Source organism: Sorangium sp. KYC3313, from assembly GCF_052075895.1.
Taxonomy (GTDB): domain Bacteria; phylum Myxococcota_A; class Polyangia; order Polyangiales; family Polyangiaceae; genus Sorangium; species Sorangium cellulosum_B.
Map to the genome: position 1 here is coordinate 11,347,253 of NZ_CP197255.1, position 230,686 is coordinate 11,577,938.

The following is a 230,686-nucleotide window of genomic DNA, read 5'->3' on the forward strand; positions in this document are numbered from 1 at the left end:
GCTCGGTCGCGCCGTCGCCGACGACCTCGGGCGGCGGTGGGCGCCGGGTGAGCGCGATCGTCTTCGGCGACTCGTCGAGCGTGACGCTCCGTATCGCCACCCTGGCCCTGTCCTGCAGCGATCCCGACGCGAACCCCACGTACTCGCCCTGCAGCGACTGGTGGGACCTGGAGCTCCGCATGCCCGAGTCGATGCTCGCCGTGGGCGAGGTGGACACGGCGAGCGGAGATCTCACGATCTTCGGGACGTCCTCTCGCGCGGACTGCAGCAGCACGGGGGCCGTCACCGGCGGCGGCGACGCGGGATTCGGCAGGCTCACCATCACGGCGATCGACCCGACCTCGGTCACCTTCGAGCTCTCCGACGTGGGCAGCGTGTTCGTCGACGGCGACCCGAATGGCCGATATGTCGCGACCCGGTGCGCCCCGCGGTAGCGCCGCGCCGCCGGACTCGGCGCGCCACGAGCCATCCATCAGGGAAAGAGAACCGAAACGATTCGAGGACGTGAGGGCGAATCGCCGCGGTCACCGGTCGCGCTGGACCGGACCTGCCATCGCATGCTCGATGTGGGCGGCGGCTCGATGGGCCGGTTTCTTCACTCCAGCACGACGCTCACGCTCTTCGTGCCCTCGTAGCCGTCGCCGCGCACGGTCACCGTGAGCCCGAGCTTCTGACCTTCGAGCGTCTCGCGGTCCCACGCGAAAGGGTGGTAGAGCGCGCCGTCCGAGACCAGGAAAGAGCCGGTCTTGATGAACTGGACGTTGAACTGCGCGGCGGCGATCCCCTCGGGATCGCTGGCGAGCGGGCCCTCGAGCTCGTTCGCGAGGCGCACCACATGGCACGTCTCCTCCGCGTCGCCGGGCAGAGCCTCCACCTGGACCCAGGGCGTGATCATCATCGAGCCCTGGTTGCCGAGGATCAGTTGCACGCTGGCGCCGTCGGCGTAGGGCACGAACGTCCCGGACGACGCGTCACCGATGTCGACGGCGCGGGTCTCGGAGAAGTCCTCGCCGAGCAGCGCAGGACAATCGCTGGCTTCCGCGGGGATCGACGGATCACCGTCGACAGGGCCACACCCGGAGAGGGACGCGAGGAAAGAGCAGGCGGACAGTAGCAGGCAGGATCGCATCGCTCGCTGCCTCAGCGACAGGTGTGCCAGGGCAGCAGCAGTGAAGGCAGGGGCCGGCCGCGACGCGATGGCGCGCCGCTCCGACGCCTGCGGCGCGTGGCACGCGCGCTGCTATCGGCTCGCGGCGATGCTGAACTCATCACGGCGAAACGCCGGCGGCCACGCCGGTGCTCTGACGCTGGTGTCGCGGTCACGACAATCTGTGTCGCCTCGATTCGCGGTCCTCCGCCACCCCCTCTTCCTTGGCGCCCTGGCGCTCCTGGTGGTCAACGACCACTTCCTGAAAGGCGCCGGGCTCCTGCCAGGCGCGCTCACCGGCAAGCTCAGCGACCTCGCCGGCCTCGTGGTCGCCCCCGTCCTCGCAGCGGCGCTCGTGGACGCGCGCACGTCGCGCGGGCGAGCGCTGGCGTTCGCGGCGGTGGCCGCGCCGTTCGCGGCGATCAAGCTCTCGGCCGCTGCCGCGCAGCTCCTCGTGGGGCTCGTGGGCCTCGCGGGGATCACGTGGCGTATCTGGCAAGATCCGACGGACCTGGCCGCGCTCGTGGTCCTCGTCCCGGCATGGCGCCTCTCGGCGCGCGCTGCTTGCAGCCGGGAGCTCTCGGCCCGGAGCGCCGAGGAAGGCGCGCGCGCCGCCTGGGTGCTCGAGCGCGCGATCCTCGGGGCGTCCGCCGTCGCCTGCGTCGCGACCGGCACCCCCGCCCCCGAGGGCTACTCCACGGACGCCTATCTCGTCAATGCCACGACCGGGATCGTCGACGTTCGCGTGCGCTGGGTGGACGCGTCGCTCGATTGCGCTGCCGTCACCTCCGGCGATCCGACACGCATGTTCGGGCCGAGCGCGTTCAACCTCGGGATCACGTATCGGCTGGACCCGCAGGACACGCTCCCGCTCAACCGGGCCGAGGCCCACCTCGCCGCAGGCAACTTCGAGGAGACGGCGCCGGCCTCGGGAGGCCGTTGCGAGGTGGTGCTGCTCGAGACGGATGGACTGCGGCCTGTGATGGCATGGTGGTCCGACCTGCAAACCATCATGGTTCCGCAGAACGTGAACGACAACAGCGATTTCTGGAAGGATACGGAGACGGTGGCGGGGCGCGTCGCGCTGAAGCCGCTGGCGGTGGTGGCGCCCGGACAGGTGAAGACGGGCGCGCTGCAGACGAACGTCGGGCCCTCGGCGTGCGCCGGGGCGCCTCAATCGTCCTTCCAGTGGGCCGCCCCCTTGCCGAAGCAGGTGGTCCGCGAGATCGCGAACATCGACGCACTGTCGGACGGCTGCATCGAATTGACCATGAGCTCCCCGTGGCTCGGCCCCGACGATGGCGCGGGCGGCGCAGGCGGCGTGGGCGCAGGCGGCGCGGGTGCCGGCGGAGCCGACGTCGGTGGCGCTGGCGGCGCGGGTGCCGGCGGCACCGGCGGTGATGGTGGAATGGGCGCCGGCGGCGAGGGCGGCGGCGAGCCGGACCCGAGCTTCACCCCTCTGACTCACTATCTGTGCATTCCGATCGAAGACTTCCCGTTCTCGGCGGGCGAAACGGTGCAATGGTCCGACGAGGGTGACCACCTCGAGGTCTCGGCCGTCGACTCGGCGAAGCGGCTCGATGTCTATCACAACGTCGTCGAGCTCCAGCTCGGAGGCCTCGCTGCCTCGATCGAGGCGACCGGGTGCGAGGGCGACCGGCTGGGCTGCGGCGCCTACGTCACCGACGCCGTGGTGGCGGTGCAGAGCGGCGGCGCGAAGACCCTGCTGAGCCCTGGAGACACCCTCGAAGGGCCGGATTTCCGTGTGCGTGTCGGCCGCGCCGAGCGCGTGCTCGCCGGGCGTGACGAGTGCGACGCGGGCTACCAGACGCCCAACGCGTCCGCGGACCTGTTGATTGCTTACGAATGAGGAGAAGCCACATGTCGTCGAAGATGAAGCTTGTCTCACTCGGCCTCTGCGCCGCCGCCGTCGGTTGCTCCACCCAGAGCGACGGCGGCGCGGGCAGCGAAGTCCCCGCAGGCTCGGTCAACGTGGCCCAGGGCGGGGCGCAGGACATCTCGCAGTTCCGCGCGATCGTGAACGCGGGGAAGGTGCCCACGCTCGACACGCTGGATCCGGTCGGGTTCTTCGCCGAGCACGCGATCGACCTGCCCGACGCCGACTGCGGCAAGGACGTCTGCGTTCACCCGTTCCTCGCGGTGGCGCCGCGCTTCAACGGGGGCAACTGGACAATGGCCTTCGTCGCGATGAACACCGCGGTCGACCCTTCGAGGCTGGACAGGCCGCCGGTTCACCTGGCGATCGCCGTCGAGAACAGCCGCTTCGCCGAGATCGATGAGAACGCGCTGGACACGGGGATGGCAGGGCTGCTCGCGGGCCTGCGTCCCGAGGACCGCGTCAGCGTCATCCGCTATGGCGAGAGGGTCGAGCGCCGCGCCTTCCTCGCAGCGCCGGGGTCGGCGGAGCTCACGCGCCTCATCGACGACGAGCGCCTCGGCAACGGCGCCGGCGAGCTCGTCGGCCTCTACGAGGGGATCGCCGCCGCCGAGAAGGCGTTCGAGGAGGGCGACGCCGCGGGCTTCGAGGGCGCGCACCGCGTGCTCCTGCTCACGAGCGGGCACGCGACCAGCGGTATCACGGACCCCGACCGCATCCTCGGTCTGGGCGAGGCGCTGGTGGAGAACGGCACGGCGTTCGGCGTGATCGGCGTGGGCGAGAGCTTCCTGGTGAGGATCCCGTCGGCGCTGGGCTCGATGGGCGCGGGCACATATGCCTACGCGCTGAGCCCGGGCGACCTCGGCGGTTTGCTCTCGGAAGAGGGGAAGACCACGCTCTTCCCGCTGGCCACGGACTTCAGCCTGGAGGTGACCCCGTCCGCCGGCTACAAGGTGGGGCGCATCTACGGGACGAAGCGGGCGACAGCCAGCGCCGCGGGCGCGGCCCTGGAGATGCCGGCGCTGTTCATCGGCCAGCGCGACGGCGCGACCGACGTGGGCGGCAGCCGCCGCGGCGGCGGTGGTGGTCTGTTCGTGGAGCTCCTCGGCGACGCGTCGCTCGCCGACGACATCGGGCCGGACAAGGCGGCCTTCCAGGTGACGGCAGGCTGGACCTCGGCGAAGGACGGAGCCGCGCAGGACGTCGACACCACCCTGCTCAACGCGCTGCCTCCCGGGCAGAACCCCGACTCGAGGTGGTGGAACATCTCCGACGGCGGCTCGGGCAAGCCGTACATGATGCTGAACATGTACCTGGCGCTGCGCGGCGCGCTCGACTTCTACCAGGCGGGCGACTGCCGGCGCTCGCTCGGGGTCATCGAGATGATGAAGCCGCCGATCGGGGCGTGGCTCGGGAAGTACTCGGACACGGACATCCAGGACGACAACAACCTGATGTTGATGTTGCGACAGAACATCGAGGATGCCTGTCGTGCATCGCAGTCGTCCACGGAGCCCACGCCCCCCCTCGACTTCGACGGCGGCTGCGGCTGGCTGTGACCGCCGCCTTCGCCCGCTGAACGCCGCTCGGCGGCGGTGGGGGTCGGACAGGCGGTCACGGAGAGCCGGTGAGCATCACGGCTGTCCGATACCAGCGATCGCCCGGAGCGCCTGGACCGTGTTGTCGAGGTGCCCCCTGGCCTGGACGAGGTGGCTGATCGTCCTTCGGATCTCGCGCACCGCCGGGCGGAAGATATAGAGCCCTTCGAGAAACAGGACCCCCAGGGTCACACAGAGCAGGATCAGCTCGACGAGCCGGAGCCGCTCGATCCGCGCGGTCGCCTCGTGGGCATACCGAGAGACGACCCGGTCCATCCCGCTCAGGAAGCCCGGCTCCGCGGCGAGGATCGCGGCGACGATCGGCTGGATGGCGGCCGCCTCCACCGGCTTTTCGCCGCCGGCGCCGACCGCGGCGAGGAGATCCTTCCCGTCGCGGAGCATGCTCTGGTGCAGCGGCTCGATCGCCTGGAACATGCGGGTCACCTCCGGCGTGTTCTTCCCCGGCAAGCCCATCCCGGGATCGCCGTGCTGGAGCGCGCGATGCGACCGCTCCCAGAGCGCCATCGCCTGCGCCAGCTCGTCGGCGCGGCCCTTGCGCTCGGCGGGGTCGGTGGTCACCTGGAACGTGAGCGCGGCCTTGCTGAGCCGCTGGCTGAGCATTCGCTGGCGCCCGGCCACGTTGACGACGTGCGCGTCGCTCGTCTGCTGGTTCAACGCGTGCTGCACGAGGAGCTGCGCCACGACCGACAAGAGCGCCACGGCGCCGAGCGCGCTGACGTACAGGCGCGTCAACCGGCGGGTCGGTGCCAGGAGCTCGGAGGAAACCTGCGCCATTGTTCTCTCTCCATGGACGAGGAGGGAGACATTACCCGAGCATTGAAACGAATATGTATCGCTCATGTTTCCGAAGATTGCTTTGCGCGCGCCGCCCCGCGCTCCGCCGTTTCAGGCGGACGCGCTCAAATAAGCTGACATCTCATGACCGCTCCATGGTAAGACTCGCCTGAGAACGCTCCTCATGAGGCCCCTTTGCGCTGGCCTTGCCGTAGCGTCCACTGGAACCAGGAGAATGTCTCATGCAAGAGCGTACCGCGTTGGCCGCGGGCGGCGCGCCGTCGAGCGCAGCCGGAAACGCACCTGAGCTCTTGCCGAAACAGTTCGGCAAATACACGCTCCTGTCGAAGCTCTCGGCGGGGGGCATGGCGGAGATCTTCCTCGCGCTGCATCGCTCGTCCTTCGGCTTCGAGAAGCTCGTCGTGATCAAGCGCATCCTGCCCTCGATGAACCAGGATCCGTCGCTTATCGACATGCTGCTCCGCGAGGCGCGCATCGCGGCGACGCTCTCGCATCCCAACATCGTCCAGACGTTCGACGCCGGGCAGGTGGACAGGACGTATTTCATCGCGATGGAGCACATCCACGGCGAGGACGTCGGCTCGATCGTGCGCGAGGCGGCGGAGCGCGACCCGGGAGGGATCCCGCTCGAGCACGCGCTCAGCATCATCCTCGGCGTCTGCGCTGGGCTCGCGTACATCCACGACAAGCGCGGCCTCGACGGTGCGCCGCTCGGCATCGTCCACAGGGACATCTCGCCGCGCAACGTGGTCGTGAGCTACACGGGCGACGTGAAGATCGTCGACTTCGGCATCGCGCGGAGCGAGCTCGGCGACGTCGAAGAGCAGAGAGAGAACGTGCTGATGGGCAAGTTCGCCTACATGGCCCCGGAGCACGTGGCGGGGGGTCGCATCGACCATCGCGCGGACATCTTCGCCGCCGGCGTGGTCCTGTTCGAGATGACGACGGGAAGGCGCCTGTTCAAGGGCGGTACCCAGATGAGGACGCTCCTCCAGATCCACGGCTCGGAGTACCCCCTCCCGAGCGCGATCAAGCCCGGCTACCCGAAGGGGCTGGAGAAGATCGTCCTGCGCGCGCTCGAGAAGCGGCGCGAGGATCGCTACCAGTCTGCCCGGGAGATGCACGCCGCGCTCGAGGAGCTCATCCGCGACGAGCGCATCCCCGCCTCGCCCATGGGCCTCACGGCATGGATGGAGTCGCTCTTCCGGGACAAGCTCGCTCGCCACAAGGAGGCGCTCCTCGGCGTCCGGCAGCTCATCGACGTGATCGCGGCGCAGCAGCAGCGCTGGTCGCTGGAGATGAGCGGCGGCGCGACCGTCTCCCAGAGCGGCGTCCCGACGAGCACGAGCCCGGCGACCTTGAGCAGCCCGCCGCCGCTCGCGGGCAAGGGAGGTGTTGCGGCGCTCATCCCGGCCGCCAGCGCGCTCGCGCTCGTGCCTGGGTTCCTCTACATGCAGGGGCAGCTCTCGGAGCGGCACGCCGAGTTCATGACGATGGTCCACGACGCCCAGGCGAGCCGTCAGGAGCCGCCCGCGCCGGTCGAGGCGAAGGGCTCGCTGGAGATCACGAGCAAGCCGGAGGGCTGCACGCTCTGGGTGAACGGCGAGCGTCACCCCGTCGCCACGCCGGCCAAGCTCCACGAGCTTCCGCTCGGGCGCGAGCTCCACATCAAGCTCACCCGAGACGGATACAAGCCGTACCGCACGGCCGTGAAGCTGAGCGACGAGGCGCGCTTCAAGGAGATCGTGGCCGATCTGGAGAGGCTCACGGCGACGGTGGTGCTCTGGGTCGATCCGCCGGCCAGCGTCGTCGTCGACGGGAAGCTCTGGAAGGGCAATCGCACCAGGATCGAGGGGCTCACGGTGGGCGAGGGACACCGCTTCGTGCTGTCCGCCCCCGGGCATGCCTCCAGGACGCTGATGGTCAATGTGGAGCCGGGAGAGACGAAGACGCTGAGCGTCCGGCTTCCGAAGCTCGGCGCGCAAGCGCCGGCGGAGGAGCGCGCCGAGGGCGCACAGTGACGCCGCGCCTCTCCCTCGTTATGCCGGGATCACCGCCTGCTCGCCCGGATCACCGCGCAGGAACGCCAGCGCCGCGCGGGCGAACGGCTCCTTCCACTCGCCGAAGATGGGGCCGTGTCCGCCGTTCGGTACGATCCACAGGCAGGAGCGCGGGATGGCACGGTACAGCTCCAGGGCGATCTCGGCCGGGTAGAGGGGATCGCGGTCGCCGCTCACGATCATCGTGCGCGCCGTGATGGTCGACAGGTGGGGGGGCGTGAAGCTCATGTCGTCGTGGCTGGCCGCGAAGCGGCGCGGCTGACTCCACAGCGCTCGGATCTGCGCGTCGCCGAGCGCGTGGCGGCTCCTCATGTCCCGCCATTCCTCCTCCGAGCGGCCCTCGTCGGAGACGAGGCGCATGATCGCCCTGGCCTGCTCCGGGAAGTACGGTGTCGCGGACACGAGGACCATCGACTCGATGCGATCCGGCTGCTGCGTGGCCAGGTGCAGGAGGCACTTGGCGCCGAAGCTGAGGCCGATGGCCCGGAACGCCTTCACCCCCAGGTGGTCGAGGAGGGCGAACACGTCGGAGGCGCACTGGCGGATCGTCAGCGAGCCAGCCGGGTTGGTCGAGCGGCCGTGGCCGCGCAGATCGGGGGCGATGACCGTGTGTCCACACCCGAGCTCCGCGAGGTCGAACACGTGAGCCCAGTCCCCGCCCGCTCCGGTGAAGCCGTGGAGCAGCACGAGCGGCGGCCCTTCGCCGCGAAGCTCGTAGTACATCTCGATGTCGTTGACGGGCGCGGTGCGCCCGGTGGCCGTCGCTGTCGCCATTCGCTCCTCCGATCGCTCGACCGCGGCCGATCCGCGGCCGGTCGCACGCGATCTGTAAGCGGCGCGCTTCGCTCTTGATAGCTGTGCTCTTCTCGCATAGAATGCCAGTCGGCTGGTGAGGGGACCGCCGACGAGCGTATTGCGCGGAACAGAGGTTCAGTGTCCGTGGTCCTGGCGGCCCTTTTCAGCGGAGAATTTGAACAGGGAGGCGGGGAGACAGGGAGTATTTTGAATATTTCCCGCCCCGCCTCCCTGTGAATTTTCCGAAGAATTCGAGGTGATGCCTCAGCAGCCGACGAGGAAATGGCGCAGGAACTCGTCCGCCTCGCGGAGGATGCGCGGGATCGAGGCGACGAGCTCGTGGCCGTCGTCCACCTCGATGAGCCGGACATGCCGCTTCCCCGCGGCGAACGTCCGCGAGAGCTCGATGTCCACCACCTCGTCGCTCCGGCCGTGGACGATCAGCGTGGGCACACGCACGTCCGGCCAGCCCCCCGAGCGCTCATCCAGCTCGGCCGCGTCGGCGGCGAAGCCGAAGTCGACCCGGGCTCGCTTCTTCTCCGCGTAGTCGTCGACCTCGAGCCACCCCCGCTCCTCCCACGCCCGGAAGCCCTCCTCGCCCAGCCGCAGCCGCCATCGCTCCATGATCCGGAACGCGGGCGCGAGCAGCACCAGCGCGCACACCCGCGCGTCCTCCTCGGCGACGCGGCACGCGGTGAGGCCGCCGAGGCTCGAGCCCATCACCACCGCCCGGTCGCGCTCGCCGCCGATCGCCTGCTTCACGGCGCCGATCATCGCGCTCAGGCGCAGGCGCTCGAGCGAGGGCACCCGCAGGTCGAGCCGCTCGACGGCCACCCCGCGCCCCTCCAAGTGCGCGGCAATCCGGACGCCCTTGGTCGAGCTCGGGCCCGAGGCGAAGCCGTGCAGGTACAGCCAGCGCGGGCCGGCGGCGGAGGGCGGCGGCGTCATGGTCATGCAGGCGGCGAGCCTACTCCCTCCACCGCGGCGCGACGATGCGGTATGACCCGCCGGAGAGACGCCATGATCCGCCCCGCCACCGCCGCCGACATCCCCACCATCGCCCGCCTCATCCGGATGCTCGCCGAGTACGAGCGGCTCGCGCACGAGGTCACCTTCGACGAGAGAGAGCTCGAAGCGCACCTCTTCGGCCCGAGGCCGGCAGCCGAGGTCGTCCTGGCCGAAGCGGACGGGATCCCGGTGGGATTCGCCCTCTTCTTCCAGAGCTTCTCCACCTTCCTCGGCAAGCCCGGGATCTACCTCGAGGACCTCTTCGTGCTCCCGGAGCACCGCGGAGGAGGCCACGGCAAGGCCCTGCTCGTGCACCTCGCGAAGCTCGCGGTGGAGCGCGGCTTCGGGCGCCTCGAGTGGTCCGTGCTCGACTGGAACGAGCCGGCGCTCGGCTTTTACCGGAAGCTCGGCGCCAAGCCCATGGACGAGTGGACCGTCCACCGCCTCACCGGCGAGGCGCTCTCCCGGCTCGCGCAGGGCTGACGCGCTCGCCTCGGGCATTGCTCGTGGCGGCGCAGCCGAGCACCACCGGCTGCTGCTGGAGCAGCAGCCGCCGCGGCCCCTCGGCGCGCTCGCGGCCTGATCGCGCCCGGGGCGCTCCGTCCAGACGACCACCGCGAGCGCGGGGATCCTGGTACGGATGTTGCGGTTCATGGCGAATGGCGAATTGCGGATCGCCCGGCGCACGTCCCGCGTGCGCTGACAGCGGCGGCGCGACTCCTGGACTCGGTCGCGATATGCCCTAGTGCTCATCGTACATGAGCGAGAGCCCACAAAGCCCCACCAGGGCCGCCGCAGGCGCCGAGATGTCTTCCAACAACCTCACCGGGCTCGGCGTGCTGCGCCACCGGAGCTTCGCGTTCTACCTCGCGGCGAGGCTGCTCTCCGCGGTCGCGGTGCAGATCCAGAGCGTCGCGATCGGCTGGCAGGTCTACGCGCTGACCGGCGATGTCTTCGATCTGGGCCTCATCGGCCTCGCCCAGTTCGCGCCCTTCTTCGCGCTGATCCTCTTCGCCGGCCAGGCGGCGGATCGGTTCGACCGGCGCCGCATCATCACGGTCGGCCTCGCCGTGGAGCTGCTCTGCTCCCTCCTGCTGCTCGCGTTCACGGTGTCGGGCCTGACGGTGGTGTGGCCCGTGTTCGCGGTGCTCGTGCTGTTCGGCAGCGCGCGCGCCTTCATGATGCCGGCGCAGCAGGCGATCCTGATGAACCTGGTGCCGCAGGACAGCTTCAGCAAGGCGGTCGCGCTCAGCTCATCGAGCTTCCATGTCGCGGTCATCGTCGGGCCGACGCTCGGCGGGCTCCTCTACCTCGCCGGGTCGACGATCGTGTATTCGACCGTCGGCGCGCTGCTCCTCGTCTCTCTCGTGCTCATGAGCCTCGTGCGCGCGACCCGGCAGGCGAGGCGCGCCGAGCCGACGTCGTGGAGCGCGGTGCTGGAGGGGCTGCGCTTCGTCTGGTCGAAGCCGGCGGTGCTCGGCGCCATCTCGCTCGACCTGTTCGCGGTGCTGTTCGGCGGCGCGGTCGCGCTCCTGCCCGCGTATGCGCGCGACGTGCTCCACGCCGGCCCGACCGGCCTCGGCCTGCTCCGCACGGCGCCGGCGGCGGGCGCCGCGATCACCGCCGGCGTCCTCGCCTTCCGGCCGATCACGCGCCGGGTGGGCCGCTGGATGTTCGGCGGCGTCGCGGTGTTCGGGCTCGCCACCATCGCCCTCGGGCAGACGCGGAGCTTCACCGTCGCGCTCATCGCCCTGTTCCTCGTCGGCGCAGGCGACATGGTGAGCGTCTATATCCGCCACATCCTCGTGCAGTTCGAGACGCCCGACTCCATCCGAGGGCGGGTGAGCGCGGTCAACGCGGTGTTCATCGGCGCCTCCAACGAGCTCGGCGAGTTCGAGTCCGGCCTCACCGCCAGCTGGTTCGGCCTGCTCCCCGCCATCCTCCTCGGCGGCAGCGCCACCGTCGTTGTCGCCGCGCTGTGGGCCCTCGGCTTCCCCGTGCTCAGCCGCATGGACCGCTTCCCGCACGCGAAGCGAGATCCCGAGCAGAGCGCCGACGGCGGCGGAACGACCGACGCCGCCGCGACGACGTAATGATGGAACCGCCAAGGCGCCATGAGACGCCAAGATCATTGATATTTTCTTGGCGTCTCATGGCGCCTTGGCGGCTCAAAAAACCTCACCTTCGGCCAAAGTACCCCACCCCCCTACTCCGCGCGGAGGGCCTCGATCGGGTCGAGCCGCGAGGCGCGCCAGGCCGGGTAGAAGCCGAAGACCACGCCGATCGTGACCGAGAGGCCGAGGCCGAGGAAGAGCGACCAGGGCTCGACCTGGAACGCCCAGCGGCCGACCATCCGCGCGAGCAGCGCGCTGGCGAGCCAGGAGAGGGCGAGCCCCGAGAGCACGCCGAGCACGCCGCCGAGCAGCGAGACGGCCGCCGCCTCGCACAGGAACTGCAGCAAGATCGCGCGCGGCGAGGCCCCGACCGCGCGGCGGATGCCGATCTCCCGCGTCCGCTCGGTCACGGTCACCAGCATGATGTTCATGATGTTGATGCCGCCCACGATCAGCGCGACAACGCCGGTGCTCAGCAGCAGCATCTTGATGATGTCGAGGACGAGCCGCTCCTGGCCGTGGCTGTCCTCGTCCTCGATCCTGAAGTTCTTGACCCCGTGATGGCGGCGCTGGAGCGTCGCGTCGATGACGCCGCGGAGCGCGGCGAGCGGCGTCCGGACGGTGACGAGCGGATCCTGCCGGACGTACAGGCGGTCGGTCCTGTGCGACGGCGCGTAGAGCGCGTCGTAGGTGGTCTCCGGGACGAGGACCTTGCGGTTCCAGATGTTCGTGTCGTCCGTGGAGCCGAGGATCGGCCGGTCCTGGAGCACGCCGACGACCGTCCACACGTGGCCGTCGGCCGTCATGTGGAGGGGCTCGGCCTGCGCGGCACGCGCCGGAGGGCCGCCGAAGAGCTCGGCCCAGACCTCGTGGCCGACGACGCACACGCGCCGCCGCGCCGCGAGATCCGCATCGACGAGGAACCGGCCCGCCGCGAGCTCCAGGTCGTAGAGGGCCGGCGCCGCCGGCACGGCGCTGACGAGGGAGATCCGCTTCTTCTTGCCGCCGGCGCGGGCCTCGGTCGGGCGCACCGACTCGCTCAGGGCCGAGGCGCCGCCGAGGGCGCGCGAGGCGGCGAGCGCGCGGGCGTCGTCCCGCGAGAGATCGCGCCGGGTGCGGCGCCTGTCGCCGACGCTCACCTCCGCGGGATGGACCTGGATGAGGTCGGCCTCCACGGCCTGCTGGCTCGCCCGGAGGAGCGCCTCCTCGCCGCCCGCGAGCAGCGAGGCGAGCAGCACGATCGAGCCGGTGCCGATGATGATGCCGAGCAGCGTGAGCGCGGCGCGGGTCCGGTCGGCGACCACGGCGCGCGTCGAGTGGAGGAGATCGTCGAGCCTCATCGCCGCATCGCCGCCACGGGGTCGAGCCGGCCCGCGCGCTGGGCCGGCAGCCACCCGAAGACCACGCCCACGCCGGAGGACACGAGGAGCGCCGCGACAACGGCCGGCGTGGAGACCGCGCCGATCCAGCTCGGCGTGAAGCGGCGGATGACCGCCGAGGCGAGCTCGGCCGCGGCGGCGCCGCCGGCGACCCCGAGCAGGCCGCCGAAGCCCGAGAGCAGCGCCGCCTCGGCCAGGAACTGCGCGCTGATGTCGCGCGGCGACGCCCCGAGCGCCTTGCGGATGCCGATCTCGCGCACGCGCTCGGACACGCTGACGAGCATCATGTTCATCACGCCCACGCCGCCGATGAGCAGCGCGACGCCCGCGATGAGGCCGACGATCGCCTTCATCGTGGTGAACATGGCCTCGAACTTCTGCATGATGCTGCTGAAATCGAGGAGGGTGAAGTCGTCGACGCCGTGGTGGCGATCGACGAGGAGCGCGTTGACGATGCGCTTCACCGGGTCGTTGTTGCGGACGTCGTCGGTCTTGATGACGAGCAGCGCCGAGGTGCTCACCGCCTTCTCGACGTCCGCCGCCGTGTCGAGCGGGGCGACGAGCAGGTCGACCCAGCTGAAGCCGAAGTTGACGCCCATCCGATCGGCGTCGGCCAGCACGCCGATGACCCGGCAGCGCAGGGCCCCGACCGTCACCCACCGGCCGATCGGGTCGCCGCGCCAGAGCCGCGCCGCGAGCTTCGGGCCGGCGACGCAGACCCGGGCCCGGCGGCGGTCCTCCTCGTCGGAGAACGTCCGGCCGCGCGCGACGGGCATCCGGAAGGCGTCGAGGAAGCCGCTGTCGGCCGCGATGAAGTCGGTGCGATCCTCCTTGCCCTCATCGGAGGTGACGTCGCGCGAGCCGAGCATGGCGTACATGGTGTGCTCGGCGACGTGGGGGACGCCGCGCGCGAGCCGATCGCGATCCCGGCGGGTGAAGCCGGTGACGTACATCGTCTTCTTCCGCTCGGCGCGCTCCGGCTGCTTCGGGACGACGAGGATGAGCCGCGCCCCGCCGAGCTGCTCGATGCCGCGGCCCAGCGTGAGCAGGCCGCCCTCCGCGAGCGAGGTCATGAGCACGATGGCGAAGGCGCCCAGGGTGATGCTGAGGACGGTCAGGAGCGACCGCAGCTTGTGCGCCGAGAGGGCCTTCGCGGCGATCGCGAGGTAGGCGGACCACCTCACATCTTCGTCTCGTTCGCGGCCGCCGAGGGCGGGTTGATGAGCACGCGGGCCCCCTCCGGGACGCCGTTCACGATCTCGACGTCGCGGTCGTTGCGCGCGCCGAGCGCGACCTCGACCTTCTCGGTCGTCTGCTTGCCGTCGGGGCCGTCGACGACGCGCGTGACGAGCTGCTTGCCGCCCTCGTCGGCGACGGCCTCGATGGGCAGGGAGACCACGCCCGGCCTGCTGTCGAGCCGGATGCGCACGTCGGCGGTCATGCCGGGCTTGATGAGGCCGTCGATCTGGGTGAGCTCGGCCTCGACGGGGAAGACGTCGACCTCGCGGCCCTCGAGCTTCACCGAGGCGGGCGCGATCTTGGTGACCCTGGCCGCGTACGTCTTGCCGGGCAGGGCGTCGAGCGTCAGGGTCGCCGTCTGGCCGAGCGCGACCTTGGCCACGTCGATCTGGTTGAGGTCCACCTTGACCACGAGGTTCGAGAGATCGGCCACGGTGAGCAGCGCCTTGCCGTTGAAGGTCGACTGCACGCCGGGCGTGACGACCTCGCCGGGCTCGATGTTGCGCTGGATGACGGTGCCGTCGAGGGGCGAGGAGATCTTCGTGTACCGGAGCTGGTCCCTGGCGGCGCTGAGCGCGACCTCGGCGAGCCGGATGGCGACGGTCTTCTCGGTGAGGTCGTGCTTGGCCACGTCGAGCTCCTGCGAGGGGACGACGCTGGCCTCGACGCCGGCGGTCCGCTGCGCGACCACGCGCTTGGCGAAGCCCGCGGCGGCCCTGGCCCGGGCGAGCTCGGCCTCGGCGCGGGCGACCTCGCGCTCGTAGTCGGTCGGGTCGAGCACGAGCAGCAGCTGGCCCTTCTGGACCCGGGCGCCCTCGTCCGCGAGCACCTCGGCGACCTGGCCCGCGACCTTGGACTTGAGCTCGACCTGCTCGCGGGCCTCGATGCGCCCGGTCTCGAGGATCTCGACGGCGAGGTCGCCGCGCTTCGCGGTCACGACGAGCGCGGGGTCGATGGGCGCGGGGCCCCCGCCGGCCTTCGCGAGGACGACGGCGCCGCCCCCGGCGAGCGCCAGCGCCCCGACGAGCCACGGCCAGAGGCGCCGCCGGCGCCGGGCGCTCACGAGAGGCCTCCAGGAGGGGACGACGGTCCAGGAACCGATGGCGCTGGTCCAGGAACCGATGATGAGACGTCCACGCGCCGGCCGCGGGGGCCGGTGTCCTCGACGATGGCGCCGTCCCGGAAGGTGACGACGCGCGTGGCGTAGTCGGCGATCGAGCGGTCGTGGGTCACGACGACGACGGTCATCCCCTGCGCGTGCAGCGCGCAGAAGAGCTCCATGACCTGCCCGGTGGTGGCGGAGTCGAGCGCGCCGGTCGGCTCGTCCGCGAGGAGGAGCGGCGGCTCGTTGACGATCGCGCGGGCGATCGCCACGCGCTGCTGCTGGCCGCCGGACAGCTGGTTCGGCAGGTGGTGCGCCCGGTCCTCGAGGCCGACGCGCGCGAGCGCCCGCGCGGCCCGCGCCCGCCGGTCGGCCGGCCGGACGCCGGCGTAGACCATGGGCAGCTCGACGTTCGCGAGCGCGGTGTCGCGCGGCAGGAGGTTGAACGACTGGAAGACGAACCCGATCTTGCGGTTCCGGAGCTGCGCCAGCTCGACCTCGTCGAGCTCCTCGACCGGCTCGTCGTCGAGGAGGTAACGGCCGCCGGTGGGGCGGTCGAGCGTGCCGATCACGTTGAGCGTCGTCGATTTGCCCGACCCCGAGGCGCCCATGATGGCGACCATCTCGCCCCGCGAGAGCTCCAGCGAGACGCCGCGGAGCGCCTGCACCTCCACCTCGCCCATCCAGTAGACCTTGGTGATCGCGTCGAGCTTCACGAGTGCAGACATGAGGGTCCTCGGCGGTGGCCTGCGCGCCGTCCGCGGGACGGCCGAGGCGCGCGCGAGCCCGGTTCGCCTGACCCGCGCGTGACGCACCAGGGTGCGCCGCTCCCGTCGCTCCGGCCATCACGCAGCGAAGGCCGGCGAGCGCGCTGAGGCGTAAGCGAAGCGCAGCAGCAAGGCAACCGCAGCGCAGGAGCGCGGCGCTCGCGCGCCGAGGCCACGGCGAGCGTGGCGCTGGCAGCGCTACAGCCCGGACGTTTCGACGAGCGCCAGGATCACGGCCCCGACGCCGTACGAGAGGTCGTCGCGGAGCTCGACCGCCGCGTAATCCTCGAGCTTTCCCACGGTCGTGGGCCCCGAGATGCCGGTCACCACCGGCCGCCCGGCCCCGTCCTCCTCGATGCGCGAGCGCACGCCCGCCATGGCGCGGTCGATCGCGGGGCGCACCGAGGCGTCGAGGAAGCCGTGGCGCAACCCGCGCGCGAGCCCGACGGCGAAGAGGGCCGTCGCGCTCGTCTCCAGGTAGATCTCGCCCGGGCGGTTCATGATGGTCCACCACAGGCCGCTGTCCTGGTCCTGCGCGCCCAGGACCGCCGCGACCTGCCGCTCGAGCGCCCCGGCGACGGCGTCGTCGCGCTCCCCGCGCGCCGCGCGCACGCGGAGGTACTCGTAGCCGGCCGCCGTGACCCAGGCGTTGCCGCGCGCCCAGTACACGCCCGGATCCTGCGGCGCCGCCCAGTCGTACGCGTGCCGGAAGAGCCCGGGCTCGTCCTGGAGGAGCGACGCGAAGATCTGGAATTGATTCGAGAATTCGTCGATCGGACGCGCCTCGCCCGAGCGCTCGCCGGCGCGGACGAGCACGTTGCCGAACATGAACAGCGAGTCGACCCAGAGGGTGGGCTCGAACAGCGGCGACACGCCGAGGTGGCTGATGCCGCCCTGCTCTGTCCGGCGGGCCTCCTCGTAGAGGTAGCGGAGCACGTCGTCGACGACCTTCGCATAGGGGGCCGCGCACGTTTCCTCGTGGAGCGCGAGCGCGGCCATGGCCGGCGGGCAGCGGTCGCTGGTCGTGATCTCGTAGCCGTACTCGAGGTGGTGGTCGATGGTGCGCCGGTAGTAGTCCCGGTACGGGGCGTGCTGCGTGACGCGGTACAGGTCGACCAGCGAGAGCATGACCGTGCCCTCGCCCCAGTCCCACGGCAGCGACTCCGCCGGGTGCTCGGCGATCCAGCGGTCGGCGATGGCGCGCGCCAGCGCGATGTTCTCCGAGTCGGGTGCGCGCTCGCGCGCGAACGCGTCCTCCGCCGACGGCGAGATCGGGGTGCATCCCGCCCCGGCGTTGCCCGGCTGCCCGGCGCCCGGGTCCCCCGAGCACCCGCCGGCCGCCGCCGCGCACGCGGCGGCAGCGACGAGCAGCGCGCGGAGGCGCGAGGTGCGCGACATGGGAGGGCGAGCGCTCGGCGGCATCTCACTCCTCCACGGCGATGCCGGCGGCGTCGGGCGCGGTGAGCCGGGGGCTCCCGTCGAGGAGCACCCTCGTCCCCCGCGCCATCAGCGCGAACGGCCGCTCGCCCTCGATCCGCAGCACGACGAGCTCCGCGTCGGTCTCGAGGACCTGCCCCCCGGGCAGCGCCAGCGCCTCCGCGGCTCCCTTGCTCCGCAGCACCGCGACGTCCGTCCCGCCGTCGCTCTCGATCCGCCACGCGACGACGCCGGGCTCCGCCGCGATCGGCGCCGCCTGGAGGGGCGCGTCGGGGCCCGCGTCCACGCCGACCTTGTAGGGCAGGAGCACCGCGAGGAACCCCGGCGCCTCGGCCTGCACGGCTGCGTCGATGACGGCGTGGTCGGCGGCCTCGCGGTCCTCCTCGAACTCGTGGACGTGGGGCACCGTGAGCGGCGTGTACGGCGGCTCCACGACCGCGAGCCCCGGCGACGTCGACTGCACGCGCGCCTCGACGCCCGCCCGCGCCCGCTCCCATCGACCGCCGTCGGGGAGGAGCTCGAAGGTGCCGCCGGACGTGAGCCCGGCGTAGCCGTGCAGCCGCCACGCGTGCGCGCGGGCCGCCGGGTGCGACGTCGAGAGGCGGTCGCCGACCACGACGTAGCGGCCGTCGATGAAGGCCACGGATCGCTCGACGTGCGTGTCCTGGTAGTCCTGGTGCGCCTCCGCGTAGTCGACGGCGTCGCCGTCGTGGGTGTTCCGGAGGAAGGCGTCCGCGTCGCCGAAATCGTTGAAGAGCCCCTTGTCGGGCGCGGATCGGCCGTCGATGAGGATCACGTTGTGCGACGGCGACTGGCTGGTCTTGGCGTTGTCGAGCGAATCGGGCTTGTAGTAGCCGGCGTCGATCAACAGGTACTCTCCGTAGGCCGCGAGGGAGAACGACGTCCCGTCCACGTGGTCGTGGATCGCCTTGCGCGCCGAGCCGTGCTCCGCGAGGAGCAGGAGCCAGCGCGCGTCGTCGCCCCAGTCCGAGCGGAACACCGCGTGGCCGGTGTCGGGGAAGAAGCGCGTGAGGAAGCGCGGCGCCTCGGGGGCCACGGCGTCGTCGACGTAGAGCAGGTGATGGGCGACGAGGTCGGCGCCGAACTCCATGGCCTGGGGGTCGCGGTTCTGCTCCCAGTCCCACAGGTACTCCCCGCTTCCGCCGAAGGACGTGAGCAGCGGGCTCCCGTTGAACGGGGTGAAGACCCCGTCGTCGACCGGGGGCCGGCTGCCCCAGGGGAGGCGCAGCGAGAGCGACCAGTCGACGGCCTTCGTGAAGAGCCCGCCGCGCAGCGGGACCTCCAGCGCGCCCTGCTCGCCGTCGACGCAGCCGTGTCCGGCCCACGGGTCCTCGTCGGAGCGGGTACGGCAGTCGCGGGTGAAGGCCGCTTCGCCCTCGAGCGCGTTGTCGAGGGCGATGAAGAACGCCGCCGTGGGGCCCCAGGCGAAGCCGGAGTAATACGGGCCCTCGGAGGCCCCGCCGTCGGGCTGCACGTACTGGCCTTCCGGGCCCCAGAGGTAGTCGAGCTCCGAGATCGACCAGCTCCACCACGTCGCGGCCGCCGGGTGCTCGGGGAACGCGAGCGCCACATAGCCGATCGCGTCGGCGGTCCGGATAGGGTGGTTGTTCTGCGCGGGGCGCAGCAGGAGATCTCGATAGAAATCGTGCTCGATGTACTTGGCGAAAAACTGACCGGTGATGTCGGTGATCTTGCTCTCGGCCTCGACGGACTCCTCGGCGGGGAACCACGGCGTCGCGCTCAGGAGGTCCCACGTGTTCGTGTACCCCATGAGGACCTTCGCCATCCGGATGTTCATGTCGAGGACCGTGTTCGTGTCCCAGCTGGTCCGGAGGCGGCGCAGGAACTCGCGCGCCTTGTCGGCCGCCGCCCGGTCCTCGAAGGCCCAGGCGAGGAGGGCATTCGCCTGCGCCGTCGAGGCGTTGTTGCCGTTCGTCTTGTGGTCCCATGAAGCGGGGTCGGGCTCCTCCTCGTAGGGGCGGTCGGCGCGGCGCTTCAGGGTGGCGAGGATCGAGGCGTAGGGCTCGCGATCGACGCGCGAGCGCAGGAGGTCGCGGTGCTCCGGGCGCGCGAGGAGCCGCGGATGGACGCCGGTGTCCCGCGGCTCGCTCGGCCCGGGGGCGTCCGTGCCGCACGCCGCGGCCGCGAGCGCGGCGCACGCGAGCGCCGGAGCGAGGGTGTGAAGAGGGAGAGCAAAGCCGCGAGATCGTGATTTCATGGAAGGACGGGGCGAGGGCTCGGAGGGACGAGCTGGTGCGTGAGGCGCAGCGTATCAGCTCGTCCCGGCCTGGAGCGGCCCGAGTTCTCGCTGCCGTGGGGGCGATCACCACGTGTCCACGATGGGCAGTCTCGGCAGCCGCCGACACGCCGGAAGATCCGACCAAAGCGGAGAGAACAAGGCTGGCGACGCGCGGTAACGAGGAGAAAGCGGGAGAGGAGGAGCCATCTGTGAGGTCGCCGGGGTCATCGCGTCGGGCGCCCCGGGGAGCGTGTCCTGCGGGCTGAGCAGCGCCTGTTGCGATGGCCTGTCGCGGGCTGCGTCGAGCGCGCCCGCGGCCTTCTCCGCGTGAGGGGGCGCGATCGCGCAGGGTGGCGCGATCCTGCGCGGGCGTCTGCCTGCTCTTGCAGGACGCGACGAGCGGGGTGGAGCGACCGCGCCGCTCGCGCGGAACCCTCGACACAGGGGCTCCCCGCCGCGCGGTCTCCCGCTTGCATTGCCCGGCCCCGGTGGGGGGAGTCGAGGAGGTTTGATATGGCGACCGAGCAGAAGCAGGGAATGGGCGCGCAGGGGCAGCAGGGCGCTGGCCTACAGGAGGGCCGCACCGAGAGCAGCGTGATCCCCGACAAGGACTACAACCTGGTCAGCGTGCTCTACCATACGCTCAAGGGCGCGCAGACCCACTCCCAGTACATCCAGGATGCGAAGCAGCAGGGTGATCAAGAGCTCGCCTCCTTCTTCAGCGAGGTCCGGCAGGAGGAGCTGAAGCGCGCGGAGCGCGCGAAGCAGCTCCTCGGACAGCGGCTGACCGGAGGGCGCCCGGGCCAGGGAGGGGCCCGAGGGAGCGCCTAGAGCGACGGTCACCCGCTCTCGAGCCCACGGGGGCGCCGGGCCGCGCTGACGAGCGATCAATCGGCGATGTACTGGTTCCGGCCGACGAAATCGAGGTACGGATACAGCGCCGAGCGCAGGTTATCCACCTGAACACTCGAGTTGATACCGCTGATCTCCCAGCCGTTCCACTTGGACGGGTTCCGGGTCGTCGCGTTCAGGAACAGCGGCACCTCCAGCAACGACTCGACGACGCCGGTCGTGGACATCTTGTCGAAATCGATGAGGACCGGCGCGGTGTTGTCCGTCAGGTTCTTCACCCAGACACGCGCAGCGCCGAAGTCACCGCCCGCGACGCCGTCGATGTCGCGGTTCGGGTCGACCTGCACCTGGATGTCATACCACTTGCCCGAGGCCGGCGCGAAGTTGGTCGCCTTGTACAGCTCACCGCTGTCCCGCGACCCCCGGAGGCGCAGCTCCCCCTGCTCGAACTGCACAAGGAACCCGACGTAGTTGTTCGGGGTAAGGCCGTTGCTCGCGCTGGTGGCCGTGTTGACAGGAGCAAAGTAAACCCCTGTGGTGCCGTACAGCTGGCCGGAATAGACCGTCAGGTCGCTCGCGTCGTGGCCGGTCAGCTCGGTCTCCCACCAGGCGCTGGCCGCGCTCGCCCCCGTCGGACGAACCGCGAGCGTCGAGGTGTTGCCCGTACCGTACGGCGCGGAAGCCGTGAGCTGCCCTGGCCCGCCGGAGGCCGGACCCTTCCACACGAGCTGCGGAACGACCTGACTGTCCATGGCGACGCCAGATTGATAATGGTCGAAATTGTCATTCATCTGCGGCACGTAGTACCCCATCGAGAGGTCATCCACGGCGTTGCCGTCGCCGTAGGCCGCCACGATGAACCCGTTGAAATTGGACGGGTTCTTGTTCACGCCCATGAGGAGCGGCACAAACAGCACCCGCTCGGTCACGCCGGTCGTGTTGAGATTGTCGAAGACGACGCGCGTGAAGCCCTTCTGCCCGTCCGTCACATTGCGGACGTACAGCGAACCGAGGCCGGTGCCCACGGTGGGGTTGACGACCATCTTCACCTCCAGCCATTTGCCCATCGTGGCGGGGATGTTGACGGCTTGATAGAGATCTCCGCCGTCGTAGCCGGAACGAAGGCGGAGCGCCCCCCAGGCCATGGAGACGGTCGGCCCCTGGTAGGCAGGGACGGCGTAGCCCGTCGGGCTCCCGCCGGCCACGTTGATCGGCTCGAACGTGACGCCTGAGATGGCATTGTAGAGGAGACCCGAGTAGACGACCTTGTCCGTGCTGTTGAAGCTCGGACCATCGAACGCGGACCAGGCCACCTTGCCGTTGTAGCCGCCCGTGGAGACGATGCTCTGCCCGGAGACGTTCCCGCTCCCCGGCGGCGAGCCGATCGCGAACTTGTCCGGGTTCGCCCCCGTCCAGCTGTTCGCGCCCTGGTTGTTCATCGCGTTGCCAAAGACGTGCTGCTCGTAGTCCTCGCGATCCATGGTGCAGGCCTCATACTGAAGGCGCACGTGGTCGTGGTAAGCGACGTCCGGCGACTGGGAGGGCAGCGCCGCCACAGGAGACCAGTCGGCGTGCTGCGTCGTGGTGTTCATGTTGCTCACCAGCACATCGACGCGGCCGCCTCTCTGGACGCCGGACCACTCGATGCCGGCGTTCTTGTTGGTCGCCAGGTTGAGGGTACGCAGCTCGCCGTCCCGCGCGAACACGCCGTCCAGCGCCTGCCACGCGTCGGCCATGTCGGCAGTGAACGCGAGCGTCGCGGTGACGACGTTGCCATACGTCTGATAGTAGTAGGTGGTCGCCCCCGACTGGTTGACGTTGACCTCCCACGTCCTGAACCCATTCGCCCCGCGGAGCCGGTAGTGCTGGACTTGCGCGACGTTGTCCGTCGGCAGGAGGACCTGCGACTGAGGCACACCATAGTTGGGCTTGTTGACGAAGTCCGCGATATAGGGAATCAACAAATCACCAGCAGGAAGGTGGCGCGCCGCCACGCTCACCGTCTCGAGCCCCTGCCAGAAGATCGCGGAGATCTGGGTGGGCGCCGTTCCGCCGACATAAGGCACGCCATTGATCGAGGAGGCGACATGCAACGCCGACTGGCTCGAGCTGTACGCCACCGGCATCGCGACATTGATGCCTGACGTATAGTAGATGTCCTCTCGATCAATCTTGTACTGCTCACCGACATTCCAGGGCCACGCGCCGGACGTATCGACGCTCATCCCAGGGTAGTAGCCATAGTTGCCCACGTACGCCCCCGAGATATTCGGGTCTGGGTCGGTTCGAACGCGGTCGACGTTGTCGAGGAGCAGATCGTATTGCGTCTGGGTGTCCCCCTCGATGTCCATCAACAGGTAATCGAGCGCATAGCCGTTGCTGCTGATCCAGTCGAGCGCGGGGTCCAGCGTCGCCAGGCCCCACCCCCTGGTCTCGAGCCCCGTGGGGACCCCGGCCAGGGTGTTGCTGATGATCACGTCGTCGTAGTCGCCCCGCTCTGCCCACCCCACCGCGACGATGTCTCCCCCGTTCTGGACAATCTCGGGGTTCGTTGGCTCGATCGCCTGCCAGCTCGTGAAGTACCCCTCGGCTTGCGCCATCGCGGTCGCGCCGCTCTCGAGCACGCCGAGCAGCGCGCCTCCCATCACGATCACCCAATGCAGCGCTGTTCTGTTCTTACCGTGCGTTCGCATCTGAGACACCTTCTTCATGGCGTTCTGGTAACGGCCCCGAGACGCATCTCGGCCATGGACAGGCGCGGTCGGGCGCAGGGAGACGGCGCAGGCTGCGCCGCCCGCGGCGGGCTCTCCGATTGGATCACAAGGACGGGAGGGATTGGGCCAAAATCGTCCGTCCGGCGTGCCCACGCATCCAGCGCGCCACAAGAAAATTGAAGTGCGTGTACAGACGCCGGCCGCGAGCCGCTCCGATCAGGGGCTCACCGGTCCGGGCGCCCCTTGCGAGGCGCCCCGTCGCCCCGAGCGGCTACTGGAGGGTCGGCGCCGTCCACTTCATCCACCTGTTCAGATCGGCGGTCGCCCCGTCGCCCTTGAGCAGGTTGGTGTCCGCGGTGCCGCCGCCGACGAGGAACTTCTTCACGTACGCATCGAGGGCCGCCCTCTGCGAGGACGGGAACGCGCAGTGGGCATGGGCGGCGGTCTGCCAGTAGCCCATCCTGTCCGGCACCCCGAGCCCCTTCCAGATCTGCTGGGCGATGGACCCCGCCGTGAAGGTGCTGTTGATGCCGAGCCAGTCGATCCTGTTGTCGATGACGAGCAGCGCGCGCGGCGCGACGAGGCCCATGACCATGTGATGGTCGAACGGGAGCGACGTCACCCGGTTGCCGAAGGTCGAGCCGAAGTTCGCGCGGAACCACGGCTGCTCGCCGGCCGCGCTGGACAGGGTCTGCACGTTCTCCCCGGCGTTGGCGCCCGCCTGCGAGGCGCGCCAGCTCGCCGAGCCGCCGGCGCCCGACTCCTGCGGGATCGTCAGCACGATGCGCTCGTCGAACGCGCCGACCGTGAGCGCGCCCTTGCCGTTGCGCGAGCAACCCGTCACCGCGATGCGCTTCGGGTCGATGTTGGCGCCCGGGGTCTTCTCCAGCGCGTCGATGATCCGGCTCACGCCCCAGGCCCACGCGATCATCGAGCTGGCCGAGTGGTTGCTGCCGTAGAGGTTGTAGAACGTGCCCGTCCCGCGCGAGCCGCCGCCGTTCTGAGCGCCCATCGCGTTGTTGTCGAAGGTCGCCATCGCGACGCCGTTCTGCGTGAACACGCTGGTGTCGAGGTTGTTGCCACCGATGCCGATGACGAGCGGGATCGGACCAGCAGGCGCGCCGGAAGGCCGGCTGATGTTGATGGAGAAGGAGGCGCTCTTCCCTGCGTCGTTGACGCTGACCGTCAGCCTGTTCGCCGAGAACTGCCCCGCGACATTGTCCTTGGACACCACAGGCTTCGAACCGGACTCATACGTCTCGACCTGCGACTTGATCTCCGCGCGCCGGCACGCCCACTCCGACTTCTTCGTGATGCGTGAACCGCTCAAGCTCAGGAACGGATCGTGATGCGTGTCGAACACCGGGAGAGACGAGGCGGCAGGCAGCGTCGGCCTGGGGCAGCTCGCGCCGCTGTCTTCGACCGCGCCCGTGCTCACGCCCGACCCGCCGGAGCCGCCCGACCCGCCGGAGCCGCCCGAGCCGCCCGCACCGCCCGAGCCGCCTGCCCCGCCCGAGCCGCCCGCCCCCGAGCTGCTGCTCGACGACGCGCTGCTGCTCGACGACGCGCTGCTGCTCGACGACGCGCTGCTGCTCGACGAGGAGGACGCGCCCGTGCCGACGATCGTGCCTCCGCTGCCGGTGACCGACGCGACAGCGGGCCGCCCGCTGCCGTTCGCGCAGAACCCCCACTCCACCCAACCTTTCTCCTTGATCGCCGCGTTGTGGGTCACGTTCGTGGCGGTGAACTGCCCGTTCGAGGACACGGGGGTCACGTTCCACGCATTGGCCAGCGTCGAGCCGTTGAGCCGGACGACCACGTTCCAGCCGGTGGTGGCCGGGGAGCGGGACTTGTTCGTCACCCTCACGTTCGCGCAGTAACCGTTCCCCCAGTCCGACTGAATCGCGATATCCGCCGACATCGAGCCGTCAGCGCTGTCCAGGGCGCCGTCCAGCGTGTCGAGGTCCTCTTCCTCGACGGGCTCCACGGCGCACGCAAGCAGACCGAACGTGAACGAAGCGGAGATGCAGCCAAGCAAGCGAGTGAACCGCATAAGATTCTCCATGATCGGAACGGCAGAGTCGCGGGCGTCTGCTCAAGGTGGATATGTGCACCAGCGAGACGCCCGCCAACCCTCGTTCAATTGGTAGGGTCCGATATTCCCGGCCAGCGTGCGCCTGATCATGAACACCTCACGAACCTTGCCGCCCCCATGCCTGGCAACCACGGTGTTCGTCGGACAGCTACTCACATGCGGATACCCCGCGGTGGGGCGGGGCACCATGAGAAAGCAAGAGCAACCCGGAAACGCAGCTGCAAGGAGCGAGCGCTCCGGGCGTCCTCCTCCGCCGGAGACACTGGACCGCAGCGCGATCGGGTGAGCCTTCCCGGTGGAAGGCGCGTCGAGCACGGCGATTGGCAGCTTCAGTCCGCATTTCTGACGTTTTCTGCTCGGACCCCGCCAGAAATACAGGAGCGCTGAATACTTCGCACGCGACGGCACAAAAAGCGACCTCTGACGAGGTGGGCGAGGCATGGCGGAGCCGAGGTGCGTTGCGGTCTTGCACGGCGCGTTTAGCCCTTGACGGGCGTCGAGATTCACCCTCGAGATCCGCGAATCGGTTGGTTCACTCTCTTTCCCAAGCCCCCTCCATGGAAAGGCTGATTCAGATGGCGCCTCCTTCGGAAAACAAGATGCCACGTTGCGCGGGTCGGCCGCCCACCAGACGGCCTCGTTCGATGAAAATCCTGCGGGTGCCGCTCCTCGTTGTCGGGCTCTTGAGCGCGGCGCTCGCGGGCGCCTGCTCCTCGAGCGGCACCGATGAGCCGAACGACGTGACCGGCAGCGGCGGCTCCAGCGCGGCGGGGAGCCCCAGCGGGGCCACCGGCACGGGCGGCGGCGCGAGCAGCGGCGTGAACAGCGGCACAGGCGGCGGCGCATCGGTCGGCCAGGGCGGCGGGGACACGACAGGATCGACCGGGAGCACGGGCGGAATGTCGGGCTCCGACGAGGAGTACCCCGCGCCGGGCGCCCTGCCGGAGGAGACGGGCGCAGACCTCTGGCTCAGGTACCCGAAGGTGCCGATTCCGGGGCGCCTCGCGGAGTATCAGGCGGCCTTCAAGCGCGTGGTCAAGTCGGGGACCGGCGCGAGCCTCGACATCGCCGAGGCCGAGCTCGTCAAAGGGCTGAGCGGGTTGACGGGCGGAACGGTCGGGACCGGCGCGGCCGTCGACGGGCCGGGCGCCGTGGTGATCGGGACGGCCGCCGCGGACGTCATCAAGGGCCTGCCGCTCGCAGCGCGCCTCGGCGCCCTGGGCCCCGAGGGCTACCTCGTCGAGGCCGCGGACGTCGGGGGCCAGCCGGTGATCGCCGTGGCAGGCAACACCGAGGTGGGCGTGCTCTATGGCACCTTCGCGCTCCTCCGGCACGTCCAGAGCCACAGCGCCCTCGACAAGCTGTCGCTCACCGGCTCTCCCAGGATCGGCCATCGCATCCTGAACCACTGGGACAACCTTGATCGCAGCGTGGAGCGCGGCTACGCGGGCCGCTCCATCTGGGACTGGAGCGCGCTGCCCGGCACGCTCTCTCCCCGTTACAAGGACTACGCGAGGGCCAACGCCTCCATCGGCATCAACGGGACCGTGCTGACCAACGTGAACGCCAACGCGCAGGTCCTGACGCCGTCGTACCTCACGAAGGTCAAGGCGCTCGCCGACGTCTTCCGGCCTTATGGCATCAAGGTCTACCTCACGGCCCGCTTCAGCGCGCCGGTCGAGATCGGCAACCTGAGCACGGCCGATCCGACCAACTCCAGCGTCAAGCAATGGTGGACGAACAAGGTCAACGAGATCTACCAGCAGATCCCCGACTTCGGTGGTTTCCTCGTGAAGGCGAACTCCGAGGGGCAGCCCGGGCCGCAGGACTACGGGCGGACCCACGCCGACGGCGCCAACATGCTCGCCGACGCCCTCGCGCCGCATGACGGCATCGTGATATGGCGCGCCTTCGTCTACTCCGACACCAGCCCCCCGGACCGCATCAAGCAGGCCTACGAGGAGTTCAAGCCTCTGGACGGCAAATTCAAGAGCAACGTCCTCGTGCAGGCCAAGAACGGCCCGCTCGATTTCCAGCCCCGGGAGCCGTTCCATCCGCTGTTCGGGGCCATGCCGAAGACGCCCCTCGCCCTCGAGCTCCAGATCACGAAGGAGTACCTCGGCGAGGACACGCACCTCGCCTACCTCGGCCCGCTCTTCGAGGAGGTCCTCAAGGCGGACACCTACGCGGGCGGCGAGGGCTCGACCGTGGCGCGGGTCATCGACGGCAGCCTGCACAAGTACACGACCACCGCGATCTCGGGCGTCGCCAACGTGGGTGACGACACGAACTGGACCGGATCGCAGATGAACCAGGCGAACTGGTACGTGTACGGGCGCCTGGCGTGGAACCCGGACCTCTCCTCGGAGGCCATCGCGGAGGAGTGGGTCCGGCAGACGTTCTCGAACGACCCCGTCGTCGTCGAGCCGGTCGTTCAGATCATGATGCAGTCACGCGAGGCGCTGGTCGACTACATGACGCCCCTCGGCCTGGTCCACATCATGGGCAACGACCATCACTACGGGCCGGGGCCGTGGCTGAACAGCCTGGGCCGCGTCGAGTGGAACCCGGTCTACTATCACAAGGCGGACGCGAACAGCATCGGCTTCAACCGCACCTCGTCGGGCAGCAACGCTGTCGCCCAGTACGCCGCGCAGGTGGGACAGACGTTCGGGAGCCGGGACACGGTGCCGGACGATCTCGTGCTCTTCTTCCACCGCGTCGGCTGGCAAGACAAGCTGAAGTCGGGGAGGACGGTCTGGGAGGAGCTCGTCCATCGTTACAGCCAGGGCGTCGACGAGGTGGGGGCCATGCGAGAGACATGGAAGTCCGTCGAGGGCCGCATCGATGGCAAGCGCTTCGACGACGTGAGCGACTTCCTGGAGATCCAGCACTACGAGGCGCGCTGGTGGCGCGACGCGTGCCTCGCCTACTTCGGCTCGGTGTCGAAGCTCCAGGTCCCGAGCGGCTACGCCCCCCTGGCGAACACGCTGAGCTTCTACCAGGGGCTCCGCTGCCCGTCCGACCCAAAGAAGCCCCGCTGCTCGCAGGTGTATACGGGGAATCCGTCCCCGGCCATTCTCCAGTGAGAGCGCAGTGAGAGCGGCGGGCCGGCTCGGTCTGGCCCGCGGCCTGCTGGCGATCTTCACGCCCCTGCCCCTGTCAAGCGAACAGCACCCTCTGGGTCTTGCTGGCTCGGCGATCTAGCCAGGTCACAACACCGGAGTCGTCGCATGACCTCGTCGTGGTCCGCGATCGACGTGAACGCTCACACGCTGTTACCGTCCCGCTGGCTCATCCATCGGGGGATGGCGGGGTGCGCGTCGGCTGCCAAGGCCGTCAGGAGGTGCGTCATGACGCTGGCTTCGAGTCGAGCTTTGTTGCTGTTGATGGCGGGGTGCGCCTCGGCGTGCAGCGCGCCTGGACCGCGGGCGGCGGGCAATGGTCCTGCCGAGCGCCCCGCGGAGCGCGCGCTCCGGCCGGGCGGCGCCGCGCCGGTCGAGCTCGGGCGGATCGTGAGCAGGGCGCGGGCGAGCTTTCGATCCACGCGACGAGGGCTCTTCGCGGAGGGCGCCGCCCACCGGATCGACGTCGAGGGCGGCGCGGCGCGGATCCGCGCGAAGCCCCCGGCGAGGGCGGCACGCAGGGGGCGAGCGAGGCAGCTCCAGGCGCTCGCCGAGGCGCGCACCGCCGCCGAGCTGACGGCGCGCCGCCGCGCGCTCCGCGGGCCTCTCCTCGAGGGCGCGCCCGGCGAGCTCCAGCCAGGGAGCGCGCTCACGCTGACGACGCGATCGATCGCCCGCGCCGGCCACGAGTGCGTGAGCGGCGAGGGCCACGTGCGCATGGCGGCGGACGGCGGCGCGGAGCGCGCGTTCGAGACCTGCAGCGAGCTGTGGAAGAACCACGAGATGAACGCCGAGCAGGCGTTCCGGTTCCCCGAGCGGCCCGGGGGGCGCGGCGATCTCGTCGTGCGCGTGAGCGCCCGGCTCGGCGCCGCGGACGCCGCGCCCTCGGTCGCGAGCGACGCCCGCGGCCTCGTCCTCGGCGCCGCGCCGGGGCAGCGGTTCGTGTACGGCCACGGCACGTGGATCGACGCGTCGGGCCGCCGCGTTCCGGTGCCCGCCCGCTGGTCGGACGGCCACATCGAGCTGCGCGTGCCCGCCTCGGTCGTCGAGGAGAGCGGCTATCCGGCGCTGCTCGATCCGGAGGTGGGCCCGGAGATCGGGACGGAGCCGCCCGTGCCCGTCCAGCAAGACGTCGGGTTCGATCCGGAGATCGCGACGGACGGGACGAGCTACGTCGTCGTCTTCGAGAATCTGTCGCGCATCCGCGCGGTCCGGGTCGGCGCGCGCGGGGACGTGCTCGATCTCGACTGGCTGGATCTGGGCGAGGCGTCCGCCGGGCAGTACCTGCCCAGCGTGGCGTACGGCGGAGGCCGCTACCTCGTCGTCTGGAGCCAGTACGGTGACGACGCCCGGATCACCATCCGCGGCCGTCTGATGCGACCCGACGGCACGCTCGAAGGGCCGGCGAGCTTCGCGATCTCGACGTCGGACGAGGGCGTGTATCCCTCCGTCGAGTGGAACGGGGAGCGCTTCGTGACCGCCTGGCTCAGCCTCGCCGACGATGGGGCCGACGACGTCCGCGCGACCCTCGTCGACCCGAGCGGCAGCGCCGTCCCCGGCGCAGAGCGCGCCCTCTCCACGAGCGGCCGCGCGTCGCGCCCGGCGGTCGGCGCCGGGGCGGACGTCTCCGTCGTGGCCTGGGACGAGGACGTCGCCGGCGGCGGCGCGCGGGCCATCCGTGCGGCGCGGGTGGCCAGCGATGGGACGGTGCTCGATGCCTTTGGCGTTCAGATCTCGGAGGACCCGGGCAACGCGCGGCTGGCCGCGCTCGCGTCCGGCGGGGCGAGCTTCCTGGCCACGTGGGTCCGGGACGATCCCACGAGCACGATCCGGGGCGCGGTGCTGCGCGCGGACGGCACGATCGCGGCAAGGGACTTCCCGATCTCGCGGCCGAGCCCGGGCACCGGCGCTCCCACCGCGGCGTTCGACGGCAGCGGCTATCTCGTGGCCTGGACCGACGAGCGGGACGGTCGCGCGATGTACGGGGCCCGCGTCTCGGCCGAGGGCGTCGTGCAGGGGACCGACGACGTGAGGCTCGCGGACGGGTCGCCTCGCTCCGTCTGGGATCCGGATCGGAGCTCGCTCGCGTGGAACGGCTCGCGCTTCCTGCTCGCGTTCCACGGCCAGGGCATCGAGGGCAGCCTGATCGGCCCGGATCTCGCGCTGGCCGCGGGCCGGCTCGGGCTCAGCCCCCTGCCGAACAAGCAGGGCGCCCCGCGCGTCGCCTGGACCGGCGAGAGCTACCTCGTCGCCTGGACCGACGAGCCGGACCCGGAAGGGGAGCGGACGACCGCGCGCGCGGTGCGCGTGAGCGCGGCCGGCGAGGTCGTCGATCCGGTCGGGATCGAGCTCGCGAGCAGCGCCACCGCGATCGATCTGGCCTCGAACGGCGACGGCGCGTCGGTGCTCACCTGGAGCGCGCTCGGCGCCGGCGGGGATCTGCTGCGGCGGGTGTCGGGCGACGGCGCGCTCGGGGAGAGCGTCGCCGTCTCGTCGCTCCACCTGTCGGCGGCGCCGTCGGTCGCGGGCAACGGCGACGGGTATCTGGTGACCTTCGTGGAGAGGACCGCCGAGGAGCCCTTCGTGTACACCGCGTCGGGCCGCCTGCTCGGCGCTTCGGGGAGCGCTGGCCCGGTGTTCCCCATCGTGCCCTCGGTCGGGGCGGAGTCGCGCGCGACGCCGCTCCGCGCCGGGCAGGGCTACCTGGTGGCCTACGCGAAGGCGGGCCTGCATCTCGTCCCCGTGAGCCGCACGGGAGACGTCGGGGAGGGCTTCCTGCTGTCGAGCGCGTCGGCCGCCGTCGCCGGGGCGACGGACGGCACGGACACGCTCGTTGTCTGGACGGAGCCCGCCGATGGCTGGCCAGAGGGCGGTGATGGGCCGGTGCGCGGTCGAATCCACGGCACGGGCGGCTGGCGGGGCGAAGCATTCCTGATCTCGCCGACGAGCGCTGGTGATGCGGCGGCCGTGGCCTGGGACGGCGCGAGCTACCAGGTGGTGTGGGAAGAGGCGGAGACGCACCGGCTCCGGATCCGCGCCGTGGCCCCCGATGGAACGCCGGGCATGGAGGCGCTGCTCGTGGACGACGCGTGCAATGCGCCGATGCTGGCCCGCGGCGAGGATGGCCGCTTCCTCCTGAGCTATGACAAGCGCGGCCCTGCTGAGCGCACGCGGCGCGTCGTCTCGCGGCTGCTCGGCTGGGAGCCCTCGCCCGGGCCCGGCGCGGGCGGCGGCGCGGGTGGAAGCGGCGGCGCAGGGCTTGGCACGGGTGAAGCCGGCACTGTGGAGCCCGGGGCGGGCGGAAATGGCGGTGCGGAGCCGGGCGCGGGCGGAAACGGCGGTGCGGGGCCGGGCGCGGGTGGCCGAGCAGGGAATGGCGGGGGCGGCGGCACCTCCGGCGTTGCCGCCGGCAGCAGCAGAAATGACGGGACCGACGAAACCGGCGACGACGCACAATGCAGCGCTCACGGCGCTGGCAGCAGGTCCGCGTACATCGGGCTCACCGTCGCCCTGTTCGGTCTCGCCCTCATTGCACGACGCTGCAGCACCAGGAGTGCGCAGGACGCTCAAGCGGGCCGCTCAGCCTGATCCACCCAGAAATGAACCGCCAAGCGCGCCAAGGACGCCAAGACGCATGGCTGCGCGGACACACGCGCGAGATCCTCCGAGCGATCTGCCGTGGAGAGGCGTGACCCGGCAGCAGAGCAGCGCGCCAGTCGGCCCGGCCGGCGCGGCCCTCAGCCCCTCCTCCGGCGGCGCGGCGCCTTCCCGGCCGCCGCCGGCGCCCCGGCGCCGTGGCCGCAGCGCCCGAGCGCCTCCCAGAGCGCCTGCGCGACGACGCCGTGCGGGCGGTCGCGGCGGCGTATCACGAAGAGCTCCATGGTGTCGGCCTCGAACTCGGGGACCTGCAGCGCCACGAGCTCGCCCGCGGCCAGCGCGCCGGCGGCCACGTGCTCGGGCAGCCCGCCCCAGCCCATGCCCGCGAGGATGACCTCCTTCTTCGCCGCGACGTCGGTGACCGTCCAGCGCAGGCCGCCCTCCAGCACGTTCAGGGACGGCGAGGCGCTCGCCCTCGCGCTGTCGCGCAGGATGATCTGCGCGTGCGCCCGCAGCAGCGCGGGCGGGATCGGCGCGCCGCAGGTCGCGAGGGGGTGATCGAACCGCGCCACCGGGATCACCCGCACGTCGCAGAAGCGCGCCGCCTCCACCGCGGAGCCGTCGATCCCGAGCTTCGTGGCGACGGCGAGATCGGCTCGGTCCTCGCGCAGCGCGTCGGCGGTGCCCGCCAGCCGCTCGGTGCCGAGCTCGATGCGCACCAAGGGATGACGCGCCAGGAGCCCCCGGAAGATGTCCATGATGGGGCCGAGTGGCGTCACCGCGTCGACGGCGAGCCGCACGATCGGCTCCACCTTGCCCGAGAGGCGCATGCCGAAGCTGCGCAGCGCCTCGGTGCCCTCGATGACGGCCGCGGCGCGCTCGTGGAACAGGCGGCCGGCGTCGGTGAGCGTGGCGCGGTACTCCCGGCGATCGAACAGCTCGATCCCCAGCTCGCGCTCGAGGTTGCGCACCAGCTTGCTCACGGCCGGCTGGGACTTGTGCAGCCGCGCGGACGCGGCGCTGAACGTGCCCTCGCCCGCGACGGCGAGGAAGGCGACGAGCTGATCGTAGGTCATGGCGGGGCCCGCGGGATCATAACATGGAGTTATGGTGTCGATAGAAACATACCACTTTCTCGGTTCGAGGGGCGGTCCTAGGTTGTCGGCGCGAAAGGAGAGACACTCCATGTCCACCAGGATCGATCGCGTCATCATCACAGGCGCCAGCAGCGGTATCGGCCTCGACCTCGCCAGGAGCTTCCTGGCCGAGGGATCGAGCGTCGTCATGAACGGCCGCGACCCGGAGAAGCTCGAGCACGCGCGGCGGAGCCTCGACGGCGGGGCGCGCGTCGTCGCCGTGCCGGGCCACGTGGGGGATCGGGCCACGGCGCGGGCCGTCGCCGCGGCCGCGCGCGAGCGCTTCGGCGGCGTCGACGTGCTGATCAACAACGCCGGGATCTTCGGCGTGAAGCCGTTCCTCGAGAGCACGGAGGAGGACCTGGAGCGGTTCTTCACCACGAACGTGAAGGGGACGTTCCTGATGACCCAGGCGGCGGTGCCGCTGATGATCGCGGGCGGCGGGGGCTCGATCATCAATATCGGGACGGTGCTCGTCCAGCAGGCCATGGCGCGGATGCCGGCCTCGGCCGCCATGGCCAGCAAAGGCGGCGTCCACGCGCTCACCGTCTCGCTGGCCGCCGAGCTCGCCGCCCACAACATCCGCGTGAACACGCTGGCGCCCGGCATCATCCGCACGCCGCTCATCGGCGAAGGCGCGGATTCGCTGGCGTCGATCCACCCGCTGCAGCGCGTCGGCGAGGTGCGGGACACGACGGAAGCGGCGCTGTTCCTGGCGAGGGCCGGCTTCGTGACCGGCACGACGCTCGACGTGGACGGAGGCTATTCCCATGGGCGCTGAGGGCCGGCAGCACGTGCTCCTGGTGGGGCTCCAGGTGACGGACGAGGCGTCCTATGCCCGCTACCGCGCCGGGATGATGCCGATCCTGTTGTCCCATGGCGGCGCGTTCGGCCATGATTTCGTCGTGGCGCGCGTGCTGAAGGGGGATGAGCGGATCAACCGCGTCTTCACCCTGGTGTTCCCCGACCGCGCGGCGCGGGAGCGGTTCTTCGCCGACATGCAGTACCGCGCCGTGCGCGCCGAGCTCTTCGAGCCGGCGGTCGCGGCGACCTTCATCCTCGGCGAGCTCGAAGGGACGACGGCGTGAGCTGCCTGCCGCGAGGCGAGGGAGCTCGGCGTCGCGCCACCGGCGCCGGGCTCGGGCCATCCACCGGTCGCCCGATCGACCGATCGAGCGGCGCGAGCGCCGGCGCGACCTGACACGCCCCCTGCATTGCGGTTTGCTTCCCCGGCCGACTTCCCGCAGTAGAGGTGGTCGACGCCCGCGCCTGGGCTGCCGTGGTCGACGAACACGGGCTGGTTGCGGAGCGATCGCGCGATGAGGCTGCCACTCGCGGACCAGGACGTTCGGTAAGGAGGAGCTCGGGGGGGGAGCGGCGAGGAGGGGAAGCGGCTGAGGAGGGGGAAGGGCCAGCGCAGGTCGCGCTCGAGGTGGTTCGCTCGGGGCGGGCGCTGGCCGTGGGGAGGTCTCGTCGTGCCGGCCGATCACCGGGTATCGGCGGAGCGCCGGTCAGTCACGGTGCGGCGCGCAGAGGCGGCCGTTGTTGTAGTCGTCGAGCTTCGTGGCGAGCGGCTCGCCGGCAGCCCAGGGCGAGTTCTTGCCGCCCTCCTTCACGTTGCTGCCGAGCGCGTTCTTCTTGAGCCAGGCGTCGGCCGCGGCGATGGTGTCCTCGATGCAGCTCGACTGGTTGCCGATACCGACGTTGAGCTTGGCGACGATGAGGTGCTTCGCGATGATGTACGTGACGTCACCCTTGGTCGGACGGCTGATGATGTCGAGGAGCTGGGACTTCGTGTACGTCTTGCCGCCGATGGTCAGCTGCGAGACCTTCCAGGCGCTCTCGTGGTTCTTCCAGTAGCCGGGGGAGCCGGTGCCGGGAGAGGCGGACTGGCAGACGCCGCAGTCGGCCGCGCAGCTCGAGCAGTCCTCGGAGCCGGCCTTGCAGACGCCATCGCCGCAGACCGGCGGGCACTCGCCGCAATCGGCCGCGCAGCTCGAGCAGGTCTCACCGGCCTCGCAGACGCCGCTGCCGCAGACCGGCGGGCAGATACCGCAGTCGCTCGGGACCTCGAAGCAGTTCTCGCCGGCCTCGCAGACGCCGTTGCCGGGGACCGCGGGGCAAGCGCCGCAGTCGCCGGTGCAGGTCGAGCAGTCCTCGCCGTTCTCGCAGACGTTGTTGCCGCAGACCGCGGGGCAGGCGCCGCAGTCGTCCGAGCAGGTGCCGCAGTCCTCGCCGGCCTCGCAGGTGCCGTTGCCGCAGACCGGCGGACAGGCGCCGCAGTCGTCCGCGCAGGTGCTGCAGCTCTCGCTGCCGTTGCAGGTGCCATCGCCGCAGGCGGGCGGGCAGACGTCGCAGTCGGCGCTGCAGCTCCCGCAGTCCTCGCCGGCCTCGCAGGTGCCGTTGCCGCACTGGGGCGGGCAGACACCGCAGTCGACGGCGCAGGTGGAACAGCTCTCGTCGCCGCCGCAGACGCCGTTGCCGCAGGAGAGCTGGTAGCCGAAGTCCGCGTCGAGCAGGTCTTGTGCCCAGCCGAGCGACACAACGCCCACGTTGTCGAGCCCGCCGTCGGGGTCGGCCGTCGGCTCCTGTCCGGCGAGCGGACCGCTTGCCATGAAGTTGTCGGGCGTGATGACCACCGAGTAGGTGCCCGCCGGGAGCGTGTCGAAGAGGTAGAAGCCGGGCTGGCCGGTGTAGGGGCTCGTGCCGGTGACGGTGAAGTCGATCAGCTGGGCCCCCTGGAACAGCTCGACACGGACGCCGTTGACGCCGAGCTCGCCGGTCTCCGGCTCGTAGAGCCCGTCGGCGTCGCTGTCGAGCCACACGGTGTCGCCGATCGACGAGTACGTCACGTAGCCGAAGTCGGCGTTGGCCACGTTCTCACCCGCGTCGAGGGACACGCCGAGCGGCTCGTCGTCGCTGGTCAGGATATGGCCGAGCGGGAGCGTCGCGTCGTCGACGTCGACGACGTAACAGCCCGCGTCGAGCTCGGTGAAGCGGTAGACGCCGTTCGCGCCGGTCACGGCCGTCTGGAGCAGGGCGCCGTCGGCGACGCCGTCGCAGTTCGCGTCGCCGAAGAGGTCGACGACGACGCCGGAGATGCCGAGCTCGGAGGCGTCCTCGATGCCGTCCGCGTTCGCGTCGAACCACACCTTGTCGCCGATCGAGCCCTTCGGCGCCGTGTAACAGACCTCGAGGAGAGGGCGATAACCCATGTCGGTGTGGGCGCTGCCCTTGTACGACGTCTTCCCGCTGGCGCCCTCCTCGAGGAGGATCCCGTGGCTCGGCGCCGTCCCGCTCACCCAGTCCTGCACGATCCCGGTGAGATCGACCGAGCTCCACCCGGTGACGTTGGGCACGAACGAGGTGAACGCGGCGGGGTCCATGCCGCCGAAGTTGTTCCACGTGACGAGCTCCTCGCTCCAGGGGGCGAGCACCTGGTGGACGTACACGGTCTTCGCGGTGCTCGTGTACGTCAGGGCGTAGAACGTGGCCGACGTGACGAGAGAGCCGGCGGGGATGGGGCTGAGATCGAAGCGGAACAGGGCGCGCTTCTCTCCGACCGAGCTGGAGTACCCGGTGTTGACCTCGAACGGGGACGGGACGTGGTAGCTCGGGGCGAGGCTCCAGATCTCGGCGTTGTAGATGTCGCCCAGGACACCCCGCTTGATCACGGTGCACGTGGGAGACGGAGCGGTCGTGTTGGCGAGGCTGGTTGCGGCGATGAACAGCGTGGCGAGCGCGGCAGAAGATGCGATTGCGATCTGCTTCATTGGTAGCTCCTCGAGGTCCTCACGGGTGAACCATTGCTGGAGCGTCATCCGGATAGCAGGCACCATGACACACGGGTCAGGCGAGGTCGGTTTCGCGGGCTCCGGTCGGAATGAGCCCCCGCGGGCTGATCAGGATCGGATCAAGTACGCGGGTGCTCTGGCTTCGATCAGAGGGCGGATGCGCAAGGTGACAGTGTTCAAGATAGCAACTCGACTACGAAGGTGTCCAGATCTTTCTGAAGACAGATCAGAAAAATACATCGAGTTGCGCAGTGACAATTTTGGGTCGTGCGGTGACGCTTTTGGGCTGCTCGCGTCGTCTCGCGTCGTCTCGTGATCTGTGGGGAGGAACGCAGAGACGAGCGCGGTCGGTCGCATCGATGTCTCATCGACATCGATGGCCAGCGCGCAGCTCGCGGCCCGCGGGGTGCCGCGCGGCGGCGCGCCACGACGCTCAGCGGCCCTCTCCGACCCTTCGCAGGGCCCGAGGGACGAACAGGATCGGATCAGGTACGCGGGAGTGTCTGACGAGATTTGATGCAGAATGCGCACGGGACCATTTTTCAAGATAACGAGTCTTCGCTTCGCCTGTCTAGATCCTTTTTTTACGGCACGAGCTCTTTGTGCGGCGCTTGGCCTCGCGTGCGGGTGGGCGCTGGGTGCCGGGCGCAGCGGGTCACACACCGTTCATCACACACGTTCATCGTCCACCGCGTCCACCGCGTCCACCGCGTCCACCGCGTCCACCGCCGCCGGAGCCCGCCGCGGAGGCGGATCGCGCAGCTGGTATGCCGCACACCAAAGCCGGCTCACCGAGGCGCCCGACCCCGGAGGGTGAGCCGGCCACGCGCTTCCCGCTTCCCGCTGCTCGAGGCGCCGAGCGGGACCGCGGCCGCGAGCGCTGGTCGCGGCCGAGCGGCGCGACGCCCGGGCGGTTATCGAGCGGATGGAGAGGGACGGGCTCCTGGCGTAGCCGCGTCCGCCGGGTCCGGCGAGCGCCGAATCATCGCCATGGGCTTGACGACCATCCCCCCTACGGAACGACAATGCACCACGATGATAACGGCCCGTCCTCCTCCGATGACGGCCGAGCTACTCGAGCGCACGGACGAGTACGTGGTGGCGGTGTGGCGGCGGCTCATGCTGCTGGTCTGGCGCGGCGAGGCCACCGCGGTCGGGATCGATCGCTCGCGGGACCTCTTCGCTCGCTGGTCGGCGGGCCAGCCGGGCGGCGCGGTCTTCGTCGTCGTCCTCCCCCTTGAGAACACCCTACCGCCGGACGAGGCGAGCCGGGCCGCGATGCGGCGGGCGGCGAGCTCCCCTTCCCGGAACCTCAGGGGCACGGCCACGCTCGTCGAGTCGGAGGGGTTCATCGCCGCCTCGGTCCGCTCCATCATGATGATGCTGCACACGGGGCGGGCGCCGAACGTCTTCAGGACGACCGGCGAGCTCGCGACCTGGGCGGCGACGCTCCTGAAGGACCCCGAGCTCACCGCCGCCGGCATCGCGGAGGCGATCCGCATGGCGCGCGAGGGTTGAGTCAGCCCGCGCGCGGGCGGTCCTCCGGCCTCGCGCACCACGTCCCCTCCCGTGTGCGGGTCCCGCTCGACCAGCAACCCCGGCTCAGCCCCTGGCGGGTCCGGGTCCAGGGGTGGACAGCCCCGCGTCGGGTCCGGAGCGAAGCCCAGCGAGGCGCTCACCCCGCGGGCCCTGCCTTGGGGATCGGCACGCGGCCAATCGCGTAAGGCAGGATACGCGCGATGTTGCGCGCGTCGTCGATCCCGCGGTGATGTGTCCCGTGGAGCGGCAGCCCGAGCCGCTCGAGCGCGCTCGCCATGCCGTAGCGCTGGGTCACCCCGAGCGCCGCGGAGAAGCGCTTCTTGATGTTCATGTGCCCCTGCAGCGGCAAGGGCGCGCCCCAGCGGGCCGCGTCGATCTCGAACTGCTTGCGGTCGTAATCGCCCCACGAGCAGAAGAGCGCCTCCCGCCGGCCGACGAAGCGCCCGAGTTCCGCGATGGCTTCGGGGAACGTGGGCGCGGCGTCGACGTCTGCTTGCGTGATCGTGGTGAGCTTCGTGCAGAACGCCGTGAGCTTCGGCCGGATGACCGGGCGCACGAAGGTGGCGAGCTCGCTCACGGGCTCGAGCGTCGCGCCGTCCACGAGGACCGCGCCGATCTCGATGATCTCCATGATGCGCTCGGGGATGCGGCCCTCCTCGTCGCACGTCGCTTCCAGATCGATCACCAGGAAAAACGCAGGTTCCTTTCGCATGTCCGTCCTCCTCTCTGCTGGACCTTGATAGGATCCGCGCGAAGAAAATGCCCGGACACGAAACCGGACAGGCCGCTCCCGCGGGCTTTTCCTGGGAGGACTACGTCGCCTGGCTCGTCGCGCAGCACGGCTCCTTGACCGCGGTCGCCGAGCGGCTCTCCTCCCTGCGCGGCTACGAGGACGACGTGTCCTCGATCGAGCGCGCCCTGCGCCGGCTGCGGACGCGCGGCCAGCGGGACGGCGGGACGTGGGGGGCGCGCGCGCTCGCGGCCTTCGGCTTGCCGGACGCGCTCGCCGAGCGCGCCCGCTGGATGGGCGCCTATCACTCGCGGTTCACCGACCTGCCCCTGCCCCTCGCCCAGGACCTCCTGCGCCTCTGGGATCGACCGCCGGTAAACGAGGATCCGACCTCCCACGTCTTCCTCGCCCTCGCCCACGCCACCTGCGCGCTGCGCGGCGACGACCGCGAGGCCGGAAAGACGCACCTCGCCCGCATCCGGCCGCTGCTCGGAAAGGCCCCGCCCGAGGCGCGGGCGGAGGCCCTGCTCACAGAGGCCTTCGTGGCGAGCCGTGATGACGTCGCGCGCGTGCCTGGCTTGCTCGACGAGATCGAGCCGCTCGTCGAGCTGCCGATGCCCGCCTGCGACCGAGCCTGCCTGTTCGCCCGGTGGATCGATCAACGCGCCTTCGAGCGGAACCGCTCCTGGGGCGGCAAGCAGCCGGACCCGGCGGCCGCGGAGGCGCTTTACCGCCGCATCCCGGAGGACGGTCCGGCCTTCGCGCGGTCGCGGCGGGCGAACGGACTGGCGTATGCGCGGTGGAAGCAGGGTTTCCCCGAGGAAGGCGCCGCGCTCGCGCGCGAGGCGTGCCGGCACGCGGGGGACGGCGGACACATGCGGATGCGCGCGATGGCGCTGAACATGCTGGCGCGGATCGTGGGCGGCGACGAGGGCGCGGAGGCGAGGCGGCGGGCGATGGCGATCGCGAACGAGCTCGAGGACGAGGTGCTCAGGCTGCGGTTCGAGCGGCGAGCGGGGAACAAGGCCTGAGGCGGATCAAGCCGCCAGCAAGACCTTCTTTTCCTTCTGGGAGGCGGGCCGCACCCCGGCGAGGGCAGCGTCGGAATCGTGCCAGATGGCCCGCGACGCCCGGACGGCGCGCTCGTGCTCTCCGAGAGGCCTTTACGCAGGGCGCGACTTCGCCGATCCTGGTGGAATGAATTTACGTCTTGTTTCAGCCTGGGCTCTTGCTGTCGCGCTTCATGCATCCGGGTGTTCGGACGCCGGCACCGATCCTGGCGATTCCGGCGCCGGCGTCGGCGCCGGTGGCGGTAACGGGGGCGCGGGCGGGGATGACGAGAACGGTCTCGGTGAGATCGCCGGCGTCGGCGGAGGGACCGGGCTCTCGACCGCGGTGAGCGTGATCATCACGGCCGACAATGCGTACGGCTTCGGCTACGGGACCGGCGACGGGCTCCTGAACTATTTCGGGGGCATCGAGAACACCCTCGCCGGGAAGATCTTCTCCTGTCCCATCGGCAACGGGCCGGAGTCGTACACCGTGCCGGCGGCGTCCGCGAACGCCGGGCATTATCTCTACATCATCACGTACGCCGACAAGTCCACGACACAGGGCGTGATCGGCCAGTTCTTCCGCGAGGGGGCCGCTCCCGTCTTCACCGGCGACGGCGCGTGGGAGGTCTGCGCGACGGGCGAGGACTACGACCTCGGGTCGAACGGGCCGACGCTGGAGACCATCAACCAGTATATCGCGCGCTGCAACAGCGGTGATCTCGACCCGCAGACGACCAGCGCCGGCTGGGTGACCACCGAGGCGTCTGCGCACGGCCATGTGGCGTTCGGAGAGACGAACGACACGGAGCGCTCGGTCCCGGAGCCGGGCAATGAGTTCTCCATCGTCTGCGAGATCGACGAGGAGGCTCGGTGGATGTGGTACGAGTGGGATCCGGACCGCAGCGCCGGCAGCCCCTTCCTTTGGCCCGCCGGTAGCGGCGGCAACGTCACCAAGGACTTCTTGATCTTCCGCCTGGGCGCCGAGTTCATCCCCGAGGTCCCGCGCTAGGCGCGGCGACCTGGCCCCGAGCTCTGGTCGACCGCGGCGGTCAAGGACTACAAGATGGGTGATCATGCTTGTGCGAAGTGATCCTCGTCGGTAATGCGCTGACGGTTCGCCGCTGGGAGCGACAGGTCAGCTCACCCGCGTCCGGGTGGGCGACGGCCTCGCCGCGCACGGTCGCGGTGTCCACGTGCCGGTCGCGCGTGAGCGCGCGCAGCAGGTGCTCGACTCGCTGCTCGCAAACACCGCTGGATTGCGTCGCGGAAACGAGCCCACGCGATCGAGACACTGCGAGGAGGTCACGCCGGGTACTCGGGGAGCACGAGGTCGCTGGCGGCGCTCGTGACCATCTTCTCGAACCAGCGGGAGAGCGGACGCGAGGTGAGCGCCCGGTACATCGTGTTGCGCAGCGCGAGCTGCGCGCGGGTCGGTGGTGCGAAGAACGAGCCGACGCGCTTCGCCCCCTGCTGGCAGCGCCGGGCATATCGGCGGATCCGCGCTTCGTAGCGCTGGAACGCGGCGCGATGGTCTCCCTTCGCCACGGCGAGCTCGCCCGCGAGCACATACGCGCAGACCACGGCGAGGCCGGTCCCCTGTCCGCCGATGGTGCCGCCGTAGCCGGCATCGCCCAGGAGCACGACGCGACCGCGCGAAGTGCGATCCATGTCGATCCGCCCCACGGCGTCGAAATACAGGCTCGGACTCTGCCTCATCGCCTCGATCAGACGCGGCACCTCCCACCCCATCCCCGCAAACCGCTCGGCGAGGATCGCCTTGTGCTGCGCGACGTCGCGCGGATCGTGGTCGAGCGGCCTGGAGGCGAACATCAGGAGCGCCGTCGCCTCCTCGGGGCGGCGGGCGCTCGCGACGCTGGCGGCCCGCCCCGGCTCGCTGAAGAGCAGGCCCTGGTGATCGAGGCCGAGGTGGTTCGGCGCGGCGAACGTCGCCACGTAATGGCCGTGGAAGCGCAGGAACCTCGACTCGTCGCCGAACGCGAGCGCGCGCACGCGGGAGTGGAGCCCGTCGGCGCCCACGACCAGGTCGAAGCGCCTCGGCCGGCCGCGCTCGAACGTGACGTCGACGCCGTCGGGCGTGTCGGTGAGCGAGGCGATGCTGTCGCCGAACACGAACTCGGCCGCGTCCTTCGCGGCCTCGTGGAGGATGCGGCTGAGATCGCCGCGCTCGATCTCCACGTCGCCGCTCGCGAACGCCGCGGGGAGCGTGACGAGGCGCCGGCCGGCCTCGTCCACCATCGCGAGATCCCGCATGTGGGTCTGATGCTGTCGAATCGCGTCGAGCACCCCCATCTCGCCGAGGACGCGCAGGTGCGTCGGCCCGCGGAAGTCCACGGCGTTGCCTCCTGCCCGCAGGGCGGGGGCGCGCTCGACCACGGTGGGGGTGAACCCGCGACGCGCGAGCCAGTAGGCGAGCGCGGGGCCTGCGATGCCTGCGCCGGAGACGAGGACGGTGCCGTTCGACATGGGGACCTCGGGGGGAAGGTTGCGTACGCCGTACGCAACCGATCGCGTACGACGTACGCACGAGCCTGGCGGCGGCGGCGGCGCCCGGCACCCCGCGAACGGCGCCATGGCCGAACATTCTAGCCTAGAACAGCTGCGGTCACGCGCCGCGCCGAGGCAGCGTCGCGCGCGCTTTCAACCGACCATCTGTGCTAGTACAGTCACCATGCCTCCGGTGAAGCGCGGCACGTCGACGAACCGCCGCAAGTCGGCCGACGGACCGCCCTACCTGCAGATCGCGAGCGACCTGCGCGCGCGCATCGCGTCCGGGCGCCTCCGTGCGGGCGATCGCGTCCCTTCGACGCGCCAGATCGTCCGCTCCTTCGGCGTCGCGCTCGCCACCGCCACCAAGGCGCTGTCGACCCTGCGCCACGAGGGGCTCATCCGATCGGTCCCGCGCTCGGGCCACGTGGTGGCCGAGGGCGATCGCGCGGCACGTGAGCCGTCAGAGCGAGGCGGCGCCTTGACGCGCGAGCGGATCGTGCAGGCCGCCATCCGGCTCGCCGACGACGAGGGGCTCGACGCCCTCTCCATGCGCGGTGTCGCCGCGAAGCTCGGCGTGCCGACGATGTCGCTCTACCGGTACGTGGAGGGGAAAGACGCGCTCGTGCTCCTCATGATCGACGCGGTGTTCGGCGAGCACCCGCTGCCGAGGTCGCCTCCTTGCGATCTACGCGAGGCCCTGATCCGCGCGGCCCGCGCGCAGTGGGCGCTGTACCGGCGGCACGGATGGCTCGCGCACGTGCTGCCGCTCGCGCGGCCGGTCGCGCTGCGTAACGTGATCGCGCACGCCGAGTGGATCCTGCGTGCCATGGAAGCCCCCGGGATCGACGCGGCGACCCGGCTCGAGGCGCACATGACGCTCTACAGCTACGTTCGCGGCGTCGCCGTGAACCTCGAGTCGGAGCGCGAGGCCGAGGCCACCACGGGGATGACCGAGGCGCAGTGGAACGAGGCGCAGGGGGCCGCGTTCCTGGCGATCGCGACGTCGGGGCCGTATCCGAGCTTTGCCAGGCTGCTGAACGAGCTCTCGGGCGGGTACGATTTCAACCTCGATCGCGTGTTCGAGTTCGGCCTCCAGCCGATGATCGACGGCCTCATGAAGACGTTGCGGCCGCGCGACTGAACGGCAGCGCAAAGCCGAGCTCACGCGCGCGTCAGCACCTCGAGGATGTGCCCGTCGAGGTCGCGGAAGTAGAAGCCGCGGCCGCCCTTCCGGTGGTTGATCCGGCCCATCTCCTTCGCGTGCGGATCGGCGCTGAAAGGGATGCCGGCGCTCTGGATGCGCTCGAAGATCCGGTCGAACTCCGCGTCATCCACGAAGAACGCGTAGTGGTGCGGCTCGAACGTCTCCCGGTCCGCGAAGTCGAGCGTGAGCCCGCCGTTGATGCGCACGGGGGAGAACGGCCCGAACGGCGCGTCCACCGCGAGTCCGAACATGCGCGCGAAGAACTGCGCGGCAGCCTCCTTGTCATGCGCCGGGACGATGGTGTGGTTGAGCTCGATCGACATCGGTGATCCCCTCCCCTTTTGCCATTCGATCCGAGCGCGGATCGTCAAGCGGCGCGCGCGTCCTCTTCCAGGGTCGCTTCGATTTCGCGGAGTTCTTCCCGTCGACCCTTCCAGGGTTGATGTGCTCCGCGAGCCCATGCGAAGGGCGCCTGACAGCGGATGAGCTGATGCGCGCAGGAGGGGATGAGGAGGCGGCGCGGATCGTTCACGAGGCGATCGGTCGGCTGCTCGGCCTGGCGCCAGCACCGGAGGGGAGAGAAAGGTCGCGCCGACCGTAGCAAGCCGCATTGACGAGGCGCCCGGATAGGACAGGTGCGGAGATCTGCGGAAACCGAACCGTCTTGGCCTTGGCCGGCACTGTCGGAGATGGCGGCCGAGGTGCCACAGGACCGGAGCAGGCGAGAACCTGCGCTGGCAGCACGACGGCGAGCCAGAGCAGGCTCTCGTGCCAACCCTTGCTCTCGCAGGGCCTCGCCACGGCAACGGTCGCGCTGCTCGCGAGCTGACCGCAGCCGCGTAGGCGTTCGCGCTCTGCAGGCGCTTCCGGCCGCCGGCGGCGCTCACGATGACGTCGCGAATCCCGGTTTCGCGATCTTCCTCCAGAGCTTGATGGCGCCCTGAGGGCCGCGCTCACCTCAGCGTGAGTGTTGCGGTCGCCAGCGTGGTGCCCTCGGCAGTGCGCACGACGCCCGAAAGCGTGCGTGGACAGCTCGAGAAAGACTTCACCAGCACGGAGGCGGTGTAGCGCGTGGGCTCGCCGGGGTTTCCCGGTCGGAACGAGGTCATGTAGTGGGCCAGTCCCTCGAACTCGAGGAGACCCGCTGGGTGCGTCCCCCCGTGGCCGAATGTCAGGACCTGACCGTCCGCGACGAGCTCGACGATCAGACCGAAGGTGCGGCTCGTCGGCGCTCCCGAAGGCTTGAAGAAGGGGAAGGCCACGGCGTAGCGGATGAAGAGGTCCACCGGGCCCGCGGGCGGCGCCGCGACGGTCAGCGTGAAGGGGCCCGCGCCTTGGAGCGTCGCGCTGGCGATGTTGGGCTTGCCGGCGCCCAGCCGCGAGTGAGCGAGATAGAGCCCCACGGCGAGCAGGGCGACCGCGGCGATCACTGCGGCCAGGATGAAAGCGAGCGGCGAACCGTCGGCGAAACGCATCGAACGCCTTGCTAACCTTCGTCGGGCGTCGGGTCAACAAGCCGGTATCAACCTGTCGGGTGATCCGTCCCTCCCTACATCGACAGTGTTGCGCGGACGTTCGAGCTGCGGGGAGGCGCCAAGAGCTGCCGTGGTTCGCAGCCAACCGCGAAACCCTGGTTTTCGAGCACCGCTTCGTCCAGGGCAGCGGGAAGTTCGCGCGTCTCAACACCCGCGTGGTGGTGGCCTTCACCCGCGCGATATCGCCGCTCGCGGACGAGCCGCGGAGGACTGCCCGCCGGGCAAGGCCTCGCCGGCTCGCCGAGCAGAGCTCGTCCTAACGGCCTAGCGGAGCGCCGCGCGCCTCGAAGCCTTGGGCAGCGCCGCTGCAAGCTCGCGCGATGCGCCCTTTCCGGTCCATCGCGCTGAAGGCTGCGGTGATTGGGCGAGACGAGCGGCGACGGCGACGGCGGCGCCTTTGAGCGAAGCATTGCGCTTTCCGATCGCTCGAAGAGGGGCGGGGTGAGGCGGGGAGACAACGGACAAGACTCCGTCATGTCGTGGGTCGTTCGTCCGCCCGCTCGCTCACCTTCCCAGGGTCGCTCGGATGGTTTGTGTGTCGAGATCGACCCAGAGCCCGAGCTCCAGCGGCTCGATCTCCGACGCGTAGAAGATCCGGGGAGTCGGGCGACCGTTGAGCAGCACGCCCTGGCGGCAAGCCTTCCGGATCTTCTCCTGGAGCTGCTTGAACAGCTTCGTGGTCCTGGTCCTCTTCGCCAACGTTCGGATCACCACCTGCTCCAGGTCGCGACCGCGTTGGCGGCCGCCCTGCAGCTCGATCAAGCCCTCCCCTCACGGTCCAAGAAGCCCCAGTCCTGCGCGCTCCGTGGCGGTCCCGAGAGGGCGACGTAGACGAGCTCGTAGCCTCCCTGGGCGTACAGCTCGGCGAGGCTCGCAGCCGGATCCACGGCGGTCAGCGCCGCGGGACGCCCCGGTGCATCGAAGCGCTGGAAGACCAGGGTCGCCTCGTGAGCGGTCGCCAGTTCGGCAAGCATGTTCAGCCAGTATGCGGTCGGGATGAAGGCGTGGAGGGTCGGCATGTCGGCCTCAGCCCCGTCAGTATCACCCAGCCGGTCCCGGTAGGACCAGGCCCGATCGACGGGTGCGTGCCGCGGAGCGGGCGAGACCGCCGCGCGCCGGAGCCAGAAACGGCGTGAGCCTGCGCGTCGCGCCGGTGTTCATCCTGGAAGCTCGGCGCGCCGGTGCTCACGCTGAGGCGCAGCCCGGGCGACGTCGTGACCGTCTCGAGCGCCCTGACAGCCATGTCAGACCGCCGTCCTTCGATATCGCGCATCTCGGGGCTGAGGAAGGGAAGCCCTCCCGGTACCCATTTTGCTCGGCTCGCAGCATGGCTTATCGAACGATACAATAGGTCGGGGTGCTCGGGTGCGCGCTGACCATGAGCTGTGTTGGCCCCCCAGGGGAGCGCGAGGAACAGGCGAGAAGCCTCAAGGGCTGTTCGTACGGTGTCTCCGAGGAGGAGCTCCAGGACAATATTTTCATCACCGAGGAGTACGCGCGGGCGCTGGAGACGAGCTTGACGATCAACTGGTTTCCGGCGGACGCCAACGATCTGCCCCAGTTGTTCGGCTTCAGCGCTTGCATCGAGCCGCGGACCTGGCTACGTCATCGCCTCCGTGACTCCCGCCCCCTCGCCCTACGGTGTCCTAGGCCCCCTCGACGTTCCCCTCGGCCTCGGCCTGCTCCGGCTGGCCACGGAGGGGCGCCCCTCGGAAGAGGACGCGACCGCCGTCATCCACGTTGCCCTCGATCAAGGCATACGCCTCCTCGACACCGCCGATTCTTACTGCCTCACCGACCGCGAGGCCCACTATGGAGAGCGCCTCGTCCGCAAGGCGCTCGACGCGTGGTCCGGCCCGCGCGACGACGTGCGCGTCATCACCAAGGCGGGCCTCACCCGACCCAAAGGGCGATGGGTCCCGAACGGCAGCCGCGACCACCTGCGCCGCACGATCGAGGGCAGCCTGAAGGCGCTCGGCGTCTCGCGGATTTTCATGCTCCTCCTCCACGTGACCGACCCCAAGACCCCCCTCGAAGACAGCCTCGCCGCTCTCGCCGAGCTCCAGAACGAGGGCCTCATCGAGCACCTCGGCCTCAGCAACACATCCATCGCAGAGGTCCACCAGGCCCTGCGGCACTTTCCGGTGCGGGCCATCCAGGAGGAGCTGAGCGTTCTCGATCGCGGCAGCGCAGCCCGAGGCCTCTTCGAGCTCGCCAAGCAAATGGGCATCCCGTTCCTCGCCCACCGGCCGCTCGGCGGTCACGCCAAGGTCGATAGCCTCCTCAAGAACCGCGCGATCAAGCCCATCGCCGCGCGGCACACCATCACGTCCCAGGAGGCGGCCCTCGCGGTCCTGCTCGATCTCGGCCCCCCAGTCCTCCCCCTGTTCGGGGCGACCAAGCGGGAGAGCGTCGAGTCCTGCTTGCGCGCGCTCCGGGTCCCCTTTGGCGCGCGCGATCGGGCCGACCTCTCGAAGACCAGCTTTGCGCCCGCGGCCGATGTGCTGGCCTCGGTCGCGCCCCCCGTGGTCCCCGCCGGCCTGCGCAAGCTCGAGCCCGGAGAAGGCCCCGGCGATGCGCCCGAGGTGGTCGTGGTCATGGGAATTCAAGGGGCAGGCAAATCGTCGGAGGTCGCCCGCTACACGGCCAAAGGGTACGCGCGTCTGAACCGCGATGAGCTCGGCGGCACGCTCGACGGCGTGGTCAAGAAGCTCGGAGAGCTGCTCTCCTCGGGGCAAACGCGGGTGGTCCTCGACAATACGTACGGCACGCGCGCGTCGCGCTATGCGGTGCTCCGGGTGGCGCACGCGCACCGCGTGCCGGTCCGGTGCCGGTACCTGGCCACGCCCATCAACGAGGCCTACGCGAACGTCGTCCTCCGCGTCCTCGAGCGCTACGGCAAGCTGCTCGGGCCGGAGGACATGAAAGCGCTCGGCAAAGAGGATCCCAACCTGCCGCCGCCGCAGGCGCTCTCGCGGTGGGCTGCGAATTTCGAGGCGCCGCACGTGGATGAGGGCTTCTCGGTGGTCGAGGAGATCCCGTTTGCCCGGCGCGTTGATCCGCTCTTCACGGGCAAGGGCCTGCTCCTCGACGTAGACGGCACGCTGCGAACGACAAAGAGCGGCGAAATCTACCCGCGCGGCCCCGACGACGTCGAGCTTTTGCCCGGTCGGCGCGCGGCCCTGGAGCGCTGGGTCAACGACGGATACACGCTCTTCTTCGTGTCAAACCAGAGCGGCATCTCGAAAGGATCGGTGACCGAAGAGGCTGTCCTGGCCGCGTTCTCGCGGACGATCGAGCTCCTCGGCCTGCCCGTGGCCGAGGTCGTGTACTGCCCGCACCCGGCGTTTCCGGTCGGCTGCTTCTGTCGCAAGCCCCTGCCGGGGCTCGGGATATCGCTGATCCAGCGCCATAAGCTCGCGCGCGAGCACCTGGTTATGGTCGGTGATATGGAAAGCGATCGGGAGTTCGCGCAAGCGCTCGGGGCGAAGTACATGACGGCCGAGGAGCTCTTCCCAGGCGAGTGAGCGCCGGCGACGAAGAGCGTGGGCCCCCGCGTGGACGCGCCGGGCGCCGTCCTCGCCCGGGCAACCGGCCGTCAGCGCGGGGGACCCTTCGCTCAGGTGGAAGTCGCCGGCGTCGCCCTCGGGGACGAGGTGGCGGCCCGGGTCGTTCACGAGACGATCGGTCGGCTGCTCGGGCTGCCGGTGGCACCGGAGGGGTGAGCGACCCCCGATCGCAAAGGAGCGCGTCGAGCCGCAGCAGGACGGCCTGGTGCGGCTCTCGCTCAAGCGCGCCTTCGTCGACGGGCCAGGTGCAGCGTGAGGTCGGCGTCGAGCGTCACGCGATCGGGGAGCACGGCCCGCACCGCAGCGAGGGCCAGTTCCCGGACGGACGCGGGGAGCTCGAGGTAGGCCGAGATCGTCGCGAGAAGGCCGACATAGTCCGAGGCGGAGACCGTCGGGCGCCGGGTGACCACGACCTGGCGCACGTCCGTGAAGGCGTCCGACCTGATCAGCTCCGTGCCGGGCCACTGCATCGCCGCGCCCTCCGGTGTGCCGTCGGGCGACGGCACCTCGTCGTCGTCGAGGAACGGCGCGCGGGCGGCGCGGACAGCCTCCGCGAGGCCGGGGTCGGCCAGCCGCAGCGGCGCGCCGAACGAGGCGAACGCCGCGTCCGGCCCCAGGAGAGCGGCCACCCGCTCCCAGCGACCCGACGGCGCGGTCCAGTGCAGCGCGGCGGCCGCGAACACGAGGTCGTAGGTCCGCGTCAGCGGGAGGTCCTCGAAGGCTCCCCGGACGACGGTCACGCTCGCGGGCACCTGACGGCGGAGCTCGGCGAGCATGGCCGCGTCCGGGTCCGTGGCGGTGACCTCGATGCCGCGGGCTGCGAAAGCCCGCGTGGCCTTGCCCGTGCCGGCGCCGATCTCGAGAGCGGAGCGCACGGGCCGGCCCGCGTACTCGAGCACCAGGTCGACGAGCTCGTCGGGGTAGCCCAGCCGGAACCGCTCGTACGCGGACGCGGCGCCGCCGAAGGTGCGAGCGCGCGAGGTCATGGTCGTCAGTCTGGTCCGCCCGGCGCGACGGCTCACGCACTTTTCGACGAACCGGGAGCTCGGCGCCGTTGCGAGTAGTCGGCCCTCCGGCGACGGTGAAAGCCACGTGGCATCACAACGGGACCGGAGGCGACGTGACCCAGGCTGCGAGCAGCACCCAGGACAAGGAAAGGTCGGTGCCCAGCCCCGGCGGCCGCCCGAACCCGATCCGGCGGCGACCACGAGGCGTACACCGCCGCGTCCGAGCGCGTGATGGCGACGCTGCGTGGGCTCGGCATGCCGGTGGAGGCGCTCGGCTGGGACGAGGCGTTCCTCGGCACCGACGCCGAGGAGCCGGAGGGCGTGGCCCACCGCATCCAGCAGGTGGTGCTCGGCGCCACCCGGCTGCACAGCTCGGTCGGCATCGGCGACAACAAGATCCGCGCCAAGATCGCCACAGGGTTCGGGAAGCCCGCCGGCATCTACCGCCTCACCGCCGACACCTGGTTCGAGGTCATGGGCCCACGACCGACGATCGACCTGTGGGGCGTCGGCTCCAAGGTCTCCAAGCGCCTCGCCGGGCTGGGTATCGACACGGTCGAGCAGCTCGCGGCGGCGGACACCGATGCCCTTGTGGCCGAGTTCGGGCCCCGCATGGGCACCTGGTACGGCGACCTCGGCCACGGGCGAGGCTCCGCCGTCGTCGACGACACGCCGTGGGTGGCGCGCGGGCACAGCCGCGAGACGACCTAACCAGCGGAAGCTCGGCACGCCGGAACAGGTCGAAGACGCGCTGCGTGAATCGCCCGCGCGCTGCGGTTGCGTGCCGAAGCGCCCCGGAGGCATCCGGAAAGTCATGCCGGCAAGCCGCAGGCCTGTGCCGGGAGAAACGACGCGGTTTCTGCCCGTCGTGTCTGGGCCGACGCATGTGTGCCACGGCGGCGAACCTGTTCGAGGACGTCCTGTCCGAGGTGGCGCACCGTCCGTGGGTGTTGACGTTTCCGTTTCCGTGGCGGCGCAGGCTCGCCCAGGACGGGGCGTTGTTCGGCGTGCTGACCCGCCTCTTCGTCGAGGGCGTGGAGCGGTTCTACGAGGAGCGCGCCGCGCGCCGAGGCGCGTGCGGCGCGGTCAAGAGCGGCGCGGTGACCGTCGTGCAACGCACGTCCGGCGACATGCGGCTCAATCCGCATCTGCACGTGGTCTTCCTCGACGGGGCTTATCACGAAGACGGCACCGAGCTCGTGTGGAACGAACTCGGTCACCTGCGAACGGGCGAGGTCGGTCAGGTCCTAGAGCACGCCGTCGGGCGGATGCTCCGTTACCTCCGGCGGCACGGGCATCTCGAGATCGAGCACGACGTCGAGGAGGACGACGAGCCCGAGGCCGTGCTCTGTGCCTCCGCCGTCTCGGGACGAGAGCCGCCCGCCGGCCCGCAATGGCTCCGCGGACTCTCGTCGTATTGTCCGAGCGCGCTCGCGTACGACAAGCCGCTGTGCGCTGCGCTCGATGGCTTCACCTTGCACGCAGCGACGCGCGCCGGTGCGCACCATGCCGCGGCGAGGGAGGCGCTGCCGCGTTACGTGCTGCGACCCCCGATCGCAAAGGAGCTCGTCGAGCCGCAGCAGGACGGCCTGGTGCGGCTCTCGCTCAAGCGCGCCTTCGCCGACGGGACTGTCGCGGTGGACATGGATCCGCTCTCGCTCTTGTGCCGCCTCGCGGCCAGCGTCCCGCCGCCGCGCTTTCACACCGTCAAGTACGCTGGCGTGCTCGCCTCGGCGAGTCGCCCACGTTGGCGCGCAAGCGCATCGGACCGCGCCCTGCGAAGCCAGAAGAGCCTACGAAGGCGCACGATGACGCCGCTCCGAAACGCAAGCGTGGCGGCTATCGAGCGGTCGACAAACCGCGCCGAGCTCTTGCGCGGCACATTTGCGATCGATGTCCTCGAGTGCCCAGCTTGCAAGGGGCGGATGAAGCTCGTCGCCCTGGTGATCGAGCCAAGGAACATCGAGTGCTTCCCCTTCCAGGTGCTCGCCGTCCGCGCTCCAGCGCAGGAGTTCTACGACTTCTACGGGGTTTAGCGCTGCGAGCCGAGCCCCCCGCGCGGCGCCAGGCCGGGCTGCTCGGCCGCTCGGCCGTTCGGTCGATCGAGCGGCGTTCGCCGTGCGCTCACTCCACACAGCGCGTCGCGTCGCTCGTGCCGGGCTGGCACTCCATACAGCGCGTCGCGTCGCTCGTGTCGGGCTGGAAGCACCTGACTTGAACGCCGCCCCCTTCTTCACCGCAGTCGTTGTAGTAATACGTCACGTAGCCGAAGCGATCGTCGAAGTAAACGTCGCGGAGCTCGCAGTGATCGCCCGCGTCCTCCGCGTCGTTGAACAGGGCTTCTACGGGATCCGCTTGCTCGGGCTCTGCAATGAACGTCCAGTCGCCGCTGCTCGGAGCGTCGCTCTGGCTGCGAGCGGCGGCGACGACGGTATCGCCGGAGACCGCGGTGAGCGTGCAGCCGAGGGGCTCGAAGCCAGCACCGCAGATCGAGATGACATACTCCTCCGGCCGGTTGGCACGCCACTTCTCGCGGTTGTCGTCGAAACCCCGATCACCACAGCCAGCGAGCAACCAACAGCCCATCGCAACCAGACTCCATGTTTTCATGCCAGCAGAGCTTAGCAACCAACATGCCAACGCGAAAAAACGCGCATGGTTGGCTTGCAAAAGGGGCCCCATGCATGACGCACCGATCATGCAGGAGCGTGCCACGCCCCGAAGAAGGCCCTATCCAGTCTCTCCGGCGAGGCACCCCAGCAGGCGCCGGCGCCGCGCCCCAGAGGTGTTCGGATGTCGCGCAGAGGGCCGGCGAGGCGGGCGGCGGGCGCCGTCTCCAGGTTGCCAGCGAGCGTGGCCTTCGCCTCGTCGCGCTCCCTCAGCTGATGGCTCACGAGGTTGTCGGCGATCGTCGCGCTGGCGTTGCTGCTGCCCAGACGTGGATTGAAGCTTGACGCCTCCGAAACATCTGGGTTTCCTGTTCCCCGTGGACATGGGTACGTGGCAATGACGGTGAAGGGGAATGGCTTCGAGGTCGTCTTCGGCCGTCCGGCGAAGGTCCTGGCCGAGGCGCCGGGGCGCGTGAACCTGATCGGCGAACACACCGATTACAGCGGCGGCTACGTGCTGCCAACGGCGATCCCGCAGAAGACGCGCGTCGAGATCGCGCCGCGGGACGACGGGCTCCGGCGAGCGCCACCTCCTGCGGGCTCCTCCAGGCCCGTTCGCCGGGTCCAGCCGCGGCGCCCGGCCGGACCATCCCGCTGGCTGGGGAGCCTCGACCCCTCGCGATGAGCAGCCAAGCGCCCCCCTCGACGCGCGCGCTGCGGCCCGGGGCGATCACCCCTCGTCCTCGTCCTCGCCTTCGCCCGGCTCGCCGTCTTCCCGCTCCGGCCCTGCGACGCGAGGCGCGGCGACGGGGTGCGCGCCTGATCCTCACCTTCTTCGCCTCCGCGCTGGCCGCGCGGACCCGACGCCGCGCCGCGGGGGGACGGCCGCGTCGCGCCACCCCACGAGCAGCTCACCGGGAGCCCGTACCATCGACCTGCCAAGCGCGTGTCGATCGCCCTCCGGCCCAGTTCGTGGCCCTGAGCGGGGGCGTCGAAGTGCTCGAACCCGACGAGAAGGAGGTCTTGCCGAGCCTTCGCGCCGATTCCTGCGCAAGCGCGCGGGCGCGCTGGTATCAGGGCCGTCATGACGACGATGCGCGCCAAGCGAACGGTCTCGGCCCCTCGTAGAGCCCCCATCGCGGCCGCTCCAACGGTCGCTGCTCCGCGTGCGGCGCCGGAGCGAGCCCATGTGCTCGACGTCCCGTTCGCGATGCGCGCGGTCGCGTCCGCGAGCGGCGCGCGCTGGGACGCGGCGCACGGCGTGTTCGTCGCTCGCGCAGAGACGCTCCCGCCGGCCCTCGCGCCGTTCCGCGCCGCGCCGTACTCGTGGGAGCGACGCATCGAGCGCGAGCTCAACGACGACCCAGTGCCCGCGCCGGCCGCCCCCGCGGGGGCGATCGTCCTCCGCCCGCACCAGCTGGACGGCGTGCGGGCCATCGCCGCCGCGAAGGCCGAAAGGCGCGCCGGGTTCCTCCTCGCCGACGACGTCGGCCTCGGCAAGACGATCACCGCTTGGGCCGCGGTCCTCCGGATGCCGGACGTCGCGACGGTGCTGATCGTTTGCCCGCTCGCCGTCGTCGCGCACTGGCGCCGTACGGTTCAGGCGATGGGCGACGCAGGCAAAGAGATCGTGATCATCAATTATGATCGGCTTGGCAAGCTCTTCGAGGTGACCCCGGAGGCGCGGCGAAGGATCCGATCGAAGAAGGGCCTCGCGCGCGCCGGCAGCGCCGCGGAGTTCGACGTGGTGATCTGGGACGAGAGCCACCGCTGCAAGAACCCGGCGGCGGCGCGCTCCAAGCTCGCGGTGAAGCTCAACGCACGCTCGGGGTTCGTGCTGTGGCTCTCGGCCACCGCGGGGCAGAACCCGCTGGAGCTATCGTATCTCGCGCCGCTGCTGGCGAGCGCGACCGGGAGCCGCTCCGCGGATCTCAAGGACTTCGAGCAGTGGTGCGAAGGCCAGGGGCTCGGGGTCACACGCGGCGCGTTCGGCAGGTGGGACTGGCGCGGCGATCCGGCGGACTGCGAGAAGGTGCGCGCGCTCCTGTTCGACGGCCGTCCCGCAGTGGGGATGCGGCGTCGCCCGGAAGACGTGGCCGGCTGGCCCGAGATCAACCGCATCCTCACCCCCATCGAGCTCGACGCCTCCGCGCGCGAGCTCTACGCGCAGGCGTGGACCGCGTTCCGCCGGGAGATGGAGCTCGTGCCGAAGGGCGCGAACCCGAGGTCGGCGCTCGCCGCGACGCTGCGCCTGCGGCAGAAGAGCTCGCTCATCCGCGTGGCGGGCACCGTGGAGCTCGTGCATGAGCTGCTCGACAACGGGCATCAGGTCGCGGTCTCCGTCGCCTTCATGGAGACGCTCGAGGCCGTGCAGGCCGCGCTGGCCCGCGAGCGCGTCCCGTGCGCGCTGATCCACGGCGCGATGCCGGCCGGCGAGAAGGAGGCCGAGCGCCTCCGCTTCCAGCGCGGCGAGCCGCGCGTCGTGCTCTTCACCGTGGAAGAAGGGATCTCGCTCCACCAGGGCGAGCACAACGAGGTCCCGCGCTCGGAGGTAATCCACGATCTGCGGTGGTCGGCGATCCAGATGGCGCAGATCGAGGGCCGCTGTCACCGCGATGGACGTTTTGCGCAGGTCTACTGGGCCTATGCCGACGGTACCGTTGAAGAGAAGATCGCCGCGATCGTGTGCCGCAGGATCCAGTCGATGAAGGCGATGGTCGGCGATGACGTCGAGACGATGCACGAGATCGAGCGGCTGCTCGCCGGAGCTGATTGAGGCGCGTCACGCACTGAAGCCGTGGTCGAGGTCGACGCGGAGCGCGTCTACTGGTCCGACGACTCCGATGGTCAGCGCCTCGACCCAGAACCAAGCCCTCGCAGCCATCACGATTCCCTCGCGCACCTCGACGACGGCCTCTCGGGTGATGGTGGCGAGCGCGCAGGAGCTCGTGCGCGGAATCCTGCCCCCGGACGATCACTGACCGGGGCGACGTGGCCCGGCGGCCTCTCGGCCCGACGCCAGGTCACACCGCCGAGAGATTGGCACTCCATGCACAGCCGTCCGATGGTCCGCTCACGGCGTAGCTCAGGCGGCCGGCCTTCACGACGCCCCTGCGCGCCGTCGAGCTTGAGGTAATCGATGTAGCGAGGAATGCTGGGGTGGGTGAGGTTCGAGAGGCCCCTCGCCTCGCGCTCGAACAGATCGAGGGCCTTCCACTCCGCGCGCTTCCAGATCACGAGCTGTTTGACGGCGACGCGCCCCCCGGTCGAGAGGTCCTCCGCCTCGTAGGTGATCGCGTTGCCGCCGCGGCCAAGCACGCGAACGACGCGGCCAGCAGCGCCGGCATCGCGCAGCGGGATCGGCGGTCCGACCGCGCGCTGGTCACGAGGCGTCTGGCAGGCGCGCAGGGCGCTCGCCGAGCCGTGGAGCAATCCGCGCCAGGCGCCGGAGCCGGGCGGGCAAGCGCCCCAGAACACCGGGGCCTTTCTGCCTGGGACGCCGGGTACCCCCGGAGCGCCCAGCGTGTGGCGGCGCCCGCTGAGCCGTTGTAAACGCGGGGCGTGACCCAGGTGCGCTCGATCTTCGCCCCAGGACTCTTCGGACAGCAGGTGGCGATCGTCACCGGCGGGGGCAGCGGCATCGGCCTCGCGTGCACGCGTGAGCTCGCTTACCTCGGCGCGAAGGTCGCCCTCTGCGGCCGCCGGGCCGACAAGCTCGAGGCCGCGGCGAGGACGCTCGCGGGCGACGGCGTCCCCGGCGACGACGTGCTCGCCGCGCCGTGTGATATCCGCGAACCGGAGCAGATCGCCGCCTTCGTGGGCCAGGTCCTCGGGAAATTCGGCCGCGTCGACGTCCTCGTGAACAACGCCGGCGGCCAGTTCCCGAGCCCGGCCAGCGACATGACGCCGAAGGGCTGGGAGGCGGTCGTCCGCAACAACCTGAACGGCACCTTCTTCATGACGCGCGAGGTCGCGAGGCGCGCGATGCTCCCGGCGCGCCGCGGCCGGATCGTGAACGTCACCGCGTCGGTGAGCCGCGGCTTCCCGGGCATGGCGCACACGGGCGCCGCGCGCGCCGGCGTGGAGAACCTGACCCGCACGCTCGCCGTCGAGTGGGCGGCGCTCGGCATTCGCGTCAACGCGGTCGCGCCCGGCAGCAACATCCGGTCGAGCGGCACGTCGCAGTACGGCGACGAGCTGCTCGAGCTCGCGCGGCGCGCCACGCCGCTCAAGCGCCTCGCCGCGCCCGAGGAGGTCTCGCGGCTCATCGTCTTCCTCGCCAGCGACCAGAACGACTTCATCACGGGCGCGGTCTACGGCGTCGACGGCGGCCAGCCGCTCTGGGGCGACATCTGGTCCATCCCCGAGCCGGACGGCGCGCCGGGCGCTCCACCGGACGTGAAGGGCTGAGAGGGGCGCGGCGTGACCTATCCGCCCCCGTCCCCTGCCGCCGCGCGCGACCCCATGTCCAGCGCGCTCGACGACGACACGACGACGCCGTACGGGCCGCCGTCCTCCGGGCCGCCGCCGTCCTCCGGGCTGCCGCCTTCGGCAGGGCCGCCCGCCGCGCCGTCCTTCCTCGGGAACGCCGCGCGGCGCGTGCGCGACTACTTCCTCGCGCTCGACCCGACCTTCCTGTCCGCGATCGCGCCGCTCGCGCTGGTCGCGGTCATCCTCTTCACGCGCGCACCGTCGACGAACTACATCTTCGACGAGCAGGAGGCGCTCCTCGCCAACCCGTACGTGAACGCGAAGGGCGGGATCGGCTTCCTCGACGCGATCCACCGCGATTTCTGGGGGCTGCCGCCCGACCGGAGCGTCGGCTCCTACCGCCCGCTGCCGAACTTCCTCTGGCGCACGATCTGGGCGGTCACGAAGCAGCCGTTCTTCCACCACTTCTACAACGTCCTCTTCCACGCGGTGAACGGCGCGCTGCTCACGTGCGTCACGTTCTGGCTCACGCGGCGGCGCGGGCTCGCGTACCTCACCGGGCTGCTCTTCGTCGGCTGCGCGGTGCTCACCGAGGCGGTGAGCGGCATCGTGGGCATCGCCGACGTGCTCGGGGGCATGGGGGCGATCGCCGCCCTCGCCGCCCTCGCGCTGCCCGCGTGGGCGATGCCGTTCGGCGTGTTCGCGGCCGTGCTCCTCGGCCTCTTCTCCAAGGAGAGCGCGCTCGTCTGCGTGCCGCTCGTCCCGTTCGCCGCGCTGATCGCCGCGCCGCTCACCCACCCCACGCGGCCGGCGCGGCTCGTCCGGGCGCTGCTCGCGCTGCTCGCCGCGGGCGCGGCGTTCGTGCTCTACGTCGAGCTCCGGCGGCGCTGGTTCCCCGCGCCCATGCCGGCCGAGCTCGCCGCGCCGCTCCCCGAGGGCGCGCCGCTCGCGAAGCGCGCGCTCCACGAGGCGCTCGTCTGGTTCCACCAGGCGCCCCTGCCGCGCGATCCGCTCAACAACCCGCTCGGCGCCGCGGACATGCCGCACCGGGTCGCCGGCGCGCTGCGCGTCTACTGGCGGGGCCTCACCCAGCTCGTGTTCCCGTGGACGCTGAGCGGCGATTACTCGTACCCGCAGGAGCCGGTGCCGGACAGGCTTGTCTTCTTCGGCAGCGTCGCCGGCGCCGCGATGATGGTGCTGCCCCCGCTCGGCTCGCTCGCGCTCTGGATCGCGGCCCTCCGCCGCGAGCACCTGGAGCGGCGCGAGCGGCGCTCGGTGCGCGCCGCCTTCCTGGTGGACGGCGGCCAGGCGACGTCGCGGAGGTGGCCGCTGCTCCTCGCGGGGGCGCTCCTCGCTATCGCGGCGGCGGCGCTCGCGGCGTACGACTGGCACGTGCTCCGCCCGGCGGGGCGCGTGCCGCTGCTCCGGGCGCTGCCGCTCGTGCTCTGGCCGCTGCCGTTCCTGCCCGCGTTCCTCCTCGGGCTCGGGCTGCTGGTCGAGGGCGCGCGCCCCCTGCCCTGCCCGGCGACGGCGGACCGGAGCGCCTGGGTGCCGCTGCGCCGCGGCTACGCGGGGATGTGCGTCGCGGCGATCGGGCTGACCTGGGTCGTGGTCAGCTACTTCCCGCACTCGAACATCCCGGTCGTCCTGCCGACGGTGCGCGCCGAGCGCTTCTGGTACTTCCCGGCCATCGGCTCGTCGCTCGTCCTCGCCGTCGCCTTCTCGTGGCTCCACGAGGCGCTCGCGGGCTCGCCCCTCACGCCGCGCGCGCGCTGGTCGTGGAGGGCGTGGGTGACGCCGGCGCTGTTCGTCCTCTTCTTCGGCTTCCAGTGCGCGCAGGCCTACCGGCACGCGATGGACTACCGCAACGACCTCGATTTCTGGGCGGCGACGAAGGAGGCGGTCCCGAACAGCGCCAAGGCGCACCTCAACTACTCGGTGATGAAGGGCGCCCGCGGCGACCTCGAGGCCCGCCTCGCCGAGAGCAAGATCGCGATGGAGCTCGCCCCGACGTGGCCGATGGCGCACGTGTACACGGGCGACACGCTCTGCCGGATGCACCGCCCCGACGAGGCCTTCCCGCACTACCAGCGCGGCATGGAGCTCGGCCCGAACGAGCTGAGCCTGATCGCGCTCGCGCTGCAGTGCCTGCACGACGAGCAGCGGCTCGCGGCGCACGACGCGGAGCTCCGGCGGCTCGCGGAGGAGCACCCCGGGACGTGGCTCGCGTACCTCGCGATCGACACGCTCGACAACGGCGCGACGCACGGCGGCGTGGACCCGAAGTACCGGCCGCGCGGCTACAACGAGGGGCCGAAGGAGTGACCGCGGCCTGGCACGTCTACATCCTGCGCTGCGGCGACGGGTCGTTCTACACGGGGATCGCGCGCGACGTGGAGGCGCGCGTCGCGCAGCACGCGGCGGGGCGCGGGGCGCGGTACACGCGCGGCCGGGGGCCGCTCGCGCTGGTCCACGTCGAGGCGGCGGCCGACAGGGGGGAGGCGCTGCGGCGGGAGGCGGCGATCCGGCGGCTGGGGCGCGCGGGGAAGGCGGCGCTCGCGGCGGGGGGCCGGGAGGCAACGTGAACGTTTACGTGGTCGTGGTCGTTCACGGCCTACCGTGGACGACCACGACCACGCTCACGACCACGTAAACGTTCGGATGTAGGAGAACGCGGCGCGAAGCTTGGTGGTTGCCGTGGATCTCACGCCCGGGATGTGGACTACACTCGTCGGGGTGAAGCCCTGCCCCTTCTGCGCGGAGCAGATCCAGGACGCCGCGATCAAGTGCCGATTCTGCGGCAGCATGCTCGACGAGCGAGCGGCGGTGGCCGCGGCCACCGCCGCGCCGCTCGCCCTCGCCGCCCACGCTGGCGGCGCGCTCGCCCCCGCCGCCCCCGCCGGCGGCGCGCTCGCCCCCGCGCCGGGCGCGGCGCGCGTCCTGTTCGAGGGGACGCCGAGCTGGAAGGCGTGGTTCTGGTCCTACGTGGCGGCGAGCGTGCTCTCGCTCGTGCTGGTGGGCCTCGTGTGGCTCGGCATCCTGCACTGGAAGCGCAAGAGCCTCCGCTACAAGATCACCGATCGCACGATCGACTACGAGGCCGGCCTGCTCACGCGCCGGATCGAGACCCTGCAGCTCTGGCGGGTCCTCGACATCGACCTCCGCCAGACGTTCATGCAGCGGCTGCTCGACGTCGCGGAGATCCGCGTGTTCACGAAGGACGCGAGCGATCCCGAGCTCGTCATCCGGGGGCTGCCGGCGTCGCGCGAGCTGTTCGAGGCCCTCAAGAACGCGGCGGAGCTCGCGCGCCAGCAGCGCGTGCTCGGCGTCGTGCAGTGAGCGCGGCCCACGAAGGCCGGATCTCGGAGCCTGACCATGCCCCCTAGGCGATCCCCGCTCGACGAGCTCCCGGACGTGCGCGACGGCCTGACCCGCGCCGAACGCATCATCCTGTGGAAGCTCTCCGAGCTCGAGAAGGAGTTCAACGGCCGCAACGTGCCCACGGCCACGCTCTACGGCCGCGTCGTCGAGCACATCGACCTCTCGGTCCCCGAGTTCCAGCGCCTGATGCAGCGCCTCGTCGGCGTGCGCTGAGCGCTATGTGGCCCCTCCTCGCGCGGGCGCGGCGCGTCCCGTCAGGCGGCCGCCTGCTCGATGGCGGCCCGCAGCGCGGACACGGAAGCGCTGCGCAGGTACACGACCTGAGCGCCGTCCGCCGCGAGGCTCTGCATCTGGTCGCGCAGCGCGTGCGAGACCATCGTCACCATGATCACGATGAGCGCGATCCTCCCCACGCCGCGGCGCGCGCCCGGCGGCACGCGGTTCTCGTAATGGCGCAGCGACCAGCCGTGCTTCTCGACCACATCGCGGTAGCGGCTCGACATGCCGCCGCTGCCCCCGATGACGAGCACCGTCTGCTCCTCGCGTTTCCTGTCGACCGCCTGGGAACGCCGCTCCGCCTTCATGCCGTGACTCAGAGCAAGGCGTAAGCCACGCTTCTCGAGCGGTCATCTCGGCGCAAAACTCGTCATCTTGATCTATTCCCGGGGATTTCCGGGCAAAATGTCGGTGAGGCGCCGGGACCTTTGTCATCGTGACATGGCGACCGCACGGGCCCGGCGGCGCTGGCCACGAGGGCGCGCGCGGGCGCGCCGGCGCTGTGGTACGAGAGCGGCCCGCCCTTTCCTGCCGCGCCCGCGCCATGCCGTCTCCCCTCGCACCACCCAGCGACGCGCCCCCGCCCGGCACCGTCGAGCGCTGGGCCTGGGATTACGTCCTCTCGGTCGACCTCGAGCACAAGCTCTCTCCGCCGCCCGTGCCCTCCCTCTGGGAGTCGGATGCCACGCTGTCGGCGTCGGGCGCTGCGCCGGTCCCGCCGCGGCGCCTCGAGCGACCTGGACGGCCCGCCGCGCTGCGCATCTCGGAGCGCGCGCAGAAGAGCCCGGGGCCCGAGGCGCTGCGCAACCCGGCGCGTCGCGCGCAGCTCTTCCACGCGTTCCTGCACCACGAGCTCCAGGCGGCGGAGCTCATGGCCTGGGCGCTGCTCGCCTTCCCCGGGACGCCGCGCGCCTTCCGCGGCGGCCTCGTCCGGATCGCCCTCGACGAGGCGCGCCACATGCGGCTCTACGCCGCGTACCTCGCCGCGATCGGCCACCGCTTCGGCGACTTCCCTGTGCGCGACTGGTTCTGGACGCGGGTGCCCGCCGCCGCGTCGCCCGCGCAGTTCGTGGCCGTGATGGGCATGGGCCTCGAGGGGGGCAACCTCGACCACACGGCGCGCTTCGCCGAGCGCTTCCGCGCCATCGGCGACGTCGAGGGCGCCGCGCTCACGGAGCGGGTCGGCGCGGAGGAGATCCCGCACGTGCGCTTCGGGGTCCGCTGGTTCCGCCGCTTCACGCAGGCGAGCGGGAGCGCTGGCCAGGCGGCGCCTTCCACGTCGGCCGCAGGCCATCCGGCCGCCGCGGGTGAGGCCGCGCCGCGCGGGCCGGAGGACGTCGCGCCGCGCGGGTCGAGCGATTTCGACGTGTGGGTGCGCCACATCCCGCCGCCCCTCTCGCCGCTGCTCATGCGGGGCGAGCCGATGAACCGCCGCGACCGCAGCCGCTCCGGCCTCTCCGAGCCGTTCCTCGACGCGCTGGCCTCATGGACCGAGCGAGCGCCTGGGTCCTGAACTTCGACGCCGACGAGGAGCTGGCGCGCCCCGCGGGGTACACCCCGCGCGCCGCGGTCGCCGGCCGGGCGCCCGAGCTGGCCGGCCGGGTCTCGGCCCTGCTGCGCCCCGGCGACGTCGTGCTCAGCCCCGAGCTCCCCTCGCCCCTCGTGCCGCCGGCGCCGCCTGGAGCGCCGCTCGTCGGCCGCGCGTGGTGCCCCACGCCCCGCGCCCTCCGCCTCCTCGGCCGCGCCGGCGTCGCCCTCGCGGAGGCGCCGTCGCTCGAGGTGCTCCGGCGCGTCAACCACCGGAGGTTCTGCGCGGACCTCGGCCAGACGCTGCCCGGGGCGCGCTACGTCGCCTCCCTGGCCGAGCTCGAGGCCGCGATCGCGGGGCCCACGCCGACGGGCCACTGGCTGCTCAAGCGGCCGTTCGGGTTCGCCGGGCGCGGCCGGCGCCGGGTCGCCCGCGGCGCGCTGCCGCCCGACGCGCGGCCCTGGGCCGTCGCGTCGCTCGATCCCGCGTCGCCGGACAGCGGCCTGCAGGTCGAGCCCTGGGTCGAGCGCCGCGGCGACTTCTCGCTGCACGGGCACGTCGCCCGCGGCGGCGCGGTACGCCTCGGAGACCCGTGCGTCCAGCGCTGCGACGCGAACGGGGCGTACCTCGGGGCCGCCCTTGCCGGCGGGGGCGACCTCGGCGACGGCGAGCGCCGGGGGCTCGTCGAGGCCGCGCTCGAGGCGGGGCAGGCGCTCGCCGGCGCGGGCTATTTCGGGCCGTTCGGGATCGACGCCTTCCGCTGGGAGGACGAGCGCGGCGCGCTGCGCTGGAACCCGCGGTGCGAGATCAACGCGCGTTACACGATGGCGTGGGCCATCGGCATGGGCAGCGCGCGGCCTGATCTGGAGTGACCGAGGCCCTCCCCTCCGGCGGTGAGCGCCGGGATCCGCGCCCGGAGAGCGACGCGCACTGCGTCGCGAAAGGACGCATTTGCGGCGGCGACCCGGCGCGGTCCGCCTGGCCGCCCGGTGGTGACCTGCCAGGACCTCCGCGCGTCGTTCCTCACCCCGGGTGACCGAGCCGCCTGGAGCCCGAGGGCGTCCAGCTCGAGATCACCACGCTACTCCGCCGCCGGCGGTTCACACGGTCCGCTCGAGAGGTGCTGGAGCAACCCGTGGGTCCCTTCGTCGGTGATGTGCCGGTTGAGACATTGGCCGGCAGGCACGCTGACGGACTCGTCCGGCGCGATTCGGCTCGTGCCCTCGAACGTGCCGCTCTGGACCTCGAGCAGCGAGCCCAGCTGTTCACGCAACAGATTCAGAGCATCCGAGGGACCTTGACGCAGCAAGGCGGAGGGAGCGGTGGAGCCCGACAGCGTCAGCCGTACGTCGTCGTCCAAGGAAAAAGCCCATGGATCCTCGATCCATGCCGCTACCGGCGCCAGCGCGTAATGAATGCGCAGATCGAATCCTCCCGGCACGGAGACCGCCACGCTGCCGTCCGACTGACCCGTCGCGGTGAAGTTCACTCGGTGTTCTGCGGCCGGGTTGACTTCCCAGGACAGGATCGTGCGCGCGCCGTGCGCGAACCTGGTCGCGTCGCCAATCCCCACGTCGGCGCCTCGGAGCTCGTCGCCTTGGCCGTCGAACGAGAAGCGGCCATGCACCCCGGGGACGCTCAACTCCACGATCTCGGCGGGGCTTGCCTGGGGCGCGGCCTCGCGATTGAACAGATGGATGAACGACGAGAAGGGCATCATCCACTGAATGCGGCCGAGCGCCAGCGTGAATTCAATCTTCCGGATCGTTCCGTCGGCGGTGATGTCAATGGCGTCTCCGGTGGTGGCAGGGATTCTCACGCCCCCGCGGGCGGAGGCGCCGCCGTCCTGCTCGACCGTGCTGTCGACGGCGATATCTTCGGTGACGCGAAGCGTGGCGTGGATCTTGTTTTCGGACAGCAGCTCTTCCACCATCTCCAGATGACCGGTCGCGCCTTGATCGAACAGCGGTTCGGGTTCGGCATCTTCCCCGCGTCGAATCGTCGTGTTCGCAGCCAATTCGCCAACGTCCGCCCGGACCACGACCTTCGAACCGATGAGATCCAGGTTCACGTATTCTTTTCGCTCAGTCCCGGCGAGCAGGGCCAGGTGGACGTTGTCCTCGGCCCCGCAGGCCACCCGCGAGACGACCACGCGCAGGGGCGTCTTCGTGTACTGCTCCCGGCATCTCTCCTCGTCGCCGGGGCTGCTCGAATCCGTGACGCCGCCGCCCGTCCCCGCATCCCCGGCGGAGTCCTGACAGACCACATCGGGGCGTAGAAGGAACACGACTTCGCCTCGCTCCTCCGACTCCACGTTGCCACTCACGAACACCCGATCACGCAGCATTGGCAGCACGTCCTCGTCGAGCCACTTCAACCCGTCGGCCGAAGGGGTCAGCGCCTTCTCATCGCCAAGGCTGAGGACCCGCGCCAGCACGACGGACGCGTCGACAGGACCCAGCGCCCGAAACGTGGTTCGGAACGCCTTCTCTAGCTTGCCGATGGTGACAGAAGCCGCGGTGGCTGCGTCGAGCGTGCCACAAGCCTCGGGGATCTCGGTTCCACCGAGGGGCGCCGCGGGCTGCTCGCCGTCGGAGCAGGCCGCCGCGCCGAGAATCGCAGCCAGGGAGGGTAAGAAGACGCGAGCTGCGAGGGGGATCCTTCGGGACATTTGCATAAGATACTCCTGCAACGTGGGAATAGCTCCGCCACGAGGGCGCTGAGCGGCGGGTGGCCGGGTCCGGCTCAGGCATCCAAAGGCCGGCCTGCGGTCGCGTGCTCCCATGCAACTTCACGGCCAGTACAGCGGGCCATGCGGGAGGTGACCAAGGATCGATGATTCCTTGGCGTCAAGGAGCTACAAGAGCTGCGAGGGCAGCTTGATCGTGTGACTCCCCGTGAACTTCGGTGCGCGCTCCCGGCACGGATGGGTGTCAACGATCGTTATCACGGAGCTTATGTTCAGGTGGTCGCTGCCAAAGGAGGACGTCCGCCGTAGCCGCTCGGCTCCCGGAGCGGTGGCATGCTCACCACCATGCCTCGGATGGCGAGCAGCGTCGGGGCGCGGCGTGTGGCCATCCGGAGCTCGTCCCCCCTTTCGTCACGCTGTAGCGGGAAGCCCGAATTTGCCCCGGATCGCAGAAAAACCGCCAAGCCGCCAAGGGGAGAGGGGGAAGGGCGCCGTCCGGGCATCCCCCCCTAGCACCAAACGCTCCCACAGCCCTTCGAACTGCTAGAACACCAACGATGAGGCAGCCCCGAGGTCAAGGGCTTTAGCGCTCTCTTTCCGCGGCTGGCCGGCTTCGGCTCGGCAGCGGTAGCGCTCGATGTCGTCAGTGCAGGTCGTTTCGGCATGGGCGTCTCCCTTCGCCCTGGCGGGCGTCGTTACGGTTGGGCTGGAGCGCCGCGTCGCGTGCGCAGGAGCGAGCTGTGGCTCAATCGACGATCCGCATTCACAGGCCGGCGGTCGCCCTGGTGACCTGGATGCAGGCTGGGGTCCGAAACGGGATCGTGGAGGCGCAATCTATCAAACGGCGTGTTCCACCCAGAGGCGGATCACCCTCGGTGTTCCCGCGCTCATCCACGTAGCCCTCGTTCACGCTCCTGGCGTGGCGCGCTCGTGGCGCATGTCCCCCGTGTGGGGGAAGTCAGTGCATCGAGGCCCTCCTTGAGGTCGAGCTCGGCCTCGATGGAGCCGCTGCCGTGGCGGCGTTGAGTCCCTTGTCGACGGACCGTTGCCGGCGGCGCGCCTTGACCGTGGCTCGCTGCAAGGCGTGCGCCTGCTGCTCGACCGACTGCGCCTGCAGGCGCAGGCCCTTGGCCGAGGCAGCCGCTGCGCTCTGCGCGTCGTAGAGCGTGCCGTCGCGCCACATGGCCCACAGCACCCCCGACAGCCGCCGCGCCAGCGCCACGACGGCGATGTGGCGACCCCGGCGTTCGGCAATGGCGTCTGCCCATCGACGCAGTGGGTCGTCGCCGCTCTTGTTCTTGTGCCGCAGGATCGTGTGCGCGGCCTGTGTCAGCAGCACGCGCACGTACGCGTTGCCTTGCTTGGTGATCGAACCCAGCCGCCGCTTGTCGCGCCCGCCGGAGGTGTCCTCCAAGGGAACCAGACCCAGGTAGGAGGCGAGCTGGTGGGCGTGGCGAAAGCGCTTGGCTTCGTCCACGACCGAGACGAACGCGGCAGCGACGACCAGCCCCACGCCGGGCGCCGTGGTCAACCGCGCGATCACCGGCTCGTGGGCGCACAGCTGCTCGAGCGCGGCATCGACCAGCGCGATCTGGGGGTTGAGCACCTCCAGCGTGATCACCAAGGGCCCGACCAGCTGACGGCTCTCGGCTGGCAAAGAGGCCTCGCGCAGCCGCGCGAGAAAATCCTCGGTCATACATGTCGCGAGCTTGTGTCCGCAGGCGCGCAGAATGCCGCGCACGGTGGTGACGTACTGGGCTCGCGTCTCGACCAGCGCGCGCCGGACGGCCAGCTGGTGGCGAATGGCCCGCCGGTGAGGCGAAAGCACGTGAGCGAGCGGAATGCCCCCGCGCTCGACGGCGCGCGCCAGCGCCTCGGCGTCGAGGCGGTCATTCTTGCGGCCGTGCTGGCCAACGCCGACCTGACGTGCTCGCGTGGTGTCGACGACCAGGACGTCGTGGCCCCAGTCGCGGAGCTTGTCGTGAGCCACCCAGGCCTCCCGGCACGCCTCGATCGCCACCCGGGCCGGCGAGGACGACGGACCGAGGACATCTTGAAGCGAATCAAGCGAGCGGACCGTGCGTCGCAGCGCCACCTGCCCGCCCACTACCTCGCAGAACGAAATCTCGTTGACCCCCAGATCCAGCGCTACACTTCGCATGGCTGACCTCTCCTGGGCCCCCGTCGACTGCGTCTTCGAACGCGTGGGGGTGCCCGCAGGCAACCCTGCAGGCGAGAGGTCGGCCATCTTGCTTGCTGCTCCGAGTGGCTCCTTCTTGCGCGCTGCTCTCCGGAGCTTGGAGCCCCCGCCGGAGGCCTCCGTCCGCCCATCGCCCGCAGCTTTGTCCGGCTGGAGCGCGCAGGGGGAGTTAAGGGCGGCGGAGCCGGCGAGCTCCGCTCGCGAACCCTTGACCCCCCCGAGCACTCCAGCACGCTCTGCTGCTGCCGATGGGCCGACCTCCACGGTGATGCGGGCTGTCTTCGCAGGCCCCGCCGCGCGAACGCGTCGAGCAGACGCACGGGTCGGTGCGGTCGGCATCGTGGATCCAGGCGCCGCTTGGGCTGCCTCATCCCATCTATCATGTTGAAACCCGGAGGATTTCACAGGGAGGCGAGGAGGCGGGGAGGAAGAAAAAAAGAATCTCTCCTTCTCGCCGTCTCTCGCTCCCCGCCTCCTCGCCTCCCTGTGAAATTCCTGCTTTTTTTCGGGGTTTCAACCCGTTTGTCGCTCTAGACACGCACCTCGCGGCGCGTGCCCACGTCCACCACATCCGAGGCACGGTGGCGCTCACCCATGGCTCCCTACTCCCGGAAGTGTCGTGTTCAGCGGAGAGCGCGCTGCTTCCTCCCAATCAGATTCCTCCCAATCAGACGCGTTGGCGGCGCTCGCCCCCCCTTCGTCGCGCTGTAGCGGGAAGCTCGTCAATGTCCCAGCGCGCCCTGCGAGCTCCGCCCCTGTGCCGGCACGGACAGGGAGCGGCGACCGAAGCCGCGGCACCGGTGGCGGCGGGAGCTTCGCCCCCGGGCTCCTGGCCGCGAGCTCGGGAGATAGCCCCGTGCTCTCGGCCAGCTTTCTCCTCCACGAAGGGTCCGTCGCGCAGAACGACTCGAGGACCCTGCCTGGCCCGGGGATCGGGCGCGCGCGGACGTTTGTCAGCTCTGCGAGCGCAGCATCGACGTGACAGTCCAGCAGGCGCCGGTATCGGTCCCGCTCCCCTGCAGCCTGATCCCTCGCATCGGTGAGGCCTGCCTCTTCGTCATCATGCGCGTGCTCGCGCGCCTCGCGAAGCCCGCGCTCGCGTCCCAGCGCCTCACGCGCGGTGACCGCGAAGCCGATGGCGACGCAGGCTATCATCGCGAGCCCGAGCGGCGAAATGAGCCACATCGCACTGAGCACGTCCTCCATCGTAGTCATCGCATTTCGTTTCCTGGACGTCACCGTTCTTGTCGGGAACAAGGCGGATCGTAGCCTTGTGCTGTCCGAAGACATCACCAGCGTCACCGCCTGCTTGCTCTCGGAGGACTGCCGAGGGCTCAGCGCAGCTGTCGGAGAAGCGCTTCGCGCTCGGCGGCGAGCAGCCCATCGGGGAACTCCCGCGCGTGGACGTTCAGCAGCTGGAGCGCCTCGACGTCGGCCATGGCGTTGCCGGCCTCGACAGCCCTCCGGGCCTGGTTGATCAGGCTCCTCTCGTGCTCGCTGACGGGCGGTCGAACGGCCCTCGCCGGAGACACGGGCCGGCCGTTGGTCCTGGTCGAGGGAGCGGGCGTGCTGCTCGCCGCCGCCTGCGCGCGTGCGCTTCCTTGATCCCTGATCGACGAGATCTCGTGCGCGATCGGCGCGGCGGGCGCCGCGGCGTCGTGCGCGCCGTCTCGCGCAGGGGACGCCACAACATCCTGCGCTGCGGGTGGGGTGACAGGGACGCGGACCGCCGCCGCCTCGAGCCATGATTCCAGGTCGGCCAAGGGCGGCACGGAGGAGACGAGCGCGCCGGTCAGCAGGACGAGCGCGCATTGAACGAAGATCCTCACGCCCAGATGGCGCAGCGAGGCCACCCAGGACGTGTGACGGCGGAAACCCAGCGCGAGCGACAGGAAGGCGCTGTCGTCCCTTCCCTGCGAGCGCTCCTGCGCCTGCCACCGCTCCCGCTGCACCCGGAGCGCCTTGTGCGCCCGCCAGTGTCGCGTCTTCACCGTGGCCAGCGGGAGTCCCTGCTCGGCGGCGATCTCGGCGAGCGGGACGCCCTGGAGATCGTGCTTGATCACGAGATCCCGGTACTTGGGCTCGAGCTGGTCTATCAGCTCCCGCGTGAACTCTTCCTGCTGGCGTCTCCGGAGCAGCTCTTCCGGGGTGGGGCACTCGTCTCGGATCTCGCACTCATCGAACGACGTCAGCACCTCGCCGCGGCAGCGGGCGTCACGTACGTGGTTGCGCGCCTGGTTGACGGCGATCGTGACGCGGTACGGGGCCGGGTCTCCCCCCGGGTCGAGCCGTTTGTCGGCCTCCAGCCCCCGCAGCAGCGCTTCCTGGGCGACATCCTCGGCGTTTCGCGCCGGCACGCCGTGGCGCCGCACGAGGCGCCGGAAGAGCTCGAAGCCGGGGGAGACGGTCGCTGGCTTGTCCACGGTAAGCAGCACACTTGAGCGGGTCGAAAGGCTTCAAAGAAATGAGCCGACGAACAATTTTGGTAGGATAACGTAGGACAATGTGGCATTATTAATTACATTCAGTCGACCATGGCAGTCGGCCGAACGTATTCCATCATCCGACTAAAAATTCTCATCAAAACGGACGAAATCTGGCGATTTCTGTCGGTTGACACCAAGCGAACGGCATCACTAGCGTGACTGGATGCGTTGCATCGCGCATTCGCTCTCGATCTTTCTTGCGCTCGGGGCTGCGACAGGCTTCACGCGCTCGGCCAGCGCGGACGACATTCAAGCGAAGGCGAGACCGAGCGGCAGCTCCTCGGTGAAGGACCATGTTCGCCGTGGTCAGAGAGCGCGCAATGCCGGGCTGTGGGTCGAGGCGCACGCCGCCTACAAGGCGGCTTTCGACGCCGCAGACCCCGCGACCAGCACCGAGCGAGAACGCGCGGAGCTCGCCGGTGAGCTCGGCCTTTGCGAGGTCGCGCTGCACAGGTACCGCGATGCGGCCGAGCACCTCTCCGGGAGCCTGGAACAGCGCGAAGCGCTGCCGGACGCGCTCCGGCGGCGATTCGAGGCAGGACAGCGCGAGGCAGCGAAGCACATCGCGACGCTCGTGCTCGGGGTCGATCCGCCCGACGCCGAGGTGTTCATCGACGGCGAGCGCATCGGCGAGATTGCACGGACCTACACGCGCTTCTTCGAGCCGGGCAAACACATGGTGCGGGCCCGCGCGCCGGGCCGTGAGGACGCGCTCCATTCGTTCCTCGGCGTGGCAGGCGCGGAGCACGAGATCACGATGCAGCTGTCCCGGTCGGCGGCGAGCAGTGCCAAGGAGACCGCGCCGGGTTCACCGAAGGAAGCACCGCAGGCCCTGAGCTCTGCGCCCGCTGTGCGGGGCCGGCCGCACAGCCCCTCGGCATCCTGGCCTGGCCCCCTGCGCATCACCGGTATCGGGCTGACCGTGGCGACAGGCTCGCTCGGTGCGGTCTTCATGGTTCGCGCGAGGACCGCTGACGGAGATCTGGACGAGCGGAACGCGAAGCTCGACGCCTCGGGAGTCTCTCAAGGGGTGTGCCGGGAAGCGTCGAGGCCCTCCGCGTGCTCCGAGCTGAAGGGTCTCCGACGAGAGCGAGATCTCTTCGCCGGGCTCGGCACGGCGATGGTGGTGACGAGCGGTGTCGTGGGCGCTGCGACACTGGCCTCGTTCTTCACGGACCTCTCTTTTTTTCAGTCTGAACCGACCAAAGCTCGACTCGCGCTGGTGCCGACAGTCACGCCGGCACAGGCCGGTCTCGTGGCGTACGGCGCGTGGTGATCAGGACCAAGGACATGCCTCTTCTCGAACGGCGACGAATACGGCTGCTGCTCACCGCAGGCATCCTCTCCACGGCCAGCGCGAGCACCCTCTCCGGGTGCGCTTACGACGATAGCTGCTACGACGAACGCCTCTGCTTCACGCCACCGAAGTCTCTCTGTGACGGCGATCCCGCCACGGAGACGGCGCTCGACGAATGCGGGGTGTTCGTCAGCGACCAGGGCGACGACGACAGCGCCGGTACGAAAAGCGCGCCGGTGAAGACCTAACCACGATGGCACGACAACGATCGGCCCGAGCGGTGAGGCCCACCAGACGTTTCGCTTCCCCGAATAGCCGAAGTCACGTCCTGGGAGAACGGCACGGCTCTCCACGACGGCTACGAAGAAGCTTCGGGATCCGAGTCCACGGGCCAACTCGCCGCGAAGCTGGAGTCCCTCACACGGGCGACGATCGGCGCGCCAGCTCCGGCGCGCTCCGTGATAGGATCTCATCGAGGCGTTCTACGACCGGCACACGCCGGTGCACCACCGGGTGTTCGTCGAGCGCGACATGGCGATCCGCACACCGCGTGAGCTCGGCTTCGTGCTGATCCCGTCGTACGGCATCGCGGGTGTCTTCGCGCTGACGCTCCCGCTCGCGCTCGCCTTCAGCGCGGCCCGTCAAGGCAACCTCGCGTCGCTCTTCGTGGCGACGTGCATGGCGTACCTGGTGCTGTACGAGTGTCTCCATCTCTCGTACCCCCTCCCGCCCGACGGCAGGATAGGCCGCAGCCGCGTCGTGGCACGACTCCGGCGCCACCACGGCGCGCACCACCGGCCGTCGTCGATGCGACAGTGGAACTTCAACGTCGCCTCCCCGCTCTGGGATCGGGTACGCGGGACGTACTACCGCGGCGACGCCGCGGACGCGACGACCCGGGATGAGCGCTCCAGATCAGCGCTCGAGCGTCTCGAACGGTGATGTCAGCGCCCGGGAACCGCCGGGCGGATCCGGCGGCCGCGCAGCTCGAGCCCCCGTTCGGTCAGCGCTTCTCGCTCGTTCCGAGAGAGAGCGACGACACCGTGGAGGCCTCCCTGGTCCGCGGTAGGGGCAAGGCCGCCGATCGGCCCAGCATCCCGGAGCTCTGATCGCAGCGCCGCGCCCTCGCCGACACAGACTTGTTGCACACTGGCCCGTCCCGCTCCTTTACGTTCCCGCCCGCCGAACGACACGGGCCATCCAGGATCGCCCGATGGCCACGTGAGAGGAGGGAGCGGCATGGATCTTCCAACGTGCATAGCGGTGCGACGTGCGGTGAGGCATCGCGCGGTGCAACGGAGAACCAGCGCGACGACGAGCGTGGGCATCGGGGCGTTCGGGGCGCTCGTAGCAAAATGGAACACCATCTCCATGGAATTGTATCAATATTGGAAATAGCACTTCCACTAACCTGCCCGTGCCTCGCTCACACCTACGTTCGAGATCAAGAGAAAGGGTAGACAGACTCATGCAGAATTCGCGCACGCGAGAGGACGCTGGCACACACGAACACCGAGAGACGAGCTGGTCGAGACGTTCGAAGGGCGCCCTCTGCGCCGCCCTGCCGGCGCTCGCGGTCATCCATGCCTGCGGCGCCAATGACGAGCACATCGAGGAGGTCCTGGAGACGCGGCAGGCGCTGACCACGGTCTCCTTCCAGCAGGGGTCGCTCCCGAGCTCGTCGTACGCCGGCTCGACCGACGCCACCCTCCGGCAGGCCGCCGCCACCACGAACTACGGCGGAGCCACCACGTGCGAGGCCGACGGCGACGACGGCTCGGGCGTGGACAAATCTTGCCTGCTGAAATGGACCCTCTCCGGCATCCCCGCGGGGAGCATCGTCCAGTCGGCGTCGATCACCCTCCAGGTCACGGACGGGTCCTCCAACACGTACAGCGTCTACGAGGTGAAGCGCTCGTGGAGCGAGTCGCAGGTCACCTGGAACAACGCGACCTCCACGACGGCGTGGGCCACCGCGGGCGCGATGGGCTCGACCGATCGCGGGAGCCTCGTGGGCAGCGTCACCGGCAGCGCCGGCGCCAGGACGATCACGCTGAACGCGGCCGGCGTGGCGCTCGTCCAGGCGTGGGTCGACGGGACCTCCAACAACGGCCTCCTCATCGCGAGCGCGTCGAACACCGACGGCATCGATTTCGCGTCCTCGGAGCACGCCACCGTGGCGCAGCGGCCCAAGCTCACGATCACGTATGGCCCGCCCGGCGGCGGCGCGGGCACGCCGACCGATCCGGATCTCCTGATCGCCTTCATCGGCGACCAGGGCGCGAACGGCAACTCGGACGCGGTGCTCAACCTGATCAAGAACGAGGGCGCCGCGGCCACCATCCACAACGGTGACTTCGACTATGCGAACAACCCGACCGCGTGGGACAACCGGATCAACAGCATCCTCGGCGCGAACTATCCTTACTTCGCGGTCATCGGCAACCACGACGCCGCGGCCTGGGGCGGCACGAGCGGCTACGCCAGCAAGATCCAGGCTCGCCACGCGGCCGTGCCGTCGATGAACTGTACCGGCGAGCTCGGCGTCAAGTCGACGTGCAACTTCCGCGGGCTGCACATCATCCAGTCCTGCATCGGGACGAGCGAGCTCCGGTCGACCTGCGCCGCCAACGCGGCCGACCAGGTGGACTTCATCCGCGACTCGCTCGCCGCCGACAACTCGATCTGGTCCATCTGCAACTGGCACAAGAACCAGAACGACATGCAGGTCGGCACCAAGGGCAACGAGGTCGGCTGGAGCGCGTACCAGGAGTGCATGAACGCCGGCGCCATCGTCTCGACCGGCCACGAGCACTCCTACTCGCGCACGCTGACCCTGACCGACGTCGGCAACGCCGCGACCGGCCACGGCAAGACCGGCGCCTACGACCTCGTGGAGCTCGGCCCGAGCCGCAACTTCGTCTTCGTCTCCGGCCTCGCCGGCGTCGGCATCCGCGACTACGACGCGGCCAGCCACGACGACGACACGTGGTGGGCCTCCTACTACGCCAGCAACAAGTGGAAGAAGAACAACGTGGTCATGTCGGGCACCGCCGCCTATGGCGCCCTGTTCATCCGCTTCCACGTCGGCGGGGATCCGAAGCGCGCGACGGCGTACTTCAAGGACGTGAACGGCCGCCTCGCGGACGAGTTCACGATCCAGGTCCAGTAGACCCGGGCGGCCCCCGGCGAACCTGCGGGATCCGCGGCTTGCGCCGGGGAACAGCCTGCTACCCGCAGCCGGGCGGGGTGGACAGCCCGATCAGGGCGTTGTTCCTGGCCACGTTGTAGCTGAGATCGACATCGTCGCTGTTCGACACCTCGAAGCCATTGGTGTTGTCTTCGACCAGGTTGTGCGTGACCCGGACGTCCTCGGAGGTCTCGACCCAGATGCCGCTGTCATCCATCGCTTCCTGGATCGACTGGCCTGGCCGGACGACGAGGGTCAGGCGCGGTCCACTCCGTCAGCATCGCGCTGGAGGCGTGGGCCCGCGCAGAGACAAGGCATGCGGCAGCTGCCCCCGATACCGCACACAGCACGACGAGCACGGCGCGATTGCAGTTCATGAAACTCCCCCGGCGATCTCGACGATTCGAGGCGTACAGTTGTCCTCGCTGCGTCTACGACAGCTGAGCGCGGACTTTCTGCATGTCACGATATATCATGCCTTCCGCCTGCCAGCAAACCATGGTGCGTCACCACGTGAGCGGACCGCCACGCCTCGTGGCGGAACCTGGCAGCGAGCCCCGAGAAGCCGACCGCCTCCAGATCGTTCGATTCATCCCGGACGGGTCGATGGAAGCGTGTCCGCGGAGCGCCTGAGACAAACGCCAGGGCGAGGACGGGAGGCGAGGGCGCCGGCTCTCCGGACGGAGAACGCTGGCCATCAGCGATTCACCATGAGGCCTTTGCGCCCTTCATTCTCCAGCATCAACAGGCCGCCACGCCGGCTCGCGGGCAGCTCCATGAACGACCGAACGACGCTTTCCGCGTCGAGCGCACGATCGATAAGACCTGCCCGCCCTGCGGGAGAGGGGAGCGCTGGCCTCGCGGGGTCGGAGCCGAGCTCGATCCCGAGGGAGAAGGTGCCGGTACGCATGACGACCCCCCAGGGCAAAGCCGAAGGAGATGACCCGATTGTTCTCGCTCGCATTTTTTGATGCCAGCGATGTTCTGTCAGTCCGCGGCCAAGCTCGACATCGGATGGCTGGCAAGTCTCCTCCGGAGCGGCGCGTCAAGAGGGCGGGCGCAGGGCCACGGTATTGTTCGATGTGGATTCCAATTTCGGGATCGAGGCTCGCTCCGCGCCGGTTCATTTGAGTTGACATGGGCAATGTGAACGTTCACAATTTCGTCTCGGAGCGTCGCTCCGCTTTGTCCCGGGTAGCCGTCGTGCGCACCGGAGGCTTGGTCCTTTGTATCGGGATCGATCTCTGCACCGACTTTGCTCGGGTGTGGTGAACGCAAGCCATGGCGAGATCGCGGGGGCTCTTCCGCGCTGGGCTCGCTCAGGTGGAGCCGATCCAGGTGAGACAATCCTGGCGGAGGGAACAGCATGGCGATAGGTAGGACGAGATCGTGGTTCGGATTGACGATGACGGCGTGCCTCGCCGGCGCGTGCGGCGGCGCGCAGACCGTCGACACGCCCCCTGCGGCAGCGCCGCCTGCGCCTGCGCCGGCGGTGGCCCCCGCGGCGAACGCCGCTCCAGCAGCCCCGGCCGCCAGCGCCGAGCCACCAGGTGGTGAAACCGTGAACGCAAAGCCCGCTTCCGTCTCCAAGGCGCCCTTCGGCAACGCCGATGGCAAAGAGGTGATCCTTTACACGCTCACGAACGCGAACGGCCTGGTCGCGAAGGTGATGACCTACGGCGCGACGGTGACCGAGCTCCACGTCCCCGACAAGACGGGGAAGATGGGCGACATCGTCCTCGGCCACGACAACCTCGACGGGTACCTGAAGAACAGCCCGTACTTCGGGGCGACGGTCGGCCGCGTGGCCAATCGCATCAAGAGCGCGCAGTTCCAGCTCGATGGCAAGACCTACAAGCTCTCCGCGAACAACGGCGCCCACACGCTGCACGGCGGCACGAAAGGCTGGGACAAGGTCGTCTGGGACGCGGAGGCGACCGAGACGCCGGACGGCCCCTCCATCAAGCTCACGTACGTATCGAAGGACGGGGAAGAAGGATACCCCGGCACGGTCAACGCGACCACGACCTACACGCTCACCAACAAAAACGAGCTCAGGGTCGAGATGTCGGCGACGACCGACAAGACCACGATCGTCAACATGGCCCACCACGGCTACTGGAACCTGGGAGGGCACGGCTCGGGCTCCGTCGCCGACCAGGAGCTGACCCTGCACGCCGACAGCTACACCCCGCCGGACGCCACCGGCATCCCCACGGGCCAGCTCAAGCCGGTGAAGGGGACGCCGCTCGATTTCACGGCCGCCAAGCCGATCGGCAGGGACCTGAAAGCCATGGGCGGCAAGCCGGTCGGATACGACCACAACGTCGTCGTCAGCGGCGACCCGCACACGCTCCGCGAGGCGGCTCGCGTCAAGGATCCGAAGACCGGTCGGGTGCTGACGATCGAGGCCGATCAGCCGGGGATCCAGTTCTATACGGGCAACTACCTCGACGGGTCGATCAAGGGCAAGGGCGGCGCGGTCTACGACCAGTACAGCGGCCTGTGCCTCGAGCCGCAGAAGTTCCCGAACTCGATCAACGTCCCGGCCTGGAAGAACGAGGTCATCCTCAAGCCCGGCCAGCGCTACGCGCAGACGGCCGTCTTCCGGTTCACCACCGAGTAGCTCGCCGACGGTCACCCGCGCTGCCTCGCGGCGCCTGGGCGCTCACGCAAACGTCACGATCGGCATCACGTCCGCCGAGCGGCGCGCGAGCGCCACGGCCCGGCGTCCGTGCCGCACACGCCGACGGCGGGCGGCAACCCAATCCCAGGAGGCTCCATGATCCGCTCGATCCCATTCAGTATCTCGCTCCTTGTCGCGCTTTCAATCGCTGCTTGCGGGTCCGACGACGACGCCGTCGACGGCTCGGGCGGCAGCGGAGGAAAAGGAAGCAGCAGCGCTTCGAGCAGCAGCAGCAGCAGCAGCAGCAGCAGCAGCAGCAGTTCTTCGAGCAGCAGCGCCAGCACCTCGGGCGCGGGCGGCACGGACGACCCGAACCCGAGCGGCGGGGGAGGACAGGGCGGCACGGTCGATCCGGTCGGCACCGAAGGCGACGGCGATTTCGAGATCGGGCCCAACTACCAGGACGCCCCGGAGATCAAGAGGATCGACGGCGTTCCCCAGGGGCGGACGTTCACGTTTTCCCTGTCGTCCCGGGAGAGCGACATCTTCACCGGCCACGATCCGACGTTGAACGACAACGCCAAGGGGGATTTCAACCGCCGCGTGGAGGTCGCGATCCCCGCGACGTACGTCGACGGCGCGGAGGCGCCGTTCATGGTCGTCCAGGACGCGCGCGACAGGAACGAGATCATCAACACGATCAACAACCTCGTCGCGGCCCCGAACGACCGTTTCCCGAGCGTCATCGCCATCTTCGCCGCGAGCGGAGGGGGCGACTCGTACGGCAGCGAGCGGGGGCTCGAATACGATACCATGTCGGACGCCTATCAGAGGTTCGTCGATACGGAGCTCCTGGAGGCGGTCAAGAACGACCAGGCCGTCCACGCCGCGTACCCCAACCTGAAGTTCACGAGCAACCCGGACGGCCGCTCCTCGTACGGATGCAGCTCGGGCGGGGCGGCGGCGCTGACCATGGGCTGGTTCGGCCACGACACCTACCGCAAGATCGTCACCTACGCCGGCACGTTCGTCGACCAGCAGAACCCCATCGCGCCCACCGAGGCCGAGTATCCCGACGGCGCCTGGGAGTACACGGAGGGGCTCATCCGGGAGAGCCCGCCCAAGCCGTTGCGCGTCTTCCTGCAGGTCGGCGAGAACGACCTCGGCAGCACCAGGGATGAAGCCAGCCACCACAACTGGGTGATGGCGAACCAGCGCGTGGCGGCGGTCCTCAAGGAGAAGGGGTATCATTACCGCTTCGTCTACGCGAAGGGCGCCGGCCACTGCGACGGGAGAGTGATCAGGCAGACGCTCCCCGACACGCTGCGCTGGATGTGGCGGGGCTATCCGGTCGATTGACGGCACGCTCGAGCTCGAAGGCGAGAGGGCCCGACGCTCGCTCATGAAGGTCGCTCCAGGGAAAATCAGGGCATCGGGAGGACGAAGGTGGTGACGGAAAAGGCCGGGACCGTGACCACCAGGCGATAGCCTTCGATCGCCATGTCGGGGAGCCGCTCGAGGTCCTCCGTGCGCGAGGTGCGGTGCACCTCCGCGGCGGGACCGACCGTGGGGAGGCGGGTGAGATCGAGCGTGTAGCCGCGGCTCGCGTTGCGATCGCCGTTGCGGACCACGAGAGAGAGAGAGCTCCCGTCGGCGCTGACCGCGGCCACCATGTCCTCGCTGTCGACGTCGACGAAGCGCGCGCCGGGCCGGATGTAGCGGCTGAAGCCGGCATGCATGTAAAAGCGCTTGATAGGAGCGAAGGACTGCTCGCGGTCGTTCAGCGTGAAGCTCGCCCAGCTGCGCGACGGATCGCCCGACTGCCAGTCCACCCAGGCCTCCGGCTTCAGCTCGCGCAGATCGTCGATGATGCGCGCCGCCATGAACAGCGCCGCGTCCGTGTCGTCGCTGATGCTCTGCCCGAGCGGCCCCGATTCCGATTGCCACAGCCGCTTGCCGAGCCTGGTCGCCAGCTGCCGCAGCTCCCTGCGCTGGCTGCCGGCGTAGGAGTGGACGTTGAGCTGCTGGAAAGCGGCGAGCGTCCCCGCGCCGAAGGCGCCGATGTTCCGGACGGCGTCATCCATGCTGTTCTCGTCCGACGCGCTGACCACCGTCTCGGCGAGGCCCTTGCTGGTCAGCTGCTTGGCCACCTCCTGGATGATCTTCTCCTGGCTCGCCCGGTCGAAGTGGCATCCTTCCTGGGAGCCGTTCGACTTCCACCAGTCGGCGAAAGGCTCGTTCAGCGGCTCCAGCGTGCGAAAGGTGATCCCGTGCTCGTCCCTGTAGTGGCGGACGACCTCCGTGAGGTAGTGGGCGAAGTCGTCGTAATGGTCCGCTTTGAGGTTGTCTTTGCCGTCGCTGCTGCCCGAGGCGCAGCCGCTGTTCGTCATCCAGTAGGGGGGAGAGTTGGAGAACGCCTCGAAGATCAGATCCGCTCCGCGCTCCGCGATGCGCAGGAGGATGGCGCGCTGCCGGGCGTCGTTCGCCCACGTGAAGGTCCCGTCGGCGCTCTGGAATCCAGGCATCTCGCGGTGCTCCTTCATGTGCTCGTGGGACGGGTTCTCCCCGCCGCCGATGTTGTAGCGGAAGACGTTGTAGCCGAGGCCATTCACCGGATCGACGACCGCTTCGATCACGGCGTTGCGCTTGGCTTCCTGCCATCCGCCCACGTGATCGGCCCACCAGCACAGGCTCGTGCCCCAGCCCTCGAAGGATTGGTGCACCACGTTCGTGTCGACCCGGACGAGCTCCGTGCCCGGAGCGGCGGTCACCGTGGGGCGAGGCTCGCTCGGGGAGCCCCCGCTCCCGCCCGACGAGCCGCCGCTGGACGAAGCCGCGCTCGCCGCCCCTGCCCCACCGGAGCCCGCCGGCGCCCCGCCTGAGCCCGCCGGCGCCCCGCCCGAGCCCGCCGGCGCCCCGCCCGAGCCCGCCGCTCCTCCTGATGCGGTCGAGGGCGCGCCGCCGCTCCCACGGTTCGACCCGGCCTCGTCCGAGGGAGCTGCCGAATCACGACCGCAGCCCGATACGAGGACCAGGGTGATCGCAAGGAGGGACGAGGTTCTCGACGTCCTGGGCATCATGGGGCCGTCCCCGAGCGCCGGCGCCTCCCGGTCGCTCCACGGTGAGAGGTCTCAACAGCGCTCTCTGGTGGCCGATGACCCGTCCGGCCGGACAAGGCGCCGGACAGGCAACGTCTTCCCGAGAACCGCAACAGTAGAGCATGACGGCGCGGAGCGTGGAAGATGGGACCCGGGCCGTTCCCGACTTCCCGCCCTCATGTAGTTCTCTTGCGCTGGTTCACGCGACTCGGCGCGTCAAGGCTCCAGCGCGTCAGGGATCCAGGGTGACGGGGGGGCGCTTGCCTCGGCAGCTGTTCGCAGACCCACCGTACCGGGGCGGTTGTGCGACCTCGTCCGCAGCTTAACCGGATCGAGCCGAGGGCGGGTCTTGAAACAGCAGCTGGAAGGGCTCTACGGGTCGTTGTCGCCACCGAGCCCTGGTGCTAGCCATGATCACGAGATCGGCCGCAGGGAATTGACCCATCTCGCCAAGGAGGCTCTGTGAGTTTAACTTTGTTAAAACATTTTACTATCGCCCTAGGAGTCGTTGCCATCGGCTGCGCGGGGCCGGACGAATCCTCTGGAGAGACCGGGGCGGGTGGCAGCTCGTCTGGGACGGGCGGCGTGACCGTGGGCACCACCGGTACCACCGGCACCACCGGCAGCACGGCGGGCCCGGGCGGGTCGACAACGAGCGGGACGACCGGCAGCACCACCACGAGCGGGTCGGCCGCGGGCGGGGCCGGGGGCTTCGACGGGTCCGGGGGCGGGAGCACCACGACCACGAGCAGCTCGACCACCAGCAGCTCGACCACCAGCAGCTCGACCACCAGCAGCTCGACCACCAGCAGCTCGACCACCAGCAGCTCGACCACCAGCAGCTCGACCACCAGCAGCTCGACCGCGAGCAGCTCCGCGGCCACGACCGGAGCCGGCACACCTACCCGGTGCACGGAAGCCGACCTGGAGGTCTGCAGCGACAGGACTGGCACCCATTGCGGGCTCACCTTCGAATACTGGAAGGACCGAGGAAACGGGTGCCTCGTCAACACGGCGGATGGCTTCCGCGTAGACTGGAACAACATCAACAACCTGCTGGGCCGTAAAGGCTTGAGGCCGGGTGGGAAGAACAATATCGTCACCTACGAGGCCGACTACCGGCCCAACGGCAACTCCTACCTGTCTGTCTATGGGTGGACGAGGAACCCGCTCATCGAGTATTACATCGTCGATAGCTGGGGCAACTGGCGTCCGCCGGGCGGAGAAGGGTTCGTGGGCACCGTCACCAGCGACGGAGGTACCTACGACATCTACAAGACCCAGCGAGTCAACCAGCCCTCCATCGATGGCAATGCGACTTTCTATCAGTTCTGGAGCGTCCGGCAGCAAAAGCGCACGAGCGGAACCATCACCGTCGGCAACCACTTCGACGCGTGGGGGAAGCAGGGGCTGACCCTCGGGACCTTCTATGAGGTCTCGCTGGTCGTGGAGGGCTATCAAAGCAGCGGCAGCGCCGACGTGAAGCTCTCGATCGAGTGAGCGCTGAGCCCTGAGCATCGTTTCGGCCAACAGCCGTTCCTGAACGGAGCAACGACGGGCACCTGAAGCATCCCCTCGAATTTTTCGGGGGGAGAATTCACAGGGAGGCGGGGAGACGGGAAGTAAGATCCCGACGATCTCACCGTCTCCCTGTTCAGTTTCCCGCCGAGATGCCGACCCATGAGGGGTTGTTCAGGACGACGACACGCGCCCCGTCCAGGCGCGCGCCGCCCTGCGCGCCCCCGAGCGCCGGCCGCGCCGGCCCGCTCGCGCGGCGCTCGAAGGTGGACCGCCCGTCGGGTACGCTGCGGGCCGGACATGAAACAGCACGCGCCGCGCTCCCCTGACGCCCCGGCCCCCGGGGCCCACGCGAACGCGCCCTCTCTGCCGTCGCCGCCTTCCAGCGCCACGACGCAGGTCCACAAGACGCGCGTCCCGGAGGCGTTCGGAGAGGCGCCCACGATCATGTACATGCCGGGCGACGAGCCCGATCGCCCGCCGGGCCACGCCCCGCCCCGCGCGGCCGGACAGGCCCGGCCTCCGGCGACCGACGAGGCCACCCTGCGCATGCCGCCCAGGGCCGGCGCCCAGGCCGGGGACGAGGCCACCCTGCGCATGCCCTCCAGGGCCGGCGCCCAGGCCGGGGACGAGGTCACCCTGCGCATGCCGCCCAGGGCCAGCACCCCGGGCGGGGAGCACGACGACCGCACGCTCAAGATGCCCGAGCGGCAAGCGCGCGGCGGGGCAGCGGACGAGGACAACGCGCCGACCGTCAAGGCCGAGCCCAAGGCGTCCTACGTCGACCTGAACGCCGAGGACGAGGACAGGCCCGGGGACCTCCGATCGTCCGCCCGCGCCTTCCTCAAGCGCCACCACAAGAAGCTCTGGTGGCTGCACACCGCGTATGCGCTCAGCCTCGGCGCCTTCGTGGTGACCTTCGCGCAGAAGGGGTTCCAGCACGCGCGCTTCCTCGCGGTCACGGTCAGCGTCGCCTGGCTGCTCGTGCTCCTCTTCTTCCGGCTCTTCGGCACCGGGGCCCGCCAGGACTTCGCGACGGCGTGGCGCGGCGCCCGGCTGCGCTTCCTCGTGATGACCTATGTCCTGAAGAACCTCTATCAGGGCATGCTCTTCTTCCTCCTCCCGTTCTACTGGAAGAGCGCCAGCCTGGACGCGCCGAACCGGTGGTTCGTCCTCCTCCTCGCCGCCTGCGCGGTGCTCTCGACGCTCGATCTCGTCTTCGACCGCGTGCTCATGCGCTGGAAGACCCTCGCGTCGGTGTTCTACGGGGTGACGCTGTTCGCGTGCCTGAACCTCGTCATCCCCGCGCTCCTCCCCGACACCCGCACGCTGTACACGCTGCTCTCCGCCGCCCTCGTGTCCGTGCTCGGCTTCTGCACGCTGCACCTGCCGTTCGGGGCCCTCTGGAGCCGGATGGGCGCCGTGTTCCTCGTCGTCGCGATGGCCGCCGGGGTCGGGCTCGCCTACGGGACGCGCGAGCTCATCCCGCCCGTCCCGATGCACCTGTCCTCCGCGGCCGTGGGCCCCTCGGTGCTCCCGGACGGACGGCTCGCCATGTCCGTGAAATCACTTCATTTTTCTGTAATTCGCGAGCTCCGCGCGGTGACCGACGTGGTGGTGCCGGGCGGCGACGGCGATCGGCTGCTCCACGTCTGGCGGCGCGAGGGGCGCGAGGTCCTCCGCGCGCCCGAGGAGACGCTGCGGGTACCCGGCCCGGAGGGCGCGGTGCGGCTCCAGTCGCAGCTCGTGGGCGGGCGTCTGCCGCGCCGCCTGACAGGGCGCTGGACGGTGGACGTCGAGACCGAGGACGGCCAGCTCGTCGGCCGCGCCTCGTTCGAGGTGACGGAATGAGCTGGCCGCTCGGGGGCGAAGGTGGGGCGAGCGCCGCGCAGCGCGCGCGCTGGGTCGACGCCGGCAACATCGCGAACGGGTTCCTCGTGTTCGGCAACGTCGTCACGGGCTTCATCGCGATCGGCAACGTCGCGCGCGGCTTCATCGCGATCGGCAACGTCGCCGTCGGCGTCGTCGCGATCGGCAATGTCGCCTTCGGCGTCGTCGGCGGGTTCGGCGCGACGATCGCGGTGGGCGCGTTCGCCGGCGCGGGCGTGCTCGCCCTGCCGGTGCTCGACGGGGTGGCGGGCGTGACCAGCCTGCTCGCGCTGAATCCGTTCCTGTCGGCGCTCCCGATCGCCCTCTGGCTCTTCGCCGCGCGCGTCCTCCCGGGGGAGCGCGCGCCCCGGCTGGGCCCCGATCCCGAGCTCGCGCCGCTCTCGTCGGTGCTCGGCGGCGAGCGCTCCGAGGGCTGGGTCCGCGGGCGGGTCGAGCGCGCGGGGGACGGCGCGCTCCGCATCACACAGCGCGGCCGGGCCGTCGCGCTGCCGGCGACCCCGGAGGCGCTGCGCGCGGCAGCGGCGCTGCTCCCGGAGGGGCGCGGCGCGCGGCTCCTCGCCCTCGTGCGGGCGGAGGAGCACGTCCGCGGCGGCGAGGGCGGCTACCGCGCGGCGCAGGAGCGCGAGCGGGTCCTCACCGTCGCCGATCTGCTGGCGCCGCCGGCGCGGGTGCCGCCGTGGATCAACGGCGCCGAGGTGCAGTGGTGGCTCGCGCGCGCGTGGAACGTCGGGGCGGTCGTGGCGGTGGTCGCGCGGGCGGCGCAGCTCATCGCGGGCGCGATGGGATGAGCGCCCGCGATGCCCCTACTCCGTTGACTCCATTGCTCCGTCTCTCCATTGCTCCGCTCCGCCGCCGCCTTCCGCTCGCTCTCGGGCGCCAAGGCGACGTCGCCTCCCTCGATCTCCGGAGGCAGCGGCAGCCGGACGCGGAACGAACGGCTCGAAGCGCCTGTCCCGCTGCTCCGGCGTGGTGCCGACGCCGCGATCGCGCACGGAGATGACCGCGAAGCCGACCTGCCGGACGACCGACAGCGTGATCGGCTGTCCGGCGCGATCCCCCGGCGCCGAGGCGCGCCGGCGCCTCGCCTCGGTCAATGCGCAGGCGGCCCCGAGGGCGCGGCTCACCCCTCCACGATCGAAGGGCTCCCGCTGTACACCACCGCGTCGAGCAGCCGCTCCTCCCGCACCATCGCGAGCGCCGGCGCGCCCCGGCGCACCGAGATGCTGCCGCCGGGATCCGCGAACCCGCACGCCTCCGCCCCCCGCTGCGAGCCGATCTCCCAGAGCGCCTCGGCGGGCGTCGCCCCGCCCTCGCCCCGCAGCGTCACGCGCCGGCCCGTCCGCAGCCGCTCGCCCAGCTCGACGCCGCGCATGTCCTCGAACGGATCGGTGATGACGTGGCTGTCGATCCCGACGCACAGCCGCGCGCCCGCCGCGCGCAGCGCGCCCACGTCAGGCAGTCCGTCGCCGAGGTCGCGCTCGGTCGTCGGGCACAGGCACGCGAACGCCCTCGCCGCGCCGAGCAGCGCCGGCTCGTGCGGCGCGAGGTGCGTCGCGTGCACCGCCACGAAGCGCTCGCCGAGGACCCCGCGCTCGGCCAGGAGCTCCACCGGCCGACGGCCGGTCTCGGCGAGGCACGCCTCGATCTCGGCCGGCTGCTCGGCCACGTGCATGTGCACCATGAGCCCGCGCTCCGCGGCGTACCGCGCGATCTCGCCGAGCCACGCCGGGGGCACGGCGCGCACGCTGTGGGGCGCCACGCCGACGCGCACGTCCTCGCAGCCCGCGTAGCGCGCCCGGAGCGCCTCGACGTCCGCGAGCGCCGCGTCGAGCGAGGCGTCCGAGAACCGCCGCTGCGCCCCCTCGGGCGCCCTGCCCGCGCCGGCGCGGGCGTAGACGACCCGGAGGAGCGCGATCCGGAGGCCCTCCTCGCGCGCGGCCTCGATCACCGCGTCCGCGAGGACCGTGCGATCCGCGTAGGGCGCGCCGCCCGGCTGGTGGTGCACGTAATGGAACTCGCCCACCGTGCGCACGCCCGCGGCGCGGAGCTCGCGATAGGCCACCTTCGAGATCGAACGAATGGACTCGGGCGTGAGCGACTCGGCGAGCGCGTACATGGCGCTGCGCCACGACCAGAAGTCGTCCGCCCCCGACGGCCCCGGCCGCTGCGCCTCACCGCGCATCCCGCGCTGGAAAGCGTGGGAGTGGGCGCTCGCGAGCGCCGGCAGCTCGATGGCTCGCTCGGTCAGCCTCATGCCGCACGTCTATCACGTCTATCACGTCTATCACGTCCATCGCGTCCATCACGTTGGGACAGACGAGAAAAGGCGTGGGCAGGCCGCTCTGCCGGGGCGGCGCCGCGATCCAGAGCGGCCCTCTGTACCGCGGCAGGGAGCGCAGCGGTCCGGAACACGCGCCTTCCGGTCAATTCCGGTCAATCATCGCTCGGCGTCAGGAGGAGCGGGAGGCAGCCGACGTTGAGCTTGCTGCAGGCCCCATCGAGCACGGCGGGGTCCTCGTCGGATTGCTCGTAAAACGCCATGGTGAGCGCGCTGCACTCGGGGAGCACATCGCGCGTGTACGCTCGCACCTCGGCGGCGCAGGCGTCGATCTGCGCGATCGTGGCCGTGCACTGCGTCGGCTGGCCGCAGGGCTTTGCGTCGACCTCCATGAGGGCCTGCTCCAAAAGCTGCTCTGCCTGGCTCGGGTCGGCCATGCACCCCTCGACCAGCTCGGAGCACTTCGCCTGCAGCTCGGCGTCGCTGGTCCCGGCGTCATCCCCATACGCCGCGCCGAGCACGCCCTGCATGAGGCACACGGACTCGACGGTCACCTGCTCGGCGCTGCAGCGGCGATACCCCTTGCACGCCTGCTCGACCTCCGCTGGCGAGAGCTCGCTGACGAGCGCCGACGTGTCGAGTCCCGAGCAGGACGCGGCCCCGGAGCCCCCGCCCCCCGCCGAGCCCGTCGAGCCCGCCGAACCCGTCGAGTCGCCGGGCGTCGCCCCGTCGTCGTCCCCGCAGCCCAGCCCCGAGAGGCCGCAGGCCAAGCACACCCCCACCACACCAGCCCAGAACGTCGTTCGCATTCCTCTGCGCTCCCGATGAAAGGTCAAGAATCGAGCCCTGCCGCGGCGGCAGAACCACGTCTCCTTACGCCGGGCGGCTCCGGTTCCCCCCTGACGAGGCCGTCACGATGCTGCTCGCTGCGCGCCCCGACGCCGGCCCTCTGGATCTTCCTCGGGCCTTCGCGGCCCGAGCGCGCCTCAGCGCTTCGGCTCGACCTCGAGCTCGGGCAACCCCGCGAGCTTCCCCTCGACGTCCGCGGCCGGCGGCGCTTCACGGGCCTCCTCGCGGCGGGGCGCCATGACCGTCAGGGCGCGCGGGAGGCACTCCACCACGAGCGGCGTCGTCCCGGCCTCCTCGCCGTCGATGAGCACGTTCTGGGGCGGATCGGTCGTGATGCAGACCCGCCGGGCGGCGAGGAAACCTATGTTGTCGCGCTCGGCCGGCTCGCCGTCGATCGCGGTCCTCAGGAGGTGCAGTCCGGTCGCGACCGCCTCCACCAGCGTCGTGGCCGACACGATGGTGAGGTCGAGCCGCCCGTCGTCGGGGGACAGGACGGGCGGCCCCTGCGCCAGCACCGTGCGCGGAGGCGCCATGTTCGCGACGGTCACCGCGACCGCACGGCAGTGGATCCGCTGGTCCTCGGTCTCGATCTCGACCGCGAACGGCTCGAGGCTCATCAGCTTCTTCATCCCGGTGCGGATGTACGCGAGCACACCCCAGCGCTGCTTCTCGTCCTGCGGGGTCTCGCCGACCGTGTCGGCGTGCAGCCCGACCGCCGAGAGCAGGATCATGGTCTTCCCGCTGGCGCGGGCGGCGTCGATGCGCGTCGGCTCGCCGTGGACGAGCACGTCGATCGCCCCCTCCAGGTCGGCCGGGATGCCCAGGGACTGCGCGATCGAGTTCGCCGTTCCCAGCGGCAGGATCCCCAGGCACGCATCGGCCGCCCCGAGGAGCGCGGACGCCACGCTGGAGATCGTCCCGTCGCCGCCCGCCGCGATCACCAGGGAAGCGCCTTCGCGGCGCGCAGCCTCGGCGCAGGCGGCGGCAGAGCGCTCCGCGCTCGTCTCGTAGACGCTCAGCGCAAACTCGCGCTGGAGCCGGGCAGGCAGCGACTCGACCGAATCGCCCGCGTGGCCGGCAGCCGGGTTGACGATCAGCGCCGCTCTCCGCTCGGTCATGGCGGCATCGTAGAACGCCGAACCGGTTGAAACCCCAAGAAAAATCGGCGAGGTGGCCGCGAGCAGACCCGCGCGGGCGGCTATCGCCGCGCCCGTACGGCTGTGCCTGCGTGCGCCACGCGCGCGACAGCGACGCCCCGCCGCGCAGCCCGGAAACGCCGCTGGCCGCACGATGGCACGGCAATTGTACTGCGATGTTGTTCATGAGACTTCAGCGAATCGGTCGACCGGCTTGTCTTGCGCTCGCGCTCCTCGGCGCGGGGACGCTCGCCGCCTGCGGAGAGGACTCGTCAGCGGGCGCGGGTGGCAGCGGCGCCACGAGCAGCGGGGGCGCCACCGGCGGCGAAGGCGGCGAAGGCGGCGCGGGCGGCGCGGGCGGCGAAGGCGGCGCGGGCGGCGAGGGCGGAGGGGACGGCGGGAGCGCCGGAGGCGGCGCTTCATGGCCCGTCGACACCTACCCGATCGACATCACTCCATCGGAGGACTGGAAGAACCAGATCAGCTTCCCCTTCGAGCCCTTCGCCGCCTGGCCCGCGACCTTCCAGACGCCGGGCTGGGTGAAGTTCACCGTGCTGATGCACGATCCCACCAAGGTCTATTACCAGGACAGCAACAAGTTCCCGTTCCACGGCGAGTTCGCCACGGCGCGGCTCGACCCGTTCTTCGAGATGTCGCGGGACGAGTTCGACAAGGTCTCGCTGCACGAAGAGGGGCAGAAGGCCATCCTCGGCGCCGTGATCTTCCCGCCGACCCCGGAGAGCGTGCCGGAGTACGGCATCCAGCTCGTCCGCCAGGACGCTTACGATCCCGAGGTGGCGCGCGTCGTCCTCGAGCTCGTGAAGGACAGCGTCATCGCGCCCGAGGGGGCGCGGCCCTTCTATTTCCCGACGTACGAGCAAGCGGCGTCGGCCGCGGAGAACAGCGCGTTCTACGAGGCGAGCGGGTTCCCGGTGAGCTCGGTCGAGCGGTGGCTGGACGGCGACGCGTGTTATGCGACGGGCTGGGCCGTGGGCCGGCTCCGCTATGTCCCGCCGGACGCGATCGACGCCGCCTACGCGAGCGGCGAGCTCCGGGCCGAGGACATCCTGCTCACCGACTCCATCCCTGCGGAGGTGCCTTATGTGGCGGGCATCGTCTCGCTGTCGCCCGCGACGCCGAACGCGCACACCGCCCTCCTCGCGACCTCGTTCGGCATCCCGTTCGTCTACCTCGGCGATCCGGCCGCCGCGGCGGCGGCGAAGGCGCTCGACGGCGAGGAGGTCGCGCTGCGGGCCTCGCTGCAATACGGGTCCATCTGCCGCGCGGTGCTCTTCGAGGCCGGAGGGATAGCGCCGGCGGACAGGGAGCAGCTCCTCGCGCTGAAGCGGCCCGGCGAGCTCGGGATCCAGCCCAAGGAGCCCCTCGGCGCCTACGCCGGGTCCACCGAGGATCTCGGCCCCGCGGATATCGTGCATTTCGGGGGCAAGGCCGCGAACTATGGCCTGCTGCGGGACGCCATCCCGGAGAGCTCCGATGTCGCTGTCGCGCTGTCGTTCGATCTCTGGGACGATTTCCTCGATCAGGTCATGCCCGGCGGCCGCACGCTGCGCGCCGAGATCGCGGAGCGCCTCGCGGGCCACAGCTACCCGCCCGACATGCTGGCGCTCAAGGCCGATCTCGCGGCGATCCGCGCGCGGATCACCGGGGAGAGCGCCTTCTCGGCGGGGCAGCGGCAGGCGATCGAGGCGGCGCTCGAGGGCTTCACGCCCACGAAGAAGATCCGGTTCCGGAGCTCGACCAACGTGGAGGACAGCGCCGTCTTCACGGGCGCGGGCCTCTACGACAGCTACAGCGGCTGCCTGGCCGACGATCGGGACGCCGACCAGGCGGGGCCGAGCCTGTGCGACGCCGGCGAGGCCGGCGAGCGCGGCGTGTTCCGCGCGATCCGCAAGGTGTACGCGAGCTTCTACAACGACAACGCCTTCCTCGCCCGGCTCCTCCATGGCGTCGACGAGGCCGAGGTCGGGATGGGCGTCCTCGTCCATCACTCCTATCCTGACGAGGACGAGATGGCGAACGGCGTCGCGACGCTCGAACGGCGCGAGCTGGTCAGCGACCAGATCAAGATCGTGACGCAGCTCGGGGCGACGTCCGTCACCAACCCGGAAGGCGGAGCGCAGCCGGAGGTCGTGACCGCGAGCCTCTTCGACCAGGAGACCTCCGTTTACCTCCTGTCTAGCTCGACGCTCGTCCCGCTCGGCGGCCACGTGATGCAATGGGAGGACGATTACCACGCGCTCGCCGCGCTGCTCGGCCGCGTCGAGGCGCGGTTCAGCGAGCTGAACCCTGGCAGAAAGTCGTTCCTGCTCGATTACGAGTTCAAGAAGATGAAGCCCGGAGACCTCGTCGTGAAGCAGGTGCGCGAGGTCGCGCTCCCGGACACGGCGCCGAGCCTCACGCCGTTCCTGCTCGACGAGCCCCGGGAGGTCTGCACCTTCCAGGGCGAGTTCGGCGACGTGTTCGCGAACCACCGGCTCAAGGTGCGCGCGAGGCTCCCGGCGAAGAGCGGGTTCCTCACGCCGGCGGCGCTCGCCAGCACGCTCTTCGACGAGGAAGCGCGGCTCGACTACCTCTCCGGTGGATCGGTGACGACGCTCTCGGGCAGCCCCGCGGCGTGGCCGGCCGCGTCCCACGCGTACGCCGAGGAGACGGCCACGGACTCCTTCGTGGACGGCGCCGGGGCCTCGGAGATCACCTATGCGCTCGCCACTTCCCCGGTGCCCGAGCTGCTACCGCCGTCGCTGGGCCCGCTGGTCGCGCTGCGCGACGTCGGGATGATGCTGAGCGCCGCCTACGCCACGCCCGTGCCGGCGCTCGACTGGGAGGGCGCGCCGATCGACGTTTCCTCGGCGGTGGTGCAGCTCGACGCCTGTCCCGCGGACGGCCCCCCGGTGGCAGGCGCGCTGCTCCAGGAGCGCTCGCTCTCGTGGGCGTCCGGCGTCTCGGTGAAGACCTCGTTCTACTGGCCGCCGGCCCCCACGGGCCCCACGGCGGGGTACACGGCGCCGCTCCACAAGTGGGTGGAGACGCGCATCGAGGGGCTGACGAGCGCACCGATCGTGCTCAGGGGCTACCACGCGCAGACGTACCACCCGCAGCACCACAACTTCTCGGAGGACTTCATCTTCGAGCCCCGCCTCGAGCCCGGCCTGGATCCCGCGATCCTCGCCGAGCTGGAGCAGAAGGGCATCCGGCTGATCCACGTCCGGACGCCGGACGGCGGCGAGGGCGGCGCGAAGCTGTGGACGCTCGATCCAGAAGGCGTGTTCCACCGGGTCGACTGAGCGGCGTACGGGCGGCCTGCGGGGCCCCGGCGAGCCGCAGCGCCGCCCGGGGCTCCGCCGGGCTCGTCACTCCTCCTCGAAGCATAGAGCCGAGCTCGACTGCCGCTTCAGACGGCCGCGCGACGTGGACCGGGGCCGGCGCGCGCGCGGAGTTGACGCGCGGAGGCCGCGGGTGGAGCAGAGGCGCCGGCTGTTCCTGCTGACGAGGAGAAGATCATGAGCCTTTACGACAGCTCGTTCCCCCAGATGACTCGCATGCTCGGCCAGGTGCTGGTCTGGCTCGACAAGGCGGAGGCCTACGCACAAAAGAAGAAGTTCGATCCGGAGGTGCTCCTCGCGGCGCGCCTCGCGCCCGATCAGTGGAACCTCAGGCGTCAGATCCAGAACGTCATCGCCTGGCCCCTGAGGCTGAGCGCGCTGCTCACCGGCGGGGAGCCGCCGCAGCTCGAGGCGGGCGACGAGACGCTCGCGGAGCTGCGCGCGCGCATCGGCAAGACGATCGAGCAGGTGAAGGCGCTGAAGCCGGAGCAGCTGAAGGGCGCGGAAGACCGCACGATTCCGCTCTTCTTCCTGCCGGGCAAGGGCATGAAGGCCCCGGCGTTCGTGTTCGAGTTCGCGCTCCCCAACTTCTACTTCCACGCCACCACCGCGTACTCGATCCTGCGGCACAGCGGGCTCGACGTCGGCAAGTCCGACTTCATCGGGCCGATCGACCTCCGCGACCTGTGACCGCGGCGGCCCTCCCCCGCGGGAGGCGGCGGGGGGCCCGTCAGCTGTGCAGCGGGCACGCGTCGAGCATAGCGCCTCCGAGCGAGGTGTCGCGACGCTTCGCTCGACCTTGCCAGCTCGCTCCACCTCCGCGGCGTGGGACCGCGTCGCGCCCTCTCGCCCGATCGGCGCCGGGCCTCGGTCCAGCGCGGCGCCCGCTCAGCGCGCGCTCTCTCCTGGCTTCTGCTCGGCGAGGGCCGCGAGCGTCTCCTGCGCGACCAGCGCCGAGGACGCAGGGTTCTGCCCGGTGACGAGCCGGCCATCCCGGACGGCGAACGGCTTCCACACCGGCCCTCGCTCGTAGCGCGCGCCCAGGGAGCGCAGCCGCGATTCCAGGGCGAACGGGACGACGTCCGCGAGGCCCACGGCCTGCTCCTCCTCGTCCGAGAAGGCGCTCACGCGCCGCCCCTTCACGAGCGGCTCGCCGCTCGCGAGCCGGACGTTCACCAGCGCACCTGGGCCGTGGCACACGGCGGCGACCACCTTGCCCTGATCGAACGCGCGGCCGAGCAGCCTCGCCGTGGCGGCGTCCTCGGCGAGATCCCACATCACGCCGTGGCCGCCGACGACGAAGTACGCGTCGTGGTCACCGGCGATCCCGTCGATGCGGAGCGTCGACGAGAGCTTCGCCTTCGCCCGCTCGTCCGCCAGGAACGCCTGGACGGCACCGGACGGATCCTCGGCGCTCTTCGGGTCGGCCGGCGGCTTGCCGCCCTGAGGCGACGCGATGTCGACGTCCGCCCCGGCCTCGACGAAGGCGCGGTACGGCGCGGCGAGCTCCTCGAGCCAGAACCCGGTCGGTTGGCCGGTCTCGCCGAGGCGTGCGTGGCTTGTGACGATCAAGAGAACCCTAGCGTTCATGGCGTCTCGCTCCTCTGGGCGCCGCTGCGCCCGGTGCCGTCGCGCCCCTCGCGCCCGAGGCGCTCGGGCTGGCGGCGACGGGAGGAATGTAGGCTGCCCTGTCGATGCAAACCAGCGAGACGATCTCACGCTATAGATGAGCCATGCTCATCAATTACGAGCTGCTACGCACCCTGCTCGAGGCCGGCGTCGCGCCCACGTTCGCCGAGGCGGCGAGGCGCCGCCGCGTCACGCCGTCCGCCGTGAGCCACCAGATCAAGGCGCTGGAGGCGCAGCTCGGCGTGCCGCTGTTCGAGCGGGTCGGGCGCAACGCGCGGCTCCTGCCGGCGGGCGAGGGTCTGGTCGGCGCGCTGCGCGAAGCGTTCGCGCGCATCGACGACGCGCTCGCCGCGGCGTCGGACGACCACCGCGAGGTCCGCGGGGCCGTGCGCATCGGCGGGCCGGGCCCGTTCTCCCGCATGTGGCTGCGGCCCCGGCTCGCCCGGCTCCTCCGCGAGCACCCCGAGCTCGTCATCGACGTGCGCTTCGACGTGCCCTCGGTGCTCGCGCGGCGGCTGCTCGCGGGAGACGACGATCTGAGCCTGCTCGTGAGCGCCGAGGACACCCCGGGAATCGAGGCGCGGCCCGTCTACGTCGAGGAGTTCTCGGCGGTCGCGTCGCCCGCAATGCTGGGGGCGTGCGGCCGCCCGGAGACGGCGCGGGAGCTCGCGGCGCACAGGTTCGTGGTCTTCGACGCGGATCTCGCGATGCACGCCGCGTGGTGGCGGGCGTCGTTCGGCAAGAAGGCCCCGCTGCCGCCAAAGATCGCCTGCCGGATCACGAGCCTCGACGAGATGCTGGCGCTCGCGATCGCGGGCGTCGGGATCGCGGTCCTGCCGAACTACTTCATCGCCGAGGCGGCCGCGGCGAAGCAGGTCGTCGTGGTGGGGCCGCGGCCGGGCAAGGGGCGCCGGGGCGCCCGGAACACGATCCACCTGGCGTGGCGCAAGGGCGCGGCGCAGAGCGCGCGCTTCCGGGCCGTGCAGGCGGCGCTGCTGGGAGAGGGCTGAGCGCCGCGCGCGGGCTCATCCTCGCGTGCCGCGGAGCGTGCTGGGCCTGGAACGCGCGCCGCCCGTCCCGTCCAGAGTCCGCACGCTTCTCCGGGCGCAGGCGCGCCGTCGAGCGATTCAGTGAAACGACGGGCAGCGCGGCGGTTACACTCCACGCCGAGAGCCCATGCTGACCTCGATCACGCTCGAGAACTTCAAGAGCTTCCGGAAGGCGGCGATCCCGTTGGGCCCCTTCACGCTGCTCGTCGGGACGAACGCCTCCGGCAAGAGCAACCTCCGCGATGCGTTCCGCTTTCTCCATGGCGTCGGCCGCGGCTATTCGCTCGCGGAGATCCTGGGAGAGAAGTACGGCGAGGGCGGCGAGCTTCAGTGGAAGGGGATTCGCGGCGGCACGAGGGAGGTCGTCTTCGGAGGAGGATCGGAGTTCTCGATCGAGACTACGCTTCGGGTGCCGATCCATCCCGTCCTCCGGCGCGGAGTCCGGAGGCTCAGGTACCAGATCGCCGTCGCAATCGAGAGCGCGAGAGCAGCACCGCGGGTGGCTCGCGAATTGTTCTACTCGGGTAGGCGAATGTATTTCGACTCCCACCCATCCGACAATCCACCGAAGCAGCAAGACGAAGAGCATCTGATCGTGCGCCTGAGTCGAGGGGGGAATTATCGGAGAATGGGGCCAGCGCTGCCCGTGCTGTCGAGCTCGCCGGCGATCCTGCAGGTCGCAAGAAAGGCCGAGAAGCAGCCCATGGTCCAGAGATTTGCCGGAAGCACGCTGCAGACGCTGCGCTCGATGCGCTTCTTGGATCTCTCACCGGACGCGGCGCGACTGCCCTCGCTACCGGGCAGGCAGGTACTCGGCGATCGGGGCGAAAACCTCTCCTCTGTGTTGCAGTCGATCTGCCAGGACCCGGATAGGATGTCGACGCTCCTCGAATGGGTCCGCGCGCTCACGCCGCTCGACGTCGTGGACTTCGACTTTCCCCAGGACTTCGCCGGACGCATCCTTGTGCACCTCGTAGAGCAAGGGGGTCGCAAAATCTCCGCACACAGCGCATCGGACGGCACGCTGCGCTTTCTGGCGATCCTCGCCGCGCTGCTCGACACCGATACCGCTCGCTTCTATTTCTTCGAGGAGATCGAAAACGGCATTCATCCGACGCGCCTTCACCTGCTCGTGCAGCTCATCGAGCAGCAATGTCGCACCAGGGACGTCCAGGTCATCGCGACGACCCATTCGCCCCAGCTCCTCGGCTTTCTCAGCCCCGAGTCGAGGGAGAGCGCCCTCCTCATCTACCGGCTCCGCGGCGCCGACGAGTCCAGCGTGCGCAAGGTGATCGACCTTCCCGACCTGAAGCGGGTCCTCGAGACCCAGGACCTCGCTCGCCTTCACGCCTCGGGGTGGCTGGAAGACATGGTAGAGCTCATGGCCGACGATGCGGGCGAGGCCGCCCAGTGAGCTATCGTGTACTCGTCATTCCCGAGGACTTTCGCAACGATCAGTACGTCCTCGAGCCCATCGTCACAAAGATGTTCGAGGCGATCGGCCGTAAAGCCAAGGTGCTAGTCTGCCGCGATCCGCTCCTCGGCGGCGTCGAGCAGGCACTCCGGTGGGAGCGCCTCCAGGAGATCCTCGTGCGCTACCAGGCGATGATCGAGTGCTTCCTGCTCCTCGTCGATCGCGACGGCAAACCGGGACGGCGCGAGGCCCTCGATCGACTGGAGTCGCTGGCCAGCGCCGCGCTTCCGTCGGGAAAACGTTTTCTGGCCGAGAACGCCTGGCAAGAGATCGAGGTGTGGCTCCTCGCCGGACACGATCTGCCCTCCGAGTGGGCGTGGAAGGCAGTACGCGCCCACGAAAACCCGAAGGAACACTACTATCAACCCCTCGCCGAGCAGCGCGGGGTCCTGCTCAAGCCGGCGGAGGGGCGCGGGCTCCTGGCCCGCGAAGCGGCCTCGCGGTACAGCCGCATTCGCTCCCTGTGCCCGGAGGTCGCGGACCTCGAGCGACGCCTCGGCGCCTAGCACCCCCGCGCCGCCCGCGCCCCGTGCAGGCTCACCCGCCCCAGTCGACCTTCGGCCTCCCGGGCGGCGTGACGTTCGGCATCTCGTGGAAGAGCCCCCGCGCGAGGTCGGGCAGCGGCGCGCACGCCTGCTCTCCCAGGTTGGTCAGCTCCAGCGGGTCCTCGAGCACGTTGAAGCAGTGGTACTCGCCGTCCCACTCGCGCGCCTCGATCTTCATCGGCCCCTGCATCATCCCCCAGTTGCGGAACGCGCAACCCCACACCCATGTGCAGTTCGTGAGCGGCATCGGCGCGACCGTGCGCTCCGGCCGCGTCAACGGGTGCCCGATCATCCGCCGGCGGAACGGATCGAGGCCCGGCTCGTCCCAGAGGCCCATCAGATCGAGGAACGTCGGCCCGAGGTCGAGGTGCCACACGAACGTGTCCTTCGCGCCCTCGATGCTCGCCCGCTCCTCCGGGGCGAGCGTCCCCTCCGGCGCGTCGACCCACGTCGGGACGAGGATCTCCTCGTCCCAGAGCGAGCTCGTGTGGCCGAGCTGCCAGTGCTCCCGGAACGACTCGCCATGATCCGACGTGTACACGATGACCGTGCGCTCGCCGCTCGGCGTCCCGCGGATGTGCTCGATGAGCCGGCCAACCGCCATGTCCGACAGGTAAACGACGTTCTTGTAGTAGTTCTTGAAGTGCTCGTTCTTCTCGGGCGCCTTGGTCAGCTCGCTCGGCTGGAACGGCGCGTGGAGCGGATCGCTCACGTACGGGAAATGGACGTTCGAGTAATGGACGACCGCGAAGAACGGCTCGACGAGCTCGTCCCACTCCTCAATCACCCGATCGGTGAGCTGCCGATCGTAGGCGCCGTAATCGAGGTCGGCGCCCGGATCGAGCTGGGTCGCGACAGCCCGGTGCGAGACGGGGATATCCTGCACGTAGAGCCGGGCGTTCCCGAACATGAGGTTCTGGCTCGTCCAGTACGCGGTGTCCCACCCGGCCGCGTGGGCGTAGTCCCAGAGCAGCGGGGCAGCGCCGAGCACCTCGAGGCTCTCCGTCGGAGGGACGCCGGACCAGATGTTCGAGATGGAGATGGCCGTCGTCGAGTCGTGGGCCCGCATCTGCAGGAGCGGCATGCGGCGGGGCGCGGCGGCGTTGGAGAACGGCGTCGCCTTGTCGCAGGCCGGGTCGTACGCGACGCACGTCACGTCCGCCCGCTGGCTCTCTTGCAGGATGAGCACCACGTTCCGCGGCCGCGCAGGCCGCGCCGAGAGCCGCGGCACGCGCTCCGGGTCGCGGCGCTGCACCCGCAGATCCGGCGAGTCGTTCGTGATGCCGAGGTGCTCCTTCACCAGGGCGGCGATGCCGTGGAAGTAGATCATGTCGGCCGACGACGACTGGATCACCCGGTAGCTCACCGGGATCATCGCCACGCCGGCCAGCGCGAGCGGCACGACCGCGGCGGCGAGGCGCCGCCGGAGCCGCCGGGGGCGCACGAGCCGGCGGGAGAGCCGGAGCGCCCCAAGGGCGAACCCGAGCGCGACGGCGAAGTGGGCGATCACGCTCGGGCGCCCGAGCGGGAGCGTGCCCACGATCGACCAGGGGATCGACTGGGAGTGGATCTGGGAGTCGATCGAACAGTAGATGTTGTAGAGGGCGTGGAAGCCCCCCTGGACGCCGCACGCGAGCGTGAAGAGCGCGACGAACAGCGCGCCCACGGCGCCGCGCGCCGCGCCGCGGCGGCCCGAGGCGACGTAGAGCAGGAGGCCCCAGAACCCCAGCGACGCGGCCACGGTCGCGGCGTATCCCGCGGCGTGCGGCCGATCGAACGTGGTCATGTGGCGGGCCCGGCGCAGCACGTCGAGGAAGAGGAGCCCGAGCGCCGGCGAGGCCAGGAGGGCAGCGCTGATCAGGCGGCCGCGGCGGAGCGCGGCCTTGCGCGCGGCGCGCGGGCGGGCGCGGTCACGGGCGGCGCGGTCGCCCGCGCGCGCGGGGCGATCTTCTGCGCGCGTGGGGAGGACGGCGGGGGACGCGGGCGGCTCGGCGAGCGCGCCGCCCTCTCGGTCGATGTCCTGCGTCATCCGGATCAGTCGTGGCGAGGCCCGACCGCGAGGTCGCGGAGGTGGGCGGGGACGTCGACGCTGCCGGCGGGACCGCCGTAGAGGGCGTCCGCGAGCCGGGGCAGGTCGCCGCAAGCGGCGGGCCCGAGGTCGCGCTGCTCGCGGGGGTCGGCGAGCACGTCGTAGCAGTGCCAGGCGGTGTCCCAGGCGCGGGATTCGAGCTTCATGTTGCCGCGCATCATCCCCCAGTTCTTGAACGCGCAGCCCCAGATCCCGGTGCAGTTCGTGAGCGCCAGCGCCGCCGGCCCCGGCGACGGCCGGAGCAGGCTGTGCCCGACCATCGCCGCCCGGTACCCCGCGAGCGCAGGCTCCTCCCAGAGGCCCATCAGGTCGAGCAGGGTCGGCGCCACGTCGGTGTGGAAGACCAGCTCGTCCCGGGCCGCGCGCAGCGCGCCCTCCTCCGCGGCCGTCAGGGTGCCCGGCGGAGCGTCGACCCACCCGGGCACCCGGATCTCCTCGTCGAGGATCGAGCCCGTGTGGCCGAGCTGGCCGTGCTCCCGGAACGCCTCGCCGTGGTCCGACGTGAAGACGATGACCGTGCGCTCGCCGACCGGGGAGCTGCGGACGAAGCGGATGAGCTCCGCGATGGCCGCGTCCTGACGGTAGACCGCGTTCCTGTAGAAGTTGCGGTACGCCTCGTTGTCGTCGGGCGCCTTGCTCTCGAGGGCGGGCTGGAACGGCGCGTCCTCCGGGTCGACCAGGTACGGGACGTGGGTGTTCCCGAAGTGAGCGACCGCGAGGAACGGCTCGCGCAGCGAGAGCACCTCGGACCGGACGTGCGCCGACAGCAGCCGGTCGTCGGCCCCGAGATCGATGTCGGCGAGCGGATCGAGCTCGGTCGCGCCGCACTGGTGCGAGACCGGCAGGTCCTGCACGTAGAGGCGCGAGTTGGCGAACATCATGTGGTGGCTCGTCCAGTAGGCGCTGTCGAAGCCGGCGGCGTGCGCGTAGTCGAAGACGAGCGGCGCCGTGTGGAGCGCCTCGCGGGTCGCGACCGGCTGGAGGCCGGACCAGAGCACCGCGAGCCCGATCGCCGTCGTCGAGGCGTTCGAGCGCATCTGCGTGAGCGGCAGCCGGTCGGGGACCGCCGCGTCGATGCGCGGCGTGCCGGGGCACGCGACGGGCGCCTCGCCGGCGGCCGCGGGCATGCGCGCCGAGCACGTCGCGTCGGCGCGCACGCTCTCGGTCAGGATGAAGAGGACGTTGCGCGGCGGGCCCGGCCGCGGGGTGACCGGCGGCAGCGAGGGCGGCGTGCGGAGCCCGGGGCGCACCTGCGCCGTGGTCTGGACGCCGGCGAGCTCCTTGAGCAGGCCGCCGATCGCGTGGAAGTAGATGACGTCGGGCGTGGAGGCCTGCACCGTGCGGTAGGAGCACGGCAGGACGAACGCGGCCACCACGACCGCGGGCGCGGCGAGGCGGGCGGCGCGGGCCCACGCCGTGCCGCCTGGCCGCACGATCCGCCGGCCCAGCCACACGAGCGCGATCGCGAGGAGCAGCGGCGGGAGGACCGAGCGGAAGAAGTTCTCGCCGTCGGCCCGGAGCTGGCCGAAGAGGCTGGCCGAGAGCGAGGTCCCGAAGAGCGTCGCGTCGAGGTTGAGGTACGTCGCGTACTGGCGGTGGAAGTAGAGCTGGCCGCCGAGCGACAGCGTCGCGAGCGCCACGAAGAGCAGCGCCGCGAGCCACCGCGACGCGCCCCGCCGCGACGAGGCCGCGAAGAGCAAGAGCCCCCAGAGCGCGGCGCTCTCGACCATCGCGCCGAGGTAGCTCGCGATGTGCTTGCCGCCGAGCTCGAGCAGGCGATCGCCGCGGAGGAGGACGTCCGCCGCCACGATGAGGAGCAGCGGGAGCGCGAGGAACAGGCGGCCGTAGCGGCGGCGGGCGCGGGCGACGGCGCGCAGCCGCGCGCGCGCCGCGGCGCGATCCGCGCCCAGATCGCGGGCGAAGCCGCGGGACGAGCGGCTGGCGGCGTCGGCCTCGACCGGGGGAGGATCGTTGAGCGCCTTGGAACGGAGCACGGAGGCGCGCGAGTTTACCGAGGACGTGGCGTATCGGGAACGTTTCTGAGGCGGCCCGGTGGCGTCGAGGTGACGGCGCCGGCCGGGATTGCCCGCCCGGGAGGCGAGAAAACCCTTCGACCGCCGCGCGAGGCGTGCCATGGAGGCGTTCGCATGGCGGAGCAGCTCTTCCTGAACGGGACGCGCGGCGCGCAGCAGACCTCCGGGGCCGCGGCGCCGCCGGCCGAACCCGCGTCGACCGAGGTCGCCGCGCAGCCCGAGACGCGGCCGTCGCCGGGCGCGCCGGCGCCCGAGCCGCCGCTCGAGACGGCGGCCAGGCTCAGCGCCGAGCTGGAGGCCGCGCTCGTGCGCGAGCTCATGGCGGCCTACCAGAGCCTGAACTACACGCATTTCCGGCGGAAGCTGCGCGCTGCGTCCATCGAGCTGTCCGACGCCGCGAGCCGGCTCGGGCGGTGGATCTCGGAGGCGCGCGCGATCGAGATCTCGCGGCCGCTCGTCCTGACGCAGCCGTGGGGCGTCGTGATCGAGGTGCTGAAGCACGAGATGGCGCACCAGTACGTGCACGAGGTGCTGGGCGTCAGGGACGAGGCGGCGCACGGGCCGGCGTTCCGCGACGTGTGCACGCGCCTCGGCATCGACGGGACGGCGGCCGGGATGCCGGCCACGGGGCGCTCGCCGGCGGATCCTGGCGGGGTCGCGCGCGGCGGCGACGCGGGCGCGTCGGAGGCGAGCGTGGACGCCCGGATCCTCGATCGCATCGCCCGGCTGCTCGCGCTCGCCGACAGCCCGAACGCGAACGAGGCGCAGGCGGCGATGAGCGCCGCGCAGCGGCTGATGCTGAAGTACAACCTCGACGTCGCGAAGGCGCGCGCCGCGCGGCAGTACGGCTTCCGCCACCTCGGCGCGCCGAGCGGGCGCGTGGGCGAGACCGAGCGGATCGTCGGCGGCATCCTCGGGAAGCACTTCTTCGTCGAGGCGATCTGGGTGCCCGTCTACGTGCCGCTCGAGGGCAAGCGGGGCAGCGTCCTCGAGATCTGCGGGACGCCGGCGAACCTGGAGATGGCGGCCTACGTGCACGCGTTCCTGCACCACACGGCCGAGCAGCTGTGGAACGAGCACAAGCGGACCCAAGGGGTGAAGGGCAACAAGGACCGGCGGACCTACCAGGCCGGGGTGATGCTCGGGTTCCTCGAGAAGCTGAACGCGGAGCGGAAGGTGTCCGCGGAGCAGGGGCTCGTCTGGGTGAGGGACGCCGATCTGGACGGCTACTATCGAACGCGCCACCCGCACGTGCAGCACCTGCGCCACACGGGCAACCAGCGGACGGCGGCGCACGCGCACGGGCGCGAGGCGGGGCGAAAGATCGTCCTGCACCGCCCGATGCAGGGGGCGACCGGCAACCGGGGCATGCTGCTGCCGCCGGGCAAGAAGGGCTGAGCTCTCGGCTCCGGATCCGGGCCGCGCGAGGAGCGCGGACGGAAGCCGGAGGACGCGAGATGGCGGAGCGCCAGCGTCTCGGCCGCGGCGCGCGCTCGACGCGCTCGTTGACGGAGAAGGAGCGGTTCCGGCACGATGGCACGGCGCGCTGGAAAGCCTAGGAGAAGAACGAGATGCCGCTCCTGTTCACCATTGAAGAGCGCTTCGATGCGTCGCCCGAGGACGTCTTCCGGCTCGCGACCGACATCGACGCGTTCGGCGACTGGATGCCCAATTTCGTGCGGGTAGAGAGGCTCACGGGCGCCGTCGTCGGCAAGGGCGCGATGTGGCGTGAGACCCGCAAGATGTTCGGCAAGGAATCGACCGAGCTTTTCGAGGTCACGGCGGCGGAGCCCGGCAAGCGTCTGGACCTCTTCGTCGATGGGCAGAAGGGCACCACGGGGCGGGGGGCCTACCACTTCCGGTATGTGTTCGAGCCCCAGGGCGCCGGCACGCTGCTCAGGATGGAGGGTGAGATCGCGGGGATGGGCTGGTTCATGGAGACGCTGGGGCGGCTGTTCATCGGCAGCTTCAAGAAGGCGGTGCACGGAGATCTCAAGGCCATGAAGACGCACCTGGAGCGGCGGCGGGCGAGCTAGGGCTGCGCCGGCCGGTCCCCACGGACACCCTCTCCGGGGGCCTCGTCGGTGTTCATCGAGCTCGTTCGATCGCGCTCAGGGCACCAAGGGCGCCACTGCGCTCACCAGCGTCATCGTGGTTATCTTGTCCTTCCTCGACACGAGCCTGGAGGACATCCGCCGATGCAGCGAGGGTGATCCGCCGCGGCTCCAGCGTACTTCTCGCGTTGCGCTCGGGCGGGCGGCGGAACAGCATGCCGGCATCATGGCGATGCGATGGCGGAAGGACCCGGAGAGGTCGCAGTCATCTCTTATGCTCGAGCGGCTGCCGTCTATCCTGCTGTCGCTGTTTGCCGCGTTCTTCGTCGCCATCGCGAGCTTCGTGATCTCCGCCGGTTACGCGGAGCACCGAGCCGCCGAGATCGACGCGGCGGCCAGGAGCCTGGCGGAGAACGCCACGCCGAGCATCATGCACCTGGCGGCCGCGCGCGCCGAGCTGAGGCATATCCAGGCGCTCCTGAGCGACCTCGTCAACGACGCCGCGCTGGGGCGCCCGCGCGACCGCCACGAGCTCGACGAGGCGCGCGACAACCTGTCCCGGAGCATCGACGTCTACCTCGGCATGCCCGTCTATCCGGGCGAGTTCAAGCAGTGGCAGACCGTCGCGCAGGCGCTCGGAAAGCTCGATCAGGACACCGACCGGGTCCTCTCGCTGGTGGCGAACGGCCGTCCGGACGAGGCCAGCAAGCTCATGGACGCCGCGCTGCGGGCGGACTTCAACGCGGCGAACGACGCCGTGATGGACAGCATCGAGCTCAACGCCCAGCACGCACGTCGTCTGGCGATCGAGATCGCAACCAACCGCGTTCGCTCTCGTCGGATCGCGCTGGTCCTCAACACGGCGAGCGTGACGTTCGCGCTGCTGGCCTGCGCGGCGGCCGCCGCGCAGGTCCGGCGCCACGTGAGGCTGCTCTGGCAGCAGGGCGTGCTCCTGGAGCGTCGAGCGGATGAGCTCGAGCAGTTCGCCGGCCGGGTCGCACACGACGTGCTCAGCCCCCTCGGCGCGGTCGCGCTCTCGCTCGACCTCGCCCTGCGGCGGTGCGGCGAGGGAGAGCCGGCGCGCAAGGCGCTCGAGCGGGGCCGGCAGGCCATCGTGCGCGTCAAGCGCATGACCGACGGGCTCCTGGGGTTCGCTCGCGCGGGCGCGATGCCGGAGCCAGGCGCGCGCGCCGAGGTGCACCCCATCATCGACGATCTCATGGCCGAGCTCGTCCCTACCGCGGTAGAGCTCGGCGCGGAGCTCCGCGTCGAGCCCTTCGCCCCGTGCGCGGTGGCCGCGAGCCCCGGCGTGCTGACAAGCATCCTCGCCAACCTGATCCGCAACGCGCTCAAGTACCTCGGCGACGCGGCGGTCTGTCGCGTCGTGATCCGGGTGCTCGACGCGAGAGAGGCCGTGAGGATCGAGGTGGAGGACACGGGGCCCGGCGTCGCGCCGGCCCTCGAGCAGATGGTGTTCGAGCCTCATGTCCGAGCGCAAGGCGCTCGAGTGCCGGGTCTGGGCCTGGGGCTCGCCACCGTCAAACGCTTGACCGAGGCGCACGGCGGCCGCGTGGGGCTCCGCACGGTCGTGGGCCAGGGGAGCCTCTTTTGGTTCGAGCTGCCCAGAGCGAGCACCGAGGCGGCGCACGCGCCTGAAATCGGCTCCAGCACCAGCGCGTGACCTCCGGGAGACCGCGGCCCGGTTGCTCCGCGAGCGACGCGAGGATGCGCTGGCGATCGCGCTCCTCTCGGCGCTGCCGAGGGACGCGACCGACGGCATGAATCGCGCCGTGCGCAAGGCGACGCTCGCCAATGAACAAGGCATCGGACCAGAAGCGGCGCGCGACGAGCCGGAAGCTGCCGTGATGGCGCGATCGGAGGAAGGCGTTACGAGCGTTCCAGATGCGGACGAGATGATGGACGGCGAGGCCATGGACGAATCCATGAAAGAATCGGTGGATGCAATCGGTAGCCTCAAAATCATCCGCTGCAAGAAAGCCGACCGTGGCATTCCATGCATGAAGCAGTGTGCAAACGCTGGGATCTCGTGCGCGGCGAAGCGACCTCATCCGGAAGACCACGACGTCGGATACGGAGAGCTCGGGCAGTGCAGAACGTTGGGCGCCGTCGGCAGCTGTTGGTATCACTACCCCAATGGCCAGCTTTGTGTCTTCGTCCCGTGGAGGTCGTTTTGTCGCATTGATAACGACTGATGACGACGGTTATCGACCGGGATCACCCAAGCCACGAAGAGCTTCTTGCGCGGCTCGTTCCCAATCCGAGCCGAACAGACTCTCCATGCACTGAATCGATAGATTGTATAGCTCCGGCGGCCGCTTTCCTCCGGCCAGCGCTGCGGAGCCCACCGTGTGAAGCCGGCGCATCCGCTCGACGTCCTCCACGGTGATGGTTCTGGGGCCCTGAATGCGCCCGGCTACATGCTCCATCATCGCCCACTCGGCGGCGCCCATGGTGTTCTCCCACGCGCATGGATCAACCCCAAGATCGGCGTCGCCGCGCTTCAGCGCACAGGCAAGAAGATAGGTATAGCCAACGGCGTAGACCTGGGCATAGACCGCCCATGCGAGCTCTTCTTCCAGGTCTTCTTCCGCGTCGGTCCGCTCCTCGTCAGTCATGGCATGGACTGTACTTCCGTTCCTAGGGGCTGCCAGCTGGGGGAAGGAGCCGGGACCACGTCTCCAGGCGCCCCCGTGAACGCAGCCAGCGGTGAGGGCGTGAGGTCAGCCCGCGTCGCCCCCGTGGCCTCGAGGCGCGTGTCGGCTGCTGCTCCGCGGCCCCTCAGGCGAGCGGCCACAGGGCGCGAAACGGCCACGGACACGCCGAACCGCTCGCTGGCGCGAGCTCGACCAGGCGGACGGCGGCGCCCCCGGCACCGCGCGGGCCCCCTCGCTGCAGCGTGGGCGCGGCGTCGAGGTGCACGCCGGCGTCCGCCTGGTCGAGCTCCGGGGCCGCGGCATCGAGGCCGCGAGCGCCCTGGAGCTGTCATGGGAAGATCAGCTGCCCCTCCCCGGGGCGTCCATGGGGAACCCTTCGAGAAAACCGCTTGACTCCGCCCGCTTGCCCATGATGGCTTGAAAGCCAAGGGAGGTATTCTCCATGGCAAAGTCCATCCCCTTCGATCCGACTCCATACCTGCGCCCTCCGAAGCTCGACGTCCGGCAGGCCGTCGCGCTCGCGATCGCGCTCCTCTCGGCGCTGCCGAGGGACGCCACCGACGGCATGAAGCGCACGGCGCGCATCGTGCGCAAGGCGACGCTCGCCATGAACAAGGCGTGGGACCAGAAGCGGCGCGCGGCCGGCGCCCCGAAGCCCGCGAGCAAGGCCAAGGCGGACTACCGCGTCGACACCGCCTGGGCCGCCCTGAAGATGCGGGTCGATGCCTGCGCCTTCTTGCCGGCCACGGCGCACCCGAGGGCCGAGCGAGCCAAGGAGATCTCGCAGATCCTGTTCCCGGAAGGCCTCGAGTTCCTCAAGCTCTCGATGGATCTCGAGTGGGCCGAGAGCAACGCCCTCCTCGGCCGGATCGCCGAGGACGACGCGCTCGGCAAGGACCTTGTCGCCATCGCGGGTCCTGAGTTCCTGGCGGAGGTGCGCGCCGCCCATGAGGCCTATGGCGAGGTCCTGGGGATCACGAAGGCGCACGAGACACCGGCGGACGTGGCGGCCCTGCGCGAGCCGCTCCGGGAGCTCGTGAGCGCGATCGGCGATTACATGCTCCAGGTCGTCGCCGGCGTCGATCGCGAGAGGCCGGAGACGGTCCAGGCGGCGCGCGCCGCGCTGGCCCCGCTGGACCGCCTGCGCCAGGCCGCCGCCCGGCGGGCGGCCGGCAAGAGCGGCAAGGGCGCCCCGGCCGCGGACGAGGACGACGAGGAAGCGCTCCCCGAGATCGAGCTCGAGACGCCGGTCCCTGACGTGCCGCAGTAGCCGCCCCTCGCACGACGCTCCCGCCCTCGAACGACCCACGGCGCCTCGAACGTGTACAAGGTTGCCCCCTCGGACGACCCGCGGCGCCTCGAACGTGTACAAGGTTGCCCCCTCGAACGACCCGCGGCACCTCGAACGTGTACAAGGTTGCCCCCTCGGACGACCCGCGGCGCCTCGAACGTGTACAAGGTTGTCCCCTCGGGCGATCCCGGTTTCCTTCCGTTCACCCCCTTCCGTCTTTGTTGACCCGGTGCGCGGCCCCAGGCACCATCGGCGCGCAGCGCCCGGCCGGCCTGCATGGCCGGAGGCTCGGCTCCGGCTCGCTCCCCTTCCCCTAACAAGCTGTTGAGGTGCTTTGATGCCCGTTCGTACGATGCTCTTGCTCTGCTTCGCGCCCTTTGTCATTGGCGCTCTCCAAGGTTGCGGCGGCGATGACGGCGGGGGCGAGAGCTCCGGGGGATCGACGCTCGGCGACTGTCCGCCCGACTCGACCGCGCAGGCGGACATGGGCTACCAGGCGCTCCAGAGCCAGTGCGTGCCCTGTCATTTGACGACCTCGATGGGCGCGTCCCGCATCAACGCCCCGGAGGACGTCAACGTCGACGACCCCGCCAGCGTCAGGGCCGAGGCGGAGGAGATCTTCGAGGAGATCCAGATCGGCGGGGCGAATGGCGCGGACGGGATGCCCATCGGCGCGAAGCTCTCCGACGACACGATCGAGGCCATCCGGGTCTACCTCGCCTGCGACGCGGCCCAGTAACGCCGCGCCCCGCCACGCCCGCCTCTCACGTCCGAACGCCGGCGCGCCAGCTCACGAGAGGGCGCGCCGGCGGCTCACCGCTCGCCTCGATCGCTGTGCGACCGCGCGATCCGGAGTATGGTGCAGCCATGTTCAGGCTGGATGCCCGCTCCGGGGCTGCCGCGCTCGCGCTGGCCGCCACGCTCGCGCTGACCGCGTCGCTCGGCGCCTCGTGCGCCGGCGCGCCCCCCGCGCAACGCGGGGCGGCGGCCTGCCCGCCGCTCTGCCCGCAGCCGGCGCCCCCGGCGAGCGCAGCGCCGGCGGGGCCCGTCGTCCCGGGCACGCCGGGCGAGGCGCCGGCGTTCGACCCCGAGCGCCTCACCCTCGTGCTGGACGACCCGCGGCTCGCGCAGGTGCAGAAGCTCGTCGAGCAGGAGGCGTACGCGGGCGCGGCCGCGGCGATGGCGCAGGCGCTCTCGGCGCCCCTGTCGCCCGCGGACGCGGCGGCGTTCCGCTACCAGCTCGGGCGGCTGCGCGTCCTCGCGGGCGATCCCGTGGGTGCGGCGAAGGAGTACGACGCCGCCGCGGCGGCGGGCGGGCCGCTCGCGGATCACGCGAGGTTCGCGGCGGCCGATCTCCTCGCCAGGGCGGGGCAGCCCGACGCGGCGCTCGAGCGCGCGCGCGCCGTCGCCTCGGACGTCGCGATCGCCGACGAGCTCGATCGCATCGTCGCCGGCGCGCTCGCCGACAAGGGCGACATCGAGGGCGCGGCCGCGCGCTGGCGCGCGTACCTCTCCCGCAGCTGGCCGGCGTCGACGTGGGTGCCCGAGGCGCTCCGCTTCGCCCGCGCGCTGCTCCGCCACCCGAGCCAAGACCACGCCGAGGAGGCGATCCGGGTCGCCCGGCGCGTCATCGACGAGGCGCCGGGCGGCGCCGGCGCCGGGGAGGCGAAGGAGATCCAGGACCAGGCCCTGTCGACGCTGCCGTTCGCGCGGCGCAAGCCGTTCCTCGATCTGGGCCCCGCCGATCTGCTCGCCCGCGCGCGCGCCCTGCTCGCCTCGCGCCAGGACAAGGAGGCGCTCGCCGTCACCGACGCGCTGATCGCCCTCCCCGAGGCGCAGGCGCCCTCGGCCTTCGCCTGCGACGCGTTCGCCGCGCGCGGCGAGGCGCTCGGGCGCCTCCGGCGGCGGGCCGAGGCCGCCGACCTCTTCGGCACGGCGATCGAGCGCTGCGGGCCGGCCGCGCCCGCCGCCGGAGGCGCGGCGCCCGCTGCCGCAGGCGTGACGCCCGCCGCGGGCGCGAGCGCGCCCGACGCCGCAGGCGTGACGCCCGCCGCAGGTGCGAGCGCGCCCGCCCCGCGGCGGCCCGAGACCCTCTACAACGCCGGGCGCGCGTCGCTCCGCGTCGATCGGCACGCCGAGGCGGCCGCGCGCTTCGCGCTGATCGAGAAGGAGTACCCGGAGCACCGGCTCGCGGACGACGCGCGCTACCTCGGCGCGCGCGCGCTGCTCGGGCTCGGGGACCAGGCGCAGTTCGTGCAGCTGCTCACCGCCATGCCCGACGACTACCCGTCGGGCGACATGGTCGCCGACGGCCTGTTCGAGCTCGCGCTCTTCGAGATGGAGCGCGGCGACTGGGCGGGCGCGGTCAGGCCGCTCGAGCGCGCGCTCGAGCGGTTCCCGCACGAACGGGCGTACCACGCCGCCGGCAGGCTCCCCTATTACCTCGGGCGCGCCCACATCGAGACGGGCTCGCCCGACAAGGGGAAGGCGCTGCTCGAGCAGGTGATCCGCGATTACCCGCTCTCTTTCTACATGGCGCTCTCCCACGCGCGGCTCGCCGACGTCGACCCCGCCGCCGCCGAGCGCGCCCTGTCCGCGGCCCTGGAGCGCGACGCGAGCGCGCCGTACACCGAGCTCAGGAGCCCGCTCTTCGCGCAGCCCGCGTTCACGCGCGCGCTCGAGCTCGCGCGCCAGGGGGAAGCGAGGCTCGCGCGGCGCGAGCTCGATCTGCTCGGCGTCGGAGGCAAGACGGCGCCGCGCGAGGTGATGTGGGCCTCGGCGTTCCTGCTCGCGCGCGCGGGCGCGCTGCCGCAGTCGTACAGCATCCTGCGCACCGCCATGGCGGCGCCGGCGGCCGTCGAGCTCGCGGGCGAGTGGGTCGATCACTACCCGGTCGGGCGCTGGCGCGGCGCGTGGGAGCTCGCCTATCCGCGCCCCTTCGCGGGCGTCGTCACCGCGGAGACCAAGCGGAGCGGGATCCCCGAGGCCCTCGCCTACGCGATCATGCGCGAGGAGTCGGCCTTCGACCCGAGGGTGGCCTCGCCGGCCCAGGCGTTCGGGCTGATGCAGCTCATCGTGCCGACCGCGAAGCGGATGGCCAAGCCGCTCGGGCTGCCGTGGAGCGCCAACGCGCTGAAGCGCCCCGAGGTCAACATCGCGCTCGGCTGCCGCTACCTCTCGCAGCTGCGCGGCCAGTTCTCGGACAACCCCCTGCTCGCGATCCCCGCCTACAACGCGGGGGGCGGCGCGCCGAAGCGATGGATCGCGGAGCGCCCCTCGCAGAGCTTCGACCTGTGGGTCGAGCGCATCCCGTACGAGGAGACGCGGCTCTACACGAAGCGCGTGATGACGAGCCTCGCCGTCTACGAGCTCCTCTACGCCGGCGCTCAGCCGGGCGAGGCCCTGCGGACGCCGCTCCCCGCGAGCCCGGCCGCGCGCTCGGCCGTGGCGAACGCCGCGCCCTGACCGCCGCGCCGGCGGAGCCGCGCGCCGGAGCGCCGGCGGAACCGGAAGCCAAACGCCGCCGAGGTTTCGGCGAGCTGGCCGCGCTCAAGCTTTGGTAGAGTCCGCGTGTGATCGACCCGTCGAGCCCTTCCCACCAGCTCGTGGGCGCCGTGCTCAACGGGCGCTTCCGGATCCTGCGTCTCCTCGGCGAGGGGGGTATGGGCGCGGTCTACGAGGCCGAGAGCCTTCGCGGCGAGGGCAAGCGGGCGATCAAGGTGCTCCACCCCGAGTTCACGCAGGAGGAGCAGGTCCTCCACCGCTTCTTCGCCGAGGCGGAGGCGACGAGGGGGTTCGTCCACCAGAACATCGCCTCGGTCTTCGAGGCGACCCGCGCCGAGGACGGCACGCCCTACCTCGTCATGGAGCTCCTGCAGGGCGTCCCGCTCGCCGCGTACATCGACACGGGCAACCCGATCCCCCCGCAGCAGGCCGTGCCGATCATCCACGAGGTGCTCCAGGCGCTCATGGCGGCGCACAGCCACAAGGTGATCCACCGCGATCTGAAGCCGGAGAACCTGTTCCTCATCCGCGATCCGCGCGGGGGCTTCCGCGTGAAGGTGCTCGACTTCGGCATCGCGAAGGTGATGGACGCGGCCGGCGGAATGGGCCTGAAGACCCGCGCCGGCACGCTCCTCGGGACGCCCGGCTACATGAGCCCCGAGCAGATCAAGAACGCGCAGGGCGTCGACGCGCGCGCCGATCTCTGGAGCGTCGGCGTGATCTTCTACGAGATGCTCACGGCGACGCAGCCGTTCCCCGCCGAGAACGAGTTCGCGCGGCTCACCGCCGTGCTCGCCAAGGAGGTGCGCCCGATCGAGCAGGTCGCGCCCCACCTCGCGGCCTGGGGCCTCTTCTTCCAGCGCGCCCTCTCCAAGGACGTGGCCGGGCGCTTCCAGACGGCCGAGGAGATGGCGCAGACGCTGGGCGCCATCGCGCACCGCACGGGCATCGCGACGCCCAGCGCGCGGCCCGACGCGCCCGCGCTGACGCACCAGCTGCCCTCGCTGCCGCCGCCGCAGCCGCTCCAGTACGCGACGCAGCCGCCGCAGAGCATGGCGCCGCCGCCGCAGAACGTGACGCAGCCGGTGCAGAGCGTGCCGCCGGCCGCGTCCAGGATCCCGACGGTGCCCCCGCCGCGCATGACGGCGCCGCCCATCCAGGCGTCCCCGTCGGTGGCGCCCACGGCGACCTTCTCGGTGACCAACAGGCCGACCCACATCAGCGCGCAGCAGCCCGCCGGCGCGCCGACGCTCACGGGCGGCCACTACGACGTGCGGGTCGTGGAGGTCCCCCTGGCCGCCGAGGGCGGGGGCTCGGAGGGCGCTGCCTGGTGGCTCGTGGGGCTCATCGGGCTCGTGTGCCTCGGCGTCGGCTTCGCGCTCGGCGTGCTGGTGAGCGGGTGAGCGCGTGAACGGGAGCGCCCGCGTCCGCGCCCTGCTCGCCGTCACCTGCGCCGCCGGCGCCCTGGGCGCGCCGCGGTCCACGCTCGGCGACCCGCCCGCGGAGCCCCCCGTGCCGGTCGTCGATCTGCACGTCGACGTGCCCTGGCAGGTCCACTTCAAGGGGCGCGACAGGCGCCTCGGCGAAGGCCACGCCCGCAGGGAGACGCTCGTCGCGGGCCACTACCTCGGCATCGTGCTGCCGATCTACCTGCCCGACCAGGCGCGCCCCGAGGGCCCGCAGATCGAGGACGCCAGCGCGGTCCTCGCGACGATCGAGGCGATCATCGCCGCGAACCCGGTGCTCCTCCCGCTCGGCGCGGCGCGGGCCGAGCCGGGGAAGATCAGCACGTTCCTCTCGATCGAGGGGGCCGGCGCGTTCGCGGCGGACATCGCGCAGATCGACCGCTTCATCGCGCGCGGCGTGCGGCTCATCAGCCCGAACCACGCGAAGAACACGCGGCTCTCGTCGTCCGCGACCGGCGGGCCGGCGGCGTACGGGCTGACCGAGCTCGGCAAGCGGTTCTGCGAGCGCGTCTACGACCAGGGCGCCCTGATCGACGTCTCGCACGTCTCGGACGCCGCGTTCGCGGATCTCGTCCCGATCGCCGCGGCGCGCGGCGCGCCGATCGTCGCGACCCACTCGAACGCGCGCGCGGTCGCGAACCGGCCGCGCAACCTGACGGACGAGCAGCTGCGGCTCATCGCGCGGAGCGGCGGGGTCGCGGGGCTCAACTTCCACGCCCCCTTCGTGAACGGCACGAGCGAGGCGGACGTCGACGACGTGGTCGCGCAGGTCGATCACATGGTCCGCGTGGCAGGCGTCGATCACGTGGCGATCGGCTCGGATTTCGACGGTGGCATCGTCCCGCCGAGGGGGCTCGACGACGCGTCGGCGCTGCCGGCGCTCGCCGCGCGGCTCAGGCAGCGCGGCATGTCGCGCGAGGACGTGGTGAAGATCTTCGCGCAGAACGCGCTGCGCATCCTCGGCTGGCGGCCGGCGATGGAGGCGAAGAGCGCGAGCGCGGCCGGCGGCGCGCGCCCGTAGCCGGGGGCCGCGGCGCGCCCGCGACGGCGACGCGCGCCCGCGACGGCGACGATGTCCTGGTCGCAGCGCCCGGCGCCCGAAGCGGCGGCGAGCGCCTTCGTCTGCATGGATGGCGTGGACGGCGCCGCGCCCCTCGGACTACCCTCCGGCTCCCGCCGGGAGGATCCCATGACCGATCTCGACGACCGCTGTCTCGACACGTTCCCCGAGTGGCTGCGCAGCCTCGCCTCGGACGCCACGGATCTGGCGGGCCTGCTCGCCTCGCCGGACAGCCCGGAGGCCACGCGCCGCTCGCTCGCGGGGGGCCTCAACTACCTCTTCAAGTCGCTCGACCTCATCCCGGACGGCATCGAGGATCTCGGCTTCCTCGACGACGCCTTCGTGCTGCGCGTCGCCGCGTCCTTCGCCGCCGCGGAGAGCCCGGAGCTGCGCGACCAGGCGCCGGCCCTCGCGCGGCTCGCCCGCGACGCGGAGCTCATCGCCGAGCTGCTCGGCGGCGACTACGCCCGGCTCAAGGGCTACGTGCGCTCGCTGGAGAAGGGCGCCGCGCGCGGCCGCACCGTCGACGACATCCTCGGCGACGAGCAGGTCCGCACCTCGTTCATGCACGAGATCACCGGCTGGGCGTCGAGCTACACCGCCCCGGGCTTCAGCCGTGACGCGAAGAATCTGATCAAGCTAAAATCATTCCTCTCCGCCAAGCTCCCGGCCTGATCGCGCGCATCGAGGTGCCGCCGCGGCGCGCCGCGGCGCGTCCACCGCTCGCCATGGTACACCCCCGATCATCCCCCGGAGGATCGCGTCCGATGTCAGCCGCTCTCCGCCTCACCGCGCTGCTCGCCGCACTGCTCGCCGCGGGCTGCGACGCCGACCGACCCGCCTCGACGGCGCACAGCCCCGCCGCCACCTCTCCGCCTTCGCGCTCGACAGGAGCCCCGGCCGCGCCGCCGCCCGACGCGGATCGCTCCTACGCGTACCCGGCCGCCGATCGCGTGGTCGCCATCGGCGACGTCCACGGCGACCTCGCGGCGACGCGCACGGCCCTGCGGATCGCGGGCGCCATCGACGGCGCGGATCGCTGGATCGGCGGCAAGCTCGTGCTCGTGCAGACGGGCGACGAGATCGACCGCGGCGACGACGAGCAGATCATCGTCGACCTCTTCGATCGCCTCGCCGCCGAGGCGCGCGCCGCCGGCGGCGCCGTGTACGCGCTGAACGGCAACCACGAGGTCATGAACGTCCAGCTCGATTTCCGTTACGTCACCGAGGGCGGCTTCAAGGACTTCGAGGACGTGCCCGGGCTCGACGCGTCGGGCCCCCGCCTCGCGCCGGTGCCGCCCCCCGCGCGAGCCCGCGCCGCCGCGTTCGCCCCCGGCGGTCTCTACGCCAAGAAGCTGGCGGCGCGCGACGTGATCATCACGGTCGGCGACACCGTCTTCACGCACGGCGGCGTGCTCCCGGCCCACACGCGCTACGGCATCGCGCGGATCAACCGCGAGGTGCGCGCGTGGATGGAGGGGAAGAGCCCCTCCGCCCCGACCGTGATCGCGGCCGAGGACAGCCCGGTGTGGGCGCGCCTCTACTCGAGCGACCCGCCGCCGAGCCCGGGGTCGCCCCCCTGCGCGGCGCTGGACCAGACCCTCGCGGCGATGTCCGCGAAGCGCATGGTCGTGGGCCACACGGTCCAGAGGCACGGCGCCACGTCGGCCTGCGGCGACAAGGTCTGGCGGATCGACGTCGGCATGGCGTCGCATTACGGCGGAAAACCAGCGGCGCTGGAGATTGTCGGTGACACCGTGCGCGTCTTGACGGCCGACGCAACCAAGGCAACCGACGCAACCAAGGCAACCGAGGCGGCCAACGCGGCCAACGCGGCCAGCGCGACCAGCGCGACCAAACCGAAAAAATAGATGTAATTGTGAGAGAACTTCAGCGCCGTCCCCAATGCGATCGCGTGTCGTCCACGTCCACGTTGACAGCCACGCCCACGCCTCGCGCCAAGAACCGCCGGGGGAGAGGCCCCCGGGTGCGCCCCGAGCTCCATTGACGGGCGAGGCGAGAACCGGATAACGTGAATAGCAAACTGGGGCTCTTCGATCCCCAGGGGAAGGGAATCAGATGCCCGAGCGACCGCTCGCGCTGATCCACGAGGCGAATCTGAGCGACGGGGTGCCTGCCCTGACGCTCGGCGAGCGGCGCCCCCCCCTTCCGGTCCCCCGTGCTGCGCCCGCGCTTCTGAGCCGGCGCCAGCGGGTCGAGCGCTGTACCGCGTGGCTCGACGCGGGGAGCGGCTGATGGACGACGACGAGCTGCTGCGCGCCCTGACGCGCATCGCGCAGCGGGATCCTACGACCGATCCGCGCTGGCGCAGGCTCGCCGAAGAGACGCGCCCGGAGGGCGCGCAAGACGCTCCGGGAGACGCCGCGAACACCGCGGCGCGCGCGAGCGCCGGGCGGGAGGAGCGCGAAGTCCGGCCGCCCCTCGATGACGAGACCCGCGCCCGGCTCGCCGACCAGCTCCTCGCCCAGCTCCGGGAGCCGCGCGGTGGTGCGCCCGCGCCGCCTTCGCTGGCGCGTCCAGCGGTCGATCGGAAGTCGGGGATCCGCTTCCGGTGCCCCGAGGAGTGGGACTGCGACGCGGAGGAGGCGAGCGACGTCGCCGATGCCGCGCCGCTGGGCGCGGACGCCGACTCGCTCAGCGGGACGAGCGCGCCGTCCACCACGGACGCGCCGGTCTGTCGCACGATCGACGGAGAATCGGTGCCGCCCGGGACATCGGAGCCGCCGCGCGATGCGCGCTCGAGCGCGGCGCCCGGGCAGCCTGCCCAGGGCGCGGAGGCTCTCGCCAGGCCGCCGCGCAAGGGCCTGCTGCACCCCGAGCTGCTCGTCGAGCGGCGGAGCGCGCGGCGGACGACTCCGGCGGCGCGGGCCCGGGCGGCCGTGGGCGTGGTCGGCTGGGTCGTGTCGGCGGCGCTCGTGTCGCTGCTCGCGCTGCGGCCCGCGCCGTTCGCGCCGGGCGCTGCCCCGCTCCCCGACTACACGATCGCGACGACCCTCGGCGACGGCCCACAGCAGGGCGATCGCGGGCCGGGCAGCCCGCGCCACGTCGGCAGGGGCGAAAGGCTCACGATCGCGCTCTCGCCCGGCACGCGCGTACCGGCGCCGGTCGCGGTAAGGGCCTTTCTGGTGCAGGGCGGGAGCGCGCGCCCGTGGTCCGTGGAGCTGGCGCTGGACGGCGCCGGCGGCGGGCGCATCTCGGGCACGCGCGAGGAGCTGTTCCGGGGCGTCGCGGTGGGTCCCTGCGAGGTCGTCCTGGTGGTCGGCCACCCCGACGCGCTGCCAGGCCCGGACGACCCGCTGCCCGACGAGGACGCCATCCACCTGGCGGGCGGCCGGCTCCTGCGGCAGCGATTGTTCCTTGACTGACCGCCGCCTGCACGCATGAGGTAGCCCGTCCCTCCCCTGGCGAGGGAGGCCCGCCTCACCCGCGGGCGCGCTCGACCCGGCGCGCGCTCGACCCGGCGCGCGCCGCCGTCCCTGGCCGGGAAGGGCAGAGGGCATCACGCATGAACCGACGGATGTTCAAGAGCAAGATCCACCGCGCGACCGTGACCCACGCGGATCTGCACTACGAGGGCAGCGTCACGATCGACGCCGACCTCCTGGAGGCCGCCGACATCCTGCCGTACGAGGCGGTCGACATCTGGAACGTGACGCGCGGCTCCCGGCTGACCACGTATGCGCTCGCGGGGGCGCGCGGCTCGGGCGTCGTGTGCATCAACGGCGCGGCGGCGCACCTCAATCAGCCCGGCGACCTCGTGATCATCGCGACGTTCGCGGACATGGACGACGCCGAGGCGCGGCGGCACACGCCGCGCGTGCTCCGCGTCGACGGGCACAACCGGCCGCTCGCCGACCAGCCGCCCGAGACGCCGGGCCCGCTCGCGCCCAACTGAGCGTGCGCGGGCCGGCCGGGCGCCGAGGCCCCTCCGGGCCGCCGCCCAGGCCTCACCAGGCGAGGTGCGCCCGACCGTCGAGGTACACGCGCTGCGCCTCGCCGAGGCCCGTCGACTCGCCCTCCACGACGCGCAGGATCCCCGTCGCGGGCCCGAGCGCCACATCCCGCCCCGCCTCGAAGCGCTGCATCCGGACCAGGGCGCGGTAGGCCTTGTCCAGCAGGAGGGCCCGCTCGCGCGACGGCGCGACGAGGTACGCGAGATCGCGGTCGCCGCCGGGCGCGCCGCGCCGCACCTCGGCCTCATCCAGCGCGCCGCCCGGGAAGAAGCGGGCGAGCATCTCCGCGTTCCCGCGGTAGTCGTCGGCCCCGCGCGCGCGGCGCAGGTAGGTCAGCACCTCCGGCTCCGCGTGGCCGGCCTGCGGCACGTCGGGCATGCCGCGCAGGTCCTGGTGCCGCCATCCGGCCGCGCCGGGCACCTTGCGCGCCAGCGAGAAGGTGTGATCCACCGTCACCCCCACCGCGCCGTGGCAGCCCATGCACGCCCGGTGCTCCTCCGCTGTCTGCAGCCGCAGCCGGCCCTGCTCGTCCTCGATGAACGCCTGGAGCTGCCAGCCGAACGCGTTGCGCAGGCCGACCTCGGGCCCGCCCGGGTGGAACGGCGGCTGCCCCTCGTCCTTCTCCTCCGCCTCGCGCTCGTACGCGCGCGCGATCGCCCAGTCGTCCGGCTCGTCGACCTTGCGCGCGTAGCGCAGCTCCTTCATCCGCGCGGCGAGCAGCGCCGGGCGATCCGGGTCGAGGTACCGCACCGAGTGCAGGAGCTCCGCCCCGCGCGGGTAGAGCCACGCCCGCACCGGGACGCCGGCCGCCCCGCCGGCGTACCGCGCGGGCAGGCGGACGACGCGCGTCACCGCGGGCTCGAGCGCGCCGTCGCCGTCGAGATCGAAGCCGGCGAGGAGCTCGCTCACCGGCTCCACCTCCCGCCCGGCGGCCGCCTCCGCGGGCCCGGCCGCGCCCTCCCTCGGCAGGGGCGACGGCGACGCGATCGCCGCCTCGAGCAGCGCGAGGTTCAGCTTGTACACCTCGCGCGACGGCGCGCCCGAGGCGTCCTCGCGGAACGCGGCCGGCAGCCGGAGGAACACGTCGCCGGCGCTGCCGTTCGTGGGCCAGAAGCTGCCGGGGAACGGCTTGTAGCGGACCGCGCGGAAGCCGCTCCCGTCGCGCGCGAAGCCCTCCTCGTCGAGCCCGGCGCCGAGGTCGAGATCCGGCACATAGCCCGGGTAATCCCGGCGCGCGGCGAGCGCCTCGCGCAGCGGCGCGTAGTTGTCCTCCCGGATGTACTCGAGGATCTCCGCGTCGCTCGTCCGGGCGGCGGCGGCCGAGAGGTCGTCGAGCAGGTTCGTCCAGGGGTTCTTCCGGGCCGCGTCCGAGAAGCTGTACTCGCGCTGGAGCGCGTGATCGGCGAGCGTGTTCGGGCCGATCCCGATCGTGTGGCACGTCCAGCAGCCGTTCGCGCCGCTGGCCGTGGTCGCGTAACACATCGGCGGGATCGACGCCTCGGGGTTGCCCGCGTGCCCGGCGCGCGCGGCCGCGGCGGCGAGCGGGTCGTGGCCGCCCCCGCCGCAACGCGCGCCCGCGGCGAGGACGGCGGACACCGCCGCGAAGGCCAGGGGCGCGGACAGCAGGCGCGCGCGGCGGGCGGGCATCGAGGGGATCACTCGGGCAGGAAGGTGACCGCGATGACGCTCGACAGGGAGGCGTCGCCCTTCGGCCAGGTGCTGTAGGCGTTCTCGCCGGGGTGCTGCACCGACATGAAGATCGTGCCCATGTCGGGCGTGAAGGACGGGCCGGTCGCCTCCGCGTCGCTCGGAAACGCCACGACGCGGAACGCCTTGCCGAAGCTCGGCCGGGTCACGCCCGGCTGGCCCGCGCGGTGGGCGGGGTCGAGATCGAGGTAGTAGAAGGCGTCCGCGTGCGAGGCCACGCCGAAGTTGCCGTCGGTGCCGAACCACACGCCGCCATCGCGGTCGAGGAGCAGGTTGTCCGGGCAGGAGGCGTCGAAGTCGCCCTGCCCCTTCGAGCCGTGCCAGACCTCGAAGTACAGGAACTCGGTCGACGCGCCCGGGTTCGCGGGGTCGGACTCCTCCAGGGCGAAGATCGAGCCCACGGCGTCCGCGCGCTTCGGGGACTGGGTCGCGTGGGTCGCCGGATCGAAGACCGCGCCGCCCTGATCGAGCGACGTCTGCCCCGTGTGGTTGGTGAACGCCACGTAGATGCGCGGCGTGCCGCTCGGATCGCGCGGGTTCCACTCGATGTCCTCGGGCCGGTTCAGCTCCATGATCCCGACCTTGTTGCTCACCGTGAACAGCGCGCGCCAGACGTCGTAATCCGTCTGGAAGCCGCCGATCCGGTTCCAGGTCACGTCGCGCAGCGCGTCGCCGACGGTCCTGGCCGGGTCGCCGAGCGCGGCCGCGTTCGGCGCGATGGCGGCGCTGTCGACGGAGAGCTCGATCCACTGCCCCGTGCCCGGGGCCGCCTCGGTCGGGGCCGCGTGGGTCGCGACCAGGGTGTTGCCGGTCGTGTTGTCGAGCCCGGCCATGTGCGCCGCGTAGAGCGTGCCCTCGTCGAGCAGCGCGCGGATCGCCGCCCGCGTCATCCCGGCCGTGTACGTGCCGCTGGTCACGTACTTGTAGATGCGGCCGCCGCGGCGATCGTCGGTCCCGTAGACCACGATCGGCCGACCGGGCACGAGCCTCCACGCGTCGTCGACCGCGAACGTCGCGGCCTCCCAGCGGGCGCGGCCCATGAACCCGAACTTCTTGTGGCCCGTGCCCGGCTGCGTCTTGCCGTCGTACTCGCCCGCGGGCTGCCCCGGGTCGATCTCGGTGAGATAACCGTAATGGTCGCGCGGCTGCCGGCCGTTCGGATCGGAGATGCGCCCGAACTCCGCGCTGGTGCTCGCCTCGAAGACCGGGCTCACCGGCGCGCCCGGGTCGAAGCCCCGGCCGGTGAGGAACCGCTGATCGCCCGACCAGCTCGCCTCGAGATCACCGTAGTAGTCCTGCACGTTCTCCTCGGCGGTGATCACCGTGCCCCACGGCGTCTGCCCGCCGGCGCAGTCGCCCATGATGCCTGCCACGAGCCCGCCCGCGAGCGCCGCGCCGGTCGTGTCGTCGTGGCCCGGACTCGAGAGCTCGTGCCCCGCGACGCGGCTCAGCGTCTTGCTCGTGGCGTCGTAGCGGACGGCGGTCGCGCTCCGGTCGACCGACCATGCGCCCGTCGCCGGGTCCTGCACGGTGCGGAGCCAGGAGCCGCCGACCTCCTTCTTTTCCCAGCGGATATAGGTGTCGACGTCCGCCTGCGACCAGACGTTCGACTCGACGTCGTTCGTGAGGACGCCGAGCTTGCGCAGGTGCCGGGCCAGCGTGAGGTGCTGCCCTGTCGGCGCGGAGCTGACCGTCGGGCTCCGCCCGGAGACGTACTCGTGGTTGACCCAGAGCCACCCGGCGGTGGCGGAGCCGTTCCACTGCGGCGCGTCGCCCGCGGTGGCGGCCCACCCTTCGCCGAAGAACGCCGTGTAATCGTTGTTGGCGCCGAAGCGGGGCGCTTCCGGCGCGGTGCTGACGGTCAGCGGATCGAGCCAGGTCACCACGATGTCGGAGCGCACGCCGGCGAGCGCCCGGATGGTGTCGGTCGCGGCCGCGCGGAGCGGGAACTGCTCGCCCTCGGGCAAGGTGCCGGCGGCGAACAGCGCGACGCGCTCTCTCACGTAGTCCGCGAGGTTCGCAGCGCTGCTCCACACCGGCGCGTCCTCGCCGGGCTCCCCTGGCGCTCCGGGCTCACCAGGCGCACCGGGCTTCCCCGGCTCACCGGGCTCCCCCTGCTCACCGGGTTTCCCCTGCTCACCGGGTTTCCCCTGCTCACCGGGCTCCCCCTGTTCACCGGGCACCCCTTGCTCCCCGGGCTCTCCCTGCTCACCGTTCGCGCCGTCCTTGCCCGGTGCGCCCTGTTCACCGGGCGCCCCGGGCGCGCCCTTCGCGCCATCCTCGCCGCAACCGCTCCCGATCGCGGCAAGACCGCCAGCGAGCACCAGAAGCAACGCCGTCCTCAGGGTCCGCCTCGTCATCATTTCCTCGTCTCCGCCGGGTAATGGCCGCAGACGATGCCTGATGACGGTGGCGCCCCAATGTCCCTCACGCGACGAGTTGTTGTCAGAGATCGCCTGATCCTCGATCGGGCGTGTCATGAGCTCCGCACGACAGGCGGCCACGCGCCGGGGCCACGGCGAAGATGCCCTCAGAAGACCGGCGGAGCCGCGCTGCTCGTCATGACCGCGCGGCCGTCGTCGCCGCGCTACTCGTCATCCTCGTCGGGCACGACGACGTCTTGGCCGAAGCGCGCGCGCGCCTCGAGCAGCTCCCTGTCCGAGATCCAGGTGCGCTCGCAGCCGAGGAGCGGCTCTACCTGATAGACGTCCTTGCGCTGCTCGCCGTGTCCGTCTTCGAGGACCCGGACTACCTCGTGATGGAGGCCGCAGGTGGGGCAGAGCGCTCGCATGAAGGGTCCCTATAGTGCGGGCCCGCTGGGCGCAAGGCCCTCCCCTGCGCGCCGTCGACCGCGGAGCGGCGTCGGGCGGCGGGGGAGGTCAGCGCGTGCGAGAGGGGAGCGGCAGGGCGCGGGGAGCGCCGAGCGCGAGAGGAGACGCCCGGCTCAGGCCGTGGCGCGGGCGCCGGCAGCGGCGGTCGTCTTCTCGTCCGACTTGATCCGCATCCCGTAGAAGGAGCGGTACACGAACACCGTCGAGAGCACGAAGAAGATGCCCGCGAGCACGAGGCTCGTCCCGCGGTCGATCTCGATCGCCAGCTCGACCGCGAGGAGGCCGAACAGCGTCGTGAACTTGATGATGGGGTTCATCGCGACGGACGAGGTGTCCTTGAAGGGGTCGCCCACGGTGTCGCCGACGACCGTCGCCGCGTGGAGCGGCGTGCCCTTCTCCTTCAGCTCCACCTCGACGAGCTTCTTCGCGTTGTCCCAGGCGCCGCCGGCGTTCGCCATGAAGATCGCCTGATAGAGCCCGAAGAGCGCGATGCTGATGAGGTAGCCGATGAAGAAGAACGGCTCGAGGCAGGCGAACGCGAGCGTCGAGAAGAAGACGCCGAGGAAGATGTTGAACATCCCCCGCTGCGCGTACTGCGTGCAGATCTCGACCACCTTCTTGCTGTCGGTGATCGAGGCCTTCTCCACGCCCTCGAGGCGGATGTTCGCCTTGATGAACTCGACCGCGCGGTAGGCGCCTGTCGAGACCGCCTGGGTCGACGCGCCGGTGAACCAGTAGATGACCGCGCCGCCCGTCACGAGGCCGAGCAGGAACGGCGGGTGGAGCAGCGAGAGCTTGTCCACGTTCGTCGTCAGCTTGCTCGTGAGCACGACGATGATCGAGAAGATGAGCGTCGTCGCGCCGACGACCGCCGTCCCGATGAGCACCGGCTTGGCCGTCGCCTTGAAGGTGTTGCCCGCGCCGTCGTTCTCCTCGAGGAAATGCTTCGCCTTGTCGAAGTTCGGGGTGAAGCCGAAATCCTTCTTGAGCTCGGCCTCGACGTTCGGGACGCTCTCGATGAGCGAGAGCTCGTAGACCGACTGCGCGTTGTCGGTCACAGGGCCGTAGGAGTCGACCGCGATGGTCACCGGGCCCATGCCGAGGAAGCCGAACGCCACGAGGCCGAAGGCGAAGACGCTCTCGGCGATCATGAGCTGCCCGAGGCCCTGGGCGGAGAAGAAGTACGAGATGGCCATCAGCACGACGAGGACGATGCCCATCCAGTACGCGCTGAAATTGCCGGCCGTCAGGCCCGAGAGCACGTTCAGCGAGGCGCCGCCCTCGCGCGACGCGGTCACGACCTCGCGGACGTGGCCCGACTCGGTCGAGGTGAAGATCTTGGTCATCTCCGGGATGATGGCGCCCGCCAGGGTGCCGCAGGTGATGATCGACGAGAGCTTCCACCAGAGCGTCGTGTCGCCCCCGATGTTCGGGATCATGAACGCCGAGACGGCGTAGGTGAGCGCGACCGACACGAGCGAGGTCAGCCAGACGAGGCGCGTCAGGGGGGCCTCGAAGTTCATCTTGTCGGCGTCGGCGTAGGACGCCTTCGCGATCGCCTCGTTGAGGAGGTACGAGCCGATGCTCGCGAGGACCATCACGATGCGCATCACGAAGATCCAGACGAGCAGCTGGACCTGGACGGCGGCGTCGGGGACGGCGAGGAGGATGAACGAGATGAGCGCGACGCCGGTGACGCCGTATGTCTCGAAGCCGTCGGCGCTCGGGCCGACCGAGTCGCCGGCGTTGTCGCCGGTGCAGTCGGCGATGACGCCCGGGTTGCGCGCGTCGTCTTCCTTGATGTTGAAGACGATCTTCATCAGGTCCGAGCCGATGTCGGCGATCTTCGTGAAGATGCCGCCCGCGATGCGGAGCGCGGAGGCGCCGAGCGACTCGCCGATGGCGAAGCCGATGAAGCACGGGCCGGCGTAGTCGGCGGGGATGAAGAGCAGGATCACCAGCATGAGCATGAGCTCGGTGCTGATGAGGACGGCGCCGATGCTCATCCCGGCCTTGAGCGGGATCGCGTACGTCGGGAACGGCTTGCCCTTGAGGCTCGCGAACGCGGCGCGCGAGTTCGCGAACGTGTTGATGCGCATGCCGAACCAGGCGACGCCGCAGCTGCCGGCAATGCCGACCAGGCTGGCCAGCAGGATGACCACGACCTTCGTGGCCTCCATGTGGCGCAGCACGCCGAAGTAGAGAACCATGACCGCGCCGATCAGGATCTCGAGCAGCAGGATGAACTTGAACTGCGTGACCAGGTACGTCTTGCAGGTCTCGTAGATGAGCTCCGAGATCTCCCGCATCGCGCGGTGGACCGGGAGTTTGTTCAGCTGCGAGTAGATGACGAGCCCGAACGCGAACCCGAGCGCGCAGACGCCGATGCCGCCCATGAGGAGCGTGCGGCCGTCGATGCCACCGAAGGACTGGGTGCTTAGGTCGGGGAGGATGAGATCGGATTCACTGGCGCTGGCGAGCCCGCCGCTGAGCAGCAGGGCAAGCGCGGCGAGCCCGGCCAGCATCGGTGCGAGCCAGGCCTTGTGGGACCGGAGAACGTTCATGGACGGTGTGCCTCCATCGCAAAATCCGAGGCAGAGGACGGCGCCATCGCCGCTCGCTGCTTCGTGGTTCCGAGGGGTTGGCCGCCTGCGTAAAGGGGAAGGGGACCGGCGCGCTGCCGGAGGGGCTCTTGCTCTAACGCCGACGCTTCAGCACAGCCTCGTCCCTCGACGACCGGAGGGTGTCGGAGCGCCCAGAGCTGCCAGGCATGCCTCCACCGTGACCGGACCCCCGAGGCGCGCGCTAGCTACCATGCACCCGAGACGCCGTCGAGAGGGCGCGACGCGCGCCCACGACGAGAAGGTCTGTCATCGGCGCGACGTCAGGAGATGACGTAGGGAGATTACGTACGATGGTGAAAGAAAGAAGCGCGCACGACCGAACGCTGTTCCACGCTGTCGCGTTCGGTCGCATTCAGCTGCGCTCGGACGCTTTCAGCTGCGCTCGATCGCGTTCAGCTGTCGTCGTCCGTGTTCAGTTGCGCTCGGTCGCGTTGTTCAGCCGCCGATCCGAGCCGGAGAGCCGCTGATCCGAGCCCGAGTCCGCGCCAGGGCTGGCGTGGGACGTGAGCAGCTCCGCCACGAGATCCCGACACTCCGGCTTGTTGCGGAGGTGGCTCAGCAGCAGGTTGGAGGCCTCGCTGAACGACTTCTCGTAGGCGAGCCCCTCGCGCGTGCGCGCCGCGACGCGCTCGCGCCCCTGCGCCAGGTCCTCCTCCAGGGCCTCGGCGTAGCGGGCGAGCTGGGCGCGGAGCTCGTCGATCTGGCGGCGCAGGTCGCGCGCGTTCGCCTCGCGCGTGTTCTTCTTGTGCTCGTAACGCCCGAGCTGCTCGCGCTTCGCCTGCGCGGTCGCGCCGGCCGCGCCCGCGCGCTCGTAGATGAGCGGATCGTGGTTGCCCTGGCGGGCCGCCCCGTCCGCCAGCTGGCGCGCGGAGAGCGCGAGCTTCTCGGCGGCGGTGAGCTCGACGCGGACCTTCTCGACGTCCTCGCCGTCGGCCATCGCCTCGCGCATCACGCGCGACTCCTCGTGCGCGAGCTCCTCGACCTTGCGGCCGATCTCGGCGCGCAGCGCGCGGCCGCGGCGCTCGAGCGCCTCGAGCTTGCGGGTGAGGCTCGCGACCTCGCCCTCGAGCTTGTTGGCGCGCGCGGCGAGGTCCCAGGCCTGCGCAAGGCCGTTCTGGACCTCCTGCGGCACCTGCCCGGACGGGTAGGCGCGGGAGACCATGCGCGAGAACAGGGCCGCCCGGCTCGCCCACTCGATGACGCCCGCGCTCTGCGGCGGCGGCGGCGGCGGCGGCACCGGCACGCCGTCGCTGCCCTCGACCTCCCACGCGTGGGCCGGGAGCCCGCGCTGGAGCGCCTTCAGCTCCTCCTGGAGGTGGTGGGCGTCGCGGTAGCGCTTGCGGATGTCCTTCTCGAGCAGGCGCAGCACGATCGCCTCGCCCTGCGCGTGCGCGTCGGGGCGGATCGAGCGGGGCCGCGGCGGCGCGTGGGTCCGCTGCATCTCGAGGAGCGTGTCGCGGTCGTTCGCGCGGAAGGGGAGCTGCCCGGTCAGCATCTCGAAGAAGAGCACGCCGAGCGCGTAGAGGTCGGACTGCGACGTCGCCTCCTCGCCGCGCGCCTGTTCGGGCGACATGTACTCGGGCGTCCCGAAGACCGCGCCCTTCGGGGCGAGGCGCGGGTCGCGCGCGATGGCGGCGAGGCCGAAGTCGAGGATCTTGACGAAATCCTTCCGGCCGCCGCGGTGGGTGAGCAGGATGTTGTCGCTCTTCAGGTCGCGGTGCACGACGCCGAGGTCGTGGGCGCGCGCGAGAGCCGCGCACATCTGCTCGAGGATGTCCACCGATCGCGCGATCGGCATCGGGCCGCGCGCGAGCTCCGCCGAGAGCGGCGTGCCGACGAGGTATTCCATGACGAGATAGAGCTCGCCCTCCTCGGTCTCGCCGATGTCGTGGATATCGATGATGTGGGCGTGATCAACGCGGTTTGCGGCGCGCGCCTCGCGCAGCATCCACGCGCGGAGATGGGTCTCTCCGCGGAGATCGGGCCGGATGAGCTTCAGGGCGACGACCCGGTCGATCAGCACGTGGCGGGCGCGATAAACGACGCCCATGCCGCCTTCGCCAAGCCGTGCCTCGAGCCGGTACCTGCCGGCCACGACCTTCCCGATCAACGGATCGGTGCTCGAAGCCTTGGGACCTGCCGGTCGCTGAATCGCGCGCTCCATGGTGCCTTCGTTTCTCCTCAGCGCTCCCCAGAAGAGCCGTTCTCGTCTCTCAGGGCCCTATTGCGCTGTGCGGTGAGTCGGATCGCTCGCTGAACGTATCCGGTTTGAAACAGCCGGTCTACGGGCCCGCGGTCGGGTTGCGATGAATATCGTGCGAGCTCCGCGTGGAGGTGGGGTGGGAGACCGGCGCCGATGACGCGCTCGTCTCGTCAAGCCAAGCCGCGCGTAGGCCGAGCGGGCGGGCTCGCCTCCGCGGACGGCCGTTCGGGCGGGCTCGCCTCCGCGGACGGCCGCGCGGGAGGAAGGGTATCGCCTTGCGTACGGGCGCTCGCCGGGCGAGGATCGAGGGGCAGGCGACAGACGAAGCGCGCGCCGTGGACCGAGGCCGGCGCTCCGCGGCGCGGGTGTCCGCCGCCGCCGCCGTCGCCGTCTTCTCCTTCTGGCTCCGGCGCGAGGGCGAGCGTGCCGCCGTGCCGCCGGACGATCTCGGTCGAGATCGACAGCCCGAGGCCGGTCCCCTGCCCTCGCGGCTTCGTGGTGAAGAACGGATCGAAGATCCGCTGGGCGAGGTCCGGCGGAACGCCCGGCCCGCCGTCCGAGATCGCGACGGCCGCCATGTCCTCGTCGACCCAGGTCTCGATGCAGAGCGCCGGCTCGCCGGGCGTACGCGGCGCCGCGCCCCCGCCGGAGGTCCCCTCCTCTGCCGGTGCGGCGGGCGCCGGCGGCGCCTCGAGCGCCTGGATGGCGTTGACGAGGAGGTTCATGAACACCTGGTTGATCTCGCCGCCCCTGCAGGTGACGGGCGGCAGCTCGCCGTAGCGCCGGATCACCTCGATGCGCGCCTGCCGGAGCCGCGGGCCGAGCAGGAGCAGCGTCTCCTCGAGCCCCGCGTGCAGGTCGACCGGCAGCGGCTCGCCCGAGACGCGCGAGAAGCTCTTCAGGTTCGTGACGATGCGGACGCTGCGCTCGACCGCGCGGTGGACGAGGGTCGAGATGCCGGCGAGATCGTCGAGCGCCGCCTCGGTCTGGAGCCGCTCGCGGAGCGCCTCGAGCGCGCGGCGGCGCTCGCCCGGGAGATCGCGCTCCGCCTCGCGGTACGCGTCGAGGACGGCGCGGAGCTCCGCGGCGCGCTCCTCGATCGGCTGGGCGGCGCCGGCGATGGCGTTCAGCGGGTTATAGATCTCGTGCGCCACGCCGGCCACGAGCTCGCCGATGGAGGCGAGCCGCTCGCCCTGGATGAGCGCGGCCTGCGTCCGCTTCAGCTCGGACAGGGCGCGCGTGAGCTCCGCGGTGCGCGCGGCGACGTTCTCCTCGAGGCCGGCGCGCTCGGCCTCGAGCTCGGCGATCGTCCGGGACAGCGCCTGCCGCATGCGCTCGACGCTCTCGCCGAGGCCCACGACCTCCTTCGGCCCTGACAGCCGCGGCACGGCGGCGTCGAGCTCGCCGCGCGCGACCTCGTCGGCGGCGCGCGCGAGCCGCGCCATCGGCCGGGAGAGCTCGCGCGCCGCGCGCGCGACGACGCCGAGGGCGGCGAGGACGAGGAGGGACAGCGAGGCGAAGAGCGCGGCGATGGCGTTGAAGTCCTCGTCGAACGACGAGCCGGTGGCGAGCGCGCGGTAGAGGCCGATCGAGGAGAAGAGCGAGAGGAGCCCCGTGAACAAAAGGGGCAGCCCGAAGTCGCGCAGCATGCGCCGCCGGAGGGGCGTCGGGGGCGCGCCGCCGTGCTCGGGCGCGCCCGTCCAGGCGCGCAGGAGGTCCACCGCGCGGGTGACCGAGTCCTTGTGCCAGGCGCGCTGGTAGAACGAGACGCCGAAGGCGAAGAGGGCGCCGAAGCCGAGCTGCATGAGCGCGTCGGCGACGCTGGAGGTGGCGCCGACGCGCACGTACGCCATGCCGATCGCGGTGCACCCGAGCCACAGCGCGAAGTTCAAGGAGGCGAGCACGTCGGGGAGCCGCTCGGCGCGGGCGAGGCCGCGGCCGAGCAGGGCGCGGGCGCCGGAAGGGCCGGCCGCGAGGGCGGCCAGGATCGGGCGCGTGGCGGGGCGCACGGCGAGCGTGAAGCCGAGGGTGCCCGAGAGGGCGAGGAGGGGGACGACCTCGAACCACGCCTGGAACACGACCTGGCTCTGGGTGCGGAGGAACGCGACGCAGAAGAGCAGCATGACGTGCCCGCCGACGATGCCCGCGGTCACCGCCGACTCCGCGAGCCTCGGCCGGAGCGCCGCGGCGAGGGCGCGCGCCGAGGCGGCGTCTCCGGCGCCGCCCTCGACGGCGCCTTCGCGGAGCAGGGCGCGGTAGATCGCGCGGCGCATGCCGCCCGCCATGACGCCGAAGGCGACCGCGGTCACCAGGAGGCCGAGCCACGACGGCGGCATCGCGCGGCCGATCCCGAGCGGGCCTGGCCAGGAGGGGGGCGCGGTCGGGGCGCCTCGGAACGCGAGCGGCAAGACCGCGAGCGGCCACGAGAGGGCGCGGATCGCCGCCGCGACGGCGAAGCCGCGGTCGCCGCGGCGGGTGAGCGCGCCCGAGAGCGCGGCCGAGGCGGCCAGGGAGGCCAGCAGGAGGATCGCCGGCCACGGCGTGGTGAGGGCGGCGGGGACGACGGCGGAGAGGAACAGGAGCGCCGAGAACAGCTCCCAGCCGGTGGCGACGAGCTCTGCGCGGACGCGCGGGGCGCGGAGCGCGGCGGGCGGGGGCGGCGGCGGCGTGTTCACGAGGCGGGCCGCATGGAAGCGCAGGGCGCGCGTCCTCGCAACGGCGCTCCGGCCCGCGGCGGGGCGCGCCTCCGCGCGTCAGCGGTCGGGGAGGCGCACGCCCGGGAGGACGGTGCGCCGCTCGACGACGTCGTCGAGCGCGTCGGCGTCGATCAGGAGGTGCGCCCGCAGGCTGTCCTCGATCGCCGAGAACACCTTGCCCTGGTAACGGATCTCGCGGCCGGGCCCGGCCGCGAGCCAGTAGTTGCCGCCGGGTTCGCTGCCATCGCCGGCCACGCTCGGGCTGGCGAGGAGCGGCTCCGCGTCGCCGGGGAACGGATCGGGCGGGGTCGCGAAGCCCGGGAACGACGGCGCGGGCGGCGCGGGAGCGAAGTGCTCGGGGCCCGCGGAGAACGTGAGCGACGCGCCGGGCTCGAAGCTCACCGACAGGGCGCCGCCGCGCGCGGCGAGCACGACGCCGGGCGTGCGCTCCTCGACGACGACCTCCTCGATGACCTTCCCGGAGACGAGCAGGAGCTTGTGGCTGCTCGTCACCTGCGAGCTCTCGGCCGTGAGCTCGCGGCGCAGCGCGATCTGGTGCGAAACGTAAAATTGCAGGTTCTTCACGTCGCTGTCGCTCAGGTCGTGCTGCACCCGGAGCTCGTGCGTGAACGGGACGAGGCGGGGGCCGCAGCCCACGACGAGGAGCGAAAGGAGCGCCAGGAAGAGCGGGGCGAACGCAGTGGACAGGCGCCAGCGCGCCGCGGCGTGGGTCGTGTGGACGGAGAACGGCATGGAAGCCCTCGTTGAGGAGGCCCCGGCGAGACCGCCGCGGCGCACCTCTTCTTCTCTTTGCAACGCGGCGGCCGGGCGCAGCTTACAGCGGGCCGGCGAGCCGCTCGCCGCGAGGGCGCCCGGCGACGCCACGGCGGAGTCGCCTCCGCCGGGGCACGCGACGGGAGGAGGCGCTCAGCCGGCTCCAGGGCGATTGGCGATGTCCGCCAGGTGCTGTTTCAGCACCTCCGCGCGGACCGGCTTGACCAGGTGCACGTCGAACCCGGCCTCCCGGGTCATGCGGCGGTCCGATTCCTGGCCGTAACCGGTCATCGCGAACAGCGATAGGCCCGCGAGGCCCGGAATGCGACGCAGCGCGCGCGCGACGTCGACCCCTGTCATGCCCGGCATGCCGATATCGAGCAGCACGACGTCCGGCTGGAGCTGCGCCGCGAGCTCGAGCGCTGAAGGGCCGTCGAACGCGGCGTGCACGTCGTTGCCCATGCGCTTGAGCAGCAGCGCCATGCTCTCGGCCGAGTCGTGGTTGTCGTCGACGACGAGGATGCGCAGCTTGCGCCCGGCCTTCGTCGCGGGCGCGACCGCCGCCGGCGGCGCGAGGGGGCGCGTCAGCCGCGGCAATCGCACGATGAGCTCGCTGCCGCGGCCGGGCCCCTCGCTGAGCGCCTGGACCGTCCCGCCGTGCAGCTCGACCAGCCGGCGCACGATCGTCAACCCGAGGCCCAGCCCGCCCTCGACGCGATCGAGGCCGCGATCCCCCTGCGTGAACAGATCGAACACCTGCGGCAGCAGCTCGGGCGACATCCCCGCGCCGTTGTCGCGGATACGGAGGATCGCGTGCGCGCCGTCCACCTCGAGGGTGACCCGGATCGCGCCGCGCGGCGGCGTGAACTTCGCCGCGTTGTGCAGCAGGTTGCTCACCACCTGCGTGAGCCGCGCCAGGTCGCCCGAAACGATCGCGAGCGGCCCTTCGGGCAGCTGCAGCTCCAGGGTCTGCTCGCGCGCGTCGATCCAGGTCCGGGACGCTTCCGCCGCGCGCGTCACCACGTCGGCGAGATCGATCCGCTTGGACTCCAGGGCGATCTTGCCGCGCGTGATGCGGCTCACGTCGAGCAGGTCGTCGACGAGCCGCACGAGCTGGCCGAGCTGCCGTTCCATCAGGCCGGCTGCCCAGACGACCTGGGCGTTGTCCTTACCTTCAAGCTTGAGGACGCTGGTCGCGTTGGCGATCGGCGCCAGCGGATTGCGCAGCTCGTGCGCCAGCATCGCCACGAATTCCTCCATCTGGCGCGCGTTGGATTCCATCTGCTCCAGGCGCTTGCGCTCGCTCAGGTCGCGCGTGATCTTGGAGAAGCCGCGCAGCTCGCCGTCGAGGCCGTAGATGGGCGTGACGAGGACGCTCGCCCAGAACGACGACCCGTCCTTGCGCACGCGCCAGCCTTCGTCCTCGAAGCTGCCTTCGCGCCGCGCGGCGGCGAGCACCGCCTCGGGCCGGCCGCGCTCGATCGCCTCGGCCGGATAGAAGCGCGAGAAGTGCGTACCGATCACCTCCTGCGCGGAGTATCCCTTGATCCGCTCCGCGCCGGCGTTCCACGTGGCCACCCTGCCCTCGGGGTCGAGCATGAAGATGGCGTAATCCTTCACGCCTTCGACCAGCGTGCGGAAGCGCTCCTCGCTCTGCCGCAGCGACTCTTCCTGGCGCTTGCGCTCGGTCAGATCGCGCGTGATCTTGCAGAAGCCGCGCAGCTCGCCGTCGGGGCCGTGGAGGGCCGTGATGATGACGTTCGCCCAGAACATCGAGCCGTCCTTGCGCACGCGCCAGCCTTCGTCCTCGAAGCGGCCCACGCGCCGCGCTTCGGCGAGCTCTGTCTGTGGCCACTTCCGCTCGATCGCCTCGGCCGGATAGAAGCGCGAGAAGTGCGAGCCGATCACCTCTTGCGCGGAGTATCCTTTGATCTGCTCGGCGCCGGCGTTCCACGTGGCCACCCGGCCCTCGGTGTCGAGCATGAAGATGGCGTAGTCCTTCACCCCTTCGACCAGCATGCGGAATTGCAGATCGGCGCCGAGCCCTGTCGGATCCATGCGGCACAGCCTACAGCATGGGTGCACGTTTGCCACGCGGCGAGGCTCTCCGTTCCCGTCCTGCTCTCCGCGTCTGCGAGCCGTCATCGTGGCGGCCGGCAGCGGCGAGTGACGAGCACAGCAATGGCCACATGAGCCGGCGTCGAGAGCGCCCGCCGGCAGCCGCGCAGGGCCACCGCTGGCCGCTGGAAGGGTTCGAGAGTGCCAGGGCGGACTCATCGATTGTGGCGCCATCGGACGTGGCCAGTGCGATCCACCCAACCTCGACGGCACCGGGGTTGTCTTGCCCATCAGCGCCGAGGGCGCGCGCCGCACGGCGCCCCAGCTCCTCGGCCAGCCGCGGCGTGGAGGGGCCATAACGGCGCCGTGGATGGGTCGAGCGCGGGTTATCGCGCATCCCTGCGACCCCCCCGGCATGTGTGGAATGGAACCCGCGGCCGGAACGGCGCGAACCGTCGGAGTGGACATCGCTCCAGGCGGCGCGGCGCCTACTCCCAGTACAGCGTCGCCCGCCCGATCGCGGTGAACGGCCACCCCGGCGAGTAGTGGATCCCGGTGACCGGGGCCGGCTCGTACGGCAGCCGCGACTCGCTCGCGAACTGGACCTCGCGCCACGTCGTGTCGAAGAGGTTCTGGATGTCCACGGCCACCTCGACGCTCTTCCACCGCAGCCCGGCGTTGGCGTCGACGACCGTGAACCCCTCGGCGGTGAGCGACTCGTCCTCGGTCGCAGGCCGCGCGCCGATCGCCTTGACCCGCAGCGCCGCGAACGGCGTGAACGCGCCGAGCGTCGGGCGGACGCCGACGCCCGCGGTCAGCGTCCGGGTCGGCGCGAGGGCGACAGCGCTCGCGTTGCCGGCGTTCTCGCGGAAGCGCGCGCGGGTGAAGGTCGCGTCCACGTCCGCGAAGAGCCAGCTCCGGAGCCGGTAGCGCCCGCCGATCTCGATCCCGTAGCGCCGCGTCTGCCCCGACGCCTCGGTCGCGCCCGCGTCGCCGCTCCAGACCAGCTCCGAGTCCAGGTCGAGCAGGAACGCGGCCCCGCTCAGCGACAGCCCGCGCAAGGGCGCGACCCGCAGGCCGACCTCGTAGCCCGTCGCGGGCGTGATCAGCGTCGCCGCCCCCTCGCCCAGCACCGCGCCCTGCGCGTCGTTCGAGTGGAAGCCCCGCCCGAAGTGGGCGAACAGATCGACCCCCTCGACGGGCGACACGATCGCCGTGAGCTTCGGGAGCAGCTGCATCTGTCCCCGGGCGCCGCTCGACCTGTTCCCCGCCGTCTCGAGGTCCTCGCCCGGGTCGTCCACGTTGACGTCGATCCACTGCGCGCGCGCCCCGAGCACGACGCGGAGCCAGCGCCGGAGCCGGGCGTCCTGCTCGACGTAGACGCCGATCTGGCTCTCGTCGACGTGGGTCCTGCTCTTCTCCTCGACCCGCTCGCGCGCCTCGTCGTGGTGGAGGGACTTGTCGATCGCGTCCGCGCGGATCTGCGCGCCCAGCGAGGTCGTGAACCTCGCCCCGCCGATCTCGTATTGCCTGCGGAACCGGAGATCGGCGCCCCCGACGGCGCGGTCGTCGTTCTGCTCGATCTGGTCGCCCCGGACGGGGTCCTCGCTGAAGAAGGTGAAGTTCGAGTACAGCGTGAAGCGGTACCGGACGAGGTAGGCCAGCGCGCTCAGATCGGCGTCCCGCCACGCGGTCGAGGTTGCAACGGACGCCATGTGCCGCTCGGTCGCCCCGCCCTCGGTCGGATCCACGGCGCCGAAATGGTCGATGCACGGCTGTCCGAACGCCGACGGCGGCGGGTTCAGGCCGCCCTGCTCGCCCTCGCCGCACACCGCGCGCGCGGGGATCTGGCCGGAGCCGTGCCAGGTCGATCCGTACGACATCCAGGTCATCTGGACCTTCCCGGTGTTGCCCAGATCGTGCGTGGCCCGCAGGTACACGTTGAAGCGCTCGAGCCGCTCCGGGCTCAGGAACGGCCCGTCGTTCCGGTAGATCTCCGCCGCGGCCACCGCGCGCCACGCGTCGCCGAGATCCGGCGAGGCGATGACGAGGCCGCGCTGGATACCGTACTGCCCCAGGCTGACCTGCGCGTGGCTCTCCTCGAGCTTCTCGGCGAAGCGCAGGTTGACGGCGCCCGCCGTACCGAAGTCGCCGATGCTCGCGTAATAAGGCCCCTTGTACCCGTCGAGCCCTGTCACGAGCTCCGGGATCATGAAGTAGAGATCGGTGAAGCCGTGCCCGTGGCCGTGGCTGACCATGTTGACGGGCACGCCGTCGACGAAGAAGGCGACGTCGGTCCCGTGGTCCGCGTCGAACCCGCGGAGGAAGTACTGGTTCGCCTTGCCGCCGCCCGCGTGCTGCACGGCGAAGAGCCCGGGGACCGACTCGAGGAGGTCGCCCGGCCGGAGCCTCGGCCTGAGCTCGAGCTCCCGGTGTCCGACGGAGACGCGCGACGCGGCCTCGCTGCCCGGCTTCTCCGCCTGGATCGTGACCTCGATCGCGGCGTCGCCCGCGGGCGCGCCCGCACCGGTGGGCTCTGCAGCGGCGGCCTCCGGCGGGGCAGCGGGCGCCTCGGGGGCAGCGGGCGGCTCGGAGGTGTCGCCCTCGGCGCGCGCGGGCCGCGCGGCGGCCAGCACCATGGATAAAGCGGCGAGCAGATGAAGATGAAGCAGATGAGATGGATGGCGGTGCCCGTGGCTCGTCGTGACCGTCTCGCGCAGCATTCGCGTCCTCCTTCGCTGCAATCGCGCGGAGCGGCGCCGTGCCGCTCGCGTCGAGCTCCGCGAGGACGAAATGGCTGGCCATCGCACGGTGCGCTGGACCGACCTCTCGCCCCCACGGGCGACCGGAAGGCGACGCGGGGGGCGGTTCGGTATCCGGGACGTGGCAGAGGCAGAGCTGCACCGGCTCGGACCTCACCGCCTCCCTCGAGGCTCCCAGGTCGAACCGGCGCCGGATGTCTCCCGCCGCCGGGCGCTGGCAGGTCTTCGGGCTCGCGAGCGCTCCGGTCAGACCGGCTCCCTACTGTCCACCGCTTCCCAGCCCTCGACGGGCCAGTGCTTGGGGTGGAGGTCGTTCTCGCTTACCGCTGCGGGGCAGCCCCGGAGTTTCACCGGGTTCCCTCTTCGGCCCAGGCGAACGCCCGGGCACCAGCGCGGCGCGCACCCTATGGCCGTGCGCCTTCGGCTGTCAATCGCTACCGCTCCCCTCGCCCGCCCGCGCGGATGCCGCGCAGGCCGAACGTTCGGGCTCTAGCGAGGATGGGCTCGCTCCTCCGTGGGTCGCGTGCTACACGGCCGCGGCCGTATATGCCCCGTAACGATCTCCGCAATATCGCCATCGTCGCCCACGTCGACCACGGGAAGACGACCCTCGTCGATCACATGCTCCGCCAGTCGGGCGCCTTCCGAGAGAACGAGGTCGTGGCCGAGCGTGTCATGGACTCGAACGACCTCGAGCGGGAGCGCGGCATCACCATCCTCGCGAAGAACACGAGCATCCGGTACCGCGGGGTCAAGATCAACATCGTCGACACGCCCGGCCACTCCGACTTCGGCGGCGAGGTCGAGCGCACGCTCATGATGGCCGACGGGGCGCTCCTCCTCGTCGACGCCGCCGAGGGCCCGCTGCCGCAGACGCGCTTCGTGCTCTCGAAGTGCCTCCAGCGCGGCTTCCCGGTCATCGTGGTCATCAACAAGATCGACCGGAGCGACGCGCGCGCCCACGAGGTGCTCTCCGAGGTGTTCGACCTCTTCTGCGACCTCGAGGCCGGCGACGCGCAGATGGACTTCGCGACGCTCTACGCGATCGCGAAGTTCGGCCAGGCGAAGCGCGAGCTCGAGCACGAGGCGAAGGACCTCGAGCCGCTCTTCGAGACCATCCTCGAGCGGGTCCCCGGCCCCTCCGGCGACCCCGACGGTCCGCTCCAGGTCATCGTCTGCAACACGACCCACGACGACTACGTGGGCCGGCTCGCGGTCGGCCGGGTGGTCCGCGGCACCGCCCGTTCGGGCGCCGACGTCGCGCTCCTCGGCGAGGGCGGGCAGTCGCGCGGCTACGTGAAGATGCTCTACGCGTACGAGGGGCTGAAGCGGGTCGCGGTCGAGAGCGCCGTCGCGGGCGAGGTCATCGCCATCGCGGGGCTCGAGTCGGCCACGATCGGCGACACGATCACGGATCCGGCGCACCCCGAGGCGCTGCCGCGCATCGTGGTCGAGGAGCCGACGATCAAGATGAAGGTCGGCGTCAACACGTCGACCTTCGCCGGCAAGTGCAAGCAGTCGAAGTACCTGACGAGCCGTCACCTGAAGGAGCGGCTCGAGCGCGAGGCGATGAAGAACCTCGCGATCCGCGTGGAGCCGACGGACGTGCCCGACACGTTCGTGGTGCTCGGCCGCGGCGAGCTCCAGCTGGCGATCCTCGTGGAGACGATGCGGCGCGAGGGGTACGAGATGCAGCTCTCGAACCCCGAGGTGGTGACGCGCGAGATCGACGGCGAGGTGATGGAGCCGCTCGAGCTCGTGGTCGTGGACGTGCCGGACACCTACGTCGGCATCGTGACCGAGCGCCTCAGCTCCCGGCGCGGCCGGATGGTGAAGATGACGAACCCCGGCTTCGGCCGCGCCCGCCTCGAGTTCCGGGTGCCGTCGCGCGGGCTCATCGGCTTCCGCGGCGAGTTCCTGACCGCGACGCGCGGGACGGGCCTGCTCAACACGATGTTCGACGGCTGGGCGCCCTGGGGCGGCCCGATGATGCGCCGCCCCACCGGCGCCATCGTCGCCGATCGCGCCGGCGTGTCGACCCCGTACGCGCTGCACCACCTGCAGCCGCGCGGCATGTTCTTCATCGTCCCCGGCGTCGAGGTCTACGAGGGGATGATCATCGGCGAGCACAACCGGCCGAACGACACCGACGTCAACGTCATCAAGGAGAAGAAGCTGTCGAACGTGCGCAACCACGGCAAGGACGAGAACGTCCTCCTGGCCAGCCCGCGGCTGCTCACGATCGAGACGGCGATGGAGTGGATCGACGGCGACGAGCTCGTCGAGGTCACGCCCGACGCGGTGCGCGTCCGCAAGAAGGTGCTCGCGTGCAACCGCCGGGAGCGCCGCGAGGACGCGATCGAGCAATCGCAGGCGGTGGAATGAGCGGCGGGGGCGCGCGGGGGCGTGCGGGGAGTCCGACGCGCGCCCCTGCCGTGCCTGCCGCGCGATATGATGCCCTGATGAGAACGCCGCTGCTCTTCGCTTTCCTGGCTTCGCTCGCCGCGCTCTCGGGGGCGGGCGCCTGCGGCGGGGCCGTCGTCGTCGACGGGCTCCCCGGGAGCTCCGACGGCGCCGGGGGCGCGGGCGAGGGCTCGCAGTCGGCGAGCTCCGGCGGCCCCTCCATCGAGGAGCAGATGGCCTCGTGCGATTTCTTCTGCTCGCTCTTCGACGGCGTCACGTGCCCGGAGCTCCGGTGCAGCGAGCGCTGCGCCGACCTGCTCTCGGAGCAGCGCCCCTGCAACGCGCTGACCGCTCCTTTCTTCGAGTGCATGGGCGAGACCGTCATCTCCGCGGACCGGATCCCCTGCACGTTCCTCGCGCCGTCGATCGCGTCGCTCTTCGATTGCCTGAGCGGGCGCGATCCGACGTGCACGACCGATTTCCTGCCCCAGACGTGCGACGCGCCGTTCGAGAAGCTCAGGGCGTGCCAGCGCGATCAGGGCCGGTAGCGGGGGCGCTCGTCGCCTGACGCGCGCGGCCGCGCGCCGGGGTCGAGGGCGCGCCGGAGCGGCCCGAGGGCGTCGGCGACGAACGCGACGAGCGCCTTCACGCGCGGCACCCCGCGCGTATCGCGGTGCACCCCGAGCCACAGCTTGCGCCCTGGCGGCGGCGAGGGCGGCGAGAGCAGGCGGAGGCCGGCGGTCGCGTCGCCCAGGTAGCGGGGCAGGCAGACGAGCCCGACGCCGGCGGCCCCCATCGTCGCCTGGGGCTCGCGGCCGTTGGTGCGCGCGGCGACGCGGGCCTTCGCGGCGACGGCGCGCACCCACGACAGGTCGGCGATCGCCGGAGGATCGTCGTTCATCGTGACGAGGGTGTGGCCCTCGCACTGCCGGCCCCAGTCCGGCGGGCCGCGCTCGGCGAGGTAGGCCTCCGAGGCATAGAGCCCGAACCCGATCCGCGCGACCTCGCGCTGGAAGACCTCGTGGTGCTCGAACGCGGCGGGGCGAAGGGCGATGTCCGCTTCCCGCCGCGGCAGGCTCAGCCAGCGCGCGTCCGCGATGAGATCGACGGAGATGGCGGGGTGGCGCGCGAGGAACGGGACGAGCAGCGGCCCGAGGACGCGCGTGGCCAGCCACTCGGACGCGGTGATACGGAGGTGGCCTCTCAGGCCTGCGTCGCGTCCGGCGGCGGCGCGCTCGGCGGCGAGCGCGTCCTGCTCCATGCGCTCGGCGTGGCCGAGCACGCTCTCGCCCGCGGCCGAGAGCGCGAACCCCGACGGCGAGCGCTGGAAGAGCCTCGCCCCGAGGCGCCGCTCGAACGCCGCGACGCGCCGCCCCACGGTCGGCTGGGTGACCTTCAGCGCGCGCGCGGCGGCGGAGAGGTTGCCGTGCCGCGCGACGGCGAGGAAGTAGCGCAGATCGTCCCAGTCGAGCATGGCTCCGGGGCGCGGGGCGCTGCTGCCGGAGAGCGCTCCGCGCCATGCAAAGGTGCATGCCGAGTCTACGTCGATGGAGGATCCCCGGGCAACGGCGGACCGCGCATGCTCTCCAGCGTGCGTTCCCGCACCCGCGCACTCGCGCTCTCGCAGGTCGCGTGGTTCACGTCGGATGATCCGATGGAGGCTGGCATGTTGACGAATCGTCGTGAGTTTCTCCACCGCGTGACCGGCACGGCCGCGGCGGGCTTCCTGGGCTCGGCCCCGGCCGGGACGACCTCCTGTGCCGCGCAGCACGGGCCGGCGCCGCCGCGGCCGGCGGCCGGGTCGACGATCAAGGCGATCGCCTTCGACGCCTTTCCGATCTTCGATCCACGCCCGATCGCGGCGCTCGCGGAGGAGCTCTGTCCTGGCAAGGGGGCATCGCTGAGCGAGGCGTGGCGCACCCGGCAATTCGAGTACACGTGGCTCCGGGTCGCGTCCCACGAGTATGCCGACTTCTGGCAGGTGACGGCGGACGCGCTGGTGTTCGCCGAGCGCGCGCTGGCGCTCGATCTCGGGGAGGAGAAGCGGGCGCGGCTCCTCGGCGCCTACCTCGATCTCCGGGCGTGGCCCGACGTGCTGCCGGCGCTCCGGGCGCTGAGGGGCGCGGGGCTCCGGCTCTCGTTCCTGTCGAACTTCACGCCGAGGATGCTCGGGGCCGCCATCGAGAGCTCCGGTCTGGGGGGCGTGTTCGAGCACGTGCTCAGCACGGACCGGGCGAGGACGTACAAGCCGGATCCTCGCGCGTACCGGATGGCGCTCGACGCGTTCGGCCTCACGCGCGAGGAGATCGCGTTCGTCGCGTTCGCCGGCTGGGACGCCGCGGGGGCCCGGTGGTTCGGCTATCCCACGTTCTGGGTCAACCGCCTTGGCCTGCCGGCCGAGGAGCTCGGCGTGAGCGCCGACGCGACGGGAGCGAGCCTGTCGGATCTCGTGGAGTTCGTGAAGGAGAGGGCGTGACCGGCGGGGGCCATGCCCTCAGCGCCTGCGTCGAGGCAGCAGGCGTGATCGGCGGGGCACGCCGGCGACGACCGAGTCGAGGCTAGGGATTCCCCTGCTGCACGGCCTCGTCTTCGACTGTGCCTTGCTCAACCTCGTCGCCGTCGATCGGGGCGGGCTCTTCCGGGTCCTGCTGCTGTCCCCCGCCTTGAGCCGGTTGCGCCCGCGCGAGCAGGCGCGGCGTGATCTGCTCGAAGTCGTCGCCGTGGAAGTAGTAACCGATCCTCCGGAGGTGCTGGTGACGCTGCACGATCAGGGTCCACAGCCGATCTCGCGCGTCCTCTGCGGACGATCTCTCCCTCTTCTTCACCTCGACCCGCGCGCCGTTCGGGGTCAGGTTCTCGAGCAGCCACTCGCTCGTGCGCCCGAGCTTCTCGATCTCCTCCCGCGTGAACGGGTGCAGCCCCTTCAGGGCGCCCGCGTGCCGCAGGAACAGCGCCGCGAGCTCCATCCCGTCCCGGGCCATATCGTACTTGCCGGTGCCGGCCCGGATCTGCGCGACCCGGTCCTTGTCGAGCAGCCCGCGCCGGGCGAAGAGCTCCGCCTGCGTCAGCAGCTCCTCGCGCGGGCCGCTGATCTCCTGAAGCGCCCGCTCTATCTCCCTCGGGCTCGCCGTGCGCGGCAGCGCTTCGCGCGAGGCGAAGAGGAGCGCCCTGGCGATGTCCGGCAGCTGCAGCACCTCTTTCAGAGGGATCCTGGGCAGGTGCTCGCTCACGGCCTGGGATTGCTTCCTCGTGCCGCACACCGCCGCGACGCCGCGCTTCACATTGACCAGCACGATGCGCGGATCGGCGCGGCACCCCTGCACATCGGCCTCCGGGATCTCCGCTGCGATCGGCAGGTATTGTCTGTAAAGGGCCTCGTAGCTCCGGGTCTGCTCGTCTCCCGCGGCATCCGCCGGCGGGGCACTCTGTTGTCGGCTTTTCGTTCTCGCCATATCGCGGACCATAAGCAGCGGTCATCACGAGCGAAAGCGGCCGGTCATCGTCTGTAATCTGGTGAGGTATCATGCAGAGTCGCCTGCGCCCGCGCACCCGAGCGAGCCGCCGCAGGCAGTTTTATATGCTGCACTTCATCGGGAGGCGCGCGCGCACTCACATTTGCATGATGGCTTACTTCCGGAGGAGGCACCGCAGGCAGATCTGCATGCTGGGTTACTTCCGTAGGAGGCACCGCAGGCATTTTTGTATGATTTTTCACTTCCAGGAGCCGCCGCGCAGCCCCACCCGCGCGTCGACCTGCTCCCGGGGAACTCTGAGAAGGCGGATCCGGGTGCTGTGGAGCTTCAGGGCGCTGCGATGGATGCGGGTCCGGGTGCCGGTGGGCGGGACGATCGCAGCGAGCACACGTCGCTCGCCCCCTCGGCGGGCCGGGGCTACCATCCGGCGGCCAGCGCAGCCGCAGCCATGAGCAATTCTCTGGAAATACTACGAAAAGACGGACAGACGAGCGGGCTCCAGCGGGCCGCGGCGGCGAGCCATGTGCGGGTGGGCGTGGTCCAGCTCGCTTACCACCCGGCGGTCCCCGTCCCCAGACCCAGCGCGCTGGACGATCCGCTCTGGGAGCTGGGCCGGGAGATATCGTCCCTGCTTCCCGAGGGCCAGGACAGCGCGCCGCTGCTCCTCAAGGACCCGCTCAAGCAGCTCAGGCGGCGGATTCGCGAGGCCTACCTCGCGCAGACGAAGCGCAAGGTGGAGGCGATCCTCGAGGCGTGCCGCGCCTGGAGCGTGCAGATCCTCGTCTTCCCCGAGTACAGCATCCCTCCCGCTCTGCTGGAGAGCATCGCCAGGACGGCGCCGGACACCGTCGTCGTCGCCGGGACGCACTTCGTCGACGACGACACGCTCGAACAGCGGCACTATGAAAAGCTCGGCAGCAGCGCCGATCACGACGAGCTGCTCGGTTGCGCCGTGAGCCCGGTGCTGTACGGCGGCCGCCTGCTCGCGCTGATCCCAAAGCTCCACCCTGCCAAACCGGAGCTCCGCTTCCTGCAACCAGGGCAAAACTGGGCCCCGATCGACCTGCCCGAGAGCATCGGCGGGCGGCTCGGCGTGCTCACCTGCCTGGACCTTCTGCAACGCGAGAGCGAAGCTCACCGTGAGCACGTCGGTCCACACCTCTCGCAGTGCAGGCTCATCGCCGCGCCGAGCCTCACGGGAAGGCACACGCTCGCCGAATTCGACGCCAAGGCGCTGGACGAGGCGCGGCGCAAGGGTCGTCCGGTGCTCTACGCCGACCATATGGCGGGCGGCGGTAGCAGCATCTACGTGGACGAGGGACGGGCGGAGAATCTCCGCATCTTCCCCGAGCACGCAGGGTACCTGGAACCTGGAGAAGAGGGCATCGTCATCGCGGACATCGACCTCGGCCACCAGGCGGCAGGAGCGTCGACGCGCCACGCCTCGACGTCTCCGATCCTCCCCTATGCGGCGGCGTCGCTCGTTTACTCCGGCGTCGATCGCGTCCACGCTGCGTGGTACCAGCGGCTCGTCGCGGTACTCGACGCGCCGGAGATGAACGCGCGGCAGCGGCTCCGCGCCGTGAAGGCGTTCGCCGCGGCCTCACCGCCCGAAATCCCCAGCGGTGCCAGCGCCCGCCAGCGTCGCCTGCAGCGCTTGGTGCACGAGATCGAGGACGAATCGGATCTCGAGCGCATCAGGCAGCTCACGCGCGAGATCGTGCTGCCCGACGAGGTGCTCCCGCTAGACGGGCTCCGCGCGGCGCTCGCGCGCGGCGCGGCGGACGAGATCCAGAGATGGGTCAGCGAGCGCCAGGCCGGAGCCTTCGGCTCGGTCGTCACCCGGCTGCAGGAGCCGTGGGAAAAGCTGGAGCGGACGGCGGCGTCGTGGAGCGGGAGGGCCAGACGCGCGGCCGATGAGGTGAGCACAACGGTCAGGGGTGGGCCTAAGCCTTTGAAAGAGAGCATGCTCCGGCAGCAGCTCTCCATCTACGAGAAGGACTTCGACGCCTCCCTGGAGCAGATCAACCAGGAGGCGTCGAAGCTCTTCGACGGAGGGCGCTATACCGAGGCGCGAGAGCACTATCGAGAGATGCTGCGGCGATCGGAGGAGAAGCTCGCCGCGGCCGGGGATACGGCCTCCGTCGAGCTGCAGCGGCGCGTCTCGCGTTACCGCCTGAACCTTGCCGCCATCGCCCTCAACATGCAGGAGGTGGAGGAGGCCAAGCGATTGCTCGACACGATCGACGCCGACCTCTTGTCCGTCAAGGCCCAACTCAACCTGGCCGAAGCCGCGGCGCTCGTTGGCGATCTCAACCGCGCAGAGGTCTTGCTAGCCGGCAACGATGCGCTGGAAGACACCGAGCAGCGCGGCCGCATCGCGGATATCAGGCAGAGGATCGCCATCCGGCGCGGCGACATCCCGCCGGATCTACGGCCCTCTGCACCGATCCGGCTGGACGCGACCATGGCGTTGCTCTCGCGCGACGACCTCGCGGGCGCCGCCGCGATCGCGATGGAAGTGCTGAAGAGCGGGGACGACGACGCGCTCAGCGCCGCCCTGGCAGCGATCGCGCTCACCGATGCGCTCGTCAGGACGATCTTCGAGAACCCCCCCAGGGCCGTGCCGGTCCCCATCGGGCAACGCGCGGACCTCATCGCGGCCCTCGAAGAGCACTTTGGTGCCCTCCGTGACCGTGAGCTGCCGCCCGCGACACGCCGGGACCTGGATCGCGCCGAAGAGGTCTTCCGCGGGGTCACGTACGACGATGACCAGCTGCCGGAGCGCTACGCGGCAGGGGGCGGGAACGACGGCGAGGAGGCGTACGAGGACCGCCGCCGCCTGGCGTTCCGCCTCGCCATGGACGGCCGTCTGGAGGAGGCGTTGCGCGTCCTCCCGACCGATCCCTCCAACCATCCGTGGCGCGAGCGCCTCTCGCGCGTGGAGCTGCGCGCCGTCGGCGGCGAGCTCGATCGCGCGCTCGACGAGGTGCTGGCGCTGGCGCGCGACTTCCCCGCGCGGGCGCCCATCGAGCACATCACCGCGCAGCTCTGCGCCAGCCAGGGCCGGCCGGAGGAGGCGCTGGGGCATGCGGAGCTGGCCTACGAACAGCTCCCCGGCAAGGGGTGCCGCTTGCTCCTCGCCGAGCAACTCCTGGTCAACGATCAGGCCGACGCCGCGTGGGATCTCGTCAAGGATCTCGAGGACGACCGCCCGCGCGTGCTGCGCACACGCGCCATCGCAGCAGAGCGGTCCGGCCGCGCGGAAGATGCCGAGAAGGCATGGCGCCGCCACGCGGACCGCAGGCCCGAGGACGTTCAGGCCCGCGTGGTTCACGCGCAGCTCCTCTTCCGCATGCACCGACCGGAGGAGGCCGCCGCGATCGCCTGGAGGCTGTACGAGGACCAGCGCGATCGCCTCGACCTGGAGGCGCTCTACGCCGTCGGCTCGCTGCAGCGACTCGCGGGGGCGCTCGATGAGGCACAAACGCAGCGGATCAAGGGGATCGCGGCGCGCGTCAAAGAGAGATTCCCGGCGGACGCCAGGGCCGAGTTCCTGCGGCTCCAGCTCCTCCTCTTGCTCGGCGAGCTGCCCGAAGACAGGGAGCCCATCGACTATCCACGGTTGGTCGAAGCCGGGTTCCTCCAAGCGCGTCCCGCGTCGGAGCTTGAAGAGTTCCTCCATCAACGGAGCGCCTTCGCTGATGCCGTATCGCACCTAGTCCGGCAGGGCGCTATTCCGACGTCCACCGCGCTCGCGTCCTCCGGGACTCAGCTCGCCCTCTTCGTGACGCGCATCCTGGAGCGACGGCGCCTCTCCTCGCCGGGCTTCCTCTGTCCGCCGGTGTCCCTCAGCGACCAGCCGCCCGCGCTCCAGCTGGAGGGAGCGACGATCCTGGTCTCGGATCTGGAGCTGCTGCTCCTCGAGATCCTCGACCTGACCGGCGCGCTCCGCGCCGCCCTTGGCCCGAGCGGCCGGCTCGTCCTCTTCCCGCGCGCCGCTGAGCGCATTCGCGACGACTTTGCCGATCTCCGGATCAAGGCAAACCCCAAAAAGCTCGCCGAGATCGAGGCGCTGCTCCGCCAGATCGAGCAGCTCCCTGCACTGGAAGCCGATCCCAGCGCTCCTTACGACGATCGGGCGGCCGCCCGAAAGAATGGCGCCGCGATCGTCGACGAGGAGGTCGGCGTCGATGCACAGCGCATCTCGCCGCAGGAGTTTCTGAGATACCTCCACGACGAAGGGTGCATCGACGCAGCGCAGCGCGCTCGCATCGCGCCCTACCTACCCGGTGGACAGGAGCCAACGGCTTCGATGCCAGACCCGCTCCCTGCGCGGATCCTGGTTCCTTGGTACCTCATCGAGAGGCTCTTTCAGGAAGACGTCCTCGTCTCGGTCTTTCGGGCCCATCGTGACCGGTTCTGCATCGGACCGCGCACGAGGGCACACTTCCAGATCGAGCGCGACGATCGGGCGGACACGATTCGAGCCGAGCAGCTGGCGGAGCGAGTCCACGCCCTGCTGGCGGAAAGTTGGATCCAGGAAGAGCGCGAGCCCGCCGTGGACGTCCTGCCGGCGCTGCGAGATCCAGACGGGGAATCGGGAGAAGAGCTCGTGCTGGAGCCGCTTCGAGAGGCGCTGGCCTATCGCTACGCGGTGTTACAGAGTCCAGGCTGGTGGAGGCTGTCGGCCGACTTCTTCGGGACCAACGCCCTCGGGGCGCCAGGCTTCACGAACATGCTGGCCTGGAAGAGCGACGACGAGTACCACGCCTTGATGGATCGCGTGCGCCCCGCCGCCGCGCGAGACATCACGTTACCGGCGCTCGTCAGGAGCCTTCTTGCTCGCGGAGGAGACGCCGATTCACGGCTGCTCAAGCTCGCCGAGCTGGGCTTCCCTGATGCGCTGGCCGCGGAGGAGATCCTGCGGCTGGAGCGGCGCTATCGCGGGCTCGACAAGAGCGAGCCAAAGCGAATCCTCGACAATCAAGAATGGATGGCGAGGGCGCCGGGGCACATTGGCGGAGAGTTTGCCAGGATGCGCTTGGCGACGACATACGCGGGGAGCATCTTTCGCGCCTTCTGCGACGATGACGGCTCGGCTGCAGCGGGTCGCTCCGCGGCGGAGCAAGCCGCCCTCGCGCGCGCGCTGCTCGTCCGTCAAGAGAGCATGACGGCAGCGTCCATGAGCGACTCGCTCGCGCAAACGCTGCAATTTCTGCTCCTGAAGCTCCTAGACAACCCGATGACTGCATGGAAGCGGGAGGAGGGCGGAGTTGTGACCGACTACGAGAGCTCCGCAGCTCGCCTTCTGTGGGATGCGATCAGGGAATGGTCGAGCGGGACCGGGGCGCGACGCGCCGCTCATGAGCGTGCCATCCGGGAGGCATGGCTCCTGCTCGACGGGCGGAGGAGAGAAGGGTCGCCGATGTTCGAGGCGCTGACGCTCGACTTCGCTCATCCCCCCGAGAGAAGCAAAACCGACAACGCGGTGTCTCTCGTCGATGCGGGCGAAGAAGCGCTGGCGATCCTCTCGGCGAGCTGGGAGGAGCGCCCGCTCAGGCAGCGCGGTGTCGACGTGGAGCATCCTCACGCGCCAGAGCCACAACGCCTCGACTTCGAGCAGATACTCCAGCACGGCGCCACCGTTCTCTCCGCCGGCGCCGCAGCAGTGCGACATGGAAGGAGCATCGCCTACGAGATGGTGATCCCTGGATGTGAGGCTGCGTTGCCCGTGCGCGCGCCGGTAGAGGCGGCCTTCTTGAGGGCGGCAGGGGACGATCGACGCAGAATCGCCCGAGAGCTTAAGGTTCTCCAGGGCCGGCATGACGGTGCGCTCTACGAGCTCCTCGCAGAGATCGAGCGGACGCCCACGAACGAAAAAGCGCTGCGAGAGTACGCCCGAAGATCAACATCTGCATTATTTCGCCTCGTCCGTGACGATCCATTCTTCATCCGCGTGTGGAGTCAGACGCGCGGAGTCAGCACCGGAGGCGAGCGTCCTCGCCTCGACGATTTGCTCGACGTTCTGTCCGAGCCCAACGAGCCGCTACCGGCGTCGTTCCGGGAAGTGCTTCAGAATCGCCTCACTCGCTCCTGGTCAACTCGTGAGGACCGTGCTGCACTGTTCTGGATGGCGAGCGAGATCCCTGGCCTCTTCTCTGCTGGGCCCGTTCCATTGTGGCTGCGGCAACCGGAGGACGAGCAACTTGTCGGTCTAGCTCTCGATCGGCTCGACCACTCTGACGAGTTTCCGATCGCCCGTCTGGCCAGCGATGTGATCTTCCTCCGGCTCGCCGCCGCGCGCCGCCCGCTCGTCAAGCTGCCGGGAGGGGAGGTCGACCTTCGAGAGATCCTCCCAGCGCGCCTCGAACGTCTCCTTAACAAGGTGAGCGAGCCGGCCGAGCCGGAAACGCTGGGCGCCGTGGAAGGCCCCCTCCTGCGCGTATGCGGCGAGGTGGTGCAGCGGCTTGCTCGCACGGCTGTTCTCCCGCTGCGTGAAGGCCTGTGGCTCACCTGGCGGCTTTTCCAGTGGCTCTGTCTCCAGCTCGGCGCCATCTCCCCCGACGCACGCCGCGATGGCCTTCGGCGCCTCGTTGCACAGGCGCCACCGCCAGCGGAGCCACGTGACATCCTTGATCCCTTCGGCTTCGGTCGCGACCGTTTCGACCACCGCCTCGCTGCCGTGCTCCATGCGCTCGGCACGATGGAGGAGCTCACGCAAATCTTCCGGAACCAGGAACCGAAAGAAAAAACTCCCGAGCCGCGGAGCGTCTCCTCGCCGGCGCTGGAGGACAAGCTCCTCGCGCTCGCGCGTGGCGTCCACCTGGGCCCGAAGCTCGGCTCGGTGCTCGGATGGGAGGCTTCTGGAAACGTCCCTGATCTGGCGCTCAATGCGCTTCTGCACCTGAACCCCGGACGCCTCGCCGACCTGAGCCCGGAAGCGCGTACGCGCAGGATAGATGTGCTCCCGGAGGATCCACAAGGTCTGGAAGACTCCGACCAAGCGGCGTTCTGGTTCGCTTACCGGCTGGTACTCGCAGCAGCTGATGTCGCGGAGGCTCTCACGGCCGAGGAGCGCGCACTCCTGGAGACGAAGCTACGCGCCATGGTCGATGGGCCGAGCGCTCGGACACTGCGCTGGTGGGGGTTCGTACGCCTCTTCGCCGCCGGCGTGGATTCCCTGGAGAACGATGCGCGCGCCTTGACGATCGAGCACGTCAGCACCCCGTCGGCTCCCGCCGCGTTCGGTTCCTACCTCCTCGGCGTGGCTGCGCGTGATCCAGCCCGCGTGGAGCAAGCCGCCGAGGCCGTTCTCTCCGCGGCGAGCGGGCGCGGCGCGGACGTCGTCGCGCTGGCCGCCGGTGCGCTCGGACGCCTCGTAGTGCATGGCAAGCCCCCCGCCCAGAAGGTCGCGGGCGCCCTCTTGCTGCGGCTTGCGGAGCGCTCTCCCTTCCGCGAAGATCCCCGCATGGACCAGGTGATCGGCGCCTTCGGCCTGCAAGCGGGTACGCCGTGACCGGGCGGACGATACGCCTGCACACCTTCTGCTCCGTCAAGGGCGGCGTGGGGAAGTCCACGCTCGCCACCGCATGCGCCAAGCTCCTCGCCGCCCGCAAACGCGTGCCTGTCCTTGTCGACTGCGATCTCACGGGTACGTCGCTTGCGGATGGTCTGCGCCTGCGCGCGCCCTCCGTGACGCGGCTCGATGACGGCTCGATCGACCTCGAAGCGCCGCCGACCGGGGAGCTGCTCACGGTCGAGCAGACACGGGCGCTGCGCGCGCAGCGGCGGGACGCGTTGCGGCGCGACGGGCAGACGTGGAAGGACCGACCGCACCCGCCGCCCTACTTCAACGATCCCTTGAACTACGCGTTCCGCACCAAACGACCGGGGCGGGTGGACGCGCTGCTGTGGCGCCACGAGCGCGATGACGGGGTGCTCTACCTGCCGTCCTCGTCGACGCATGACGATGTGATCCAGAGCGTCGAGTGGTTCTTCGGGCAGCCGTTCGACTGGGCGAGAAGCTTCGCCTGGACCCTCGACGCGCTCGCGCAGCAGGTGCCAGCGCTCAGCGACGTGGTCGTCGACCTCCCGCCAGGGATCTGGGGCTTCCCGCACGAGGCACTCGTGCTTGTATCGACGCTGCTCCGCGAAGAGCCGATGCCCGACGACTACCCACCGTGGCACACGGGACCGATCCGGTGGGCGCCGAACCCGTTCCTGGTCACGAGCCGCGATCCGAACGACATCCTGCCGGCGATCGAATACGTCGCACGGCAGCGGGCGCGGATCCCGACCCTCAAGCCCATCGTGAACCGGGACACCGAAGGCTTGAACGCGCTCCGTTCGATGGCGCGAGCCCGCGTCGGCCCGCTCCTGGAGGCCGCTGGGCTCCACGAGACCCTCGAGCGCGTCGCGGAGATGTCCAGCCTGGCGCGGCTCTTCTGGGATGGCGACGTGACGGCCGACAAGGTGCCGCCAGAGGTGGAAAAGACGCTTCGACTGGTGGAGGAGCCATGAGCACGGCGACCGCCGAGGTGCTGGTAGAGCGGCGGAGAGCGACCGAGCGCATGATGCGCTGGAACCTGCCACGGCCCAAGCTGCTCTCTGCGAGCCAGGCCCCTGCTGACGACGGGCGCGCGGATCTGCGCAGCCGGATCGACGCCCTGGAGGAGCAGACCGGGGCGCAGCACGATCGCATCGCCACGCTGATGCACGAACGAAACGCGCGCCCGGATGACGGAGACGTCGCCGCGCGTCTCCAGCTGGCGCTCGATGAGCTCGTGGAGATGCAGCGCGAGTACGCAGAGCTGATGTCTGCGTATTACCGCCCGACTTTTCCGGCCCCGTCCGAAGATGCCCTCCAGCTGCTGGAAGAAGCGAGAGGAATCCTGAAGAAGTATGAAGATCTTGCCTCCCGTGACCAGACCGCCGACGACCCCCTTCTCCCGAAGCCATGATCCTGCGCCGCCGCGATCGCAGCGCGGCTATCACGCCTTCCGTCCTTGCCTGCGGTGGGAGTTCGGCTTCACTTGCGCCCTTTGCATGCTGCACGAGGCGGACCTCGTCGAGTACGGGATACGCCCGACGGGCCTCACCACCGTGGAGCATATCGTCCCTCAGAGCGAGGACGCTGGACAGTCCAGCACCTATGCGAACTGCCTGTATGCATGTCGCTGGTGCAACCGCGCGAGGTCGACGAAACCGCTGCACGACGACAACGGAAACGTTCTTTTGAACCCGACGACGAGCGCCTGGGCGGATCATTTCGAGGTGCGGGACGACAAGCTGGCTCCGAAGACCGGCAGCGGCAAATACACGGAGGTGGCTTACAGCATCAACGACCCGTTCAGGGTCCAACGGAGGGCCGCGAGGCGCAAGGACATCGAGCGCTGCCGCACGCTGGTGCTCGAGGCGCCGGCAGAGATCGAGGAACTATCACGCGTTCTCGAATCCTTGGTGATGTCCAATAAGCTGGAGGATGCCGAGGCAATACGCCGCCTGGCACGACGTCTCAACGAACAGGTTGCTCTCGCCCGGCAGGCGCTCGAACGTTATCAAGGGGTTCCGGTCGACGCCGACACGGCGTGCCGTTGTCGGCCCGAGCCGACAATGCCTCCGCAGATCGCCGACCAGCTCATCGATCTCTGAGCTGGTGTGATCGCGCCACTCAGGTCACGCTTCCGTCCGCCCGGCGAGCATGGCCGGCCTCCCGGTGAGTGTGCACGATCCGGTGGTCGTCCCCCTCGAATATGAACGAGCCGTTCTGCGGAGGATGCGACTCCGGGTGCCGGCGGCTGGCCGTGCGGGCGCTCGCGTGATGTGGTGAGGAGGCGCTCGGCGCGCGGGTCCCGTCACGGGGCCGCTCCGCTCCGGGCGCGCCTCACGGCGGCGAGGTCACGGCGCTGCGCATGGCGCGCATGGAGTCGCGGGCGAACCGCGCCTGGACCCGGCGCGCGTAGGGATAGCCGAGCCGGGCGAGGAGGTGGTTCGGCCGGGAGACGGCGAAGATGTCGTAGGCGACCTCGCCGGAAGGCTCGTCGTGCTCGACGAGGAAGCGCTCCTCGCCGCGCTCGCCGTGCTCCTCGAGCGTCCCGTAGGCGAAGCCGAACCGGCGCACAGGGCCGCTCGTCTCATCGACCGTGTAAACGATCCGGCACGCGTTGAGCCAGTGAATCCCGAGCACGCGGACGAGGATCGCCACGGTGACGCCGGCCTGGAGGGGAGCGTCGGGATAGCAGAGCTCGACCCAGCCGAGCCGGAACTGCGCCCAGCGCCGCATCGCCTCGACAGCGCGGTCGAAGAGCGCGGCGCCCTGGCCGAGCACCGCGCGGTGGTGGTCGACGTTGAAGCCGGCAGGCGGCCGCGGGCGGCCATCGCCGGCGCCGGTGCAGCCGACCTCCGCGTACGAGAGCGGCCGGCCCGCCTGGCGAGCGAGGAAGGCGCGGATCGCGGCGTCGGAGGGGCGGGCGCGGGAGAGCACGAGGGGCAGGATAGCCGATCACGGAGACGCCATCTTGATGGCTTTCCGGCCACGACGAAGCACGCGGAGCACCTTCGCGGCTGACCGGCCTGCACGGATCCGAAAGACCTCTCGCCGAGGGCTCAGCATGGACATGAGATGTGCTGGACGATCGCGAAGCGGGCTTCAGGCGCGCTTCGCAGGTCGAGGACAGCGGCGCGTGCGCCACGCGACCTCGCGTGTGCGGCTGGCACCTGCCAGCGAGCGCTGATACGCTCCTCGGCGACTCGTAACAGCGAGGAGGTGCATGGCCAATGGACATGCAGTTCAAATTTCACGACGCCGATGTCGAGGCCGACCAGCTGGACACGATGCTCGAGAGCTTGATGCGCGACATCGGCACCGCCGGCGCGGCCCCGTCCCGCGTCGTCGAGGGGCGCCTCCCCAGGAACGCCAAGGGAGACGCCTTCACCGTCGGCGCGATCGCGCTCGCCGCGCTCCCCGCGGTGCTCCCCCAGGTGATTCAGCTCGTCAATGAGTGGGTCGTCCGCGCGCCGAGGCGCCGCATTCGCATCCGCGGGAAGAACGGCCTGGAGGTCGAGTTCACCTCGGACAAGCCGCTCGGGGAGAAGGAAGTGCTCGACCTCGCGCGCCGCATCAGCGCAATCAAATGACAGCCATGGACAGAGATCCTGTGCTGGGCGGACGGGACCGCATCGCGCTCATCATCGCGAACGGAATGTACGCGGACGGCAGGTTGCGCTCGCTTCAGGCGCCCGCCCTCGACGCATCGAAGCTCGCCGACACGATGGGAAACCCGGACATCGGCGATTTTCGGGTCCAGCTCTGCGTCGATGGCAGCCAGCTCGAGGTCCGGAAGGCCATCGGCGCGCTCTTCCATCGCCGCCATCCGGAGGATCTGCTCGTCCTCTACTACTCCGGTCATGGCCTGAAGGACGACTGGGGTCACCTCCACCTCGCCACGCACGACACGGAGAAAGAGCTCTTCAGCGCGACCTCGGTCGACGCGGCCTGGATCAGCCGCCAGATCGATCAGTGCCCCGCGAAGCGCATCGTCCTGATCCTCGACTGCTGCTACAGCGGCGCGTACGAGAACTCCGCCAAGAGCGAGCAGGACAGCGTCGACATCGCCGGGACGTTCATGGGAGACGGCTCGGGTCGCGTCGTGATCTCCGCCACGACGTCGGTTCAGCTGGCGTGGCAGGCCGACCAGCCCGTGGGGGTGCCCCCGCAGTCGATCTTCACGCGCCACATCGTCGAGGGTCTGTCGACCGGCACAGCCGATCTGGACCGGGACGGATACGTCGATGTCCACGAGCTCTGCGAGTACGTGCAAGCGAGCATCAAGGCCGAGGGAGGCCGGCAAACCCCGCAGATGTGGACGCAGAAGTACGAGGGGCGGCTGCGCATCGCGAAGGCCCCGCTCCGGCCCACGATCCCGGCGTCGGGCGGGAACGCCGCGATCACCTACGAGCTCTTCGTGTGCAACGGGCCGCTCGCAGGTCGGCGGTTCGTGCTCCACCCTGGAGAGTTCAGGGTGGGGCGAGAGCCCGATTGCTTCATCCGCCTCGATGATCCGAAGGTGTCGCGAAAGCACGCGACGATCGTCGTCGGAGCGGACGAGGTGCGCGTGATCGACCAGGGAAGCACGCACGGGACCAAGATCGACGAGGAGCGCATCACGAGCGCCTTGCTCCCGCAAAACGGCCAGATCGTCGTCGGGGGCACCGTGCTCAGGCTGGTCCGCCTGGAGGCCCCAGGCACACGTCAGACCGCGGAGACGGTCGCGCACCCGCCAACGGTGCCGAAGAAGCGATCGGCCACCCTGTTCACTCCCTGAACCCTGGCGCAGGCGCGCCCGCGCTATGCTCCGGCGCGCCCGGCGAGCGCGGCCCCTCCCGGTGGGTGTGACCGCGCCCCAGGGTGAAGGGGCACCGCTCGCCCGCAGCCCGCGGGAGGCCTGACCGCCCTCCCGTCGATGCACAAGGACCTCCTCGATCTCCTCCTCGCCCTCGACCGATGGATGATGGGTAGGACGACTCGCCGGATTCGGAGCCTGCGGTCGTCGCTGGATTCTACCGCTTTCACCCGCGCTGCGAGGCCCAGGAACCTCACCGGCGGGGCGAACGTGGACGAGGCGAACGTGGACGACGCGTCGGTGTCGCCGCGTGGCGAGGCTTGACCCTCGCGACGCCCCGGTGCTCTCATGGCGCGGTGAAGCCCGAGGCCCCGCCCATTCCCAGCGCGATTGCGGCGCCTTCCGGAACGGCGGCGGCGGGGGTGATGTGGCGCGCGCGGGGGCGGCTCCACCTCACGGTGATCGCCAAGGCGACCTTCGCCTTCGTCGACGGCGCAGAGATGATCCCCATCGAGCCGCAGCCGATCATCGATGCCGACATCCACCATCACAACAACCCGGGCCGCAGCGTCCGGTTGACGAGCGACCTCGCGCCCTACCTCGCGCGCATCGACGTGTTCTTCACGGGCCACGCGCACGCGCCGCCGGGCCCGCCTGCGGCGCCCTTCTCCGTGCGCCTCGCGCTCTTCGCCGGCGAGCGGCCGATCCTCGACAAGGCGCTCTCGATCGAGCCCGGCGGCGCGGAGAAGGCGATCCCGCTCGCCTACGAGCGCGCATTCGGAGGGATCGGCATGGCCGACAACCCGTTCGGCACCGATCGCCCGGCCGTCCTGGATCCCTCGCGGCGCGACCGCCCGGCGGGCTTCGCGCCGATCGGGAGCGTGTGGCCGTCGCGCAGGCGGCTGCTCGGGCGTACGCCCCACAAGGCGCTCGAGGGGCCCCTCCTCGAGATCCCCGACGATTTCGACTGGAGCTACTTCCAGGCAGCCCCGCCCGATCAGCGCGTCGAAGCCCTGGTCGGCGACGAGTGGCTCGTGCTCGCGGGGCTTCACCCGACGCTCGCGGCGCTGCGGACGCGGCTCCCCGGGGCGCGCGCCCTCGCGCACGTCCATGGCCTCTCCGCGTTCGGCGTCACGGAGGGGCAGCCGCTCGATCTCGTGCTGGACACGCTGCACGTCGATGGCGACCGGCAATCGTGCTCGCTGGTCTGGCGACGCAGCTTCCCGCTCGCGGATGAAGCAGCGCTCGCGGCGGTGCGTGTCGTCGTCGGCGTCGAGGTGCCGGGCGCCCCGCCCGCATGGCTGGCTCCTGCCGAGATCGCGATGGCCGCCCCGAGCGCCGTCGCGGCGGCCGATCCGACCGAGGTGACGCTCAACCGGTCCGATCAAGACGTCGAGGCGCGCGATCGGCGCGGCGCCGCCCAGCGCCCCGACGCGACCGCCGCGCAGACGAAGCGAGCCCCCGTCGGGTCGGCGGCCCCGCTCCCGCTCCGCCCGGGTGCGGAGCCGTCGCTCGCGGCGGCGCCCAGTCCGCAGACGCCACGCCCACCGAAGGGGCATTCCATCTCGTAGACCGACTCCGCGCATTGCGTCAGCGGCGGCTCGCGCACATCGAGAACGACGCAGCGCCCGCTCTCGCACATGGCAGCGCGGGAACTTGCACACAGATGTGGTACCTGGACCACCACCAGATGTCTGACTGCGTGCGGCCATGGGCTCGATCTGGAATGGAGCAGTCTTGATGAAAACGCATCGCGAATCTCAGGGGATCGGCGCTTCGAAGGACGGGGCGCTTCGCGGCGTGCGCTGCATCCGCCCTGCGGGCGTGATGCTTCTTGTGGCGCACGTGTTGGTGGCTTGCTCGAATGACACCGTGGCCGGCGGCAGCGGTGCCGGAAGCACCGGTGGCAACGGCGGTGCCGGGGGCAACGGCGGTGCCGGGGGCAACGGCGGTCATGGCGGCAGCGACGGTAACAGCGGCACCGGCACCGGCACCGGCGGCGACGGTGGTGGTGGTGGTGGTGACGGCGGTGGCGGCGACGGCGACGGCGACGGCGGTGGCGGCAGCGACGGCGGTGGCGGTGGCGACGTCACCGTGTCGGCCGAGTTCTTCGACGACTTCACCTACACCGGCATCACCGACGACGACCTCACGAGCTGGTGGTGGGTCCGCGCGGAAGACGGAGCGCCCGGGGTCGACGGCGCCCAATGGCTGCCGTCGAATGTGTCGTTCATCGATGATCCCGATCTCGCCTCGAACAGACTGCTACGGCTCGAGGCGACCACACGCGGCTCCGGCGAGAGCACCTCGCACGCAGAGCTTCAATCGAACGACGACAAGTTCCGCCTGGGGACGTACTCCGCTCGGGTAAAATTCAGCAACGCTCCTCTGACCGGGACCCGGCACCTCGCCGACAAGCCGGTCGAGACGTTCTTCGCGATCAGCCCGTGGATCAACGACCCCGAGACCGATCCCGGCTACTCGGAGCAGGATTTCGAGTACATGCCCAACGGCGGGTGGGGTCAGGAAGACACCAGCACGCTGTGGCTGACCTCGTGGGAGACCGCCACGCTGGAGAATACGCAGTCAAACCATGTGGCGGGGGACCAGTCCGGCTGGAAGAGGCTCCTCATCCAGATCACCGAGTCCGACATCCGCTACTACATCGAGGGCACGCGGCTCTGCACGCACGACGCGACGTACGTCCCCGAGACGAACCAGCACCTCGACTTCAATCTGTGGTTCGACGAGCTCGCCGCTGGGCAGACCGAGCCACGGACGTACGCCGAGGACGTCGACTGGGTCTATTTCGCCAAGGATGCCATCCTGTCGCAGGCCGAGGTGGACGCGCAGGTGGCCGGCTTCCGCGCGTCGTCGATCGCCCGCGAGGACACCCTGCCCTAGCACTGCGTCGCCCGGGTTCGGCCTTGGTTGCGCGTGAGGCATGCGGAAGCGGTGCCTTGTCCGTCACCGGCCCGGTAGGCCGCCGCCGGAACGCCACGAGACGGTCGAGGCCGGCGGGGCGCGCGGGCCCCGGAGCGGCGGGCGCGGCGGCGCGGGTGGAAGCGGCGGCGCAGCACGGGGCGCGGGGCGCGTTGCTCGGCCTCGCCGCCGCAGATACATTCGGTGACCCATGGACGTCACGACGCTGGTGCGGGGCGACGCCATCTCGGTGGTCGACTACCGGTGCCGCTCCGGACCCGGGGACGCGCCGTTCGCCGAGCTCCACCGCGGCTTCTCCGTCTCTTACGTGCACAAGGGCAGCTTCGGTTACCGTGTCCGGGGGGAGGCGTTCGAGCTCGTGGCCGGGTCGCTCCTGGTAGGCCACCCCGGCGACGAGTACACGTGCTCGCACGAGCACGTCGTCGGCGACGAGTGCCTGTCGTTCCAGCTCGCGCCGGCGCTCGTCGAGTCCCTCGGCGACGGCGGCGGCGCGTTCCGGGCCGGCAGCCTGCCGCCGGTGCCCGAGCTGATGGTGCTCGGCGAGCTCGCGCAGGCCGCCGCCGAGGGCAGGAGCGACATCGGCGTCGACGAGGTGGGGGTGCTCCTCGCCGCCCGCTTCGTCGAGGTCGCCTCCGGCCGGAAGCGAAGGCCGCCGGACACCGGGGCGCGCGACCGCCGCCGCGCCGTCGAGGCGGCGCTCTGGCTGGACGAGCACGCGCACGAGCCGATCGACCTCGAGGGCGCGGCGCGGGAGGTCGGGCTCAGCCCGTTCCACTTCCTGCGGGTCTTCGGGAAGGTCCTTGGCGTGACCCCGCACCAGTACCTGGTCCGCGCCCGCCTGCGCCGCGCGGCGCGCCTCCTCGCCGACGGCGCCCGGTCGATCACCGACATCGCGCTCGACGTCGGGTTCGGCGACCTCTCCAACTTCGTCCGCACCTTCCACCGCGCGGCCGGCGTCTCGCCCCGCGGCTTCCGGAAGGCGGCGAGGGGGGATCGCAAGATCTTCCAAGATCGCCTCGCCGCGCGCTCCTAGGATGGCCGCCGGACGCGGGCGCCCCGCCTGCCCGCGAGGACCCTCATGACAGCGACGGCACACGGCTTCCTCCTGTTCGACACGGCGATCGGCCGCTGCGGCATCGCGTGGGGCGAGCGCGGCGTCGCCGCCTTGCAGCTCCCCGAGGCGCGCGAGCCCGAGACGCGGTCGCGCCTGCTCCAGCGCCTCCCGGGCGCGCAGGCGGCGGCGCCGCCGCCCGAGGTGCAGCGCGCGGTCGACGCGATCGTCGCGCTCCTGCGCGGCGAGGCGAGCGACCTGTCCGCCGTCGCGCTCGACATGGATCGGGTGCCGCCGTTCCACCGCCGCGTCTACGAGGTCGCGCGCACCATCCCGCCGGGCGCGACGCTGACCTACGGCGAGGTCGCGGCGCGCCTCGGGGCGGTCGGCTCGGCGCGCGCCGTGGGGCAGGCGCTCGGGCGGAACCCGTTCGCGATCATCGTGCCGTGCCACCGCGTGCTCGCCGCCGGCGGCAAGGCAGGCGGCTTCTCCGCGAACGGCGGCGTCACGACGAAGCTCCGCCTCCTCGCGATCGAGAGCGGCCAGGCGCGCGGCGCTCCGGAGGCCGCGCCCGGCCGCGACTTCGGCTTCGATCCGGGCGCCGCCGTCGAGCACCTGCGCGCGTCCGACGCGGCGCTCGCGCGCGTCATCGACGCGGTCGGGCCGTTCGCCATGCGGATCGACAGGACGTCGAGCCTCTTCCTCGCGCTCGCGGAGTCGATCGTCTACCAGCAGCTCACCGGCAAGGCCGCCGCGACCATCTTCGCGCGCGTGCGCGCGCTCTTCCCGCGAGCGCACGAGGGCCCCACGCCCGCGCAGCTCCTGCGCGCCTCCGACGAGAAGCTCCGCGGCGCCGGCCTCTCGCAGGCGAAGCTCCTCGCGCTGCGCGACCTCGCGCGGAAGACGGAGGACGGCGAGCTCCCCACGCTCGCCGAGGTCCACGGCATGGAGGACGAGGCGATCATCGAGCGCCTCACGCGGGTGCGCGGCATCGGCCGGTGGACGGTGGAGATGCTCCTCATGTTCCGCCTCGGCCGCCCGGACGTGCTGCCCGCGGACGACTACGGCATCCGCAAGGGCTTCGCGCTCGCGTTCAAGCGGCCCGAGCCGCCAACGCGCGCGGACCTCGAGAAGCGCGGCGCGCGGTGGAAGCCGTACCGCACGGTGGCGAGCTGGTACCTCTGGCGCGCGGTGGATCTGGCGCGGAGCGGCTGACGCCTCGCCCCGCGGCGGCGCTGGGCTGCCCAGCGGGGCGCCTCCGCCGGCGCGGTCGCCGTCGCCCGGGCGAGCAGCCTTCGCGGCGCGGCCGCCGGTCGGGCTCGCCATCGCGGCGCGGCCCTCGGTCGGGCTCGCCGTCGCGCTGGCTGGCGTCGAGGCCGGGAGCTAAGTTCTCGCCGGCCCGAGAGCGCCGCGTGGAGCGCCGCACGACGCTGGACAAGGTTGCCGTCGCGGATGGCAACGAGAAGAGCACGGGAGGAGCACGACAGTCATGCTGAAGAACCTCGAAGGGCAGCGCGTTCCGGATGTCACATTTCGTACGCGCGTCGACGGTCAGTGGAGGGACGTGACCACCAAGGAGGTGTTCGCTGGCAAGAAGGTGGTGGTGTTCGCGCTGCCGGGCGCCTTCACGCCGACCTGCTCGAGCAGCCACGTGCCGCGCTACAACGAGCTCGCGGAGGAGTTCAAGCGGCGCGGGGTGGACACCATCGCGTGTGTGTCCGTGAACGACGCGTTCGTGATGGATGAGTGGTGCAAGGCGCAGGAGGCGGACAAGATCCAGTTCCTGCCCGACGGGAACGGGGAGTTCACCGAGAAGATGGGCATGCTCGTCGACAAGGCGAACCTCGGCTTCGGCAAGCGCTCGTGGCGCTATTCGATGCTGGTCGACGACGGCGTGATCAAGAAGATGTTCATCGAGCCCGAGGTGGAGGGGGATCCCTTCGATGTGTCGGACGCGGACACGATGCTGAAGTACCTGGCTCCGTCGTCGAAGGCGCCGCACGACGTGCTGCTGTTCACGAAGCCGGGCTGTGACTACTGTACCAAGGCGAAGCGGCTCCTCGACGCGCGGAAGATTGCTTACGAGGAGGTGGCGGCCTCGCCGCGCCGCCTGCGCGCGGTGAGCGGCAAGGGCACGACCCCGCAGGTCTTCATCGACGGCAAGCACATCGGCGGCGCCGACGAGCTCGAAGCCTACCTCGCGAAGGCCTGATTCACGAAGGCGGCCTGGGCGCCCCCCGACGATGGCGGGCGCCTACGCGCCGCCCTCGGGATCCGACGGCTCGGCGCGGAAATGGGTCACCGCCGGCGCCGAGGCCGGCGCCTCCACGGGGGCGACGGCCGAGCTGCGGCGCGCCGCGGCGGCGCACCTGTCGCTGTTCATGGCGAACTGCCCGATGCTGCTCCATAGCCTGTCGAACTCGGCCTGATCGAAGGTCGACCGGGACTGGAACAGGTCGTATCCCCCGTATTTCGGGTCCGCTCCGTCGCCGTCCTCCGGGGCGATGAACCGATAGTGGCCCATCACGTCGGCGTGGTCGGCGTCGACCAGGAAGCTGCGCTTCGTGTCGGGATAGACCATCGATACGCAGTTGACGATCCCGTCGTTCATCTCCGACGTGAGCGACTCGGTCCGGGTCGGGTCGTCGAACCGTGGCACGGAGCAGGGCGGCCCGAGGGCCTCGACCACCTTCGGCTCCTTGATGTTGGCCGTGATGCCGTGAAAGATGCCGAAGGCGCCCAGGAACGGGCCGCCGGGATCGCGCTTCGCCCGGGTGACGATCGACCGGAGCGCGATGCCCCGCTGCTCGTAGTACGCGCTCAGCTCCTCCTCGAGCTCCGCCCCGAGGAGGCTGGCTTTCCTTGCCTGCCTCGCGCTCTTGATGGAGGCCGCGAGCTCGCGCGGCCAGGCGCCGATACCGTGCGCGGACAGGCCATGCCTGGACCGGCGCTCCGCGCGCGACGACTGGCCTGACAGCGGCAGGGGATCGAGATCCTCGAAGGCCTCGGTGTCCTCGGCGACGTGCAGCAGCCAGCGGAGCACGTTGAAGTACTCGCCGCGCGCCTCGGCCCTGGCGAGATCGTCGCACGGCAGCGCGTGGAAGCGCTCGATCGTGTCGAGGGCGGCGCGGACGATGCCGTCCGATTGGCCGAACACCTGCAGGAGCGTCTTCGCGCGGCGGGCCGCGGAGCTCGCGTCCTTCGGGCCAGCCAGGCGGAGCCACCAGTGGAGGGCCCCGGCCAGGCCAGTGAGGAGGGGCTGCCTCCGGTGGAGGACGTGGGCGAGGTTCGTCCCGCGGTGCGGCGTCGAGAGGAACTGGATCGAGCAGATGCTCTCGAGGATGCGCTCCACCGGGACGCCGTAGACCGACCCTTTCTGCTCGGTCTCGGCCAGGAGCAGGAGCATCAGCGTCTTGATGTCCCGCCCGCCGGTCGAGTGGCCCACGAGGTGGACGCAGTCCCGCTGGCCGCGGCCCGCGCCCCCGTAGAACACCCCCTGCCTGAACCGATCCGCGAGCCAGCGGAGGAGCGCGTGCGCGCGGGTGTCCACGCTCGCCGTGGGCAGGTTCGGGAAGCAATGCACCGAGAGCGGGCCTTGGTACGGCCCGGTATCGGTGTTTCGGAGGATCTCCGTGACACCGCTGTAATAGACGATCGACCCCAGGATATCGAAGCCCGCAAAACCAGGCACGAGCACGAGGTGGCTTCTCGGTGAACTCATGGCTTTTCCCTCCCACATGAAAGGCCGCGCGCATCCCCTTCGGGAGATGAGCGACAGCCCGACATTCTCTGTTCGATCGGGCGGTCGACGAACGCGCCGCGGGGCGCCTCTCCCAGGGCCGGGCGAGCGCCGCGGCGCGCTCGTCGACCGACCGCCCGCCGGCGGGGCCCGCGGCCCCCGCTCACTCGGCGGGGTACATCTCGTCGATGGTCCCGCGGAAGCGCTGCTCGATCACGTTGCGCTTCATCTTGAGCGTCGGCGTCATCTCGCCGTCCTGTACCGAGAACTCGCGGCCGAGGACCGTGAACCGCTTGATCTGCTCGAAGCTGGCGAGCTCCGCGTTCAGGGCGTCGATGTGCGCCTTCACCTGGCCGACCACCTCGGCGCTCGTGATCGCGGCGTCGCTGCTCAGGGCGCCCCGCTCCTTCAGCTCGGCGAGCTTGCCCTCGGTCAGCGTGATCAGCGCCGAGAGGTACTTGCGGCCGTCGCCCACCATGCACACCTGGCTGATGATCTCCGCCGCCTTGAGCCGCTCCTCGATCGGGAGCGGCGCGATCATCTTGCCGCCCGAGGTCTTGAGGATCTCCTTCTTGCGGCCCCGGATCTTGAGCTGTCCGCGGTCGTTCCACTCGCCGAGATCGCCCGTGTGCAGCCAGCCGTCCTCGAGCGCGGCCTCCGTCGCCGCCTGGTCCTTGTAGTAACCCACGAACACGTGCCGGCCGCGGGTCAGGATCTCGCCGTCCTCGGCCAGCTTGAACTCGACGCCCGGCACGGGCTTGCCCACGGTGCCCGCGCTCTCGATGCCCGGCTCGGTCATGCAGATGACGCCGGTCGACTCGGTCTGGCCGAAGTCCTCGAGGATCTCGAGGTTCAGCGCGCGGAACCACGTCGAGATGTGCGGCGCGAGCGCCGCCGCGCCCGAGGCGAGCACCTCGGCCTTGCCCAGGCCGAGCGCCGCGCGCACCTTGCCCAGCACGAGCTTGTCGGCGAGCTTGAGCTGCAAGGCGTCGAGCGCGCTCGGCGCGCGCTGCGCGTACTTCGCCTGGGCCACGCGGGCGCCCACGGCGAGCGCCCACTCGGCCAGCTTCTTCTTGGCGCCCTTGCCGCCGCGCACCTTCGCCATCACGCCTTCCATCATCTTCTCCCAGAGCCGCGGCACGCAGAGCAGCAGCGTGGGCTGCACCTCGGGGAGCTCGCTCGAGACGTTCTCGAACTTCGAGCAGAAGTTGACGGTGTAGCGCTGGGTAACGCCCGCCCCGACGCACTGCAGCTTCTCGGCGATGTGACAGAGCGGGAGGAACGAGAACGTCGTGCCGCGCGCGAACGGCAGCTTCCAGTACTTCGCGACCAATTCGGCCGTGTAAGCCAGGTTGTCGTGCGAGAGCATGGCCCCCTTGGGGTTGCCCGTCGTGCCCGAGGTGTAGATCAGGAACGCGCCGGCCCTGGGGTCGATCTTCGCCAGGTAGTCGGCGAACGTCTTCGCGCCCGGCTGCCCCGCGAGCGCGCGGCCCTCGGCCAGGGCCTGCTCGTACGAGATCGCCTTGGGAGAGATCGATGTGTCGCCATCGAAGACGAGGATCCAGCTCACGCTGTCAGGGACGGAATACTCGCCCTTCTCGCCGGAGATCTTCTGAAAGTACTCCTTGTTTTGCACCGAGAGCAGCGTCGCCTCGGTGTGGTTCAGGATGTACTGGATGTCTTTCGCGGTGGAGTTCGGGTAGAGGCCCGCCGACTTGCCCCCGACGAGCAGCGCCGCCAGGTCGACGTGGACCCACTGCGGGCAGTTGTACGACAGGATCGCGCCGGCCTGGCTCGCGTCGAAGCCCCTGGACTCCAGGAACAGCGCGAGGTGGTGAACCCGGTCACGGTACTCGCGCGCGGTCAGCGTCTTCCACTCGCCTTGAGATTTGAAGCGCTGGGCCGGCGCGTCAGGAGATTCGTTGGCCCACTGTTCCAGACGGTGGAGGACGGTGCTCATGGCATCTCCTGCGGCTCGAGGCCTCGGGGGGTCGCGGGGTGGCCAGGATGCGGGAGCCGCCGGGGCATTGTCAATCAGCGTCGAGGAGCCCCTCGGAGCGCAGGCGGCACAGGACGAGCCGCCGGTTGTCTCGTTCCGCGTTCCGCTTCCGTTGCCGCGATCGCCCGCCAGGACCGCGTAACGGGCCGCCTCGGCGGGGCGCCCGGCGCGCCGGAAGTGCACGGCGAGCGCGTCCGCGTCGGCCCGCCCCGGGGCCTCCAGGACGGCGGCGACCCGCATGTGGACCTCGGCGAGCTCCGCCGCGCCGAGCTGCGCCAGGTCCGCCTCGCGGATGTGGTCGTGGAACACCTCGAGCCCCTGCTCGCCGTGCTGCCGCCGCGCGCGCACGACGTTGCCGGCCCGGAGCGCCGGCGGCGCCGGCTACCGGTTGACGGCGCTCACGACGGCCTGCCACTCCGTCGAGAACGAGCCGTCCGTGCGCTTGATGTCCGTCCCCGTGTCCCACAGCACCGGAACGACGCCGCGGGACCGCGACGCCTCCACCACCGACCGCATCCACAGCGTCCGCGACGCCGGCTCACGGGGGTAGTTCGTGCCCAGCGTGACGCCGAACTCGCCGAGGATGATCGGGAGGCTCCGCTGCGCGCTGAACGCGCCGAGCGTGTCGAACTTGCTCTTCAGCTCCGCCTTCTCGGGCTCCGTGCCCCACGTCGTCTTGGGAGAGCCCCAGCTCTCCACCGTGTCGAGGCCGCAGAAGGTGTAAGGCGTATAGTAATGGATCGAGAGGAAGAGGCTCTTCGTGCCGGCCGGATCGGTCGGCACCTTGAAATCGCCCACACACGTCCTGTCGATGTCCGTCACGAAGCCGGCGATGAGCAGGGCGCGGCTCGCGTTGTAGCCGCCCTGCCCGCGCACGGTGGTGACGAAGAGCTGGTTCATCTCGTTCAGAGCGGCGTAGTCCGGCGTCCCGCCGTCGTGAACGCCGTTGACCCAGTAGTTCCCCTCCTCGTTCATCCCCTCGAGGATCAGCTTGTGACCGACGTCGCTGAAGGCCGTGGCGATCTGGGTCCAGTAGGACGCGAACCTGGTCTTGACGCCGTCGGTGAGCTTGTACTTATCGGCGTTGTCCTCGTTGTAGATCCAGCCCCCGTCCCAGTGGATGTTCACGATCGAGTACATTCCGGCGGCCTCGATCCAGCCCACCACCTCCTTGACGCGGGCCATCTTGGCGGCGTCGATCGTGCCGCTGGCGGCGTAGGTGTCCCAGGCCACGGGCACACGCACCGTCTTGATGCCGTGGCTGGCCATGCCGTTGATGAACGTCTGCGTGATCAGCGGCTGGCCCCAGCCCGTCTCCCAGGCGGTGGTGTTCTCCAGCGTGTTGCCGATGTTGGCCCCGATACCCATGTCGGGGACCATGGCCGCGGCGTCCACGGGCGTCGCTGATCCGCCGGTCCCGCCGGAGCCCCCGACTCCCCCCGTACCGGCGCCGCCCGCGCCGGCACCACCGGAACCGGCGCCGCCCGCGCCAGCGCCGCCCGTCGCGGCGTCGCCTGCACCGCCACCGCCCGTGCCGGCGTCGCCCGTGGCGGTGCCTCCGCCGCTGCCTCCGGTGACCCCTCCAGAGGCCGCGCCTGCGCCCGACGTGACATCGGGATCCGTCGAGCTACAAGCGACAAGCAAGCCGAGAATCGAGAAGGAAGCGAGTCGATACGCGTGGGTCATGGGTCCTCTGCGGGTCATGGAAAGGGAGCTCGTCTCCCTCAGGTTGCGCTGCGCCCCTGCCGGCCGTCACAAATCGCACGGACGCTCCCGGACCGCGATCCGCGCCGGATCCCGGGAGCCCGAGCTCGGCCTTCGCGGTCAGGGGGCGCAACGGGGCTCGCCGTCGCCCGCCGCCGCCCGAGGGCGTGGCGCCCGCCAGGTGGCGCCACGCAGCTCCTGTTCAGCCTGGATCCCGAGCGCCCGCTCGGATGACTCAGCCGCTGGCCCAGGCGTTGATCCGCGCTGCCCAGCCGGCAGCATCGTCGATGGTGAGGACGAGCCGCCGATACCACTCCCCCTCGAGCTCGACGGTCAGCGGGTGCTCCTTCCGGCTCCGCACCCAGTACCAGAACTCCTTGCCGTGCGCGGTGAAGTAGGTCCCCGCCTTGATCACCCCCGGCAGGGCCGTCCCGGGCGCGCGGATCTCCATCCATGTGGAGGGCGGCAGCGCCGCCTCCGCCCGCGCCACGTGCTCGCGGGGCACCACGATGGGCCGGAGCCTCACGGCCCAGAGCCGCTCGGCTCCTTCCAGGGTGAGCGTCAATCGATCCCCTTCGATACGAAGCTGCACGGCGACAGTCTAGCTGTTCGCGAGCGCCTGGCGAGCAGGGGCCGCTGCACGACGCGCGCCGGCGCTCGGCTCACCCCGGATCGCGCCCGGGGAGCTCCGGCCGCACGCGCACGCTCTTCCACCGCGCGAGCTGCACGGTCCCGGCGGGCGCGCCCCGCGGCTTGCTCACGTCCGCGGCCCTGCAGACGTGGACCTCCACCTTGGCGGCGCTCCGCGCCTTCGAGTACCACGCGGCGGCCGCCGCGGCGCGCTCCACCACCTCGCGCGGGACCTCCACGCGCTCGGGGTTGCGCACGATCACGTGGCTGCCCGGCGTGCCGCCGGCCACGTGCAGCCACAGATCGTGCGGCTCGGCGATCTCGAAGGTGAGCGCGTCGTTGTCCTCGTCGCCGCGGCCGACGAGCACCTCGAAGCCATCGATCGTGAGCGTGCGGTACGGCCGCCCCTTGCTGCCCATGCCGGCCCCCGCCGTCAGCCGGACGCGGCGCCGGCGCGCGGCCCGGCGCCCGGTTGCGCGGGCCTCGCCGGCGCCCTCGCCTCGCCCGCCACCTCGGCGGCGAGCCACGCGAGCAGGTCCCGCACGACCTCCTCGCGGTTGATCTCGTTCAGCATCTCGTGGCGCCCGCCGGGGTAGAACCGCTGCGCCACCCTGCGGAGACCGGCGGCGCGGTACGCCTCGATCATCTGGGTGACGCCCTTGAGCAGCCCGCCGACCGGGTCGCGAGAGCCGGAGAAGACGTAGATGGGCAGGTCCTTCGGGATGCGCGAGAGCCGCTCGGGGCGCGCGAGCGCCGCCATCGCGTCGAGCAGGTCGACCCAGAGCGAGGTCGTCGCCGGGAAGCCGCAGCGGGGATCGGCGATGTACACGTCGACCTCGGCGCGATCGCGAGAGAGCCAGTCGAAGGGCGTGCGCGTCGGGGCGAACATCTTGTTGAAGCTGTCGAAGCTCATCGTCTGGAGGAGCTGGCTCTTGCCGCGCTCGCCCAGCCGCCGCCGCTCGGCGCGCGCCACGAGCCGGCCCGCGTCCACGAGCGCGTTCGCCTTGCCCGAGGCGCCGGAGAGCACCGCGCCGTCGATCGAGCCGCCGTGCTCGATCAGGACCTCCTGCGCGAGGGCGGCGCCCATGCTGTGGCCGAAGAGGACGACCGGCAGGCCGGGGTGCTCGCCGCGCGCGCGCGCGATGAGCTGCGCGAGATCGCGGACGACCCGCTGGAAGCCGCCCTGGCTCGCGAAGAAGCCGAGCTCGTCGCTCCCGCGCGCCGTCGCGCCGTGGCCGCGGTGGTCGTTCGCGTAGACGGCCCACCCGTCGGCGCAGAGCGCCTGCGCGAGGCGCGCGTAGCGGCCCGCGTGCTCCGACATGCCGTGCGCGACGTGGACGACGCCGCGCGCCCCGCCGTCCGGGAGCCAGCGGTACACGAAGAGCTCTCGGCCATCGTCCGCCTGAAACGTGAAGGTGTCCGCGGGCATCGCGGGCCGACCCTATCACCGCTCCGCGCGCGGCTGACCACGATTCTCGATGCTTCCGCGCCGAAAGGAGTTTTCGGTACGGTCCTCCGTGGCATGAGGTTCGCACAAAGGCCGGCCATGCCCGAGCGCCGATCGTTGCCCGTGCTCTCGTTGCGCGACACCGTCCTCTTCCCTGGGATAGCGACGCCCATCACGGTCGGACGGCTGAAGACGCTCCGCGCGGTGGAGGCCGCCCTCCGGGTCGAGGGAGAAGACAAGCGCATCTTCGCGGTCGCCCAGCGCGACGCCGCCGAGGAGCCCACCGCGAGCGGCCTCTTCTCGATCGGCGTGATCGCCCGCATCACCCAGGTGCAGCGGTTCGGGTCGGGCCTCCAGCTCGTGCTCTACTGCGAGCGGCGAGCGGCCGCGCCCCGCTACACGGAGGTCGACGGCGTGATCCGCGCCCCCGTCATCGAGCTCGCCGACTTGCCCCTCCGTCCAGAGGAGGACGGCGCCCTGGAGGCGCTCTCCCGCGAGGTGCGCGAGCGGGCCGTCGAGTACGGCCGCCACCGCGGCGCGCCCGAGGACGTGCTCAAGCAGTTCGTCGGCAGCATGTACGGCCCGGCCGAGCTCGTGAACCACATCGCCTTCTACCTGGACCTCCCGACCCCCGAGAAGCAGGCGCTGCTCGAGATCCTCTCGACGGAAGAGCGGATGCGCAGCCTCGCGCTGCACCTCTACCGGCAGATCGGCATCGTCGAGACCCAGGAGAAGATCAGGACGACCGTCGAGGAGGAGCTCGGCGAGCGGCAGCGGGAGATCTACCTGCGCGAGCAGCTGCGCGCGATCCAGAAGGAGCTCGGCGAGGAAGACGACGAGAACGCCGCCGCACGTCTTGAGCACAAGCTGCAGCGCGCCAACCTGCCGGCGGAGATCCTGCAGGAGGCCCGGCGCGATCTCGGGCGCTTGCGGCGCATGGGGCGGGAGACGTCGCCGGAGGCCCAGGTCCTCATGACGTGGCTCGAGTGGGTGGCGGATCTGCCCTGGAACCAGCGGACCGACGACCACGTCGATCTCGATCGCGCGCGGGCGATCCTCGACGAGGATCACTACGGCCTGGGCGACGTGAAGGACCGGGTGCTCGAGTTCCTGGCCGTCCGGAAGCTGCGCCTGGAGCAGGCGAGGAGCGAGGGCGAGCGGAGCCGCGCGATCTCCCGCGGGCCGATCCTGCTCTTCCTCGGTCCGCCCGGGACCGGCAAGACGTCCATCGCGGAGTCGATCGCGCGGGCGCTCGGGCGCAAGTACGTCCGCGTCTCGCTGGGCGGGGCGCGCGACGAGGCGGACATCCGCGGCCACCGGCGCACGTACGTGGGCGCGATGCCCGGCCGCATCCTCCAGGGCATCAAGCGGGTGGGCTCGAAGAACCCGGTGATCGTCCTCGACGAGGTCGACAAGCTCGGCGCCTCCTACCAGGGCGATCCTGGCGCGGCGCTGCTCGAGGTGCTGGATCCGGCGCAGAACGACGGCTTCGTCGACCACTACCTCGGCCTGCCGTTCGACCTGTCCGAGGTGCTGTTCATCTGCACCGCGAACTTCCGCGAGACGATCCCCCCTCCGCTGTTCGACCGGATGGAGCCCGCGCTGTTCGCCGGGTACACGGAGCAGGAGAAGCACGAGATCGCCCGGAAGTACCTGCTCCCCCGGCAGCGGAAGGAGTGCGGGCTGCGCGAGGAGCAGCTGCGCGTGACGGGCGCGGCGCTCGGCGGGCTCATCAGCGGATACACGCGCGAGGCGGGCGTGCGGCAGCTGGAACGGACGCTCGGCGCGCTGGCGCGGAAGGCCGCGCGCCGGATCGCGGCCGGCGAGATCGAGCGGGCTGTGGTGGGCGCCGACGACGACGTGAAGGAATTGCTCGGCCGCGCGAGGATGCGCCTTGAGCGGAGGCTTCAGCACGATCAGCCGGGGGTCGCGACCGGCATGTATTACACGCAGATGGGTGGCGACATCATGCACGTCGAGGCGAGCGTGATGCCCGGCAAGGGCGATTTCGTCCTCACGGGGCAGCTGGGCGACGTCATGAAGGAGAGCGGCCGCGCGGCGCTGAGTTATGCGCGCGCGCACGCGGCGGAGCTCGGCGTGCCGTCCGATCGGCTGCAGCGGCGGGACGTTCACATCCATGTTCCGGCGGGGGCGGTGCCGAAGGACGGGCCGAGCGCGGGCGTGACGATGGCGGTCGCGCTGGTGAGCGCCCTGTCGGGCAGGCCGGTCAGGAGCGACATCGCGATGACGGGGGAGATCACGCTTCGCGGGACGGTGCTGCCGATCGGGGGGATCAAGGAGAAGGTGCTGGGGGCGCACCGCGCGGGGATCTTCGAGATCCTGCTGCCGGCGGACAACGAGGCGGATCTCGACGATCTGCCGGCCGAGGTGAGGAGCTCGCTCGAGTTCTACCTGGTGAACACGCTCGACGAGGCGCTCGCGCTCTGCCTGCGGCTCCGCTCGATCCGCCGGGAGGCGCCCGAGGAGATGCCGCACGCGCGGGCGTCCTGACGCGCCTCAGGTGGGCGGCGGCGAGGCCGGCGCGCCGTCGCCGCCGAGCGCGCTGGCCGGCGCGCCGGCGGCGCCGAGCGCGTCGGCCAGCGCGGCGGCGGCGGCGGCGGCGAAGGCGTCGAGCGTGGCGGGCTCGGTCCAGCGGGTCGCCTCCCGGGCGTCGAGCGCGTGGTGGGTCTCGACGAGGATGGAGGGCATGGAAGGGCGGCGCAGCACGAAGATGCGCTGTCCCGGGGGGCGCCGGTCGAGGAAGACGCCGGGCTGGGCGGCGTCCGGCTCGTACAGGCCGCTGTACGCGGCGCCGTCGTAGGGCAACAGGCCTGCTTCTTCCATCCGCCTCGCGAAGCCGCGCGCGAGCGCGAGCCGGAGGGCGCAGAGGGCGGGCTCGCCTTCGTCGGACCACAGGACGGCGAACCCCGGCGCGGCGAGGCTGAGCGGGCACTGGCGGCCCTGGCCGGGCGACCACGTCTCGGTCCTGCCGCGCACGTCCGAGTGCAGGCTGACGAAGGCGTCGGCGCCCCACCGGGCGGCGTCCTCGACGCGCTCCGGGTAGGGCAATGGACGGTCGCCGGCCCTGCCCACGCGCGCCTCGAAGCGCCCGGTGGCGTTGAGCCGCTCGGCGAGGGCGCGCGCCGCGGCGAGGGTGAAGTCCTGCTCGTCGACGCAGAAGCAGGAGAGGTTGCCGGAGTTGCCGGGGGCGCCATGTCCGGCGTCGAGGTAGACGCGGCGGACCCCGAAATCCCGCGGAAAGACGGCGGACGGGGCGACGACGCGGGCCCCTGGAAACGGCCACCCGCTCGGCGCGATCGGGAGCTTGAGGGCGCGCCGCGCCGCGATCTCACGCGGGGCGCCCGGGGCGAGCGCCCGTGACAGGGCGGCGGCGCCGGCGGCGCCGGCGAGACCGAGGACGAGCTTCCTGCGCGAGATCACCGCGGCTCCGCTTGCTATCAAAGGCGGAGCGCGGCGTCAGGTTCTCGGCAAACGAGCGTGGCCGGGGTGACGAAGGGGGCGTGACGTAGCGACATCCCGGGATCGCCCGAGACGTCCGGGAGACCGTGACCCGGCGCGCCCCGCACCTCGGCCGGCCCCCGCTACTGGGCGGGCGTGTAGCAGACCTCGAGCTTCGGCCGGGGGGCGATGTTCGTTTGCTCGCTCGAGCGGATGTCGGTCCGACCGTTCACGTCGTGGAGCGCGACGCCGTAGTTCGGGGAACCATCCACCCAGGACTGGACGAGGGCCGCCACGTTGGCGGTCACGACGGCGCTCGCCTGGGCGACGGTGGAGATCGAGGCCTCGACGGCCGCGTTGTACCCGGGGAAGTTGCCGGCGTGCACGGTCGACTCCTGCCAGGGGCCGTTCACGCGGTGCAGCTCGATGGTGCTGGCGCTCTCCTTCCACGTGTGAGACAGCGAGAGGGTCGCGGATTCGACGTCGGAGCCCGCCGGGATGAACGACAGATCGAAGGCCAGCACGCCCAGCTGCACGCCCTCAGGGAACGTGTTCATGACGACATACGGGTAATCGCCGTAGGGCCACGAGACGCCGGGCTGGATATGGGCATCCTGCACGCTCCCGTAGGTGCCGCGCTGCACGACCACGCACACGGGCTCGGCCGGCGGGGGGGGCTCGCAGGCGTCGCCGATGCCGTCCGCGTCGGCGTCGGCCTGGGAGGGGTTGGCCAGCGCCGGGCAGTTGTCGCACGAGTCGAACACCCCGTCCTGATCCGTATCGGCGGCGACCACGGTGACGTTATCGAGGAGCGTCCCCTGGCCGTTCGAGATGCCCAGGTCGTTGAACTGGAGGCGCGTCGTCGTGCCGGAGGCCACGAGGGTATAGGTGTAATAGACCCATGCGGAGCTGGCGGTCGTCAGCGTGGCCACCTGCTGGCCGCCCCAGACGACGCCCAGCACGTTCTGGCTCGCGTTCGTGCCGGGGCGCGCGGCGAAGGCGAACCGGAGCTGGTACGTCGCTCCCGGGACGGTCGTGAGGTTCTGATAGATGCCGCTCGAGTTCGTGGCGTCCAGCTCGACGTGCTGGTTGCCGTGCGCCGGGTTCATGCCGTTCGAGTGGTCATAGACCTGGATCTGACCATAGGCAGCCTGCCAGCCGGTGATCGAGCCGTTGTAGATCGACGACGTGCCGGACCACACGTCCGGCGATTCGAAGCTGCCGTTCGTGACGATGTTGCCGGTAGGGAGCACCGAGCAGGAGACGAGCGCCGCCGCGCCCTCGCCGATGGCCTCGTCGTTGTCGTCATGCGGCTCGGGTGCCGCCACGCAGCCGGAGATCATCAAGGCGAGTGCGAGCGCGGAAGCAAAGGAAACGGAACCGGACTTCGACAAATAGGTGGTCTTCATGGGAGAGCTCCTCGTTGCGGCGCCGCCATAGCTGCGCCGCGTCGTGCGGCGTTCTGCCGCACGTCATGGACTTTGAAATTACTATTTACAAATAGAGTAGACGTTGATATAATGGTCCATTTGCCCGAAGGCGGAGCGCTGAAGGAGTCATTCGTCAATCAGCGCGTGCGGCGGGACGGCACGACGGGACGGCCGTCACCAGGCGTTCGCCTCCCGGATCGTGGCCGACCTCGACCTCCCTCGCCCCAAAGGCTCTCGCTCCCCTGAGCCGGATGGGGGTCGTCGCTGGCCTGGCGATCGATGGACGGAGTCGAGCGAGCGCGGTCACTAGCGATTCTTGCAGCAGGCAGCCGTAGCGCTGTCTGGTTATATCATGAAATGGGCGCGCGGATCATCGTCTTTCGCATCAATCGGCGCCGCGACGCGAAAGCCCGTCCTCTGGTCTCGTGAGAAAAGGAACCATAGAGGGCACCGTGGACGTCGAGGGAAGAGGAGGGAGTAAAAATTATCCCTCTCTCCTCCTCTCCTCGCTCCCCCTCCCCTCACTCCCCTCCCCTCCCTCTCCTCGGCGTCTTGATGCGTCGCCTGGCCGCCCTCTGTGCCCTTGCGGTTCAATTTCTCCGTGTCATTGAACCGGGGCGAAGCGCGCCGCCGCTCACCCCGGACACGCCGCGCCGCCCCCTGCTCCCCCGCAGTCCACCCCGAGCTCGTCGCCGTTCTCCACGCCGTCCTTGCAGATGGGCGGCTCGCACGCTCCGGCCCAGCAGACCCCGCTCTCGCAATCCTCGCCGGACGCGCCCCCGCGGCCGTCCGGGCAGCGGCGCGGGCACGTGCCGCTGCAGTCCACGCCGGTCTCATCGCCGTTCCTCACGCCGTCGTCGCACGTCGGGGCCTTGCAATGGGCCATCGCGCAGACCCCCGACTGGCAATCGGCCCCGACCTTGCACGGATCCCCGTCCTTGCACGGCTTGCATGGTCCACCGCAGTCCTGCGACGTCTCTCCGCGGCCCGCGTCGGTGGATCGATCACGCCCGAGCACGCCAGCGTTCCTTCCGCGCACTCGTCGCAATCCCGGCACTCGAGAAAGCAGTCCGGCTCCTCCTCGCCCGGCGGGCAGCAGATCACCTGGCCCGGCTCGGCGCAGACGCAGCGCTCCTTGATCAGACCGTGCCCGGCACCGTCTGTTTGCTGGACAGGCAGTCGTCCGTGGTCGCGCAGTCGCCACCCATGTACGGGACGTCGCCACAGGCGAAAGGGAGCGCCGGGGCCGTGAGAGACAAAATTCCCACGATCCAATGCTTGGAAGAGATCATCGTGCGTCCAGTCCTCCGGCACGAGGCTGGGCAACCGGCACCCCGGCGGCCCCAATCCGCCGGGGTGTCGTTGGCCTGATCGTCGAACAGGCGCAGTATGTTGCTCCCTGCCCGCCGCCGTCACGCAAGGTTTCGCCAGTTACGCCCTCTGGCGGGATGAGGCGCTCGCCGGCCGGCCGATGGCACGGCCGGGCCTGCTCACCCCTCGCCCGCTCTCCGCTCCCGCAGCGGCAAGAGCAGCCCGAGGAAGGCGACCGAGATCACGGTCCCCAGGGCGAACAGGCCTGCATAGCCGAGCCGCTGGGCGACGGCGCCCGAGAGCCACACCGCGGGCGATTTGCCGAGCACCTCCACGCTGGCCAGCAGCGTGTAGTGCGTCGCGCCGACCGACCGCCGGACACGCGACATCATGAAAGCGAACACCGCGGTCGTGAGGGCGCCGCCGAAGAGGTGCTCGGCCACGGTGACCGCGACGACGGCATTCGCGGTGGGCGCCCCCGCCGCGGCGAGGTACCACTCGCCCGCCATCGCGACGGTGCGCAGCGCCGAGGTCACCGCGACGGCGGCGAGCAGCGGGATCCGGTGCGACAGGAGGCCTCCCGCGAGCGAGCCGGCGATCGACGCGACGAGGCCGTACGTGCCCACCCAGAGGCCGATCCGGTGCGGCGGGAAGCCGGCGTCGACGAGGAACGGCTTGAACATCATGTCGACCATCGCCTCGCCGAGCTTGTAGGTCCCGAGGAAGGCGACGACCCAGAGCGCGCCAGGCGCCCGCAGGGCCGCGAAGACCGCCGCGAGCACCTCGCGGAGCGACCGGCGCGCGTGCGCCTCGGCCTCGCTCGCGGGAGGCTCGCGCAGCGCGAGCGAGGCCAGCGCCGAGAGGAAGACGAGCGCGGCCATCGCCCCGAACTGACCGCCCCAGCCGATCCAGGCGCTCGCCCAGACGAGCAGCCCGCCGGCGACGAGCATGCCGATCTTGTAGCCGACCACCTGCGCGGCGTTCGCCAGGCCGAGCTCGCCGCGCCCGAGCAGGTCGATCGCGAGCCCGTCGACCGCGATGTCCTGGGTGGCCGCGAGCAGGTTCATCAGGAAGACCAGCGCGAGCAGGGCGCCGAGGTGGCGCGACGGCGGGACGAACGCGGCGGCCGCGCACGTGAGCGAGAGCAGCACCCCGAGCGGCAGGATCCACGAGCGGCGCCTGCCGATCCGCTCCCAGCCGTAGCGGTCGACGAGCGGCGCCCAGAGCGCCTTCGCCGCCCACGGGATCGCGAGCGCGCCGGCGAAGCCCACGCCGGAGAGCGAGACGCCGCTCGCCCGCAGGAAGACGGGGAGCGCCGTCGCCTGGAAGCCGAACGGGATGCCCTGGGCGAAGTACAGCGCGGCGAGGGCGGCGATCGTGCCGGCGCGCGTTCGGTCTGCCACGACGGACAATCGTAACCGAGCGGACGAGCTTCGGTCGCCGGAAACACGGACACTTGCGTACGTTTCGATCTCGATCCGGTCTCGATCTCGATGAGCACGCCGCACCGACTCACCCCGTCTGCCGGGCGGACGAGCCCGCGCCGATGATCGCCGATACGCTCTCTCCGCGGTCGCTCGCGCCGGCGGGCACGGTCCGGGTGCGGTGGCTGGGCACGGCGGGGTTCGCCATCGAGCACGCCGGCGCGGTGGTGCTCATCGATCCGTATCTCACGCGCGCTTCGCTCCTCCGTTGCGTGGTTGGCCAGCTCGTCCCCGACGTGGCCGCCATCGCGCGCCACGCGCCGCGCGCCGACGCCGTCATCGCGGGCCACACCCATTTCGATCACGCGCTCGACATCCCGGACATCGCGCTCCGCACCGGGGCCACGGTCTTCGGCTCGCGCTCCGCGGCGGCGCTCTGCCACGCTTCCGGCGTCCCCGCGGCGCGCGTGCGCGACGTCGAGCGCGCGCCGGGCGGCGAGCCCGTGGTCGCCGAGGTCGGCCCGTTCCAGCTGCGCTTCTTCCCGAGCGCTCACTCCCGCCTGCTGCTCGGCCGGGTCCCCTTCCCCGGCGACATCTCCGATTGCGACCAGGTCCCGCTCCGGGCCGAGCGTTACCGGTGCGGCGCCGTCTTTGCGGTGGAGATCCGGGTCGCGGGCCGGCGCATCGTCCACCTGGGCAGCGCGGAACTCGTCGAGGCGGGCCTCGATTGCAGGGAGCCCGACCTGCTCCTGCTCTGCGTGGCCGGCTGGACCGCATCGAGCGATTTCCCCGAGCGCGTCGCGCGCGCCCTGTCGCCGCGCGCGGTGCTCTTCTCGCACTGGGACAACTTCTTCCTTCCCATGGATCGCCCCGCCGTCGCGCTCCCCGCGATGCAGGGAGAGCGGCTGGCAGAGCGCCTCGGCCGGGCGTCACGCGACGTGAGATTGGGTGTGCTGCCGCTGCTGGGCGAGGTGTGGCTCTAGGTCGAGACTCGCTATTTCCTCGCCGTCCGCGGGGACTCTGTACCAGCGTGGATGGGAGCTGTCCGGACAACCGTTCATTCGGTGGTCGAGGCGATGTTCCGACGCTCACCCGACCTCCGCCACGTGCCTCGCGCAGCCGGAATCGTCCCTGGCGAACGCGCGACCAGCTCCCCGCCCTTCTCACGGCCCGGCGCGCAGGAACGCCACCTTGATCCGCTTCTTCCCCCACCCGGAGAACTTCACCGTCGCGATCGGATCCGCCCCGGGATCCACGCTCTCGACCACGCCCGGCCCGAAGCGCTCGTGGTACACCCGCATGCCGCGCCGCAGCGCGAGCCCCTCGCCGCCCTCGGCGCCCGGGTCGACCGCCTCCCGCTCGACATACCGCTCGCCCGGCGCCCGGTCGGGGACGTCCATGCCGCGCGCCGTCGCCCCCCTCGCCGGCTCGCCCTCCCGCGAGAACCGCGCCCCAGCGAACCGCTCTTCCGCCTGCGCCCCGGGCCTCCGCTCGCGGCCCTCCCACGAGCGCTCCTGGCCGCCGAACCGGAGCCCGGACGCGGCGTACCCGCCGCCCCCGCCGAACCCGCCCTCGACCCGGCGCTGCGCCATCATGCTGGCGGGCGTCGCGATCGCGCGCACCGAGGCCGGCGGCAGATCCGCGAGGAAGCGGCTCGGCAAGCCGTAACGCGTCTGGCCGAAGATCGCCCGCCGCGCCGCGTGTGTGATCCAGAGCCGCTCGCGCGCCCGCGTGATCGCGACGTAGGCCAGCCGGCGCTCCTCCTCGATGTCGCCCTTGCGGTTCGGATCCTGGCTCCGGAACGGGAACAGGTCCTCCTCCATGCCGGTCAGGAACACCGCGTGGAACTCCAGCCCCTTGGCGGCGTGGATCGTCATCATCGCCACCTTGGGCACGTCCGCGAGCGCGTCGACGTCCGACACCAGGCTCACCCGCTCGAGGTAGCCCGCGAGCGTCGCCTCGTCGCCCGCGGCGGTCGCCTCCTGCTCGTAGTCGACGAGCGACTGCACGAGCTCGCGCAGGTTCTGGAGCCGCGCCTCCGACTCGACGCTGTCCTCCTGCTCGAGCGCCTTGGCGTAGCCCGACCGCGCGAGCACCTCCTCCGCCAGCGCGCTCGGCGACGCGCTCTTCGCCTCGGTCATGAGCCCGTGGATCAGATCGCGGAAGCCGAGCAGGCTGCGCTTCGCCGCCGACGCGAGCGGCGGCAGCTGGCCCCCCGGCATCGCCGACGGCGGCACCCGCCCCTCCAGGAGCGGATCGATCGCCTCGAACAGCGACACCCCCAGCAGGTCCGCCGCCTGGATGAGCTTGTCGACCGTGCTCTGGCCGATCTTGCGGGCGGGCACGTTGATGATGCGGTTGAGATCCACGTCGCTCTTGGGGTTCGCGATCACGCGGAGGTACGAGAGCAGGTTCTTCACCTCCGCCCGCTCGAAGAAGCGCGTGCCCCCGATGATCTGGTACGGGATGCGCGCCTCGCGCAGCACCTCCTCGAGCACGCGCGACTGCGCGTGGATCCGGTAGAACACCGCGATCTCGTTCGGCGAGACGCCCTGCGCGATGAGCTCGCGGACGCCCTCGACCACCCACGCCGCCTCGTCGTGCTCGCTGTCCGCCGCCACCACGTCGATCGGCGTGCCGTCCTGGTTGGCCGTCCAGAGCTCCTTCGGCTCGCGATCCGACGCGTGGCGGATCACGCCGAGCGCGCCCCGCACGACGTGCCCGATCGAGCGGTAGTTCTGCTCGAGCTTCACCACCGTCGCGTGCGGAAAATCGCGCCGGAACCCGCGGACGATCCGCACGTCCGCGCCGCGCCAGCGGTAGATGCTCTGGTCGTCGTCGCCGACCACGCAGAGGTTGTCGTGGCTCTTGCAGAACGCCCGGACGAGCCGGTACTGCACCTGGTTCACGTCCTGGAACTCGTCCACGAGCACGTGGCGGAAACGCCCCCGGAGATCCTCGCCGGCGTAGCTCGTCGGGTCCTCCGCGATGCGCAGCACGGCGAGCAAGAGGTCGTCGAAGTCCACCGCGCTCGCCGCCTTGAGGTGCCGCTCGTACGCCTCGAAGCACCGCGCGATCGCGTCGTCGAAGTAGCCCTTCCGCTCGAACTCGGCCGGCCCCCGCCCCTCCTGCTTCTCCGCGTGGATGCGCGAGAGCACCTGGCGGGGCGGATAGCGCCGATCGTCGAGGTTGAGCTCCTTGAGCACGCGGTTCATGACCGCCCGCTGATCGTCGTCGTCGTAAATGACGAAGTTCTTGTCGAGCCCGGCCGCCTCGTGGTGCCGGCGCAACAGGCGCGCGCACACCGCGTGGAACGTGCCCACCCAGAGGTCCTTCACGATGTCGGCCCCGATGAGCCCCTCCAGCCGGCGCTTCATCTCGGTCGCCGCCTTGTTCGTGAACGTCACCGCCAGGATCCGGTAGGGCGGGACACGGTGCGTGACGATGAGGTTCGCGATCCGGTACACGATGACGCGGGTCTTGCCGCTCCCCGCGCCGGCGAAGATGAGGAGCGGCCCCGCCGCGTGGCTGGCCGCGCGCGCCTGCGGCTCGTTCAGCTCCTCGTAAGGGAGGCCAGGCTCGGGCGTCGGAGAGCGGTCAGCGTCGTGTGCGGCGAAACGATCCACACGGGGTCGCTAGCACGACCTCCGCGCGAGCGGGAGCCCGCCGAGCCCCGGAGCCCCTCGCGGCGCTCTCCTGCTTTTTCCCCGGCAAAACACGCCCGCTGGCCGTAATCTCGCAGGCGCGTGCGCCTCCGGCAGAGCACCGGGGGAGCCGCTGCCCGGACGAGCGGCACAGGAGAGACCATGCGCATCGTGCTCACGCACAACCTGAAGATCACGAGCTCCGCCGAGGAAGCCGAGTTCGATAGCCCGGAGACGATCGCCGCCATCGCCGGCGCGCTCGAGCGAGCCGGGCACGAGGTCGAGCGGATCGAGGTCAGCGGGCCGGCCTCCCGGGTCCTCGCCCGGCTCGAGGCGCTCCAGCCGGACCTCATCTTCAACACCGCCGAGGGCCACAAGGGCAAGACGCGCGAGGCGTTCTATCCGTCGCTCTTCGACGAGCTCGGCATCCCGTACACCGGCTCCGACGCCTACACGCTGAACGTCGCGCTCGACAAGTCGCTCACGAAGCGCGTCCTCGCGAGCTACGGCGTCACCACCCCGCGCGCCCGCCTCGTCAACCGGACCACCCTGGAGGGCGGCGCGCTCGACGACGTGAGCTTCCCCGTCATCGTGAAGCCGAATTTCGAGGGCTCCTCCAAGGGCATCTTCCGGGAGTGGAGCGTCTGCGAGGACGCGCACCACCTCGCCGAGGTCGTCGAGCGGCAGCTCGCGCGCTTCGAGGCGGGCCTGCTGGTCGAGCACTACATCGCCGGCATCGACGTCGCGTGCGCCTTCGTCGACGGGCTGAAGGAGACGAGCCCCGCGCGCTCGAGCGGCACCGGGATCCCCGAGGGGATCCTCGACCCCATCGAGTTCGTGATCGATCCCCAGGTGCCGGGCAGCTACAACGTGTACGACTTCAACCTGAAGCACGCGAAGCCCGAGCACGTCACGCGCCGGCCCGCGCAGCTGCCCGCGGCCACGCTCGAGCGCATCCGGTCGCTCACGGCGCGCGTCGTGCGCGCCCTGGACCTCAAGGATCACGCGCGCTGCGAGTTCCGGGTCACGCCGTCCCCCTCGCGCGGCCAGGGCCACGACGTCCACTTCCTCGAGGTCGACGGGCTGCCCACCCTCCAGCCGGGCGCCAGCGTCTTCGTCGCGGCGGCGCAGCGCGGCGTCGACTTCGACGGCGTGATCCGGGCCATCGTGAGGAGCGCCTGCAAGCGGCGGGGGCTCCTGCCGCTCCTGGAGAGCAACCAGCCGCGCCGGGCGAAGCGGACCGCGCTCCGCGTCGGCTTCACCTACAACATGAAGCGGAGCGACACGGCCGCGGCCGACAAGGCGGGCCCCGGCACGCTGCACGACCTGGAGGCGGAGTTCGACTCGCCGCGCACGATCCAGGCGATCGCGAGCGCCATCGAGAGCTACGGCCACACCGTGGTCCCGCTCGAGGCGACCCCGGACCTGCCGCGCGCGCTCGCGGCTTCCGGGGTCGACGTCGTCTTCAACATCGCCGAGGGGCTCCGCGGCCGCGGCCGCGAGGCGCAGGTGCCAGCGCTCTGCGAGCTGCTCGGCATCCCCTACAGCGGCTCGGACGCGACGACGCTCTCGCTCGCCCTCGACAAGGGCCTCACGAAGCAGATCCTGCGGGCGGCCGGCATCGACACGGCCGAGTGGCAGGTGGTCACGACCGGGCGCGAGAAGCTGAAGCCGTTCCGCTACCCGGTGATCGTGAAGCCCAACGCCGAGGGGACCTCGAAGGGGATCACCTCGGCGTCCGTCGTCAAGGACGAGGCCGCCGCGCGCGCCGCGGCGAAGCAGCTGGTCGATCGCTACCACCAGCCGGCCCTCATCGAGGAGTACATCACGGGCCGCGAGTTCACCGTGGGCCTGCTCGGGGAGCGGCGGCCGAAGGTGCTGCCGCCGATGGAGGTCGTCTTCGTCGACCCGCCCACCTACCCCGTCTACGGCTACGACGAGAAGCAGTCGGACACGCCGCGCGTGCGCTTCCAGTGCCCCGCGCAGCTCACGCCGTCGGAGCTCCGCCGCATCGAGAAGGTCGTGCGCGACACGTTCGCGGCCCTCGCGTGCCGCGACGTGGCCAGGGTCGATCTGCGCATGGCGAAGGACGGCAGGGTGTACGTCATCGAGATCAACCCGCTGCCCGGCCTGACGCCCGACTTCAGCGATCTCTGCGTGATCGCGAGGGTGGCGGGGATGGATCACCGGATGCTGATCGGCGAGATCCTGGCCGGCTGCCTCAAGCGCTACCGCGACGCCCGCGCCACGTCGCCGCGGGCCGCGTTCACCGCGGCGGCGCCTGCGGCCGGAGCGGCCGCGCCTGCGGCCGGAGCGGCCGCGCCCTCCGCGGGCGCAGCCGCGCCCTCCGCGAGCGCAGCCGCGCCCTCCGCGAGCGCGGCGGTCGCCTCGCCGGCCGCCGATCCGGGCCTGCTGGCCGCGCCCGGCCCGGCGCTCGCCGGGCCCGCGCCGCTCCCGGCGGAGGCCGCGCCCCTCTCCGGCACGATCTCCGTCACGAACGGCGAGGTCGCCGGCCCATGAGCGCGCCCTCGGCCGCGCTCAGGCGCCCTCGGCTGCGCGATCTCGGCGTCGCGATCGGCCGCTTTCCGACCGGTCCGGAGAACGCGATCACGGACGTCCCCGGGGTGCGGGTCCACCACGTGACCAAGATCGAGGGCGAAGGCGAGCTCGTCCCCGGCCTCGGTCCGGTGCGCACGGGCGTGACCGCGGTCGTCCCGGCCGACGGCGACGTCTTCCTCGATCGGGTGTTCACCGCGAGCTACGTGCTCAACGGCGCGGGCGAGGTGACCGGCCTCTCGCAGATCAACGAGTGGGGCCTCTGCGAGACGCCGATCCTGCTCTGCAGCACGCTCTGCGTCGGCCGCGTCCTCGACGCGACCGTCGCGTGGCTCTCGCGCAAGCACCCCAAGATCGGCAAGGACTACGACGTCGTGATCCCGGTCGTCGCCGAGTGCGACGACAGCTTCCTCAACGACGCCGTGGGGCGCCACGTGGCGCAGGCCGACGTCGACGAGGCGATCGACAACGCCCGGGGTGGCCCCGTGGCCGAGGGGTGCGTCGGCGCCGGCACGGGCATGCAGACGTTCCACTTCGCGGGCGGGATCGGCACCTCGAGCCGGTCGGTCCCTGTCGGCGGGGTCGACGCCCTCGTGGGGGCGCTCGTGCTGTCGAACTTCGGCGATCGCGAGATGCTCCGCATCGATGGGGTCCCGGTCGGGCGGCTCATCAGCGACCGCTTCAACCACGTCCCGCGGCGGGGCCCCGCCGGCTCGATCATCGTGCTCGTCGCCACCGACGCCCCGCTCATCCACCGCCAACTCGCGCGCCTCGCGCGGCGCGCCGCGCTCGCGATCGGCCGGACCGGCGGGTATGCCGCCAACAACTCGGGCGAGATCGTCCTCGCCTGGAGCACCGCGAACCGGGTGCCTCGCGTCGCCACAGAGCAGTGGAGCGCCCCCCGGTCGAGCCGCTCGCTCAGCGTGCACCCCCTCGCGCCGGGCCGGCACATGGCCGAGCTCGTCCTCGACACCGAGGTCGACGCGCTCTACGAGGCCACCGTCGACGTGGTGGAGGAGGCGATCCTCAACGCGATGTTCGGCGGCGCCGACATGATCGGCCACAGCGGACACCACGCGCCGGCCCTCCCGCTCGACGCCGTGGCCGAGATCCTGAAGCAGTACCGCCCCCCCCACCCCTCCGACCCCCTCCCCCTCTTCTAGCCCGCGCTCTCTCTGTCACAGGCCCCGCCGAGCGGCGGTCACCCGCCGCAGGCCCCGCCGAGCGGCGGTCACCCGCCACAGGCCCCGCCGAGCGGCGGTCACCCGCACAGGAGACGGGCCCAGATCGGCGTTTTCGGCGCGGAAGCGCACTCATGTGCGCTGAGCACCGAAAACGTCGAGATGGGCCCGTATCCGAAGCGGGTGCCCGCCGCTCACTCGGGGTCGCCGTGGAGGAGCCACTCGTGGGCCGCGTCCTCGTCCCAGAAGCGCCGGAGGACCTTGTCCGTGCCGCTCTCGCGCGCCACGCGGTTCAGCTGGAGCGCGACGATGTCGCTCTCGATGATCTCGGCGACGCGCATCACCCCGAGCTCCAGGCCGAACTCCTGGACGGCGCGGATCTTCTCCGCCACATCGGGGGACATCGGCCTGAACCCGCGGACATCGGCCTTGATCTTGATCTCCCGGCCCTGGAGGCTCTCGCACGCCTTCCTCAGCTCGCTGACGAAGTGCTCCATCTCCTCGAGGCGGACACGCCCCTCAAGGACGAAATCCACCATGGCGATGATCCGGTCGACTTTGATCTCGAACACGTTGAGAGACCTCCTGCCAGTTCCCGAAGGGGCGGGATGGGGCCGCGTGATCATACCCCGGATCGCGCGAGGACGCGCCTAACACTGCTGCGGGAAGTTGCCCCGGAGCGGCAGAACAACCGCCAAGCCGCCAAGGACGCCATGGGGAGAGGGGGAAGGGGCCGTCCGGGCATCCCCCCTATCCCCGGTTTTCTTGGCGCCCTTGGTGGCTTGGCGGTTCCCTTCCCCGGCCGACTTCCCGCGGTAGAGCCAGGGCTCGCGACGCTCACGCGGCAGCGACGCTGGCCGCCGGCCGCGGGGAGCCCGGGCCGGGATCGCCGCCCTTCACGCCGCGTGCGGCTCGCCGACGCGCGACTTGCCCTGTCCGCGCCGCACGGCGATCGCCTGCTCGTAGATGGTCTCGTACCGCGAGAGCAGCGTGGGCCACTGCCGCTCCTTGAGGATCCACGCCCGCGCGTTCTTGCCGACCTCCTCGAGGCGCGCCGGGTCCTTGAGCGCCTCCACACACCGCCTCGTGAGGTCGGCGCTGTCGCCCGCCTTGAAGACGAACCCGGTCTCGCCATAACGGACGAGCTCCCCCATGGCCGCGACGTCGCTCACCATCACGGGCCGGGCCATGGACATCGCCTCGAGCGGCTTCAGCGGCGTCGTGAGCTCGGTCGTCCGGGTCCGGATGCGTGGATACACGAGCAGGCTCGCCATCGCGTAGATGTTGAACACCTCGTCGTGCGGCACCCGCCCGGTGAAGGTCACCTTGGACTCCACCCCTCGCTCGCGGGCGAACGCCTTGAGCTCCATCTCCTGGCCGCCGGCCCCGGTGATCACGACGTGCGCGTCCGGGATCTCCCGCGCGATGTCGCCGATCGCCGCGATGAGCGTCTGGAGCCCCTCGTACGGCTGGAAGGTGCCGACGTAGCCGATGAGCTTCTTCCCGGCGAGCCCGAAGCGCTCCCGGGCGCCGGGCGGGGCCTCCCGCGGCGCGAACTTGTCCGAGTCGACGCCGTTGCCCACGACGTGGAGCGCGTCCGTGCTGCGCACCCGCGGCGCGACAGCGCTCTTCAGGGCCTCGCAGATCGTCACCGTCGCGTCAGCGTACTTGTAGACGATCGTCTCGAGGCCGGCCGCGATCTTGTAAGGCGCCGAGTCCTCTTTGAATTTGCCCCGGTCGACGGAGGCGTTCTCCCAGAGGTCGCGCACCTCGTAGACGAGCGGCAGCCCGAAGCGGCGCGCCGCCGCGAGCGCCGGCAGCCCGACGAGCATCGGCGAGTGCGCGTGCACGAGATCGGGCTGAAACTCCCGGATGGCGTCCTCGACGCGCGCCTCCAGCGCCCGCACGAGCTGGAGCTCCCTGACCAGCGGCAGCTTCTTGCCGGTAGGCTCGCGCGTCCGCCAGTACGAGATGCCGCCGATCTCGTCCTTCAGCGCATCCCCGGACCCCTGCTGCCCCGACGTCACCACCGCCGGCCGCATCCCGTGCTCGGCCTGGTGCTTGATGATGTAGTCGCTGCGGATCGTGTACCCCGCAATGACAGGCAGCGACGTATGAAGAACATGGAGCACGCGCACGAATCACCACCCTTCTTGATGCTGCGCCGCGCAGCCTACCCGAGGCCGCAGCGACCGTCATCAAGCTCCTCCATGCGCGTGGAGGAGCGTGGACGCGTCCACGCTGACCGCGGGCCGGCCGAGAGCCTAGCTCTCGGCCGCCACGTTGCGGTACGCTCCGCCGCCGCATGACCCTCAAAATCGCGATCGTCGGCTGCGGCAAGATCGCCGACGGCCACATAGAAGAGATCCAGAAGATGCCGGAGCGGGCTCGGGTCGTCGCCGTGTGCGACCTCGAGCTCCTGATGGCCGAGCAGATCGCGGTGCGCTACGGCATCCCGAGCCACTACGACTCGTTCGACCGGATGCTCGACGTCGAGAAGCCCGACGTCGTCCACATCACCACCCCTCCGCAGTCGCACCTGTTCCTCGCCCGGCGCGCCATCGAGGCGGGCGCCCACGTCTACGTGGAGAAGCCGATTGCGCTGAACCTCGCGGACGTGCGGCGCCTCATCGAGCTCTGCACCGCCGCCGGGAAGAAGATGACCGTCGGCTGGGAGTACCAGTTCGATCCCCCGGCCGTCGAGATGCGCAGGCTCGTCGGCGACGGCGTGCTCGGCGATCCCGTCCACGTGGAGAGCTGCTTCGGCTACAACCTCGCCGGCCCCTTCGGCACGGCGCTCCTCGGCGACGGCACCCACTGGGTCCATCGCCTCCCGGGCAAGCTGTTCCACAACAACGTCGATCACCTGCTGAACAAGATCGTCGAGTTCGTGGACGACGAGCAGCCGACGGTCACCGCGACGGCCTACGCGCTCCGGGAGAAGCGGTTCGGCGACTCGCGCGACGACATGCTCGACGAGCTCCGCGTCACGGTGCAGGGCGCGCGCGTCAGCGCCTACGGGACCTTCTCGTCGCACGCGCGGCCGCCCGGGCACTTCCTCCGCGTCTACGGAACGAAGAACACGCTCCACGTCGACTTCACGAGCCGCACGGTCACCCTCGACGCGTCGCCGAAGCTCCCGAGCGCCATCGGGCGCGTCGTCCCGGCCTTCGATCAGGCCCTCTCGTACCTCCGCGAGGGGGGCAAGAACGTGGTGCGGTTCGCCCGCAGCGACTTCCACTTCTTCTCGGGGCTGAACCGCCTGATCGGCCTCTTCTACGACAGCATCACGCGGGGCGCGGAGCTGCCCATCTCGTACCGGGACATGATCCGGGTCGCGTGGATGATGGATGAGATCTTCCGGCAGGTCCCGCAGGAGAAGGCGCGCACATGAAAGTCCTTGTCACCGGCTCGAACGGCTTCCTCGGATCGGCCCTCGTCGACCGGCTGCTCGCCCACGGCGAGGCCGACCTCCGCTGCCTCGTCCGCCCCGCGAGCAACCGCGCGCGGCTCGAAGAGATCGAGAAGCGGCGGGGCGTCCCCCTCGAGATCGCGGTGGGCTCCCTCGCCACGAACGAGGCCGCCGAGCGCGCGGTCGAGGGCGTGGACGTCGTCTACCACGTGGCCGCGGCCATGGGCGGCGCGCCCGCGGACATGTTCCTGAGCACCGTCGTCGCCTCGAAGAACCTGCTCGAGGCGCTCGTCCACACCGGCCGTTCGCCGCGCGTCGTCCTGGTCAGCTCCTTCGGCGTCTACGGCGTCGCCGACCTCCCGCGGGGGTACATCGTCGACGAGAACACGCCCCTGGAGACGCGGCCCGCGCAGCGCGATCTCTACTCGCAGGCGAAGCTCCGGCAGGAGAAGCTCTTCTGGGAGTACCAGGCGCGCTACGGCTTCCCGCTGACGGTGCTCCGCCCCGGCGTCATCTACGGCCCCGGCGGCAACGCCTTCTCCAGCCGCGTCGGGATGAGCCTGTTCGGCGTGTTCCTGCACCTCGGCGGCCGCAACGTCCTGCCGCTGTCGTACGTCGAGAACTGCGCGGAGGCGATCGCCGTCGCCGGCCGGAGCGACGTCGCGCGGGGGCAGGTCTACAACGTCCACGACGACGACCTGCCCACGGCCGACGTCTACCTCGCCCGCTACAAGCGCGAGGTGAAGCCGATCCGCTCGCTCACGGTGCCCTACTTCGCCCTCGCCGGGATATCGAAGCTCGTCGAGCGCTACCACGCCCACTCGAAGGGGCAGCTGCCGGCCATCTTCACGCCCTACAAGAGCGCGACCTCGTGGAAGGGGAACCGGTTCGACAACACGAAGCTGAAGGCGCTCGGGTGGAAGCAGCTGGTCTCCACGGAGGAGGGCCTCCAGCGGACGTTCACGTACCTCAAGGAACGCGCGACATGACGGGGTCGCGGTCGCTCGCGTCGCTCGGCCTCGCGCTCGGCCTCGCGGGTCTCCTCGCCGGCTGCGACCGGCGGCAGACCCCGGGGCCCCCGGCGGTCCACAGCGGCGAGGGCATCCAGTCCGCGACCGCCGCCCTCGCGGTCGCGGCGCCGCGCTTCGACGCGCCGGCCGCGCCGCCGGCCACGCCGGCCAAGGGGCACCCCCGGCTCTGGGTGCGCGCGGCCGATCTGCCGAAGCTCCGGGCGCGCGCCACGCAGGCGAACCCCCTGTTCAAGGAGCTCGCCGCCGTGGCGGCCGAGGCCGCGGCGGCGATGGACAAGGGCAACATCCCCTCGGAGGGCGACTGCACCCACGCCCGCATCTACTGCGAGGCGCACGCGGAGCTGTTCGCCTTCATGTCGCTCGTCTCGAGCGATGAGGCGGCCCGCAACGACCACGCCGCCCGCGCGCGCAAGATCCTGCTCTACATCGTCGATCGCGTGAACAAGGCGGATCCGCAGGATCCCTTCGTCCGCAGGTTCTCGACCGGCGACCGCGCCCGCTGGGCCGGCGAGTCGTTCGGCCTCACGGTCGACTGGATCTACGGGTACCTCTCGGCCCAGGACAAGGCGGCGATACGGCCCGTCTTCCTCCGCTGGGCGGAGGAGCAGCTGAAGTCGTCGACGACGAGCCACGATCACCCCGAGCCCGTGGGCAAGCTGAACGACCCGGCGATGCTGAAGGAGCCGAAGAAGCGCAGGTACGCCGTGAACAACTACTTCACGTCGCACATGCGCAACCTGACGCTCCTGTCGCTCGCGTTCGACGAGGCCGACGATCCGCCGGATCCGAAGCCGAGCGGCACCTACCCGCGGCTCAGGGACTACTTCGCCAACGTCACCGGGGCGTGGCTCTACATGACCGACAGCGTCCTGCGGAACGACGCGCGCGGCGGCGCGCCGCCGGAGGGCTTCCAGTACGGCCCCGCGACGCTGGCCTACGTGAGCGAGACGCTGCTCGCCATCCAGACGGCCGGCGAGGCCGATCCGGCGAAGTGGGGCCCGCAGGTGCACCTCGACGGCAACCCGTTCTGGCACGAGTTCATCCCGGCCCACCTCCACAGCCTGAGCCCCGCCACGCCGGCGGGCCGGCTCGGGCCGACCCACGAGGCCGCGTGGACGGGCGACGGGGAGCGCTACGAGTACACGGATCACATCGACCCGTTCGCGGCGCTCGGCCTCCACGCCGAGAACAGCGGCAACGCCGAGCGCCTGAACGCGCTCCGCTGGATGGCCATCCACGCCGGCCCGGGCGGCGCCGCGGCCCTCGCCCGGCGCGCCCGCTCGCAGCTCGGCCAGGTCCACAAGCGCCACTCGATCATGTACTTCCTCCTGCTCGACCCGGCGGTCACCCCGACCGACCCGCGCCCCTCCACCCCGCTCACGCACTACGGCCCCGGCCTCGGCCAGGTCTTCGCGAGGACGAGCTGGGGGCCCGAGGCCACGTGGCTCCAGTTCCAGCTCGGCTGGGAGCAGATCGACCACCAGCACGGCGACGGCCTCAGCTTCGGCTTCTACCGCGGCGGCGAGTGGCTCACGAAGGAGCGCGTCGGGTACGGCTCCTTCATGGGGAGCTCCGAGCAGCACAACACCCTCGCGGTCGAGAACGACAGGAACCGCCGCCACGACGACCCGAACCGCGGCGAGCTCTGGCGGCGCGGTTCTCAGTGGCCGCTCGTGCACACGGGCGATCCCCGGGTGCTCGCGAAGAGCTTCGCGCAGGACTACGTCTACGTCCTGGGCGACGCGACCCCGCTCTACAACTCCGAGTACGAGAACATCCGCGACGTCACGCACGTCAGCCGCGCGCTCGTCTGGCTCAAGCCGGACCACCTCGTCCTCTACGACCGCGCCGCCACGGGCAAGGACGGGCGCTTCAAGCGCTTCTTCGTGCAAACGCAGAGCGCGGCGCAGGTCGCGGGGAAGCTCGCGACGGCCACGACCCCGAAGGGGCAGAAGCTCTTCGTGACCACGGTCCTGCCGGAGAGCGCCGTCATGGTGGCCGAGCCGTACAAGCCGACGGGCACCTGGGACACCAAGCCGGCCGAGAACGAGCCGATGCTCGCGACCCTGCGGGTCGAGCCGCCGGCCCCGATGCCGAAAGACACGCGCTTCCTGCACGTGCTCCAGGGCGCGGCCGGCAACGCGACGGCGGATCCGGTGACGCTCGTGCGCACGAAGCGCGGGACGCCGTTCGCCGGCGCGGCGGTGAAGGGCACGCTGGTCCTGTTCCCGGTCGAGCTGGGCGCTGTGTCCGAGGTGCAGTTCACCTCGCTCCCAGGCGTGGCGAAGCACGTCGTCACGGGGCTCTCCCCCGGCGCGTCCTACGACGTGATCAGGAAGCCCGCGGGCGGCGGCGACGAGATCACGATCCGCGCCGGCTCGGCCGCCAAGGCCGACGAGGGCGGAGTCCTCGCCTTCTGAGCGCCGTGCCGCAAACGTGACGCCGGCGCCCTCCGCGCCCGCTTGTCCTCGGCGCGGCGCGCTGCAATAATCCATTCTCCTTGCCCACATCCTGTACGGAGATGCCATGAGCAAGAAGCGACTCGTCTCTGCCGGTGCATTCCTCGTCGCGCTGGGCGCCCTGTTCATCCCCATCGAGGGCACGGCGCCGGCCGCGACCGGCCCCGTCGCGAAGGCCGGCTCGCTCGATCTGTCCGGCTTCGCGAGCACCCGGCCCGATACCCCGCTGGATCTCCTGTTCATCCACCACTCGTGCGGCGGCCAGCTCCTCACGGAGACGGGCGCCGAGAAGGAGAAGGCGTCGTGCGTCTACGAGGCGCACCCGAACGGAGGCGGGCTCAAGAAGAAGCTCACGGAGCAGGGCTACCGCGTCCACGAGGCCTCCTACGGCAGCGAGATCGGCGAGAACACCGACCTCTTCGACTGGGCGCCCAAGTTCCGCGACAAGATGGACAAGGTGCTCCGGGTCGCGCTGAACGACCAGATGCACCCGGACGGCGTGGTGAACCGGATCGTCGTCTTCAAGTCCTGTTATCCCAACAACCGCTTCGTCGGCGAGGGCTCCGCCCCCGGCAACCCGGCCGGCCCGGAGCTCACCGTCTGGAACGCGAAGGCCACGCTGGCGTCCATCCTGCCCGACCTCGCGAAGCGGAAGGACACGCTGTTCGTCTACATCACCGCCCCCGCCAACATCCTCAAACGCTCGAAGGAGCCCGCCTGGAAGTGGACCGCGAAGCGGCTCCTCGGGAAGCCCTCCGACGCCGAGATCGCGCAGCGGCAGGCGGATCTCGCCCGCTCGTTCAACAACTGGGTCAAGTCGCCCGACGGCTGGCTCAGCGGCTATCCGGAGAAGAACGTCGTCGTCTTCGACTACTACGACGTGCTCACGAACAAGGGCGAGTCCAACTTCTCCCTGCACGGCTCGGAGGGGAACACCGACCACCACCCCTCGAGCGCGGGCAACGCGAGGGCCGCGGATGAGTTCGTCCCGTTCCTGAACCAGGCCGTACGCCGCGTGGGCCTCAGCACGTAGCCTCGATGACCCAGAAACCACGCCGGAGGGAGCGAGCGCAAGTCGCTTGACGCGAGCCGCGATCCTCCGGAACGTCCCCTACCACCCGAACGGCGTCTCCGCCGAGGACCCTCGACATGCTCGCGCTCCCCGGGGTCATCCTTCTCATCGTCTTCATCTACGGCAGGCCTCAGGAGTGGGACGAGCGCTTCGAGAGCCTGCCGTTCCTCTACCTCTGGCTCGGCCTCGCCTTCATGGGCATGGGCCTCGACCTCGCCATGGGCAAGGTCAGGCTGAAGGCGACCCCGCAGCTCCGGTGGGCCATCGTCGTCTACTCCTGGTGCGTGCTCACGCTGGGCTTCCGGAACCCTGCCGAGTTCTCCGAGGGCTTCGTCTCGATCAGCGTGACGTTCGTCCTCTTCTTCCTGATCGGGCACAGCCCCGACGGCTTCAAAGGGTTCCAGAAGCTCGCCGCCACGGTGCTCATCATGGGCCTCTTCGTGGCGGGCGTCGCGATCCACCAGGGGTTCTCCTCGTTTCAGTGCCTGGCGATGACGCAGACCATCGGAGGCTCGCGCGGCGAGGCGGGCATCCCCGACGGCCGGTCCTGCGAGCTCCGCGTGGACTGCCGCGAGGGGCCGGGCGCCGATCCCGAGGTCGAGTACCTGTGCGAGCGCGTCGGCCTCTTCAAGACGTCGACGATCAACGGCCGCGTGCGCTGGCGCGGCGTGCTCCAGGATCCGAACGAGCTCGCCCTCACGGCGGGCATCGTGCTGCCGTTCAGCTTCGCGATGTTCGAGCAGAAGCGCTCCTTCACGCGCGCGCTCCTGGTCTTCGGCTCGCTCCTCCTCATCGCGACCGCGATCATCCTCACGCAGTCCCGGGGCGGCCAGCTCGTCTTCGCGACGGTGCTGGGCGTCTACTTCGTCAAGAAGTACGGCATCCGCGGCGCGATCTTCGGCGCGATCTGCGCGGCGCCGCTCATGATGCTCGGCGGCCGCGGCGGCGGCGAGGCGGATGAGTCGGCGAACGAGCGCACGGAGATCCTGGGCGAGGGCCTGAACATCTACCGGATGTTCCCGCTGATGGGCGCGGGCTTCCGCCAGTTCACGGAGCACCACTGGCTCACCGCGCACAACGCGTACCTCCTCGCGCTCTCGGAGCTCGGTCCGCTCGGGATGTTCGCGTGGACGGCGATGATCTACCTCACGCTCAAGATCTCGCTGGTCGCGCTCAAGCGGTACGAGCACGGCGCCCAGTTCGCGGCGATCCGCGCCTGGTCCATGGCGATCATGGCCGGGTTCTGCGGGATGATGGTCGGGATCTTCTTCCTCTCGTTCACCTACCACTACGTGCTCTGGATCTACTTCGGCCTGGCGGGGGCGCTGTACTCCGCCATCAGGAGCGTCGATCCGAGCTTCTCGATCCGGCTCGACAAGCGCGACATCTACCGGCTCATCCTGGCCGATCTCGCCCTGGTGCTCGTGATCGTCGTGCTCAGCAAGAGGGCCTAGCGGCGCCGCGGGAAGCGCCCCCGGCTCAGCGGAGAGAGCGCCATGGCGCCGGGGTCCGGGGGCGCGGCGCCCGCTCAGCGCCCGAGGCCGAGGACCATCACGAGCGGCGTCTTCACGATGATCGAGAGCTCCATCTGCAGGAATGTCGTGAGCTTCTCGAGCGACGCGGCGTACGCGAGATCGAAGAGCAGCTTCATCCGCATGTCGTCGGCCTCGGCCCCCTCCGCCTCCTCGAGGCCGAACGGGTTCGTCAGCGTCGCCTCGAACGCGGCGACCTCGCTCTCCGCCGGGGCGCGTCCGGTATACCCGAGCGACACCTGCGCGAGCCCCGTGATGCCCGGCTTGATGTCGCGCATCCGCTCCTCGAAGAAGGGAATGGCGAGCGCGAGGTTGACGAGCAGCTCGGGGCGCTCGGGGCGCGGCCCCACGATGCTCATGTCGCCCATGAGCACGCTCCAGAACTGCGGGATCTCATCGAGGCGCGTCTTGCGCAGGAAGCGGCCGACCCGGGTGATGCGCGGGTCGTCCTGCTGGGCGAGCACGGGCCCCGTCATCTTCTCGGCATCCACGCGCATGGAACGAAACTTGCGCATGTGGAATTCGACGAACCGCGGGTAGGCCACGCCGTCCCGCACTTCCGTGCCGATGAGCATCCCGGCACGGCGCTGCATGTAGAAGATCGGCCCGGGCGACTCGAGGTAGATGGCCGCGCCGATGAGGGGGTAGAGCGGGAGGGTCAGCGTGAGACCCACGAGCGAGCCCGCGATGTCGATCGCACGTTTCGCTACACGAACGCCAGGTGTCACTGTTTACCTTGTGGCTCCCATAGTCGAGAACGTGGTAGGGTACAAGCTCGGATGGAGGTTTGGGCGTGATCCGACTCCGCGTACCAGGTTCGTTGACCTATCGCCACCTCGCCCTCCGCGTGGTGGCGGCCGCATGCAAGATGGCCACGCCTGGGAGGGTCGAAGGCGGGTCGCCCGGCCTCACCCAGGAGGATTTCGAGGACCAGACCGTCTCGGCGTTCGGCGAGGCGTTCAACAACATCGCGATTCACGGATACCGCGCTGGCCCGCCGGGCGACGTCGACATCGAGATCGAATCCGACGCGGACGGCATTATCATCCGTTTGATGGACACGGGCTGCAGCTTCGATCCCGCGGCCATCGACAACCCTCCCATCGACGACCTCCCCGAGTCCGGGATGGGGCTCTTCATCATCAAGTCGTTCATGGATGAGGTCGATTACTGTCCCGGCAGTCCGAATGTCCTCCGTCTCGTGAAACGGAGGGAGGGCAGCTCGTGTATTGCCGGTGACGGGGGTGAAGGCAGCAGCGAACAAGAGCATTCCGACGCCGATTTCGCCGGGGCGACAGGGCATCGGACGAGCAGTTTTCGAATGCGGAGCGTCTCCCGTTCGGGCGCGACCCGCGCCGCAGGGGGAATCAAAATCCAATGAGTTATACGCGGACCGATAACGGCAGTGAGACGGTCGTGCAGTTCGAGGGGACCCTCGACGCAGTGACCGCACCGGAGTTCAGGACATTGGTGGACGAGCTGGTGGCCGAGAACCGGCAGAACATCACGCTCGAGCTCTCGTCCCTCCGGCTGATCGACAGCTCGGGCGTCGGCGTCATCGTCTCGCTGTTCAAGCGGGTACGGGCCAACGGCGGCCAGGTGCGCATCGTCGGGCTGAGGGATCAGCCGCGCGCGATCTTCCGCCTGCTGCGCCTCGATCGGGTGTTCCCCACGTGACGCCCGGTGGCGGCGCGCGCGCCGCCACCCGGGCCCCTCGGCCCACCCGTCGACAACGGCTGCGGTGGCAGCGCCGCGCGGCAAGTATCGCGCGGACGGCGCTGAGCGGCTGGAGTCGCCCGGACGGTGCCTCCGGTCGCCGCGGCGCTGGTTCCGCGTGCTGCGCGTGCTGGGGGCGTGTTAGGCGTGGGGTTGCGCGCGGCGGGGACAGCCGAGCGCAACAAGCTGGCGCTCGCGCGGCGCACGTCTACCATAGGCAGCCAGCCTGCCAGACCGGGGTGCGCGTCCTCCGGACCGGGCGGAGCAAGGCAACCTTCGAGGAGCGGGGACCATGGACAAGAAGATGAACCAGCAGCTCTCCGGGCCTACCCCGCCCCAGGAGGCGCTCGGGGCGATCCCCGCCGACGCAGCGGCGCGGCCTGCAGGTCCGCAGCCGCCCAGCGTCAGCGCGATGATCAACCGGACGCTGGCGCACTGGTACGTGGCGGTGCTGGTGGCGATCGCGGGGCTCGGGTTCACGGTGCTCGTCGTGCAGTCGAGGAAGCCCGCGTACCGCTCCGAGACCGTGATCTTCTACCGCGAGGGCGTCAAGGCGACGTACCTCGGGCCCGACGGGCCCGACCCGCTCCGCACCCTCTCCGCGCGGCTCAAGGAGACGCTGCTCGCGCGCTCCAACCTCGAGAAGGTCGTGACGGAGTTCAACCTCTTCCCCGACGTCCTCGAGAAGCGGGGCATGGTCGACGCGGTCGATCGGCTCCGCGCCAAGATCACCTTCAAGGCCCGCTCGCAGGACACCTTCGCGATCTCGGCCGAAGGGGAGACGCGCGAGCAGGCGCAGGAGGTGACGCAGCGGCTCGCGGACATCCTCGTCGAGGAGACGACCCGCATGCGCAGGTCACAGGCGAAGCTGACGAACGAGTTCCTCGACGCCGAGCTGAAGCGCGCCGAGCAGGACGTCGAGAAGGCCGAGACCGAGCTCGCGGCGTTCCTCGCCGAGCACCCCGAGTTCGCCGCCGAGCAGAACTCGCCCGGCGGCGCGCAGGGCGGCGCCGCCATCCGGGAGCGGGAGCGGCGCGCCACCGGGACCGACCCGACCCTCGAGGCGCTCGAGCGGCAGGTGCCCCGCCTGCGCAGCCGGCTCACCGGCAAGCCGGAGCAGCCGGCGGCGAGCGCCGCCGGGGTGCCCTCCCCCGCGCTCACCCGGCAGCGGGATCAGGCCGAGCAAGAGCTCGCCACCGCGCGGCGGGATCTGGCCGACAAGCAGTCCCGCTTCACCGAGCAGCACCCCGACGTCCGGGCGGCGGTGGCCCGCGTGACCAACGCCGAGGCGGCGCTGCGGCGCGCCGAGCAGGCGCTCATCCTGCCGCCGGAGCCGGTGGTGGAGGTCCCCGCGACCGACGAGGCCGAGAAGGCGAAGATCAAGTCCCAGCTCGCCGCTCTCGAGCGGGAGATCGCGGCGCGCAGGGGCGCGAAGAAGGGCAACGCGGCCGACGCGAGCGAGGCGGCGAAGCAGATCATCAACACCGAGACCGACTGGTCGCGGCTCAGCCGCGAGAAGGCGCGCGCGCAGCAGCGCCTCTCCGACCTCGAGGGCAAGTCGTTCCGCGCGGAGATCGCCGCGAGCTCGGAGCAGGGCGGCTACTCGGCGCAGATCGAGGTGCTCGACCCGGCGTACCGGCCGAGCGCGCCGTCGAGCCCGTCGCGGTTGATCATCGCCATCGGCGGGCTGTTCTTGTCCGTTGCGGCCGGCATCGCGGCCGCCGCGGCGCGTGGCATCGTGTTCGACGATCGGGTTTACGACATGGAAGATATCGATCGAATGGCGCTCGCTCCGGTGCTCGTCGTCGTACCGCCCGCCGCGCGCGCGCCCCGAGGGCGCCGTGGCTGAGACAGGCGGAGCTGAGCCGGGAAAGCCCCCGCCGGTCGCTTCCCTCGAGCGGGCGCTCGATCAGGTCTGCGATTTCCTGAGTCGCGCGGAGCAGACCGCGCGGGTCCGCGCCCTCGTCATCGAGGCGCGCCGGCTCCGCAACGTGGTCGGCAACTGGCGCTCGATCGCGCCGGATCCGGACGTGCGCGAGGAGATGATCGCCCGCGTCCTGCGCCTCGCGAACGACGCGGAGGACGTGGTCTCGGCGGAGCGCCCGAGCTCCAGCCAGGACGACGCGAGCGCCGCGTTCGACTCGCCGACCATCCGGCAAGATCTGCCCCCTCCGGGGCCGCAGCACCCGCAGGCGATGGGGCTGCGCTTCGGCGCCGCGCAGGCGCCGGGCGCTCACCCCGGCGCGCAGCAGCCGCTCAGGGGGCCGCCGCCAGCGACGGCGCTCTTCCTCGGGGGTCCCGCGGCGAACCACGGCGAGCACCGCGCGCATCCGGGTACCGCGACGGTGCTGGGCATGCCCACGCCGGCGCTGCCGCACGGCGCCGAGCGGCAAGGCTCATCCCCCGCGATCGCGCGTGTCGTCGATCTGAGCGCGACGCTGAGCAGTCCTGGGCTCGCGTCGAGCGGCGGGAGGCCGGGCAGCTCGCCGGCGCTGCCGGTGCCGATCGAGCGGGTCATCGCCTCGCCATCGCGCGACGTGGGGGTCCGGGACGCGGCGGCGCCCCCCGGGGGAGCGCCGTCCATCGAGCGATCGTTCAGCGGCGCGTTCTCCTCGCCTCCTTCGCTCGTCTTCGATCGCGTGGTGCCGCCCGCGACGCGCGAGGTGACGGTGCGCGAGGTGCCGCAGCCGCATCAGCAGCCGCAGCCGCATCAGCCGCCCGAGAGGCCGATCGAGCGCTCGCTCACCAGCACGTTCAGCTCGCCGCCCTCCCTGATCTTCAACCGCGTGGTGTCGACCCCGGCGCACCAGGCCGTGGACGCGAAGCTGCAGTCGCTGGATCCGACGTTCGAGGAGCCGCCGTCGCTGCACATCGAGCAGCTGCGCTCCCTGCCCACCACGCCGGAGAGCCCCGGGTTGCTCCCGGAGGAGTCGCTGCGCGGCCCGGGCGAGATCACCGTGCGCCCCGTGCCGATGCCGGACGCCGTGGATCCGAACATCGTGATGCTCCGCGCGCCCTACTCGCCCCAGGCCGACGCCTACCGGACGCTCCGGCGCAAGCTGCCGACGGGCGCGGGGATCACCATCGCCGTGACGAGCGCGGGACCCGGCGAGGGCAAGACGTCGTGCGCCATCAACCTCGCCCTCGCGCTCCGCGAGACCGTCCGCGGGAAGATCCTCCTCGTCGAGGCGAACATCCGCAAGCCCGGCATCGCGAAGGCGCTGCGGTTCGAGCCCCCGAGCTGCTTCACGGAGCAGCTCCAGCGCCACGTCAACGAACGGTTCGCGCCCTGGGTCGTCGTCGATCAGGCGGCGCCCGCCGTGACGCCCGGCGACGACGGCGGCGAGTCGTCGTCGGACAGGAACGCCGCGCCGATGGGCGGCAGGTCGCCCGACGCGAGGCTCGCCCTCCAGACGCCCGTCCACATCCTGGCCGTCGATCCGCGCACGGAGCGGCCGCCGATCTTCGACGGGGTGGCGTTCTCGACCGCGATCGAGAGCCTCAAGCGCGCGGGCTACTCGTACATCATCATCGACACGCCGCCGGTGCTCGGCAGCATGGACCTGAACGTCATCGGCGACTCGGTGGACGGCGTGGTCCTGACCTCGCTGGTCAAGAAGTCGACCCGCAAGGCGATCCGCCAGGCCATCGAGCAGCTCCGACCGGCGCCCATCCTCGGTGTCGTCCTTCTCGACGCCTGAACGGCCGGCGCGCGGCGCTCGCCTCCTTGCGCCGAAAGGTCGGGGAGGCGTAGCCGAGCGCCGGCTCCATTGTTACCTTGCAGCCCTCATGCGCTCCGGACGAGGCATTGCGGTCGCGGTCTTCGGCTGCGCGATCCTCACCCACCACGACGCCCGGGCGCAGGACGCAACTCTCCACGGCGTCTTCACCGGGTCGATCGGCGTCACCGACAACGTGACCTCCGCGGCCGAGCCCCCGGCCGGGCCCGGTCCCGACGCCGACGGCCTCGCGACCGCGAGCCCCGGCCTGATCTTCACCTACACGACGCCGCGGACCGCGCAGACGCTGTCCTACACGTTCTCGACGAGCCTCTTCTTCCGGCACGCGGAGGCGAGCTCGTACTCGAACGTGGCCGCGTGGTCCGGCCGCTTCGTCACGTCGCCGCGGACCTCGCTGACGCTCGGGGCGTCCGGATCGCAAGGCCAGCTCAACACGTTCCAGCTCGAGCAGACGCCGGGGACCACGACGCTCCAGGGCAACGCGGGCGGGACGACGAACTTCGTGCAGGGGTCGTTCAACGAGGGGTTCTCGTTCCAGCCCTCGCCGGTCTGGTCGCTCGGGCAGGCGGCGACGTTCGCCGTCTACAACCCGCTCCTGGATCGCCCGCAGCGCACGTACAGCGTGACGAACACGCTGAACGCGAACCGGAGCTTCCGTCACGACGTCGCGGCCCTCGCGCTCTCGGTCGGCTACACCCATTTCGACAACGTTCCGGTCACTGACACCGATCCCACGACCGAGGACACGACTACGTCGCGCGACCAGCTCCTCAGCACGCTCGTGGCGAGCTGGCAGCACGACCTCGGGCGTCGCTTCTCGAGCCAGCTCGACCTCGGCGGGGTCGTCGCGACGGACCTGGCCGGCGGCGCCGGGTCGCTCGCGCGCCCGAGCGGGCTCGCGGCGCTGCGCTACTTGCACGAGCGGGGCGACGCGGCCGAGCTCGCGTACACCTACGCGGCCACGCCGAACGTCTTCCTGCAGCAGATCCAGCTCTCCCACATGCTGACGCTCCGCGCCGCCGTGCCCATCCGCCCCGCCTGGCACCTGTCGGTCGAGGGCTCGGCCAGCGGGCAGCTCTCGCAACCTCTCGAGACGAACGCGGAGGGTGATCTCGACACGGGGCCGACCACGCTCGCGGTGCTCACCGACGTCGGGCTGCTCTGGAGCCCCGTCATCGTCATCCCCGATTTCGCGCTCGCGCTCCGGTACCAGCACGCGAACCAGCGCACCGAGGCGAGGACGGCGGAGCTCCCCGACACGCGCGTCGTCCGGAACACGCTCCTCCTGTCCGTGTCGGGCGCGTTCCCGCGGCAGGTGGCGCCCGGCTCGCGCATCTTGATGACCCAGCCCTTCGGCTCGGCAGGCCCTTCCGGCACGCAGCGCCGGGAGCCGGCGCCGAGCGAGCCGCTGGAGGGCGAGGCGTCGGCTGGCGCCGGCGACGCCGCTCGCTGAGCGCTCAGGGGCTCCGCCGGGCGGCCGACGGCGGCGCGCTCAGGTGCGCCGCGCGAGGAGGAAGGCCCTGTCGTCCTCGGGCAGCTGGTCGCCGCGGAACTCCTCGAGCATGAGCGTGAGCTTGTCGGCGATCGACGCGACCGGGCGGCCAGCGCTGGTGGCGCAGAGCTTGGCGAAGCCCGTGCCGAGCGCGTGCAGGCCGAGCATCTGCTTCGACGAGTTGCGCAGCTCGGTGAGCCCGTCGGTGTACATCGCGAGCACCTCGCCCGGCGCGAGCACGCTCTGGTGCGCCTCCATCGGCACCGGGCCGACCCCGAGCGCCGGGTTGACGGCCGCCTGGAGGTGCCGCAGGCCGCCCTCCGCGGTCGCCACCAGCGCCGGCGGGTGCCCTGCGTTGACGCACTCCATGCGGCCCGTCGCGGGGTCGAGGGCGACGGCCACCATCGTGACGAACGAGTGCTCCGGCAGGTACTCGCAGAGGTAGGCGTTCAGCCGGTCCATCATGCCCGTGATCCCGCGGCCGGCGTCAACCGTCGCGCGCACCATCGTGTGGACGCTCGAGCCGATGAGCGCGGCCTGGAGCCCCTTGCCGCAGACGTCCGCCACGGCGAGCATGAGGCGGCCGTCCGGCATCGGGACGATGTCCACGTAGTCGCCCCCGACCCACCGGCACGGCTCGAAGCCGAGCGCCACGTCCAGCGCCTTGAACTCCAGCCGCTTCGGGACGAAGGTCCGCTGGATCTGGTGCGCCATCTCGAGCTCGCGCTCGATCGCCGCGTGCGCCTGCGCGTGGCGCCGCGCCTCCCAGGCCGACTCGGCCTGCTGATAGACCTCCGCCGCGAGCGCGATGAGCCCGAGCCACTCGACGCTGCCGAAGTCGGGCGGCAGGGTCACGTAGAGCAGGTTCATCATCTGCTCCTCGACGCGCAGCGGACAGGCCACGACCCAGAGGGCCATGACGTCGCGCGACATCGTGAGCTCGACCGTGGCGCTGTCGCTCACCAGGTTGCCGGCCAGCACCGGCTCGCGCGTGTCCTGCACCGCCGCGAGCACGCGGCGCGAGATGTACGGCGGGGCGACGGAGTCCTCGCGCCGGAGCGACTGGAACGGGCGGTGCGGCCCGGACAGGATCGTCAGCGCGCCGTTCTGCCGGAGCCGCAGCGCGAGCGCCATGCTGCCGTGGAAGTCCTCGCGGACCATCAGCTGGCAGAGCGCGTCGAACCGATCCGTCGCGTCCTCGATGCTGAGGAGCCGCCGCGACAGGTCCATCAGGGTGAACAGGTGCTTCGCCGCGATCCGCGGCGGGTCGAGCTCGCCGAGCTTGCGGATCGCGGTCGGTTTGTCCTCCTCGAAATGGAGGCCGCCCGGGTCGATCGGCACGCGAGGGGCCCGCGCCGTGAGCTGGAACTCGAGGATGTAGTCGCCGATCCCGATGCGATCGCCCGGCTTCAGCACCTTCTCGTTGATCCGCTCGTCGTTGACGAGCGTTCCGTTGGTGCTGCCGAGGTCGCGGATCCACCACCGGCCGAACGGATCGCAGAAGAGCTCCGCGTGGCGCCGTGAGACCGTGTAGTGGTCGAGCGTGAGCTGCACGCCCGGCGCCCTGCCGATGACGATGTGGGACTCCGTCAGCGGCCGTCGCGTCCCCGGGAGATCGCCGAGCCGGATCTCCAGGTAGCCCTTCCAATCCGAGCTCGACGGCGCAGGGCCCAGGCTGTCATCTGCAGGCGACATCGTTCGACCTGGCCCGACCACGGGCGGCGGCGTGGACATGGACCGTCTTTGATGGGTACCGAACCGGCGCCCTGACATCAAGGGGATGCTCGCGATTTCGCGAGCTCGGCAAGAGCTGCATCGGTTACTGGGTTACCGGGTCACCGGGTTACGGCGTTACGGGGTCACGAGGATATGTGGTGACGAGGATACGCGGATACAAGGTGACGCGGCTACGAGGTCGCGAGGACACGCGGAGCCCCTCGCGGTCGAGTCACCCGGGAGCTCCGCCGTGGCGCCCGCGCCGTGGCGTGGGCGCCACGGCGATGCCCGCGGCGCGCCGCCCACAGCGTGGGTATTGAGCGACACGCCACGGGGCCAGCGGCGACGCGGCAACGACGCCGCCGCTGGAGGCCTGGTCACCAGGACCGCCGCGCTGGCGTGCGACGCCTGCCCGCGCCGCTCCGGACGCCCTCGCCCCCCGTCAGGCCTTGATCACCTTGGGGTTCGCCGCGCGGTAGACGCCGCGGGCGTCGACGATCAGGGCGGCGTGGTTCAGCACCAGATCGTAGTCGACCACGGAGTGGTCGGTGACGACCATGACCGCGTCGTGGCTCTTGAGCGTGTCCTCGTTGAGGGGGACGGACGAGAGCTCCGGCAGATGCGGCCAGGTGCGCATGCGCGGCAGCTTGGGCACGTGCGGGTCGTGGAAGCTCAGCACGGCCCCGAGCTTGCGCAGGAGCTCGATGATCTCGAACGCGGGGCTCTCGCGCGGGTCGTCGATGTCCTTCTTGTAGGCGACGCCGAGGAGCAGGACCTTCGTGCCCTTCAGCGCCTTGCCGCGCTCGTTCAGCGCGAGCTGGAGCTTGTTGACGACGTAGTGCGGCATCTCGACGTTCACCTCGCCGGCGAGCTCGATGAACTTGGTGGACACGCCGTACTCGCGCGCCTTCCACGCGAGGTAGAACGGGTCGAGCGGGATGCAGTGGCCGCCCCAGCCCGGGCCGGGGTTGAACCGCATGAAGCCGAACGGCTTGGTCGACGCGGCGTCGAGCACCTCCCAGACGTCGATGCCCATGGCGTCGTAGACGACCTTGAGCTCGTTCACGAGGGCGATGTTGATGGCCCGGAAGATGTTCTCGGTCAGCTTCGCCGCCTCGGCCGCGCGCGCCGAGGAGACGGCCACGACGCGCGCGATCGCCTGCGAGTAGAGCGCCTGCGCGAGGACCAGCGACGCGCGATCGACGCCGCCGACGACCTTCGGGATGGTCGCGGTGCTGTGATCGCGGTTGCCCGGGTCCTCGCGCTCGGGCGAGAAGGCGAGGTAGAAGTCCTGCCCCATGCGCAGGCCTGATTGCTCGAGGATGCCCTTGACGAGCTCATCGGTCGTGCCGGGATACGTGGTGGACTCGAGGACGATGAGCTGCCCCTTCCGCAGCCGCTCCTTGATCTTCTGGGCGGAGCCGACGACGTAGCTCATGTCGGGCTCCCGCTGGGCCGTCAGCGGGGTCGGGACGCAGATCAGGATGGCGTCAGGCTCGCCGAGCCGGGAGAAGTCCGCCGTCGCCTCCAGTCGGCCCGTCTTGGCTGCCGCCGCGATGCGCGCGGGATCGAGGTGCTTGATGTAGCCCTTCCCCTCGCTGAGCGCGGTGACCTTCGCCGGGTCCACGTCGAAGCCCAGCACGCGGAAGCCCTTCTCGATGAACGTGAGCGCCAGCGGCAGGCCGACATAACCCATGCCGATGATGCCCACCTGGGCTTCGCGGGAGTTGATCTTGGCCAGGAAGCTCTCGACCGCAGGGGGATGCGTCTCTGCCATGTCCTTTTATCTCCAGTGGTGGAGGGGAGCCGCCATGCGGATCCCGACCCAGTTTCGAAGAGAGGGGCCCGACGCTACCACAGGCCCCCCAATTTCGCTCGAGTGTCGCGTGGGGCCCCAACGTCCGGAGGGGAAAAATGCTCCTCGTTGCGGGCCGCACGCTGGTTACGCTCGTTACGCTGGCCACGCTCGTTACGCTGGCCACGCTCGTTACGCTGGCCACGCTCGTTACGCTCACCGCACTCATCACGCTCGCTGCGCGCGCTTCGCTCGTCACCCCGGGTCGGTGACATTCAGGAAACGCCTTAACGACGGCGGCGGACCGCTTCGCGTGCGAGCTGGAGGAAGTCCCGTGATGCCTGCCGCGCGATGAGCAGCGCGGAAGCGACGAAGGCGAGCCCGCCGACCACCACCTCGGCGCCAAGGCGGCCCCCGCGGGGCAGGTCGTGGAGCGACCGCATTCCGTAGCGAACGGCGAGCACCGCGGCGACCATGGGCACACACGCGAGGAGCGGGCGGACCAGCGGGCGCAGGAGCCGCATGTACGGGACGCCGTCGGCGCGCTTGACCACCCAGAGGCTCGCCAGGGCGTGCACCCCGAACGCGACGCCGACGCCGGCGCAGGCCCAGAGGACGCCGCCGATCGTTCCGAGCAGCGCGATGCCGCCGACGATCGCGGCCACCTTGAGCCACTCCAGGACCATGATCGTCCGCGTCCGGCCGTAGACCTGCATGTACGAGGACAGGACCCAGCCGATCGGGCGCGTGACGCCGAGCGCGGACAGCACGGCGAGGAGCGGGCCGGCCGGCTCCCATGCCTCGTTGAAGAACGTGTCGTTCAGGATGGTCGGGGCGACCGCGCCGAGGCCCACGGCGAGCGGGAAGATGATGAGCGCGAGCAGCGTGAGCGCGCGGACGAGCGCCGCCTTGCGCTGCTCCGGCTCGAGCTTCGCGAACGACGGGACGAGCACGTCGCCGATGCGCTCGCCGACCTGGGAGGCCGGGATGTCGGCGAGGTTCCACGCGAGGTTGTAGAGCCCGCCGACTTGCTCCCCGAACAGGCGGATCATGACGAGGTTGTCCCACTTGGAAGCCCCGAAGTTCGCCAGCGACCCGAAGTTGAGCGGGATGCCGAAGGCGAACAGCTCGCGCGCCTTCTCGCGCGACAGCGGGCTCGGCGTCAGCCACTCGGCGAGCTTCACCGCCGGGACCGTGGTCACCACGCGCACGACGGCGCGCAGGAGCGTCGCCACCACGATGGCGTTTCCCCCCCAGCCGAGCACGGCGAGGGAGACGGACGCCGCGGTGTAGGTGAGCTCGCCGGCGGCGTTCCGGAGGCTGACGCTGCGGAAGCGCATCTCGCGGATGAGCAGGCGATCGGGGACGTACCAGATCCGATCGATGAACATCGCGAGAATGAGCCCCGGCATGAACTCGAGCATCCCGGGCGCGCCGACGAGGTGCACCGCGATCGGCTCCCGGAGGAGGTACACGACGGCGATCGCGACGAGGCCCGCCACGTGGAAATAGACGGTCGCGTTGAAGACCATCTGGCGGTCGAGGTTGGGCCTCGACGCGATGAACTGGCCGGTCCCGAGGCTCGACATGAAGTGCGCCGTCATGATCACGACGGACGCTGCCGAGACCTCGCCGTACACATCCGGCGCGATGAACCGGGTGAGCACGAGGGTGCCTATCAGGCCGAGCACGCGCGAGCCGAGCCCGGTCGCGATCGTCCAGACCGCGCCGAGGACGGCCTTTCGGGCAAGCGCGGAGGAGCCGGCCACGATCAGGGCACGAAGACGGTATCGCCAGCCTTGAGCACGAGGTCCTGCTCGGGCCGCTTGCGCGAGGCGATGTCGTCGTAGTTGATGGGGATGTGCCGGAATTTGCCCGGGCTATCCATGCGGATGAGCAGGATCTGATCCGTCGAGGCGAACTGGTTGGGACCGCCGGCGAGCGCGAGCGCCTCGGAGACGGAGACGAAGTAGTTGGAGGCGAAGATGCCGGCGCGCGCGACGTTGCCGCTGACCACGAACCGGTAGCTGTTGATCCCGGTCACGGCGACGGTGATCACGGCCGTCTCGTCCTTCACGAACTCGGCGAGCCGCTTCTTCAGCTCCTCGCGCACCTGGGTCGGCGTCCTGCCGGCCACGTAGACGTCGCCGATGAGCGGCATCGTGATGACGCCATCGGCCCGGACGAGCGCCTCGCTCGACAGGTCGGCCATGCGCCAGACGTTGATCCGGATCTGGTCCCCTACCCCGATCGTGTATTCGTGCTTACGCGGGTCGTACTCCTTCGCGTAGTTCGCGGGATTGTAGACGTACGTGGGCGCGCACCCGGCGGAGAACGCGGCGAGGGCGAGCCCTGCCGCTGCCGTCAGAAGCACTCCTCGCATGAAGGACCGTTTCGTGGGACGGGCTGTGCCTTCCATGGGCGTCTGCATTGAGGAGGATGTCAGGCGGTACGGGGTTGCGATCACGCGGCGATCACGGGGTAACGAGGTGAACTCGGCCGTACGGCGGCGCGATTCACCGAGCGGCGCCAGCATTGCAGGAAGGCCGTCCGCCGCCAAGGGGAAGTTTTCGTACCGCGGCAAGACGCGGGATCCTCGAGAGGAACCAACTTGACGGGCCGATGACCTCTCTCGAAAGTCGGCTTTGATGCTGCTTCATCTGCAACGGATCGCGGTCCCCTTCGAGTACCCCGTCTACTTCACGGAGGGCGTCTTCTCGCCGAGCAACGCCGACCTGGCGGCCGCCATCGCCGCGAAGGAGCCGCGCCGGCGTCACCGCGTGCTGCCGGTGATCGACGGCGGCGTCGCGGCGGCGTGGCCGTCTCTGGCGGACGACATCGCGCGGTACGTGGGCGCGCGGCCGGACCTGCTCACGCTCGCGGCCGAGCCGATCGTGGTGCCCGGCGGCGAGGCGGCGAAGAACGACGGCGCGGCGACGGCGGCGCTGCAGGCGAGGCTCGACGCGCTGGGGATGGATCGGCAGTCGTTCGTGATGATCGTCGGAGGCGGCGCGGTGCTCGACATGGTCGGCTACGCGGCGGCGACGGTGCACCGAGGCGTCCGGGTCGTGCGGATCCCGACCACGGTGCTCGCGCAGGCCGATTCCGGGGTCGGCGTGAAGAACGGCGTCAACGCGTTCGGGAAGAAGAACCTGCTCGGCACGTTCGCTCCGCCGTTCGCGGTGCTCATCGATCCGCGCTTCCTGGAGACGCTGCCCTTGCGCGACAAGGTGGCGGGGATGGCGGAGGCGGTGAAGGTCGCGCTGATCCGGGACGCGCGGCTGTTCTCGTGGCTGTCCGAGCACGCGCCCGCGCTCGCGTCGGGGTCGCTCGCGCCGCTCGCGCAGCTCGTGCGCCGCTCGGCGGAGATCCACCTCCAGCACATCGCGAGCGCGGGCGACCCGTTCGAGCTCGGGAGCGCGCGGCCGCTCGACTTCGGGCACTGGGCTGCGCACAAGCTGGAGTCGCTCACGAAGCACAGGCTCCGCCATGGCGAGGCGGTCGCGATCGGGATCGCGATCGACACGCTGTACGCCGAGCTGGCCGGCCTGTGCAGCCAGGCGACGGCGACCGCGGTGGTGGCGGCGCTCGAGGCGCTCGGCTTCACGCTGTGGGACGAGGCGCTCGCGCTGACGCGCACGTGCGAGCGGGGCGAGCGGGGCGAGCGGGGCGAGCGGCTCTGCGTGCTCGATGGGCTGGAGGAGTTCCGCGAGCACCTCGGCGGGGAGCTCACGGTGACGTTGCTCGAGGACGTGGGGCGCGCTCGCGAGGTGCACGCGATGGAGGAGCGGCACATCGTCGCGGCGATCGCGCGGCTGCGCGAGCGCGCCGGGCGGCGGGGCGCGCTCGCGGTGACCGGCGCGACGGGCGCGGCCACGGGAGCGGCGAGCGCGGCCACGGGAGCGGCGCAATCATGAGGCTCGCGTGCGCGGGCGCGCCGCACCTCACGTACTGCACGAACATCCACGCTGGCGAGACGTGGTCGGAGGTGAAGCAGAGCCTCGAGACGCACCTGCTCGCGATCTGGTCGCGCGCGGCCGGCGGGGAGGAAGGGGCGCTGCGCGGAGGAGGCGGCGGAAGCGCCGGAGGCGGCAGCGGGGCGGAGGGCCTGGGACCGAGCGCGCGCCGCCGGTGCGGGGTGGGGCTGCGGCTCTCGGCGAGGGCGGCGGCGGAGCTCGCCGAGCCGGCGGAGCTCGACGCGTTCCGCGATTTTCTCGAGCGGAACGGCCTCTACGTGTTCACGCTGAACGGCTTCCCTTACGGCCGGTTCCACGGCGCGCCGGTGAAGGAACGCGTGTACCTGCCCGACTGGCTCGACGACGAGCGGCTCGCGTACAGCGATCTCCTGGCGACGCTCCTCGCCGAGCTGCTGCCGGCGGACGAGGGCCTGATGGGAAGCGTCAGCACGTTGCCCGGCGCGTTCAGACCGCGGGTGCGCACGCCGGGCGACGCGGCGGCGATGGCGCGGCGGCTGGTCGAGCACGCGGCGCACCTCGTGGAGATCCGCCGCCGCACGGGCAAGCACATCGCGCTGGCCCTCGAGCCGGAGCCGTGCTGCTTCCTCGAGACGACGCCCGAGGCGATCGGCTTCTTCGCCGATCACGTGTTCGCGCCGGAGCGCGCGCGCGAGCTGTCGGCGCTGGCCGGGATGAGCCTGCCCGGCGCCGAGGAGGCGCTCCGGAGCCACCTCGGTCTCTGCTTCGACGCGTGCCACATGGCGGTGGAGTTCGAGGACGCCCCCGCGTCGCTCGCGGCGCTCCGCGCGGCGGGCATCGGCGTGCACAAGGTGCAGCTCAGCGCCGGGCTGCGCGCCCGCGTGGCGGAGCGCGAGCCGGCGACGATGGCGAGGCTGCGCGCGTATGCGGAGGACGTCGTCTACCTGCACCAGGTGGTCGAGCGGCGCGGGGGCCCGGGCGGGGGCGAGCTCGTCCGCTACCTGGATCTCCCCGAGGCGCTGGCGGCGCTCGACGGCGGGACCGCAGCGCCGCCCGGGGCGCAGCCGGAGGAGTGGCGAGTCCACTTCCATGTGCCGATCTTCCGGGAGCTTGAGGGCGCGCTCGCAACGACGCAGCCGGAGCTGGCGGCGCTGCTGTCGCACCTGCGAGACTCGCCAGCGACGCAGCACCTCGAAGTGGAAACATACACCTGGGATGTACTGCCGGACGACCAGCGCCGAGGCGGGCTGGTCGAGGCGGTGGCAAGGGAGCTCCGCTGGGTGGAGGAGCGGATGGTGGGTGACGGAAGCGTGGGCGCCGGCGAGGGCAGAGGCGACGGCGAGGGCAGACGCCTCGGCGCGAGCCGTGGAGTCGGGGGTGGCCGCGAGGTCCGCGGTGGCCGCGAGGTCGGGGCTGGCCGCGAGGTCGGGGCTGGCCGCGAGGTCGGGGCGAGCTCCGCCGGGCAAGCCGACAGCGAAATCGGCGCGAGCTCCGGCGGCCGAGCGGACAGCCGGACGGGGGCAGGGCGATGAGCTCGCGCGCACGGGTATACCTGCGGCTCGGCCGCGTCTCGAACCTGCCCACGGTGTGGACGAACGTGCTCTGTGGCATGGCCCTGTCGGGGTCTGCGCCGCGGGCGCCCGAGGTGGCGCTGGTGGGGTTCGCGGTGTCGCTGATGTACGTGGGCGGCATGTTCCTGAACGACGCGTTCGACCGGGAGATCGACGCGCGCGAGCGGCCCGAGCGGCCGATCCCATCCGGACTGGTGAGCGCCCGCGAGGTGTTTGCGGTCGGCTACGGCCTGCTCGGGGCCGCGGTGTTGCTCGTGGGCGGCCACGCCTATGTGGCGAACCGGGGGATGGCGCCCGCCCTGGCGAGCGCGCTGCTCGCCGGGGCGATCGTGCTTTACGATGCCTGGCACAAGGGGAACCCGCTGAGCCCGGCGCTGATGGGGGCGTGCCGCGTGCTGGTCTATGTGACGGCGGCGTTCGCGGCGGGGGGGCAGCTCGGGAGCGCGGTGATCGCCGGGGGGGTGGCGCTGCTGTTCTATTTGATCGGGCTGACCGCGATCGCGAAGCAGGAGAACCTGCTGGCGGTACGCAGCCTGTGGGCGCTCGGCTTCATGGCGGTCCCGTTCCTGGCGACGCTCGGCGCGCCGCTCACGGGGATGATGGGGACGATCGCCTACGGGGCGCTCGCTGGCTGCGTGATCCACGCGGTGAGGTTGCTGCGGGGGGCGCGGAAGGACCGGATCCCGCGCGCCGTGGTGACGCTCATCGCAGGGATATCGCTGCTGGACGCGGTGCTCATCGCGAGGAGCGGCGCGCCGGGCGCCGGCGGCGCGGCGGCGCTCGCCATGCTGGGATTTCCGCTGACGCTGGCGATGCAGCGGGTGGTGAGGGGGACGTGAGGGAGAGGTAAGAAGAGCCACGCCCTACCTTCCGATCGAGCATCAGCCCGAGTTTCGGGAGAACACGTGAGTCACAGGAGACACCCGCACATGTCCACATATCGCCCCCGAATGAAACAGGCCGGCTTTCTGGCGTTCGTCCTCGTCGGGTCCGGGTGCGGGCTCCTCCTCGGGCTTGGCGACTTCGAGGACGCTTCCACTTCAGGAAGCCAGAGCTCTGGCGGGAATGGCGGATCAAATGCGTGCCCCCCTGACACATCCGAGCAATGCTATAGTGGCCCGCCTAGCACCGCGAAGGTTGGGCTCTGCCGCCCCGGAACCCGGACCTGCGACAGCCGAGGCGAGGTCTGGAGCGCCTGCCAGGGCGAGGTGGTGCCCCAACAGGAGAGCTGCGCCTCCACCGAGGACGAGAACTGTGATGGGTTCGACTGTGCGCTGTGGGCAAAAACGTTCGATACACCTAGCGGCGCTGCAAACATCCACTCGATAGCCTTCGACAGCGAAGAAAATATCATCGCGGCTGGCTCGTTCGCGCGCTCGATACAGTTCGGACCCGAGCCGCTGGTCGGCTCCGACGACGACGACTCTGGCGTCGACGCTTTCATCGTCTCCTTCGATAGCGCCGGAAATCATCGCTGGAGCCGCCAGATCGGCGCTCCGCTGGCCCAGGAAGCGACATCTGTGGGCGTCGACAGCGCGGGCGACGTCATCGTCACAGGGATCAACACCGGCAGCTTGAACCTCGGAGACGAAAACGTGGGCCCGGGCATCTTCGTCGCGAAGTTCGACAGCGACGGGAACCACCTGTGGAGCAAGGGCATCGGCGGATCATCGGCGGGCGATTCCGGCTTCGTGGCAGGTCATCCAAAGGTCGAGATCATGCCCGACGGCGACGTCATCCTCGCTGGAAACTTCGCTGGCACCCTCCAGTTCGACGATGACCAGTTCACCACCTATCCCGCGGAGGCGTATGACATCTACGTGGCGAGGCTCGACGGAGAGACCGGGTCCAGCAGCGCGGCGGACGGCGGATGGGTCCAGCGATTCAAGAGTCAAGGGGACGACACCTTGACCGGGCTCGCCGTTCACTCGAGCAGCAACATCATCATCACCGGGAATTTCGCTCAGAGGATCGAGTTCGGCTCTCTCTCACCGGCGATCAACGAGGGAATGTTCCTCGTCAATTTGAACAGGGACGGAAGCCCCGCCTGGGCCCGCGGCTTCGCCAATGCTGAGCCGACCGCGCTGAGCATCGACACGCTCGGCAACATCTCTGTGACAGGCGCCTACGAACATCCCACCGATTTCGGGGGCGGCGCTCTGCCAGAGTGGAGCCAAATGGCGTTTACGGCGCAGTTCAACATCACCGGAAACCACATATGGAGTCGCGGCTTCAGAGGGGACATCACGACGGCGAGCATCAGCACCGACGCGAACAACAATGTCATCGTGCTCGGCACTGTGGCGTATGAAGTGAGAATCGACGACGGCGAGATACTGTATGTGGAAGAGATGCCATCGCCCATAGTCATCAAGCTCGACCCCGAGGGAAGAACGGTCTGGAAAAGGTGGTTCCCTCTCGAGCCTTTCGGCGCGGGACCTGCAGGGGCCGCCAAAACACACCCCGGAGGCGGAACCGTTATCGCAGGACGAGGGGTCAACACCACCGACCAGAGCACGACCATCGATTTTGGAACCGGCCCGCAACCCATAGTAGACAACGCTCTCTTCATCGCGAGGCTCGGCAAGTGAGCGCCTCGCGATGCCGCACGAGCCGACCGGCAGGCCGCACCGAGGCAGCTCGTGAGCGTTCAGTCAAAGATGTGACTCAGGACGATCTCCTTGATGTCCGCAGCATGAACGCTCCTGTTCGGCAGCAGGGACGCATCGGTCGACGCCACGAGCGGCCCCTCTCTGGCGCTCTCGGTCACGCGACCGTGAGAGCCCTTCACGAGCGAAGCGTCCAACGAGATGACATCCATCAGATAGCGGAAACCGAGCTTCTTCTTGAGTAGCCTCCACGCGACGTGGGCCGGCGGGAGACGCAGGCCCGCATCGACGAAGAGCTCCACGGGGTCATAGCCTGGCTTCCTGTGGATATCGACCGTCCTCGCGAACTCGGGGGCCTTGCTGTCATCCGTCCAATAATAGTACGTGAACCATCGGTCCTTCTTGGAGACGGCGACGAGCTCACCTGACCTCGGGTGATCCAGCCCGGCGGCGCGCTTGCCCTCGCCGTCGAGGACGAAGTCCACGCCAGGCAGCTTCACGAGCAGGCTCTTCACCTCGTCGATCCTCTCCGGGCGTCGAACATAGACGTGCGCAATCTGGTGGTCGGCCACCGCGAACGCCTCGGAGGCTCCCGGATCCAGCTTCTCCAGGCCACGCTCGACGCGCACGCGAATGAGCCCTTGCTCCCGCAGCGCCCGGTTGATGTGCACAGCGCCCGTCACAGGCGTGATGCCATACTCGGAGAGCACCAGCACCCGCGCTCCGTCCTTGCGCACGTGCTCGATGAGCTCCCCGCAAACGGCATCTACCGCTCTGAGATCCTTCTCGACGGCTGGATCGCCCGGGCCGAGCCGCTGCAGGTTGTAGTCGAGGTGCGGAAGGTAAACCAACGTCAACGTTGGCCGTCGCGTGTCATACACATGGCGCGCACACCGCGCAATCCACTCCGTCGACCGGATATCCGCATTCGGACCCCAGAAATTGAAGAGCGGGAACTCACCCAACCGGCAGACGAGCTCATCTCGCAACGACGCCGGCTCGGTGTAAATATCCGGCAGCTTGAGCCCGTCCGCCCAGTAGATCGGCCTCGGCGTTACGGCATAGTCTGCCGAGCTGTACATATTGTACCACCAGAACAGCTTCGCGCAGGTGAACGTCGGATCGCGCCGACGCGCGGCTTCCCAGATCTTCTCACCTGCCACGAGCTGGTTCGCCTGACGCCACAGGTTCACCTCGGCGATGTCGCGGAAGTACCAGCCGTTCGCGACACAGCCGTGCCCGCTCGGGAGGAGGCCTGTGGTGAACGTCGACTGGACCGTGCACGTGACCGCCGGCAGGACGGCCTGAAGAGGACGCATCACGCCCTCCCGTGCGAGCCGCTTCAGGTTCGGCGTGGAATCGCCGAGAAGCTCGCCGGTGAGCCCGACGACATTGAGGACGACGGTGCGGTGCATACGTTGGTTCGATCAGCCCTTCACGACGGGGGCCTGCCCGCGCAGGACCGAGTTCCCCTCGAACAGGGCGCGCTGATCCACCGCAGGCGCTTCGCCGAACTCTGCGAGATCCAGCCGGCCGCTCTGGGAGAAGAAGGCGAGGGGGTTCTTCCAGACGATCCGCTCGATCACCTCGTCCGCGATCCCATTCTCACGCATCCGGGCCGCCGTCTTCGGCACTTTCAGGGGATCGCTCACGCCCCAGTCCGCGGCGCTGTTGATCAGCATCCGCTCCGCACCGTATTTCTTGACCAGCGCGACCATCCGGTCTTCGTCCATCTTGGTGTTCGGGTAGATGGAGTGACCCGCCCAGCAGCCCGACGCGAGCACGAGCGGCAGCGTCTCCTCGTTATTGTGATCGATGAGCACGCGCTCCTCGGGGAACCGAAGCTCTCGCACCGCGGCGAGCGTCCGCTCGGTTCCCCGCTTCTTGTCACGGTGCGGCGTGTGTACGAGGATGGGAAGCTCGTGCTCCCTCGCGAGCTCGACCTGCAGGGCGAAGTACTTCTCTTCGTCGGGCGTCATGTCGTCAAACCCGATCTCGCCGACAGCGACCACGCCCTCCTTGTCGAGGTAACGCGGCAGGAGATCGATGACACCTTGCGCCACGCGAGGGTTATTGGCCTCCTTCGGATTGAGCGCCAGAGTACACAGGTGACGGATGCCGAACTGGCTGGCCCGAAAGCGCTCCCAGCCGAGCAGGGACGTGAAGTAGTCCTCGAACGAGCCGACGTGCGTCCTCGGTTGACCGAGCCAGAACGCCGGCTCGAGGACGGCCACGATGCCGGCCGCGGCCATCGCCTGGTAGTCGTCCGTCGTCCGCGATGTCATGTGGATGTGGGGATCGAATAGCTTCAAGAGTCCCTCCGCAGCGCGCCGTTTCACTCGGGGATCCGCGTCGCGCGCTCGCGCTCATGGTCCAGGGAGAGCAAGCCTATGTCGACCGGGATGCCCCGGCCAGCCGCCCTCCGTTCGCTCGCGAAGTCCTCCGCCATCCTGGCGAGCTCGCCCGATCGCCGCCGGTCGAGCCCGACGATCCGGGCGAGCGCCACGCCCATGAACATGGCCTTGAGGACCATCTGGTTGAAGTTGAGATCGGGAAAATAGGCAGCCGGGTAGGGGTTCTCGCAGGCGATCGCTTCGAAGATGGGCAGCTCGTTCGTGCGGCACGCCTCGACCGCGAGCGGAACGAAGCGCTCCGCCTCGGTCAAGAGCGGCAGTGCCCGCAAGAGCGCCTGCCGCTCCCGGCCGTCTCCCTGCTCATAACAAACACGGAGCAGCGATTCGAGCTCCGGTGCGGGCAGGCGCCTCGAAACCTGCGCCAGCATCGTTACCCGGCCGAGCTCATCCAGCGCCCGGCCATCGACCACCCCGGCGACACCGGCAGCCTCCAGGGCATCCCGCTCGTCGGGGTGAAGCCCGAGCTGCGCCCTGCCGAGCACGCGTACCGCCGCAGTGAACGTCGCGAGGAAGCGGTCGAGATCGAACCACGTCGACGACTCGCTCTCCCGCGCGTCGGGCGTGCCACCGAGACCCGCACCGATCCCGGTCGCCCGTTCGACGCGCTCCAGCCAGGAGCGCGCCGCCGGCGGAATCCGGCGCGATAGAATTCCAAACAGCAGTAGGGAAGCGTCTTGCATTGTAGCCATGCCCGCCGGTCCGGGCGCCTGCCGCAAGATGCCGACGTCGCCGAGCGGTGGAAAGTTATACCAAGGGGCGCGCTGTTCGGATAGTGTCCTACTGCATGATGGACCAGAAGCGTTTCCTTTTTCCTTTTATGCCCATCGCAGCCGCCCTTTTCGGGCTTGGCTTCACCCTGAATGGCTGCGGCGGTAGCGAGAGCGGCGCAGGCGGAGGAGGCGGGGGAGGATCCGGTCCCGGGACAACGGGCTCCGGCGGCGGCACCTCGACCGGCGCCCCCACGAGCAGCGGAAGCGGCTCCAACACCAGCGCCAGCGGCAGCACCACCGGCAGCACCACCGGCAGCACCAGCGGCTCGGGCACCACCACGAGCAACGGAGCCGGCGCCGGCCCTGCGACCGGCTCCGGCTCCGGCGCCGGTGGGAGCGGGACGATCGAGTGCGACGAGCCGGGCGGGACCGTACCGCCGCTCAAGCTGACGGAAGTCGTACGTGGTCTGGATCAGCCCCTCTTCGTGACGAGCGAGCCGAAGGACGCCAGCCGGCTCTATGTGCTGGAGCAGGGTGGAACGATCCGCCTCATCAGCGACGGCGTACTGCAGAGCACTCCATTCCTTGATATTACCGACGACGTCCAGCAGGTCGAGTGGGAAGCCGACGAGCGTGGACTCTTGGGGTTTGCGTTTCACCCTGACTATGCGGCCAACGGCCGGTTCTTCCTCTACTTCAACACGACGAACAACTTGCTGGTTCTTCGAGAGTACAGGCGTTCTGAGAGCAACCCGGACCGAGCTGCCCCACAGGCGCAAAACGAGCTTCTCTCGATACGGGTGCTGCGAAAGAACCATAACGGCGGCATGCTCGCCTTCGGGCCCGACGCCATGCTCTACGTCGGCGTCGGCGATGGTGGCAGCGAAGGCGATACGCAGGACCCGGACAGGAACGGTCAGAATATCGACGTAAAGTACGGGAAAATCCTGCGCATCAACGTTGACACATATCCGACTCCCCCCGCCGGAAACCTCGCCGGAGGAGACCCGGACATCTGGGACTACGGCCTCCGCAACCCATGGCGGTTCAGCTTTGATAGCTGCAATGGCGACCTGTACATCGGCGATGTGGGGGCGAAATCGGTCGAAGAGATCAACGTCGAGCCACGCGGCCAGGGGCACAAGAATTACGGATGGAGCATCTTCGAGGGGAGCGGCTGCTACCCGCCGAGCCAGACGAACTGCCAACTCGCAAATCACACACCGCCTGTCGCGGTGCACGGGCACGGCACCGGCGATGGGTCAATCACTGGAGGGTATGTGTACCGCGGCAGCAGGATCCCTGCGCTGCGTGGCACTTACATCTATGGCGATTTCTCCTCCAACCGCATTCATAGCTTCGTCTGGAAGAACGGCAGCAAGGTGGGAGAGAGGCCTCTCACGACCGATCTCGAGAGCGCGGATACGCTGCAAGCGCTTGCGTCCTTCGGAGAGGACGCCGCCGGGGAGCTCTACGTGGTTGACTATGGAGTCAACGGTAGCGGACGGCTGTTCCGCATCGATCCTGAATGATCGGGGGCATAGCGCCAGGGTCACGCCGCCAGCGCGGAGAGGGTGGTAGCTGAGGCACTTCGGACAGAGCACATCGAGCAGAGAAACCAGGTGAGAAAGAGGACAGGATCGATGCTGAGCACACGGGGGAACACCACTGCCTGGGGACTGCTTTTCGCGCTCGGGCTGCTGAGCCGAGGCGCTGCCGGTGGGATCGACGATCTCCAAGGGACCAAGCCAGGAGATCTGCCGAACAACGGAGATTTCTTCTCCGCCGAGGCATGCACCGGCTGCCACCGAGCCTTGCCTAATACAGATCCACCACAGTCGAAGGACTACATGCCGTCCGATACATGGGCAGGCACCATGATGGCCAATGCGTGGCGCGATCCCGTCTTCATCGCTGCCCTCACCATCGCCAACCAGGACGCGCCCGGAGTCGGCACGTTTTGCATACGCTGCCACTCCCCTATCGGCTTCGTACGCGGGCGTGCGACGCCTCCGGACGGGTCCGCGTTCGACCCCGATACGACCCTGGACGGTATCGTCGACGGCCAGGGGGTCGGGTGCGATGTGTGTCATCGAGCGACGACATCGCCCGCCCCCAACGATCCGTACATCCTGGGCAACGCGCAGCTCGTATTTGGCTACGAGATCGACCCGGAGGAGCAAAAACTGGTCAAATATGGCCCTTACGAGAACGTGATCTCTGAGCACCACGGCGGACAGAAGGCTCCCAGCCTCTCCACCTCCCGTTTTTGTGGTCAATGCCACCAGGTCACGAATCCGGAAGTGATGCTCCGGGACGCGAGCGGCGCTCCGACGGACATCGAATTTCCGCTCGATACGACCTTCGAAGAGTGGGCATCCAGCGACTTCCGCGACGGCGCGACGAATGCACAGAGCTGCGTTGACTGCCATATGCGCAAGAAGCTCGGGGAGTGGTCCGTCGCCAAATTCGGGCCTCCCCGCACCGACCCGCGGGACCACCTCATCGTCGGCGGCAACCACTGGGGCATCCAGGCCGTCATGGCGGCCGACCCGACGCTCGCGGCGGAGCGCGCGGATTCCTTCGAGCGCGCGCTCGACGGCACGCTCAAGAGCCTCGCCTCGGCCGCCTCGGTCACCCTCGTCGACGCCCCGCAGGAGGCCGCGCCAGGAGAGGAGATCGCCGTCACCGTCCGGGTCGAGAACCTCACCGGTCACAAGTTCCCGACTGGCTATGCGGAGAGCCGGCGCGCCTGGATCGCCGTGTTCCTCGTCGACGAGAACGGCGTCGAACGGCCGCTGCTCGGCGGCTACGACGCCGACACCGGCGAGATCCAGCACGAGCCGCCCACCCACGAGTACCGCGCCGTGCACGGGCGATGGGACAGCGAGGCGGGCGTGGGGGAGAAGGAGGAGCACCTCGCGCTCCACGACATGATCATCTCCGATACGCGCATCCCGCCGAAGGGGTTCGTCCCGTCGCGGACCACCCAGCCGACCGAGGAGATCGACTTCACCGATGGGAACGGCGGATACCGCAACTACGACGAGGCGCGCTTCACGCTCACCGTCCCGACCGACGCCTTCGGCAGGCAGACGCTCTCGGCGCGCGTGTACTACCAGTCGATGACGAAGGAGTACATCGAGTTCCTGCAGTCCGAGAACCACACGGACAGCACGGGAGACGACCTCCGGGCCATCTACGAGGAGACCGGCGAGGCGCCGCCCATCCTCGTCGCAGCCGATGACGCGGAAGCGCCGCTCGATCTCGGAGAGCCGCCCGCCAACGCCAGCAGCGGCAACGGCGGCGGCGGCAGCGGCAGCGGCGCAGGCGGCAACGGCACCGGCGGCGAGAGCTCGACCGGCGGCAGCGGCAGCCGCTCCAGCGACGACGGCGGCTGCGGCTGCCGGATGCCCGGCAACGTCCCCGACGGGTGGCTCCCCGCGGGCCTCGCGGGGCTCGCCCTCGCCGCCGCCGCCAGGCGCCGGCGCACCCATCGGCGGCATTGAGCCTCGCTCCACCACGAACCGCCGCAAGCGCGCGCCGCTGCAGGGCGGACGATCCCCGAGCGGCTCCGTCCCGCCCTTCCACCTGGAGACGGCCGCTTTTTCGCTCGCATCGCCCCCCCGGCGCCTTCATAGAGTGAGCCCATCCAGCGCCTCACGGCGAGCCTCGCCTTGCCCATCTCCCGCCTCGTCGATCCCCTCCTCGTGCTCCTCGTCGCCGCGGGCGTCGGCCTCGCGCTCTCCGGCGGCGACTGGAGCTTCCGAACACGCGGGGCGAAGATCGGGCGGGCGCTCGGGTGGAGCGCGTGGCTCGCGCTGTGGCTCCTCTCCACGCCCTGGCTCTCCAGCGCGCTCGCGCGCCGGATCAGCACAGTGCCGAGGGACCTGCACGCGGAGCTCGCCGGAAGCTCACCCGAGCGGCGGGTCCTCGTCATCCTCACCGCCGGCATCGACGCCGACGAGTTCGGCGAGCCAGCCATGGAACGGCAGTCGGCGGCAGGCCTCGAGCGCGGCCTCGCCGCCGTGCGGGTCTACCGCGAGTACGGCTTCGGCCACATCATCGTCTCGGGGAAGGACGTCCGAGGCGCGCCCACCCAGCTCGCCAGCGCGATGGCCGATCTCCTCGTGGAGCTCGGCGTTCCCAGGAAGAAGATCATCCTGGAGACCGAGTCGCGCGATACCCGAGAGAACGCCCTCCACTCCACGCGGATCGCCCGCGGCCTGTCGGCCGACGCCGTCGTGGTCGTGACCAGCGCGCTCCACATGCCGCGCTCCCTCCGCATGTTCGAGCGCGCAGGGCTCGACGTCCTCCCCGCGCCGGTCAGGTTCCAGTCGCTGCCGCCCGAGGGGCCTGAGCGGCTGCTGCCGGAGTCGCTCTCCCTCAGGCGGTCGCAGCGCGCCGTTCACGAGCTCGTGGGTCTCTTGGAGCCGTAGCCCCGGCGCGCCCCGCGCTACCAGGTGACCTTCTGCGAGCCGCGGAGGTATCGCCAGAGGCCGACCACCGCCGCCGCGTTCAGGACCACGAACGTCCGCGCGAGCGCGCCGAGCTTGCCCGCAGCGCCCCCGAGCGCCGCGAGCAGGTAGAAGGCCACCTGCCCGCCGAACAGCGCGCGCGCCGCGTAGAGCGTCCATGCGGCGTCGCCGCTCATCTCGGCGCCCATCCACGCGACCGTCGACGTGATCAGCAGCGCGACGAGCGCCCAGGGGCACACGAGGCGGAGCAGCTTGTGCGAGAAGATCTCGAACCAGGACGGGTTCCTGAACGGGACGAGGAGCGCCGGGAGCAGCGAAAAGAGCTGATAATTGCCGGCCAGCGTGCGCACCTTGCGGCCGAACTCGCGCTCGTCGCCGAACGCGTCGTCGTACGCGATCGCGTCGGGAGCAAACAGGATCGAACGCCCCTCGAGGCGGAGCCGCATCGGCACCCACATGTCGTCGAGGATGACGCCTTCCGGGAGATGGCTCATGTCGGCGCGGCGGATCGCATAGATGGGACCGGTCACGCCCACCATGCTCCTGAACCGCCCTTCCTGGAGGCGGATCCAGTTCTCGTAACGCCAGTAAGCCCCCGACCCGGCCGACCCCTTCAGCACCAGGTTGCCAGAGACGCAGCCCGCGTTCGGATCGGCCAGGAGCCGCACGAGCGCGCGCAGCGCCCCGGGCACGAGCGGCTGGCGGATGTCCGTCATCAACAGCACCTCGCCCGTCGCGACCCCGAGCATCGTGTTCACGCCGATCGGCTTGCCACGACGCGCCTCGCTGACGATCACCTTCACCCGAGGATCGCGCTCGGCCAGCTGTCGCGCCACGAGCACGGTGTCGTCCGTCGAGCCGTCCGAGAAGAGAAGGACCTCCAGCTTGTCCTTCGGATAGTCGAGCGCGAGGAGGCTCTCGACCTTCGCCGGGAGATACGACGCCGCGTTGAAGACGGGTATGCACGCCGTCACCGTGGGGACGTAGTCCGGATCCTCCTTCCGCTGCGCAGGCCGGAGGCGCGCCAGGATGCCGATAACGATCGGGTACCCGAAGTAGGTGTACACGAGCACCGCGACAGCCAGAAAGGAGGCAATGACCACGCTAAACTGTAGAGCGCCGGTCGGGGGCGGTTGTCAACTGACACGGATGGCCACGCCGCGACACGGCCGTTCATGTTGCACGCGTTGCACGCGCGCCGCCCGCGATCAGTCCCGCACCTTCACGCTCCGGATGATGTCCCCATCCGCGAGCGCGGCCCACGGCCCGGCGGCGACGCCGACGGCCGCGTACTGGCCGTCGAGGTGCGGCGCGCGCGCGTGCATCACGAAGAGCTGGCTCGATCCGGTGTCGCGGCCGGCGAGCGCGACGCCGACCCGGAGCGGCTCGAACGCGACCGGCGACGTCTCGCAGCGCAGCGCCGGCCTGCCGGGTGGACCTCCGGCGCCGTCGCCGAACGGCGCGCCGAACTGGGTGACGAAGCCGGGCACCACGCGATGGACGATCTTGCCGTCGTAATAGCCGGAGCGCGCGAGATCGACGAAGCGGGTCACCGCGACCGGCGCGAGCGCAGGGTCGAGCGTCATCGTGAGCTCGCCGGCGTCCGTGTCGAAGATCAGCACCGCCGGCGCGCGCACGAGCGCGGAGGCCTCGGCCGGCACCTCGCCGACCGGCGGCGCGACGGCCGGCCGCCCCGCCGCGCCCGCGTCCCCCGGCAGACCGGCGTCGCACGCGATCTTGCGGCCCCTGAGCACGCCGAGCGCCGTTCCGGCGCGCGCCCGCGTCGTGGGGTGGCTCGATCGGCAGAGCTGCTCCAGGCGAGCCTCCGCCGGCTTGAGCGCCAGCGCCCCCACCGCGTCGACGACCGCGCCGATCAGCTCCGGATCGTCGCGCGCGCCTGGGCGGTCGAGGAGCGCGAGCAGTGCGGCCTCGATCGCCGGCGACGTGACCGCCGCGAGCGCGTCCTTCCCGTCGCTCCGCTTCCTGCGCTTCCGCTTCCCCGGCGCCTCGGACGCGCGCTGGGGCTGCCGCGCGATGACCTCCGCCGCGGCGGCGACGAGGCCCGGCTCCTCGGCGGCGAGCGCCTTCGCGAGCAGGTCGGGCGCGCCGGCGATCTCCTCGTGCGCGGCGATGAGCTCGATCGCGGCCTCCCGCGCGCGCAGATCGCCCGACGCGGCGTACGCGCGGAACGCGGCGAGCCGCGCGCCCGTGATGGCGTCGCGGCCGATCACCTCGACGACCGCCCGGGCGCCGATCGGGCCGCGCACCGGCGCGCCTGCGTCCGGCTTGCTCCCCGGCTCCGCCGGCGCCGTGACGTCACAGCCGAGCAGCAGCGGATCGCGGTAGTCCCCGCCCGCGAGGAGCCGGGCCGCGCCGCAGCGGAGCCACGCGACGCGGCGGAGGATCGCCGCGGGCGCGCTCGGCGGCGGCGGCAGGGCGGCGAGATCGCGGAGCGCCTTGCGCGCGGGGCCCGCAGATCCGAGCGCCTCGAGCGCGGTGAGCAGCACGCCGAAGTCCTCGCTCACGAGGCCCGTGAGCGCGATCGGGTCCGCGCTCGGGGCGAGCGCCGCGACCGCGTCGGCGAGGGCGCGCTGGCCGGGCAGGCCGAGCCGCTTGAGGGCGCGCGCGGCCTCGGCGCGCTCGCTCGCGGTGAACACGCCCTTCGCGGAGAGGACGCGCGCGAGCTCGGAGGCGGCCGCCTCCCCTGCCCGGCCGAGCGCGCGCACCGCGAAGAGCCGCGCGTCGGAGGCCTCTGCGAGCCGCGCGGTCGCGACGTCGCGGATGCGGGGGATGACCGTGAGCGGGACGTGCTCGAGGCGCCCGATCGGGTAGAGCGCCTCGGGGACCGGCGGGCTCGCCGCGCTCCCCGAGGCGAGGTTGAGCAGCGCGACGAGCGTCTCCTCGCGCAGCTTGAGCTTGATCGCGGCGAGATCGCCGAGCGCGTACGCCGCGTGGATCGCGCGCTCGCGCGGGCCGTCGAGCCACGCGACCAGCGTCGGCTCCGACGCCTCCGCGCCGCACCGCCCGATGGCGCGGGCGAGCGCGCCGCCCGCGTCGAGCGGCGGCGCACCCGCAGCGGCGCCTCCGCTCGGCGCCGCCGCGGACGCAGCGGCGCTCGCCGCGGACGCAGCGGCGCTCGCCGCGCCCGCGGGGCCCGGGCGGGCGTCGCGGGCGAGGGCGCGCGCGACGAGCGCCGAGACCGCCTCGGCCTCGCGCTCCTTGCACGAGAACCCGAGGCCGTAGGCGGCCCACGCGACCACCTCGTCGTCCTCGTCGGCGAGCGCCCGCGCGAGCCCAGGCCACGCCGCGTCTCCGCCGATGCGCGCGAGGGCCCGCGCGGCGGCGCGCCGCACGCCGACGTCGCGGCTCTGCTGGTCCGCGGGGCTCACCTCCAGGGCGGCGCGGCGCTGCTCGGCCGCGAGGAGGGCATCGAGCCGCCCCGCCGCCCCGGCGCTGGCGGCCGGCGCCGCCGCGGAGATCCCGGCGTCGGGCGCAGTGCCCGGCGCCGGCTGCCCGGTGCAGGCGGAGAGGGAGAAGAGCAGCGCGAGGACGAGGAGCGGAGAGGAGCGCCTTCTCGGCATGATCACGGTTCACCCTGACGAGCGGTGTCGAGCAGCCAGGCGGCGCTCTCGCTGAGGATCCGCTTGCGGCGCATCGCGCGCGCGTCGAGCCACATCGAGATCACCTCGTGACCGCGCTGCCATGCGCGCGCAACCGCCGGCTCGCCCACGCGCGACGCCGGCAGCCCGCAAGCGTCGATCCCGACGTCGTGGAAGTTCTGGAGAGCCCTGGCCATGTGCCAGGAGCAGGTGACGATGGCCGCGCGCCGCGCGCCCACGCGGCGCAGGAGGGCCGCGCTGAAGATCGCGTTCTCGTGCGTCGTCAGCGACCAGAGATCCTGCAGGATCGCGTGCGCCGGCACGCCGGCGCGCCGCAGCTCGGCGGCGAGCACGCGCGCCTCGACCTGCGCGCCCCAGCGGCGCCCGCCGCTGGCGATCACCCACGGCGCGACCCCGGCGCGGTAGGCCTCCGCGGCGCGCGCCGCGCGGCGCGCACCGGGGGCCGCCGGGCGCCCGGAGGGAAACACCCTGCAGCCGAGGACGACGATGGCGTCCGCGTGGAGCGGCATGCGCCCGACCATAGCCCATCGGCCGCGGCCTTCGCGTGCCCGCTGCGCGCGATCGTCCTGCCCTCCCGCTCCCGCCGCCGCCCGCGGGCCGCGCCGCCCCGATGCCTGCGCCGCCCGCAGGCCGACCTGGGCCGCCACCTGCGCCCCCCGCCCCGCCGCCCGCGCCTCTGCCCCGCCACCTGCGCCCCCCGCCCCGCCGCCACCGCCTCCGGCCCCGCCGCCGCGCGCTCCCGCCCCCCAGCGGCAGGCCGCGCCGGCCGCCGGGCCCGCAACCTATCCCCTGACTACATTGGCGCCTTGGCCCTGCTCCCCCGGCCAGGTCTCCACGTCTGCGACCTTCCTTGCTCCCGGTGCACCAGGCGGCTTGACGCTGCCCGCGCTCGGAATCTAATAGCTCTACCTTGAAACGGGCGGGGTTCAGCGAGCGAGGCAGGATGCGGATCAAGATGTGGGGGGTTCGCGGAAGCATCCCCACGCCCGGTGCAGGCACGGTCGAAGTAGGCGGCAACACGAGCTGCTATGAGATTCGTGCCGGCGAAACGCTGGTCATCCTCGATGGCGGGACGGGGCTCCGTCTCCTCGGCCAGGAGCTGGTCAAGGAGATGCCCTTCGAAGCCTGGATGTTCTTCAGTCATGTGCACTGGGATCACATCCAGGGCTTTCCGTTCTTCACGCCCGCGTTCGTGCGCGGGAACAAGATCCATCTCTACGGTGGCCTCAACGTCTCCCGGACGCTCGAGGAGACGCTGGCCGGGCAGATGGACTACCCGAGCTTCCCGGTGCACCTCACGGAGATGGGCGCGGCGATGACCTTCCGCGACCTCTACGAGGGCGAGGTGGTCACGATCGGCCCGAACGACGATGTGCGTGTGACCAACGCGCGCGGCAACCACCCGAACGGCGTGTACGCGTACCGCGTCGAGCACGAGGGCAAGGTGGTCGTGTACATCACCGACTCCGAGCACTACGCGATCGTGGATCCGAAGCTGAAGAAGCTCGCGATGGGCGCCGACGTGCTGATCTTCGACGCCATGTACACGCCCGAAGAGTACGCGGGCGAGGTCGGCGGCGGTCCGAAGACGGGCTGGGGTCACGCCACGTTCGTCGCGGGCTGCGAGCTCGCGAAGGCGGCGGGCGCCAAGCAGCTCGTCCTGCACCACCACGATCCCAACCAGACCGACGCGATGGTGCGCGAGAAGGAGATGCGCGCCCGCGAGCTCTTCCCGAACACCATCGCCGCGCGCGAAGGCACGGTCATCGAGATCTAGCGCGACGCCTCGCCAGGCGCGCAGCGCGCCCCGATCGCCGCCCGTCGCCACCGACGCCGGGCGACAGCGCGCCGTCCCCAGCAGCACCGCCGCAGCGCTCTCCCCCTCCGCACGCACCGCAGCGCAGCACCACCGCGGCGCTCTCCCCCACCGCACGCACCGCAGCGTCGGCGCGGGGCTCTCCCGCACAGGAGACGGGCCCAGATCGGCGTTTTCGGCGCGGAGGCGCACTCCGGTGCGCTGAGCACCGAAAACGTCGAGATGGGCCCGTATCCGAAGCGGGAGAGCCCCGCGCCTAGGCGCTCTTTGCCATCGGCTCGCGGGTGATCTCCTCGAGGCGCGCGCGCATCCGCTTCTTGGCGCGCTCCTCGATCTGCCGCACGCGCTCCTTGCTGACGCCGAAGTCGGCGCCGAGCTGCTCGAGCGTCACGGGGCTGTCCGTCAGCCAGCGCTGGTTCATGATGGAGCGCTCGCGGGGCGACAGCTCGTTCACGACCTGGAGCAGCGCGCGCGAGAGCTGCGCGCGCTCGTCGGCGTCGCAGGCCTCGTCCTCCGGCGTGTGCGCGCCCGACGCGAGCCGCTCCACCGGAGCCACGCCGTCCTCGGTCGGAGAGCGCTCCAGGCTGACGTCGCGCGCCATGAGCAGCGGCAGCAGCTCGGCCGCCCGCTCCTCCGACAGGCCGCTCAGCTCCGCGAGCACCGCCGGGTCCTTCTCGTGCGTCTTGCGGTAGATGCGCAGCGCGCGCCGCTCGCTCTTCGACGACCCGAGGCGCACGATCCGGTACCCCCGCGCCACGTGCTCGCGGATCTCCGCCCGGATCCAGTAGGCCGCGTAGGTCGCCAGGCGGCAGCCACGGTCCGGATCGAAGCGCTCGGCGGCCTTCAGGAGGCCGATGTTCCCCTCCTGCACGATGTCCTCCATCGGCAGCCCCCAGCGGCGGTACTCGAGAGCGATCGTCATCACGAACGGCAGGCACGCCTCGATGAGGCGCCGGCCGGCGTCCCGGTCACCTGCTCGCCAGCGGAGCGCGAGCTCCCGCTCGGCGTCCGGGCTCAGGGTGGCGTAGTTCGCGAGCTCTGTACGATAAGCCGAGAATGCCGCACGATCCCAGGTGGCGCTCATGATCTCTCCGCTCTTCTCCCACCGCGCGCGCCGATCAAGCAGGGCTGGTTGGCGAGCCCCTACGAGCCGGCGGGCGGCACTGGCGCAGATGCAGGCGGGATGCCGGGATAACCCCTAGGAAATCGCCTTTTTTTGCGCTGGAATGCGCAACGTGTTCGGATCCCTCGACCGAAGCGAAAGCTTTGCGGGAAAGCGGAGGAGCACGAATGCGCAGCGCTGAGCCCAGATCCACAGCGCACGAGCGGCGAACGAGGCGGACGACGTGCGCGCCGAGGCCCCAGGCCGCGGGCGACGGCGCCGCCCGCGCGGCGCGCGCGCTCGCTCTCCGCGCGGACGCCGCCGCGGTCGCCCCTGCCCCCGCGCGCCGCATCGTGATATCCGGGGAGCAGTGAGGACGCGCGTCGCGGGCTCCGTCGCGTGCATCGCCGCAAGCCTGGCGACGCTCGCCTTGCTCTCGCGCGAGGCGGAGATCCCCCTCGCGAGGGCGCGGCGCGGGATCGCGCGGCCCTTGCTCCACACCGTCGCGCCGGACGACGAGGAGATCGACGGCGTCGGCTGCGACCCGAACGCCCTCGACCGCGGCATCGCGGTGCCGACCGGGGCGCCGACGTCGCTCGGCTGCGAGCAGGCCCGCGCCATCGTGGCCCAGGCCCGCACCACGCTGGCCGCTCCGCCGCTCCGCGTCGATCCCGCAAAGTTTGCCGAAGCGACCTCCGACTGGCTGGACCCGCACGGGCTGTGGTCGGTCGCCCCCGACACGCCCGTGGGCGCCTCGCTGCGGCGGGAAGCCGTCGCGCTCCTGGACGAGCTGCAGGCGCCCGTGGGCAGCGGGCCGTGCGCGGCGGCGCTGCGCGTCGGGCAGGAGCTCGCCCGGTGGTCGCGCGAGCTCGAGGGGCTCTTCGATGACGGCTACCGGCGCGGCCTGGCCAGCCCGCCCGCGACCCACGCCGCGGCGTGGGAGCTGGTGTCGTCGGCGCCGTTCGAGGACGGCGAGGTGACGCGCAGCGCCCGGGACCTCGCGCGCAAGCTCGGCCGGGAGGTCGGCGGGCTGCGCGCGCATGTCGGGGAGCCGCTCGCCCGGTACGCCGACGCCGTGCGCGAGCGGGCTGCGCCCTCGATGAGCGAGGACGGCTGGGCGCGCACGGTGATCGCCGCCGCGGTGCGCGCCTATGTGCCTCAGCTGGACGCGCACGGCGCCTGGGCGCCGCTCGCGGAGGAGGTCTCCATCTACGATCTCGACCTCGAGGCGCACCCGCCGGCCCGGCTCTGGCAAGAGATGACGCGCACCGCGATCGGGGTGCGCATCGACCGCGGCGCGCTCGCGCCGCTCGAGGACGGGGACGTGGTGATCCGGATCCAGGATCTGCCGATCTCCGGCATGAGCGTCGAGCAGGCCGAGCAGCTCGCCGTGCTGTCCGACGTGCCCCCCGGGACGACCGCTCGCGTGGCGCTGCTGCGGCGCGGGGTCGCGGCGCCCCTCGAGGTGATCGTGGCGCCGCACCCGGTCGGACCGCAGCCGGCCGAGGCGGCGCCCTCGGAGCTGCCGCTCGATCTGGTGCGCTACGGGGACGGCAAGATCGCGGTGATCGCCATCCCCGACGTGCCCGACGACCTCGGGGATCGGGTCGCGGCGGCGCTCCTCCGCGCGCGCGCGGAGGGCGACACGCGGGGCGTGATGCTGGACGTGCGCGCGAACGGCGGCGGCTCGACCGACGGCGCGATCGCCGCGCTAGGACTGTTCCTGCCGGGCGTACCGCTGTTCCCGATGCGGCGCCGCGACGGCGGCGTCGAGGTGGAGCGCTCGCCCGACGTCCCGGAGGAGCGCGGGTGGAGCGGGCCGCTCGCGGTGCTCGTCGACGGCGACTCCGCGAGCGCGGCGGAGATGATCGCCGGCGCGATCGCCAGCTACCGCCGCGGCGTGATCATCGGCGATCGGACGTACGGCAAGGGGTGCGCTCAGGAATACCTCGACGACGACGCCCACGTCGGCGTGCTGCGGCTCACGACGCTCCTCTACGCGCTCCCCGACGGCGCGCCGGTGCAGAAGGTGGGCATCGTGCCGCAGGTGCAGCTGTCGCTGCCGGCGACGAGCGAGCGAGAGGCGCGCGTGCACCGGGCGCTCGGCCCGTGGCGAGGCCCCGACGTGCGCGATCTGCACCGCGTGCGCGACGTGCCCTGGCCGGCGCACGCAGGGCGGATAGGGCCCTGCCGCGACGAGACGGTCTGCCGCGCGCTGCGGTCGCTCGGCGCGGTGCGCGCGGCAGCTCGCTGACGCGCGTCAGCGCTTCCAGAACTTGCCGAGGAGGCCGCCCGCGGGCGTCGGATCGCTCGTCGTGCGGCTCCGCATCTCCTGCAAGCGGACCTCGCGGATGGCGTCGAGGTTCTTCGGGTTGAGCTCTGCCGCCAGGCGGAAATCGCCGATCGCCTTGTCGATCCTCCCCGAGCGCTTGAGGAGCATGCCGCGGTAGAAGAGCGCCCGCTCGTAGCGAGGCTCCTTCTCCAGGACGGCATCCAGCGTCTGGATCAGATCGTCGTAGTGCGCGCTCGTGGCCCCCTCCGCGAGCACGGGCGGATCGCCGCGCCGCTGCGCCTGGATCCAGACGAGCAACGTCATGTACTCGGGCTGCTCCGGGTCGGCGTTCAGCGCGCGCCGCGCGCGGGCCTCGGCGCCCGCGAGGTCGTTCTTCTTGAGCAGGATCTCGGCCTTCTGGAACTCGAGCGCGGCGTCGACGGCGCGGGCGATCCGCTGCTCGTCCTCGGCGGGGGGCGGGGCTTCCTTCGGCGCGCTCTGGTACTCGGCGCGCCGCTTCGGATCGCTCAGCGTCTGGTAGGCCTCGCTGATGCGGGCGAACACGCGCGCGACGAGCGGCTTGACGTCCTGGAGCTCCGCGGGCGTCCGGTCGGGGTGCCACCGCTTGGCGAGCGCGAAATAGGCGCTCTGCACGCGCTCCGGAGGGGCGTCCTCCGCGACGCCGAGCATCTCGAAGAAGCTCTCGCCGTCGATCGACGCGGCGCGCGCCTCGATCTCCGCGCGGCGCGCGGCGAGCTCGGGGTTCGGCGCGGCGCGAGGCAGCGGCGGGAGATCGGGCGCGAGCGCCGCCGGTCCCTGCGGCTTCGCCGGCTCCGCGGCGCGCGCCGGCGGCACAGGCGGCGGCGCCTCGGCGCGCCCCGCCCCTCGCGCGGCCCTGCTGCCCTCCAGGCCGACCGCCGCCATCTTGACGGTGGGCGCCTGCTGGGGCGGCGGCGGAACGCGGGCGCCGGCGAAGGTCGGCGCGGGAGGCGGCCTCAGCGCCTTGGGATCCACGCCGCGGTAACCGCCGCCCGGATCGCCGCCGAACGCGCGCGTGTCGAAGGGCGCCACCGGGCTCGGGGCCGGCGCGCCGCTCCACGATGCCGGCTCCGGCGCCGCGGCCGGGGGTGGCGCCGTGGAGCGGCGCGGGGCGACCGGGACCCCAGCGCGCCTGCTGGACGGCGCGGCGACGTCGTCGGGCCGCCGGTGCGCTGCGCGGCCTTCGGCCTCGCCGCGCGCCGGGCGTGGACCGGGCATCGTCGAGCCCGCGGTGGGGCGCGGCGAGCGCGCCGCCGCGCCGGAGGGCTCGCGCTGGGGCGCTGGCCCCGCCTCGGCCGGGGAAGCGCCAGCGGCCCGCTCCCGGCCGGGCCCGGCGGGACCGCCGACCCCGACGGGGCGCCGGCCCGTCGCGCCGAGATCGAGGTGCCGCGTGATCGCGAGCGCATAGATCATCAGCCGCACGACGCGCTCCTGCGCGACGCCGGCGCCGAGCAGCTCGGCCAGCGTCATGCGCCGCATCCGCAGGAGATCCACGATGGCCGCCTCGTCGCGATGGAGCTGGAACCGCTTCAACTCGGCCTCGACGTGGAGCCCGAGCTGCCGGTTCTGGATCCGGTCCAGGGTCGTGTCGATCAGCGGATCGTCGGCGTGGAGCCGCACGCCCGCCATGATCACCGCGAGGGGCTCGCACCCGATGAGCTCCGGACCGCCGTAGGACGACAGCAGGTTCTGGGCGTCGTAGTAGGCGTAACGCGTCGCGGGCGGGAGATCGTAGAGCGCGACCAGCTTGCGCGCGAGCTGCTCGCGTAGCACGCCGAACACCGTCTCCCTGTCGAGCAGGCCCCGGGAGACGAGCAGCCGGCCATGCAGCACCCGTCGCTTGGTGATGTCCCGGAGCGTCTCCCGGAGCGTCGCCTCGTCGAGGAGGCCGAGATCGAGGATCACCCGATCGAGCGGGGCGATGATCGTCCCCGTCCAGATCTTGGCGGGCACGCCGTCGCTGAAGAAGATGCCGTGGCGGACGCCGTCGGGGTCGATGAAGCACGTCGTGCCGGTGAGGCGCCGGTCGAGCATGTACACGAGCAGGTGGACGAGCGGCGTGCGCGCGAGCGTGCCCTCCGCGGTCGGCGGGTCGCCCGGCAACGACAGCACGGCGATCGGACCGGCCATCGCCGACGGAGGCAGATCGGACACGGGGTTGCGCTCGCGCCGCTGCGGCGGATCTCCCCAGCCGCGGGCGCGCACCGACGGCGGCCGCGCGCTCTCCTCGGGGACCTCGTCCGGATCGCTGTCTGTCTGCACCGACCACGACTCCTCTCCATGAGCGCCCGGGGCGGGCGAGGTTGGGGCCGCCACCGCGGCGGGCTCCAGATGCGGTGGATCGGGCCAGCGCGCCGTCGTGCGCCCTGACCGCAAGGGCGGAGACTGCCTGCCGGACGGCGCAGGCGGCAGATCCGCGAGCATCCTGGCGTCCGCGCCGTCGTCGGGCAGCCCCCCGAACGTGGCCTCGGGCGGCGAGGCGGGCCCGCGGGCGGCGTCGCTGGCCCGCGGCTGCGTCTTCCGGCTCGCCGGCGCGTTGGTCATGGGCAGCGTGGGCGACGAGGGCCGCGTGATCTGCTGCTGCTGCGGCGGCATGCGCAGGTTGCCGAGCGGCGACGCCGGCGCGTTGCGGATCGGCGGCGACTCCGCCGCGAGCACCGGCGAGCGGAGCGACACCTGCGGCGCCTCCTGGATCGCCGCGTGGGCGCGCATCGACGCGGCGGCGGGGTCGTCGCTCGTCGCGACGATCCGGCGGATGTGCCGCGGCGGCTCGCCCTGGCGAGGCCGCTCGGCGAGATCGACCTCGAGCGCGCGCGGGATGGGGCCGCCGGCGGCGTCGAGGACCAGCCGGACGCGCGGCTGGGAGTACCGGGCCGGGTGCGCCGGCGTCTGCACGACGAGCGCGACCTCCCCGGTCGAGAGCTCCACGAGCGTGCCGGTCGGAAAGATGCCGAGCGCGCCCACGAGCAGCCGCAGCACCGCGCGGTCCGACGGATCGGCCGCCTCCTGCTCGAGCTTGGCGATGGCCTCGTCGGCGGAGAGCGGCGCCTCGCCCGGGGCCGCCGTCAGGAGGTCGTTGAAGGCGCGGGCGGTCGCGAGGATCCGCGCCTGGAGCGTCGGCTGGCGGAGGCCGCGGTAGACCGGGCCGAGCGCCGGCTGGCGGCGCACCCAGTGCGCCTCGTAGGCCACGACGGTGCGCATCACGCTGGGCTCGTTGACGAGGCCGAGCGCGGTCAGCACGACCGCCGTGCCCGCCGGGACGTCCGCCTCCTGCTGCTCGCTCAGCTGCGGGACGAGCCCGCCCGAGCCGCTCGTCGCGGCGCCTGTGAGGCGCGGCCGGGCGATGTCGAAGAGCAGCGCCGCCATCGAGAGCCGCTGGAGAAGGACGACGTCGCTCGTGATCTGCCGCGCCATCGCGAGGCTCAGGATCGCGGTGTTCACGGCGCGCCCGGCGTCGTCGTAGTTCTGGTTGCGCAGCGCAGTGACGCCCAGGAAGGCCGGCGTCTCGTTCGCGGAGAGGTCGACGAGGCGCTGCGTGATGCGCTTGACGCCCTGCCGCAGCGTGTACCGACCGTGCCGCAGGTCGTCGTAGAACCGGCGGATGATCACGATCGCCGTCGCGTAGGTGCGCACGATCGCGGAGGTCTCGTCGCCCTCGCGATCGATCGCCACCTCGCGGCGGAGCACGGCCTCGTCCACGGCGCGCAGGCGGATGCGCGGCGCCGGGCGGTCGGCGAGCGCCGGCCTGCTGCTGCGGAGGGCCTCGGCGAGCGCGGAGGCGAGGGCGTAGAGATCGCTCGCGCGGACGTCCTTGGCGACGCCGATCTCGGAGTAGCCGCAGCGGCTCAGGACGTCGCCGAGCTCGAGCGCGCCCTCGTAGACGGCGCGGTTCGCCTTGAGGAGCTGCCCGGAGACGAACACCGAGCCGCGGGTGAACAGGATCGAGACGTTGTGACCGGAGCGCTGGCCGAAGTCCTGGACGAGCGAGACCGTCTCCTCGACCTGCCGCACCATGGCCTGGTTGTCGATCGCGTGCAGCGTCGAGAGCTTCACCAGCCGGAAGAGGGCCTGCACGACGCTGGCGGCGAGATCGCGCGCCTGCTCGCGGCGGATGTTCTCCGACACGTTCTGGCTGATGACGTCGACCTGGGGCGCCGTCACGGGACCTCCCCGGCGGTCGAGATCCGCTTGCCGAGGCGCGCGGCGATGGCCTCGGCGGCGGCGCCCGCGGCGTCGCGCAGCGCCTGGCTGTTCCAGGGCCGCCGCTTCGTGGCCGCGAGCGCGGCGTCGAGCGCCTCCTGCGAGCGCGCCTCGCGGCCGAGCAGCTCCGCCGAGAGGCAGCGGGTCTGCTCGGCCGCGTCGTCGGCGAGGAGGCCGTGCCGCTGGAGCAGCTCGACGGCGACCGACTCGCCGCGCGCCGGGTTGAGCGTGTAGAGCGCGCCGAGGAACTCGCGCCGCTCGTCGAGCGTGAGCTGGTGGAACGAGCTGTCCTGCACGCGGCGGACGAGCAGCGGGCCGGCCGCGCGGACCTGGTGGTGCGCCAGCGTGCGGAGCGCCGCGACGCGCACGTCCGGCGGCGCCGACTCGGCGAGCGAGAGCAGCTCGTCCCGGATCTGCTCGGGGCTCGTCGCGAGGTGCGCGATCGCCTCGCAGCGGAGCGCCGCGTTCGCGCACCCGGAGAGCCGCTTCAGCGCGCCCAGGGCGCCCTGCGTCCGCGACGCGGCGAACATCTTGAGGATCGGGCGGGCCACGTCGAGATCCAGCGTCATGAGCGCGTCCACGACCCCCTCCTCGTGCCCGGGCAGCGTGCGCTCGACGTGGACGAGCAGCGCGCGGCGCAGCGCCTCGTGGCCGGTGTGCCCCACGACCTCCATCGCGACGGGCAGGGTCTCGCTGCCGAGCTTGTGCAGGATGGGCGCGAGCCGCTGCGCGACCAGATCGAGGTCCACGGGGGCGGGCTGCGCCGCGCCGCCGGGGGCGGCCGTCATGACGACGCGCGTCGCCTCGCGGAGGAGCAGCCGCATCGTGTCGGGCGGGAACATCCCCCGGGCGAGCTCCGTCGCGAGCGCGCCCCCCTGCTGCCTGGGCGCGAGCGCGTCGAGGGCCTTCTCGATGGCGTCGTGCATCCCGAAGAGCACCTCGAAGCGGCGCGCGAGGATGAGATCGCGCGCCGAGGCGGCCATCGGCTCGGTCACGAGCTCGACGTCCTTGTACCGCCTGGCGTTCAGGAAGGCGTCGGCCACGACCTCGACGAAGCGCTCGCTCCAGCGGTCCGGGCTCATGACCAGCTGCGTGCCGAGCGCGCGCTGCGCGACCGGGTCGAGCGCGAGCGCGCTCGCGGCGCGGCGCGCGGCCCGCAGCGCTGCGGCGTCGGTGTCGATGACCATCGCTGCGGCCTCGGCGCGGTTCGCCCTCTCCTCGGCGGCGCGCCGGGCCATGCCCTCGAGGTCGTCGGCCTCGTGCCAGAACTGCTCGCGATCGGCCGCGTCCCCCTCCACGAAGACGCTCACCACGTCGTAGCGCACGTGCTCGAGGCGGCGCTCCCACAGGGCGGCCGCGACGTCGTCCTCGGGGGCGAGGTCGCGCAGCGGATCGAGCAGCAGCACCTCGCAGAGGGCGCGCAGCTCGTCCTCCGTGATGCCAGGGAGCAGCTGGACGCGCCGCACGCCGGCCGCGAAGAGGTTGTACGGGACGAGGTCGAGCGGGTGCGACGGCTCCCACACCGTCCGCCGGCGATGCTCGAAGGCGTACGGCGTCAGCGTCCAGTGGACGAGGCCCCCGTCCGCGCGCAGCGCCTCCACGATCGCCTGGAAGGTCGCGCGGAGCTTGTTGTCCGCGTCCGGGTGGGTCCAGCCGTAGTGACGCACCGCCGGGAGCAGCCGCTCCATGCGGCGGAACACCTCGGTGAGCCGCGTGACCGCGGGGTCGTCCGGCTCCGCCTCGCCCGGCTCGTCGTGAGGCGCGGGCTCCTCCGCCGCCCGCATCCCGACGGCCGTGGGCGAGTCGTCCGGCGG

The 230,686-nt window shown here is 70.9% G+C and carries 167 protein-coding genes, 2 pseudogenes and 1 riboswitch (2 of these 170 cut by a window edge); of the genes and pseudogenes, 92 read left to right on the forward strand and 77 right to left on the reverse strand.

The window, feature by feature from the left end; translation table 11 throughout:
- A protein-coding gene (locus ACSRUE_RS43265; RefSeq protein WP_441288673.1) for a hypothetical protein crosses the window boundary here: on the forward strand, window positions 1–434 show its 3' portion. The gene continues 148 nt to the left of window position 1, outside the view; only the last 434 of its 582 coding nucleotides appear in the window; its start codon lies off the left edge, out of view; the stop codon is at window positions 432–434.
- 161 nt (window positions 435–595) lie between these two features.
- Here the strand turns inward: ACSRUE_RS43265 and ACSRUE_RS43270 are convergent, their stop codons facing one another.
- Window positions 596–1,129, reverse strand: coding sequence for a hypothetical protein (locus ACSRUE_RS43270; protein WP_441288674.1), 534 nt, complete (start codon window positions 1,127–1,129; stop codon window positions 596–598).
- A gap of 202 nt (window positions 1,130–1,331) precedes the next feature.
- Between ACSRUE_RS43270 and ACSRUE_RS43275 the strand changes: the two genes are divergently transcribed.
- Together ACSRUE_RS43275 and ACSRUE_RS43280 are read left to right on the forward strand one after the other, a co-directional pair.
- Window positions 1,332–3,017 carry a hypothetical protein gene (locus tag ACSRUE_RS43275; protein ID WP_441288675.1) on the forward strand — a complete coding sequence of 562 codons (1,686 nt, stop codon included), beginning with the start codon at window positions 1,332–1,334 and terminating at the stop codon, window positions 3,015–3,017.
- A gap of 11 nt (window positions 3,018–3,028) precedes the next feature.
- Window positions 3,029–4,603, forward strand: a complete 1,575-nt coding sequence (locus ACSRUE_RS43280; protein WP_441288676.1) for a hypothetical protein — start codon at window positions 3,029–3,031, stop codon at window positions 4,601–4,603.
- Window positions 4,604–4,678: 75 nt separating this feature from the next.
- On the opposite strand, the gene ACSRUE_RS43285 is transcribed toward ACSRUE_RS43280, so the two are convergent.
- Window positions 4,679–5,437, reverse strand: coding sequence for a type IV pili methyl-accepting chemotaxis transducer N-terminal domain-containing protein (locus tag ACSRUE_RS43285; RefSeq protein ID WP_437761317.1), 759 nt, complete (start codon window positions 5,435–5,437; stop codon window positions 4,679–4,681).
- 242 nt (window positions 5,438–5,679) lie between these two features.
- On the opposite strand from ACSRUE_RS43285, the gene ACSRUE_RS43290 reads away from it, so the two are divergent.
- Complete coding sequence (locus ACSRUE_RS43290; protein ID WP_441288677.1) at window positions 5,680–7,479, forward strand: protein kinase domain-containing protein; 1,800 nt, start codon at window positions 5,680–5,682, stop codon at window positions 7,477–7,479.
- Between the two features lie 18 nt (window positions 7,480–7,497).
- Here the strand turns inward: ACSRUE_RS43290 and ACSRUE_RS43295 are convergent, their stop codons facing one another.
- Both ACSRUE_RS43295 and ACSRUE_RS43300 read right to left on the reverse strand, forming a co-directional pair.
- On the reverse strand, window positions 7,498–8,292 hold the full coding sequence (locus ACSRUE_RS43295; RefSeq protein ID WP_441288678.1) for an alpha/beta fold hydrolase: 795 nt from the start codon (window positions 8,290–8,292) through the stop codon (window positions 7,498–7,500).
- Window positions 8,293–8,577: 285 nt separating this feature from the next.
- The gene (locus ACSRUE_RS43300) at window positions 8,578–9,267 is read right to left on the reverse strand and encodes a YqiA/YcfP family alpha/beta fold hydrolase (protein WP_441288679.1); all 690 of its coding nucleotides are present in this window, start codon (window positions 9,265–9,267) and stop codon (window positions 8,578–8,580) included.
- A 45-nt stretch (window positions 9,268–9,312) separates the two neighbouring features.
- Here ACSRUE_RS43300 and ACSRUE_RS43305 point away from each other — a divergent pair, with 45 nt between their 5' ends.
- Together ACSRUE_RS43305 and ACSRUE_RS43310 are read left to right on the forward strand one after the other, a co-directional pair.
- On the forward strand, window positions 9,313–9,804 hold the full coding sequence (locus tag ACSRUE_RS43305) for an N-acetyltransferase family protein (protein ID WP_441288680.1): 492 nt from the start codon (window positions 9,313–9,315) through the stop codon (window positions 9,802–9,804).
- A 323-nt stretch (window positions 9,805–10,127) separates the two neighbouring features.
- Window positions 10,128–11,414, forward strand: a complete 1,287-nt coding sequence (locus tag ACSRUE_RS43310) for an MFS transporter (RefSeq protein ID WP_441288681.1) — start codon at window positions 10,128–10,130, stop codon at window positions 11,412–11,414.
- Between the two features lie 113 nt (window positions 11,415–11,527).
- Here ACSRUE_RS43310 and ACSRUE_RS43315 read toward each other — a convergent pair whose 3' ends face one another.
- From ACSRUE_RS43315 to ACSRUE_RS43340, 6 genes are all read right to left on the reverse strand, one after another.
- Entirely contained in the window at window positions 11,528–12,829 is a 1,302-nt protein-coding gene (locus tag ACSRUE_RS43315; protein ID WP_441288682.1) for an ABC transporter permease, read from the reverse strand.
- A complete protein-coding gene (locus ACSRUE_RS43320; RefSeq protein ID WP_441288683.1) occupies window positions 12,772–13,998 on the reverse strand; it encodes an ABC transporter permease in 1,227 nt (408 codons plus the stop codon). Before ACSRUE_RS43320 ends, ACSRUE_RS43315 begins: the two co-directional genes overlap by 58 nt.
- Window positions 13,995–15,116, reverse strand: coding sequence for an efflux RND transporter periplasmic adaptor subunit (locus tag ACSRUE_RS43325; RefSeq protein WP_441288684.1), 1,122 nt, complete (start codon window positions 15,114–15,116; stop codon window positions 13,995–13,997). The genes ACSRUE_RS43320 and ACSRUE_RS43325 overlap by 4 nt, the downstream gene beginning before the upstream one ends.
- Window positions 15,113–15,883, reverse strand: a complete 771-nt coding sequence (locus tag ACSRUE_RS43330; protein WP_441288685.1) for an ABC transporter ATP-binding protein — start codon at window positions 15,881–15,883, stop codon at window positions 15,113–15,115. The genes ACSRUE_RS43325 and ACSRUE_RS43330 overlap by 4 nt, the downstream gene beginning before the upstream one ends.
- Before the next feature lie 237 nt (window positions 15,884–16,120).
- Window positions 16,121–17,320, reverse strand: a complete 1,200-nt coding sequence (locus ACSRUE_RS43335) for a glycoside hydrolase family 88/105 protein (RefSeq protein ID WP_441288686.1) — start codon at window positions 17,318–17,320, stop codon at window positions 16,121–16,123.
- 25 nt (window positions 17,321–17,345) lie between these two features.
- Window positions 17,346–19,598 carry a heparinase II/III domain-containing protein gene (locus tag ACSRUE_RS43340; protein ID WP_441288687.1) on the reverse strand — a complete coding sequence of 751 codons (2,253 nt, stop codon included), beginning with the start codon at window positions 19,596–19,598 and terminating at the stop codon, window positions 17,346–17,348.
- Between the two features lie 534 nt (window positions 19,599–20,132).
- On the opposite strand from ACSRUE_RS43340, the gene ACSRUE_RS43345 reads away from it, so the two are divergent.
- Complete coding sequence (locus tag ACSRUE_RS43345) at window positions 20,133–20,450, forward strand: hypothetical protein (RefSeq protein WP_441288688.1); 318 nt, start codon at window positions 20,133–20,135, stop codon at window positions 20,448–20,450.
- A gap of 56 nt (window positions 20,451–20,506) precedes the next feature.
- On the opposite strand, the gene ACSRUE_RS43350 is transcribed toward ACSRUE_RS43345, so the two are convergent.
- The 3 genes and pseudogenes from ACSRUE_RS43350 to ACSRUE_RS43360 form a co-directional block, all read right to left on the reverse strand.
- Entirely contained in the window at window positions 20,507–23,182 is a 2,676-nt protein-coding gene (locus ACSRUE_RS43350) for a hypothetical protein (protein ID WP_441288689.1), read from the reverse strand.
- Window positions 23,183–23,456: 274 nt separating this feature from the next.
- Window positions 23,457–24,515 carry a glucuronyl esterase domain-containing protein gene (locus tag ACSRUE_RS43355; protein ID WP_441293190.1) on the reverse strand — a complete coding sequence of 353 codons (1,059 nt, stop codon included), beginning with the start codon at window positions 24,513–24,515 and terminating at the stop codon, window positions 23,457–23,459.
- Between the two features lie 366 nt (window positions 24,516–24,881).
- Window positions 24,882–25,250, reverse strand: a pseudogene (locus tag ACSRUE_RS43360) (cellulose binding domain-containing protein); the annotation flags it as partial.
- A gap of 689 nt (window positions 25,251–25,939) precedes the next feature.
- Here ACSRUE_RS43360 and ACSRUE_RS43365 point away from each other — a divergent pair.
- The gene (locus tag ACSRUE_RS43365) at window positions 25,940–28,369 is read left to right on the forward strand and encodes an alpha-glucuronidase family glycosyl hydrolase (protein ID WP_441288690.1); all 2,430 of its coding nucleotides are present in this window, start codon (window positions 25,940–25,942) and stop codon (window positions 28,367–28,369) included.
- Between the two features lie 264 nt (window positions 28,370–28,633).
- Window positions 28,634–31,993, forward strand: coding sequence for a hypothetical protein (locus ACSRUE_RS43370; RefSeq protein WP_441288691.1), 3,360 nt, complete (start codon window positions 28,634–28,636; stop codon window positions 31,991–31,993).
- A 149-nt stretch (window positions 31,994–32,142) separates the two neighbouring features.
- Here ACSRUE_RS43370 and ACSRUE_RS43375 read toward each other — a convergent pair whose 3' ends face one another.
- A complete protein-coding gene (locus ACSRUE_RS43375) occupies window positions 32,143–33,078 on the reverse strand; it encodes a LysR family transcriptional regulator (protein ID WP_441288692.1) in 936 nt (311 codons plus the stop codon).
- A gap of 109 nt (window positions 33,079–33,187) precedes the next feature.
- Between ACSRUE_RS43375 and ACSRUE_RS43380 the strand changes: the two genes are divergently transcribed.
- Window positions 33,188–33,919 (forward strand): SDR family NAD(P)-dependent oxidoreductase, encoded by a 732-nt coding sequence (locus ACSRUE_RS43380; protein WP_441288693.1) that lies wholly within the window; start codon window positions 33,188–33,190, stop codon window positions 33,917–33,919.
- Window positions 33,909–34,226: a DUF1330 domain-containing protein gene (locus ACSRUE_RS43385; protein ID WP_437761335.1), complete on the forward strand. Its 318-nt coding sequence runs from the start codon at window positions 33,909–33,911 to the stop codon at window positions 34,224–34,226. Before ACSRUE_RS43380 ends, ACSRUE_RS43385 begins: the two co-directional genes overlap by 11 nt.
- Before the next feature lie 423 nt (window positions 34,227–34,649).
- Here ACSRUE_RS43385 and ACSRUE_RS43390 read toward each other — a convergent pair whose 3' ends face one another.
- On the reverse strand, window positions 34,650–36,911 hold the full coding sequence (locus tag ACSRUE_RS43390) for an SdrD B-like domain-containing protein (protein WP_441288694.1): 2,262 nt from the start codon (window positions 36,909–36,911) through the stop codon (window positions 34,650–34,652).
- Window positions 36,912–37,967: 1,056 nt separating this feature from the next.
- On the opposite strand from ACSRUE_RS43390, the gene ACSRUE_RS43395 reads away from it, so the two are divergent.
- Window positions 37,968–38,450, forward strand: a complete 483-nt coding sequence (locus ACSRUE_RS43395; protein ID WP_441288695.1) for a hypothetical protein — start codon at window positions 37,968–37,970, stop codon at window positions 38,448–38,450.
- 157 nt (window positions 38,451–38,607) lie between these two features.
- Here the strand turns inward: ACSRUE_RS43395 and ACSRUE_RS43400 are convergent, their stop codons facing one another.
- Window positions 38,608–39,183 carry an exonuclease domain-containing protein gene (locus ACSRUE_RS43400; protein WP_441288696.1) on the reverse strand — a complete coding sequence of 192 codons (576 nt, stop codon included), beginning with the start codon at window positions 39,181–39,183 and terminating at the stop codon, window positions 38,608–38,610.
- Between the two features lie 47 nt (window positions 39,184–39,230).
- On the opposite strand from ACSRUE_RS43400, the gene ACSRUE_RS43405 reads away from it, so the two are divergent.
- Together ACSRUE_RS43405 and ACSRUE_RS43410 are read left to right on the forward strand one after the other, a co-directional pair.
- The gene (locus ACSRUE_RS43405; protein WP_441288697.1) at window positions 39,231–40,232 is read left to right on the forward strand and encodes a hypothetical protein; all 1,002 of its coding nucleotides are present in this window, start codon (window positions 39,231–39,233) and stop codon (window positions 40,230–40,232) included.
- Between the two features lie 166 nt (window positions 40,233–40,398).
- A complete protein-coding gene (locus ACSRUE_RS43410; RefSeq protein ID WP_441288698.1) occupies window positions 40,399–41,265 on the forward strand; it encodes a hypothetical protein in 867 nt (288 codons plus the stop codon).
- 293 nt (window positions 41,266–41,558) lie between these two features.
- Here the strand turns inward: ACSRUE_RS43410 and ACSRUE_RS43415 are convergent, their stop codons facing one another.
- Window positions 41,559–42,740 (reverse strand): FAD-dependent monooxygenase, encoded by a 1,182-nt coding sequence (locus ACSRUE_RS43415; RefSeq protein WP_441288699.1) that lies wholly within the window; start codon window positions 42,738–42,740, stop codon window positions 41,559–41,561.
- Window positions 42,741–42,846: 106 nt separating this feature from the next.
- Here ACSRUE_RS43415 and ACSRUE_RS43420 point away from each other — a divergent pair, with 106 nt between their 5' ends.
- The gene (locus ACSRUE_RS43420) at window positions 42,847–43,905 is read left to right on the forward strand and encodes a TetR/AcrR family transcriptional regulator C-terminal domain-containing protein (protein ID WP_441288700.1); all 1,059 of its coding nucleotides are present in this window, start codon (window positions 42,847–42,849) and stop codon (window positions 43,903–43,905) included.
- 20 nt (window positions 43,906–43,925) lie between these two features.
- Here the strand turns inward: ACSRUE_RS43420 and ACSRUE_RS43425 are convergent, their stop codons facing one another.
- The 4 genes from ACSRUE_RS43425 to ACSRUE_RS43440 all read right to left on the reverse strand — a co-directional run bounded on the left by ACSRUE_RS43425 (window position 43,926) and on the right by ACSRUE_RS43440 (window position 46,522).
- On the reverse strand, window positions 43,926–44,291 hold the full coding sequence (locus tag ACSRUE_RS43425) for a VOC family protein (protein WP_441288701.1): 366 nt from the start codon (window positions 44,289–44,291) through the stop codon (window positions 43,926–43,928).
- Window positions 44,292–44,921: 630 nt separating this feature from the next.
- Entirely contained in the window at window positions 44,922–45,443 is a 522-nt protein-coding gene (locus ACSRUE_RS43430; RefSeq protein ID WP_441288702.1) for a hypothetical protein, read from the reverse strand.
- 564 nt (window positions 45,444–46,007) lie between these two features.
- A complete protein-coding gene (locus ACSRUE_RS43435) occupies window positions 46,008–46,214 on the reverse strand; it encodes a hypothetical protein (RefSeq protein ID WP_441288703.1) in 207 nt (68 codons plus the stop codon).
- Window positions 46,215–46,261: 47 nt separating this feature from the next.
- The gene (locus ACSRUE_RS43440; RefSeq protein WP_441288704.1) at window positions 46,262–46,522 is read right to left on the reverse strand and encodes a hypothetical protein; all 261 of its coding nucleotides are present in this window, start codon (window positions 46,520–46,522) and stop codon (window positions 46,262–46,264) included.
- A 597-nt stretch (window positions 46,523–47,119) separates the two neighbouring features.
- On the opposite strand from ACSRUE_RS43440, the gene ACSRUE_RS43445 reads away from it, so the two are divergent.
- The gene (locus tag ACSRUE_RS43445; RefSeq protein ID WP_441288705.1) at window positions 47,120–49,030 is read left to right on the forward strand and encodes an aldo/keto reductase; all 1,911 of its coding nucleotides are present in this window, start codon (window positions 47,120–47,122) and stop codon (window positions 49,028–49,030) included.
- Between the two features lie 260 nt (window positions 49,031–49,290).
- Here the strand turns inward: ACSRUE_RS43445 and ACSRUE_RS43450 are convergent, their stop codons facing one another.
- The gene (locus ACSRUE_RS43450) at window positions 49,291–50,058 is read right to left on the reverse strand and encodes a class I SAM-dependent methyltransferase (RefSeq protein ID WP_441288706.1); all 768 of its coding nucleotides are present in this window, start codon (window positions 50,056–50,058) and stop codon (window positions 49,291–49,293) included.
- Between the two features lie 252 nt (window positions 50,059–50,310).
- Between ACSRUE_RS43450 and ACSRUE_RS43455 the strand changes: the two genes are divergently transcribed.
- Together ACSRUE_RS43455 and ACSRUE_RS43460 are read left to right on the forward strand one after the other, a co-directional pair.
- A complete protein-coding gene (locus ACSRUE_RS43455; RefSeq protein WP_441288707.1) occupies window positions 50,311–50,790 on the forward strand; it encodes a Y-family DNA polymerase in 480 nt (159 codons plus the stop codon).
- A gap of 173 nt (window positions 50,791–50,963) precedes the next feature.
- Complete coding sequence (locus tag ACSRUE_RS43460; protein WP_441288708.1) at window positions 50,964–52,115, forward strand: transposase; 1,152 nt, start codon at window positions 50,964–50,966, stop codon at window positions 52,113–52,115.
- Between the two features lie 88 nt (window positions 52,116–52,203).
- Here ACSRUE_RS43460 and ACSRUE_RS43465 read toward each other — a convergent pair whose 3' ends face one another.
- Window positions 52,204–52,665 carry a hypothetical protein gene (locus tag ACSRUE_RS43465; protein WP_441288709.1) on the reverse strand — a complete coding sequence of 154 codons (462 nt, stop codon included), beginning with the start codon at window positions 52,663–52,665 and terminating at the stop codon, window positions 52,204–52,206.
- Window positions 52,666–53,085: 420 nt separating this feature from the next.
- Between ACSRUE_RS43465 and ACSRUE_RS43470 the strand changes: the two are divergent.
- The 7 genes and pseudogenes from ACSRUE_RS43470 to ACSRUE_RS43500 form a co-directional block, all read left to right on the forward strand.
- A pseudogene (locus ACSRUE_RS43470) lies at window positions 53,086–53,265 on the forward strand (galactokinase family protein); the annotation flags it as partial.
- A 612-nt stretch (window positions 53,266–53,877) separates the two neighbouring features.
- On the forward strand, window positions 53,878–55,464 hold the full coding sequence (locus ACSRUE_RS43475; protein WP_441288710.1) for an SNF2-related protein: 1,587 nt from the start codon (window positions 53,878–53,880) through the stop codon (window positions 55,462–55,464).
- Window positions 55,465–56,249: 785 nt separating this feature from the next.
- Entirely contained in the window at window positions 56,250–57,098 is an 849-nt protein-coding gene (locus ACSRUE_RS43480) for an SDR family oxidoreductase (protein ID WP_441288711.1), read from the forward strand.
- A 12-nt stretch (window positions 57,099–57,110) separates the two neighbouring features.
- Entirely contained in the window at window positions 57,111–59,444 is a 2,334-nt protein-coding gene (locus ACSRUE_RS43485; RefSeq protein ID WP_441288712.1) for a tetratricopeptide repeat protein, read from the forward strand.
- A complete protein-coding gene (locus ACSRUE_RS43490; protein WP_441288713.1) occupies window positions 59,441–59,704 on the forward strand; it encodes a GIY-YIG nuclease family protein in 264 nt (87 codons plus the stop codon). The genes ACSRUE_RS43485 and ACSRUE_RS43490 overlap by 4 nt, the downstream gene beginning before the upstream one ends.
- A gap of 112 nt (window positions 59,705–59,816) precedes the next feature.
- Window positions 59,817–60,458 carry a PH domain-containing protein gene (locus ACSRUE_RS43495; RefSeq protein ID WP_441288714.1) on the forward strand — a complete coding sequence of 214 codons (642 nt, stop codon included), beginning with the start codon at window positions 59,817–59,819 and terminating at the stop codon, window positions 60,456–60,458.
- A 36-nt stretch (window positions 60,459–60,494) separates the two neighbouring features.
- A complete protein-coding gene (locus tag ACSRUE_RS43500) occupies window positions 60,495–60,713 on the forward strand; it encodes a hypothetical protein (RefSeq protein WP_012233609.1) in 219 nt (72 codons plus the stop codon).
- Window positions 60,714–60,754: 41 nt separating this feature from the next.
- Here the strand turns inward: ACSRUE_RS43500 and ACSRUE_RS43505 are convergent, their stop codons facing one another.
- The gene (locus ACSRUE_RS43505; RefSeq protein WP_437597113.1) at window positions 60,755–61,084 is read right to left on the reverse strand and encodes a DUF2325 domain-containing protein; all 330 of its coding nucleotides are present in this window, start codon (window positions 61,082–61,084) and stop codon (window positions 60,755–60,757) included.
- A 236-nt stretch (window positions 61,085–61,320) separates the two neighbouring features.
- On the opposite strand from ACSRUE_RS43505, the gene ACSRUE_RS43510 reads away from it, so the two are divergent.
- A complete protein-coding gene (locus ACSRUE_RS43510) occupies window positions 61,321–62,289 on the forward strand; it encodes a ferritin-like domain-containing protein (RefSeq protein WP_441288715.1) in 969 nt (322 codons plus the stop codon).
- Window positions 62,262–63,176 (forward strand): hypothetical protein, encoded by a 915-nt coding sequence (locus ACSRUE_RS43515; RefSeq protein WP_441288716.1) that lies wholly within the window; start codon window positions 62,262–62,264, stop codon window positions 63,174–63,176. The genes ACSRUE_RS43510 and ACSRUE_RS43515 overlap by 28 nt, the downstream gene beginning before the upstream one ends.
- Window positions 63,177–63,385: 209 nt before the next feature.
- On the opposite strand, the gene ACSRUE_RS43520 is transcribed toward ACSRUE_RS43515, so the two are convergent.
- From ACSRUE_RS43520 to ACSRUE_RS43535, 4 genes are all read right to left on the reverse strand, one after another.
- Complete coding sequence (locus ACSRUE_RS43520) at window positions 63,386–64,975, reverse strand: hypothetical protein (protein WP_441288717.1); 1,590 nt, start codon at window positions 64,973–64,975, stop codon at window positions 63,386–63,388.
- A gap of 976 nt (window positions 64,976–65,951) precedes the next feature.
- Window positions 65,952–67,154 carry an IS110 family transposase gene (locus ACSRUE_RS43525; RefSeq protein WP_437761397.1) on the reverse strand — a complete coding sequence of 401 codons (1,203 nt, stop codon included), beginning with the start codon at window positions 67,152–67,154 and terminating at the stop codon, window positions 65,952–65,954.
- 627 nt (window positions 67,155–67,781) lie between these two features.
- Window positions 67,782–68,399 (reverse strand): hypothetical protein, encoded by a 618-nt coding sequence (locus ACSRUE_RS43530; RefSeq protein WP_441288718.1) that lies wholly within the window; start codon window positions 68,397–68,399, stop codon window positions 67,782–67,784.
- 128 nt (window positions 68,400–68,527) lie between these two features.
- A complete protein-coding gene (locus ACSRUE_RS43535) occupies window positions 68,528–69,628 on the reverse strand; it encodes an RNA polymerase sigma factor (protein WP_441288719.1) in 1,101 nt (366 codons plus the stop codon).
- Window positions 69,629–69,842: 214 nt separating this feature from the next.
- Between ACSRUE_RS43535 and ACSRUE_RS43540 the strand changes: the two genes are divergently transcribed.
- The 5 genes from ACSRUE_RS43540 to ACSRUE_RS43560 all read left to right on the forward strand — a co-directional run bounded on the left by ACSRUE_RS43540 (window position 69,843) and on the right by ACSRUE_RS43560 (window position 74,148).
- Window positions 69,843–70,955, forward strand: a complete 1,113-nt coding sequence (locus ACSRUE_RS43540; protein ID WP_441288720.1) for a hypothetical protein — start codon at window positions 69,843–69,845, stop codon at window positions 70,953–70,955.
- Window positions 70,949–71,224: a hypothetical protein gene (locus ACSRUE_RS43545; RefSeq protein WP_441288721.1), complete on the forward strand. Its 276-nt coding sequence runs from the start codon at window positions 70,949–70,951 to the stop codon at window positions 71,222–71,224. The genes ACSRUE_RS43540 and ACSRUE_RS43545 overlap by 7 nt, the downstream gene beginning before the upstream one ends.
- 283 nt (window positions 71,225–71,507) lie before the next feature.
- Window positions 71,508–71,918 (forward strand): hypothetical protein, encoded by a 411-nt coding sequence (locus ACSRUE_RS43550; protein ID WP_441288722.1) that lies wholly within the window; start codon window positions 71,508–71,510, stop codon window positions 71,916–71,918.
- Entirely contained in the window at window positions 71,918–72,085 is a 168-nt protein-coding gene (locus tag ACSRUE_RS43555) for a hypothetical protein (protein ID WP_441288723.1), read from the forward strand. Before ACSRUE_RS43550 ends, ACSRUE_RS43555 begins: the two co-directional genes overlap by 1 nt.
- 359 nt (window positions 72,086–72,444) lie before the next feature.
- Complete coding sequence (locus ACSRUE_RS43560; protein WP_441288724.1) at window positions 72,445–74,148, forward strand: DNRLRE domain-containing protein; 1,704 nt, start codon at window positions 72,445–72,447, stop codon at window positions 74,146–74,148.
- A gap of 58 nt (window positions 74,149–74,206) precedes the next feature.
- Here the strand turns inward: ACSRUE_RS43560 and ACSRUE_RS43565 are convergent, their stop codons facing one another.
- Entirely contained in the window at window positions 74,207–74,383 is a 177-nt protein-coding gene (locus ACSRUE_RS43565) for a right-handed parallel beta-helix repeat-containing protein (protein ID WP_441288725.1), read from the reverse strand.
- Between the two features lie 1,188 nt (window positions 74,384–75,571).
- Between ACSRUE_RS43565 and ACSRUE_RS43570 the strand changes: the two genes are divergently transcribed.
- Together ACSRUE_RS43570 and ACSRUE_RS43575 are read left to right on the forward strand one after the other, a co-directional pair.
- Window positions 75,572–76,792 carry an aldose epimerase family protein gene (locus ACSRUE_RS43570; RefSeq protein ID WP_441288726.1) on the forward strand — a complete coding sequence of 407 codons (1,221 nt, stop codon included), beginning with the start codon at window positions 75,572–75,574 and terminating at the stop codon, window positions 76,790–76,792.
- Between the two features lie 156 nt (window positions 76,793–76,948).
- Window positions 76,949–78,151, forward strand: a complete 1,203-nt coding sequence (locus tag ACSRUE_RS43575) for an alpha/beta hydrolase (protein ID WP_441288727.1) — start codon at window positions 76,949–76,951, stop codon at window positions 78,149–78,151.
- Between the two features lie 65 nt (window positions 78,152–78,216).
- Here ACSRUE_RS43575 and ACSRUE_RS43580 read toward each other — a convergent pair whose 3' ends face one another.
- Complete coding sequence (locus tag ACSRUE_RS43580; RefSeq protein ID WP_441288728.1) at window positions 78,217–79,563, reverse strand: glycoside hydrolase family 30 protein; 1,347 nt, start codon at window positions 79,561–79,563, stop codon at window positions 78,217–78,219.
- A gap of 918 nt (window positions 79,564–80,481) precedes the next feature.
- Here ACSRUE_RS43580 and ACSRUE_RS43585 point away from each other — a divergent pair.
- The 3 genes from ACSRUE_RS43585 to ACSRUE_RS43595 all read left to right on the forward strand — a co-directional run bounded on the left by ACSRUE_RS43585 (window position 80,482) and on the right by ACSRUE_RS43595 (window position 84,086).
- Window positions 80,482–81,390, forward strand: coding sequence for a glycoside hydrolase family 11 protein (locus ACSRUE_RS43585; RefSeq protein WP_441288729.1), 909 nt, complete (start codon window positions 80,482–80,484; stop codon window positions 81,388–81,390).
- A gap of 318 nt (window positions 81,391–81,708) precedes the next feature.
- Window positions 81,709–83,259 (forward strand): DUF5924 family protein, encoded by a 1,551-nt coding sequence (locus ACSRUE_RS43590; RefSeq protein ID WP_441288730.1) that lies wholly within the window; start codon window positions 81,709–81,711, stop codon window positions 83,257–83,259.
- On the forward strand, window positions 83,256–84,086 hold the full coding sequence (locus tag ACSRUE_RS43595; protein WP_441288731.1) for a hypothetical protein: 831 nt from the start codon (window positions 83,256–83,258) through the stop codon (window positions 84,084–84,086). Before ACSRUE_RS43590 ends, ACSRUE_RS43595 begins: the two co-directional genes overlap by 4 nt.
- Window positions 84,087–84,418: 332 nt before the next feature.
- On the opposite strand, the gene ACSRUE_RS43600 is transcribed toward ACSRUE_RS43595, so the two are convergent.
- From ACSRUE_RS43600 to ACSRUE_RS43610, 3 genes are all read right to left on the reverse strand, one after another.
- A complete protein-coding gene (locus ACSRUE_RS43600) occupies window positions 84,419–85,552 on the reverse strand; it encodes a formimidoylglutamate deiminase (protein ID WP_441288732.1) in 1,134 nt (377 codons plus the stop codon).
- A gap of 179 nt (window positions 85,553–85,731) precedes the next feature.
- The gene (locus ACSRUE_RS43605; protein ID WP_441288733.1) at window positions 85,732–86,385 is read right to left on the reverse strand and encodes a hypothetical protein; all 654 of its coding nucleotides are present in this window, start codon (window positions 86,383–86,385) and stop codon (window positions 85,732–85,734) included.
- Window positions 86,386–86,562: 177 nt separating this feature from the next.
- On the reverse strand, window positions 86,563–87,543 hold the full coding sequence (locus ACSRUE_RS43610; RefSeq protein ID WP_441288734.1) for a YegS/Rv2252/BmrU family lipid kinase: 981 nt from the start codon (window positions 87,541–87,543) through the stop codon (window positions 86,563–86,565).
- Between the two features lie 203 nt (window positions 87,544–87,746).
- Here ACSRUE_RS43610 and ACSRUE_RS43615 point away from each other — a divergent pair, with 203 nt between their 5' ends.
- Entirely contained in the window at window positions 87,747–90,866 is a 3,120-nt protein-coding gene (locus tag ACSRUE_RS43615) for a PEP/pyruvate-binding domain-containing protein (protein ID WP_441288735.1), read from the forward strand.
- A 216-nt stretch (window positions 90,867–91,082) separates the two neighbouring features.
- Entirely contained in the window at window positions 91,083–91,595 is a 513-nt protein-coding gene (locus tag ACSRUE_RS43620; RefSeq protein ID WP_441288736.1) for a DUF1993 domain-containing protein, read from the forward strand.
- Window positions 91,596–91,793: 198 nt separating this feature from the next.
- Here the strand turns inward: ACSRUE_RS43620 and ACSRUE_RS43625 are convergent, their stop codons facing one another.
- Window positions 91,794–92,495: a type 1 glutamine amidotransferase domain-containing protein gene (locus ACSRUE_RS43625; protein ID WP_441288737.1), complete on the reverse strand. Its 702-nt coding sequence runs from the start codon at window positions 92,493–92,495 to the stop codon at window positions 91,794–91,796.
- Window positions 92,496–92,638: 143 nt separating this feature from the next.
- On the opposite strand from ACSRUE_RS43625, the gene ACSRUE_RS43630 reads away from it, so the two are divergent.
- From ACSRUE_RS43630 to ACSRUE_RS43640, 3 genes are all read left to right on the forward strand, one after another.
- Complete coding sequence (locus ACSRUE_RS43630) at window positions 92,639–93,544, forward strand: LysR family transcriptional regulator (RefSeq protein ID WP_441288738.1); 906 nt, start codon at window positions 92,639–92,641, stop codon at window positions 93,542–93,544.
- Window positions 93,545–93,710: 166 nt separating this feature from the next.
- A complete protein-coding gene (locus ACSRUE_RS43635; RefSeq protein WP_437992569.1) occupies window positions 93,711–94,997 on the forward strand; it encodes an AAA family ATPase in 1,287 nt (428 codons plus the stop codon).
- Entirely contained in the window at window positions 94,994–95,563 is a 570-nt protein-coding gene (locus tag ACSRUE_RS43640) for a hypothetical protein (protein ID WP_441288739.1), read from the forward strand. Before ACSRUE_RS43635 ends, ACSRUE_RS43640 begins: the two co-directional genes overlap by 4 nt.
- Before the next feature lie 31 nt (window positions 95,564–95,594).
- Here the strand turns inward: ACSRUE_RS43640 and ACSRUE_RS43645 are convergent, their stop codons facing one another.
- Both ACSRUE_RS43645 and ACSRUE_RS43650 read right to left on the reverse strand, forming a co-directional pair.
- Window positions 95,595–97,631, reverse strand: a complete 2,037-nt coding sequence (locus ACSRUE_RS43645; protein ID WP_441288740.1) for a sulfatase-like hydrolase/transferase — start codon at window positions 97,629–97,631, stop codon at window positions 95,595–95,597.
- A 5-nt stretch (window positions 97,632–97,636) separates the two neighbouring features.
- Window positions 97,637–99,685 carry a sulfatase-like hydrolase/transferase gene (locus tag ACSRUE_RS43650; RefSeq protein ID WP_441288741.1) on the reverse strand — a complete coding sequence of 683 codons (2,049 nt, stop codon included), beginning with the start codon at window positions 99,683–99,685 and terminating at the stop codon, window positions 97,637–97,639.
- A 153-nt stretch (window positions 99,686–99,838) separates the two neighbouring features.
- Between ACSRUE_RS43650 and ACSRUE_RS43655 the strand changes: the two genes are divergently transcribed.
- The 4 genes from ACSRUE_RS43655 to ACSRUE_RS43670 all read left to right on the forward strand — a co-directional run bounded on the left by ACSRUE_RS43655 (window position 99,839) and on the right by ACSRUE_RS43670 (window position 103,991).
- Window positions 99,839–101,122, forward strand: a complete 1,284-nt coding sequence (locus tag ACSRUE_RS43655) for a SprT-like domain-containing protein (RefSeq protein WP_441288742.1) — start codon at window positions 99,839–99,841, stop codon at window positions 101,120–101,122.
- A 173-nt stretch (window positions 101,123–101,295) separates the two neighbouring features.
- On the forward strand, window positions 101,296–101,760 hold the full coding sequence (locus ACSRUE_RS43660; protein ID WP_441288743.1) for an SRPBCC family protein: 465 nt from the start codon (window positions 101,296–101,298) through the stop codon (window positions 101,758–101,760).
- A gap of 124 nt (window positions 101,761–101,884) precedes the next feature.
- Complete coding sequence (locus ACSRUE_RS43665; protein ID WP_441288744.1) at window positions 101,885–103,459, forward strand: sensor histidine kinase; 1,575 nt, start codon at window positions 101,885–101,887, stop codon at window positions 103,457–103,459.
- A gap of 22 nt (window positions 103,460–103,481) precedes the next feature.
- A complete protein-coding gene (locus tag ACSRUE_RS43670; RefSeq protein ID WP_441288745.1) occupies window positions 103,482–103,991 on the forward strand; it encodes a hypothetical protein in 510 nt (169 codons plus the stop codon).
- A gap of 9 nt (window positions 103,992–104,000) precedes the next feature.
- On the opposite strand, the gene ACSRUE_RS43675 is transcribed toward ACSRUE_RS43670, so the two are convergent.
- Window positions 104,001–104,414 (reverse strand): hypothetical protein, encoded by a 414-nt coding sequence (locus ACSRUE_RS43675; protein ID WP_441288746.1) that lies wholly within the window; start codon window positions 104,412–104,414, stop codon window positions 104,001–104,003.
- 481 nt (window positions 104,415–104,895) lie between these two features.
- On the opposite strand from ACSRUE_RS43675, the gene ACSRUE_RS43680 reads away from it, so the two are divergent.
- The 9 genes from ACSRUE_RS43680 (at window position 104,896) to panD (ending at window position 115,690) form a co-directional block, all read left to right on the forward strand.
- Window positions 104,896–105,723 (forward strand): hypothetical protein, encoded by an 828-nt coding sequence (locus ACSRUE_RS43680; RefSeq protein ID WP_441288747.1) that lies wholly within the window; start codon window positions 104,896–104,898, stop codon window positions 105,721–105,723.
- A 358-nt stretch (window positions 105,724–106,081) separates the two neighbouring features.
- Window positions 106,082–106,483, forward strand: coding sequence for a c-type cytochrome (locus ACSRUE_RS43685; protein WP_437761401.1), 402 nt, complete (start codon window positions 106,082–106,084; stop codon window positions 106,481–106,483).
- A 128-nt stretch (window positions 106,484–106,611) separates the two neighbouring features.
- Window positions 106,612–109,209 (forward strand): transglycosylase SLT domain-containing protein, encoded by a 2,598-nt coding sequence (locus tag ACSRUE_RS43690; RefSeq protein WP_441288748.1) that lies wholly within the window; start codon window positions 106,612–106,614, stop codon window positions 109,207–109,209.
- A 107-nt stretch (window positions 109,210–109,316) separates the two neighbouring features.
- Window positions 109,317–110,651, forward strand: coding sequence for a serine/threonine protein kinase (locus tag ACSRUE_RS43695; protein WP_441288749.1), 1,335 nt, complete (start codon window positions 109,317–109,319; stop codon window positions 110,649–110,651).
- Between the two features lie 4 nt (window positions 110,652–110,655).
- On the forward strand, window positions 110,656–111,735 hold the full coding sequence (locus ACSRUE_RS43700; protein WP_441288750.1) for a dipeptidase: 1,080 nt from the start codon (window positions 110,656–110,658) through the stop codon (window positions 111,733–111,735).
- Window positions 111,736–111,786: 51 nt separating this feature from the next.
- Window positions 111,787–112,449 carry a DUF1232 domain-containing protein gene (locus tag ACSRUE_RS43705; RefSeq protein ID WP_441288751.1) on the forward strand — a complete coding sequence of 221 codons (663 nt, stop codon included), beginning with the start codon at window positions 111,787–111,789 and terminating at the stop codon, window positions 112,447–112,449.
- Window positions 112,450–112,541: 92 nt separating this feature from the next.
- Entirely contained in the window at window positions 112,542–113,645 is a 1,104-nt protein-coding gene (locus tag ACSRUE_RS43710; RefSeq protein WP_441288752.1) for a metallophosphoesterase, read from the forward strand.
- A 384-nt stretch (window positions 113,646–114,029) separates the two neighbouring features.
- Window positions 114,030–115,160: a hypothetical protein gene (locus tag ACSRUE_RS43715; RefSeq protein WP_441288753.1), complete on the forward strand. Its 1,131-nt coding sequence runs from the start codon at window positions 114,030–114,032 to the stop codon at window positions 115,158–115,160.
- Between the two features lie 140 nt (window positions 115,161–115,300).
- Window positions 115,301–115,690 carry an aspartate 1-decarboxylase gene (gene panD, locus ACSRUE_RS43720; RefSeq protein WP_437761409.1) on the forward strand — a complete coding sequence of 130 codons (390 nt, stop codon included), beginning with the start codon at window positions 115,301–115,303 and terminating at the stop codon, window positions 115,688–115,690.
- 52 nt (window positions 115,691–115,742) lie between these two features.
- On the opposite strand, the gene ACSRUE_RS43725 is transcribed toward panD, so the two are convergent.
- From ACSRUE_RS43725 to ACSRUE_RS43765, 9 genes are all read right to left on the reverse strand, one after another.
- Window positions 115,743–117,395 (reverse strand): hypothetical protein, encoded by a 1,653-nt coding sequence (locus ACSRUE_RS43725; RefSeq protein WP_441288754.1) that lies wholly within the window; start codon window positions 117,393–117,395, stop codon window positions 115,743–115,745.
- 8 nt (window positions 117,396–117,403) lie between these two features.
- Window positions 117,404–119,818, reverse strand: coding sequence for an alkaline phosphatase PhoX (locus ACSRUE_RS43730; RefSeq protein WP_441288755.1), 2,415 nt, complete (start codon window positions 119,816–119,818; stop codon window positions 117,404–117,406).
- A 224-nt stretch (window positions 119,819–120,042) separates the two neighbouring features.
- Complete coding sequence (locus ACSRUE_RS43735) at window positions 120,043–120,246, reverse strand: hypothetical protein (protein WP_437297996.1); 204 nt, start codon at window positions 120,244–120,246, stop codon at window positions 120,043–120,045.
- 153 nt (window positions 120,247–120,399) lie between these two features.
- Window positions 120,400–122,850 (reverse strand): sodium-translocating pyrophosphatase, encoded by a 2,451-nt coding sequence (locus ACSRUE_RS43740; RefSeq protein WP_441288756.1) that lies wholly within the window; start codon window positions 122,848–122,850, stop codon window positions 120,400–120,402.
- A 472-nt stretch (window positions 122,851–123,322) separates the two neighbouring features.
- Window positions 123,323–125,074, reverse strand: a complete 1,752-nt coding sequence (locus tag ACSRUE_RS43745; RefSeq protein ID WP_437761415.1) for a protein kinase domain-containing protein — start codon at window positions 125,072–125,074, stop codon at window positions 123,323–123,325.
- Window positions 125,075–125,283: 209 nt separating this feature from the next.
- On the reverse strand, window positions 125,284–127,788 hold the full coding sequence (locus tag ACSRUE_RS43750; RefSeq protein WP_441288757.1) for a sensor histidine kinase: 2,505 nt from the start codon (window positions 127,786–127,788) through the stop codon (window positions 125,284–125,286).
- Between the two features lie 78 nt (window positions 127,789–127,866).
- Window positions 127,867–128,562, reverse strand: coding sequence for a DNA-directed RNA polymerase (locus tag ACSRUE_RS43755; protein ID WP_441288758.1), 696 nt, complete (start codon window positions 128,560–128,562; stop codon window positions 127,867–127,869).
- Between the two features lie 174 nt (window positions 128,563–128,736).
- On the reverse strand, window positions 128,737–130,641 hold the full coding sequence (locus tag ACSRUE_RS43760) for a hybrid sensor histidine kinase/response regulator (protein ID WP_441293191.1): 1,905 nt from the start codon (window positions 130,639–130,641) through the stop codon (window positions 128,737–128,739).
- Between the two features lie 488 nt (window positions 130,642–131,129).
- The gene (locus ACSRUE_RS43765; RefSeq protein WP_441288759.1) at window positions 131,130–133,280 is read right to left on the reverse strand and encodes a TonB-dependent receptor; all 2,151 of its coding nucleotides are present in this window, start codon (window positions 133,278–133,280) and stop codon (window positions 131,130–131,132) included.
- 322 nt (window positions 133,281–133,602) lie between these two features.
- Window positions 133,603–133,810: riboswitch (cobalamin riboswitch) on the reverse strand.
- A 91-nt stretch (window positions 133,811–133,901) separates the two neighbouring features.
- Between ACSRUE_RS43765 and typA the strand changes: the two genes are divergently transcribed.
- Together typA and ACSRUE_RS43775 are read left to right on the forward strand one after the other, a co-directional pair.
- A complete protein-coding gene (gene typA / locus ACSRUE_RS43770; protein WP_441288760.1) occupies window positions 133,902–135,788 on the forward strand; it encodes a translational GTPase TypA in 1,887 nt (628 codons plus the stop codon).
- 77 nt (window positions 135,789–135,865) lie between these two features.
- Window positions 135,866–136,354, forward strand: coding sequence for a hypothetical protein (locus ACSRUE_RS43775; protein WP_441288761.1), 489 nt, complete (start codon window positions 135,866–135,868; stop codon window positions 136,352–136,354).
- Here ACSRUE_RS43775 and ACSRUE_RS43780 read toward each other — a convergent pair.
- Window positions 136,342–137,280, reverse strand: coding sequence for a LysR family transcriptional regulator (locus tag ACSRUE_RS43780; RefSeq protein ID WP_441288762.1), 939 nt, complete (start codon window positions 137,278–137,280; stop codon window positions 136,342–136,344). The two genes, ACSRUE_RS43775 and ACSRUE_RS43780, sit on opposite strands and share 13 nt — an antisense overlap.
- A 192-nt stretch (window positions 137,281–137,472) precedes the next feature.
- On the opposite strand from ACSRUE_RS43780, the gene ACSRUE_RS43785 reads away from it, so the two are divergent.
- On the forward strand, window positions 137,473–138,282 hold the full coding sequence (locus ACSRUE_RS43785) for a haloacid dehalogenase type II (RefSeq protein WP_441288763.1): 810 nt from the start codon (window positions 137,473–137,475) through the stop codon (window positions 138,280–138,282).
- Between the two features lie 82 nt (window positions 138,283–138,364).
- Here the strand turns inward: ACSRUE_RS43785 and ACSRUE_RS43790 are convergent, their stop codons facing one another.
- Window positions 138,365–139,258, reverse strand: a complete 894-nt coding sequence (locus ACSRUE_RS43790; RefSeq protein ID WP_441288764.1) for a hypothetical protein — start codon at window positions 139,256–139,258, stop codon at window positions 138,365–138,367.
- Window positions 139,259–139,727: 469 nt separating this feature from the next.
- Here ACSRUE_RS43790 and ACSRUE_RS43795 point away from each other — a divergent pair, with 469 nt between their 5' ends.
- From ACSRUE_RS43795 to ACSRUE_RS43810, 4 genes are read left to right on the forward strand one after another with little or no spacing between them, the layout of a single operon-like run.
- A complete protein-coding gene (locus tag ACSRUE_RS43795) occupies window positions 139,728–146,798 on the forward strand; it encodes a hypothetical protein (protein ID WP_441288765.1) in 7,071 nt (2,356 codons plus the stop codon).
- The gene (locus ACSRUE_RS43800; protein WP_441288766.1) at window positions 146,795–147,802 is read left to right on the forward strand and encodes a nucleotide-binding protein; all 1,008 of its coding nucleotides are present in this window, start codon (window positions 146,795–146,797) and stop codon (window positions 147,800–147,802) included. Before ACSRUE_RS43795 ends, ACSRUE_RS43800 begins: the two co-directional genes overlap by 4 nt.
- Window positions 147,799–148,242, forward strand: coding sequence for a hypothetical protein (locus ACSRUE_RS43805; protein ID WP_441288767.1), 444 nt, complete (start codon window positions 147,799–147,801; stop codon window positions 148,240–148,242). Before ACSRUE_RS43800 ends, ACSRUE_RS43805 begins: the two co-directional genes overlap by 4 nt.
- The gene (locus ACSRUE_RS43810) at window positions 148,184–148,933 is read left to right on the forward strand and encodes an HNH endonuclease (protein ID WP_441288768.1); all 750 of its coding nucleotides are present in this window, start codon (window positions 148,184–148,186) and stop codon (window positions 148,931–148,933) included. Before ACSRUE_RS43805 ends, ACSRUE_RS43810 begins: the two co-directional genes overlap by 59 nt.
- Before the next feature lie 232 nt (window positions 148,934–149,165).
- On the opposite strand, the gene ACSRUE_RS43815 is transcribed toward ACSRUE_RS43810, so the two are convergent.
- Window positions 149,166–149,765 carry a DUF1990 family protein gene (locus ACSRUE_RS43815; RefSeq protein ID WP_437943885.1) on the reverse strand — a complete coding sequence of 200 codons (600 nt, stop codon included), beginning with the start codon at window positions 149,763–149,765 and terminating at the stop codon, window positions 149,166–149,168.
- 299 nt (window positions 149,766–150,064) lie between these two features.
- Here ACSRUE_RS43815 and ACSRUE_RS43820 point away from each other — a divergent pair, with 299 nt between their 5' ends.
- The 7 genes from ACSRUE_RS43820 (at window position 150,065) to ACSRUE_RS43850 (ending at window position 157,829) form a co-directional block, all read left to right on the forward strand.
- Window positions 150,065–150,418: a hypothetical protein gene (locus tag ACSRUE_RS43820; protein ID WP_437761425.1), complete on the forward strand. Its 354-nt coding sequence runs from the start codon at window positions 150,065–150,067 to the stop codon at window positions 150,416–150,418.
- 5 nt (window positions 150,419–150,423) lie between these two features.
- Window positions 150,424–151,605, forward strand: a complete 1,182-nt coding sequence (locus tag ACSRUE_RS43825) for a caspase, EACC1-associated type (protein ID WP_441288769.1) — start codon at window positions 150,424–150,426, stop codon at window positions 151,603–151,605.
- A 374-nt stretch (window positions 151,606–151,979) separates the two neighbouring features.
- Window positions 151,980–153,194: a DUF2169 family type VI secretion system accessory protein gene (locus ACSRUE_RS43830; RefSeq protein ID WP_441288770.1), complete on the forward strand. Its 1,215-nt coding sequence runs from the start codon at window positions 151,980–151,982 to the stop codon at window positions 153,192–153,194.
- 139 nt (window positions 153,195–153,333) lie between these two features.
- Window positions 153,334–154,527, forward strand: coding sequence for a glycoside hydrolase family 16 protein (locus ACSRUE_RS43835; protein ID WP_441288771.1), 1,194 nt, complete (start codon window positions 153,334–153,336; stop codon window positions 154,525–154,527).
- A 229-nt stretch (window positions 154,528–154,756) separates the two neighbouring features.
- Window positions 154,757–155,599, forward strand: a complete 843-nt coding sequence (locus ACSRUE_RS43840; protein ID WP_441288772.1) for a helix-turn-helix transcriptional regulator — start codon at window positions 154,757–154,759, stop codon at window positions 155,597–155,599.
- Between the two features lie 45 nt (window positions 155,600–155,644).
- Window positions 155,645–156,832, forward strand: coding sequence for a methylated-DNA--[protein]-cysteine S-methyltransferase (locus ACSRUE_RS43845; protein ID WP_441288773.1), 1,188 nt, complete (start codon window positions 155,645–155,647; stop codon window positions 156,830–156,832).
- A gap of 274 nt (window positions 156,833–157,106) precedes the next feature.
- Window positions 157,107–157,829: a glutathione peroxidase gene (locus ACSRUE_RS43850; RefSeq protein ID WP_437761434.1), complete on the forward strand. Its 723-nt coding sequence runs from the start codon at window positions 157,107–157,109 to the stop codon at window positions 157,827–157,829.
- A 42-nt stretch (window positions 157,830–157,871) separates the two neighbouring features.
- On the opposite strand, the gene ACSRUE_RS43855 is transcribed toward ACSRUE_RS43850, so the two are convergent.
- The 6 genes from ACSRUE_RS43855 to ACSRUE_RS43880 all read right to left on the reverse strand — a co-directional run bounded on the left by ACSRUE_RS43855 (window position 157,872) and on the right by ACSRUE_RS43880 (window position 165,118).
- Window positions 157,872–159,338 (reverse strand): hypothetical protein, encoded by a 1,467-nt coding sequence (locus tag ACSRUE_RS43855; RefSeq protein ID WP_441288774.1) that lies wholly within the window; start codon window positions 159,336–159,338, stop codon window positions 157,872–157,874.
- A gap of 181 nt (window positions 159,339–159,519) precedes the next feature.
- Complete coding sequence (locus ACSRUE_RS43860; RefSeq protein ID WP_441288775.1) at window positions 159,520–161,316, reverse strand: AMP-dependent synthetase/ligase; 1,797 nt, start codon at window positions 161,314–161,316, stop codon at window positions 159,520–159,522.
- Window positions 161,317–161,736: 420 nt separating this feature from the next.
- Window positions 161,737–162,999, reverse strand: a complete 1,263-nt coding sequence (locus tag ACSRUE_RS43865; protein WP_441288776.1) for a glycoside hydrolase family 5 protein — start codon at window positions 162,997–162,999, stop codon at window positions 161,737–161,739.
- A gap of 295 nt (window positions 163,000–163,294) precedes the next feature.
- Window positions 163,295–163,651 (reverse strand): hypothetical protein, encoded by a 357-nt coding sequence (locus ACSRUE_RS43870; RefSeq protein ID WP_441288777.1) that lies wholly within the window; start codon window positions 163,649–163,651, stop codon window positions 163,295–163,297.
- Between the two features lie 70 nt (window positions 163,652–163,721).
- Window positions 163,722–164,108: an NFACT RNA binding domain-containing protein gene (locus ACSRUE_RS43875; RefSeq protein ID WP_441288778.1), complete on the reverse strand. Its 387-nt coding sequence runs from the start codon at window positions 164,106–164,108 to the stop codon at window positions 163,722–163,724.
- 14 nt (window positions 164,109–164,122) lie between these two features.
- Window positions 164,123–165,118, reverse strand: coding sequence for a lysophospholipase (locus ACSRUE_RS43880; protein ID WP_441288779.1), 996 nt, complete (start codon window positions 165,116–165,118; stop codon window positions 164,123–164,125).
- A 117-nt stretch (window positions 165,119–165,235) separates the two neighbouring features.
- Between ACSRUE_RS43880 and lon the strand changes: the two genes are divergently transcribed.
- Window positions 165,236–167,647, forward strand: a complete 2,412-nt coding sequence (gene lon, locus ACSRUE_RS43885; protein ID WP_441288780.1) for an endopeptidase La — start codon at window positions 165,236–165,238, stop codon at window positions 167,645–167,647.
- A 6-nt stretch (window positions 167,648–167,653) separates the two neighbouring features.
- Here lon and ACSRUE_RS43890 read toward each other — a convergent pair whose 3' ends face one another.
- The 5 genes from ACSRUE_RS43890 to ACSRUE_RS43910 all read right to left on the reverse strand — a co-directional run bounded on the left by ACSRUE_RS43890 (window position 167,654) and on the right by ACSRUE_RS43910 (window position 172,739).
- Complete coding sequence (locus ACSRUE_RS43890; RefSeq protein WP_441288781.1) at window positions 167,654–168,577, reverse strand: N-acetylmuramoyl-L-alanine amidase family protein; 924 nt, start codon at window positions 168,575–168,577, stop codon at window positions 167,654–167,656.
- A 161-nt stretch (window positions 168,578–168,738) separates the two neighbouring features.
- The gene (locus tag ACSRUE_RS43895; protein WP_441288782.1) at window positions 168,739–170,004 is read right to left on the reverse strand and encodes a DNRLRE domain-containing protein; all 1,266 of its coding nucleotides are present in this window, start codon (window positions 170,002–170,004) and stop codon (window positions 168,739–168,741) included.
- A 655-nt stretch (window positions 170,005–170,659) separates the two neighbouring features.
- A complete protein-coding gene (locus ACSRUE_RS43900; protein ID WP_441288783.1) occupies window positions 170,660–171,043 on the reverse strand; it encodes a hypothetical protein in 384 nt (127 codons plus the stop codon).
- 121 nt (window positions 171,044–171,164) lie between these two features.
- The gene (locus tag ACSRUE_RS43905) at window positions 171,165–171,293 is read right to left on the reverse strand and encodes a hypothetical protein (RefSeq protein WP_441288784.1); all 129 of its coding nucleotides are present in this window, start codon (window positions 171,291–171,293) and stop codon (window positions 171,165–171,167) included.
- Between the two features lie 222 nt (window positions 171,294–171,515).
- Complete coding sequence (locus ACSRUE_RS43910; protein WP_441288785.1) at window positions 171,516–172,739, reverse strand: MFS transporter; 1,224 nt, start codon at window positions 172,737–172,739, stop codon at window positions 171,516–171,518.
- A gap of 143 nt (window positions 172,740–172,882) precedes the next feature.
- Here ACSRUE_RS43910 and ACSRUE_RS43915 point away from each other — a divergent pair, with 143 nt between their 5' ends.
- Window positions 172,883–173,743 carry an MBL fold metallo-hydrolase gene (locus tag ACSRUE_RS43915; RefSeq protein ID WP_441288786.1) on the forward strand — a complete coding sequence of 287 codons (861 nt, stop codon included), beginning with the start codon at window positions 172,883–172,885 and terminating at the stop codon, window positions 173,741–173,743.
- Window positions 173,744–173,923: 180 nt separating this feature from the next.
- Here ACSRUE_RS43915 and ACSRUE_RS43920 read toward each other — a convergent pair whose 3' ends face one another.
- A complete protein-coding gene (locus ACSRUE_RS43920; protein ID WP_441288787.1) occupies window positions 173,924–176,386 on the reverse strand; it encodes an ATP-dependent helicase in 2,463 nt (820 codons plus the stop codon).
- Between the two features lie 180 nt (window positions 176,387–176,566).
- Here ACSRUE_RS43920 and ACSRUE_RS43925 point away from each other — a divergent pair, with 180 nt between their 5' ends.
- On the forward strand, window positions 176,567–178,924 hold the full coding sequence (locus tag ACSRUE_RS43925; RefSeq protein ID WP_441288788.1) for a D-alanine--D-alanine ligase family protein: 2,358 nt from the start codon (window positions 176,567–176,569) through the stop codon (window positions 178,922–178,924).
- Window positions 178,921–180,123 (forward strand): DmpA family aminopeptidase, encoded by a 1,203-nt coding sequence (locus ACSRUE_RS43930; RefSeq protein WP_441288789.1) that lies wholly within the window; start codon window positions 178,921–178,923, stop codon window positions 180,121–180,123. The genes ACSRUE_RS43925 and ACSRUE_RS43930 overlap by 4 nt, the downstream gene beginning before the upstream one ends.
- A 212-nt stretch (window positions 180,124–180,335) precedes the next feature.
- Here the strand turns inward: ACSRUE_RS43930 and ACSRUE_RS43935 are convergent, their stop codons facing one another.
- Both ACSRUE_RS43935 and ACSRUE_RS43940 read right to left on the reverse strand, forming a co-directional pair.
- Window positions 180,336–180,713 (reverse strand): STAS/SEC14 domain-containing protein, encoded by a 378-nt coding sequence (locus ACSRUE_RS43935; protein WP_437761453.1) that lies wholly within the window; start codon window positions 180,711–180,713, stop codon window positions 180,336–180,338.
- Between the two features lie 324 nt (window positions 180,714–181,037).
- On the reverse strand, window positions 181,038–182,279 hold the full coding sequence (locus ACSRUE_RS43940; RefSeq protein ID WP_441288790.1) for a glycosyltransferase: 1,242 nt from the start codon (window positions 182,277–182,279) through the stop codon (window positions 181,038–181,040).
- Between the two features lie 167 nt (window positions 182,280–182,446).
- On the opposite strand from ACSRUE_RS43940, the gene ACSRUE_RS43945 reads away from it, so the two are divergent.
- The 5 genes from ACSRUE_RS43945 to ACSRUE_RS43965 all read left to right on the forward strand — a co-directional run bounded on the left by ACSRUE_RS43945 (window position 182,447) and on the right by ACSRUE_RS43965 (window position 189,569).
- Window positions 182,447–183,535 carry a Gfo/Idh/MocA family protein gene (locus ACSRUE_RS43945; protein ID WP_441288791.1) on the forward strand — a complete coding sequence of 363 codons (1,089 nt, stop codon included), beginning with the start codon at window positions 182,447–182,449 and terminating at the stop codon, window positions 183,533–183,535.
- Window positions 183,532–184,542: an NAD-dependent epimerase/dehydratase family protein gene (locus tag ACSRUE_RS43950; protein WP_437761456.1), complete on the forward strand. Its 1,011-nt coding sequence runs from the start codon at window positions 183,532–183,534 to the stop codon at window positions 184,540–184,542. Before ACSRUE_RS43945 ends, ACSRUE_RS43950 begins: the two co-directional genes overlap by 4 nt.
- On the forward strand, window positions 184,539–187,004 hold the full coding sequence (locus ACSRUE_RS43955; protein ID WP_441288792.1) for a hypothetical protein: 2,466 nt from the start codon (window positions 184,539–184,541) through the stop codon (window positions 187,002–187,004). The genes ACSRUE_RS43950 and ACSRUE_RS43955 overlap by 4 nt, the downstream gene beginning before the upstream one ends.
- 106 nt (window positions 187,005–187,110) lie before the next feature.
- A complete protein-coding gene (locus ACSRUE_RS43960; RefSeq protein ID WP_441288793.1) occupies window positions 187,111–188,076 on the forward strand; it encodes a hypothetical protein in 966 nt (321 codons plus the stop codon).
- A gap of 116 nt (window positions 188,077–188,192) precedes the next feature.
- Window positions 188,193–189,569 carry an O-antigen ligase family protein gene (locus ACSRUE_RS43965; RefSeq protein WP_441288794.1) on the forward strand — a complete coding sequence of 459 codons (1,377 nt, stop codon included), beginning with the start codon at window positions 188,193–188,195 and terminating at the stop codon, window positions 189,567–189,569.
- 74 nt (window positions 189,570–189,643) lie between these two features.
- Here ACSRUE_RS43965 and ACSRUE_RS43970 read toward each other — a convergent pair whose 3' ends face one another.
- Complete coding sequence (locus ACSRUE_RS43970) at window positions 189,644–190,321, reverse strand: sugar transferase (RefSeq protein ID WP_441288795.1); 678 nt, start codon at window positions 190,319–190,321, stop codon at window positions 189,644–189,646.
- A gap of 146 nt (window positions 190,322–190,467) precedes the next feature.
- Here ACSRUE_RS43970 and ACSRUE_RS43975 point away from each other — a divergent pair, with 146 nt between their 5' ends.
- The 5 genes from ACSRUE_RS43975 (at window position 190,468) to ACSRUE_RS43995 (ending at window position 196,556) form a co-directional block, all read left to right on the forward strand.
- Window positions 190,468–191,028, forward strand: coding sequence for an ATP-binding protein (locus tag ACSRUE_RS43975; protein ID WP_441288796.1), 561 nt, complete (start codon window positions 190,468–190,470; stop codon window positions 191,026–191,028).
- Window positions 191,025–191,324 carry an STAS domain-containing protein gene (locus ACSRUE_RS43980; RefSeq protein ID WP_012233514.1) on the forward strand — a complete coding sequence of 100 codons (300 nt, stop codon included), beginning with the start codon at window positions 191,025–191,027 and terminating at the stop codon, window positions 191,322–191,324. The genes ACSRUE_RS43975 and ACSRUE_RS43980 overlap by 4 nt, the downstream gene beginning before the upstream one ends.
- A 331-nt stretch (window positions 191,325–191,655) precedes the next feature.
- Entirely contained in the window at window positions 191,656–193,212 is a 1,557-nt protein-coding gene (locus ACSRUE_RS43985) for a GumC family protein (RefSeq protein ID WP_441288797.1), read from the forward strand.
- Window positions 193,205–195,064: a hypothetical protein gene (locus ACSRUE_RS43990; RefSeq protein ID WP_437761463.1), complete on the forward strand. Its 1,860-nt coding sequence runs from the start codon at window positions 193,205–193,207 to the stop codon at window positions 195,062–195,064. Before ACSRUE_RS43985 ends, ACSRUE_RS43990 begins: the two co-directional genes overlap by 8 nt.
- 88 nt (window positions 195,065–195,152) lie before the next feature.
- Window positions 195,153–196,556 (forward strand): hypothetical protein, encoded by a 1,404-nt coding sequence (locus ACSRUE_RS43995; RefSeq protein WP_441288798.1) that lies wholly within the window; start codon window positions 195,153–195,155, stop codon window positions 196,554–196,556.
- A 39-nt stretch (window positions 196,557–196,595) separates the two neighbouring features.
- Here the strand turns inward: ACSRUE_RS43995 and ACSRUE_RS44000 are convergent, their stop codons facing one another.
- The 4 genes from ACSRUE_RS44000 to ACSRUE_RS44015 all read right to left on the reverse strand — a co-directional run bounded on the left by ACSRUE_RS44000 (window position 196,596) and on the right by ACSRUE_RS44015 (window position 202,489).
- Window positions 196,596–198,290: a SpoIIE family protein phosphatase gene (locus ACSRUE_RS44000; RefSeq protein WP_437943876.1), complete on the reverse strand. Its 1,695-nt coding sequence runs from the start codon at window positions 198,288–198,290 to the stop codon at window positions 196,596–196,598.
- A 463-nt stretch (window positions 198,291–198,753) separates the two neighbouring features.
- The gene (locus tag ACSRUE_RS44005; RefSeq protein ID WP_441288799.1) at window positions 198,754–200,088 is read right to left on the reverse strand and encodes a nucleotide sugar dehydrogenase; all 1,335 of its coding nucleotides are present in this window, start codon (window positions 200,086–200,088) and stop codon (window positions 198,754–198,756) included.
- A 305-nt stretch (window positions 200,089–200,393) separates the two neighbouring features.
- Window positions 200,394–201,875 (reverse strand): oligosaccharide flippase family protein, encoded by a 1,482-nt coding sequence (locus ACSRUE_RS44010; protein ID WP_437761468.1) that lies wholly within the window; start codon window positions 201,873–201,875, stop codon window positions 200,394–200,396.
- A gap of 2 nt (window positions 201,876–201,877) precedes the next feature.
- Window positions 201,878–202,489: a polysaccharide biosynthesis/export family protein gene (locus tag ACSRUE_RS44015; protein WP_437761469.1), complete on the reverse strand. Its 612-nt coding sequence runs from the start codon at window positions 202,487–202,489 to the stop codon at window positions 201,878–201,880.
- Window positions 202,490–202,754: 265 nt separating this feature from the next.
- Between ACSRUE_RS44015 and ACSRUE_RS44020 the strand changes: the two genes are divergently transcribed.
- The 4 genes from ACSRUE_RS44020 to ACSRUE_RS44035 all read left to right on the forward strand — a co-directional run bounded on the left by ACSRUE_RS44020 (window position 202,755) and on the right by ACSRUE_RS44035 (window position 208,203).
- Window positions 202,755–204,023: a 3-dehydroquinate synthase gene (locus ACSRUE_RS44020; RefSeq protein WP_441288800.1), complete on the forward strand. Its 1,269-nt coding sequence runs from the start codon at window positions 202,755–202,757 to the stop codon at window positions 204,021–204,023.
- A complete protein-coding gene (gene eboE / locus ACSRUE_RS44025) occupies window positions 204,020–205,573 on the forward strand; it encodes a metabolite traffic protein EboE (protein WP_441288801.1) in 1,554 nt (517 codons plus the stop codon). Before ACSRUE_RS44020 ends, eboE begins: the two co-directional genes overlap by 4 nt.
- Window positions 205,570–206,451 carry a UbiA family prenyltransferase gene (locus tag ACSRUE_RS44030; RefSeq protein WP_441288802.1) on the forward strand — a complete coding sequence of 294 codons (882 nt, stop codon included), beginning with the start codon at window positions 205,570–205,572 and terminating at the stop codon, window positions 206,449–206,451. Before eboE ends, ACSRUE_RS44030 begins: the two co-directional genes overlap by 4 nt.
- A 369-nt stretch (window positions 206,452–206,820) precedes the next feature.
- Window positions 206,821–208,203, forward strand: coding sequence for a hypothetical protein (locus ACSRUE_RS44035; protein WP_441288803.1), 1,383 nt, complete (start codon window positions 206,821–206,823; stop codon window positions 208,201–208,203).
- Between the two features lie 59 nt (window positions 208,204–208,262).
- Here ACSRUE_RS44035 and ACSRUE_RS44040 read toward each other — a convergent pair whose 3' ends face one another.
- From ACSRUE_RS44040 to ACSRUE_RS44050, 3 genes are read right to left on the reverse strand one after another with little or no spacing between them, the layout of a single operon-like run.
- Window positions 208,263–209,636, reverse strand: coding sequence for an alkaline phosphatase family protein (locus tag ACSRUE_RS44040; RefSeq protein WP_441288804.1), 1,374 nt, complete (start codon window positions 209,634–209,636; stop codon window positions 208,263–208,265).
- A 12-nt stretch (window positions 209,637–209,648) separates the two neighbouring features.
- Complete coding sequence (locus ACSRUE_RS44045) at window positions 209,649–210,506, reverse strand: TatD family hydrolase (RefSeq protein WP_441293192.1); 858 nt, start codon at window positions 210,504–210,506, stop codon at window positions 209,649–209,651.
- A gap of 50 nt (window positions 210,507–210,556) precedes the next feature.
- Window positions 210,557–211,351, reverse strand: a complete 795-nt coding sequence (locus ACSRUE_RS44050; RefSeq protein ID WP_441288805.1) for an EboA domain-containing protein — start codon at window positions 211,349–211,351, stop codon at window positions 210,557–210,559.
- Window positions 211,352–211,419: 68 nt separating this feature from the next.
- Between ACSRUE_RS44050 and ACSRUE_RS44055 the strand changes: the two genes are divergently transcribed.
- The 3 genes from ACSRUE_RS44055 to ACSRUE_RS44065 all read left to right on the forward strand — a co-directional run bounded on the left by ACSRUE_RS44055 (window position 211,420) and on the right by ACSRUE_RS44065 (window position 215,784).
- Entirely contained in the window at window positions 211,420–212,877 is a 1,458-nt protein-coding gene (locus ACSRUE_RS44055) for a PQQ-dependent sugar dehydrogenase (protein WP_441288806.1), read from the forward strand.
- Window positions 212,878–212,988: 111 nt separating this feature from the next.
- Window positions 212,989–214,854 carry an MYXO-CTERM sorting domain-containing protein gene (locus ACSRUE_RS44060; protein ID WP_441288807.1) on the forward strand — a complete coding sequence of 622 codons (1,866 nt, stop codon included), beginning with the start codon at window positions 212,989–212,991 and terminating at the stop codon, window positions 214,852–214,854.
- Window positions 214,855–215,022: 168 nt separating this feature from the next.
- The gene (locus ACSRUE_RS44065) at window positions 215,023–215,784 is read left to right on the forward strand and encodes a YdcF family protein (RefSeq protein WP_441288808.1); all 762 of its coding nucleotides are present in this window, start codon (window positions 215,023–215,025) and stop codon (window positions 215,782–215,784) included.
- Between the two features lie 17 nt (window positions 215,785–215,801).
- Here the strand turns inward: ACSRUE_RS44065 and ACSRUE_RS44070 are convergent, their stop codons facing one another.
- The 3 genes from ACSRUE_RS44070 to ACSRUE_RS44080 all read right to left on the reverse strand — a co-directional run bounded on the left by ACSRUE_RS44070 (window position 215,802) and on the right by ACSRUE_RS44080 (window position 219,952).
- Complete coding sequence (locus ACSRUE_RS44070) at window positions 215,802–216,926, reverse strand: glycosyltransferase family 2 protein (RefSeq protein WP_441288809.1); 1,125 nt, start codon at window positions 216,924–216,926, stop codon at window positions 215,802–215,804.
- A gap of 105 nt (window positions 216,927–217,031) precedes the next feature.
- Window positions 217,032–219,404 (reverse strand): peptidylprolyl isomerase, encoded by a 2,373-nt coding sequence (locus ACSRUE_RS44075; protein ID WP_441288810.1) that lies wholly within the window; start codon window positions 219,402–219,404, stop codon window positions 217,032–217,034.
- 2 nt (window positions 219,405–219,406) lie between these two features.
- The gene (locus ACSRUE_RS44080) at window positions 219,407–219,952 is read right to left on the reverse strand and encodes a YdcF family protein (protein ID WP_437943869.1); all 546 of its coding nucleotides are present in this window, start codon (window positions 219,950–219,952) and stop codon (window positions 219,407–219,409) included.
- Window positions 219,953–220,398: 446 nt separating this feature from the next.
- Between ACSRUE_RS44080 and ACSRUE_RS44085 the strand changes: the two genes are divergently transcribed.
- The gene (locus tag ACSRUE_RS44085) at window positions 220,399–221,220 is read left to right on the forward strand and encodes an MBL fold metallo-hydrolase (RefSeq protein WP_236644465.1); all 822 of its coding nucleotides are present in this window, start codon (window positions 220,399–220,401) and stop codon (window positions 221,218–221,220) included.
- A 295-nt stretch (window positions 221,221–221,515) separates the two neighbouring features.
- Here ACSRUE_RS44085 and ACSRUE_RS44090 read toward each other — a convergent pair whose 3' ends face one another.
- Window positions 221,516–222,343: a sigma-70 family RNA polymerase sigma factor gene (locus ACSRUE_RS44090; RefSeq protein WP_437761483.1), complete on the reverse strand. Its 828-nt coding sequence runs from the start codon at window positions 222,341–222,343 to the stop codon at window positions 221,516–221,518.
- 388 nt (window positions 222,344–222,731) lie between these two features.
- Between ACSRUE_RS44090 and ACSRUE_RS44095 the strand changes: the two genes are divergently transcribed.
- Entirely contained in the window at window positions 222,732–224,615 is a 1,884-nt protein-coding gene (locus ACSRUE_RS44095) for a S41 family peptidase (RefSeq protein ID WP_437943868.1), read from the forward strand.
- A gap of 6 nt (window positions 224,616–224,621) precedes the next feature.
- Here ACSRUE_RS44095 and ACSRUE_RS44100 read toward each other — a convergent pair whose 3' ends face one another.
- Together ACSRUE_RS44100 and ACSRUE_RS44105 are read right to left on the reverse strand one after the other, a co-directional pair.
- Window positions 224,622–228,833: a DnaJ domain-containing protein gene (locus ACSRUE_RS44100; RefSeq protein ID WP_441288811.1), complete on the reverse strand. Its 4,212-nt coding sequence runs from the start codon at window positions 228,831–228,833 to the stop codon at window positions 224,622–224,624.
- Window positions 228,830–230,686, reverse strand: partial view of a protein kinase domain-containing protein gene (locus ACSRUE_RS44105; protein WP_441288812.1) — the 3' portion only. 972 nt of this gene lie beyond the right edge of the window; the window shows 1,857 of its 2,829 coding nt (coding positions 973–2,829); its start codon lies beyond the right edge, outside the window — the gene reads right to left on this strand; the stop codon is at window positions 228,830–228,832. The genes ACSRUE_RS44100 and ACSRUE_RS44105 overlap by 4 nt, the downstream gene beginning before the upstream one ends.

What these genes read in the sequence shown, in the direction of transcription:
- ACSRUE_RS43270 (WP_441288674.1), bottom strand. Translation starts at nt 1,129, where the DNA reads ATGCGATCCTGCCTGCTACTGTCCGCCTGCTCTTTCCTCGCGTCCCTC.
- ACSRUE_RS43280 (WP_441288676.1), top strand. Translation starts at nt 3,029, where the DNA reads ATGTCGTCGAAGATGAAGCTTGTCTCACTCGGCCTCTGCGCCGCCGCC.
- ACSRUE_RS43285 (WP_437761317.1), bottom strand. Translation starts at nt 5,437, where the DNA reads ATGGCGCAGGTTTCCTCCGAGCTCCTGGCACCGACCCGCCGGTTGACG.
- ACSRUE_RS43290 (WP_441288677.1), top strand. Translation starts at nt 5,680, where the DNA reads ATGCAAGAGCGTACCGCGTTGGCCGCGGGCGGCGCGCCGTCGAGCGCA.
- ACSRUE_RS43295 (WP_441288678.1), bottom strand. Translation starts at nt 8,292, where the DNA reads ATGGCGACAGCGACGGCCACCGGGCGCACCGCGCCCGTCAACGACATC.
- ACSRUE_RS43300 (WP_441288679.1), bottom strand. Translation starts at nt 9,267, where the DNA reads ATGACCATGACGCCGCCGCCCTCCGCCGCCGGCCCGCGCTGGCTGTAC.
- ACSRUE_RS43305 (WP_441288680.1), top strand. Translation starts at nt 9,313, where the DNA reads ATGACCCGCCGGAGAGACGCCATGATCCGCCCCGCCACCGCCGCCGAC.
- ACSRUE_RS43310 (WP_441288681.1), top strand. Translation starts at nt 10,128, where the DNA reads ATGTCTTCCAACAACCTCACCGGGCTCGGCGTGCTGCGCCACCGGAGC.
- ACSRUE_RS43330 (WP_441288685.1), bottom strand. Translation starts at nt 15,883, where the DNA reads ATGTCTGCACTCGTGAAGCTCGACGCGATCACCAAGGTCTACTGGATG.
- ACSRUE_RS43335 (WP_441288686.1), bottom strand. Translation starts at nt 17,320, where the DNA reads ATGTCGCGCACCTCGCGCCTCCGCGCGCTGCTCGTCGCTGCCGCCGCG.
- ACSRUE_RS43340 (WP_441288687.1), bottom strand. Translation starts at nt 19,598, where the DNA reads ATGAAATCACGATCTCGCGGCTTTGCTCTCCCTCTTCACACCCTCGCT.
- ACSRUE_RS43345 (WP_441288688.1), top strand. Translation starts at nt 20,133, where the DNA reads ATGGCGACCGAGCAGAAGCAGGGAATGGGCGCGCAGGGGCAGCAGGGC.
- ACSRUE_RS43350 (WP_441288689.1), bottom strand. Translation starts at nt 23,182, where the DNA reads ATGAAGAAGGTGTCTCAGATGCGAACGCACGGTAAGAACAGAACAGCG.
- ACSRUE_RS43370 (WP_441288691.1), top strand. Translation starts at nt 28,634, where the DNA reads ATGACGCTGGCTTCGAGTCGAGCTTTGTTGCTGTTGATGGCGGGGTGC.
- ACSRUE_RS43375 (WP_441288692.1), bottom strand. Translation starts at nt 33,078, where the DNA reads ATGACCTACGATCAGCTCGTCGCCTTCCTCGCCGTCGCGGGCGAGGGC.
- ACSRUE_RS43380 (WP_441288693.1), top strand. Translation starts at nt 33,188, where the DNA reads ATGTCCACCAGGATCGATCGCGTCATCATCACAGGCGCCAGCAGCGGT.
- ACSRUE_RS43385 (WP_437761335.1), top strand. Translation starts at nt 33,909, where the DNA reads ATGGGCGCTGAGGGCCGGCAGCACGTGCTCCTGGTGGGGCTCCAGGTG.
- ACSRUE_RS43390 (WP_441288694.1), bottom strand. Translation starts at nt 36,911, where the DNA reads ATGAAGCAGATCGCAATCGCATCTTCTGCCGCGCTCGCCACGCTGTTC.
- ACSRUE_RS43395 (WP_441288695.1), top strand. Translation starts at nt 37,968, where the DNA reads ATGATAACGGCCCGTCCTCCTCCGATGACGGCCGAGCTACTCGAGCGC.
- ACSRUE_RS43400 (WP_441288696.1), bottom strand. Translation starts at nt 39,183, where the DNA reads ATGCGAAAGGAACCTGCGTTTTTCCTGGTGATCGATCTGGAAGCGACG.
- ACSRUE_RS43405 (WP_441288697.1), top strand. Translation starts at nt 39,231, where the DNA reads ATGCCCGGACACGAAACCGGACAGGCCGCTCCCGCGGGCTTTTCCTGG.
- ACSRUE_RS43410 (WP_441288698.1), top strand. Translation starts at nt 40,399, where the DNA reads ATGAATTTACGTCTTGTTTCAGCCTGGGCTCTTGCTGTCGCGCTTCAT.
- ACSRUE_RS43415 (WP_441288699.1), bottom strand. Translation starts at nt 42,740, where the DNA reads ATGTCGAACGGCACCGTCCTCGTCTCCGGCGCAGGCATCGCAGGCCCC.
- ACSRUE_RS43420 (WP_441288700.1), top strand. Translation starts at nt 42,847, where the DNA reads ATGGCCGAACATTCTAGCCTAGAACAGCTGCGGTCACGCGCCGCGCCG.
- ACSRUE_RS43425 (WP_441288701.1), bottom strand. Translation starts at nt 44,291, where the DNA reads ATGTCGATCGAGCTCAACCACACCATCGTCCCGGCGCATGACAAGGAG.
- ACSRUE_RS43430 (WP_441288702.1), bottom strand. Translation starts at nt 45,443, where the DNA reads ATGCGTTTCGCCGACGGTTCGCCGCTCGCTTTCATCCTGGCCGCAGTG.
- ACSRUE_RS43440 (WP_441288704.1), bottom strand. Translation starts at nt 46,522, where the DNA reads ATGCCGACCCTCCACGCCTTCATCCCGACCGCATACTGGCTGAACATG.
- ACSRUE_RS43450 (WP_441288706.1), bottom strand. Translation starts at nt 50,058, where the DNA reads ATGACCTCGCGCGCTCGCACCTTCGGCGGCGCCGCGTCCGCGTACGAG.
- ACSRUE_RS43455 (WP_441288707.1), top strand. Translation starts at nt 50,311, where the DNA reads ATGGCGACGCTGCGTGGGCTCGGCATGCCGGTGGAGGCGCTCGGCTGG.
- ACSRUE_RS43460 (WP_441288708.1), top strand. Translation starts at nt 50,964, where the DNA reads ATGTGTGCCACGGCGGCGAACCTGTTCGAGGACGTCCTGTCCGAGGTG.
- ACSRUE_RS43465 (WP_441288709.1), bottom strand. Translation starts at nt 52,665, where the DNA reads ATGGGCTGTTGGTTGCTCGCTGGCTGTGGTGATCGGGGTTTCGACGAC.
- ACSRUE_RS43500 (WP_012233609.1), top strand. Translation starts at nt 60,495, where the DNA reads ATGCCCCCTAGGCGATCCCCGCTCGACGAGCTCCCGGACGTGCGCGAC.
- ACSRUE_RS43505 (WP_437597113.1), bottom strand. Translation starts at nt 61,084, where the DNA reads ATGAAGGCGGAGCGGCGTTCCCAGGCGGTCGACAGGAAACGCGAGGAG.
- ACSRUE_RS43510 (WP_441288715.1), top strand. Translation starts at nt 61,321, where the DNA reads ATGCCGTCTCCCCTCGCACCACCCAGCGACGCGCCCCCGCCCGGCACC.
- ACSRUE_RS43515 (WP_441288716.1), top strand. Translation starts at nt 62,262, where the DNA reads ATGGACCGAGCGAGCGCCTGGGTCCTGAACTTCGACGCCGACGAGGAG.
- ACSRUE_RS43520 (WP_441288717.1), bottom strand. Translation starts at nt 64,975, where the DNA reads ATGTCCCGAAGGATCCCCCTCGCAGCTCGCGTCTTCTTACCCTCCCTG.
- ACSRUE_RS43525 (WP_437761397.1), bottom strand. Translation starts at nt 67,154, where the DNA reads ATGCGAAGTGTAGCGCTGGATCTGGGGGTCAACGAGATTTCGTTCTGC.
- ACSRUE_RS43530 (WP_441288718.1), bottom strand. Translation starts at nt 68,399, where the DNA reads ATGGAGGACGTGCTCAGTGCGATGTGGCTCATTTCGCCGCTCGGGCTC.
- ACSRUE_RS43540 (WP_441288720.1), top strand. Translation starts at nt 69,843, where the DNA reads ATGCGTTGCATCGCGCATTCGCTCTCGATCTTTCTTGCGCTCGGGGCT.
- ACSRUE_RS43550 (WP_441288722.1), top strand. Translation starts at nt 71,508, where the DNA reads ATGGCGATCCGCACACCGCGTGAGCTCGGCTTCGTGCTGATCCCGTCG.
- ACSRUE_RS43555 (WP_441288723.1), top strand. Translation starts at nt 71,918, where the DNA reads ATGTCAGCGCCCGGGAACCGCCGGGCGGATCCGGCGGCCGCGCAGCTC.
- ACSRUE_RS43560 (WP_441288724.1), top strand. Translation starts at nt 72,445, where the DNA reads ATGCAGAATTCGCGCACGCGAGAGGACGCTGGCACACACGAACACCGA.
- ACSRUE_RS43565 (WP_441288725.1), bottom strand. Translation starts at nt 74,383, where the DNA reads ATGGATGACAGCGGCATCTGGGTCGAGACCTCCGAGGACGTCCGGGTC.
- ACSRUE_RS43570 (WP_441288726.1), top strand. Translation starts at nt 75,572, where the DNA reads ATGACGGCGTGCCTCGCCGGCGCGTGCGGCGGCGCGCAGACCGTCGAC.
- ACSRUE_RS43575 (WP_441288727.1), top strand. Translation starts at nt 76,949, where the DNA reads ATGATCCGCTCGATCCCATTCAGTATCTCGCTCCTTGTCGCGCTTTCA.
- ACSRUE_RS43590 (WP_441288730.1), top strand. Translation starts at nt 81,709, where the DNA reads ATGAAACAGCACGCGCCGCGCTCCCCTGACGCCCCGGCCCCCGGGGCC.
- ACSRUE_RS43595 (WP_441288731.1), top strand. Translation starts at nt 83,256, where the DNA reads ATGAGCTGGCCGCTCGGGGGCGAAGGTGGGGCGAGCGCCGCGCAGCGC.
- ACSRUE_RS43600 (WP_441288732.1), bottom strand. Translation starts at nt 85,552, where the DNA reads ATGAGGCTGACCGAGCGAGCCATCGAGCTGCCGGCGCTCGCGAGCGCC.
- ACSRUE_RS43605 (WP_441288733.1), bottom strand. Translation starts at nt 86,385, where the DNA reads ATGCGAACGACGTTCTGGGCTGGTGTGGTGGGGGTGTGCTTGGCCTGC.
- ACSRUE_RS43610 (WP_441288734.1), bottom strand. Translation starts at nt 87,543, where the DNA reads ATGACCGAGCGGAGAGCGGCGCTGATCGTCAACCCGGCTGCCGGCCAC.
- ACSRUE_RS43615 (WP_441288735.1), top strand. Translation starts at nt 87,747, where the DNA reads ATGAGACTTCAGCGAATCGGTCGACCGGCTTGTCTTGCGCTCGCGCTC.
- ACSRUE_RS43620 (WP_441288736.1), top strand. Translation starts at nt 91,083, where the DNA reads ATGAGCCTTTACGACAGCTCGTTCCCCCAGATGACTCGCATGCTCGGC.
- ACSRUE_RS43625 (WP_441288737.1), bottom strand. Translation starts at nt 92,495, where the DNA reads ATGAACGCTAGGGTTCTCTTGATCGTCACAAGCCACGCACGCCTCGGC.
- ACSRUE_RS43630 (WP_441288738.1), top strand. Translation starts at nt 92,639, where the DNA reads ATGCTCATCAATTACGAGCTGCTACGCACCCTGCTCGAGGCCGGCGTC.
- ACSRUE_RS43635 (WP_437992569.1), top strand. Translation starts at nt 93,711, where the DNA reads ATGCTGACCTCGATCACGCTCGAGAACTTCAAGAGCTTCCGGAAGGCG.
- ACSRUE_RS43645 (WP_441288740.1), bottom strand. Translation starts at nt 97,631, where the DNA reads ATGACGCAGGACATCGACCGAGAGGGCGGCGCGCTCGCCGAGCCGCCC.
- ACSRUE_RS43655 (WP_441288742.1), top strand. Translation starts at nt 99,839, where the DNA reads ATGGCGGAGCAGCTCTTCCTGAACGGGACGCGCGGCGCGCAGCAGACC.
- ACSRUE_RS43660 (WP_441288743.1), top strand. Translation starts at nt 101,296, where the DNA reads ATGCCGCTCCTGTTCACCATTGAAGAGCGCTTCGATGCGTCGCCCGAG.
- ACSRUE_RS43675 (WP_441288746.1), bottom strand. Translation starts at nt 104,414, where the DNA reads ATGACTGACGAGGAGCGGACCGACGCGGAAGAAGACCTGGAAGAAGAG.
- ACSRUE_RS43680 (WP_441288747.1), top strand. Translation starts at nt 104,896, where the DNA reads ATGGCAAAGTCCATCCCCTTCGATCCGACTCCATACCTGCGCCCTCCG.
- ACSRUE_RS43685 (WP_437761401.1), top strand. Translation starts at nt 106,082, where the DNA reads ATGCCCGTTCGTACGATGCTCTTGCTCTGCTTCGCGCCCTTTGTCATT.
- ACSRUE_RS43690 (WP_441288748.1), top strand. Translation starts at nt 106,612, where the DNA reads ATGTTCAGGCTGGATGCCCGCTCCGGGGCTGCCGCGCTCGCGCTGGCC.
- ACSRUE_RS43705 (WP_441288751.1), top strand. Translation starts at nt 111,787, where the DNA reads ATGTCCTGGTCGCAGCGCCCGGCGCCCGAAGCGGCGGCGAGCGCCTTC.
- ACSRUE_RS43710 (WP_441288752.1), top strand. Translation starts at nt 112,542, where the DNA reads ATGTCAGCCGCTCTCCGCCTCACCGCGCTGCTCGCCGCACTGCTCGCC.
- ACSRUE_RS43715 (WP_441288753.1), top strand. Translation starts at nt 114,030, where the DNA reads ATGGACGACGACGAGCTGCTGCGCGCCCTGACGCGCATCGCGCAGCGG.
- panD (WP_437761409.1), top strand. Translation starts at nt 115,301, where the DNA reads ATGAACCGACGGATGTTCAAGAGCAAGATCCACCGCGCGACCGTGACC.
- ACSRUE_RS43725 (WP_441288754.1), bottom strand. Translation starts at nt 117,395, where the DNA reads ATGCCCGCCCGCCGCGCGCGCCTGCTGTCCGCGCCCCTGGCCTTCGCG.
- ACSRUE_RS43730 (WP_441288755.1), bottom strand. Translation starts at nt 119,818, where the DNA reads ATGATGACGAGGCGGACCCTGAGGACGGCGTTGCTTCTGGTGCTCGCT.
- ACSRUE_RS43735 (WP_437297996.1), bottom strand. Translation starts at nt 120,246, where the DNA reads ATGCGAGCGCTCTGCCCCACCTGCGGCCTCCATCACGAGGTAGTCCGG.
- ACSRUE_RS43740 (WP_441288756.1), bottom strand. Translation starts at nt 122,850, where the DNA reads ATGAACGTTCTCCGGTCCCACAAGGCCTGGCTCGCACCGATGCTGGCC.
- ACSRUE_RS43745 (WP_437761415.1), bottom strand. Translation starts at nt 125,074, where the DNA reads ATGGAGCGCGCGATTCAGCGACCGGCAGGTCCCAAGGCTTCGAGCACC.
- ACSRUE_RS43755 (WP_441288758.1), bottom strand. Translation starts at nt 128,562, where the DNA reads ATGCCGTTCTCCGTCCACACGACCCACGCCGCGGCGCGCTGGCGCCTG.
- ACSRUE_RS43760 (WP_441293191.1), bottom strand. Translation starts at nt 130,641, where the DNA reads ATGGATCCGACAGGGCTCGGCGCCGATCTGCAATTCCGCATGCTGGTC.
- ACSRUE_RS43765 (WP_441288759.1), bottom strand. Translation starts at nt 133,280, where the DNA reads ATGGTGCTGGCCGCCGCGCGGCCCGCGCGCGCCGAGGGCGACACCTCC.
- typA (WP_441288760.1), top strand. Translation starts at nt 133,902, where the DNA reads ATGGGCTCGCTCCTCCGTGGGTCGCGTGCTACACGGCCGCGGCCGTAT.
- ACSRUE_RS43775 (WP_441288761.1), top strand. Translation starts at nt 135,866, where the DNA reads ATGAGAACGCCGCTGCTCTTCGCTTTCCTGGCTTCGCTCGCCGCGCTC.
- ACSRUE_RS43780 (WP_441288762.1), bottom strand. Translation starts at nt 137,280, where the DNA reads ATGCTCGACTGGGACGATCTGCGCTACTTCCTCGCCGTCGCGCGGCAC.
- ACSRUE_RS43785 (WP_441288763.1), top strand. Translation starts at nt 137,473, where the DNA reads ATGTTGACGAATCGTCGTGAGTTTCTCCACCGCGTGACCGGCACGGCC.
- ACSRUE_RS43790 (WP_441288764.1), bottom strand. Translation starts at nt 139,258, where the DNA reads ATGGCGAGAACGAAAAGCCGACAACAGAGTGCCCCGCCGGCGGATGCC.
- ACSRUE_RS43795 (WP_441288765.1), top strand. Translation starts at nt 139,728, where the DNA reads ATGAGCAATTCTCTGGAAATACTACGAAAAGACGGACAGACGAGCGGG.
- ACSRUE_RS43805 (WP_441288767.1), top strand. Translation starts at nt 147,799, where the DNA reads ATGAGCACGGCGACCGCCGAGGTGCTGGTAGAGCGGCGGAGAGCGACC.
- ACSRUE_RS43810 (WP_441288768.1), top strand. Translation starts at nt 148,184, where the DNA reads ATGAAGATCTTGCCTCCCGTGACCAGACCGCCGACGACCCCCTTCTCC.
- ACSRUE_RS43820 (WP_437761425.1), top strand. Translation starts at nt 150,065, where the DNA reads ATGCAGTTCAAATTTCACGACGCCGATGTCGAGGCCGACCAGCTGGAC.
- ACSRUE_RS43825 (WP_441288769.1), top strand. Translation starts at nt 150,424, where the DNA reads ATGGACAGAGATCCTGTGCTGGGCGGACGGGACCGCATCGCGCTCATC.
- ACSRUE_RS43835 (WP_441288771.1), top strand. Translation starts at nt 153,334, where the DNA reads ATGGGCTCGATCTGGAATGGAGCAGTCTTGATGAAAACGCATCGCGAA.
- ACSRUE_RS43840 (WP_441288772.1), top strand. Translation starts at nt 154,757, where the DNA reads ATGGACGTCACGACGCTGGTGCGGGGCGACGCCATCTCGGTGGTCGAC.
- ACSRUE_RS43845 (WP_441288773.1), top strand. Translation starts at nt 155,645, where the DNA reads ATGACAGCGACGGCACACGGCTTCCTCCTGTTCGACACGGCGATCGGC.
- ACSRUE_RS43850 (WP_437761434.1), top strand. Translation starts at nt 157,107, where the DNA reads ATGCTGAAGAACCTCGAAGGGCAGCGCGTTCCGGATGTCACATTTCGT.
- ACSRUE_RS43855 (WP_441288774.1), bottom strand. Translation starts at nt 159,338, where the DNA reads ATGAGTTCACCGAGAAGCCACCTCGTGCTCGTGCCTGGTTTTGCGGGC.
- ACSRUE_RS43860 (WP_441288775.1), bottom strand. Translation starts at nt 161,316, where the DNA reads ATGAGCACCGTCCTCCACCGTCTGGAACAGTGGGCCAACGAATCTCCT.
- ACSRUE_RS43875 (WP_441288778.1), bottom strand. Translation starts at nt 164,108, where the DNA reads ATGGGCAGCAAGGGGCGGCCGTACCGCACGCTCACGATCGATGGCTTC.
- ACSRUE_RS43880 (WP_441288779.1), bottom strand. Translation starts at nt 165,118, where the DNA reads ATGCCCGCGGACACCTTCACGTTTCAGGCGGACGATGGCCGAGAGCTC.
- lon (WP_441288780.1), top strand. Translation starts at nt 165,236, where the DNA reads ATGCCCGAGCGCCGATCGTTGCCCGTGCTCTCGTTGCGCGACACCGTC.
- ACSRUE_RS43895 (WP_441288782.1), bottom strand. Translation starts at nt 170,004, where the DNA reads ATGAAGACCACCTATTTGTCGAAGTCCGGTTCCGTTTCCTTTGCTTCC.
- ACSRUE_RS43915 (WP_441288786.1), top strand. Translation starts at nt 172,883, where the DNA reads ATGATCGCCGATACGCTCTCTCCGCGGTCGCTCGCGCCGGCGGGCACG.
- ACSRUE_RS43925 (WP_441288788.1), top strand. Translation starts at nt 176,567, where the DNA reads ATGCGCATCGTGCTCACGCACAACCTGAAGATCACGAGCTCCGCCGAG.
- ACSRUE_RS43930 (WP_441288789.1), top strand. Translation starts at nt 178,921, where the DNA reads ATGAGCGCGCCCTCGGCCGCGCTCAGGCGCCCTCGGCTGCGCGATCTC.
- ACSRUE_RS43945 (WP_441288791.1), top strand. Translation starts at nt 182,447, where the DNA reads ATGACCCTCAAAATCGCGATCGTCGGCTGCGGCAAGATCGCCGACGGC.
- ACSRUE_RS43950 (WP_437761456.1), top strand. Translation starts at nt 183,532, where the DNA reads ATGAAAGTCCTTGTCACCGGCTCGAACGGCTTCCTCGGATCGGCCCTC.
- ACSRUE_RS43955 (WP_441288792.1), top strand. Translation starts at nt 184,539, where the DNA reads ATGACGGGGTCGCGGTCGCTCGCGTCGCTCGGCCTCGCGCTCGGCCTC.
- ACSRUE_RS43960 (WP_441288793.1), top strand. Translation starts at nt 187,111, where the DNA reads ATGAGCAAGAAGCGACTCGTCTCTGCCGGTGCATTCCTCGTCGCGCTG.
- ACSRUE_RS43965 (WP_441288794.1), top strand. Translation starts at nt 188,193, where the DNA reads ATGCTCGCGCTCCCCGGGGTCATCCTTCTCATCGTCTTCATCTACGGC.
- ACSRUE_RS43980 (WP_012233514.1), top strand. Translation starts at nt 191,025, where the DNA reads ATGAGTTATACGCGGACCGATAACGGCAGTGAGACGGTCGTGCAGTTC.
- ACSRUE_RS43985 (WP_441288797.1), top strand. Translation starts at nt 191,656, where the DNA reads ATGGACAAGAAGATGAACCAGCAGCTCTCCGGGCCTACCCCGCCCCAG.
- ACSRUE_RS43995 (WP_441288798.1), top strand. Translation starts at nt 195,153, where the DNA reads ATGCGCTCCGGACGAGGCATTGCGGTCGCGGTCTTCGGCTGCGCGATC.
- ACSRUE_RS44000 (WP_437943876.1), bottom strand. Translation starts at nt 198,290, where the DNA reads ATGTCGCCTGCAGATGACAGCCTGGGCCCTGCGCCGTCGAGCTCGGAT.
- ACSRUE_RS44005 (WP_441288799.1), bottom strand. Translation starts at nt 200,088, where the DNA reads ATGGCAGAGACGCATCCCCCTGCGGTCGAGAGCTTCCTGGCCAAGATC.
- ACSRUE_RS44015 (WP_437761469.1), bottom strand. Translation starts at nt 202,489, where the DNA reads ATGCGAGGAGTGCTTCTGACGGCAGCGGCAGGGCTCGCCCTCGCCGCG.
- ACSRUE_RS44020 (WP_441288800.1), top strand. Translation starts at nt 202,755, where the DNA reads ATGCTGCTTCATCTGCAACGGATCGCGGTCCCCTTCGAGTACCCCGTC.
- eboE (WP_441288801.1), top strand. Translation starts at nt 204,020, where the DNA reads ATGAGGCTCGCGTGCGCGGGCGCGCCGCACCTCACGTACTGCACGAAC.
- ACSRUE_RS44030 (WP_441288802.1), top strand. Translation starts at nt 205,570, where the DNA reads ATGAGCTCGCGCGCACGGGTATACCTGCGGCTCGGCCGCGTCTCGAAC.
- ACSRUE_RS44040 (WP_441288804.1), bottom strand. Translation starts at nt 209,636, where the DNA reads ATGCACCGCACCGTCGTCCTCAATGTCGTCGGGCTCACCGGCGAGCTT.
- ACSRUE_RS44045 (WP_441293192.1), bottom strand. Translation starts at nt 210,506, where the DNA reads ATGACATCGCGGACGACGGACGACTACCAGGCGATGGCCGCGGCCGGC.
- ACSRUE_RS44055 (WP_441288806.1), top strand. Translation starts at nt 211,420, where the DNA reads ATGATGGACCAGAAGCGTTTCCTTTTTCCTTTTATGCCCATCGCAGCC.
- ACSRUE_RS44060 (WP_441288807.1), top strand. Translation starts at nt 212,989, where the DNA reads ATGCTGAGCACACGGGGGAACACCACTGCCTGGGGACTGCTTTTCGCG.
- ACSRUE_RS44075 (WP_441288810.1), bottom strand. Translation starts at nt 219,404, where the DNA reads ATGCCGAGAAGGCGCTCCTCTCCGCTCCTCGTCCTCGCGCTGCTCTTC.
- ACSRUE_RS44080 (WP_437943869.1), bottom strand. Translation starts at nt 219,952, where the DNA reads ATGCCGCTCCACGCGGACGCCATCGTCGTCCTCGGCTGCAGGGTGTTT.
- ACSRUE_RS44085 (WP_236644465.1), top strand. Translation starts at nt 220,399, where the DNA reads ATGTGGGGGGTTCGCGGAAGCATCCCCACGCCCGGTGCAGGCACGGTC.
- ACSRUE_RS44090 (WP_437761483.1), bottom strand. Translation starts at nt 222,343, where the DNA reads ATGAGCGCCACCTGGGATCGTGCGGCATTCTCGGCTTATCGTACAGAG.